The sequence below is a fragment of the Yersinia canariae genome (assembly GCF_009831415.1).
GTDB classification, from domain to species: Bacteria; Pseudomonadota; Gammaproteobacteria; order Enterobacterales; family Enterobacteriaceae; genus Yersinia; species Yersinia canariae.
Genome location: NZ_CP043727.1, coordinates 2,418,462 through 2,649,147, shown reverse-complemented (window position 1 = coordinate 2,649,147; position 230,686 = coordinate 2,418,462). Strand labels below are relative to the sequence as shown.

Sequence of the window (230,686 nt, the reverse complement as noted above, 5' to 3'; positions counted from 1 at the left end):
CGTTATTCAGGCGCGTACGGAAGCTCAAGGTCATTACTTATCAGCCATAGAAAGTAAACAACTCATCTTCGCCACCGGTGAGGCGGGGTGCGGTAAGACTTTTATCAGCGCGGCCAAGGCCGCTGAAGCATTAATTCACAAAGAAGTTGATCGGATAATTGTGACGCGACCTGTGCTACAGGCAGATGAAGACTTGGGTTTCTTACCCGGCGATATCTCTGAGAAATTCGCGCCGTATTTCCGTCCGGTGTATGACATTCTACTGCGCCGACTCGGATCATCTTTCATGCAATATTGTTTGCGGCCGGAAATCGGCAAAGTCGAAATTGCGCCTTTCGCCTATATGCGCGGGCGTACCTTTGAGAATGCGGTGGTTATTCTCGATGAGGCACAAAATGTCACCGCCAGCCAAATGAAAATGTTTCTCACCCGTCTCGGTGAAAATGTCACAGTTATCGTGAATGGTGATATCACCCAATGCGACCTTCCGCGTGGTGTGAAATCCGGCCTTAGCGATGCGCTGGAGCGTTTTGCTGAAGATGAAATGATTGGCATAATTCGCTTTGATAAACAGGACTGTGTCCGCTCTGCACTCTGCCAACGCACTTTGAATGCCTATTCATAACTCAAGATTATGAGTAGATGACAAAAAAGGGCAAGCGCTACAAACGCTTGCCCTTTGCTATTGATAAATAACCGCTACAACATGATTGTCATCATATAAGCGGCAAACAACGCCAGATGTGCGGTGCCGTTGAGCACATTGGTTCTGCCAGTAGAGAATGAGATTTGCGACAGAATCAATACACTCACCATCACCACGATATGCGGTGCTTCAAGCCCAAAATTCAACTCTTGCCCGGTCAATACTGCAATCAAGGTGACCGCAGGGACGGTCAGTGAAATGGTTGCCAGCACAGAACCGAAGAATAAATTCATTGCCCGCTGTACCTGATTGGCCAGAACGGCTTTTAAAGCACCTAATCCTTCTGGTGACAGGATTAGCAAGGCAATCAGGAAGCCGGTAAATTTAGCCGGTGCATTGAGTTCGCTGAGCAGTGCTTCCAATGGGTTAGCATCAAATTTTGTCACAGCGATTACTGCAACCAAATGAATCAACAGCCAAAATGTGTGCCACAGACTACTGTGAGATGAAGGTTTCCCGTGGTGTGGGTCACTCGGGTCATCCCCTTCGTCTTCATGCTCGTAGACAAACAGGCTCTGATGGGTTTTGGTTTGAATAAGCAAGAAAACGCCATACATTGCCGCCGAAATGACCGCAACAACCAGTGACTGTGCCACGGTAAAGTTACCGTCAGGCAAGGTGCTGGGTAATACCAAAACAATGATTGCCAGCGGGAAGATAGCCATCAGGTACTGTTTGATTCCGACCAAATTGACATGCTGGGTAGCAAATTTCCGGCCACCAAGCAGCAAGGATACCCCAACCAATCCGCCAATAACTATCATGATGATGGAATAGAGAGTGTCGCGCATCAAGGCCGGAGCGGCGTCACCTGTTGCCATCATCGCCGAGATCAAACTGACCTCCAGCACCACTACAGACAGGCTGAGAATCAAAGAACCATAGGGTTCACCCAGGCGGTGGGCCAGTACGTCAGCATGGCGCACGACACTGAAAGCACTGCTGAGGATACCGACCAGTGCAATGAGATTAATAACAATGACAGCGGCAAAATTGCTGGTATCGCCCCAAATATTAAGAATAACCAGCGCAATAATAGGCAGGATAAGGGAGTATTCGTGATGGCGGGATTTAGATCGGCCAGGATCATTTTGCGACTTCATTTCGAGAACGCTCCTAATAACTTTACTGCATTAAACGGGCATTAGAGCCATTTAACGATAATTAAGCGCCATATTGCAGGCTAAGTAGCTTTAAGACTAACAAATAACAGGGAATTGTCGCAGAAAATTTACAAGGTTTTAACGGGGGAAAGTAAAAAAACGCCATAAAAAATGGACATCACAAAGTAATGTCCATTGATTTTATAGATATTAATGAGACCTAGTCGTCAATGTTGTCCATCACTTCATGACGTTTGTGATGATAATCTTCCTCATTGAGGCCTTCACGCCAATAGGGCACGGCGTACAGTTGCTGGCGTTCACAGTTTTTTTCTCGACGAAGATAGCGGCGCAGTTGCACGACCAGTTTATCTTCACCGGCCAACCAGAATGTTGCTTCTTCCATCGGTAAATCCAGCGCGCAGAATTGGCGAATAACCTCATCTGTTTTTTCGGTGCCGCCAATGACCCAGCTAAGTTCAACACCAGCCGGTTTCACCAGATTTAGCACATCTTGCGGGGTATCGACGCGAATAATGACATGGCCTTGCGCCTGAGCCGGCAATGTTTCCAACAAGGCGGCAATCGCGGGCAGTGACGAGGGATCCCCAACCAGATAACTGTATGTCGCAGCCGGTAGCATGGTTTCAGGCCCTCCGGGATTGGTAATCCCCAGCCAATCGCCTACTTTGGCATGACGGGCAAAATTGACCGCCGGGCCGCTATGGTCATGAAGTGCAAACTCAATGTCTATTTCACAAAGCTCCGGGCGAATAGCCCGAACAGAATAGGTTCGAACAATCGGGCGCACATCTGCTGCCGGCCATTGTGGGCCATTTTCGCCAAGAATCGGTAATTCTGGTTGTGTTTGGTGTGCTAGCGGCAAGAAAATTTTAAGATGCGCCCCAGCACAATCTGACGGGTAATTTTGCAATGTGGTGCTGTGAAAGGTTATTCGGCGCAAATGTGGGGAACTGTCTACCACCTTTTTTACCTGCACCAGGCGAGGAGGAGTAGGACGGTATCTGGGTTTTGCTGCTGTTGATTCTGTGGTCACAGTTTATCCTTCTTATCTTATGGTGTTTTATTCTTAGTCATCAGCCAGCTTAGGGTGGCTTACAAAGGGATAAACTATATCACCAACCAATGTTAATGATAATTATTTGCATAAAACAATATGTGGAAAACGAAAAAATCCATTTGCCTACTCAGTGATCTGGCAAATGGATGGTGTTTGCAGAGAGTTGTTAGCTAATAGCTTGCACGATAGCGGTGCGGCGAAAATGCATTCTCAAGCGCAACATCGTGACTAACGCAACAGCCATCACCGCCATGGCGGCCAGTGGAAGTTGTTGTAAATGCAAGCCAAATGCCAGTAAGGTGCCGCCGAGCCAGGCCCCCAGCGCATTTCCCAAATTGAACGCGCTCTGGTTAAATGTTGATGCCAAATTAGGCGCATCTCTGGCTTGATCCACAACCAATAGCTGTAACATTGGGCATAGCGCAAAAGCCACAATGCTCCAGATAAACAAGGTCATTACTGCCGATAAATAGAAGCCAATTGTGTAATGGAGTGCCAGTAAAATAGCTATTAATATTGCTATCAGCCGGGTCATGGAACCCACGAGATTTTTATCCCCCAGCCGCCCGCCCATTATACTGCCAATGGATAACCCGACCCCGAGGATTAACAAAACGATAGTGACGCCATGTTCAGAAACACGAGTAACTTCACGCAATAAGGGGGCAATATAAGTGAAAACGGTAAATAAACTGGTATTCGTTAATACTGATAGCAATAAAGCAGTTTGCACTTTTTTCTGCATCAGAGTTTTGAACTCAAGTTTTGGGCTGATTTTCTTCATCGGAATATTACTAGGTAACCAAGCAATCACTGCAATGATGGCGATAATACCAATTGCACTCACGCCCCAAAATGCAGCACGCCAACCGAAAGCTTGCCCGATTGCCGTTCCCAGCGGCACACCCAGCACATTTGCTAATGTGACCCCCATGAAGACTAATGCAATTGCTCGCGCCCGGCGATTGGGTTGAACCAAATCAGTGGCGACCACTGAGGCCAGCCCAAAGAAAGTGCCATGACACAGGGCGGCAATAATACGCGCAGCCATAAGCAGGTTATATGTTTCAGCCAATGCGCACAGCACATTACCTATAATGAACAGAACAATTAACCCGAGCAGAGTCGATTTACGCGGCACTCGGGCTGTCGCGATAGCCAGCAGTGGGGCACCAATGACCACGCCCAGGGCATAAACTGAAACCAACATTCCGGTTTTAGGGATACTGACCCCGAGGTCATGGGCAACTTCGGGTAATAACCCCATAATGACAAATTCGCTGGTACCGATGCCAAAAGTTGCAATGGTAAGCGCGATAATAGCCAATGGCATGAATCACTCCTGAACAGCCTCTTCCGGCAAGAAGAGTCCGTATAATATCAATATCAACTCGCTCCTTATTTATGAATATAAAAGGAGAAAAAGTCTTTGTAGGTAAATTTAATCGGACGATTTTATCACTGGCCCAAAATGGCGTCTAACAGCAAAGTGCTATATTAAAAAATTATTTAATATAGCTAATCTCATTTTTTGACTCTGGGGTGAAGTAAATCTTCTGGATTTATAAAATGATTATTTATTTGAAAAATAAGGCTATTTTACAAACTCATCGTGTAATGTGATTTTTTCTGTTGACCCTAAACTTTGCTTAGTACAAAAAAACATAAGCAACGGCTTTTTTGTATTTGTTTGTCCCCCTCATCCCCCGTAAATCTATTTATATCCTGTGCACTTGAAGCCACAGTGTTGTTGGCAAATTTCACTCACCCTGGCCACTGACTTAGGTAATCTCATCGGGGTGTGTTCGTTTGCCGCTAACTTGTTACTCCACGTTCTTTGGGTATATCAATCAGAATGAAATGAAAGGGGCTTGGTATGAATTTCCAGCAGTTAAAAATTATTCGGGAATCAGCCCGTTGCAATTACAACCTGACTGAAGTGGCAAACACATTATTTACTTCGCAGTCTGGTGTCAGCCGTCATATTCGCGAGCTAGAAGAAGAATTGGGCATTGAGATATTTATTCGGCGCGGAAAACGGCTATTGGGAATGACCGAGCCGGGTAAAGAGTTACTGACAGTTGCCGAGCGCATGTTAAATGATGCTAATCAAATCCGCCGGTTAGCTGATGTATTTAGCAATAATGAAAGTGGGCAGCTACATATTGCGACCACACATACTCAAGCGCGTTACAGTTTGCCGCGGGTGATTAAAGAGTTTCGCCTGTTATATCCGCAGGTAAAGTTGGTTATTAGTCAGGGCAATCCGCAAGAAATTATGGCGATGTTGCAATCGGGTGAAGCTGATATTGGCATCGCCACTGAATTATTAATGAGTGATGAATCTGTGGCGGCGTTTCCTTATTATCGCTGGCACCACGCGATTGTTGTGCCAGAAAATCACCCCTTAACGCAAGAGTCGAATATCACTCTGGAAACCTTGAGTACCTTGCCACTAATTACCTATCGGCAAGGAATTACTGGCCGATCACGGCTGGATAATGCCTTCAAAAATGCAGGATTAACTCCGGATATCGCCCTGAGTGCGCAAGATTCTGATGTGATTAAAACCTATGTTGAATTGGGCATGGGGGTGGGTATTCTGGCGGATATGTCTTATGAAGCTCATCGCGACAAAGGGCTGGTACGGCTAAACGCAGAGCATCTATTTGATGCCAATACAGTTTGGTTAGGGCTAAAACGGGGTCAGTTACAACGTAACTTTATCTGGTTCTTTATCCAACTCTGTAATCCAACACTGTCTCTGCATGATATTAAAGAGAAAGTATTGGCAGAAGCGGTAAATGAAGCCGTGATTGATTACCAGATTTAGTGATTCAGTCAAGATCATCATTGTCGGGTGTAAATTGCACCCGCACCTGTGTTCCCCCGGTGTCCCGTTGACGAATATCACAATGTCCATTCAGACTAGCGGCCCTGTCTTGCATAATCATCAGGCCGTAATGGTTTGGCCGCTGACTGGCTTGACCAATCCCACAACCATTGTCAATGATTGACATGACGACATCACCTTGTTCTATGGTGACGTTAACTGCGGCCTCACTGGCGTGGGCATGTTTATAGATATTATTCAGTGCTTCACGGGCAATATTGACCATGTGAATGGCTTGATGGTTAGGAACCGAGTCTGATGGTAAGTTGAAATCGAGTGTGATGGGCAAACAAGCGCGCTCGCTGAATTCATTGACCAATGTTTGCAGTGCGGCCTGTAATGTCGCTTCATTGAGTTTTAAACGGAATGTTGTCAGCAATTCACGCAATTGCCGGTAGGCAATATTAAGTTCATCGCGCATTTGCCGAATTAACAAATTACTGGGTTCGGGCAAGTCTGGAACCTGAATTTGCAAACAACTGATTTGTATTTTCAGGCAGGAAAGAGATTGCGCGATAGAGTCATGCAATTCGCGCGCAATAGCGGAGCGCTCTTCCATCAACAATAATTGCTGCTGATGCCTCGCCTGACTTTCCAATGCCAGTGTGCTGGTTAATTGCTCAACTAGCATATTCACCAGCTGTTGCTGATCTGAATTGAGAGGGCTTTCCGCGGGGATTTTTGCCAGTAATAAACCATATTGACCAAGTTTATCACTCAAACTCCAACTGAGAGACTCCCGCGATGTCGTGGGGTTCGCAACAATAGAAGAGCCACTAATGGTTAACTGCGTAGGGCTATTTTGCGGTGGTAAATATTCACCATCTAAATTATCAGTCAGATTTGAACGATAAAGATGATTTTCATATAAACAGATTTGCACATTTTCCAAGGGTGTCAGTGCTTGTAATTGTTCAATCACCGGCACCAAGCGCTCACTGAGCGGTTGAGGGGTATGCAGTTGGCGGCTGCTGTGATAAAGGAATGCCAAAACTTGGTTTTTCTGTTGTAAATCAGCCGTTTTCTGAGCAACGCGCTGTTCCAGATCACTGTATATCAACGAAAGTTCTTGCGACATGCGGTTTAATGCCGTTCCCAGCATCCCCATTTCGTCTCGCTGATAGGGCAAAGTGAAGCGCTTGCTGAAGTCACCGCGGCCAATTGCATTCGCCATCGAGATCAATTGCAGCCATGGACGTAATAAACGACGGCGGAGATAATAAATGGTGGCGAGCATCAACCCCAGAGTCAACACGATGAAAACCAACTGAATCATTGTCACCAGCAGTAGGCGCTGCTCGGTTTTATGGTCAATAGCCAATACCAATGCATCAAGTTGGTGCACAAAATCGGCCACATTGGCGGCAACATCACCGGGCTGTTTGGCTTGCAGCAGTTGCGGTTTTAAGGTGGTTTGCCAATAACGTTCGATTTGTTGATATTGACTGGTCAGCCCCTCCCGCTGAAGTGCGTGTTGTAAATCACCGCTGGTTTTGTCTTGCTCCAGGGCCGCCAGATAGGGCAGATCCCCTTTATCTAACGGCACCATGGAAAGCAGTCGGTAACTTTGCATTCGCAGAGAACCCGCTTTATTGATGGCGTGCGCATTACCTTGAATGCTTTGGGCCATCCATGACGAAATCGTCATGCCAGCCAGCCCCAACATGCCCAGTAGTATCATCAGCAAAGCAATCTGATTAACTAATGGAATTAGGTAACGTTTCATAATGCGGTATTCCTTTGACCAATATACTCGTCATGCTGCAAGTTGCATGTCCGTTAGCTCACCCCAAGTCACTTACGTGCGTAAGTTCTTGGGGTATCGCCCAATTGCCGCTTTCTCGCAACTCGAATTATGTAGAGTATAAGTGTGGCAACCTTGCCGTTTTTGAACCCACGATATTAGCGTTAATGGGACTTCATCCCGGCGGCAGTCATCATCATACGGAACAGCATAGAAACTGCCAATAAAGCCAGCACACTACTGCACCAGATAAGCAACATCCAACCGACTTTTTTCCACCAAGGGGATTTTATCGGTTTCAACGTTTGGGAAGGTGATGGTGATTTTATCATTCAGTGATAACCCTGTTCGTGATTGATTTTCCCCCGGAATACGTAATAGCTCCAGAAGGTATAAACCAGAATAATGGGGATAATAAAGAGCGCGCCAACCAGCATGAAACCTAGACTCTGCGGAGGTGCGGCCGCTTGCCATAAGGTAATCGATGGCGGAATAAGATATGGCCAGATACTGATGCCCAAACCGCTATAACCCAAAAATACCAGCAAGAGTGTCAGCAAGAATGGGGCATAATGATCGCCATTTTTGACTGAGCGCAGTAAAGCTCCGCTCGCCAGCAGTACCAATAAAGGGACGGGTAAGAACCAGAATAAATTGGGCAAGCTAAACCAGCGCGCTGCAATTTGTGGATGGCTCAGTGGTGTCCATAAGCTAATGATGGCAATAATTAGCAGCATAATCATTGTTAGTGGACTGGCCAGTTTATGCATCACTTGCTGTACATGCCCGTCGGTTTTCATGATGAGCCAAGTACAACCTAGCAGGGCATAGGCAACAACCAGACCCAAACCGCAGAACAATGCAAAAGGAGTGAACCAGTCAAATGGCCCGCCACTGTAACTGCGGCCCGTGACCGGGAAACCATGAATAAAAGCGCCGACGACCATTCCTTGTGTAAAGGTGGCAATCAACGAGCCGCCGATAAAGGCTTTATCCCAGATATGCTGTTTTTCTGGTGTAGCTTTAAAGCGGAATTCGAATGCAACGCCACGGAAAATTAGCCCCAGCAGCATTAATGTTAGCGGGATAGCCAATGCATCAAGAATAACCGCATACGCCAGCGGAAAAGCACCCAGTAACGCCGCGCCCCCCAGAACCAACCAGGTTTCGTTGCCATCCCACACCGGTGCGACACTGTTCATCATCAGATCACGGTCACGGCTGTTTTTCACCAGCGGAAACAGAATGCCAATACCTAAATCAAAACCATCCATCACCACGTACATCATGGTGCTGAATACAATGATGACAAACCAAATCAGTGGAAGATCAATGCCCATAATTAGCTCCTGTTTTGGCTAGGGTCAGTCGCCAATAAATGACCATCAGCATGAAGAGGGTCGCTGACTGCTGACAGCGGGCGGGCGGGCTGGCGTAGCATGTTGGCCGGGGCCACCCTTGTCTTGTTGACGACCTTGATGCGCTTTTGGCCCTTTGCGGATAAGTCGCATCATATAGGCGTAGCCCACACCAAAGACTGAGCCATACACCAGGATAAAAATCAGCAAGCTGATACTCATATGCAGCTCACCGTGTGATGAAACCGCATCACTGGTGCGTTGCAAACCATAGACGATCCACGGTTGACGCCCCACTTCGGTGGTAAACCAACCGGCCAGAATAGCAATCAACCCTGATGGCCCCATCCACAGCACAAAATGGAGGAAGGGGCGAGAGTGATATAACCCGCCACGCCAACGGAGCCATAAACTCCAAAAGCCGGCCAAAATCATCAACATGCCTAATCCGACCATAATGCGAAAAGACCAAAACACAATCGTTGAGTTCGGGCGGTCTTCGGGGGGGAATGACTTCAGCGCGGGGATCTGTTTTTCCAAACTGTGTGTCAGAATTAAGCTCCCTAAATAAGGGATTTCCAGCGCGAAACGGGTTTTCTCTTGTTTCATGTCAGGCCATCCAAACAAAATCAGTGGCGTAGGTTCACCGGGTTTATTTTCCCAGTGGCCTTCAATAGCCGCGATTTTAACCGGTTGATATTCCAGAGTATTCAGGCCATGGGCATCGCCAATTACGGCTTGCAGCGGGGCGACAATCAAAGCCATCCACATCGCCATCGAGAGCATTTTTCGCATCGCCGGAGTATCGCGTTTGCGCAGCAAATGCCAGGCCGCGGAAGCACCAACAAAGAATGCCGAGGCCAAAAAAGCGGCGGTTGACATGTGCAACAAGCGGTAGGGGAAGGAGGGGTTGAATATCACTTTTAGCCAGTCAACCGGCACCACTTGCCCGTTAATCACTTCAAACCCTTGAGGTGTTTGCATCCAGCTATTGGAGGCCAGTATCCAGAAGGTCGACATCAGCGTTCCTAATGCCACCATGCAGGTGGCAAAGAAATGCAAACCGGGGCCAACACGATTCCAGCCAAATAGCATGACACCCAGAAAACCGGCTTCGAGGAAGAAGGCGGTTAAGACTTCATAAGTTAATAACGGGCCGGTGATACTGCCGGCAAATTCAGAGAAAAAGCTCCAGTTAGTGCCAAACTGGTAGGCCATTACTAAGCCGGAAACCACGCCCATGCCAAAGTTGACGGCAAAAATTTTGGACCAGAAATGGTAAAGGTCGCGGTAATCCTCATTTTTGGTTTTGAGCCATAAACCTTCCAGCACGGCCAGAAAACTGGCCAGCCCAATAGTGATAGCAGGGAAGATGATATGGAAAGAAATGGTAAAAGCGAATTGGATTCTGGCCAACTCGAGAGCGGTTAAGCCAAACATAGCGACCTCACTGCAAACATGGTACTGCCTCATCAATCTATAAAATAAATCGCGCCACATTGGTTACTGTGTGGAGCCGCAATGGGCGATTATTTCGCTGAGTAAACTTGGCAGTTAGTTAACCATAAGTTAAAGTGGCTATAATAGTGACAATTAATTCAATCTTACATATAACAGTTGGCCTATGACTCGATATGAACAGTTAGCGCAACAAATCCGGGCGCAAATACAATCCAAGGTGTGGCAAGCGGGCGACAAGTTGCCCTCACTGCGGGAAAGTTGTAAGCAGTCGGGTTTGAGCTTAATGACCGTGGTGCAGTCTTATCAGTTACTGGAAAGCCAGGGATGGATTGTGGCGCGCCCACAGTCAGGTTATTACGTTGCCTCACGGCCGACCCAATTGCCCCAGCCACAGCGGGGGAAAAAGCTGCATCTGGATGAGCAAGTAGACATTAATACCTTTATTTTTGATGTGTTACAGGCCGGGAAAGATCCCGCCATCATGCCTTTCGGTTCGGCATTTCCTGACCCTAGCTTATTGTTACAGCCCCGTTTATCGCGCGCGCTGGCGGGGGTCGCGCGTAAAATATCACCACAGAGCTCGGTGACTAACTTGCCGCCGGGCAATGAAAGTTTACGACGCAATATTGCTCAGCGTTATGCGGCCAGTGGGATGAATGTTTCACCAGAGGAAATTGTTATTACTGCGGGGGCGATGGAGTCTCTTAGCTTGAGTTTACAAGCTGTTACGCAGCCCGGTGATTGGGTCGTGATTGAGTCGCCAGCATTTTATGGCGCATTACAGGCGATAGAGCGTTTGCGCTTAAAAGCCATCGCCATTACAACCCATCCACAGCATGGTATGGATCTCGATGCTCTTGAGCAGGTTATCAGTCAGTACCCCATCAAAGCTTGTTGGCTGATGACTCACTTTCAGAACCCGCTGGGTTGCACGATGTCTTGGCCACAGAAAAAACGGCTGGTGGCGCTGTTACAGCAGAACAATATTTCGCTGATTGAAGATGATGTTTATGGTGAGCTGTACTTCGGCGCTGAACGCCCTTTGCCCGCGAAAGCACTGGATCAACACCGGCAAATTCTGCATTGTTCTTCTTTTTCCAAATGTCTGGCTCCGGGTTTTCGCGTGGGTTGGGTCGCGGCGGGCGAACATGCGCAGCGGGTTCAACATCTGCAATTAATGAGCACGGTTTCTGCCAGCGTTCCGACCCAATTAGCGATTGCCGATTATCTCAGTCAAGGGGGATATGATACGCACTTGCGCCGGTTGCGCCGCATAATGGAGCAGCGACTTAATGCATTGCGTCAGGCGGTTGTTGAGCACTTTCCCAAGAACGTCAAAGTCAGCCATCCCGCTGGGGGGTATTTCTTGTGGCTGGAACTGGAGCCGCCTTTCAATACGAGTGAACTCTACCGGCGCGCGCTGGCGCAGGGCGTCAGCATTGCGCCGGGGCGGATGTTTACGACGGGCAACCAATTAGATCACTGTTTTCGCCTTAATGCCTCTTTTGCCTGGTCGGAGCAAAGCGAAAAAGCCATTCAGATTCTGGCGATGTTGATTACCCAACTGAGCAGCGGTGTTGAGAGTCGTCCGCGTTAATTCTGCTATTTCCCTCTGCAATAAGTGATGCTGGCCACTCCAGGAAACACCGCTGTGCCAGCATTATCTTCTACTGAAACGAACGCCTTTCTTTGTGCTGTTGTTATGCATAAATGGCGCGACCCATCATTTTATACCCACTTTTGCGGCAGCAGAAATGCACTTAATTGATGCATTCACTGCGCATTTATAGGGCAACAGAAATATATTTTGTTATTTTTGTGTTGCCAAAGTGTGATCCGATAGAGCAAAAATCAATATTGGTGTCGAGTGCATATAATTTCGAGAGCAAGCCCTCTAATGGGGCAACTTATGGGCAAAATCTTAGTATGAATGCGCCACATTTGCATAACTATGCAATTTAAATACTTGTTTTAATGGAATTTGTACATTTTATTCACATTGTGGGCGGTGTGGCACGAAAGCTGCTCTACACTTTATATCAGGTGAATATATTTCATTCTTCATTGTTAACAGAATAAGAGATTTGTAGTGGGGGGAAGGTGGTTCCTAACGACAAGTCTCGCCACCCCATATTTACGCTGATTAAAGAGGCCCTATGGAACAGCCAATCGCGGTTACCCGACAGTCTTTTGATGAATGGATCGTCCCAACCTATGCTCCGGCAGATTTTATTGTGGTACGTGGCGAAGGCGCGACGTTGTGGGATCAACAGGGCAAGTCTTATATCGACTTTGCCGGTGGTATTGCCGTCAATGCTTTGGGGCATGGGCATCCCGCAGTAAAAGCAGCATTGATTGAGCAAGCAGATAAAGTCTGGCATTTAGGCAATGGCTATACCAACGAGCCGGTACTGCGCCTGGCAAAGCAGCTGATTGATGCGACCTTCGCCGAAAAAGTATTTTTCTGTAACTCAGGGGCGGAAGCCAATGAGGCGGCGCTGAAATTGGCGCGCAAATATGCATTGGATAATTTTGCCAATAAACCGGGGCAGCAAGGGGAAAAAAACCAGATTGTCGCCTTCAGAAACGCGTTTCATGGCCGGACATTATTTACTGTTTCGGCTGGTGGGCAGCCGAAGTATTCACAGGATTTCGCGCCGCTGCCGGGGGGAATCAAACACGGGATTTTTAATGATCTGGCTTCTGCTGAGGCCCTTATTACAGACCAAACCTGTGCAGTGATTGTGGAACCGATTCAGGGCGAAGGCGGGGTATTACCCGCAGATAGTGAGTTCCTGCACGGCCTTCGCGCATTGTGTGATCGCCATAATGCATTACTGATTTTTGATGAAGTACAAACCGGTGTAGGTCGCACCGGCGAGCTGTATGCCTACATACACTATGGCGTGACACCTGATGTCCTGACCAGTGCCAAAGCACTCGGTGGCGGGTTCCCGATTGCCGCGATGCTGACGACCACAAAATATGCCAGTGCATTGAATGTCGGCAGTCACGGGACAACTTACGGGGGAAACCCATTGGCTTGTGCGGTGGCGGGAACCGTTTTATCCCTCATTAATACTCCTGAAGTATTAGCGGGAGTGAAAGAAAGACATCAATGGTTCTTGGATGGATTGGCGGATATTAATGCTCGTTACAAGGTTTTCGCGGAAATTCGGGGCCGTGGCTTGTTAATTGGCTGTGTGCTTAACAGCGATTACGCCGGTAAATCCAAAGATATCATTCAGGCCGCGGCTCAACATGGGCTGATAGCCTTGATTGCCGGGCCTGATGTCGTGCGCTTTGCGCCGTCACTGATTATTTCGCAACACGATATTAAAGAGGGCTTGGCCCGACTTGCCATAGGTATTGAGCAAGTCTGTCGTAAGGCTAAGCCGTAACACTGATGCAGTCAGCAAGGGATCTTGAATATGATGATCATTCGCCCGGTAGAACGCCGCGATTTAGCCGATATTCTTGAATTGGCTGGGAAAACTGGCGTTGGCATGACCTCACTGCCACAAAATGAGCAGCACCTCGCCGCGAGAATTGAGCGCGCAATAAATACTTGGCAAGGTTCTTTGGCTGTCGGTGAACAGGGCTATCTGTTCGTGCTGGAAGATACTGAGCGCGGGAAAGTGGTGGGGGTTAGCGCTATTGAAGTGGCTGTTGGGATGAATGATCCTTGGTATAACTTCCGTGTGGGCACTCTGGTTCATGCCTCTAAAACCCTCAACGTATATAAATCTGTACCGACCCTGTTTTTGAGCAATGACCACACCGGTTACAGCGAGTTATGCACACTATTTCTCGATCCCGAATACCGTAAGGATAAAAACGGCCCCTTCTTATCAAAAACCCGTTTTCTGTTTATTGCTGCCTTTCGCCAATATTTCTCGCGCAAAGTGATTGCGGAAATGCGTGGTTATACTGATGAGCAAGGCCGTTCGCCATTTTGGGAAAACGTCGGCCGTCACTTTTTCGCTATCGAATTTGCTAAAGCAGACTACCTGAGTGGAACAGGGCAAAAAGCGTTTATTGCGGAATTGATGCCCAAACATCCGCTGTATGTGGATTTTCTGGCAGAGGAAGCCCGTGCGGTGATAGGTCAGGTTCATCCTCACACCGCGCCAGCGCGTGCGGTTTTGGAAACAGAAGGCCTGCAATATCAGGGATATGTGGACATTTTTGATGGCGGCCCGACATTAGAAGCCAATACCGATGAAGTGCGGGCGATACGCGATAGCAGCAAGCGAACAGTGATTATCGACGATATTGACATTGACCCCAGCGGCACCGCTTATTTAGTGTCCAATGACAGTTATCAAAACTTCCGCTCGATATTACTCAACACACATCTATCAGACGAATTTCTGCATTTAACATCTGAAAATGCCGTAGCGCTGGGTGTGGTGGCGGGCGATTCGGTTCGGATAATTAGCCTCTTTGCTCCGGAGACAAAAAAATGACCCATCCCGCACTGTTTATTCAGGGTGAATGGCGCACCGGCAAAGGTGCTCATTTTGACAAACATGACCCAATGGATCAGCAATTATTATGGCAAGCGCGCGCGGCCGATAGCACTGATGTCGCCACTGCCTGCCGCGCCGCGCGGGACGCGTTCCCAGCTTGGGCACGAACGCCACTGGAACTGCGAGTGGCGATTGTTCAACGTTTTGCCGCATTGCTCGAACAACATAAACAGCAACTGGCGCGCACCATTAGCCTGGAAACCAGCAAACCTCATTGGGAAACCCTGACGGAAGTGCAGGCCATGGTGGGTAAAGTGGCCATTTCATTGCAAGCCTACCAAACCCGCACGGGGAGCAGTCAAACCCCGATGGCCGAGGGGGTTTCAGTGCTGCGTCACCGGCCACATGGGGTGTTAGCCGTATTTGGCCCTTATAACTTTCCAGGGCATCTGCCAAATGGGCATATTGTTCCCGCATTGCTGGCGGGCAATACGGTGGTATTTAAACCCAGTGAACTGACCCCAGTGACAGCCGAGGAAACGGTTAAATTATGGCAGTTGGCCGGTATTCCAGATGGTGTCCTCAATTTAGTGCAGGGCGGGCGCGAAACTGGCGAAGCGTTGGCGGCGCAGCCTGATATTGATGGCTTGCTATTTACCGGCAGCGCCAATACCGGTTATCACTTGCATCGGCAGTTAGCGGGCCAGCCAGAGAAAATTCTGGCGCTCGAGATGGGAGGCAATAATGCTCTCATCGTCGAGCAGGTCACCGATTGTGATGCGGCGGTGAACTTGGCGATTCAGTCCGCTTTTATCTCTGCCGGCCAGCGTTGTACTTGTTCGCGCCGTCTGTTGGTTAAAACTGGCGCTCAAGGGGATGCATTCCTACAACGTTTTGTTGCGGTGGCCAAAGCCCTGCGTATCGGGCGCTGGGATATGCAACCGCCTCCTTTTATGGGCGCGGTTATTTCTTCTCAGGCGGCTGAAAAAATGTTGGCCGCCCAGCAACATTTGCTGGCGTTAGGGGGGAAATCCTTATTGACCATGACCCGCCCCGATAGCCAAAGTGCTGTTTTGACACCGGGCATCATTGATATCACCGGCCTTAGCGATGTCCCCGATGAAGAGTATTTTGGTCCGCTGGTGAGTGTTATCCGCTATAGCGATTTTAGTCAGGCGCTAAAAATAGCGAATCAGACCCGATTTGGTTTAGCCATCGGCCTGGTGTCAGAAGACAGGCAACAGTTTGAACAATTGATCCTTGAAGCGCGCGCGGGGATTGTTAACTGGAATAAACCTCTAACGGGGGCCTCCAGTGCCGCGCCATTTGGCGGTGTTGGCGCGTCGGGGAATCATCGACCAAGTGCATTTTATGCCGCTGATTATTGCGCCTGGCCTATGGCATCACTTGAAAGTGAAAGTCTGACACTGCCGGCAACTTTGTCGCCGGGGATTTCTTTTGATTTACCTGATTAGCCAATAGCTTGTGAACGGAGAATATGATGGCAGGATATGAAGTTAACTTCGATGGATTGGTTGGTCTGACACATCATTATGCGGGGTTGTCTTTTGGCAATGAAGCTTCGACCAAGCATCAAAATGCTATCTCTAACCCTCGACTGGCCGCAAAGCAGGGCTTGTTGAAAATGAAAGCGCTGGCAGATTTGGGCTACAAACAAGGGGTTTTGCCACCACAAGAGCGCCCTGCGCTGGGGGTTTTGCGCCAGTTGGGGTTTTGCGGCTCAGATGAACAAGTCTTGAGCGAAGTGGCACGCAAATCTCCCCGCCTGTTGTCAGCGGTCAGTTCAGCATCCTCAATGTGGACAGCTAATGCGGCGACGGTATCGCCCTCTGCTGACAGCGCCGACAGCCGAGTTCATTTCACTGTCGCCAACTTGAATAATAAATTTCATCGGGCTATCGAAGCAGAAACAACATCAGCAATATTAAGAGGTGTGTTTAATAACCATCGCCACTTTGTTCATCATGCCGCCTTGCCTTCTGTCGCGCTATTTGGCGATGAGGGCGCGGCTAACCATAATCGTTTGGGCGGAGAGTATGACCATCCAGCGATTCAGGTCTTTGTTTATGGCCGTCAAGGGCTAGAAAGTGGGGCTGCGCCTACTCGATATCCTGCTCGCCAAACATTGGAGGCCAGTGAGGCGGTGGCGCGATTGCACCTGTTGGACCCGGAGCGGGCTGTTTTTATACAGCAGAATCCAGCAGTGATCGACCAAGGAGTATTTCACAATGATGTCATTGCAGTCAGTAATCAGAACGTATTATTCCACCACCAACATGCATTTGTTCCTGACCCCAAGATAATGGATGACCTTCGCCGTAAGATGGGACGAATTGAGCAACAGCTGATAACAATTGAAGTGCCCGCTGCGCAGGTTTCTGTCACTCAGGCGGTATCAACTTATCTGTTTAACAGCCAGTTATTGAGTAAACCGAATGGCAAGATGCTGTTAGTTATTCCGCAAGAATCACAAGATAGCCCCGCCGTGTGGGGGTATCTGTCTGAATTGATTAACAGTGGTGGCCCGATTGATGAAGTTAGAGTCTTTGATCTGCGCGAAAGTATGCGCAATGGCGGTGGGCCGGCCTGTTTACGATTACGTGTTGCGCTCAATGAAACAGAGTTACAGGCGGTAAATAGCCGAGTGATGCTGACCCCAGCACTGTTTGTTGCACTGAATAATTGGGTCGACCAGCATTATCGTGACCGCTTGCAGTTTAAGGATTTAGCTGATCCGCAGTTACTGCAAGAAGGGCGGCAAGCATTGGATGAACTGACGAAAATACTCAACCTGGGGTCGATATATCCGTTCCAATGTCTTTAACGGAAACATCGGAATCTGTCGGTAAGTATAGGAAATTAAAGGGATAATGATGCAAGATTTTCTGTCAGTCACTCTATCGGGTCATCCACCATCAGTCACACACAGTGAAACGCCAGGTATTAAATGGCAATGGCTGGATGAGGGGGTATTGATGCTGACACCTCAGCATGGCTATACGCAATCAGTCGTGCTATCGGCCGGTATTCACGGAAATGAAACAGCGCCAATTGAAATCCTAAACCAATTAGTCTCAGACTTATTAGCTGACAAATTGACGTTGGCAATACGTCTGCTAGTGATATTGGGCAATCCAGCGGCCATCAGAGCCGGAGAGCGCTATCTCACTGCCGATATCAACCGCATGTTTGGTGGTCGCCACCAGAATTATTTGCCAGCAGATGAGGCTCGGCGGGCCGAATCCCTCGAACAATGGGTCGGGGAGTTTTTTGCGACAGCCCCTCAATCTACACGGCTGCATTATGATTTACACACTGCGATTCGTGGCTCTTATCATACCCGCTTTGGCTTATTACCCTACCAAACCACACCCTATTCGGCGGAAATGTTGCGCTGGCTAAATGATAGTGAATTAGAGGCGTTAGTCATGCACACCTCCGCGGGGGGAACTTTTGCCCACTTCAGCAGTGAATTTCATCAGGCGGCAAGTTGCACGCTGGAATTAGGTAAGGCACTGCCTTTTGGGGAAAATCAGCTCAGACAATTTAGCGCTATCACTGCGGGTTTACGGGCATTAGTCAGCGGTGAACAGCGGCCTAAGCGCTCTACCGAGGCCATGATATTTTATCGGGTAGTGAAATCACTGCTTAAGCAACACGCTGATTTTAAATTATGGGTAGCGGATGACACAGTGAACTTCACTCGCTATCCGCAAGGAACCTTGCTGGCCGAGCAGTTGAATGAGTGTTACCGCGTTGAACATGAATATGAATGGATTTTATTTCCAAATCCACGGGTCGCACTGGGATTACGTGCAGGGATCATGTTGGTGCAAATGGCTGAGAGTGAATTATCAAAAGCATAAGTTAGACCATATTACCAATACCGCCCTAAATAGTTACGCGGGGTAATATCACTATGGGGCGTTTTACTTAAGCTAAATTTAAAGCGAAATATTTTATTTGGCATGCAAAAAAGTGAACTCATAACATCAATAGCTCATTTTATACTCATTAAATTAAAGATTATCTCATTCTGTTTTATATAAGTAATGGGGCGTTTTATAAAACCCTCTAATTATCCCCTCTTTTAAACCCACACTTTTTATAAACCTATCAATCCAGTTTATGTTTCAATTTTCATTTGTTGCACCAAATAGGATATTAAGCCTGTTATGTCCTGCTCTTTAAATAGCCGGAAAATTGCTTTTTATATATAAAAAATAGAATAGAAGTGTGATATTAACTCCATTTTACAAATCTAATCACGTAAAAGAACAAAAAAGAAACAAATTGAAATGACTTTGCACTAAAATGGTGCTAATGCACTGTTTTGGTTATATGTAATTACTTAAAACTACAGTTAATCAATAGGTTATGGAAAGTTCCATTAAAAACATTTTGTTACAATTGATTACCTGTTTATACCTATATATCTTCAAATTTACCGTTTTAACTTTTCGTGCTTAATGATAATGTCTATTCGCTTTACAAAGACAGGTAACTATAAAAAATTAAAAATTAACTTTTATGAGGCTAAAAAATTAATTTAGCCCGCGGGTTGGTTTTATTAAAATTTAAAGGAAAAATAATGATGAAGCGCAGTGTTCTGGCCTTGGCGGTCACCTTGAGTATGGTTCCTACTCTTTCAAACGCAGCAGAAATTTATAATAAAGACGGCAACAAGCTGGATCTTTATGGCCGCGTAGCCGCTAAGTATCTCTTCTCAAATCATAATAACGCCGATGATACTTATGTGCGTTTTGGTTTTAAGGGCGAAACACAAATCAATAGCCAATTGACTGGTTTCGGTCAGTGGGAATATAACGTAGCGGCAAAAAATGCTGAGTCTCAGGGTGATAAAGGTAATAAAACCCGCTTAGGTTTTGCAGGTTTAAAATTTGCTGAATTTGGCTCTTTTGATTATGGCCGTAATTATGGCGTAGTGTATGACGCATTAGCATATACCGATATGCTGCCAGAGTTCGGTGGCGACTCAATCGCTTACACTGACAACTACATGACTGGCCGTTCAACCGGTCTGGCAACTTACCGTAACTCTGACTTCTTCGGCATGGTAAAAGGTCTGAATGTTGCCGCTCAGTATCAGGGCCGCAATGATGATGGCGATACCAGCAAAAATGAGCGCGCAATTCAGAAAGCTAACGGCGACGGCTTCGGTTTGTCTGTTGATTATCAAGACATTGAAGGCAGTGGCATTGGTGTCGTAGCTGCATATTCTAACTCTAACCGTACTCTGGGGCAGAAAACGCTGGCTAACAGTGCTAGCGGTGACAAAGCTCAAGCTTGGGCTACCGCGCTGAAGTATGATGCGAACCAGGTTTATCTGGCAGCAATGTACGGCGAAACCTTGAATATGACGCCATACAAAGCATTGATCGCGAACAAAACCCAGAACGTAGAATTGGTTGCTCAGTATCAATTCGAAAACGGCATTCGTCCATCTATTGCTTATGTTCAGTCTAAAGGTAAAGATCTGGATGCAGTGGGAAGTGCTGATTTGCTGAAATATGCTGAAGTCGGTGTGACTTACTACATCAATAAGAACATGTTTGCCTATGTTGATTACCAGATTAACTTGCTGGATCAAGACAACAACCCATTGGGTCTGGGCACAGACGATACTGTTGCTGTTAACTTGACTTACCGTTTCTAAGTTAACTTAAACAGTAAATATTACCCTTTTCTGTGTCGGAAATAGGTGAATTAAAAAGGCGGGGTTATCCCCGCCTTTTTTGTATTTAAATATTCAGGTGGTTAGGTGCTGAGTTTTATCACAGATCAGCGCGAATAGTGATGCTCACCCCACGCCAGCATGGTGTTTACCAATTGTTGGAGTAACTTTTGTAAGTGACTCGCTCGTTCTGGTAGATAGGAATAAGGTTCAGTTTCAGACATATAGTTTAACTGTGATAATTCAAGTTGCACCGCATGTTGGTGGTTCTGCGGTAAACCATATGCCCGAGTTATATAACCACCTTTAAAGCGGCCATTTAATACATAACTAAATGTAGATTGGTGCTCGCAACATTCTATGAGTTGTTTACTTAATGATGAGTCACAACTGGCACCGCTGTTAGTCCCGAAATTCAAATCTGGCAGTTTCCCATCAAATAACCTCGGGATAACTGAGGCAATCGAATGAGCATCTAACAATAATGCATAGCCAAATTTGGCTTTAAGACGCACCAGCTCGCTCTGAAGTTGCTGGTGGTAAGGGTTCCAAATATGTAACAAATAGGATTGACGCTCTTGCGAAGAGGGGGTTTTACCCGGCATAAAGCATGGACGTCCATCGAACAGTGTTTCAGGGAACAAACCCGTGGTTGCCGTAGTATAAAGCGGCTGATCATCTTCTGGGCGATTCAGATCAACCACCAAACGGGAGTAATTTCCGATAACTATGCTGGCACCAATGTTGCGGGCGAAGTCATAAAGACGAGGTATATACCAGTCTGTATCTGATAACGGGCGAGCTGCATCTGTCAGCCCGGCTTCAACGGCAGGAGTCAGGCGCGTCCCTGCATGCGGAATACTGATTAATAAAGGCAGTTCTCCGGCCTGGAAGTTTAGCGGGTCAATTAGATTCATAGACGAGTATCTCCTTGAAAAACCACAGACACAGGTAGTTGACCACCTAGCCAGTAAGCCAGTTCAGCAGGGCGTGATAATGGCCAATGAACCCAATTGGCCAACTTACCGGTTTCCAGTGTTCCCTGACTATCTTGTAACCCCAAAGCTTGAGCAGCATGACAAGTGACACCCGCTAGCGCCTCTTCCGGCGTCATACGGAATAATGTGCATGCCATATTGAGCATCAATCGGAGAGAGAGTGCGGGAGATGTTCCCGGATTGGCGTCACTGGCCAATGCCATTGGTACGTTATATTGGCGAAATAATTCCACAGGAGGGCATTGTGTTTCCCGCAATAAATAATATGCTCCTGGCAACAATACCGCGACAGTACCGGCATTAGCCATTGCCTGAACATCTGGCTCTGTTGCATATTCAAGATGATCTGCTGACAGGGCATTAAATTTGGCGGCAAGAGTGCTCCCATTCAATGATGAGAGCTGTTCAGCATGCAGTTTGACGGGTAAACCCGCTTGTTGTGCAGCTAAGAATACGCGCTCAACTTGTGCTGGTGAAAATGCGAGATGCTCACAAAATGCATCAACAGCATCGGCTAACTTTTTGTTTGCGACTTCAGGAATAATGGAGTCACAAACAAAATCAATATAGTCATCATCACGGCCCGCAAACTCGGGTGGCAAAGCATGAGCGGCCAGGCAGGTTGCTTTAACCGTTACAGGCAATAATTCACCTAACCGCCGAGCGACGCGGAGCATTTTCATCTCACTTTCAAGGCTAAGACCGTAACCGGATTTAATTTCAATGCAGGTCACACCTTCAGCGAGTAGGGGCTTTAGACGAAATAGAGCTTGTTCTAATAATTGTTGCTCACTGGTATTTCGCGTTGCTCTGACCGTTGACACAATGCCGCCACCATTAGCTGCAATTTCTGCATAGCTAACGCCATTCAGACGTTGCTCAAATTCGGCACTCCTGTCACCACCAAACACCAAATGTGTATGACAATCAATCAATCCGGGAGTAATCAAGCCGCCGGGGTAGACAACTTCACGTGAAGCATTGAGTTCGGGTAATTCACTATATGGCCCGATCCAGACTATTTTACCTTCAGTAACCGCCATAGCGCCTTGCGGGATCAGGTGATATTTCCCTCCACGCATGGTCACGATATCGGCACCGTACCATAAACTGTCGCAGTGAATCGTTGACACCATCTGACTCCCTAAGATGTACAGAATTAAGTTGTATATACAATCATGGACAACCTAGCGCATAAATTCACTATCGGCAAGATAGGTATTTAAACAATTGCGTAACACTTCGCAGTTCTCGAAGAGAAATAAAATTGTTCAGGACGTGACGGTACCTTGTGGGGTAAAACGGCCATAGAGTTGATAACGGGAGCCAGGATAAAGCAGTTGAGCTGCCGTCACGATTGCTTTTCCATACCAAGTTCTCCGACGAATCAATAGGCAGGGTTCATGTTCACTTAATTGTAACAATTGGCGCTCAAGTGGATTTGGTATCACGGCTTCAACAATATGCTCACCTTCAGTAAGCGGAGCGACTTGGGTGAGGTAGCTGTAAGGGGTTATTTGGCTGAAATCCTGCTTCATATAATTGGGCGCGGTACTTGGATTGACACAACGATTTTCGACCTGAATGGGAATGTCATTCTCATAATGAACAATTTGCGAGTAGAACAGTTGCTGGCCAGGCTGAATACCAAGAGCAATCGCCTCTTCAGCGCTTGCTGGCCGCGCCTCTAGCTGCAAAATTTTACTGCTGTGACGATGACCACGCGCAGTAATTTCGTCAGCAATGTTATGCACTTCCAGTAAGGCACTGTGCGCTTTTGCTTCAGCAACGAAGGTTCCCACTCCTTGCATTCGGATGAGAAAACCTTCACTGGTGAGCTCGCGTAACGCCCGGTTGATAGTCATACGACTGACCCCCAACTCGGCGACAAGCTCACTCTCTGAAGGGACGCGTTGATGGGGTTGCCAGACACCTGTTCTGATTTGGCGGGTGATAGCCAACTTAACCCGTTGATAAATAGGTGCAGGAATATCGTCCATTGCGGGACTCAATTGTAAGGCTGTTTGCTGTTCCGCCACGACGTTAACCTCGTCAGATAAGAAATTATACGCTAAGTCTACGGTTGAATTTAGCGGGTGTATATGTATATACAAGTGAGTGATTTAATTAATTGACGCAGCTGCTGCTCAGCGCGTTTGACTATGAACTAAATATTGGGATATCGCTATGCCAGTTTATTTTACCAAACGTGCTTTTTTAGCTGATGGGTGGGCGGATGATGTACAGATTACTGTTAACGAACAGGGGAATATTCAGCACATTATGGCTGGCAGCAGTGACGCCGGCTGCTTGATCCTCTCCGGGCCGATAATACCCGGCATGCCCAATCTCCACTCCCATGCTTTTCAGCGCATGATGTCTGGGTTAGCCGAAATTGCCGGTAATCCGCAGGATAGTTTTTGGACTTGGCGAGATTTAATGTATCGATTAGTTCAGCAATTGACACCAGAGCATGTCGGTGTGATTGCCCGCCAGTTGTATATCGAAATGCTAAAAGGCGGCTATACCCAGGTCGCGGAATTCCATTATTTACATCACAGTGCCGATGGTAATCCATACAGTGATCCAGGTGAAATGACCTCGCAATTAAGCCAAGCGGCACATGATGTGGGAATAGGAATGACTTTATTACCCGTCTTGTATAGTTATGCGGGGTTCGGAGGTCAACCTGCGCAACAGGGGCAACGGCGCTTTATTCAAAGTACAGAAAACTATCTCAAGCAGCAGCAAGTTATCAGTAAACAACTAGCGAATCGGCCCCTGCAAAACCACGGTTTATGCTTCCATTCATTGCGCGCAGTCGAGCTGAGTCAGATGCAAGAAGTCTTACAAGTTTCGGATAAACAATTACCTGTACATATTCATATTGCGGAGCAACAAAAAGAGGTTAACGACTGCCTTGCCTGGAGCGGTCAACGGCCAGTGGCATGGTTGTATGACCATTTACCGGTCGATAGCCGTTGGTGTTTGGTTCATGCTACGCATCTGGATGAATCTGAGCTTGTACGGCTGGCTAAAAGTCAGGCCATAGCCGGATTATGTCCAACGACGGAAGCCAATCTGGGGGATGGTATCTTCCCCGCAGTAGATTTTCTGCATCATCATGGGCGTTGGGGAATAGGTTCTGATAGCCATGTTTCTTTGAATGTTGTGGAGGAACTACGCTGGCTAGAGTATGGGCAGCGTTTGCGTGATCAGCGCCGTAATCGCCTGACAAATGAGCAATACCCTGCGGTAGCTGATTTACTTTATAGCCAAGCTTTAGCCGGGGGCCGGCAAGCTTGTGGCAGTAATATTAGTCAGTTAGCAGAAGGTTACCGAGCAGACTGGTTAGTTTTGGATGGTGATGATCCTTATATTGCTGGCACAGAATCTGTTTCATTATTGAATCGATGGTTATTTGCGGGGGATAAATCGCAAATTCGGGATGTTTATGTGGCAGGCAAAGCAGTAATAGTGGATAGATACCATCCAATGCAACAGCAAACTGCACAGGCTTTTCTGGCGGTATTGAAAGCCTGTCAACAGGAGGTCTGATGAGCTTTACTGTTTTTGATTTTGCTAATTTACCGGTTAGTCTCTGGCGAAACGGTGGTGGCGAAACCCGTGAAATAGCATGCTGGCCAGTCGGAGGGGATGATTTTGCCTGGCGTGCCAGCATCGCGACGATCGAGCAGGATGGCCCGTTTTCAGTATTTCCCGATATTGACCGGTCTATTACCTTACTCTCTGGTGACGGGGTAGTACTTTCCAGTCCTGATTGGGAGGCCCATACACTATCAACACCATTACAGCCGTTTACATTTCCTGGCGATATTCCCATACATGCGCGTTTACTTGGAGGAAGTAGTCAGGATTTTAATATCATGACTCGGCGGGGGAAGGTGCAGGCCAGTGTCATGTCTATTCAATCACAACAAGAACTTCCCGCATCGCATGGTGGATTAATCTATGTCGTGAAAGGAAAATGGCTTATCAACCATACCGAAACACATGAACTTGGCGCTTCGCAGGGCTGCTGGTGGTTACCGACTATCAAAGGGGGGCGCTTACAGCCACTGGTTACCGATAGTTGTTTGTTATGGGTAAGTTTGTTCCCAGAGCGGTAATTCATGCATTGGTTTGATCATTTCAATTATTGGATTTTTATACAACATATTGATTTTAATTGTAAATGTAAATATTTTTGTGAGAGTAATAGCCCGTATGCTTCATGGCTATTACTCTCTCTTCCCCTCACTGTTTTACCTCTATTTTCTCACCTCTTGAATGACATGCTGGCGGCTTTGTTGCTTGCTAAGTCTCGTGTTTACTCTTGCTGCGCGCTCAAATTAACAGCATTTGTTAGATCCCTGTCATAGTTTTGTTATTTGCACGGTTCAAAACACACATTTCGGTTGTTTGGTGTTAAAAATTTCAATAATCTTAATTATGAAATAAACGTTTAAAAAGAGAGGATGAAGCGCAATAGAGAAATAAGGAAAATATAATTTATTGTTTTAACTTGTTTATTTGTAAAAATAGGCCGGGGATGGGGCAGTTGCATTCACGGAAAGCGCATTGAAGTGCCTAATATAGCTATGTTTACGATGTGCTGAGTTAAGCAGTTGTAAAAAAATATATTTCAATATAAAGGCATCGATATGTTTATGCATTCCATTATTGAAGGGTATAGATCATGAAGCTGAAAAAAATCATTATTACCTCACTCGCTATCTGTATGCTGCCACTGGGCGCCTATGCTAAAGACCTTAAAATCGGTGTTTCCATGGCTTACTTCGATGACAATTTTCTGACAATATTGCGTCAGGCTATGCAAAATAAAATGAAAGAAGAGGGTAACGTTTCTGGGCAATTTGAAGATGCAAAAGGAGATATTGCTCAACAAATTCAGCAAGTAGAAAACTTTGTCAGCCAAGGTGTTGATGCCATTATTTTGAACCCAGTTGACACTCAAGGCGTGAAGCCGATGATCAAATTAGCTGAACAGGCAAAAATTCCGCTCGTTTTTGTGAATCGTCGCCCGGAGATAACCTTGCCAGCAGGTATGGCCTATGTGGGTTCAGACTCTGAACTTGCAGGACGCCTACAAATGGAAGAACTGGCAAAACTGATGGGTGGAAAAGGCAATGTAATGATTCTTATGGGTGAACTCTCCAGTGAGGCTACCCGTGATAGAACCCGTGGTGTCGAGAAAGTTGCTGCTCAGTACCCAGATATTCATATTATTGATAAACAAACAGCGAAATTCTTCCGTAAAGAGGCGGTTGATGTTACGACTGACTGGATCCTCTCCGGGCAGCCAATAGATGCGATTGCTTCAAATAATGATGAAATGGCCATTGGCGCTATCCTTGCATTAAAACAGGCGAAGAAAAAAGGTGTCGTTATCGGCGGTATTGATGGCACGCCAGATGCACTCGAATTTATTAAAAAAGGCGACCTTAATGTCAGTATTTTCCAGGATGCAAAAGGGCAGGGCGAGGGAGCGGTAGACACCGCGATAAAATTAGCATCGGGTCAGAAAGTAGAAAGTAGTGTAATGATCCCTTATCAACTTATTACTAAAGATAATTATCAAAACTTCGCGAATAAAAATAAGAAATAAATTTTTAGCTTCTCTGATATAGCGTGAATAAATAAAGCTCATTGAATAGACAGTATTTTTCAAGGCTGGGAACACATATAAAACAAAATGTGTTTCGCTCTATTCTAATGGGTAAATACACCGAATTTATTAGGTTGGTAAATTCGGTGATCTCCCAGAGTAAATGTGTTGAGATGATTATGGAGATAATGACATGTACCCTTACATTCTCGAGGCTGAAGGCATCAGTAAGCAATTCCCTGGTGTAAAAGCATTAAATAAAGTGGGCATTAAAATAAAAGCAGGTAGTGTCCATGCATTAATGGGAGAGAATGGCGCGGGGAAATCAACATTGATGAAGTGTTTGATTGGTATATACCATCCGGATGAGGGGACGATAAAAGTAAGAGGTGAAACAGTTACTTTTAACGATACTTTAGATGCACTCCATGCCGGGATTGCAATGATTCATCAGGAACTTAATTTAGTTCCACATATGACAGTTGCAGAAAATATTTGGTTAGGAAGAGAACCTGTTCAATACGGGTTTGTTAATCATGATTTGCTGAACAGGAAAACACAGGATTTATTACAGCATCTTAATATAAAATTAAAACCCAACATGATGGTGGGGGAATTAAATATTGCCAGCCAGCAGATGGTCGAAATTGCTAAGGCTGTCTCCTATGATGCTGATGTATTAATTATGGATGAACCGACCTCAGCTTTGACAGAGGGAGAGGTTTTCCACCTTTTTGCCATTATCAAAGAATTAAAAGAACAAGGGAAAGGTATTATTTATATTAGCCACAAAATGGATGAGATTTTTGAAATTACGGATGAGGTCAGTATCTTCCGTGATGGTCTGTTTGTTGCCACTGATAAAACCGAAAACCTAACAAAGCAATCGTTAATTACCATGATGGTGGGGCGAGAGCTGACTCATATGTTCCCCAAATTTAATAATAATATTGGCGAGGAAGTGCTGAAAGTCAGTGCGCTACGGCGTGATGGTCTATTCCGTGATATTTCATTTTCCGTGAAGCGGGGCGAAATATTAGGGGTTGCCGGGTTGGTCGGAGCCGGTCGCAGTGAAGTGATGGAAAGCTTATTTGGTATGCACCCGGCGGATGGCGGTGAAATTTTTATTGAGGGTTTACCTGTTAATATTGATTCCCCATCAAAGGCCATTGAGCAAGGATTAGCGTTTTTGACTGAAGATCGAAAAAAATCAGGACTATTTCTTGTTTTGTCTGTAGTCGAAAATATGAGCATTGTGAACCTTTCAGAGTATATCAATAAAAAAGGCTTTGTCAGTCATGGGCAAATGGCGCAAGACTGCATGGAGCAGATTAAAAAATTAAATATCAAAACCCCAACTATGGATCAAATTATTAATAACTTGAGCGGGGGGAACCAGCAGAAAGTCTTAATTGCTCGTTGGCTATTAGCTCAACCTAAAATACTTATTCTTGATGAACCTACTCGCGGTATTGATGTCGGGGCAAAATCAGAGATTTACCGTTTAATTAGCGAGTTGGCGAACCGTGGTGTGGCTATTATCTTGGTTTCTTCAGAGTTACCTGAAATTATCGGTATGAGTGATAGAGTCATGGTCATGCATGGTGGCCATATTACGGGAATATTAGATAAGCAAGATGCTAATCAAGAGAAAATAATGGCACTGGCCTCTGAATAATTGCAGAAGGGTTATGATAATGAATGATGTTAAATTTGACAAATCACTAACGACGGGTTCGATAAAAGAACATCCGTTTATGTCCGGGATAAAAAGTAAATTACCTAAAGATACCGGTATTTTTATTGTCATGATTGGTATTGCATTGATCTTTGAATTTTTAGGCTGGTTTATCCGTGACCAATCATTTTTATTAAATCCTAACCGATTATTATTGATTATTTTACAGGTTGCCATTATTGGTATTATTGCCGTTGGGGTCACTCAAGTTATTATTACCACCGGTATTGATCTCTCATCTGGTTCTTTAATTGCACTAACTGCTGTAGTTGCCGCCAGTTTGGCACAAACATCAGACAGTATATCACCTATGTATCCCCATTTATTAGATTTGCCTGCAGCTATTCCTATCACTGCGGGGATAGGTGTCGGGATATTATGCGGTTTTATTAATGGTTTTTTGATCACCCGTACAGGAATTCCGCCATTTATTGCAACATTGGGGATGATGGTTTCTGCCAGAGGGCTTGCCCAATATTATACCAAGGGCAACCCTGTGAGTTTTCTCTCTGATGATTTTACGGCTATTGGTCAAGGTGCCATGCCGGTAGTTATTTTCTTGGTTATTGCCGTGATTTTTCATATTGCCTTGAAGCATACCCGTTATGGTAAGTATGTGTATGCCATTGGTGGAAATATGATTTCTGCGAAAGTCTCGGGTATTAATGTTAATAAATATCTGGTGATAGTTTATACCATCGCCGGCGGGTTGGCAGGGCTTGCCGGTGTTGTGCTGGCGGCACGTGTTAGTAGCGGGCAATCTAGCATGGGCCAATCATATGAGCTCGATGCTATCGCTGCCGCAGTTATTGGTGGAAGTAGTTTGATGGGGGGCGTGGGGCGGATCACTGGCACGGTTATTGGGGCAGTGATTTTGGGGCTTATCAAGAGTGGTTTTACATTTATTGGCGTAGATTCATACATTCAAGACATTATAAAAGGGATCATTATTGTCAGTGCCGTGGCTATTGATATGCACCGTAATCGTAAAAAACGTTAGTAATTTGTCGTGAATAACGGTTGATTGCTGGTTATGTAATAATATAACATTACATAACCAGCAATCAGTCAGGAATTATTCATGTCAAAAAAATTGCCCTATCAGCCCATTATCACTATCACTCTTAGTATTTGCGTAGCATTGACCAGTTTTAATTCATTCGCTCACGGTAAACATAGTCATGGCCATGAGCATCAACAATCGGAAAGTGCGCGTAGAGCGAGTGAAGGTATTTTTGCAGATAAAGATGTGAAAGACAGGCCACTTAGTAACTGGGATGGTGTTTGGCAATCTATCAACCCTTATTTATTGAAAGGAGATTTAGACGCGGTCCTGATCAATAAAGCGAAAAAGGATAAAAAGAAGACAGTTGAGGAGTATAGAGAATACTATAAAAAGGGTTATGCCACTGATATTACTATGATTGGCATTGAAAACAACACCATTGATTTCCATACCCCAGAAGCCGTTAACTCCTGCCAATATAGCTACTCTGGCTTGAAAATAATGCATTATGATTCTGGTAAGAAAGGGGTGCGTTATTTATATGAATGCAAAGATTCTCACTCTAAAGCGCCTAGATATGTTCAATTTAGTGACCATATTATTGAACCGCAAAAATCCCATCATTTCCATATTTACATGGGTAATGAGTCACAAGAGAAATTGCTCAAAGAAATGGATAATTGGCCAACCTTTTACCCGATATCTCTAGATAAAGATGACATTGTTCACGAGATGTTACATCACTAAAAATATAAAAAGCCGCGCCAGACAATTGCGCGGTTTTGGTTTTAGCTGACAGTGTGATTTATCATGTCGTGATCCTGTCGTCTTGCACTGGACGAAAGAAATTAAAATTCAGCTGACGACTCCTGAAATCCGGCCTCGAAATCAAAGCTATTCCGATATGTGACATGTGTAGAACTAATTTTCATTAAAATTGAAATGTTGTTTTACTAGTGATATGTTCGCTATAATCAAGCCAAACAACACATTCAATGGATTCTGTTTCATTGACCCAATCGGAGAGAACATAATGAAAATTGCACTGATGATGGAAAACAGTCAGGCAAATAAAAACGCCATTATTCTGAAAGAGCTGAACGCTGTAGCTTCAGAAAAAGCGTACCCGGTATACAACGTAGGTATGAGTGATGAAAATGACCATCACCTGACTTATATCCATCTGGGGATTATGGCCAGCATCCTGCTTAACTCTAAAGCGGTTGATTTCGTGGTGACGGGCTGTGGCACGGGCCAGGGCGCAATGATGTCATTGAATATTCATCCAGGTGTCGTGTGCGGCTATTGCATCGATCCTGCTGATGCTTTCCTGTTTGCTCAGATTAACAATGGTAATGCACTGTCATTGCCATACGCCAAAGGGTTTGGCTGGGGTGCCGAGCTGAATGTGCGTTATATCTTTGAGAAAGCCTTTACTGGCGTGAAAGGTGAAGGTTACCCACTGGATCGCAAAGAACCGCAAGTTCGTAACGCCGGTATTTTGAATCAAGTGAAAGCCGCAGTAGTGAAAGACAACTATTTGGATACACTGCGTGCAATCGATCCAGAATTGGTGAAAACCGCCGTGAGCGGTGAACGTTTCCAACAGTGCTTCTTCGACAACTGTCAGGTTGATGAAATTAAAGCATTTGTAAAACAGATTCTGGCGTAACGATAGCATCAAGTGTTAAAAAAATGAGGCTCCTGAAAAGGAGCCTTTTGTCTATCTGCAACAAGACAAAATGAGGAAGAAAACTCCTGATTGGCTAGCACTTCGGTGATGTTCCCTGTGCAGGTAAATAGCGCAGTGGGTCAAGTGCAGTTGCCCGGTAGCGAATTTGGAAATGCAACATCAGGGTGTCTGTGCCGCTGCTGCCCATGGTGGCAATCTTCTGCCCAGCTTTCACATCCTGAGCATTTTTCACTAACATGGTGTCGTTATGGGCGTAAGCTGTGATGAAATCTTCACCGTGCTTAATCATGATAAGATTGCCATAACCCCGCAGTTGGTTCCCGACGTACACCACTCGCCCTTTGGCGGATGCATAAACTGGCTGCCCGCGTTTGCCCGCAATATCAATCCCTTTGTTACCACCATCGGCAGTAGAATATTTGGATATGACTTGCCCACTCGTGGGCCAACGCCAGCAACGACTTGCGCCAGGCGGTGGTGTTGATTTTGCCAGTGCGGTGTTAGTCGATTTGCGTTTATTCGATGTCAAACGCCCACTCGATGTTGAACTGTTGAGTTGCAGTTTTTGTCCAACTTCCAGTCTATAAGGGAGTTTTAGTTTGTTGATACGTGCAAGGTCACCCACTTCACTGTCACTGATCCAGGCAATGAAATAGAGGGTATCGCCCTTTTTAACAGTATAGGATTTGTCGTTGTAACTGCCCTTTGGCAGTTTGGCATAATCACGATTTGATTTGTTTGAGCACCCAGCTAATAGCAAGATAGCCATTGCATATACCGCCAACCGTGGCCACAACCGCATTCTGCTTTTCGTGTTCAAAACGTTTCCTTTGTCATCGTGATTTCAAATTCCCTCAGCCGCCTATAGTAACATTTGAACTATAGGCGTCAAAAGCCAGAACAGGATTATTACTAAGAATTTGAATCGTGACAGGCCTAATAATGACGTGAAAATTATTTTATGTCAGCCACAGGTGCTGCTCCGTAATAACAGCACAAACTCTTTATGATTGTTTTCATGCTATGCCCCGGTTATCCGAGGTAAAGGAAGTTTTTTGCGGTTTTAATGGGGGGTTACCCAGCAATGGCCGGGTAACATTTTAAGAGTATAGGATTTATAGCGAGGTCTCGGTTTCAGGGATGAGTTTATTGGCTGATCCACAAACAGTGATTTTGCTCCGCACAATATCTTTCATGGCATCCATGCCCACGCGCATGTAATAGCGGGGGTCATTACCTTGCGGATTATCACCAAACCATTTTTTCACCGCTGCGGCAAAAGCGATTTTTAATTCGGTTGCCACATTCACTTTGCATACACCCAACTCGATAGCGCGCCGGACATATTCATCAGGTACATCACTTGCGCCATGCAAAACCAGAGGGATATCGACAGTTTTGTGGATTTCTGCCAGTCGTTGGAAATCAATTTTAGGGCGCTTGGCGTATAGGCCGTGCGCAGTCCCAATGGCGACAGCAAGGCTATCAACACCGGTCAGCTCAACAAAACGGCGAGCTTCTTGTGGATCGGTGAGAAAAGCGCTCTCTTCATCGACATCCATATCATCTTCTACGCCGCCCAGCCGGCCTAATTCAGCTTCGACACTGCAATCGTGGCGATGACAAAAATCCACCACGGATTTTACCAGGCGCACATTTTCGCTGAATGGGAAGTGGCTGCCATCAATCATTGCGCTGCGTACACCGGCATTCACTTTGCGGCGGATATCGTCAAGGGATTCGTGATGATCAAGATGTAAGGCCAGCGGCATGCCGTAGCTTTCAGAGTAGGCCTCGCACAGCGCATAAATCTCTTCAAAAGCAATGTGTTTAAAGGTGCCCGGTGTACCCGCGAGTATCACTGGAGACTGCATTTCTTTGCAGACTTCGAGGATGGCCTGAATGGTTTCCGCATTATGGATGTTAAAGGCCGGCACGGCGTAGCGACGGGCTTGCGCATCCTGAAGCAGGTATTTGGTAGAAATAATGCTCATGTCATGCTCCTGTTAGCCTTTCCAGGGATGAATAACGACCCCTTTCACCACACGGTTCACAGTACCGCTGGCGGAAGGGGTATCCGGGGTAATACCTGCTTTGATGGACTCAGTAACGGCGAAAATTTGTGCATACATCAGGAAGCAGAAAGTTTGTTCGATATCGATAAAATCTCGTGATGCGGGTAACAAAATATGCGGGCCGTCTTCGATTTCTGGACTGGTCACGGCTGAGATGGACACAACGCGCATAGCCTGCTGGTCGCGGCGCAGTTCGGCCAGCAAATCAAGATCATATTGGCGGGTATAGGGATGGCTTGAAACAAATATTACTACCAGTGTTTCATTATTCACCAATGATTTTGGCCCGTGTCGGAAGCCAGTAGGCGAGTCATAAAACGCAGCCACTTTACCGGCGGTCAGTTCCAATACTTTCAGTGCGGATTCACGCGCCACTCCTTGTAATCCTCCGCTACCAAGGTAAACGACTCGTTTGAAGGGCAAATCGCCAAACACTCTCTCGCGAAAATTACCCTGCATAGTAATAATTTGCTTACAGCGTGTTGCCACATCCTGGAAGCTGGCGGCATTGATGACATCCGGTGCAAATACTGACAGACAACTGGCCATCATGGTCGTGATGCTACTGGTCATGGCAAAACCGCGGTCATGGGTTTCTGGTGGCATCAGCAATGCCAGCGCGTTATCACTGTTCACCGCGTTTTGATACAGGCTGCCGGCTTCGTTGCAGGTGATAACCAGATGGTGACATTGCTTCACAAGTTGGTTGGCAAGAGTGACCGCCGCGACACTTTCCGGGCTATTGCCTGAGCGGGCGAAAGAGATGAGCAGTGTTGGCCGCTCAATAGATAAATAATCGATGGGGTGGGTAACGAGATCTGTTGTGGGTACGGAAACAAAATTTTTCCCCGTGTGGCGTGATAACCATGGCGCAATGATATCGCCAATAAACGCGGAGGTTCCTGCGCCGGTCAGGACAATCTGGAGGTCAGATTGTCGTAAGAGAGGGGCAAGAAAGGCATCGATATCATGACGTTGATTTTCAAGGTTTTTTAATGATCTGATCCAACTTTCTGGTTGCTGGCGGATCTCGTCTTCAGTCCAGGTGGAGGTGCCGGAAGTACAGGCTGAATAGGTTTCGCTCATAACTAAGTCCTTAGCAGTGCATTTTCAATGGGTCAGCACAAAGCAGAACAGGATATCTTTCGTTTTGTTTCACTTAACTGACTTTATACTTTAATGAAAATCTATAGGAAAGGAAACGAAAGGTCAATGTGCAAAAGGAAATAAACCGAAAAATATAATATCGAGGAAAATGTTTGTGTTTTAATCTATTGAATTAGATTGATATATTATTTTTCTGGTAGGGTTTGTTAGTGGTTTTTTGGATGGAAAGAAAGGAAAGGAAAGAGTCATGGCGAAAAGGCCACGCGCGAAAACGATGGGTAATGAAAGAATTTATTTGCGTCAATGTGTCATTGACGGATATCGAGCCAGCCCTGCTCAATAAGAACATGGCTGGCTCATTCAAAGAGGCTTATATCCCTTCCTCAACTGTTATAGCTTCTCGATAGCGCCCCATTTCATCCACCAGACTGGTCAATCCCCGGTGACCGCATTCGAGCGCCAAGAGGCGGAACTCTTGACTACTAAGGCCATCGCGCTCTAGCACCATCTCCAGCAGGAGCTGTAAATTCACACCGGTGATAACTTCACGGTTTGCTTTCTGCATTGCCAACGTAGAGGCTACGCGAAAGGGCGTTCCGCCGAGTAAATCCGTTAAAAAAACCAATCCTTCGCTCTCATCCAAGCTGCCTAATGCCTCTTGAAATTGAGCTGTGAGTAGGGCGGTGGAAGAGCTTTCCGGAAAATCGATAGCGATAACTTGCGGCTGCTCGCCCAATATCTGCTTCATTGCTTTTTCCAGCCCCGTGGCGAATCCACCGTGACCGCTGAGAATAATGCTTAACATGTTGTTTCCTCTCACTTACAAAAAGTGACCAAACTTTCCGACAATGCCCAATACCACGGTAAGTCCGATTAATCGCAGCGGGCTCCAGCCGCGCCGCACTAACCAATACATGGTCAGGGTGTAGACCAGCGGGAGAAAGGCGGGCATAAGTTTGTCGATAACATCGGCTTGCAGCTTAACAACCGCATCACCAGCAGTAATTTCAAGCGTAGTCGATAAGCGGACATAGGTGGCGACAAGAGCGCCAATCACTGTCATCCCAACAATAGAAGCGGCATGGCCGACTTTACGTGTATTGGCTTTGATGAGTGGGATGGCGGCCACACCCATGCGGTATGCATAGTGGGCAAGCCCAAAACGCAGCCCAAGGTGAACAACGTTAAACATGACGATAAATACCACCGCACCGAGGATAGACCCCTGTAACGCTAAACTCGCCCCAATCCCGCCACAAATGGGCAATAAAGTGAGCCAGAACATAGCATCGCCAATTCCCCCCAGTGGCGCACCCACCGCGATTTTTGTGCTTTGAATGCTGTTTACGTCTTGCTTTGAGCGCTCCATCGCCAAAATAATGCCGATAACGAAAGTGACCAGGAAAGGGTGAGTATTGAAGAACCCCATGTGACCTTTCATTGCCCGCGCCAGGTCATTCTTGTTGGTGTGGATCTTTTTCAGGGCGGGCAGCAAACCATATAACCAACCGGAAGCCTGCATACGCTCATAGTTAAAGGAGGCTTGCAATAACATGGAGCGCCACGCCACTCGGTTGATGTCTTTCTTCGTCAGTTCAGCGCCGATAGTTTGGTCTTCATAAATATTGTCATTGCCATCAGTCATCGACGGTTGCGCTACGTTAACGTCTGGCAAAACTTGAGTATTAGATGCCATCTTCGAATTCCTCTTGCTGAGCACGGGAAGGCTGCTGTGGAGTGGAGTCTTTTCGCATAAAATCAATTAATGCCATCGCCAGTGCGGCGGCGGCTATTGCCAGCACAGGGAGTTTCAACCAGGCGGCAGCGACAAAGCCGAGAATAAAATAGGGGATATAGACGTTTTTCATCATTATTTTCAGCAACACGGCGAAACCGATTGCCGGCATGATGCCCCCGGCGACACCAAGTCCGTCGATTAGGCGGGCTGGCAAGACATCAATGACTGTTTTTGCATGCTCAGCGCCAAAATAGATGGGCAAGAATGCACACAGAAAATAGAAAGTTCCAAGAGCCAATAAGGCCAGATAGTTAACCCGTTCAATACCATCGGTATCTGCGTTTGCCGCCATCTTGTCGCAACGAGCCATCACGCCGGACATGATGGAGAACAAGAAAGTGATCCCCATTTGCACGGCTACGGCGAACGGCACAGCAACGCCAACGGCAACCTCGGGTTTGACCCCCGCGGTGATAGCAAAAGCGGTTCCGACAATGGTGCCAATAATCACATTGGGGGGTTGGGCGCCAGCAAGTGGAGCAAGGCCCATCCAGACCAGCTCCAAAGTACCGCCGGTGAGTATTCCCATGTGTAGGTCGCCGAGGATGAGGCCCACCAATGGCCCAAGTACGACGGGGCGGTGCATGTGCGTCAAACCGTTGAACATATCCAGGCCAGCAATAAAAGCCAGAATCCCCAATGCGAATGCCTGTAATAAGCTAATTTCCATAGAAAATACCTCAGAGGAGTTTGTAGAGATCCTGAGCGGGCTCAGTTGGCACGCCCTGAATAAAACATTCCACCCCTGCTTTTCTCAGGCCATAAAAAGCCTCAATATCCTGATCGTCAACAGAGACGGTTTTCGCTATTTGTTGCTTACCATCGGCATAATGCATATTGCCGACATTAATACGAGCCACGGGAACATCCCCATTGACCAATGTCAGAAAATCTTGGGGGTTTTTACAGACCAGCAAAATTTTCTGGCGATCAGCAGCGCGATGAATGTTGTCGATAACTTTTTGCAGGGGCCAGAAGCGCACCGCAATTCCTTCCGCCAGAACCATTTCCATCAGGTTTTGCTGAACCTGGTCTTCGGCTACTTCATCATTGGCGACCAAAACCAGATTCGCGCCAGAAAAACCGACCCACTGAACGCCAACCTGGCCGTGAATTAGGCGCTCATCAATACGGCTTAATACAATGTTTGGCATGTTTTATTCCTTATTATCATTGTGTTAGTGGGATGGCGATGTTCCCAAACAGGCAGCATGATACTGATGCAAGACATCCTGAATATGGTTGATAATCAATTCGTGTGGTGTCGCGATAAGTCGGCCTTCACGGACCTTAACGTATTGAAGCGGGAGATACTGGCTGATCAACGGCAGTGGAATCGATTCATCCGCCAAATTTTTCACTAATCTGGAATACGCCTCGTCAATGTCGCTATCAGGCCAGTAATAGCGAACGCGATCGGAATAGCTGTAGCCACGGGCCAGACGGCGTGCATCGGTATTGCCGTGGTAGTGATGTTTCCAGTGCTCAGGATGCTCTAACATGACTGTTTCCAGTACATCCCGCAGGCCCGAACACTGATGTGCTGGTCGCAATTCTTGCTCGATGGCGGCCAGCGAAAATAGTGTTTCACGTAAAGCAAAAGTGAGCGCCGGTCCGACTTTCAAGATAGCGAAGTGATGTTGGACTAATTGTTGTAAAGCAAACGGAGTTTGATAATCAGTGGAGTGAGCTTCAAAGACCATCGTATCAAACTCTTCAATCATTTGACTGAGAGCAAGTGATTTCTCCGGTTGATAATCAATAACTTGCGTATGGTCAAATTCGACACCGGGTTGGACAACCAGCCCAATAATACGCGGCCACAGGTCACTAAGCCCGAGTTGTTCAAATGCGTGACGATGGGCCGCCAATGTTGCTTTTGCTGCTTGTGGTGAGGTGACAGCCAGCTCAGACAAGCTTTCATGTGCGCCACCCGGAACGGGGACTTCTGTTCCGATGACATACACCAAGTCAGATGCGCCTTGTTTTTCTTTGCTAGTTTGCTCTGCAATGAGGGCCAGTCGGGCCGCTCGGCTAGCAACAATCTCATCGGTTAAGGGCTGCGGGTCATCAGCACAAGACATGCTGCAATCGAGATGGATTTTTTTAAAACCTGCAGCAACATAGTGACGAATGAGCTCTTCCGCCTGTGACATCGCTTCTGCGGCGGGGGCGCTTTGCCAACGATTAGGCCCAAGGTGATCTCCTCCTAAAACCAGCCGGTCGCGCGGGAAGTGATGGCTATCTGCCATTTGTTCAACGAATCTACGAAAATCAGCCGGTGTCATCCCGGTATAGCCACCATATTGGTCTACCTGGTTGGAAGTGGCTTCGATTAATAAGATGGATTCTGTGTCCCGTGCATGGCGCATTGCCGCTTCCAAGACCAACGGGTGAGCAGAACAGACGGCAAAGATGCCACATCCTGTATCCTGTTTATGGTCAGCCACAAACTCGGTTAAATGTTTCACTTTCCTCTCCGTATGGGTTAGATATCTTATTATCTTTCGATTTGTTTCATTTAATACTGCTTTATCACGTAATAAAAACAAAACGAAAGATAATAGAATTGGGATCTGTTTCGCAAAAGAAACATAATGAAAGGTTTTTTAAGGCGAAAGAAGTTCCATTTCCGGCAATGTTAAGACTTGCTTTCCCGCAAAAGAAAGGTGTTAATAGATGAAGTGAAATGAAACGAAAGGCTTTTAGAAAGGATCACCTATGAGCAATACTGATTCGACAATGGATAAACGGATAACAGGTACAAGTGAAAGGCGTGAGCAGATTATTCAGCGTCTGCGCCAGCAGGGAAGTGTTCAGGTTAACGATTTATCATCATTCTTTGGTGTTTCTACAGTGACCATCCGTAATGATCTGGCTTTTTTGGAGAAGCAAGGGATTGCGGTGCGGGCTTACGGTGGTGCGTTGGTGTGTGATGGTGGCACACCGGCGGTGGAGCCAACAGTAGAAGATAAAAGTGCCCTTAATACGTCTCTAAAACGCAGTATTGCTCGCGTTGCTGCTGATCTTATCAAACCTGGGCATCGCGTGATCTTGGATTCGGGCACGACCACCTATGAAATAGCGCGCCATATGCGCAATCATAAGGAGGTTATTGCTATGACCAATGGGATGAATGTTGCGAACTCGCTGCTGGATGCCGAAGGCGTGGAATTGCTGATGACCGGTGGGCATTTGCGTCGCCAATCTCTGTCTTTCTATGGTGATCAGGCCGATCAGTCCTTGCAAAACTATCACTTTGACATGCTTTTCCTCGGGGTCGATGCCATTGATCTTGAGCGTGGCGTGAGTACCCATAATGAAGATGAAGCGCGTTTAAACCGCCGGATGTGTGAGGTCGCGGAGCGTATTATTGTGGTCACAGACTCCAGTAAATTTAACCGTTCTAGTTTGCATAAAATTATTGATACCCAACGGATACATATGGTTATCACTGACAAGGGGATTCCTGTCGACAGTTTGAATGGATTACGTAAAGGTGGGATTGAGGTTATTCTCGTCGGGGAGTAAAACGTTTTTTGACAATGTAATACAGCAGCTCAATGACCATTGATTATTGAGCTGCTGTGTTTTCCAGTCATCATGGCAGTAGCTAGCTCAGGCAATACAATTGACACGTGTTGTATGTAATTACAAAATCACATCCGTTTTTCTAAGTCGGCTAATGCGTACCTCCCTCTTTCCGATACTGATGGCGATGTATCGGATGCTAGGATTTTTGCCAGTCTGAATGCTTCATCTCCAATGCTATCTAATTCCTTGATTAGCATTTCGCCAGCGATACGCCGAACCATAGGTGAGCGGTCAATTGTTGCCATTCTTAAATTCTCAAGCAATGGTCTTGTGGTGTCTATTATTCGCCCCTTTAAAACGGGAACTCTACGCCTTATGCCATATACTTTGTCAATCCACTGCCATGTCAGCCCCTCAGCCCAAACAAATTTTCTATCAAACTGGCAACGATATGCTTTGGCTCGCAGGGATGGTTGAACCGATGATTCTGCAATCTCTGTCAGAAAGGTGTCTAATGCAGTTGTACGACCTGCTTGCATAAATATAGCGGCAACAGGTCCCGATGTGGACAAAATAAGCCGTCTTTTAAGAGACTCGGTTACTTTCTCCATTAAAATAATTTTCATCAGAATATGTTTTTCTGTATCACCCATTCTTCCCCATGAATCCCAGTAGGGGAGTGTTATAAACAAGACATCAACAATAATCTCCGGGTCTGAGCATTCAGCGATTAATGGCAATACATCGCGTGCAGCTTCTCTTACCTGAGGAACCCAGTCATTAAGTTTTCGGACGACTAAAGCAAATAAAAAACTATTTGGTGCTCCACCTGATAATGTTCTTAATGCTTTCTCCCGTCTGAAACCATCAGCGTTACATATATCCAGCCATTTGAGAGAACCTATTAAGTCATTCTTAAATCTTGCGTGTTGTGGATTAAATGTTTGAAGTGACGATGAAATCGCCCAACGGATCAAACGCTCCCAGTCATCAAGGTTTTTTAAAGGCAGTTTCGCGCTTACGGCGATAAACGTTGATATATCAGGTCTAATAGCTTGATACAAAACATCGAAGGTTAGTGATTTTTTTACAGATGTAATAACGTCCTGTTGAAGACTATCCTGCAGTAGCATGAGCTAATTTCCCCTGAAAATTTTATAACTGCTTACCTCTTCTATAAAGTCGCGGTAACGTAAAGTCAACACGCAGTTATCAGCAACCCTGCCGAAGACAGTTCAGTTAATTTCAGCAGGCAACACTATCTCAATACAACTTCCCCCCAGGCCACTGCGCCTACAACTGACCTGGCCGCCATGTGCTCTTGCGATGGAACTCACTACGGCCAGCCCCAAGCCTGAGCCATCTGTTCTCTCTGAGCGTACATTATTCGCGCGATAAAAAGCGTCGAAAATCGCCGAAATGTCCTGCGGCGGAATTCCTGGTCCTTCGTCTTCAACCGTCATGCGGATGTTGCCATTTATTAAATGACAAGTAATGAGGATTTTACCGGAAACAGAATACTTAATGGTATTGCTCAACAGCGCTGATAAAACCTGACTGATACGGATTTTGTCCACAAAACCGGTCATTTTCTCAGCTTCGATAGTGGGTGTCAGACCCTTCCTCTCAAGTTCATCACTAAAGAGCTCGACGCTGGTTACGATCAACTGGTCCATCTGCACGGTTTCACGATAAAGATAGAGCTGGCCGCTGTCAGAAAGGCTCAATACTCTCAAATCATCGATAAGTCTCGATAAACCTTCAGCCTGGTTGAGCAAGAGCAAAAATTGCCGGTCGTCTTTTTCAAACACGCCATCCAGAATCCCCTGAATCCTACCTTGTAAAACGGTCACTGGCGTCCTCAGTTCATGGGCAATGGCTGCATTCCATTTCTTCATTTCACTGGACATCACTTCCAGCTTGTCCGCCATCGCATTGAAATCATCGACCAGTAATGCTGCCTCCCTGATTTCCCGAATGCTATGTGTTGCTCTTTCACTAAGCTGGCCTTCCGCAATCTTGCAGGCGCTTTCCGCCACTGCATTCAGTGGCAGAATGACTTTTCGGGCAAAAGACCAGGCAAAACCCAATGCAACTACAGAGGATAATAAACCAGAAATTAGCGTGAGAACCCCGTCATGGATGGTGGGTATCCAACTGTATTCATTACGCCCATCAGCAAAGACGGTGATGTAGATGCTATAAACTATGGACAGCAGTATGAGAGTACTGAGCGCGACTTTAGAGGTCAGGATGAACAACTGATATCGAATGCCCGTTTTTACCATCTTAGTCTCCTAATCGATAGCCAAAGCCGCGAATGCTCTCTGGTACAGACGATAATCCTGCCTGCTCAATTTTCTTTCTCAGTTTACTGATGTGGCTGTCAACGGTACGCTCACTGGCATCACCTTCAGGCAGACAATAATCAAGAATTTCCTGGCGCGAAAATACCCTTTTTGGGTAGCGAATAAGATGCAAAAGAATTTTGAACTCTGTTGACGTTAGCTGACTGCCAATATCGGTATGGGTATTTTTAATCATGACCGTGTGATGGTTTACGTTCAGATCGATATGACGGGTACTGAACGAGAGCTGGTTTTTATCTGCGCGGTGATAAGACATTCGTCTTAAAATGACGCGAATTCTTGCTATTACCTCGGCAGGGTTGAAAGGTTTAACGATGTAATCATCGGCTCCCGTTCGCAGAGCCTGAATCTTATCGATGTCAGCATCTAGCGCGGTTAGCATCATGATCGGCACATCATTATCCCGTCTGATTTCATTGAGCACCTGCCAGCCATCAGCATGCGGCATTCTGATATCAAGGATCACAAACGAGGGAGATTCGGCAGAAAAAAGTGAAATAGCTTCAAGGCCATCCTTTGCTCTGACCACAGTAAAACCTTCTTTCACCAGATAAGCGGTTAGAATTTCTGCGATTTCGTTTTCATCTTCTGCCAACAGGATTTTGATGTTTTTCATTTTTGCTCCAGGTATCCGCTCATCTTTGCCGTTCTCCACACCATCTCCATACAGCCTACACATGATTTAAACATATGAATTATATAATCATTCTAGCATGTGGTATCTATTTTAAATATCAGGAAATGACAGGAATGATGCTTAACCGAACGACGAAAATAAGTGTGCTATCCCTATTCTGGCTTTTATCAGCCTGTGATTCAGGTTCCGAAATCGCCACTCAAACACAAGAGATGCCAGCCACCGTGAATGTGATGACGCTAATCACAGAACCCGTATCCCAAGAACACACTTTTCCGGGGCGCGTGGCGGCTTACCGTATTGCACAGATCAGACCTCAGGTAAGCGGTATCGTCACTGAAATGAAGTTTAGCCAGGGAAGTGAATTGACACCGGGTCAGGCGTTATTCCAGATTGATCCCGCACCGTTTAAGGCTGACGTAAACAGTGCTGCAGCTTCATTGCAAAAAGTGCAGGCCAGCTACCGACAGTTGCAGGCTAAAGCTAACCGTCTTGCGAAGATAAGACATTCAGGCGCGGTCAGCGACCAGGATTATGAGGAGGCGCTTTCTGCTGCTGATCAGGCAAAAGCGGCTATCTCAGAGGCCCGTTCGATGCTTGAACGCCGACAATTGGACCTGTCTTATTCAACGGTGAAATCCCCCATTAGTGGGCGGGTTGACCAGAACTTCATTACCGAAGGTGCGCTGGTCAATGCCAACGACAGCCAGCCCCTTGCGACGGTTCAACAGATAGACAAAGTCTATGTTGATGTTCGACAGCCAGCCGCCCAGATGAACGCGTTACGCGCCGCTGCGGGCACCTTAGCCAGTCGTGAAAATACAGCTACAGCAGCCATTATCTCTGCCGATGGGACACCTTACGGTAACAAGGCACAGATACTGTTCACCGGCGTCAGCGTTGATGCCGGCACAGGGGATGTTGTGATGCGGCTGCTGGTTGATAACCCCGATAGAACGTTACTTCCGGGCATGTATGTTCAGGCGAAAATCTCGCGCCTACTGGAAAAAAACGGTTTGTTGGTTCCTCGTGAAACGGTGGTGCGTGAAGGTGATAAGACATATGTCTGGCTCAACGAGATGGGTAAGGCAAAAGCGGTTGAGGTTGAGCTGGGCGAAGCCATTGGTTCTAAGTTCTTCATTACAAACGGCCTTAAGGCAGGTGACCAATTAGTTATCAAAGGCATGGGCAGGTTACAGGAGGGGCTCCCACTGCAACTGGCACAAGGTGCCCACCAGTAACCGCATTCTCATTTTAATCAGGATTAACTATGCCTCAATTTTTTATTAATCGCCCGGTTTTCGCTTGGGTTATTGCCGTGTTTATCGTGCTATTCGGGATTATCGCTATTCCTAAATTGCCTATAGCTCGCTATCCCTCCGTGGCACCGCCAAGCGTCAGTATATACGCCAATTATCCGGGTTCAACACCCGAGATGATGAATAACAACGTCGTTGCGCTGATTGAACGTGAGCTGTCTTCAGTTAAAAACTTGATCTACTTTGAATCCTCCAGTGACACCACTGGACAGGCAACAATTACGGTCACCTTTAAGCCCGGAACCAACCCCGATCTGGCTCAGGTAGACGTTCAAAACCGTATTAAAATAGTGGAACCAAGACTGCCTCAGGTTGTACGACAAAATGGCCTCAATGTTGAAGCGGCATCCTCAGGCTTCCTGATGATTATTGGGCTTTCCTCGACGCAGGGAGAGATGTCGAGTCACGATTTAAGCGATTATCTGTCCCGCAACATGATTGAAGAATTACGCCGAGTGGAAGGTGTGGGTCGTGTCCAGTTATTTGGGGCGGAAAAAGCCATGCGCGTGTGGATCGACCCGGTCAAGCTCAATCAGTATAGCCTGACGGTGAGCGATATCAGTCAGGCGATAATGGCAGAGAATGCCCAGATATCACCTGGCCGAACCGGTGATTCTCCCGCCGTACCAGGTCAGCAGGTCACTTACCCTTTACTGGTTAAAGGCCAGCTCAGTTCGCCTGAGGAATTTGGCAATATCACGCTACGATCTAACCGGGATGGTTCGCGGGTGGTACTTTCTGATGTTGCTCGCCTAGAGCTTGGACCACAAAGTTATACCTTTTCAACGAGGGAAAATGGGCAGACTTCTACCGGCGCGGCAATTCAGCTTGCTCCAGGATCGAATGCAGTCAGGACCGCGGAGCAGATCAAGCTGCGTCTTGAGGATCTGAGTAAGTCAATGCCTCAGGGTATGCAATACACCATTCCATTTGATACGACACCCTTTGTAAAAATCTCCATCGAGAAGGTAGTTCATACCTTTATCGAAGCGATGGTGCTGGTTTTCCTGGTGATGTATCTGTTCTTACAAAATGTCAGGTACACCTTTATCCCCGCCATCGTGGCACCCATTGCGTTGCTGGGCACTTTCACGGTCATGCTGATGTCGGGTTTTTCTATTAACGTGCTGACTATGTTCGGTATGGTTTTGGCGATAGGGATCATCGTGGATGATGCCATCGTAGTCGTGGAAAACGTAGAGCGCATTATGGCCGAAGAAGGGCTGGGGCCAAAAGAAGCCACGCAAAAAGCGATGAAGGAGATAACCGGCGCGGTCATCGGCATCACGCTGGTGCTCAGTGCCGTGTTTATCCCAATGGCGATGGCAACAGGCTCGGTTGGGGCAATATACCGACAGTTCACGCTGTCGATGGCTGTCTCGATACTCATATCAGCTTTCCTGGCACTTAGCCTGACACCTGCATTGTGCGGCACGCTCCTGAAACCGATTGATAAAAATGCCCATGAGAAGCGAGGCTTTTTCGGCTGGTTTAACCGCAAATTCGCGGCCATGACTGACCGCTATGAAAACGGCGTGGCCAAAATGCTGAAACGCGTCGGAGGTTCACTCGCTGTCTACGCAGCGCTATGCCTTCTTCTGTTCTTCACGATGAGAAGCGTCCCGTCCTCTTTTCTTCCGGAAGAAGACCAGGGTTACTTCCTGACCTCTATTCAACTGCCTTCTGATGCTACATCGGAGCGTACTTTAGGTATGGTGAAAGAATTTGAAGATACGGTGCTGGGTAGGGAAGGGGTTGAAACCAACCTGTCAATCATGGGTTTCAGTTTCTCCGGATCAGGGCCTAACTCAGCACTGGCGTTTACTACGCTAAAAGACTGGGGCGAACGTAACGGTGCCACCGCGGCAACAGAATCCAGTCACGTGCAGGAGGTTTTATATGGGCATCCTGAGGCTGAAATCTACAGCTTGATGCCTCCAGCGATTGATGAACTGGGTAACTCTTCCGGCTTTGCCATGCGCCTGGAAGATCGCGCGGGTAAAGGGTATGCCGCCCTCAAAGAGGCGCAAAATAAACTGCTGAAGCTGGCGGCAGACAGCAAAGTTGTTCAGGGCGTTTACGTGGACGGTTTGCCTGATGGACAGGTGATTAACCTGCAGGTTGACCGGCAGAAAGCCTTCGCGTTAGGCGTGGCGTTTAATGAAATCAGCCAAACGTTATCCGGGGCGGTAGGCTCACTATACGTCAATGATTTTCCTAACGCCGACCGTATGCAGCAAGTCATTATTCAGGCAGATGCCCCGTACCGTATGCAGCCGGAGGACATTCTCAAACTGTATGTCCGTAATAGCAGTGGCGGGATGGTTCCGCTTTCCGAGTTTGTCCAAGCTAAATGGGAAAACTCGCCGCTGCAACTAGTCCGTTATAAAGGCTACCAGGCTATTAAGATAACCGGCAGTGCAACGGAGGGCTATTCGAGCGGGGATGCAATAAAAGAGATGGAACGACTGGCAGAACAACTGCCAGAAGGATTTGCTGTTGAGTGGACGGGGCTGTCACTGCAGGAGCAGCAGTCTGCTTCAGAAGCGCCAATGTTAATGGTCCTGTCAATGCTAGTCGTTTTCTTGGTGCTGGCGGCACTTTATGAAAGCTGGGCCGTTCCACTGTCAGTCCTGATGGTTGTGCCGTTAGGCCTGTTAGGCGCAGTGCTGGCTGTGGTGATGCGAGATATGCCGAACGATGTCTTCTTTAAGGTCGGAATGATTACTATCATTGGCCTGTCGGCAAAGAACGCGATCCTCATAGTGGAGTTCGCCAAACAGATGCACGAGGGCGGCAAAGGTTTGCTCGAGTCCACACTGGAAGCTGCGCGTATGCGTCTGCGGCCTATTTTGATGACCTCTCTGGCATTCACCCTTGGCGTAATACCCTTGGTGATTGCCAGCGGAGCCAGCGCAGAAACACAGCACGCCATCGGCACCGGTGTGTTTGGGGGGATGGTCAGCGGAACGATACTGGCCATCTTCTTTGTCCCTGTTTTCTACTTCTCGGTCATGAAAGTGGTAGAAAAATTCACCCGTAAAATAGCTTAATTTGAGCGAGGGCGTATCGCATGATACGCCCTCAGTAATGGGAGACACATGTCATCAGTACATGATTACCATCAGGACATTATTGATGAACTGATCAGATGGATAGCGCAACAACACGACAAAACTATCACAACCGCTATCGTAGCCGAACGCGCAGGTTTTTCTCACTGGCATATGCAGAGAATCTTTAAACAACGGACAGGTATTACGCTGGGCAGATACATCAAAAATATCAGGTTGGGCAAGGCTGTGTTTGAATTAATCAAGGGGAATGAAACGGTTATCATCATCGCCCTTCAGTACGGGTATGAATCCCAACAGACCTTCACGCGCGCGATAAAAAGTTATACTGGCCTGAGCCCTGGGGTAATTAAGCGGTTGCCCAACGAGCAAAAGATGAGCTTGCTTGAATGGGTGCTGAACCAAAATAGCCAATGAAGTAAGAAAATAGCCGAAGAATGACATTGAATTTTAAAATCAAAGTCGAAGACGCTGTCACTTCAACCGCGCTAATCCAGTAGGCTTTGAAGATGCTTATGGTTTAATCTTTTTGCCTGCTTTATTAATAATTTTTTCGCCATCTTCTTTAGTAAATTCCCCTTGTTGTGGTTCAGGAAGAATGTCCAATACAAGTTCTGAAGGCCGACATAAACGGGTTCCCAACGGGGTAACGACAATTGGCCGATTAATTAAGATTGGATATTGCAACATAAAATCAATGAGCTGATCGTCAGCAAAGTGCATTTCTGCAAGCCCAAGTAATTCGTAAGGTTCCACGTTTTTACGCAGCAGCTCATGCACAGAGAGACCCATATCAATAATGAGCTTTATCAGCTCCTCGCGTGACGGTGGTGTATCGAGATAATAGACAATTGTCGGCTCTGCGCCGCTGTTGCGGATCATCTCCAGCGTATTACGGGAGGTTCCGCAGGCCGGATTGTGATAAATGGTAATGTTGCTCATATTGGTATTTCCCTACAGCGTAAAAGAGAGCCGCAATGCCAAGGCGGCCAGAGTGACAAACAGCACGGGTAAAGTCATTATGACCCCGGTTCGAAAATAATATCCCCAGGTGATCTTCATATTTTTCTGAGAAAGTACATGCAACCAAAGTAAGGTCGCCAGACTGCCAATGGGCGTGATTTTAGGCCCCAGATCACTACCTATCACGTTGGCATAAATCATCGCCTCTTTAACTACCCCTGATGCCGTACTGCCATCGATGGACAATGCACCAATCAACACCGTTGGCATGTTATTCATGATGGATGACAAGAACGCACTTAAAAAGCCAGTCCCGAAGGTGCTGGCCAAGAGTCCGTTTTCCGCGAGCATATCCAGAATACGGGAGAGATATTGTGTTAATCCGGCGTTACGCAAACCATAAACCACGAGATACATGCCCAGTGAAAAAATCACAATTTGCCATGGCGCATTGCTCAGTACTTTGCCCGTGTTTATGACATGACCTTTTTTAGCCACTACAAACAAAATTATCGCCCCCACAGCTGCAATGGCGCTGACGGGTACACCTAAAGGTTCAAGGACAAAAAAACCGACCAGTAGGAGGACAAGAACAAACCAGCCCGTTCTAAATGTCAGCAGGTCTTTAATCGCGCTGGCTGGCTCTTCCAAAAGAGAAACATCGTAGGTATCGGGAATATCTTTACGAAAGAACAAGTGGAGCATGATGAGCGTCGCGATAATCGCAGCGATGTCTACAGGAACCATAACAGAGGCATATTGAGTAAAACCGAGCTTGAAATAATCAGCCGAAACGATATTGACCAGATTAGAAACAATTAGCGGCAGGCTGGCAGTATCAGCAATAAATCCCGCAGCCATTACAAAAGCCAAGGTGGTGCTTTTGCTGAACCCCAAAGCCAGAAGCATGGCAATAACTATTGGAGTCAAAATAAGCGCAGCGCCATCATTAGCAAAGAGTGTGGCGACAACAGCACCAAGTAGAACAATCCAGGTAAACAAAAGACGCCCGCGCCCTTTTCCCCAGCGGGATACGTGCAATGCCGCCCATTCAAAAAATCCTGATTCATCCAGCAACAGGCTAATAATAATCACCGCGATAAAGGTTGCGGTAGCATTCCAAACAATGTTCCAGACCACCGGAATATCATTGATATGTATAACTCCGCTTAGCAGAGCCAGAGTTGCGCCTATTACAGCACTCCATCCGATACTCAGCCCTCTGGGTTGCCAGATAACGAGGATGAGTGTCAGTAAAAAAATTATCCCTGCCAATAACATTTGAGACTCCAATGTATATGAATAATCGAATATGTTATCGATTTCAGCATGAGGCGGTAACTGAATTTTTCAGCCACACGCGTACTTCTTCACGCATACATTGCCATGCAGTACCAATGATTTCAGCAGCCCAAGCTGGCATATGTGGTGACAGTCGATAATGGACCCATTTTCCTTCGCGACGATCAAGAACCAGACCTGCATCTCTTAATATAGCCATATGTCTCGAAATTTTAGGCTGAGACTCTGAGGTTGCAGCACAGATATCGCAGACACACATTTCTCCGGCCTCTTTAAGCAGAAGAATAATTGATAGTCGGGTGTCATCGGAAAGGATTTTAAAAAGCTGAACAGGCTGTAGCATTTTGGGCCTCGATACGCGTGAATTACATATATGCTAAATCATATTTGTTTCGTTTTACACCAAAAATGCAACTGGAGGAATAAATAGTGCAGAACTTCCCGTCTTTGAACGCCGAATTTTTTGATCAACATGTTGCGGAACGTCTGAATCAGCAGGCATTACCACCGCTCCTGATTCGAACGCCCCATAGTCGTTTGGCAGCAGAATCAACGGGGCGATTGTTGACGACAATGTGCGCAGGTGTTGATCAATGCTTGTTCTAACTTGATGCATGCCACTGCAGATTACAGAAACAGCCCTCGAATTACTGCCGTAATTTGCTTTCCCTACATGTTTACAAGTGAGGCATGTTTATTCTGCTCAGAGGATTACTTTCAGGGCTTCATTACAGAAGGTTGCTCTGAAAAATGGTTCATCGGTACTTCTCAGAGAACGAAGTCTTGCCCGGGAATGGGGGCTAATTTTGAACCCTATATAAAACATATCCCCTTTCTCCCGGTAGAAGTTAAAGGACAACATTCGTCATCAAGAAGACGAGTTTTAGATACAGCAAGTTCCCTTGCACACAGAGCGGATGTCGGCGTTTTTCAATGATGTTCACGAGAAAGCGCGATATCAGTTGCTTACTTAATCGTTTAAGTTGGAAAATGCTAACCTTAATTCGTTTCTCTGTAGGATCCCAAGGGAAATGTCGATCATTAATCTACAGCAGACTTTATAATGGAAAGTAAAATGTTCAAATCTTACTTGCAGTATCCATTTAATAACATTCTGCATGACTATCCTGATTGTCATGCATCTAGTTTAATAACTCAGTTAGTAGAGAAGTGGCAACAAGCAATAATAGCCTTTTACGTCCCTGAAAATAATAGTAATAAAAATTTCATTTCTGTGGGTAGTGGTTTTCTGCTAAAGAACAATGGATTCCATTCAATAATCACAGCAAATCATGTGATGGATGAGTTGATAAATAAGGAGTGTTATTTTTCTCTAAATAATATTTTCTTTCCTCTTGGTAAAGTCATATATAAAAAAAGTGACTCTCACGACTATGCTGCAATCATGCCACCGAAAGCGCTCATGTGTTCTGAGGGAAACTACATTGCTTTCAGTAATGAACTAAGCAAAAATCATGAACCAACGATGTCAATGATCGTTTCAGGATTCCCCTCGAACAAAAACAAATATAATCCTGATAAATCGGAAAGAAATGCTCAACTTTATAGCATCCTCTTCAACTCATTTGAATTTGACTCAAATAGAGAAGATATTTACTTTAATTTTGACTCTCGAAAAAAAATGATACGTACTGAAATGTTTGAACCATTAAGTTTTGGGAAATCACTACCTTCGCTGGCAGGAATGAGTGGGGGGCCAGTGATGCAAATTCTGAAAAATAAAAGTACTGATGCGCTGACTCTGAGAGTCGTCGGTGTATTTAAAGAACACCACAGACAGAAAGGGAAATACCTTGTCGCTGGTGCCTTTATTAATTTTTCAGAAGAAATTAAAGCTTTGTATAACTAAAATCGTCAGCGTTTCGGAAAGCCTAATAACCCACTTTTAGGGTGTTTTTCGGCATATCGAGCATATCACATGAGAAAACCACCATTTGCATAAGTCCGCTTCTGGTTGTGAGTTCAGCGGGTCGACGCAACGCTAACCTTGCGGATTTTATGTAACTTAGCTGCGCTTCCACGAAACAATCTGAGACGCGATGAAATGAAAAATCCACGCAAAGGCGTGGATTTTATGGATTTTTGTAGTTTTCATGAGATTCAATAAAACCTCATGAGATAACAAATTTTATTTAGACGTTGAACCGTTATTTTTTAATTAATAATTTGTTATTTAAGTTTTTTTTATTTTTAATGTTATTTTGTACTCATGTCTGTACTCACTTTGGTTACTGGTACCGAGTTTATAGCGCGTCTTGGTACAGAGGCTGCTTTATATGGGGCAGATGTAGCTAGTGGCCGAGAGCGTCATGTCGTGCCCGATGGTGCTGGTTTCTATATGCACCTTAAGGGTTTTGGCATTGCTCAGAATGTGAAAATGCCCACCTGCGCTGGCGCCGCTCATTGAACGTTTAATATCGCCGTCACTGTTCAAAATGGTGCTCGTAACCGAACGCATCGGTAGACGTTGTGCACGCTGACTTTCGTGAGCCTGACTAGGACTCAGTACGATGTTTAACGTGAGACCGCTTCCGTCTGTCGCCAGATGGATTTTGGTGACAAAACCACCGTGAGAGCGACCGAGGCTATTATCACTGGTGATATCTGGATGTTTTTTGCGCACCCGCGGTACTGTAAGTATCCCAGTAAAACGGCCCATTCACTTTTAGAGACCTTCCGACATACTGATTATGTCCTTTGAGGAGATCACAAAGCGCTGGCTGACGGAATACAATAGCGAGCGGCCTAAAGAATCCCTGAATAACCTGACACCGGAAGAGTACCGGTTGATGACCGAGAAACCGGAAATCTCAAAAAGTGCGTGGAACTAAAAGCGATCTACTTACATTTATATTTGTCTAATATTTTTAACAAGAACATCAACCTCCGGGATCTGACACGAGCAAATTAAATATATAGATTATTATACTGGATTAATTCCCGCACCGATTTTTGTCAGTTGATTCTGGAAGATAGTTAATAGATATTATATCTATTAATCAGTCGATTAAGTCGATTGTTTGCGCTCTGCTTTTAGATTTATTGATGCGCTGTATTAACTAAAATTAAACTTCTCATGTGAATAGCATCCTGTGTTGTTTACCAATTCATTAGAGCTGGATGTAAATATATAAATGACAGGAATAGTTTAATTTAATGAACAGCTTTCATCTTATGAAGATTGAATTAAACAATAAAAACAAGCATGCAGCACTGCTAATTTTACGTCACAAATCAGACTCTACAGCCAGGAACATATGTGAACGTGCGAGAATAATCATCCCATCAGTAACAGGGAAACTGTTCTGGAACTGGATACAAACCTATATCTATGCGCAGTGCAAGCCAGACCATGATTTCAATATCACTCAGCCAGTATCCGGTGATAATTCGATTACCACATCGCTAATCGCGGCCCCCTCGGCGCGTTCTTTGAGTCAGATTGAGTATACTTATGGCCCGGCTGACGGGACACATAGCTGCCCATAGCGGTATGCGAGAGCTGACTGACAACGGGGACAATGGACGGTTATGGTTGCCATATAAATGCCTTAAAAACCCATATTATTCATAACCATTCAACTAATTGGAAGCACTACCCTTTATTACAATACTTCGAAGCGAACATATTATGTAGACCAACAGCAGATCAGGGTAAGATTAATTTTTTTTACACCCATTTCCAAGTAGGAAAAATACTAATACACAAAGCACCCCGATCAGTACCGCAGTAGTCATGAGCAAAACAGAATGAGTCATTGAAAAGGCTGCCTTACCTGCCAAGATCACTGCATTACTTTGTTCGGTCATCAGTTGTTGGGCGGCCAAATAGCTATCTCCGATTGATTTTGCTGCTTGAGCCGAAATATCTGCTGGTAAACCTGCTGGTGCTTGGAAGTTTCTTGTATAAATAGCAGACATAAATACCCCAAAAAGAGTGATCCCTAATCCCGATCCCAATTCATATGCTGTTGCTTCTAATGAACCTGCCGCAGCACCTTTACTCCCGTCAACAGCACTCATAATTGCTATTGAAGAAGCTGTAAGGCCAATACTCAAGGAGAGCCCTAATGCAGCCATAAGTAGAGGTAAGAGTATCCCAGGATTTAGGAAATCACTAATGGCAATCCCGGATAGCGCTAGAGCCGCGACTGCCATTGATAAGCTGGCGACATTGCGGAGCCCGAACATCACCGATAATTTACCTGCAATAGGCCCCCCTATTGCTGCGGCGGCCATGATTGGTATCATAAATATACCAGCTTGAAGCGGGCTTTTATCGAGTACATACTGCAGCTCTTGTGATAAGGTAAATTCAACTCCAGTAAGTCCTCCGCTGGCAACCATTGCCATTATTATGCCAGCAACTATAGCGGGATGCGCAAAGAGTGATAAGTCAAGCAGCGGCTCAGAAGCATGTATTTGCTTGTGGGCGAACAGAGCCAGTAGACCGACACCTATAACCAAAATAAGTAGCACTAAAGCTAACGGTTGGTTGCTACCAAAACCACTCTTAATCGCGTATACGACACAAATCATGCCTGAAATAAGCAAAATTGCTTGCCCGATGGACCAGTGGCCAGGCGTTAGCCTTTCTTGCCTAGATAGAAAAAACCAACAAACAGGAGCCACGATTATCATTACGGGGATGTTAATGAGAAAAACAGATCCCCACCAAAAATGATCTAATAATACTCCACCAAGCAGTGGACCAACAGCAGCTCCCGCAGCTCCGACGGCTCCCCAAAGCCCAATGGCAAGGCTACGTTCCTTATCATCCTCAAATGTTTGCCGTATGATACCCAGCACACAAGGCATAATCATTGCTCCTCCGAGCGTCAATACCATCCGAGCGATAATCAAAAGTACAGCATTGGGGGCAAAAGCAGCGAAAGCTGAAGCAACGCCAAAAATTGTTAATCCTATTAACAGCAGAAGCCTCTTACCAACACGATCAGCAAGTGTTCCCATAGGGACTAATAGCCCAGCCATCAGTAGCGGATAAATATCAATAATCCACAATACTTGTGTGCTCGATGCCCCTAAAGCCTGAGTTAGCGTCGGGACCGCGACATGAAGTATCGTCATGTCTAAGACTACTGGTAAAAAAGCCAACATTACAGCCAAGAGAATTAACCAGCGTTTTGGGTCAGCTTTGTTAACTAACATGATCCTCCTAGAATTTCGTGTTCGGGCTACCTGTGTCATTCCTCAGGAAAGATGCAAGATAGCCCGATAATAGTGAGAATGCTAAACTCTGTTATAGTGTAGTTTTCTTTAATTACTTGAAGCTTTTAAGGGCTTCAAGTGATGTGGGCTTACAAACTCAGGAGTGCTGTCGCTACCAGTTTCCATACCTTAATTGGTACCTTCACTATTTATCTCCCCTTATCGTTTAACAGATAACTCTTTACCTTTTTTCCCAAAAACGGACATGACAATGATAAAAAATATAGGTATAAACACCACACCAATCACTGTCGCAAAAAGCATCCCTCCAACGACGCCCGTTCCAAGTGAACGCTGACTCGCTGCACCTGCGCCAGAGGCTATTACCATGGGTATAACGCCCAAAATAAACGCGAGAGATGTCATGATTATCGGGCGAAAACGTAGCTTAGCCGCTTCCATTGCAGACTCGCGTAATGGCTTACCTGATTCGTATAGACTCTTGGCGAACTCAATAATCAAAATAGCATTCTTCGCCGCTAAGCCGACGACGGTAATGAGCCCCACTTTAAAATACACATCGTTAGCTAGCACCGTGGTTCCTGAAGAGAAATTGACCACCATGACAGCCAATACCGCACCCAATGCTCCGATCGGCACTATGAGCATCACTGACATTGGAATGGCCCAGCTTTCATACAAGGCAACAAGCAGTAAAAATACCGTTAAGATAGCCAAAATAAATAATATTGGGGCTTGGTTTCCAGCTTGGTCTTCTTGGTAAGAAAGTGCTGTCCATTCATAACCAATACCTGATGGCAGGTCTTTAACCAATTGCGCCATGGCAGCCATTGCTTGCCCGCTACTGTAGCCCGAACTTGCATCACCTGAGATACGGAATGCAGGATAACCGTTATAACGTGATATTTGAGAGGGGCCAGTTGTCCATTTCGCTGTGGCGAACGCGCTCAATGGCACTAATTCACCAAAAGTATTTGGAACGGGCAGTTCTAATACGACTGAAGGACTTATGCGGTCTTTTGGCTCGGCTTGTACAACCACACGTTGTAACTTTCCTTTATCAATATAGTCCCCTGCAATATTTGATCCAAAAGTCGAACCTAAAGCATTCGCAATAGAATCAAACTTAACACCTAAAGCCTCCGCTTTAGCGCGGTCAATTTGCAAACTCAACTGTGGCGCATCAGCTAAACCATCCACTATAGCGTATGCAATAGCTGGGTGATTTGCCGCTTTTTCGAGAAGAGAGTCCTTCGCTTTTGTTAATACATCCATTCCCAACCCTGCGCGGTCTTGTAAACGCAGTGCAAAGCCCCCAGAATTACCTAATCCATCGATGGGTGGGGGGTTAACTGCCATGATCTGTGCTGATTGATGTGTCCCTAATGCCTCGTTTAACGCGGAGGTTTCTGCGTCAGCTGACTGCTCAGGGGTACGCTGTGACCAATCTTTAAATGTTGGAAACGAAAGCGCTGCATTTTCACCGGATCCAGAGAAACTAAATCCGATGACGGTAAAGTCACTTTGAATAGCGTCTCGAGAAGCCAGGTATTTCTCCAAATCCTGAACAACACGCTCTGTACGTGTATAAGTTGCTCCTGGAGGAAGTTGTACACTGACAATGTTAGAGCCTTGATCTTCCATTGGCACAAAAGTTTCGGGTAAACGCACGTAAAGTAACCCTAAAATAATGGTCATCATTAAGTACACCAACATATAACGCCCTGTACGTCTCGCTAACCGATGGTTCAAGATATCAAAGCGCTCAGTTAATACAGTGAACTTATGGTTGAACCAACCAAAGAAACCTTTTTTCTCGTGATGCCCCTTTTTCAGCGGTTTCAGTAATGTAGAACACAATGCAGGTGTCAGTGTTAGAGCAAGGAGCCCAGAGAAAAGAATTGAAACAGCCAATGATACTGAAAATTGACGATAAATAACCCCAACTGAACCAGACATAAAGCTCAGAGGTAAAAATACGGCTGTAAGAACCAATGTTATACCAATAATGGCACCTGAAACTTGTTCCATTGCCTTAATTGTCGCCTCTCGGGGGGATAACCCTTCATCAGCCATAATCCTCTCTACGTTTTCTACGACCACAATAGCATCATCGACTAAGATACCGATGGCGAGAACCATACCAAACATAGTCATCATATTGACTGAAAAACCAAGGCCATACATGACGGCAAGGGTTCCCATCAGACAAATAGGGACAACAATAGTTGGTATCAACGTATAACGCAGGTTTTGTAGGAAAAGTAACATCACCAAAAAGACTAAAACAACCGCTTCCATCAGTGTGTATAACACCTTTTGGATGGCTACATTCACGAATACTGAGGTATCGTAAGGAATGTCATACGTCATGTTTTTGGGAAAATAAGGCTTTAATTCTTCTAGTTTTGCTTTTACTGCTTTAGCTGTTTCAATCGCATTTGCACCTGGTGCCAATTGAACAGCAGCAGCAGCAGCAGGCATGCCATTAAGACGTGATTGGAATGAAAACTCTTTTAAACCCGTTTCAATCCGTGCTACATCCGCTAATCGTATAGAAGATCCGTCAGTCTTGGCACGAAGCACTATCTGAGCAAATTCCTCTGGTGTACGCTTCATACCTTGCACGAGGATTGTGGCGGTTAACTCTTGCTCTGTGCTACTAGGTCGCGCACCGAAGCTGCCTGCAGAAACTTGCATATTCTGAGCACGAATAGCAGAATTAACATCTGCGATTGATAATCCGTAACCGCGCAGTTTTTGCGTGTCGACCCAGACTCGCATAGAAGCTTCTGAGCTGAAGAACTGAACCTTACCAACACCAGGAATACGGCGAATTTCATTATTAACAGAGCGAGCAGCGAACTCAGAAAGTTCAGTTTCATTTTGTTCGGGTTGCTTATCCTTGAACTTCAGGGCGTAAATAAGCAAAAATCCTGCATTCGCTTGTTCAACTTGAAGACCAGCCTGTCGTACTGACTCAGGGAGATTGACTTCAGCATTTTTCAAACGGTTCTGTACATCAACTTGAGCAATATTGGGGTCTGTGCCAGTCGCAAACGTTAATGTAATTTCAGCGTTACCACTGGAGCTAGAGGAGTCAAAATACAGCAAGTTTTTAGTTCCATTTAACTCCTGTTCAATAACATTGGTGACACTTTCGGATACCGTCAACGCGGAAGCTCCGGGATACGACGCGGTAATCGTAATTTGTGGGGGCGCAACATCGGGAAACTGTGCAACCGGTAAGTTGGGGATTGCCAATAACCCCGCGAGGATAATAAAAATGGCAATAACCCAAGCAAACCTAGGCCGGTTGATAAAGAAGTATGGCATTTTTAGTCAGCCTTATTTGTTGCTTAGCGAATCCAAAGTGGTTACTTTTTGTCCTGCGATAACTTGAGGCCCCCCAACGATGATCCTCTCTCCAGTTGTCACCCCGTCGACGATATGCCAGCTAGGGCCGTACATTTGGCCTGTATGCACTGTGCGCTTTTCTACAAGATTATCGTTGTTGACAATCAATAAGCTACTGACCCCACTAGAATCGAACTGCACGGCACGCTGGGGAAGTAAGATAGCATCGGACATCTCACCTTTTGATACCGTTACTCTCACATACATGCCAGGTAATAATAAGAACTCAGGATTTTCAAACTCCCCCCGCAAAGTCAATTGCCCACTCGTGGGTTCTACTGATATATCGGTGAAAAGTAGTTTTCCATTAATCGTCTTTTTCGAGCCATCAACACGCGCAGTAATGTGACTATTTGACGATGTAAGCGAGTGTCCCTCCATCCCTTCTCGTAGCGCGATGACATCCGCTACAGATTGGGTTAGATCCACAAAAACTCGGTCGATTTGTTGGATTGTAGCTAACGCTGTAGCACCATCTTGACCAACAAGCGCCCCCTCCGTTACCAACGATCTGCCAATGCGCCCAGAGATGGGTGCACGTACGGTTGCATACTCCACATCGAGGAGACTTTTTTTAGCATTGGCTCGAGCAACCGCAACGTTTGCTAAAGCGGTTTTGTATGCAGTTTGTGTTGTTACTAAATCTTGCTGACTTATCGCTTGAATATTTGCCAATGGCCTGTATCTATCCAGTGTTGACTTTGCATCAGCAGCCATAGCCTCTGTGCGTTTGACCTCTGCATTTGCGCGTTCTAAGTCAGCTTCAAAAGGTGCAGGATCAATCAGGAACAGTACATCCCCCTCTTTGACTTCAGCACCTTCAGTAAATAACCGTTTTTTAACAATACCAGCAACACGTGCTTGTACCTGTGCCGTACGTACTGCATGTACGCGTCCAGGAAGCTCTTGATTGACATCTAAAACCGCTTCAGTTGCATTGACTACTGTTACGGACGGTATGACTTCAGTATTGATTGAGCTTTCATCGTCAACATCACAAGCTGACAAAAAAATTACTGCCATGACTACTAATGATTTACGTATAAAGGTATATGTCATAAGATTAACTACAATAATTGAGATGATAATGTATCAAATGATACAGTGGCGTCTCAAAAAAAACAATTCATTCTACTTTGATCAATAGATAATGAAAAATACTGTCTACATTGACCTGTAAACACTATGGGATATTTTCATATTATGAGTTTAGATAATGATAGGTTAATGATAGGGTTAGCTGCGATCTTGGCAAAATCGCCAAATGCAACTTACCTAGAAATCGCTGAGAGGATTGGTGTTAGTCGCGCGACACTTTACCGTTTTTGCGGCAATCGTGAAGAACTGATACATCGAATTCTTAAATATGCGGCTACAAAACTGACAGAAAATATTCAGGCTATACGACTTGAAGATGGGCACCCTATTGAAGCACTTAATCGCTTGTTAGAAAGTGAATTAAAAGATCGGCCACTTCACTCATTTCTTTCCGAATTCTGGTCAAGTTCTCATGAACTAAATTCTGAGTTGTTACCTACTGTCCTAACGTATGAGAAAGTGTTAGATAATTTTTTTCTGAGGGGCCAACGTGAGGGAGTATTCCGTATAGATATCCCCGCGGCTGTACTTAATGAAAACCTCACTTGGTTACTTATTGGTTTAATGGATGCGGAGCGACGAGGTAGAATAGCCAGAGCAAGTGTATTAGAAACAGCTAAATTATTATTTCTTGAAGGAGCGGAGCCACATTGAAGTGGCCTCCTTCCCTGCGAGCATCTCACTATCTTTTGGTTTTCCAGCTTTTTTATCGAAGGTTTTTATAGGAAGTCTTACCCAAGCCTTTGAGCCCATCAAAGCGAATATTGTCAACATGATGGCTGAGAAAACTGAAACCTCAAAAAGTGTGTGGAACTAAAACGGGTGTGCTTACAGCTTGGTTTTCGGCAGGTAATCAGAATGCAGTTCAGCTCCGCAGTTTTGGTTCAGGACCCATGATGAGATGGTACTGAGTGCCCGGGAGAATATGAGTATTTCCCGAGTAACAGAAACAATCCCTGTTTCCACAAGGGCCACTGAGTGGCAAGTTGATAATCAAACCATTCGCTGCGTAAAAGTCCGTGGGTTGCCCCTGGCAACTGCTTGATACAACGGTAAGTACCCGAAGGTAGTGCTTCGGCCCACACCGCGACTGTTTCATCAGGATCGACATTGCGGTCATCCTTGCCCATAAGGATCAATACCGGAGTCTGTATAGCAGAAATATCTTTCGCCGCATCAGCCTGGGAATTCCTGCGTTCGAAATCCTGTCGCGTACATTGGGAGTTGCAGGGGAAAGTAGCCACTTGTATTGTGAACTGGCTGTCAAAAACCTGAGCTTCATGCTTTTTAGCCTTCAGAATATCCGGCATGGGATGACCCTCGGCTTTAAGCCGTTGCCCCGAATAGTATATTCCCTGATTCCGCCAGTTTATAGCCGCACCTATCAGTACAGCAAAGTCAGCTGTTGTCAGTTGGTTAGATGTAATGATGAAAGGGGGGGCAATTGGCAGGACTACCTCTTTTTTATCTGCCTTAAATTTGAGAAACCAACATAATGTGGCAACAGTAATAACGAGAGCAGTGACAGCTAAGCCCATTTTCATGAAATATCCTTTTGGGGTAAAGTATTAATTACTTCACCCAAAAGGATCCCTGATGTTAGCTTGATTACAAGCCAAATACGTTAATATAGAACTGCTTGTTATCATCATCCATTTTCTGGATGTTATAGGTTATTGGAATATTTGTTGATTGTTCTGGTTTAAGGAACAGTTTTAGATCAGCTGCACAATGGTATATATCAAGCTTGTTTTGGTGTTCAACAGTTCTGACATTTTCTACGGCAAGATGTATTTTCTCAAATATCTCTGCGTGATAGTTTTTTGATATTTCCTTCTTAGCAATATCAACCACCAAACTCTTAGCCTCATCACTGTTACATTTTGGTGTGACTGAATCACATCCAGCCAGGCTGATAATGGCAAGTATTACCATGAGTTTTAATTTCATCTGACCGTCATTATTATAAGAAAAAGAGCGAGATAGCTAACAGGCAAAGCAGGATATCAGCCCCAATCAACGTCAGAGCAATCCCTTTCCATAACTTTCGTGCTGTGGTTTTCAGTACTGCCATAAACATGAACCCACTCAGAATCAACATGGCAGCATCTAATTTGAATATCGTACCCTCTGATTCAGATACATATTCTATCACTGACATTGCGACCGTTGGCAAAAACCAGAACAGCCAGAATGTTTTTGTCAATCCAAAACCACCGCGGAGTAGTTTATTTTTGACCGCATTAATATCATTACGGCCAGCCTCTTCATTCTTCTTTTCATTTTCTTTTAATTTATCGATAAACGACATGGTTCATCCTTATTTAATCGGTTGATTGTTACGTTTTATCTGCTCAAGAGTATTAGCCACACGGTTATAGCCAATTCTAAAATGAAGCTGAATGTCTTTAACCATCATGTCCTTTAGCGTAATATTTAGAATGAAATTAATGGAGTGACAATAAAGAGGAGCTATCGTTGAATGTCGAATTTTATTCAGTGATAAAACCTCATCATAATTAAATTCTCCGGTCATTATTTTCCTTGATTTAATTATGACCAATAGATGCAGTGAACCCTGCTATTTATTATCCAATCTAAATTACAAACGCTCAAAGCAATAGCAGTGATTATTTATAGGTGCCCGACAATGAATTCCCGGCATTCATTCCGCAGTAACTATTACACTCCTCATCCGCAGTGACTTTAACGCTAGCCTGACCCCATTTCAGGGTTACCTTACATTGCCCTTCTTGCCATTGAAGAGTCGTATGGTCTTTAGTATTAGCAACCACGCTGGCAATCCCTTTCACATTACAGGCATGCATGCCCACATTGGTCTTAATCGAAAACATGGCTTGCTGGTCATTGTTAGGGACGGCGGAGAGTCTTATTTCGCCGTCTGATTTCTGATAAATAAGCGTGTCACCCTCTACTTTTGTTGCCATTGTCGATGTACAAAACAATCCGGCTAGAACTGGCACTAACATCCTATTTTTCATTGTAGTTCCTTCTCAATTGATACGGATATTCTTGGTGATTTTCCCGAGTGTTAGCGGTCTACGTTTTTCAACGTAAAAATAAGCCACGTTAAAAGCAGACTTCTTATGGTTACCTTTCCCTAATGATGGCCAATCTCTAAATGCGTCTATTTGTGCTTCTGTGTACGGCGTTTCTGAGAAATCGAACAACACCAATAACGCTTTGCCGTCGAACTTCATTAACTTCTTCATTTCCGTGCTATTGACCGTGGCTGATACCGTTGATTTGGCTGCGGTGGGCTTACGGACGGCGAATTCCACCGCCACATCATCAATCACAAAATCAATGTAGCCATTGCCGGTTATAGTGCCCGGTAGCTTCCCTTTCACTTCCGGTGAAACATCATCGGAGAAACACCCTAAAAGGTAGCAACGTACCAGCGGGAGGAGTTCCCTTTCACTACACTCATTTAAGCGCAATGTTTTGACAAACTCAATGCGGTACAGGGAATGAAAGAAGTATTCAAAACTTTCTGTTACTGAAGTGATGGTGGTTGCCATGGCTATTCCTTGCCGGAGTGTGTTGAGGGCATCTTATTGAAATAACGGCTGGGCCATATCTGTTCGGGCATCATGCCCAGCGCCGCGGCTATCAGGCGTTCTGCCTTCGGGTAGTGCTGGCTAAAGGCATTATTCAATGTGCGGGAGCCTAATCCCTGATCGCGAGATAGCTGGGCCAAACTCAATCCACGCTTGTGCAACGCAGCCACAATGTCAGCCCTGTGCCAGTCTTTAACCCTTTCTTTAGTTCGCTTTTTTTGCGATGCTACGTGGTTATTCACAGTGTTAACTCCTTTGTATCAGTACAGGGATATTAAATGCGAATAAAGGGAAATTATCAAGTTCTCTTTGTGGTCTTTATTGGTTTTTCTTTTTAACGTATTGATATTCTGGATTAAGTTTATGAAAAATATTTTAGATGTATCGTCTGCTGCTGAGAATCGAAGTGATAGCGTTCATGACGGTGAGGAGTGGCTCTCGGCACAGGCATTCGTGGGAAAACCGGGGATGCCAGGGACTGCAAAAGGTTGCCGCCTGCGTCTGGAAAAGTTGGCGGCAATGCACCCGGAAATCAGAAGAAAGAGAACAGGGCATAAGGGCTTTGAGTACCATATCCGTGCGGCGGGCATGTCGCTGAAAAGTGAGCGGGCAGATCAAGCCGCCCAGCCAACGGTTTCACCCTATGGTAGCGATGAGCAACTCAACCTCTGGGTGCAACTGTTCAAAACGATGAAACCCCATTCCCGTGACCGACTGTTAAAACAGGCACTTGAACAAGTGGCTGAAGATATCGCTTTGTCTCAGCCCACGTTACCTTCAGACGTGATTGCGTTAGCTCGCCAGTTATTGGCGTTTTCAGAAGAGCAGCGCCAACAGTTGCTGGAGACGGTTTCCCAGAAATAATCTACACGAAATAGTATTTCCTCCTCAGTTTGCTCCTCTTTTTTTAATTCAACCAATAATAGTTTCCTGGTGAAATTATTTGCTCGCCACGTGCCATTTTGATATAATGTCATGACTGGAAAGTGTCAATTAGCTGCCAGTTTTTAATATCCATTTTCTTGTGTGCCCATATTATTAATCCTTCGTTGGAGGGTTAGCTGCTTTTAAAAATCGCCATGATTAATATTTAAATAGGGAGCGATTATGTGCTCATTATTACAATGGCAAAGGGTCGTGAATAAATTGTTCATGAAGTATTATGGAGTACATATCAACGACACGGCATTCTGTGACATTAATTATGCAAGACGTTACTGGAGTGACTGTGTTCTCCCTTATCAGGCTGTGAATGAATGGACTTATAAATATGATCTGCGCAGGCTTGATTCAATTGATCGTCCTTTGAATGAAAACGATGAGTCTTTTATTCAATAATAGTCATGAGGTTAAAATGAATGAAATACATCAGGAAGGATATTCCCTTCCGGTTAGACAAAAGTTGATTGATTTATTATTTAAAGAAATGGGTACGCCGCCACCAATGAAATCAAAATTACTGGCAGTATCATTTATCTTTCGGGATATTCACTACAGCCCAGAAAATGGTGGCTATCATCCGGTTGAAATCAGACTTACTCGTGATAATGACCAGTTCTATTTTGATTACATCACCGATCTCGCTTATATGGGACATGTGTACCCTGAGCTGGAAAAGGAAATAGATTTCAGTTGGTCACAACGTTACGTCTTCTATGCAGGCGTTGGTGATGTAACCCATCGAGACGGCTGCGAGTTATTCGAGTTGTGGCAATCCAACTTTATCAACTACTGGCAGATGGGCGTTTATACCCCTCAGATATTGTGGGAAAGCTAATCCAGTCAGCCATCAATCAGCCAGTCAATTAAATTAAATGCATGCAGGAGAAATCTATTGTGGCTAAGGGTAGAGGGATCAGTGCGTCTCAACAGGGCGAACTGGATTGTCTTTGTGGGGCTTACAGCCTAGTCAATATGATGAGTTATCTTTATGACGGCAGGGTGAAACGAAGACCGTTGATGCGTGCATTGTTGAAGGAGTACGGGTATCAGTGGATGCTGGATGAGTGGTTGACCCACGGTATTGATGAGGACCGCATGGACTGCCTGATAGAGACAATATTGCAGCGAGGCTACTACCATAAGTATTTCCCCATACAGGTTAGCCAACCTTTCAAAGAAGCCCGACGCCTGACCACAAAGCACGTCCTCAACGACATGGCCGACTACCTTATCCCCTCCGATTTCTCCCGCATTATCCTGATTAGCGACCAATATCACTGGTCGGTGGTCACCCGCATTGACAGCCAGTACCTCCACTTCTTCGACAGCAACGGCCGAAAAAGATCGCACAGAACCTTGTATTCTTTACGTGCGGACGCCAGTCGTTACCAACTTTATCCCGGTGCCATTTACTTTGTCGAAAGGGAGTTTTGATATGGCTAACGCTATGCTGGCCTGCAACGAAGACCTGATACTGCAACAGGCGCAATCCATCATCGAAAACTGCTACCTCCGGGGAGAGCAGCTACTTTCACCCTATGCGGTGCGTGAGTACTTGAAGTTTAAGCTGGCACCACTCGAGCATGAAGTGTTTGCCATCCTGCTGCTGGATACCCAACACCGGGTATTAGCCTATCAGGAGTTGTTCCGGGGAACGCTTAACTCGGTCAACGTTTACCCCCGCGAGATCGTCAAACTCAGCCTGCGATACAACGCCGGAGCATTAATTCTGGTCCACAACCATCCCAGCGGCGAACCTGAACCCAGCGGGGCGGACAGAGAGATCACCCGCAAGCTGAAATCAGTGTTAGGGCTGCTGGATATTCAAGTTCTTGACCACCTCATTGTTGCCGGTACTAAGGTGGTATCTCTGGCTGAGCTTGGGTTGGTTTGACGCTCAGGTTACTTGGTTTAATGTGCATTAAAGCGGGTTGAACAATGTCGAAGCTTAAGCTGGCGGTATCATCACAAACAACCACGGTGTTTGACGCCTATATCAATAGTCTTGCCGTATCGGGGCGTGGCGGTATCACCAGCTTGCTGAATCACTCCGCCCGCATACTCAACAAGCGTTCTACTGCGCAGACCTACCCCTGGGAGCTCTTGGACTTTGGGAAAGTGGCAAAAATACGCATGACCATGCTGGATGAAGGATATGCCGTTTCTACCGTGAATATGGCGCTGTCCGCGCTACGGGCGATTGCCAAAACCGCTTTTAATTTTGACCAGATGAATGTGGACGTGCTTTTACGCATCAACGCTGTCGTGCGTGTGAAAGGCGACACAACTCGTAAAGGAAGGGCACTCAGTCGGCAGGAAATCCGCCAGTTGCTGAAAGCCGCCAAAAGCCATCACGAGCCAGCTCGTCGATGCAGGGATGCAGCCATATTGCTTACCTTGTGTGGGGCTGGCCTCCGAGTCGGGGAGCAGGTCAAACTCCAACAGGATGATTATGTAGACGGTGTTTTAGTAGTCAGGCAGGGAAAAGGGCGTAAGTATCGCGAAATTCACGTGGCACCGGCTGTAGATAAAGCTTTGACCGCGTGGTTGGTAATGAGAGGGGAAGGGGATGCGTTATTTACGAAGATCTATCGTTCCGGTTTAGCAGCATCTACAGCACTGACAACCGCTGGGGTGACGGCAATCCTTGAGCAATTGCGTATCACCGCCAGCGTAGCTGAGTTCACGCCCCACGACCTGCGCAGGACGTTCATTACTCAATTGCTAGAGCAGGGGACTGACATTAACACTGTGCGCCAGTTAGCGGGTCATAGCGACATATCAACGACTGCTCGTTACGACCATCGTGACGATGAGGCGAAAGTCATGGCGGCTCAGCGGTTGAAGTGTTGGTAACTTGTGATAGTTGAAGCTGGGTGCTAATGGAGGTCATTAAGGTCTTTATTGAGGGTATCTAAATCCAATAAATCTCTTACTTGCTGCTCCGTCCATGCCGATAGACGATTTCGTGAACCATTCAGTGTGAGTGTATTTGGCGCAGGATATCCATCAGCATTCATTTTCCTCATGATTTTCCCAATGCTAAGCCCTTTACTTTGCATGAAGCTGGCAGCTTGGTAGAGATCATATAACTCCTGACTCTTAGCTTTAAAAGCGGGGGTAACATCAGCTAACTGACCGCCTTTCTTTTTGATATGAATTTCTTTATAAACTTTATTGATGCAGTAGCTGATAACTCTGCTAAGTGAATCAATGTCTTTACGCCCTTCAATGTTGAGAACACTTCCTCGCTGATCTTCGAATATCGCAGCAAGTTTTTCATATGTGTCTTTACCTAAGTATATCTTTGTTCTTGAAAAACCTGAATCAACGTACTTTTTCTCTTTCCGAGCCTTATTGGCGGCATCCCTTTGGCGTTTAATATCGCTAATATCAATATGAACCGTGTCATCTACTTTAAAATCGATTTTTTCATTGTTATTTGCCATCAGTGGCCTCCCTGTGCATGACTTTTTTACAAAAATTAGATTATTAATTGAACATTTCAGAGCTATGGCTTCCTCAACGATGAGAAGCGGCTCTCCAATTTTCACTATCGTTGTTTTAGACCGAAAAATCCAAAAGTTTGTTCATTTATGAGAGCCGCTTCTCCTGTAAGTCAGCTATTCCGAGTTTGCTAGAATGGCTCCATCAGCTAACGGGGAGGCAAACATGAAAGAGAGCAAGTTAATTAAGATTCAGGAAGTATTAAGGCGTTGTGCCATTAGTCGTTCAACGATATATCGTCTGATTGCCAATAAAAAATTTCCAAACCAAGTTTCTGTAACTGGAAATCGTTCCGTTGCTTGGCGAGATGAGGATATTCAGCGTTGGATTGAGGAACGTCCAACCATGGGTCAATAAGGAGAGTTATGAACGTCAATCCCAAAATACCATTAGCAAAGTTGAGTGATAAACATGAAGCGTTAGCCGAAGCATTACCGAAATTTGAAACAGTGGAGAAGGCCCGAGCGGAAAAGTGCTTCAGGGAAAAATCATTGCAGAAATACCAGGGAAAAGTTTACAGGGATCTCTTTAAGAGACTTAAGTATTGCCATCCGAGCTATCCCTGTGGAAGTGCTGCATGCCCTGAATGCTTCAGGAAACACAGGCTGGAAATGATTGGAGAGGTACTTCGTTTATGTAAGAAACGGAAGAGATGGCGAAGTTTAACCTTGATATTCTATCAGGATGCATTTAGTGACAGTCAACTACTACAATGGCGGCCCGATACATTAATAGCACGACTTCGGCGCTGGTTAAAAGCATGCGGCTTCGATGGAATGGTGATTGGTGGGTTCGAAATGGATTTTCATATTGATGCTAATAAGTGGGTACCACATTTTCATCTCATCATTCCAAATGACAAACAGGCTATTAAAAGTCTACGTGTCAGGATGAAGAACAAGAGGAACATGAATACGCGAAAAAATGTAATAAATCGCCCTATGCTAGTGAGCAAGTTAAAAGCCCCAATGCGACAAGTAAGTTATCGGTTTAAAGCCATCTGGTGGCGAGTCGAATCAATCCAGTATGATGATTATTATATAAAGGGGAACAAGGAAAGAAAAAGGAAGCGCTGGACTAAAAAGTATCGTCTGCTGAGTAAGCAACATGCTGATTCTCTGGTTATGTTAGATTCTATTGGAATAGTAGGATTAACCTTTATGTATAAGGTAAGGAAGTATGGTGACCATTTAATAATAAAATAGTTTCATGATCTATTATTTAACGCACCTATTAAAAACTGCTTCTGCGATTTTTAACCAAATAATAATACCGTATGAGAAATCATGCAGGGGATCCCTCACGCCTAAATCATGACGTTAATCACAGTAACTGTGATGGGGTCTTTAAATACGATGAGGAACTACAAATGAAAGAATATAAAGAAAAACCAAGTGACAATGAAGAAAAGTTACTTGTTACATTGTTAGCACGTACTAAAATTTCCGAATCATGTCCGGTTGCATACCGGCTCATTAAAATCACAGATTCTGAAGGAGATGAGTCGAGCTGCGTGCTTTTACCTGCTGTGGCGCTTGTGACTGTATTAGAATTAAAAAAGAACTTATTAAAATTCGGTCATAACCCAAATGTCAGTAAAGAATATTGGGCTCGTGCGCATCAAGAAATTATTAAGGAAACAGATAATGCAATCACATTGCGTTATAAACCTGGTTTCTATGATGATGTTTATTTGCGTGCTAATAATACGACCATTGGTAAAGTTAAAGGAGATAAGCCAATACTGCATCCCAGCGCAAAAAATCATTTACCTGTAGAGGAAAAATGGGAAACATTAAAGTTATGGAAAATGAATGTCGCTCCATATGCGCTATACAGCTCGCGCATTATGTTGGCTCTGTGCTGCGGTTTCTCTGGTTTTATTCTTAAGCTTTCAGGTATGGAAGGGGGCGGGTTCCATTTATGGGGAATGAGCAGCATCGGGAAAACTTCCAGTGCGTACATGCTAGCTTCATTAGCAGGATCGCCTAAAGAAGTTATCATCCTCTGGAACAATACGGATAAAGGGCTTGAGGAGATTGCCGTTGCCCATAACGACAGTTATCTGGTTCTTGATGAGTCGAAGCTGTTAGATAAAGACGTACTGGCAGCCGCTAAAATTATGCAGAACCGTGTGTATACGCTATCGGGTGGGAAAGGGAAAACGCGTTCGGCTATGTTCGACAATAAAGTTGCTGAATGGCAAGTAAGTATTTTCAGTACGGGTGAGAGCAGTCTCCAGCAACTGGCTGTTTCGGGGAAAATGGAGCGTCTTGAAGGCGAAAATGTGCGTGTCATCGACATTCATGCCGATGCTGGTTACGGGATGGGGATCTTCGAATCACTGCCTGAAGATGTTAACTCCAGCAACGAACTGGTACATGCTATCAAAGAGGCAACTCACCGCTATTATGGCAGTGCCAAACCTGCTTTTTTGAAGCGCTTGGTGGCTGATATTCAGGATGACAGCGAAAGTGTGAAACGGAAGCTTGAAAAAGGGATTGAGTTCTTTCTGGATAAGCACAAGGTAGATCGTAACTCCGGTATTCAGGTTCGTATCGCCAAACGTTTTGCCATCGTCTATGTTGCAGGTTGCATGGCTTCTAAATATGGTGTTTTGCCGTTCAAAAAGCAGGACATCATGAAGGGGGTCTCGGCATGCTATTTGGACTCTCTTAAGGAAGTTTTAACGGAACCTGAAGTAACGTATTCGCCACTGGATAGCTCGCTTGATGCAATCATTAATCTTTGCAAAAGCGACGGAGTTTTAAATCTGATTGGGAATAAACGTGTAACTCAAAAGGCGATTAAAAAGGCACTGGTTATTATCCATAAAGTTAAAGGGCGTGCAGTCTATGCGGTTGATAAAGATCTGGTCCACAATTATTTGCCAAAAAACCAACGCAAAGGGGTATTAACTTCACTGACAAAACAAGGTGTATTACTATCTGATGTTCAAAAGGAGTACAGTACCATCCAAATTGTTTACAAGCGTCATCCGGTTGGTCGTCGCTATTGTTTTATCTGCAACAAATTCGATAAGCTTATGAAAGAGTAGTTTTATAGTCTGGTAGAGTTTGAATGGAGTGGCTTATAACCACTCCATTGTTATCTCAGGATTCTGATTGAAAGTCTTCAATTATTTTCTGGTTATAATCATCCAAATAGTTTTGAAGTTCTTTTCGGTCAATTAAACGGACCATCGCAGAATCTGCTAATTCCTTAGCGGAACGGGTGAAATAAGAATTTGTCACAACCATTGCTTCATCGCATCCATAGAATGTTTTTGCTGAAATTGCCTGCTGTACTGCTGAATTACCTACCGAGCCGGAATAATTCTTTGCTTGTATTACCATATTCTTTCCGAACCGGGTAACGAATAAATCAGCACCCTGATCCTGAGTTTTCTTTGTTTCTTTAACGTCGTATCCTATAGTCTGGAATATTTCAACTAAAAAGGCCTCAAACTGGAAGCCATCCATTGCATCGACAAGATACATTGTGACAAATTTGTTTGGGTTGAAATGTTCAAGGCGGGTGGCAAGCCTGTCGACCAAAATATCAAAATAGATATTCTCGCAGATGGACAAAAACTTATCGACAGTATCAAATGATAATAAAGGTGTACCTGGTGTTGTTTCTGCTTGTTCGTTATAGGTTATAGCAGGATAATGGATTTCATTACTCCACAGGTAATACAGGAATAAAGAAAGATCTGCACGATAGGTTGTGCCAGCTTCTTCTATCCATGATTTTAATGTTTCGGTAAGTGTTGGTTTGATATGACGCTTGACTTCCCTTGCAAACCCCGAATAAATAGAGTTGAAAGAAGTTGTTAGCAATAGCTTATCTAATAATGATGGTAACTGCTCCAACTCATTAAAACCCTTTCTAATCAACACCTCTTGAAATAATATATTCTCTGAATAATCACTATTGTTTTCACTGTTTGTATTACTACTGCTAGTTTGGTGGTCATATGAAAATCGTGATGTATGGATGAAATTGGTAAAATAAGGATCTTTCAGAGTGGCATATTTCACAAGGACGTTTTCAAGTAACTGGTTGAGTTGAGACTGCTCTTTCTTCTTACCAAATAAATCCTTTATGATGCCTTTAGACTGGTATTGGAAATCAGGGTAATAGGATGGATCTAATGGCGTCATTTGCCGAAATGTTCCAGATACATCTGGAGAGCACCACGGACAGTTTGTTTCGAAGGTTGTTTTAGAACAAGAGTAGCATTGATAAATCATCATTATCCCTTATTATTTTACAGTGATAGCTTAATGATTTTCTCCTTGGAGAATCATCCTTGAGATTTATCTAAAAATCGTTAAGGTCTATACTGAAATAGGGAGTCAAAATCAGCTCTTCAAATAAATCATATTCATGATGTGGTACCTTAACAAACGTTGAATTGTGATTAGGTGTCCACCATTTTTCAATACCATGATACGCCTCTCTGGCATTGGCTTTGTGGATCAGCCGAAATGGTCTGTCCATCCAGCCATCACTGTGTTTTGTGAAATAGTTAACTGGGCCAGTGAATTGACCAAGTAGGTATACCCCCTGGTTACCATGAGTCAGATAGAAATAATCACCAATCGGAGCATTGGCAAACTCCTCTGCCTGACTGACAATTGACTGTCCTTGACTCGCTGTTGTGCGATGAATGTAGACGAGCTTTTCATCAATACATTCGACCATATCCAGGAATGAGAATTCCTTCCAGCCATGTGACAGCTTCCAGAAATTGGGCATCAATTTAGTATTCATAAGCCTCTTAACCTTACGTTGTTAGTGATCGCAATCTGTTGAAATGCGGATCGATTGTGATGACCATTCTGGCGCTGAATACCCATGATCGCAACAAGGTTTGTTGATGAGCTTTTCGCTGAAATCGTTCAAAGATGGTATCGGGAGGGTATGTAGATGCGTTAACTCGCCTAGTTGCTGATAATGGATGATCAACACTACTCAACACTGACAGGTTAACTATTACGAAAACATTTAGCGCTATGAAAAAAGTGATTGAGTGATTTAGTGATTGTGGGTCGATGGTTCGCGCTAGGTTTGTGGCATTTCAATTCTGCTGTAAACAGCAGAGTTTGGCTGTTGTTCTTCATCAACAATGCGGCAGTAAGTCCACGCACTGATTCCTGCTTCTGGAGGTTACATCTTCAACCTGCTGCACATCGGATAGTTCGGCAGATTTACAGGCTGAATACTTTCTCGATGGGTCGGTAACTGACAGAACAGAAGTGCGTGATCTGAAAAAACACCGCTTTAGACCGCCCAACGTTGCCCGATTTTGCTGTGGTAGACCGGCTAACTACCGGTGCTGTTGGTCGTCAGATCTGCACCTCGTACAATGGTAGGGGAAACCGGCGAGTCTTTTCCGAGATTCTGAAGGTTGCAAGGATCGACGGTATTGAACGATATCGAGGTTTCAAAACAATAAAATCCAGAAAATAACATGCGTTTACAACCGATGCTGAATATCACCTGACCGTCATTACACCGCTTAATTATCGATAACGTTTTGTCTATCCGCTAATCCCATTCTGGCTGAGCTGATATTTAATCGCTATTTGCATCTACAAGGTATATAGCTGTATCTATTATGCTCTATATACACTCTATCTCTATATTATTGTATATATGTCATTACATACTATAGCCATTATCCAGCATCAGCTATCATGAGGCTACAGCCTCCAATATTATGATCATCTAATAACCATCTGAACCTTGTTGGGTTCACACAAGATTTGCGTAATTCAGTTGTAAATAAATGGGGTCAGGGCATGGTGCTTTGATCTCAATATACAGGTGAATTATGAAACCGTACATTACGCATAACAATATCCTTGTGACAGATTCAACACTGGATTATTTCAAAAAGATTATTTTCAGTATTCCTTATAATGGTGTGCCAAGTTTACGGCGTCCTTTTTATCGTAATATAGCCGTATTTCTTCAGCATGTTATTTGTGTCTCAACTTGTAGTCGTAAGAACAGGAAAAAAGCAAAGATTCAGGCAGATAAGAAATGGTCTTATTCTGTGCCAGTACCATTTGAGCTGGGCAGGGATAAACTTCCCGGTGTATTTAAGAAAAGTGGGCCGAACTGTGAGCGTGCAATGGAGGCTCTCGCAAACGCGGGAATTATCAAACTAACCGGGTATTCCAATACTCAAAGTTCATGCCGGGAATATGCTGTTTCTCAACGTTTTCTGCGTAAGTTGTTTGGCACCGACAGAGAGGCATACCTTAGCCGTAATGACCTGCCCCCACGATTAGATACAACACTCAGTTAGTAACGTCGGAATCTTCATTCTCAGAATGACCCTTTCTCCAGCCCGCTGCAAATTCAGACGGTGTCTGATAATTCAGCGTGGAGTGCGGGCGGCATTCGTTATAATCCTGCCGCCAGTCATTAATAATTTTCCTGGCATGAACGATATCGCTGAACCAGTGCTCATTCAAACATTCATCGCGAAATCGTCCGTTAAAGCTCTCAATAAATCCGTTCTGCGTTGGCTTGCCCGGCTGGATTAAGCGCAACTCAACACCATGCTCAAAGGCCCATTGATCCAGTGCACGGCAAGTGAACTCCGGCCCCTGGTCAGTTCTTATCGTCGCCGGATAGCCTCGAAACAGTGCAATGCTGTCCAGAATACGCGTGACCTGAACGCCTGAAATCCCAAAGGCAACAGTGACCGTCAGGCATTCCTTTGTGAAATCATCGACGCAGGTAAGACACTTGATCCTGCGACCGGTGGAAAGTGCGTCCATGACGAAATCCATCGACCAGGTCAGATTGGGCGCCGCCGGACGGAGCAGCGGCAGACGTTCTGTTGCCAGCCCTTTACGACGTCTTCTGCGTTTTACGCCCAGGCCACTGAGGTGATAAAGCCGGTACACGCGCTTATGATTAACATGAAGCCCTTCACGGCGCAGCAACTGCCAAATACGACGGTAGCCAAAACGCCTGCGCTCCAGTGCCAGCTCAGTGATGCGCCCTGATAAATGCGCATCAGCAGCCGGACGGTGAGCCTCATAGCGGCAGGTCGACAGGGATAAACCTGTAAGCCTGCAGGCACGACGTTGCGACAGACCGGTCGCATCACACATCAACATCACGGCTTCCCGCTTCTGGTCTGTCGTCAGTACTTTCGCCCAAGAGCCACCTGAAGCGCCTCTTTATCCAGCATGGCTTCGGCAAGCAGCTTCTTGAGTCTGGCGTTCTCTTCCTCAAGCGACTTCAGGCGCTTAACTTCAGGCACCTCCATACCGCCATACTTCTTACGCCAGGTGTAAAACGTGGCATCGGAAATGGCATGCTTGCGGCAGAGTTCACGGGCGGGTACCCCAGCTTCGGCTTCGCGGAGAATACTGATGATCTGTTCGTCGGAAAAACGCTTCTTCATGGGGATGTCCTCATGTGGCTTATGAAGACATTACTAACATCGGGGTGTACTAATCAACGGGGAGCAGGTCAGTAAGGATCGCTACCATTATCTGACGGACATTTTCACCAAACGTAAAAGCTACTCATTTGATGATCTGATTGGGATAGCGATCGACCGTGGGCAGCATGCTAAACATAAGCAGTCTAAGCGCGATATCCCTAACGCCGCTTTCAGGGAGCTGGTAGTAAGTGTATGGAACAACCTTGAGCCGCTGGAAATCAATCTAGATGCACTGCTGGATTACTATAACGAGAATTCCACTAAGAAGAATAAAATATTCATTTTCAACTTCTTGTCGCGGCTGGCTGAAACCGGTGTTGATCTGGTGAAAGAGTCTCCGTTGACGGTTTCTTACACGCAATCGTATAAAACCGCCTGGATTGGTGGGAGATCCTTTGAGATTGGCACAGGCTTTCAAAGTCTGCCGGCTGACATGAAGTGGGCGTGTCTGGCACGTGGTCATAACCTTGATATCAAGGGATGCCAGCTTGAGATACTACGACATGAGCTGTTGAATATTGGCATTTCGGCCAAGTCATTGGAAAGGCTGGAAACTGAGTATATCTGCCGGATATTGCGTGTTGCTGAAGAACTGGTGAAGCAATTCAGGTTTTCCAGTGTATTCAGTGCAGGATTCGTCTCATTATCATTTAAATCCAGTACCCGGCGCTTGTTGAACCGTGAGTTAGGTTCGGCGGAGGCAGAGCGGGTACTGAAACGTTGGAAGCGCCTTCTGAAACCTTTAAGGCGAGATCTTGCTTTATTGCTGGATCACTACGAAGGCACAGCATTGACCAATCGTTACGGTAAATGCGTTACCAACGCGGTAGGGCAACCATTCAACATTACCTATAAAGATTTGGCAGCGCGTAAACGTTGGAAGTCGGATGTGATGCGACGTAAGCTGCTGTCGCACATGTTACAGGGACTGGAAAGTCAGGCTGTCTACGATTATGTTACCGGCCATAAAGGGGTATGCGCATTGGAGCACGATGGTTTTGTTTCATATGAAGAGGTCACTGACTGGTCCCATCCATACCTTTTGATTGAACTAAAGCATTAAAGGGAACCACTCAGTCAATTAAAGCTTATCCTAGTTGATAAACTAGACGGGACATTTGGCTCTTTCATGATGTTCATAGCCAGCAGGTGATCCATACCTGCTTTGAGCAAAAAGCGGGCATACACACTCCGCTATATCATAGCCTGCCACTCTTTTTTAAGCAGGGCGTAGACGAGGGTACTGTCATACTTTTCCTCACCATCTTCCATTGCAAACGAGACAAACTCCATGAAGCAGCCTTCCTGACGCATATGAAGACGGGCGCAAAGTCTCTGCGACGCCCGGTTGTAGTCTTCAACATAGGCATACAGGCGTCTGGCTTCTTTTTCAGTAAACAAATAATTAAACAGCGCAGCTACAGATTCTGTGGCAAAACCCTGGCCTTCATAACGCTGGTTGAAGTGCCAGCCCACGCTCCAGGTGTTCCGGTCTGGCTCGTTACTGTTCTCGGCAAATAGATGGCCAATAAGCTCGTCACTCTCCTTAAAACATACTGCGAACTGACTGGCATCGTGAGCTCGTTTATTAACTTCTTCTTTTGCCTCTGCTAATGAACTGAGTTTCTCATCCTGAAAACAGGGTGCGCGGGGCGAAGACAGATAGTCGAAAAGCGCGAACGCGTCTTTATCGTTGAATGTGCGAATGGTAAGTCGCGGAGTCGTGGTTACGATCATGAAAACCTCATAGTGCCTGGTCGGTGTTTTGGCATTCTAAAGTAAAATTAGCCCAATTATGACTTTAACCTGACTTGCTTCCCAATAATTAATGCAGTATAGGGTTAGCTATATTCACTTCTGGCACATAAACACCCACAACGATGCTTTATGGCAGCAATGAGCGAGGAGCGGACATTCTTGTGCAAAATATGTCGCTAAATTACAGTGAAGTTATTTTCGACCAACGCTATAGCCAACTGAACAAGCAGGAAGTTAAAAAATATGAGCAGGCGATTATGTAGGGATAACCGCACCAAAATACGAAACATTCCCCGTCGTATAAAATCACTTAACCGTTGGTCTGAAACTTTTCATAACCCAGTTCGTGCCGTTTTTCCGGAAGATCAACATTACTGGAATTACAAGATACCTGTAGAAATTAATCTTGTTCAAGGAAAATACAGCAAGCAGAAAGTTAAGGCCGAGTGTGCGCAAGCCATGATCAATGCCTGTTCCAACTTGATGCTCGCCACAGCAGATTGCGATGATATCCCTCGAATTACTGCCGTAATTTGCCTCCCGGATATGTTTACAAGTGAGGTCTGTTTATTTCGTTCAGAGGAATACTTTCAAAGCTTCATTACAGAGGGAAGTTCTGAAAATGGTTCATCGGTACTCCTCAGGGAACGAAGCCTTGCCCGGGAGTGGGGGCTTATTCTTCCAGATGGGGTTCAGGAATTAGGTATTACACTTGACTACTATAGTGGTGACGACCCGGATGAGTGGTTTTCAGGCGAACGCTGGTATTATGGGCAATTATAGTGACCTGGCCATTTAGCGATATAAATGTAAGAGTAACTGAGTACATCTGGAAACTCACCAGACATACTGTCATTACTAGGTTTATCAATTGTCTTAGCAGATGTGTAGCCAATGAAAAAAAAGCTTCGCCAACGTAACCAAGCCTGGATCTCACGGCAATTGCGACGTGCACAAAAAGAAGGAATGCCGTTAAGTTTCTTTATTAACTTTCCTTCAATACGCGCAGTTGCATGTAATGGTGAGCGCCTTAAACGACGTGGTCGTCTCAAACCGGACTGGGAGCGAGCATTGTTTCATCCGGGTTGGGGAGAAGTGCCGATTGTTGGGCAAAAAGGCACAGTTTACTGGTTTGAGGGATTTGATAAGGAACAGTTGCCTGTTGAATTGGTGCCGCTGTGGGAAGATGCCTGACTGTATTGGCTTTGATTTGATCTGACGGCTATCAGTGCAACACTCAATCAACACTGTAGTCAGCTATGAGCGATCAGCAGACGTTCGAAATTGACTCCTCATGGATATTGCTAACAATGCCGTGTGTCAATCAACTGGGATCAAGTTATTGTCCTATATGAAATCTTCCAGACGCAATATAAAACCTGACTAGCAGTAAGTGATTAATGATGAATACTTGCGAAGAGCGATTTGAAATTTGGGCTGATACTAAAGGCTTCGACTTACTCAAAATTGAAGGAAAGTATGACGACCCGGCCACTAGCAATGCGTGGGAGTGCTGGAAAACAGCATGGGCTGAAAGTGAGATTTGGGGTGTGTAAAGCCTACCATTTAGTTAGCAAATCCGCTTATAACTCTCACGTGTCGTAGTAAAAGCCATAAAGGCAGCAATGAGCGAGGAGCAGACCCTGCATGAAGGGTGCCATAGGATAATGAAGAGAAGAACTGCGAGGCATCTTGAGTTCAGTTGAACAGATATCAAATCGATTAACCATCATATCCGAATGATGCCCCTCTGTAGGTCCAAAAGCCACGTAGTCAGAATGTCCAGCTATATGGCTAGAACGAGGGATTTTATCTTTTCAGCCTTTTCAAAGTGATCCAGCTTCATCTCCATAATCCACCAATGCGCAACCTCCATGAGTAGTTCCGGATCATCATTTTTATTGGCAAAAAAAGCATAGAAAGACAGACCTACGTTACCGCCCTTGGCCGCGATTTTAGCCTCACACGTCCTGATGATTTTTTCCTTCATTTCTGCACGCATATTCTTTCCCTTTTTGTTCGTTCACTGCCCGCATGAAAAAGCCCACTCCTGGGTGGGCTTGGACCAGATTATTTCCGTACAGACAGTGACTTGCGTCATGTAATCAATCTAACATACCAGAGGGACAGTACTCGCCTTCCCATCCCACTATCTTAGCGTTTGAATCCAGATCTTTTACCGATACGCTATCTCCGGAAAATTCTGAGCCAGTAACGACGATATCGTAATCATGATTTGGCTGAGGAATGAATCTCTCGGAGGTAGACTGTACTGTATTTTGATAGTACCCAGCTTGGGTCCAATAATGAATTACCGTCACCAGTTGCCCCGGCTTGATAGTAAATTCATTTATGAAAATGCCCTTGTTATTAGATGACTCTGGCATTCCGATTTTTTTATTTCCTGTGACAGGAATACCGATAATAGCCAAACCAGCAGTAATCCGGCGTTCTAGAACTTTTTTATAACAACCACTTGCCTGTTTTTCGTAAAATTGAAGAGCTGTATTGCCATCAGATGCAGCACGAATCCGGGCTGCATCTGAACCTTTATAGTCTTCCAATGAAGGCCTAAACCCCGCCGTACATCCACTCAACAACGTTACCATTATTCCCGTAATGGCCAGTTTTCCATACATGAGCATCACCTTGCATTTTTGTTGATCCCACTTTTATCGACTCAGACGGGGAAAACTTTAAACGAATATTAAGCCAGTCATTTACCACTTCATCCCGTTATAGTGTTCCAACCACTCATATTTAGCATAAAATCAGTTCGCCGTACCGACTCAGTGCCGCTTTACTGTCAGCGCCAATGTTTATAAGGTCCGCTCCTGGCACAGGGCTGCTGTTGCAGCCCTGACAACCTTCCTTAGACTTCAATCGATTCAGAGATCTCTAACGCATCATCGACTTCAATGCCCAGATAACGGACTGTGCTTTCCAGTTTCTTATGGCCCAACAGAAGTTGGATTACCCGGAGATTCTTGGTTTTCTTGTATATGAGGTAAGGTTTCGTTCTTCTCATGGAATGTGTGCTGTAAAGCGAAGCTTCGAGACCAAGCTTTTCTACCCACCCATGAAAAATACGGCTGTATTGTCGGGTTGAGATATGCTGGCAAGAACCGACCCGTGATTGGAACAAGTAGTCTTTACTGTGCAAATTGCCCAGCTTAATCAATGCTGCAACAGTTTCTCTTGTCCCTTTGGTTATCTCAAATTGCACAGGGCTACCGGTTTTCTGTTGCAACACCGTTGCTCTGCTTGAAATAGAGCTCCCATATGCAACATCAGATACTTTGAGTTTGACCAGATCACAGCCTCGTAGCTTACTGTCCAGGGCCATATTGAACAGAGCTAAATCACGCGTTTTGCCTTCCAGTTCAAGCCGGATTCGGATCCCCCAGACATGAGATATCTGAAGTGGTCTTTTTTGGCCGATGATACGGTCTTTATTCCATGGTGACTTGTTCATACTCAAATCTCCTGCAATGTGGGAGATTTGAGTATGGTTGTCCCTTATGAGCGAAAAACGGACGCCATGTTGACCCAGCCTAGGAAGCGATCCTGCACTACGGTTAGACTCGCGTAGCGAGTGCCGAATCTGTCTATAATGCAGGCTTATCAGATTAGTTAAGGGTTTTAAACAGAGCCTCAATGTGGATATCAACCGTATCCAGCGCTTTTACTGGTAACTCTATACCAGCAAACAGAAGCGGAAGCTCTGTACATCCAAGAATAATGGCCTCGATACCGTCATTCTGATACATCCGTTTAATGACGGAGATAAATTTGTCTCGAGTCAGTGGGTCTATAATCCCTCTTTCGAGCTCATCGTGGATTTTATCTGCAATGTAATCAATTTCATCAGCATTCGGGATTACCACCTCGATACCGACTTCGATAAAAGGCCTTTTAAAGAAACCAGCCTCCATCGTAAAACGCGTTCCCAATAGTCCGAGTTTTTTCAGTCCCTGAGTTTGCGCCTCAGCGCATGTTGCGTCGATGATGCTGACAAGTGGGATCGAGGTACACGCCTGAAGTTCATTGAAGACGATATGTGGCGTGTTGCCAGTCAATGCGACGACTTCTGCTCCAGCAGCCACCAGGCAATTGACTGCTTTTGTCAGATAATTCGTCAGCTCCTTATAATCTTTCCGGCTACACATGGCCAGCACGTCATATACGTTAATGCTTTCAATGGTTAGGTTAGGGAAAAAAGTATCGCCGGCTCGCTTATTGGCCTCATACACAAATTTACGATAATAGAGCAGTGTGGATTCAGGACCTGTACCACCGATTAGTCCGAGCTTTTTCATTTTAACCTCAATAGTTATTCGCGTATTCACGTTGGGGGTGGCCCATCAGGAGGAGTGTCCTTTGGGATAAGACGAAGGGAGTAGAATTAGTTTTTGATGCAAATGTCTCAGAGGTAAAGATACTGTTCATATACGCTTGAACCTTGTTAGGGGAAAATGCTGTCGATGGCCGTTAAGATTGAGTCCATAAAATAAAAAATATGAAGATTCATTTCAATTGAATAAAATAGAAATACACTTTCAATTATGGTGAAAAATTGGATATTACAGACTTCCGTACTGTTATTGCGTTGGCAGAAACTGGTAGCATCACCGCTACAGCAAAATTGTTATGTCGCGTGCCTTCTGCAATTACGTCAAGAGTCCAGAACCTAGAGAGTCAGCTCGGGACAGTGCTATTCGTAAGGTCTAATCGCAGATTTATTCTGACCGCTGAAGGTCGGGCTCTTTATGACAACGCGCTAAAAATTATCGAGTTAGTTACAACCGCTGAGCAGCAGGCTACAAGGCCGCAACCAGGTGGACTATTCAAATTGGGTGCCCTAGACAGCATGGCCGCAACACGTCTTCCCATACCGCTGGCACACCTATATCGACAGTATCAATCGATGTCAGTAGAACTGGTAACAGGAATTAGTCGGACCCTTTTTGACGCCGTACTCAACCACGAACTTGATGCTGCATTCATTGCTGATGTGCCAGTTGATGACAGACTGGAGCGTATGACTGTTTACACTGAAGAGTTAGTTATCATTGCCGCAGCTAATTTTCCACCGATCAAGTCTCCCCATGACCTGGCCCATACGACGCTGCTTGTCTTCCGAGATGGGTGCTCCTATCGAGATCGGTTTACAACCTGGTTCAGACAGGCTGATCTCAGACCTGACCGGCTGGCTGAGATGTCATCCTACCATGCCATTCTCGGCGCTGTGAGTGCCGGAATGGGCGCAGGAATTATACCGAAGCCGATTCTCGATACCTTCCCATCAAGAGAACTCATTACGATCCATCCATTTGAAAGCAAAAATAGTCAGGTTACAACTGAATTGATATGGCGTAAGAAGGGGATGACGGCCAATATACGCGCCCTGATTGATATTCTTTCTTCAATTACTGTGTGACTTAACTGGGCCGACGGTCGAAGTATCTTGAGATAATATGCATTATCACGTGAGGTGTCGGTCGCGGATTCCGATTACTTCATAAAGCACTCCGTTCGTAGTGAATGAAACTAAAATAAGCAATAAACTATACTGCCGTTGAACTCACAACACAAAGCCGTCAGTTGCGAAATAGCCTCGGGCAGCTTTGAGCGATAAGCGGGTGCTCATGGCATCCGTTCAGTAGTCCGTGGCTAGTCCATAAATGACAAAATGGAATAAAAAAAACCGGCTTTAGCATCAATGCGGTAGTGGAATTATTGAATCACCTGGAGTATTCCTGACTAAATGCGTGGTGTAACACAGTGGCCAGTGCCGACGGGTTTTCCCATGACATAGAGTGTCCTGCATGTGGCACTGTCGCTATAGCTATGCCTTTATGGCTGACATACTGAAAGTCACTGTCAGGTAATGATTGCTCACCAAAAATCAATGTGCGTGAACAGGTTAGATTGAGGAAAGTCTCCATCCATGATGGTGAAGCTCCTTCTATCAGGCTTTTAGCCCCCCGCCACATTGCCCAGGGCGCAGCATTTTGGGCCGAACCCTTCCAAGGAGATGTGTGGTTTACCAGCATATTGTCGTATTCTTGCGAGATAAATTCAGCCTCCGGTTTTTCCACCAGAAGGCGGCTGTATAAACCGCCACCGGCGTGAAAGTTAGGTTCTGAAACCACAAGTTTACCTATTCGCTCGCCTAATCGTGCTGCCACTTCAATCGCAATACTTCCACCCATGCTGTGACCATAGATATGGCAACGTGGGAGATTTAATGAGTTTATCACTTCGATGACAACCCCTGCCTGATGAGTAATGCTGTAATCATAATCACGAGGTTTATCACTAAAGCCATATCCAGGAAGGTCAATCAGTATGGCACGTCTCCCCCCAAATTCTGGGTCAGCCACAATTCGTGGATATTCATAAGAAGAAGCGCACCCAAGTCCGTGAATAAATACAATGGGGATACCTTGACCCGGCAAATTATGCCAACGCACACAAGCACCTGCTATTGCCGAAAACAAACTCTGCATGCTGCAATCCTCCGTTAATTATCAAGGTATTCGTATCAATAAATTATCAGTATTAACACACCAATGCATCATCCTTTACTTATGCAATTTAAATCCCAACGACATTGTGTATCCAGACATCAAGATTATCAGCCCACTCCTGCATCATAATCTTCCGTTCTTCAAGATAAGTCGCATGATTATACGTGCGGCGAACATTATTCGTATCAGCATGCGCTAGCTGGGCTTCGATAGCATCAGGCCTGTAACCCATTTCATTTAAGCGAGTGCTACCAGTTGTTCTGGTCGCATGTGGGCTGAAAGTACCGCTCCAGCCAAGGCTTTTGAGAAGCTGGCGCAGAGAGTGGGTTGTCATTGGGCCACGTGGGTTATCCCGGCCTGGAAATAGATGCTGTCGATGCCCGATAAATCCTTGTAGCGTTCTGAGCATTTTGACGGCTTGGGAGGAAAGGGGAATAACGTGTTCTCTGCGAGCTTTCATTCGCGTTGCCGGAATGACCCACAACGCTTTATCAAGATCGAATTCTGACCATTCTGCTTCGGTAACTTCAGCCGGGCGAGCCAATGTCCACCACATTAGCCACATGCAATAGTTAACTTGGTATGAGCCGCGACTGTTGTCAAAACAGCTTAATAGCTTCCCGATTTGCTGTGGATTCAATGCTTGTTTGTGCTGTGTCTTATTCGCCGGAAGCGCCTTGCGTACAGGCCAAACAGGGTCGCTATCAGCTCTGAGGGTCGCCACCGCTAGCTCAAATATAGATGAGATACTACGTCTGGCTTCTGCTGCAACTGTAGGGGCTCCGCGGTTAGCTGTTTCCTGGAGTATTTTTAAAATGTGGTGCGGGGTGATCTCTTTAACAGGGAGCTTACCAATTGCCGGGAATACAACACGCTCAAGCATATCAAGGCGTCGTGTTTTGGTGATGTCTGCCCAGTCCTTCATCTGTAACCACTCTTTGGCGATAAGCTCAAAGGTATTGGATGCATCGTTGACTTTGCGGATTTTATCTAATTGACGCGCTTGCGCTGGATTTATTCCTTCTGCAACTTGCTTACGTGCTTGCTCGCACTTTTCTCGTGCTTCGACCAGCTTCACTGTCGGATACTCACCCAGCGCAAACATGCTGGATTTACCGTTAAGCTTGAAACGATAACGCCACGCTTTCTTGCCATTGGGTTTGACTTCGAGGTACAGGCCATTGAAGTCATTGAGCCGGTAAAGCTTTTCTTTTGGCTTAGCAGTGCGGCATTGTGTATCTGTGAGCATAACAATTCCTTGTATATTTCTTATACCGTTATTGTACTCACCAAAATTAAAGATGGAAACTGATTGTACTCATCTACGTACTCATTTTTGACTGCGCTGTAATGAGACTTTATGAGATGTCATGAAATGAAAAATCCACGCAAATGCGTGGATTTTGTAGGGTTTTTTCTCTTCATGAGGTCTAGTAAGAACTTATGAGACAACGAATTTTATTTAGACGTTGAACAAGAAGTTCATCACATCGCCATCTTTTACGATGTATTCTTTACCTTCTGAACGCATTTTCCCGGCTTCTTTTGCGCCTTGTTCACCTTTGTAGGTAATAAAGTCGTCAAAAGCGATAGTTTGTGCGCGGATAAAGCCTTTTTCAAAGTCAGTGTGGATTTTACCTGCGGCTTGTGGAGCTGTTGCGCCAACAGGAATAGTCCAAGCGCGAACCTCTTTAACACCGGCAGTGAAATAGGTTTGCAGATTCAGCAATTCATAACCGGCGCGAATAACACGATTCAGACCTGGTTCTTCAATACCTAACTCGGCCATAAACTCAGCGCGGTCTTCATCTTCCAGTTCGGCGATATCAGATTCGACTGCGGCACAAACTGCCACGACGACAGAACCTTCAGCTGCGGCGATGGCCCGCACCTGATCCAGATATGGGTTATTTTCGAAACCATCTTCATTAACGTTAGCAATGTACATCGTTGGTTTCAGTGTCAGGAAGCTCAGATAACGGATTGCTGCTTTATCTTCTGCTGTTAGATTCAACGCGCGCAGCATGCCCGCATTCTCTAAATGTGGCAGACATTTCTCCAGTGCTTCCAGTTCAGCTTTAGCGTCTTTATCGCCGCCTTTGGCTTTCTTCTGCACACGGTGAATAGCACGTTCGCAAGTTTCCAGATCGGAAAGAGCCAATTCAGTATTAATGGTGTCAATGTCATCCACTGGATCAACTTTGCCAGCAACATGGATGATATTGTCATTCTCAAAGCAGCGTACCACATGGCCAATCGCTTCGGTTTCACGGATATTGGTCAGAAATTGGTTACCCAAGCCTTCGCCTTTGGATGCCCCTTTAACCAAGCCCGCGATATCAACAAATTCCATCGTGGTTGGCAAGATGCGCTGAGGTTTGACTATCTCGGCCAGTTGGTCCAGACGCGGGTCCGGCATTGGCACCACACCCGTATTGGGTTCAATGGTACAGAACGGGAAGTTAGCTGCTTCGATACCCGCTTGTGTCAACGCGTTGAACAGGGTGGATTTACCAACGTTAGGCAGGCCCACAATACCGCATTTGAATCCCATGTTTTATATCACCTTAAATAACTTAAAAATCAACACGTTAGATTTAACGGGCCGATGTAATCAAAATTTATGCCGCCATTATACACATAATGACGATTTATCTCGATCATGCTGTTTCGTTGCGGGAATTGCTTTAATCGAAATAGGCGATAGGTAATTGATTTTTCTCACTCTGTGCTCGAGATCACGCTTCTGCTATCTGAAGTTTTCTGATGGATGTCCGATAACTAGTCATTAGCGTCTACAGATTGAATTTGGATTAACCCCATGGAAATGAATATCTATAAATGGCTGATAGTGATTTTGTTTGGGGGCGGGCTGGGTATCTTAGGAATGTGGTTTCTGACGGCAGATTCAGAACCTTCCGGACCAACCTTTGCGCAGTTAGTTGATCAATATGGAGTTCAAATAGAACATCGTTCAGGCAATAGCGTGAGATATGTTGGGTTCAAGAAAAACACACTTTATGAAGATTTTGATAGTGTTCAATTGAAGTTTACGGCCATAAACGACAAGTTCGAGCGTAGCCACGATTTGGCAGATAATAAGAAAAAGGCCGCAGATTGGGAGACCCTTTTTTGCAGCGATGAGCTACAAGATATTGCGGGTGAATATGACGGCAAGAGTAATCATTTTCTCGGGCGGGTTAGGGTGATTATTGCCGGTGTGATTCTGACCAGTGAAGGTCAGCAGGGAATCAATGCGTTGTGTAATAAAAATGAGTGAAACGCAAGGCCATTCCCCGGCACATCCAGGCTAACCGGGGAACGGAGTAAATCCTATGCCGTGGCTTTAAAGGAATGCAGACGATTCATCGCCTTGGTGATATCTTCTTTTAACAGCACTTCAGTACAGCGAATCGACTCATCAATTGCGTCATCAATTAAGGTTTGTTCGCTAGCGGGAGGTTTACCGAGCACAAAACCGGTGACTTTGCTTTTATCGCCAGGGTGGCCGATACCAATGCGCAAACGATAGAAATTTGGGTTATTCCCGAGTCTGCTCTGAATGTCCTTCAGGCCATTATGGCCCCCGTTGCCACCACCGAGCTTCAATTTCGCCACACCCGGCGGGATATCCAGCTCATCATGAGCAACCAAAATTTCTTCCGGTAAGATGCGGTAAAACCCCGCCATTGCCGCAACAGCCTTGCCACTTAAATTCATAAATGTAGACGGCACCAGCAAGCGCACATCCTGGCCTGCCAGATTTAACCGCGCGGTGTAACCGAAGAATTTGCTCTCTTCTTTCAGTTCTTGGTTATGACGCTGCGCTAATAAGTCCACATACCAGGCTCCCGCATTATGGCGAGTTTGGGCATATTCAGCGCCCGGATTTGCCAGCCCAACGATTAATTTAATGCTACTCACGTCGTCATTCGCTATTACTAAAGGAATTAAAGTGTGACAGTTTACCTGTCATGGGACGTAATAACAAAACCAAGCGGAAGATGGGTTCTTTTGACAAGGGCGACCACGGTCAGAGTGAAGTGTTAGTTTGCCGAGAGTTAATAGTTAGAAGGGTGAATAGTTCATTTGTGTAATAATTCAAATTCAGTGCCAAATAGCTGGATAATGTAAAGATTTGTCGGAATATATTTGCCAGTTGTGATCGCAAGCGCAATACCTTTACCGTCAGGCTGACTATACTTAGTTATTAAGTGGACATGAATAATCGCATTAAGCAAGCAATTTTGGACGCTCAGCGAAGTGATTATTTATTGGCAACTCAAGTGGAGGTGGCTTATGAAACGTAAAAGCGCAGCAATGCTCGGTAATGTGCTAATGGGTCTGGGATTGGTGACAATGGTCGTTGGGGTAGGTTACTCAATTTTAGCTGAAGTCACCCAGATTGGTTTACCACAATTCTTTGCCCATGGCGCGGTCATGAGTATTTTTGTTGGTGCACTACTTTGGCTGGTTGGCGCTCGTATTGGTGGTCGTGAACAAGTTGCTGATCGCTATTGGTGGGTTAAACACTTTGATAAACGGTGTAATCGTAACCAACGCCACTCATAAATTCTGAGTGTTACATGAAGCAGATGACAAATGGTAGCCTGTTTGCACAGCTTCGAATGAGCTGATGTTCAGGAGGAGTAAATGACGACTCAAGAATCTACTGATCAAGAGCCTATAGAACAAGAGTAGAAAACCCGTTGCAGCAGCAGCTTCAACGGGTTTTTCTTTATCTGCTTTATACCCACCATACTTCAAGCTGCATGTACGTTGGCTGCATTCGTTCACCCCAGTCACTGACTTGTGTAAGCTCTCGGGGATTTACTCAGTTGCCGCCTTCCCATAACTCGAATTATTTAGGGATAGTTTGCTCATCACATATTCGCAATGAATATCCCGCCATCATGCCCAATAGTGGCTCATTACAGTTTGCTGCGGCCAAATAGCACCGCAGGGATATCCACAACTCAATGCTGATTAATGCTCAAACATTGCAGAGATCGACTCTTCATTACTGATACGGCGGATGGCTTCAGCCAACATGCCGGACAGTGTCAGAGTACGTACATTTTTCAAGGCCTTGATTTCAGCTGACAACGGGATAGTGTCACAAACAATCACTTCATCAATGACGGAGTGTTTGATGTTTTCAACCGCGTTGCCGGAGAAGATCGGGTGAGTTGCGTAAGCGAATACACGCTTGGCACCACGTTCTTTCAAAGCTTCTGCCGCTTTACACAAAGTACCACCGGTATCGATCATATCGTCAACTAACACACAGTCACGACCAGCGACATCACCGATGATATGCATCACCTGAGAAACGTTAGCGCGTGGACGGCGTTTGTCGATAATCGCCATATCAGTATCGTTCAGCAGTTTTGCGATGGCTCTGGCGCGAACAACGCCGCCAATGTCTGGAGAGACAACAATTGGGTTTTCCAGATTCTGCTGCAACATATCTTCCAGCAGGATTGGGCTACCAAATACGTTATCAACCGGAACATCAAAGAAGCCTTGGATCTGTTCAGCATGAAGATCCACTGTCAATACGCGGTCAACCCCAACACTTGAGAGAAAATCGGCAACAACTTTGGCAGTGATAGGTACACGAGCGGAACGCACTCGGCGATCCTGACGGGCGTAACCGAAGTAAGGAATAACAGCAGTAATACGTCCTGCGGAGGCGCGACGCAGGGCATCAACCATGACAACCAGTTCCATTAGGTTATCGTTCGTGGGTGCGCAGGTGGACTGGATGATGAAAATATCACCACCGCGTACATTTTCGTTGATTTGCACGCTCACTTCGCCGTCGCTAAAACGACCTACAGCGGCGTCACCAAGACTGGTGTACAAACGGTTGGCAATACGTTGTGCTAGTTCCGGGGTGGCGTTACCAGCAAAAAGCTTCATATCAGGCACGAGAAGAACCTCAGGCATGCGTCCAGAGAAGATATTGTCAGATCAGTAATCACGGGCGATTATTCATACTGATTGCAATATACATACGGGTATTTAAAGCCAAAACAGTATTATGAACCGGCTTTCAATCAAATGAGACAGGTATTTTCACAAACTCAGGTCAGTGGTGCCATGATCTAGACCTGTGTTGTACATTCTTATCTGTGCTCACTGCTTTCAATTTTCCCAGAGCGTACGCAATGCAATGGCGAAACGTTCACTCCACGGGCGACAAAACCGTGCAACCACTCTGGGGCAATACTTAACACCTGCCGGGCCGATGACTCAGTGTCAAATTCAGCAAAAACACAAGCGCCGGTTCCGGTAAGGCGTGACGGAGCATATTCTAACAGCCATGAAAGAGCCTGTTCAACCTCGCGAAAACGTTTTCTTGCGATTGGTTCGCAATCATTTGCGTACGGAGTGCTTAAAAGCGCCGCCAGTGGGCGAACTGGCGTATTTCTTTTTAATTCAGGATCAGAAAAAATAATCGGCGTTGGGATGCTTACACCGGGGTGAACCACCAAATACCACTTCTCTTCGGGGGCAGCGGGTTGCAATTTCTCGCCCACTCCCTCTGCAAAGGCGGCATGGCCACGAACAAACACGGGCACATCGGCCCCTAATGTCAGGCCAAGGGTGGCCAATTCGTCATCAGATAAACCACATTGCCACAGAGTATTAAGTGCCACTAATACGGTGGCCGCATTGGATGAACCGCCACCGAGGCCTCCCCCCATGGGTAAACATTTTTCGATGCTGATATCTGCTCCCCGAGGCACTTTCGCCACTCCGGGATGCCGTTGCAGTAATCGCGCCGCGCGGATTATCAGATTTTGCTCATTTTCTATTCCGGCGATTGGGGTCAACAACCGAATTTGTTCGTCATCGCGCGGCACAATAGTTAATTGGTCGCCGTAATCGAGAAATTGGAACAAAGTCTGTAATAGATGATAACCATCAGCACGTTGCCCGGTGATATAGAGAAATAAATTCAATTTTGCGGGTGACGGCCAGACATGTTGATTGGTGCTAACCATGCTATTTGACCGTCCAGTTATCCATTTTCAGCTTAATGCGTTGCCCGCCTTGACTCAGTTCCATACGGCTAGGGAGTGCCGGGGTGACTTGAGTATTATATTCTTGATAATCAACTATCCACGTTACGCCATCTTGTTTGTAAGTCAGTTGTTTCAGACGGTATTTGTCATCGAGGGTAAAATCAGTGGTATCGCCCGGTAGCCCCAGAATCCATTGGCGTAAGCTTTCCAAAGGAATCGACATCCCCGTTAATTTTTGAATCATTTCTTGCGGGTCATCATTGACATAGCGCTTGCCTTGGTTATCCGTCAACTGGGTCATCCCCGGTTGCACAACCAATTCCAACTCAGTGCTACCCAACGGGTTGGTTAGCAAGAGACGATAGCGCTCAGGGGCAGTTTGTTGCCAGAAGAAACGGGCATAAACTTTTTGTTTTTCTGAGATATAGGCAAAAGCACCACGCGTTTGAAATTGGCTCAATTGCTGTAATTGTTGTTCGTGTTGACGCCATTGTGGCGATGTCGGGCTGGTCGCTGGGCCAGATGGCGGAGTGGTGCTACAGGCGGCTAGCAGTAAAGTAGCTAACGGAAGTAGGCGATAAAAACTGATTTTGCGCTGAGGCATATGGGTATAAATCCTATCGGTCGCAGGGTTTTCACTGGCGGCACGTTTTTATAAAGCAGCTTTATGATAAAGCAAATCGAGATGAATGACACTGCGCCCGCGAGCTAGCATAAATGCTGTTCAAATGGGCCCCGACCGATTTGTTTCTCCTTTGCCGCCTTTGGGCAACTCGAACTATTGAGGATATAAGCAATATTGTTGTACAGCAGACAACCAATTTTTGAGCATAATTTATGATAATAGTTAGGATATTGCACTGTGACTTTTATTGATCTCGCGCATCAAGTAGAATGCGGTTCAGACGAGAATCCATACTAACATCAGTATTACTCGAAGCCGTTCTCATGACTCTGCTTGCATTAGGCATTAACCACAAAACCGCACCTGTATCGTTACGTGAACGAGTGACATTTTCACCGGAATCTATCGATCAGGCACTTGCTAGCTTGCTCCAACAACCGTTGGTGCAGGGCGGTGTCGTGTTGTCTACGTGTAACCGAACTGAGTTATACCTCAGCGTAGAACAGCAAGAAAACTTGCACGAACAACTTATCGCCTGGCTGTGTAACTATCACCAGCTTAGCCCAGATGAAGTGAAAAACAGCTTATATTGGCATCATGGTAATGACGCCGTCAGCCATTTGATGCGCGTGGCCAGTGGGTTAGACTCCTTGGTATTGGGGGAACCCCAAATTCTGGGGCAGGTGAAAAAAGCTTTCGCAGAATCCCAACGCGAACAATCACTCTCTGGCGAATTGGAGCGGTTGTTCCAAAAAACCTTCTCAGTCGCCAAGCGGGTTCGTACAGAAACTGAAATTGGTGCCAGCGCTGTTTCGGTGGCATTTGCTGCCTGTACATTGGCGCGGCAAATTTTTGAATCATTGTCTGAACTGAATGTGTTGTTAGTTGGTGCGGGTGAAACGATAGAATTGGTAGCCCGCCATCTGCGAGAGCACCAAGTCAAGCATATGATTATTGCTAACCGTACCCGTGAGCGAGCGCAAGCCCTGGCCACGGAAGTAGGGGCTGAAGTGATTACTTTACCTGAAATTGATGCGCGTCTGGCCGATGCCGACATCATTATCAGCTCAACCGCCAGCCCACTGCCTATTATTGGTAAAGGGATGGTAGAGCGCGCTCTGAAAAGCCGCCGCAATCAGCCCATGTTGTTTGTTGATATTGCCGTGCCTCGCGATATTGAGCCGGAAGTGGGTAAATTGTCTAATGCCTATTTATACAGTGTTGATGATTTACAAGCGATTATTCAGCACAATATGGCGCAACGTCAGGCTGCAGCAGTTCAAGCTGAGTCGATAGTACAACAAGAAAGCATCAATTTTATGACCTGGCTACGCGCTCAGGGGGCGGTCGAAACCATTCGTGATTACCGTTCTCAGGCCGAACAGGTTCGCGGTGAGATGACGGCAAAAGCATTAGCCGCTATTGAACAGGGCGCTAATGTTGAACAGGTGGTTAATGAACTGGCCCATAAGCTGACCAACCGCCTGATTCATGCTCCCACCAAATCCCTCCAGCAAGCCGCCAGTGATGGCGATATGGAGCGGTTGCAATTATTACGCGACAGCCTTGGGCTGGATCAGCACTAGTTTCCTCTAATTACAGGGTTTAAAACCACGGATGAAGTCTTCTATTGTTGCCAAATTGGAAGCGTTACAAGAGCGCCACGAAGAAGTGCTAGCGCACCTTGGCGATGCCAATGTTATTGCCGACCAAGACCGTTTCCGCGCGTTATCACGTGAATATGCGCAATTGACGGATGTCACCCGCTGTTTTAAAGAATGGCGTAGTGTGCAAGATGATATCGAAGCCGCAGAAATGATGCTCGAAGATCCCGAAATGCGTGAAATGGCACAGGAAGAACTGAAAGAAGCTAAAGCTCGTAGTGAAGAGCTGGAACAGCAACTGCAAGTTCTGTTGTTGCCAAAAGACCCTGATGATGAACGTGATTGCTTCCTGGAAATCCGTGCCGGAACCGGTGGTGACGAAGCGGCTATTTTTGCCGGTGACATGTTCCGCATGTATAGCCGATATGCCGAAGCCCGCCGTTGGAAAGTGGAAATCATGAGCGCCAGTGAAGGCGAGCACGGTGGTTATAAAGAAGTGATCGCCAAGGTCTCCGGCGATGGTGTTTTCGGGCAGTTAAAATTTGAGTCGGGCGGTCACCGTGTTCAACGTGTACCCGAAACCGAATCACAGGGGCGCATTCATACCTCGGCTTGTACTGTTGCGGTAATGCCGGCTATCCCTGAGGCTGAAATGCCAGAAATCAATGCGGGTGATTTGCGAATTGATACTTTCCGCTCTTCAGGCGCGGGTGGTCAGCACGTCAATACCACGGATTCAGCCATTCGTATTACCCATATTCCAACCGGAATTGTGGTGGAGTGCCAGGACGAGCGCTCGCAACATAAGAACAAAGCTAAAGCTATGTCGGTGTTGGGCGCACGTATTCGTGCTGCAGAAATGCAAAAACGTCAGCAAGCCGTCGCTTCTGAACGCCGCAACTTGTTAGGTTCTGGCGATCGCTCTGACCGTAATCGTACTTATAATTTCCCGCAAGGGCGCGTGACTGACCATCGTATCAACCTGACACTCTATCGTCTGGATGAGGTCATGGAAGGCAAACTGGATATGCTTATCCAGCCAATTGTGCAGGAATATCAAGCTGATCAGCTCTCTGCGTTGTCTGAGCAAGATTAATGAATTATCAGCAGTGGCTGTCGTTAACGGCAGCCCGTTTTAGCCAAAGTGATAGTCCTAAGCGCGATGCCGAGATTCTACTGAGCTTTGCCACCGGCAGGGCGCGTACCTATTTACTGGCTTTCGGTGAAACCGTGCTTACCGCTGAGCAGTTAGCGGTGTTGGAGTCTTTGGCGGCCCGCCGTGAACTCGGGGAACCCATTGCCTATTTGGTCGGGGAGCGTGAGTTCTGGTCGCTGCCATTGAGTGTTTCCTCTGCCACATTGATTCCCCGCCCGGATACTGAATGCTTAGTCGAGCAAGCTTTGGCGCATTTAGCTAACACCCCGTGCCGCATTCTAGATTTAGGGACCGGCACCGGCGCAATTGCTTTGGCATTAGCCAGTGAACGCCCGGATTGCACCGTGGTAGGCGTTGATATCAAAGCTGATGCTGTGGCGCTGGCCCGTCATAACGCAGAAAAACTTGCGATAAATAACGCGCATTTCCTACAAAGCCGCTGGTTTGACTCAGTGGACGGACGATTTTCACTTATTGTCAGCAATCCTCCCTATATTGATGCCAATGATCCTCACCTTAATGAAGGCGATGTGCGCTATGAACCGCACAGTGCGCTGGTGGCACCGGCTGAAGGTATGGCGGATTTGATTGAAATTATTCGACAATCCCCCACCTATTTAGAGGCCGGGGGCTGGTTAATGTTGGAGCATGGCTGGCAGCAAGCTGAAGCAGTACAAAAACACCTTAACAATACGGGATTTAGTGCTGTAATGACGTATAAAGATTATGGTAATAATGATCGTGTCACTTTGGGCCAATGGGGGGCTTTATCAAGAAAGTTCCTGTGACAATCGAATTTACGTACTGAATATAGAGCGATGAATAATTAACAGAACCCATGTCATTGGTGTGGCAGCTCAACACCGCGGTATGTCCAGATGAACAGGGTAAAATAAGGAAGCGGAAGTCATGTGGATTGATTACATCGCCATGAAGTATTTGCATTTACTCACAGTGGTTATCAGTATTACGCTGTTTGTGTTACGTTTCTTCTGGAAATGTCGCGGTTCAGCTATGATGGATAAACGTTGGGTAAAAATAACACCGCATATCAATGATACCCTGTTGTTTGTCAGCGGTATTGTATTGATTTTTATTACCGGATTTTACCCTTTCAGCCCGCAAGGAACATGGCTGACTGAAAAGTTATTTGGCGTTATTATCTATATCCTGCTTGGCTATGTCGCATTAGGTAAGCGAACTCGCAGCCAGAATCATCGTTGGCTTGCCTTTATACTCGCATTGGGTTGCCTGTATTTGATTATAAAACTGGCAACAACTAAGTTACCACTGCTGATGGGATATCTATGAGTAGCATTGCTGATTTCGAATTTAACAACGCGTCCCTGTGTGATGGGGTGTTACTGGTTACCCAGGAGATTCGACAGAATTTTCCACTCGCTGATGTGCGCACCCAGCTGCAACAGCTCGTCGATGATGCCCGGGCCGCTATGCCCACCGATCTCAATCAGGATCAGCAATTAGAAGTGCTTATCGATCTGTTTTACCGCAAATGGAAATTTGGTGGTGCGGGCGGTGTTTATCGCCTGTCTGATGCTATCTGGCTGGATAAAGTGCTGGACAAGCGGCAGGGAACTCCAGTCTCTCTGGGGGTTATTTTCCTGCATATTGCCCATCAACTGGATTTGCCATTGATGCCTGTTATTTTTCCAACCCAATTAATTCTTCGTGCCGATTGGTTAGATGAAGAAATGTGGCTAATTAACCCATTGAACGGTGAAACACTCAATGAGCATATGCTCGAGGTGTGGATCAAAGGCAACTTGGGTTTGAGCGCCGAATTGGAAGATGAAGATTTGGAAGAAGCGGAAAATACCCTGATTGTGCGCAAAATGCTCGACACGCTGAAAGCTGCGTTAATGGAAGAAAAGCAGATGGAGCTGGCCTTGCGTGCCAGTGAAGCAGTCTTGGCTTTTGACCCCGATGACCCCTATGAAATCCGCGATCGTGGCCTGATTTATGCCCAACTGGATTGCAACCATATTGCCATCTCTGATTTAAGCTATTTTGTCGAACAGTGCCCGGAAGACCCCATTGCTGAAATGATAAAAATGCAGATCCACTCCATTGAGCAGCAACGAGTGACATTGCACTGATATTCTTTTCTATAGCGGCGCGTGACAGCATGAAATAGGCGCGGAGATATGCGCTGTTTGCTGTATCTAAGCCGCTGTAATTAATCTCGATTTACCCTTTATAAAGGTATTAGTATGAAACAGAAAGTGGTTAGCATTGGCGATATCAACGTAGCGAACGACCTGCCTTTCGTGCTGTTTGGCGGCATGAATGTGCTTGAGTCTCGTGATCTGGCGATGCGCATCTGCGAGCATTACGTGACAGTCACCCAAAAAATGGGGATTCCTTACGTCTTTAAAGCCTCGTTCGACAAAGCCAACCGTTCTTCAATTCATTCTTACCGTGGTCCAGGCCTGGAAGAAGGGATGAAAATCTTCCAGGAGCTGAAACAGCAATTTGGCGTAAAAGTCATCACTGATGTACACGAAATAAGCCAATGTCAGCCTGTTGCCGAGGTTGTTGATGTTATTCAGTTACCGGCATTTTTGGCGCGTCAGACTGATTTGGTTGAGGCTATGGCGCGTACCGGCGCAGTTATCAATGTGAAGAAACCTCAGTTTGTTAGCCCTGGTCAAATGGGCAATATCGTGGAGAAATTCAAAGAAGCCGGTAATGACCAGATTATTCTGTGTGATCGCGGAAGTAACTTCGGTTATGACAATCTGGTGGTTGATATGTTGGGCATCAATGTCATGGTGCAGGCGACTGGCGGTCACCCCGTCATTTTCGACGTCACTCACGCGTTGCAATGCCGTGACCCGTTTGGCTCCGCATCCGGTGGCCGCCGTGCTCAAGTGGCAGAATTGGCCCGTGCGGGTATGGCGGTTGGTTTGGCCGGGCTGTTTATCGAAGCTCACCCAGAACCTAACAGTGCTAAATGCGATGGCCCATCCGCCTTGCCATTAGACAAGCTGGAGCCGTTCTTGGTGCAGATGAAAGCTATCGACGATTTAGTGAAAAACTTCCCCGAGTTGGATACCAGCAAGTAATCCCAATAGCCTTGCCAATGACGTGGTAGTGGTGAATAAACAAAAGGCAGTGTAGAGATCTACGCTGCCTTTTTTGCACGCCATAACAATGATTTCAGTCTTGCCCGTTTCTCTAGTACCTAACCGGTCAGATAATTAGCTTTTCACACGCAAAGCATCCAGAGCTTCCGGCAACGAGCCATAAAAACTCAGTTTACCTTCAATTGGCTTCACTCGAGCTCTTGCCAGCGTCTTCAGGGGCTGGAAGGGGATATCCGTGATGATGAGTTGCTGATGCTCACCCAGGGCCTCAGTGAAGCGCAGAAACGCATTCAGCCCGCCGGCATCAAGGACCGGTACAGCATCCCATTGCAGAATGATAGTTTCGTAATTCTCGCTACGGCTGAGTAATTCGTTAAATATCCGCTCTGCGGCAGCGAAAAACAGTGGCCCGTTAACCCGCAATACCAAGCGGTGTTCGCTCATTTCTGCGGGCATTTCACTCAGGCGCGTCATGCGGGCAATACGGCGCATAAACAGCAGTGAGGCCAGAACAATACCCACCGTGATTGCAATCACCATGTCAAATAACACCGTCAGGCTCATACACAGCAGCATCACGATAATATCGTCTTTAGGGCCGCGGCGCAGTAAGTCGACAACTTTGTGAGCCTCACTCATGTTCCAGGCCACAATTAATAACAACGACGCCATCGCAGCTAACGGCAGATAAGACAACATCGGTGCCAGAACCAATAAAGCCAGTAACACGAGCAAGGAATGGACAATAGCAGATACTGGCGAGGTTGCCCCTGCACGGACGTTCGCCGCCGACCGCGCAATAGCGGCTGTGGCGGTGATGCCACCAAAGAATGGCGCGACCATATTACCCAGCCCTTGACCGATTAACTCACTGTTTGAGTGATGTTTTTGCCCGGTCATACCATCAAGAACCACCGCGCATAATAGCGACTCAATTGCCCCGAGCATTGCCATCGAAAAAGCAGCTGGCAGGAGCGCGGAAAGTGTCGCCCAGTTTAAGACAAATTCTTGCCCATTAGCGGCAGGAAGATGCCAGGGTAAGACAAATTGCGGCAAAATGGGCGGAATACCGTGGCCTTGCGTCCCGTCTGCCAATAAATAACCAAAGCGTGATCCGATAGTGGCGACCTGATGGTCAAAGAGGGATAACACGGCCATAACGGCTGTACCTGCGACGAGCGCGGGTAAGTGACCCGGTAACTTTAGTTTTAATCGTGGCCAGAGAATCAATACCATTAAAGTAACAGTAGCAATTAGAGTATCACTGAAGCTAATGGTTGGCATTGCCTGTGCCAGCGCGGACACTTTATCTACATAGGTTTCAGGTACTTCGGGGAGATGAAGGCCAAAGAAATCTTTTACCTGCATAGTGGCGATGGTGATGCCAATCCCCGATGTGAAACCAAGGGTGACTGACAGCGGAATATATTCGATTAACCGGCCTAATCTCCCCAGCCCCATGCACAGCAAAAATAGGCCGGAGAGTAATGTCGCCAGTAATAAACCAGCCAAACCAAATTGCTGTGATACGGGGTAAAGAATAACGACAAAGGCCGCGGTAGGGCCAGATACGCTATAGCGCGAACCCCCGCTGACAGCAATAACAATCCCGGCGATTGCGGAGGTATACAAGCCGTACTGGGGGGGAACACCACTGGCAATAGCCAGCGCCATAGCCAGTGGAATAGCAATAATACCGACAGTAACACCGGCAATTATGTCTTTGAGAAGTCTTTGAAGTGTATAGGTTTCTCGCCAGCAAGCGTCAATAATCGCGCTGAACGGCCTAATGCCGTTAATTCCGTGCGTTTTCATCTAAGGTGCGAACCAAATAAAGAAAAGACAAAATAAATGGCGGGCCAATAAGGGTCCGTCTCGAGTAGCAGAGAGCAACGATACGCCAATTTGCACGGTGAGATCTAGATGTATATCAATCTCTGACAGAAATATCGATAACGTCCAGTTTTATAGAGTGGATTAAATGAGCAGATTCATAGTGGGCGAGACAATTCCCCGCATGATTTAATAAAAAGTCACTATTATCGTCAGTAGCACCTTCTTTTAGTACCAAGTGTGAGAAACAGAGTGATACGGGTTAAAATCACCCATTGCAGGCTGTCGGAGGGTACGGCGCGGTGATTAGGAGATATCTTGTTACCTAAATAGAGGGCGAGGCCCCATAATGAAATTATTCAGGAATAAAGCCTATCTCGTAGCTAAAATTTAGGTTAAGAACTATTAATTTTGCTCAATATCTAAGGTTGCGATGAATAATATCAGACTAATAAGTGACTTAATCTTAGTGAGGAATTGGCTGTATCTATTTTGTCAAAAATCGCACCTGAGAATTCAAAGGGCTGATGCTACACCATGAGTGAATTAGATTCTTTGTCAACGCTATACCGAGATGCTTGTGTAACTTATGCAACTCTCTCAATAGGTTATTTCGCCTTAAGTAAGAACAGCCCCTTTTCTTATAACGGGGAGGTTTGGAAACGTATTTTGTTTGGTTTGATATCGGGGTTGGTATCACTTTACCTCAATCAAGAGCAGTGGGTTATTTCTGACTCCTTCTTCTACAGTTTCGAGTTGGTCCCGATTATTTTGGCCACTTTTTATGGTGGTTGGCTCAGCGGCGTGACGGCGCTGGCGATAAATTTCACTTTTTCTGGTTGGGTGACGCTAGATAATATATTAATAACTATAGTTTTTATCCCGCTTTTGTTCTCGAAAGTATGGGAGAAAAAGAATAACCGCGTCTTTTATATCACCATTATCTTAATTGCTATTTATCGAATTGTTACGGCCACTTTATTAGTCCCAGACGCATTTATATTGACTCAGGCCGTAGTATCTCAACTTATTGCAGCACTTTGCTTAGCTATTTGTTATCACGCACTAAATTTTAAAGAGCGCCATATTTCTGCCTATTTTGCGATGAAAAACAGGGCAAATATCGACAAGTTAACTCAGTTGAATAACCGGTCGAGTGTTGATTACCGGCTAGCCAGTATTCATAACAGTCGCCAAGCTTGTGGCCTAATGATTTTGGATCTCGACCATTTTAAATCTGTAAATGATACCTATGGGCATAATGGCGGTGACATATTGTTAGCTGAAGTGGGGAAACTATTGGCCGCAGTGATCAGGGATGAGGATTTTGTGGGGCGCTACGGCGGCGAAGAATTTATTATTATTACTCACAGCCATGATCCACAAGCGATTAAAACTGTGGCGGAGCGAATTCGACAGCGTGTTGAGAACTTGGATGTGGAATTACCCGATGGGCGAAAAGTAAAGGCGACCATTTCGATTGGCGCTTCTTTGTATTTATCCGGAATGTCGATGTTAAAGGCATTGAAAATGACGGATGAAGCCCTGTATCAGGCAAAGAATCAAGGTCGGAATCAGGTGGTTTATAGTCGATTAATGCCTTTTTCTCAATTGGGTGACCGTACACTTAAAGATAAACGCAAACGCCCTTTATAAAGAGCAGAATCCAGATTTTGTACCAAAGAAAAAGGCCCTGACTTACGTCAGAGCCTTTTGCTCAAATATGGCGGTGAGAGAGGGGTTCGAACCCTCGATACACTTACGCGTATACACACTTTCCAGGCGTGCTCCTTCAGCCACTCAGACACCTCACCGTACGTTACTGCGCTATGCACTGCAACGGGGCGGTACTATAGTGACCGGCAGACAGATGGTCAAGCAGTATTTATTTGTTGTTTGTCATCTGGTTATTCCGCATGCATATAGAGCAATTCACAGACAGATTTTGCCCATTTAATGCCAATTTAATGCCAATTTTTAGCCGAGGCAGGGGAATCGACCATCACATAATCGACTCCCAGATTTTTAGCTATTTGGTAGTCTTGATAGGAGTTTATTCCTATCAGCAGAACTTTAGTATTATGGTTCTGCCTAAAACAGGCTATAGCTTGTGGGTTCCAGATTAATTGCACTCGTGATGTGCCTTTGCCAAGGGTGAATTTTTCAACGATTTTAACATCGCGTTTTAATTCGAATGCATGATATTCATCTGAGCGCTTGCTTGATTCTTCGTTCTGAATTTTGGTGAATTCACAGTGATTTGCCATGATGGCATTGGCGAGGATTCTGCGGGTGCGGTTTCGTGGTTTGAATTTATTCATCGTCTTTGGCAGTGCGGCCAGATATTTCTTTTCGGTCGAATAAAATCTCACTCTATCCAATGAATTTGTTTCTGTGAGCAATTTATTGAATTTTTCTGTCATTGTGTCGGGGTCTGCATCAGGTGATTTAATATCAAGTATAAATTCTGCATTAGGGTAGGAAACAAGAACTTGTCTTAGTGACGGTATTTTTATCCCTAGACCACGATAAATATATTGCCCTTGAATATCAAAATGATAAGCCGCATCCAATTGTTGTAATTCCTCCCAATCGAGTGCTGAAACAGGGCCGTGACCATCAGTTAGCTCTTCAAGATCACTGGGTCGGTACAATATGGGGATGCCATTTTTAGTGAACTGAATACTCAACCAAATAACATTAGCATTATTTTGTAGCGACATTTCGATGGCGTGCAGGGTGTTTTCAGGGTGATCAGCAGTGCCAGCGCGATGCGCGACAATCATGGGGGTCGCAAATGTATTTTGCAGATAAAATAGGAGTAATAAAGCAGTAAAAGAGAGTTTCATATTTTTTTTGCCCTTATGGTTTATATCTCAGAGTGGAAGAACTTTCCACGTTGTAGCATGGGGCACCAGAGAGCAATATAATCAATTAATAGCAATTGAGTTTTATAATTAGTGGGGGATATTTATTGTTTATACCCGATAGAAATATAAAGACTGCAACAGGAGAAAAAGAATAGTCTGGCAGTTTTAGGGATAGGCTAAAAAATAAAAAAAACGGCAATCGAAATAACAGGTCTTGGGGAAAAACACCAAACTTGCTATTGATTGCCGCCGACTGACTACAGGCATTTAACCTGTAAGCTATTTTAATATGGCGGTGAGGGAGGGGTTCGAACCCTCGATACGCTTACACGTATACACACTTTCCAGGCGTGCTCCTTCAGCCACTCAGACACCTCACCGTGTTACTGCAATACATCTTTACTGCAATCAGCCCTGTTAAACATAGCCGACCGGCGTAATGTAGGTAAAAGTGTGCCCAACGTCAACCCTCTTATGAGTGCTTTATTCCTGTTTCGCTAAAGTTACCGCAGTTTGCTGATTTCATCGGCATTTCTTGCCTGTAGCACTTGCATCTGCGCGATAATCGCGGAAATCTATCAAGCACTTTCGCAAGGAGCTGGCAAATAATGAATATTATTTTTTATCACCCGTTTTTTGAAGCAAAACAGTGGTTGTCAGGGCTACAGTCGCGCTTGCCTACAGCGAATATCAGGCAATGGCGTCGTGGTGATACACAGCCAGCAGATTATGCATTGGTTTGGCAGCCACCTCAGGAAATGTTGGCCAGTCGTGTTGAATTAAAAGGCGTTTTTGCGTTAGGGGCCGGGGTGGATGCTATCTTGGATCAGGAGCGACGCCATCCGGGGACATTGCCTGCGGGAGTGCCACTGGTTCGGCTAGAAGATACAGGAATGTCTTTGCAGATGCAGGAATATGTGGTTGCGACAGTATTGCGCTATTTTCGCCGTATGGACGAGTATCAACTGCAACAACAACAGAAGCTGTGGCAACCCCTGGAGCCACATCAACACGATAAATTCACCATAGGGATTCTCGGTGCGGGTGTATTAGGAAAAAGTGTTGCCCACAAATTGGCTGAATTTGGTTTTACTGTTCGTTGTTGGAGCCGCACGCCAAAACAGATTGATGGTGTGACCAGTTATGCCGGTAATGAAAAGTTGCCGGCTTTCATTCAAGGGACACAATTATTGATTAATCTCTTGCCTAACACCCCTGAGACTGTCGGTATCCTTAATCAGTCGCTCTTTTCACAATTGAATGCCAACGCTTATATCATCAATATTGCCCGGGGAGCGCATCTGCTGGAAAGGGATTTGTTGGCAGCAATGAGTGCCGGTAAAGTTGCCGCCGCCACATTAGATGTGTTTGCAGAAGAGCCGTTGCCCTCGATGCACCCATTCTGGAGCCATCCACGCATCACCATCACCCCACATATTGCGGCTGTCACCTTGCCTGAGGCGGCAATGGATCAGGTGGTCGCAAATATCAAGGCCATTGAAGCGGGAAGGGAACCGGTAGGATTGGTTGATGTGGTGAGGGGGTACTGATTTAAGGGTTTCCACAGTTTGAAGGGGTTAACCGGCTGCCGGCGAGGTTTTAGCGCTGCTGATGAGAAGAATTCCTGCTATCATTAGCGGACTATGCTTTGCCTGCAAAAAAAGCTATCCCGCCTTAAAAGACTTTGTGGAGTAGTCATGTATCCTGTTGATTTACATATGCATACCATTGCCAGTACCCATGCTTACAGTACTCTGCACGATTATATCGCCGAAGCTAAGCTAAAAAATATCAAACTGTTCGCCATTACCGACCATGGCCCGGATATGGCTGATGCTCCTCATTATTGGCACTTTATGAACATGCGAGTATGGCCGCGATTAGTTGATGGCGTGGGGATTTTGCGGGGTATTGAAGCCAATATTAAAAACCTGGAAGGTGACATCGATTGCACTGGCCCAATGCTTGATGCCATCGATTTGCTCATTGCCGGTTTCCATGAGCCAGTGTTCCCGCCTCAGGATAAAGCCGCCAATACCCAAGCAATGATTGCCACTATGGCGCAGGGAAATGTCCATATTATTAGCCACCCCGGTAACCCCAAGTATCCGGTTGATATTAAAGCTATTGCTGAAGCCGCCGCAAAGTATAACGTGGCGCTGGAATTGAATAACTCATCTTTTACACATTCACGTAAAGGGAGTGAAGCGAATTGCCGCGCGATTGCTGAGGCTGTGCGTGATGCGGGGGGATGGTTGGCTTTGGGTTCGGATTCTCATATTGCCTATTCATTGGGGATTTTTGAGCACTGTGAGCGCATTATTGCCGAAGTGAATTTCCCACAAGAGCGTATTTTGAATGTTAGCCCACGTCGCTTACTCAATTACCTTGAACAACGTGGCCGACCACCGATACCTGAGTTAGCCGCGTTGTAACTTTTTATGTGACGTTGTCACAATTTTTGATTTAAAAAACGTATAAAAAACAGGATGATGTAAATGAACGATTTTTCCCTGATGTGCCGTATCCTTGGGTCACTCTTTTATCGCCCGCCACAAGATCCGCTGCTAGAACCTCTTTTTACACTGATAAGTCAGGGGAAATTGGAACAGCATTGGCCGTTAGAGCAAAGTGAGTTACTTGCACGCCTGCAACGGGAGTATCAACCTGATGTTTTGGCCACTGACTATAATGCGATGTTTGTCGGTGACGAACGCAGCGTATCACCTTACGGTTCCGATTATGAAGATGCTCGCCCGGAAGCAGAAGTTCGCGCCTTTTTGCAACAACGCGGTATGCCGTTAGGCGAAGGGCCGACAGACCATTTTGGTGGTTTATTATTAGCGGCATCTTGGTTTGAAGATCAAGCAGAGCAAGATGAAGTAGCTGCGCAAATTGCGCTGTTTAATGACTATTTACTGCCGTGGTGTGGCCGTTTTCTTGGCAAAGTAGAAGCCCATGCCACCAGCGGTTTTTATCGTACTTTGGCACAATTGAGCCGCGAAGCACTGCAAGCCATGTGGGATGAATTATCAGAAAACAGTGACACGGAGGAGTAACCTCCTCCGCCATCAATGTGAATAATGTGCTGTGCTAATTAGTCGGTCAGTGGGATGACTAATTGGCCCGGCTTCACTTCTAAACCTTTCGCCAGTTTTTTCGCCATGCCTTCTGCTTTACTCTTCTCGCCGTCCAGCACATAGGCGGGCTGCTGATCAAAATAAGATTTCAAAGACTGATTCAAATAAGGGGTCAGCGCTTTCATCACTGAGTCCATTTTCTCCGGTTTAACGGTATAGTCAGTCAATTCCATATCTTTCAGGAAAATGGCCCCTTTTTCGCGATCAAATGTCGGCTGCGCTTTTAAGGTCAATGTCATATCAGCGGTTTGTGGCCCGAGAATGGAGGTGATATCCACTTTGGCATTACCCGTTAAAGTCACTTTGCCGGGCTCCGCACGACCAATCTGGCTCTGCAACTGTGTTAGCGTAATATGTGCATCAACCAGCCCGGGAATGCCAATCTGTTTTTCATAGTTATTATGCTTTTGCAGATAGTCATTCACTTCTTGCTCACTCAGTGTGTACTGAGTCAGTTGGTTACAGCCGACCAGTGTCGCAGTAACAACCAGCGCCGCCGCGCCCCACATTAATTTATTCATTAAAGCCTCGTAGCAATATGCGCAATAACATTAAACAAACTAAATTTGCTCAATAGTAACTGGTTAATCTGCTGTTTTGTATTATTTACCGCATTTGTTCAACTGCGGTTTGGGATGGGGAATAGTGCGGTAGATCGCGCCCATTGCCAATCAGATAACCCTGAATCCACTCGCAGTGAGACGACAAAAGACTCGCCGGAAATAAGGCTGCGCCGGCGAGTGATTGTTAGCTGCCGCTCAACATAGCTGACTCAATACGGCGCTGGTTGAATTGCCAATAAAGCCCGACGAGCGTAATTAACCCAATGATACCTAACAGGAACCACGGTAACTCCGGCATTTCCAATGTTCGGCCCGTATCATACATCCAGCCACCGCCGGTATAGCCTAATGCACCACCCAGTGCCAGCCCGAGGCGACTAAAGCCCATGTAGCTCCCTCGCGCGCGTGAATCTGCCAGTGACGCACTCAGTGTTTCACGCGCCGGTTCGGCAATAATGGAGCCCATATAGAAGAAGCAAATAAACATAAACAATGTTTGCAGATGAGTAATAAAGCCCACAGGGAACAGACTTAATGTCATTATCAGCAAGCCAAACATTAAACGTTGTTCAAGGCGAAAACGTTTTTCACTCCACCGGGCAATCGGGTACAGCAAGGTCAAAGAGAGCGCGGCCTCAATGGCGTACATCCATTTAACGGCGGCAGGAGAGCCGGCAATCTCATTGACCACGATAGGCAGCATTAGCATGACCTGCACTGACAGCATGTAATAGCCGGTTAGCGTCAGTACATAGGTTACAAAACGGCGATCGCGCAGCACCCGCATCAGGCCTTCTTTCATGGGTGCCCGCACGGTTGATATTCTGTAAGCCGGCAATAGCCACATGTTCCAGCCCGCAGCCAATATAAAGATAACCGCGCCAGTCCAGCAGACGAAATGGAAGTCATATTGCAGTAACCAGCTCCCGATTAATGCGCCAATCACCGCACCGGCACTGTCTTGCATCATTAATAGGGAGTAGAACCGGCCGCGCTCATGCGGGCGCGTCAATTTGATAACCAGGGCGGTACGCGGAGGGTCGAACAGAGTGCCGCCCAGCCCCGACAATGCGCAGGCTAGCCAAAGTATCCAAGGTTCGTCAGCCATCGCCATGAGTGCGAAGCCCGCAGCCCGCATCAACATGCCAGTGACTATCATGGGCTTGGCACCAAAACGGTCAGCGATAGCACCGCCGAAGACCCCAAGCCCCTGCTGAACTAATTGCCTGAGTCCTAAGGCGAGGCCGACAAGCACCGCAGCCCAACCCAATTGGTCGACAAATCGGATAGAAATGAGTGGAAATACGACGAAAAACCCTAACACAACTAATAAATTATCAAGCAATAAGAAGTATTTACCCAAGCTTCTAGCTTGCGATACCAAGGCCATGCTTCACCGTCAGAAATTTAAAAAGGAGGGAATAAATAATTTGCTTATAGTTTGCAGCATTATACAAACTATTCCATTGTGAGAGCAGTAATATCATAACAATTAATAGCAGTTAGATTGATAATATTTTTATCGTCAATACGTTACCTCATCAACACTTTCATAATAAAATGCCTTTTGGGCTCTTTAGTTGGGTAATTTTGCTGTATTGATGTGTAAAAGAGCGCGACTGCGGTTTTACGTGGCCGCCAGGCAACCGCTATATTGAACAAAAAGATTGTCGCTAAGTTAAGTGCAGCGCATAGCCCAAGGGGAACAGATGTTCGGCTATCATTCAGCAACACCTAAAATACGCCTGACGACAGACCGTATGTCACTGCGGCTGGTCAATGAGCGTGATGCTTACCGTATGGCGGAGTATTACGCTGAAAATCAAGTGTTTCTTAAACCGTGGGAGCCCGTGCGTGATCAAAGTCATTGCATGCCTTCCGGGTGGCAGGCAAGGCTCGGAATGATTATGGAGCTGCAAAAACAGGGCAGCGCCTATTATTTTATTTTGTTAGATCCCGAAGAAAAAGAAGTGCGCGGTGTGGCGAATTTTAGCAATGTGCTACGCGGTTCATTTCATGCTTGCTTTCTTGGCTATTCATTAGGTGAGCGCTGGCAGGGGCAGGGGCTTATGTTTGAAGCGCTGCAACCGCTGATTCGCTACATGCAGCGGCAGGAGCGGATGCACCGTATTATGGCTAACTATATGCCGCATAATCATCGCAGTGGTAATTTGCTTGAGCGCCTTGGATTTGAACGCGAAGGTTACGCGAAAGATTATTTGCTGATTGATGGCCAATGGCGCGATCATGTATTGACGGCTTTGACTAACACAGAATGGACGCCAACTCGCTGAGGTCAGGATGAAACACAGTTTAAATGCACAAGAAGCCAGAGTTATTGGTTGTTTGCTGGAAAAACAAGTGACAATGCCAGAGCAATATCCGATGTCACTCAATGGCGTGGCAATTGCCTGTAACCAGAAAACCAATCGTGAACCGGTGATGGAGTTATCAGAGTCAGAAGTGCAACAGACTCTGGATTTCTTATTGAAAAAACACCTTATCCGAACCCAAAGTGGTAATCGGGTGATGAAGTATGAGCACCGTTTTTGCAATTCCGAATTTGGCAATCTTAAGTTTTCGCCCGCAGAATTGTCCATCATTGCCACACTATTATTACGTGGCGCGCAAACCCCTGGCGAGCTGCGTACGCGCACAAGTCGACTGTATGAATTTGCTGATGTTGCTGAAACTGAAGAGATTCTTAACCAGTTATCCTCACGCGAAGATGGGCCGTTTGTGGTGCGTTTGGCCCGCGAACCGGGTAAACGAGAAAGCCGCTTTATGCATCTGTTTAGTGGCGATATTGCGCCAACGTCATCGGCAGAAGAGAGCATAACCGCCGGCACGGGCGCTCTTGAAGCCCGAGTCGCGCAACTCGAACAGCAAGTCATTGCACTGACTCGCCGCCTGGACGAAGTGTTGATACAGTTGGATGACTAATTAAGGATGCTATGAAAAAGCCTGGGGTTGATAAAAAACTGCGAGTCGGCATTGTGGGTCTTGGTGGCATTGCGCAAAAGGCCTATTTACCTATCCTGACTCTTGCTCAGGAGTGGCAGTTGGTGGGGGCGTTTTCCCCTAATCAGATAAAAGCACAACCGGTGTGCGACGGCTATCGCATGCGTTATTTCTCACGGCTGGACACCTTAGCCGCGGATTGTGATGCCATCTTTGTTCACAGCAGCACGGCCAGCCATTTTCAGGTGGTGAGCGAGTTACTGCAAGCCGGTGTCCATGTTTATGTTGATAAACCATTGGCTGAAACACTGGAGCAATCTGAGCAATTAATCGCATTGGCCGCGAAGCAACGGCTGGCGTTGATGGTGGGCTTTAATCGCCGTTTTGCGCCATTGTATCAGCAGCTTAAGCAGCAAATGAGTCACCCGGCATCACTGCGCATGGAAAAGCATCGGCAGGATAGCATCGGGCCTAATGATGTCCGTTTTACGCTGCTTGATGATTATTTGCATGTGGTGGATACGGCGCTGTGGCTGGGTGGCGATGCAGCAAAACTGATGACAGGAACAATACAAACAAATGCTCAGGGGCAAATGCTCTATGCCGAACACCATTTCCGGGCGGGGGATTGCCAGATAACCACCAGTATGCACCGCCACGGCGGAACTCAGCGCGAAAGTGTACAAGCCGTTAGCCCCGGCACTTGCTACCAAATTACCGATATGCGCCAGTGGCAGCAGGAGTCAGAGGGGCGGGTGATAAATCTCCCCGCGCCGGGTTGGCAAACCACATTGGAGCAAAGAGGGTTTAGCGGTGCTGTTCATCATTTTATTACTGCGGTCAGTAATCAAACAGCGCCACACGTTTCAGGTGAAGAGGCTATCCTTGCACAGCGAATGATAGAAATTCTGTTACAACAGCGGGTAGCGGAATAACCAACCAGAACTGGTACAATCCCAAACTCATCTCAATTGTGATGATCCTCTATTGGGTAGAAGCGACGCCTGCTAACTGCAGGCGTTGATATTTACAGTGTATTTTAAAAAACAGATCGAGAAATAGATCGGAAAACAGATCAGAAAAACCTATGAATCTACTGAAATCACTGGCTGCCGTCAGTTCTATGACCATGTTTTCCCGCGTATTGGGTTTTGCTCGTGATGCGATTGTCGCGCGGATTTTTGGTGCAGGTATGGCAACGGATGCCTTTTTTGTGGCGTTCAAATTACCTAATTTATTGCGGCGTATCTTTGCTGAGGGGGCATTTTCACAGGCTTTTGTGCCGATTCTGGCCGAATATAAAAGCCAGAAAGGTGAGGAAGCGACACGAACATTTGTGGCGTATGTCTCCGGCTTATTAACCCTGATTCTGGCGGTAGTGACAGTTTTGGGGATGTTAGCCGCCCCTTGGGTTATTTTTATTACTGCGCCCGGCTTCACTGATACGCCAGACAAGTTTGCATTAACGTCGGCATTGCTGCGGGTGACTTTCCCTTATATCTTGCTGATTTCATTGGCGTCACTCGTGGGCGCGATTCTTAATACTTGGAACCGTTTCTCTATTCCGGCCTTTGCTCCGACCTTTCTGAACATCAGCATGATAGGTTTTGCACTCTTCGCCGCACCTTATTTTAACCCCCCCGTCATGGCGCTGGCATGGGCTGTCGTCGTCGGCGGCGTGTTGCAATTGGGCTATCAGCTTCCCCATCTGAAAAAGATAGGAATGTTGGTGTTACCCCGATTATCACTACGCGACGCTGGAGTTTGGCGGGTCATGCGCCAAATGGGGCCTGCGATTCTCGGGGTGTCCGTTAGCCAAATATCTTTGATTATCAATACTATTTTTGCTTCATTCCTGGTTTCCGGTTCAGTGTCATGGATGTATTACGCCGACCGCTTGATGGAGTTTCCATCCGGCGTGCTGGGGGTGGCGTTAGGCACTATCTTGTTACCGTCATTGGCTAAGAGTTTCTCCAGCGGCAACCATGATGAATACTCTAAATTGATGGATTGGGGGCTGCGCCTGTGTTTCCTATTGGCGTTGCCAAGCGCAGTGGCCTTGGGCATTTTAGCCAAACCACTGGTTGTTTCGTTATTCCAATACGGCAAATTTAGTGCCTTTGATGCAATGATGACGCAGCGCGCGCTGGTGGCTTATTCCGTCGGTTTAATGGGGCTTATTGTCGTTAAAGTGTTAGCCCCCGGTTTTTACTCACGTCAGAACATCAAAACCCCGGTCAAAATCGCCATTGTTACGCTGATAATCACTCAAGTTATGAACCTGATTTTCATCGGGCCGCTTAAACATGCGGGTTTATCTCTGTCAATTGGCTTGGGTGCTTGTCTAAATGCCAGCTTGTTATATTGGCAATTACGTAAGCAGAAAATTTTCCAGCCACAGCCGGGATGGGCAATATTCCTCACTAAATTGGTGATTGGCGTGGTGGTGATGTCCGTGGTATTGCTGGGGTTGTTGTGGGTTATGCCCGCATGGGATGTTGGCGGTATGGCTTATCGCCTGCTACGGCTTTCTGCCGTTGTTTTTGCCGGGGTTATTGCCTATTTTGCGGCACTCACCTTGCTTGGCTTTAAATTACGTGATTTTGCCCGCCGAACGAACTGATTCTTCAGCAATAAAAAAAGGCCCCGCGGGGCCTTTTTGCTACCAATAAAATCTACATCCGCTCGACAGTTTGAATGCCTAAGGTATCCAAGCCTTGCTTCAGCGTTTTTGCTGTCAGCATGGCCAATTTCAGGCGGCTCTGGCGGCTCTCTTCACTCTCAGCATTCAGTATTTGGCAATGCTCATAGAAGCTGGAGAACAGACCGGCCAAGTCATACAGATAAGAGCACATCACATGCGGCGTCCCTTCGCGGGCCACGGTAGTGATGATTTCTTCGAACTGCAACAGGCGGGTCGCTAGCGCAGCTTCACGGTCTTCTGTAATCACTAATGGTAACGTCAGGCTGCTTTCATCAAGACCTGCACGTTTAAACACTGAAATTACGCGGGTATAGGCATATTGCATGTAAGGCGCTGTATTGCCATCCAACGCCAGCATGTTATCCCAGTCGAAGATATAGTCAGTGGTGCGGCTTTTTGATAAATCCGCATATTTCACTGCACCAATACCAACGGCTTCAACCACTTGCTTGAGCTCATCCGCTGGCATATCGGGATTCTTCTCGGCAATCAATTTACCCGCGCGTTCAATCGCCTCGTCGAGCAAATCAGACAGTTTTACTGTGCCCCCTGAGCGGGTTTTAAATGGCTTACCATCTTTGCCCAGCATCATGCCAAACATATGGTGTTCTAGTGGGACAGATTCAGGGACATAACCGGCTTTCCGCACGATAGTCCAAGCTTGCATTAGATGCTGGTGCTGGCGACTATCGATGTAATACAACACGCGGTCTGCGCCCAGTGTTTCATAACGGTATTTGGCGCAAGCGATGTCGGTGGTGGTGTAGAGGTAGCCGCCATCTTTTTTCTGGATGATGACGCCCATTGGCTCACCATCTTTGTTTTTGTATTCGTCCAGATAGACAACGGTCGCGCCGTCACTTTCGACTGCCAGCCCTTTGGCTTTCAGATCAGCAACAATACCAGGCAACATGGCGTTATACAGGCTTTCACCCATCACGTCGTCTTTGGTCAATGTGACATTCAGGCGGTCGTAGGCAATCTGGTTTTGCGCCATGGTGATATCCACCAGTTTGCGCCACATCTGACGGCAATACTCGTCACCACTTTGTAATTTCACCACATAAGCGCGGGCGCGTTGGGCAAATTCTTCATCTTCATCATAGGTTTTCTTGGCTTGCTGGTAGAAAAGTTCCAAATCCGATAAGCCCATGTCGCTGGCATTTTCGTTTTGCATTTTTTCCAGATAAGCAATCAGCATACCAAACTGAGTGCCCCAGTCGCCGACGTGGTTGGCGCGAATCACATTGTGGCCGAGAAACTCTAAAGTGCGTACCGCGGCGTCACCAATGATGGTCGAACGCAAGTGGCCAACGTGCATTTGCTTCGCGACGTTAGGTGCGGAGTAGTCGACGACGATAGTTTGCGGTTCAACCGGTTGCACGCCCAGCTTTGGGGCTTTCAGCGCATCTTCTACTTTGCTGGCAACCCATTGGCGGTCAAGGAATATATTGATAAAACCGGGGCCGGCAATTTCAACTTTGCTGGCAATACCGTCAAGGTTGAGCTGTTCAATGACTTTTTCTGCCAGTTGTCGGGGTTGCATGCCAAGTTTTTTGGCAACGGCCATTACGCCGTTAGCTTGATAATCGCCAAATTGAGCTTTGGCAGATTGGCGAACCTGAGGTTCGCTCCCTGCTGGAGCACCTGCTGCAATCAGCGCCTGGCTGACTTTATCTGAGAGAAGAGCCTGAATATTCACCGGGTTACCTTAATTACGCACGAAAAACACATTAATGACGCACACGAGCATCTCTGTGCCAGTTAATTCAAACAGGGCCAAAAAACCACACCGTATCAGCAGAAGGAGGGTTTGGCAGAGCATGAGTCACAAGATGGCAGGATTTATACCATATTTGGCCCCCGACGTCAGCATCAGGCCAGTGGTTACTGATGCAAATGAATCAACGGATTATTTTATTAGCAATGATAACTTCGGCGTCATAAATCAGTGAGATTAAATATGGCTGATTAGGACTAATAGCTGTAGATTATGGCCGCTTCAATGCCCGAAATAACAGTTTACAAGGAGGATAAAATGAGCGGCCTGAAAAATATCGCCGAATTACAGGACTTATTAACAGACTTGCCGTGTTTTGAACAAAAGCTGGTTATTTTCGCGGCTAAATTAAATTTGGATTTAACCCAATTCAGTGCCGACCATATTTCATTGCGTTGTCATCAAACAGAAACGGCACAACGCTGGCGCAGTGGGCTACAACAATGTGGTAATTTGATGTCCGAGACACACATTAATGGCCGGCCAATTTGCCTGTTCGATTTAACATCAGCACTGGTGGTCGGGCCATGGGAAATAGACTGTGTCGAATTGCCTTATCCGGGGAACACGCATTATCCACATGAAGGGTGGGAGCATATTGAGCTCGTGCTCCCCGGCGACCCGCAAACCCTGATGCAGCGTGCCCGCGCTTTATTACCCGCGATATTGCCAGATGGCGTGAAGACCAAGTTCAGCTCCCCGCAAGGGCAACATGAGCGCTTGGCGAATCCGACATTGGCGGTCAGTGATGGCGAGATAACTATTAAATTTCACCCCTATACTTTGCGACAAATAGTGGACAGCGAGCGTGATGACTAACGTATTTGGGTTATTTATTTCAATACCGACTATCACTTATGGTTATCACTGTGACTGACATCTACTCATAGATTCAAAATGAGTGCCATAGTGAATGCTTTAACGTGCTCGATTCAATTTCGTTTTAGCATGAGAACGTTATTTAGCATTGTATTTATTCAACAGCACAATTATTGAATTATCACTTATATGCTCAAAAATAATTTGGGCATATATATCCAACGCTATTGATGTTGTAGGTCGTCGGCAAGTCAACGAATCCGTGAAAACTGGCTGAAGTCAGTGGTGCGGATAAGTGTGCCGTTAACGTCGCGGCGACGTCAAAAGCGAAGGGTATAACTGCCGCAGTGGCATCCGTCAAACGGGGGGAGAGAATGACTAAATTGGAAATTTGTTGCTACAGTGTCGATTGCGCACAGGTAGCAGAAAAGGCAGGAGCCGACCGGATTGAATTATGCTGCGGTCAGTCCGAGGGCGGGCTAACGCCGAGCATCGGCGCATTAATGCAGGCTAGAGAAACGGTTACCATTCCTGTTCACCCGATCGTCCGTCCGCGCGGCGGCGATTTTTGTTACAGCCATAATGACTTCGCCATCATTAAGAATGATATCGCCCGAATCCGTGATATGGGTTTTGCGGGGGTAGTGGTGGGGGTCTTGGATATCGACGGCCATATTGATATGCCTCGGATGCAGGAAATTATGTCCATCAGCGGCTCATTGGCCGTCACTTTCCATCGTGCATTTGATATGTGTCAGAACCCAATGATTGCCTTACAGCAATTAGCCGATCTGAATGTGGCGCGGATTTTAACCTCGGGTCAGCAGCAAAATGCGGAGCTGGGATTAGCATTATTGAAAGACTTGGTTGCTGCAACTCAGGGGCAAGGGCCGATTATTATGGCCGGGGCTGGGGTGCGTTTGACCAATATGCAGAAATTTATTGATGCCGGCATCCGTGAACTTCACAGTTCTGCTGGGCGAACGGTGCCTTCAACCATGAAATATCGCAAAGCTGGCGTGACCATGTGTGCAGACAGTGATGTTGATGAGTTTGCTCATTATTGTGTGGATGGTGATGTGGTTGAAGCAATGAAAAGTCTGTTGGTGATGGGCGCGCCGCTATCTCAATCCGCGTAACTCATATGCCATTAACATGATGATATTATTAACATCCCGGCCGTTTAGACCGGGATTTTTTTATGGCTTACGAGCAATTAATACTGCTCTGAGCGGCGCGGGATAACCTTCAACAGTTTTACTCGGGTCATTTGAATCGAGGAATTCGGCCAATGACTCGCTGGTCATCCAGTCGGTACGGCGCTGTTCATCAGTGGTGGTCACCGCCATATCGGCAATTCTGACATCAACAAAGCCGCATTTTTCTAACCACGCTTTTAGGGCCGGGGCTGACGGAATAAAGTAGACATTCCGCATCTGAGCGTAACGATCACCGGGCACCAATACTTGCTGGCTATCACCTTCGACCACTAAAGTTTCAAGCACCAGTTCCCCCTCATTGACCAACTGATTTTTGAGTTGATAGAGGTGGTCCAATGGTGAACGGCGATGATACAGCACGCCCATTGAAAATACGGTATCAAAGGCGGCCAGTTCCGGCAGTTGCTCTATTCCTAGCGGCAGCACATGGGCGCGTTGATCACCACCTAGCAATTTGCGGATGGCTTCAAACTGGCATAAGAATAGCTGCATCGGGTCTATGCCCACGGCCAGGTGAGCGCCTTCGCCAATCATGCGCCATAAGTGATATCCGCTACCGCAGCCAACATCGAGAATAGTGCGGCCCGCGAGCGGGCTAATATGTGGTAATACCCGCTGCCATTTCCAGTCGGAACGCCATTCGGTATCAATATCTAATCCATACAATGAGAATGGGCCTTTGCGCCATGGCATCAGGGCGCGCAACATATTTTCCATCCCTTCACGCTGACCCGCAGAAATCGGCGGAGACATTTCTGCCCGCACGCCATCGCGTAAGTCTAGTGATGTGGGGGTGAGTTGCGGCAAATGTTCAACTGCATTGAACCAGGTTTTAAACTTACCGTGTAAGGATTCGCGCTGCCAGGCACTGAGCTGTGCGGGCAGGGTATCTAACCATGGGCTTAACGGGCCTTTGGCAATCAGCCGGTAAAAATCGCCAAATTCAATCATTGAGCCTCTCCCGCTTTCAGGGCAATTAGCGAACCAAAATTAAAACATTGGAACCAAACTTCTGCATGCTCAAAACCGGCCTGATGCAGACGACTTTTATGAATTTCAACCGAGTCAGTCAACATGACATTCTCCAGCATGCTGCGTTTCTGGCTAATTTCCAGCTCGCTGTAACCATTCGCGCGCTTAAAATCGTGGTGCATATTGAAGAGTAACTCGCCAATGTCGCTGTCTTCAAAGTTGAACTTTTCCGATAGCACTAAGACGCCACCTGGGCGCAACCCTTGATATACCTGATTAAGCAGGCGTTGGCGGTCTACTGGCTCAAGAAATTGCAAGGTGAAATTGAGCACTACCATTGAGGCATTTTCGAGGCGGATATCTAAAATATCAGATTCCACCACGTCCACCGGTGTGTCTGCACGGAAAGCGTCGATATGACGGCGGCAGCGTTCAACCATCGCGGGAGAGTTATCCACGGCAATGATTTTGCAGTCTTCGGCTTTAATATTGCGGCGCATTGACAGTGTCGCGGCTCCGAGCGAGCAGCCAAGATCGTAAATCTGGCTATGGGGCTGCACAAAACGCTCGGCCAACATCCCTATCATCGAGATGATGTTGGAATAACCCGGCACCGATCGCTGGATCATATCAGGAAAGACTTCAGCGACTTTTTCGTCGAAAGTCCAGTCCCCTAATTGGGCAATAGGGGCAGCAAACAGGCTATCATGCGGTGGCGCTATCGCCTCTGATTGAGTGTGCTGCGCATTATTTAAAGATTGAGTGTCGCGATTTGGCATGACTGTCATTGGCATTAAGTAAGAAATGAAAGGAACAAGAAATTCAAGGCGCATATTATAACAGAAAACAGAACTGATAAGCGCGATAAAGCGCGTGCGAGCAGCAGATAAGTGAGTAGCAGATAAGCGAGGCATGAAGGCGGTGATTAGCCGCCCGGACTAACAGTGTTCCGGCCGTTTGACTGGCAGAACCAATAAAACAGCGCAAACAGGCCTGTCAGGTCAGACTAAAAATCTGATCCCAAGGCAAGTAGTAAATATTAGCAATAACCATCAAAATCAAAGAAACATAGGTGGCGCTCATCCCCGAGCGGCGCCAGCGAATTTCGCGATGGCGTAAACCATAGTAATGCAGCAGGCGACCCACTATCAGCATCAATCCACAAATATGGATCATCCACGTCTCAGCACCGTTCATTTCCATCATAATGAGTAAAATGACAGCAATAGGAATATATTCTACGGCGTTACCATGTACGCGGATGGCGGTTTGTAATTCATAAAAACCCCCATCGCCGTAAGCAACTCGGTACTGATTTCTCAATTTAACCACATCGAATGAAAGCTTGATCAATAACAGTGCGCCCAACACGACATAAAGCGAGCTAACCATTTTCAACTCCATTGCCCAACCATAGACTGGCCCAATAATGATAACCGTCTGATGGGTTACTGTCGCTAGAAAAATAGTGGGGATCACATTTCTTGATACTCAGTTTCGTGTTTGGAAAGATGAACTTGCGAAAAGTCGTAGGTATTGCTTATCGGCAGCAATGTATTCGGGTGAAAATTGCACTAACAAGATTAAAACAGTGTGTCTTGCTCCGGCCAATCAGGGGCTGGGGGCAAGGTGGTAATAACGGTGGCTAATTGTTGCCAAATCTTTTGTGCCTGCTGTGGTGAGTCACTGTTATCCGGCGTGTGAATGAAAACATAAGATTGATATTGTTGTTCCCACAGCGGTAGTTTCTGTAACCAGGGCGAAAACAACACCAAATTATCATCTAATTGGTCGCCTCCAATAAAGCGCACTAATGGCTGACCGCCAGTGACGATAGCGTGTACTGGCAACCGCGGTTTCTTACTTTGCGCGTCACGAACTGCTGCTGTGAGAGGTTTGGCGGCATGAATCGGGCGGCTATCAAGCATCACGCGATTGACTGCGCGCTGGTGTAAGCCCTGATTGAGTGCGCGCTCTGCATCGCCTTTGGCAAAAAACTCCGGATGGCGGACTTCCACGCCATAGTTAAAACCCGCCGGTAATTTGTCGATAAATTGCCATAAACGGTCCAGTTCATTTGGCCCGAAAGCTGCCGGTAATTGTAGCCATAATTGCCCAATACGGTCATGCAGGGGAGAGAGGCATTGATAAAAGGCCTGTAGGTCTTTATCACAGTCGCGCAGGGCTGCCTGATGACTGATTGTGGCCGGGAATTTAAAACAGAAGCGAAAGTTTTCCGGGGTCATATCACGCCAACGCTGTACTATTTCCGGCCGGGGTAGGGCATAGAAAGTAGTATTCCCTTCAACACAGTTAAAGTAGCGGCTGTAATCAGCTAAGTCCTTAATACCCAACTTGTTCCAGGTTGGATGTTGCCATTGCGGCAGTCCGATATACATCTTTTACCCTTTTGACTTGGCGCTACCGTGTTGTTAGCGGCATTTATTCACCCGAATCACTAACTTATGCCAACTCATCGGGATTAACTTTGCTGAATTTATCGTTACTCAACAAGTGCTGCAAGAATCTCCGTGCTGCTGCGCACCCGCGAGATCCGTGGGAAGATATTTTTCATCGCGAACTGCTGCATTTCAGCACTTGCTGTACTGCAACCATCCTCAGCAATCACGAGCTCATAGCCGTGTTCCCAAGCGGCGCGGGCGGTAGATTCGACACCAATATTGGTGGCAATCCCCGCCAGCACGATGGTTTTGATCCCACGGCGGCGCAGTTGTAAATCTAAATCGGTGCCGTAAAACGCGCCCCACTGATGTTTTACCACTTTAATATCACTATCCGTGACGGCAAGTTCTTCAGGGAATGTCCACCATGAGGCAGGTAAACCGCCTGCCGGGCTAGGACTCGGCTGGTCAACGGGCTGTTTCAGTGCTTCAGCAAATGAATCTGACCAACCCACGCGCACGAAAACCACGGGAGCACCGAGCTTGCGAAACCGCTCAGCCAGGCCAGCATTGGTCGCGATGACCTGTTCAGCACTGTAGGGGCCTTTGGCAAAGGGCAAAATCCCCTGTTGCAAGTCAATCAGCACCAATGCGGTGGTTTTTGCATCAAGTTTCATGGTGTTATACCTCGATATTTATGGGGAAAGTCCGGATAACCGACTCAATATGTTGACCAGTTTATGCCAACATATGTTATCGGCCAGTCCCTGTAAGGGGATAATTTTGTTAAATGATGTGTTAAAACATCACTGAAAGGGATTTTGTCGTGCTTGAGCTGTGCGTTCGCTCTTATCTACGCCACGAATTTCCTTTATAATGACTCCCTTTTTTCAACACTCTTTAATCCAAAATACCTATGCCTATATATGAATATGCGTGTAGCGCTTGCAACCATCGATTAGAGAAATTGCAGAAATTTTCCGACGCGCCACTGACTCAATGTCCCGCGTGTCATCAGCCCGCGTTATCGAAACTTATCTCTGCGGCCGGCTTTCAATTGAAAGGCACCGGCTGGTACGCGACAGATTTCAAGCCGGGCAGTAGCAGCAAACCAGATAATAAAAGTAAACCAGACAGTAGTAGCTGAGGCTCAAACAGGGCTCATCAGAAAACAGCCGCACGGGCAGTGCATAACGCGTGCGGCATCGGCTGAGTAAAAGGATATTGTATGCGTACTGAGTATTGCGGGCAGTTGAATCTGTCCCATGTAGGCCAAGAAGTGACACTTTGTGGTTGGGTTAATCGTCGTCGTGATCTCGGTGGCCTGATTTTTATTGATATGCGCGACCGCGAAGGCATTGTTCAGGTATTCTTCGATCCAGACCATAAAGCCGCTTACGAACAAGCTTCTGAACTGCGTAATGAGTTCTGTATCCAGATTACCGGCACTGTGCGCGCACGCCCTGATAGCCAAATCAATAAAGATATGTCTACCGGTGAAGTGGAAATTTTTGCCAATGCACTGAATATCATCAATCGCTCCGAACCGCTGCCGCTGGACTCTAATCAGACCAATAGTGAAGAGCAACGTCTGAAATATCGCTACCTGGATCTGCGTCGCCCGGAAATGGCCGACCGCCTGAAAACGCGTGCGAAAATTACCAGCTTTGTCCGCCGCTTTATGGATAGCCACGGTTTTCTGGATATTGAAACCCCGATGCTGACCAAGGCGACCCCTGAAGGCGCTCGTGATTATCTGGTGCCAAGCCGGGTACACAAAGGCAAATTCTATGCTTTGCCACAGTCACCGCAGTTATTCAAACAGCTGCTGATGATGTCCGGTTTTGACCGTTACTATCAGATTGTAAAATGCTTCCGTGACGAAGATTTACGTGCTGACCGTCAGCCGGAATTCACCCAGATTGATGTTGAAACCTCTTTCATGACCGCCGATCAAGTGCGTGAAGTGATGGAGAAACTGGTTCGTGAATTGTGGCAGGAAACCAAAGGCGTTGATCTGGGCGATTTCCCAGTCATGACCTTTGCTGAAGCCATGCGCCGCTATGGTTCTGATAAACCGGATCTTCGCAACCCGCTGGAGTTGGTGGATGTCGCGGATCTGGTTAAAGATGTTGAATTTAAAGTCTTCTCCGGCCCAGCGAATGACGCTAAAGGCCGCGTTGCAGCACTGCGTGTCCCCGGCGGCGCACAGGTCACTCGTAAGCAAATTGACGAATACGGCCAGTTCGTGGGTATTTACGGCGCGAAAGGTTTGGCATGGCTGAAAGTCAATGACCGCGCAGCCGGTATGGAGGGCGTGCAAAGCCCGATCGCGAAATTCCTCAGCGCTGAAGTGCTGGAGGCGATTCTGACCCGCACTCAAGCAGAAAGCGGCGATATTTTGTTCTTCGGCGCAGACAGCAACAAGATAGTGACTGATGCCATGGGCGCATTGCGTCTGAAAGTGGGCCGTGATCTGCAACTGACTCAGTTGGGCACATGGGCACCACTGTGGGTTGTTGACTTCCCAATGTTTGAAGATGACAGCGAAGGCGGCCTGACTGCCATGCACCATCCGTTTACCGCACCGAAAGAGATGAGCCCGGAACAGTTGGCGGCAGCACCTACCACCGCAATCGCCAATGCTTACGATATGGTCATCAACGGTTACGAAGTTGGCGGCGGTTCTGTGCGTATTCACCGTACTGAAATGCAGCAGCAGGTGTTTGGCATTCTGGGTATCAATGAACATGAACAGCGTGAGAAGTTTGGCTTCCTGCTGGATGCACTGAAATACGGTACACCGCCACATGCCGGTTTGGCTTTTGGTCTGGATCGTCTGGTGATGCTATTGACCGGTACTGATAACATCCGTGATGTGATTGCCTTCCCGAAAACCACCGCAGCGGCTTGCCTGATGACGGATGCGCCAAGCTTTGCTAATCCTGCTTCACTGCAAGAGCTGTCTATCAGCGTTGTGGCGAAGAAAGGCGCAACGGATGCAGCGGAAGAAGAGAATCAGTAATGAATTATAAACGCCCCGAATCAATACTGGCGGTGATCTACGCCAGAAAAAGTGGTCGGGTGTTGATGTTGCAACGGCGTGATGATCCTGATTTTTGGCAGTCGGTCACCGGCAGTCTGGAAGAGGGTGAAACCCCGTTGCAAACTGCGCAGCGCGAAGTAAAGGAAGAAGTCGGCATTGATATACTGGGTGAAAACCTGGAGCTGTTCGACTGCCAGCGCTGTGTAGAATTTGAACTCTTTGTGCATTTGCGCCGTCGCTATGCGCCGGGTGTTACGCGCAATAAAGAACATTGGTTCTGTCTGGCGTTGCCCGAAGAGCGAGATGTGGTGATTACCGAACATCTTGCTTACCAGTGGCTCAATGTAGCGGATGCTGCTGCATTGACCAAGTCCTGGAGTAATCAGCAAGCGATTGAAGAGTATGTTCTTTATTCGGTCTAATTAGACTATTTTGGAGATTCTTATTTATGGCAGGTCATAGTAAATGGGCCAACACAAAACACCGCAAAGCGGCACAGGATGCCAAGCGCGGTAAGATTTTCACTAAAATTATCCGTGAGCTGGTGACTGCTGCGCGTCTGGGCGGTGGTGATCCTGGTGCGAACCCACGGTTACGTGCGGCTATCGATAAAGCGTTGTCTAATAATATGACGCGTGACACCCTGAACCGCGCGATTGCCCGTGGTGTTGGTGGTGATGAAGATAACAACATGGAAACTATCATTTACGAAGGTTATGGCCCAGGCGGTACTGCCGTAATGGTCGAATGTTTGAGTGATAACCGCAACCGCACCGTATCTGAAGTCCGCCATGCATTCACCAAAACCGGTGGTAATTTGGGGACTGATGGTTCTGTTTCTTATCTATTCACCAAAAAAGGTGTGATTTCCTATGCACCGGGTTTGGAAGAAGATGCAGTGATGGATGCGGCACTGGAAGCGGGTGCTGATGATATTGTCGTCTATGATGACGGTGCTATTGATGTGTTTACGGCCTGGGAATCACTGGGTGCGGTGAAAGATGCACTGGATGCGGCAGGTTTGGTCGCTGAAGGCGCTGAAGTCTCGCTGATCCCATCAACTAAAGCAGATTTGGATGCTGAAACTGCACCAAAATTGCTGCGGTTGATTGATATGCTGGAAGATTCTGACGATGTGCAAGAGGTTTACCATAACGGTGAGATCTCTGATGAAGTGGCCGCAACACTGTAATTAAGCATTGATTCATCTATTCTTTTAGTGTGTCCTGGTCACTTTCCGTGGCCCGCGTTTTAAAGCGCCATATGTGTTTTGCAGATATGGCGCTTTTGTTATCCGGCATCGCGGGTAAACTTGATGTGACGGATAAAAACGTTCATTTCTAAACCAATGCAGTAACAAGGTAAATAAACTGGTATGGCGATCGTATTAGGCATCGATCCCGGTTCTCGTGTCACCGGTTATGGCGTTATCCGCCAGCAAGGTCGTCAGCTCACCTATCTGGGCAGCGGCTGTATCCGCACTGTTGTTGACGATATGCCCACTCGCCTGAAGTTGATTTATGCAGGTGTCACTGAAATCATCACACAGTTTCAACCCGATTTTTTTGCTATAGAACAAGTGTTTATGGCGAAAAACCCGGATTCAGCTTTAAAGCTGGGTCAGGCGCGTGGAGCCGCGATAGTTGCTGCGGTAAACTTGAATTTGCCGGTTTCCGAATATGCGGCTCGTCAGGTTAAGCAGACTGTGGTAGGAACGGGCGCGGCGGAAAAAAGCCAGGTTCAACATATGGTGCGTTCACTGTTGAAACTCCCAGCGAACCCCCAAGCTGATGCCGCAGATGCACTGGCAATTGCCATTACCCATTGTCATCTTAGTCAAAATACCGTACGACTGGGTAATGACCAAATGACGTTGGCTCGCGGTAGGATCCGTTGATTCGTATTTTAATGCGAGCAGGTTAACTGTTATACCTGTCATCTTTCAAGTTGCAGGTGTGTTGGCTGCGCTCGATAACCCGAATCACTTACTTATGTAAGCTCATCGGGATTATCCCGCTTGCCGCCTTCCTGCATCTTGAAATCTTTTGGGTATACTGTAGGCTGGATATCCATCCAGCCTTTTTTATGCTATAAACAGCCATTATGTTTTCTACCCTAATGTGGGTAAACGAGGAGAAAGTCAACGTGATAGGGCGCCTCAGAGGTATCATTTTGGAAAAACAGCCCCCATTGGTGCTGTTGGAAGCAAACGGTGTTGGCTATGAAGTCCAATTGCCTATGACCTGTTTTTATGAGCTGCCAGAATTGGGGCAGGAAGCCATTATCTTCACCCAGTTTGTGGTGCGTGAAGATGCCCAGTTACTCTACGGCTTTAATGATAAGCAGGAGCGGGCGCTGTTTCGTGAGTTGATCAAAGTCAACGGTGTGGGGCCAAAGTTGGCACTGGCTATTCTCTCCGGTATGTCGGCACAACAGTTTGTCGCGGCGGTAGAACGCGAAGATATCACCACTTTGGTGAAATTACCGGGGGTCGGCAAGAAAACGGCTGAACGGTTAGTTGTTGAAATGAAAGACCGCTTTAAAGGTCTCAATGGCGATTTGTTCAATAATACTGGTGATATTCAGTTACCTGCTAGCGCATCGCAAACATCAGATGCTGATATCGAAGCAGAAGCGGCTTCCGCGCTGGTGGCTTTAGGGTATAAACCACAAGAAGCGAGCCGTTTAGTGAGTAAGATTGCTAAACCGGGTGCTGATTGTGAAACCCTGATCCGTGATGCTTTGCGTGCCGCGTTATAGAATAAATAGGGATTTAAGATGATTGAAGCAGACCGCCTGATTTCTGCGGGTGTTATCAGTGATGAAGAGAGTATTGATAGGGCTATCCGCCCGAAACTATTGGCTGAATACGTCGGGCAACCCCATGTCCGCGAGCAAATGGAAATCTTCATTCAGGCGGCGAAACAGCGGGGTGATGCGCTGGATCATGTGCTGATATTTGGCCCTCCAGGTTTGGGGAAAACCACATTGGCAAACATTGTTGCCAATGAGATGGGGGTAAATTTGCGGACGACTTCTGGCCCCGTGTTGGAAAAAGCCGGTGATCTGGCAGCTATGTTGACTAATCTTGAGCCACACGATGTGTTGTTTATTGATGAAATTCACCGTTTGTCACCCGTGGTCGAAGAGATTTTGTATCCGGCGATGGAAGATTATCAACTGGATATCATGATTGGCGAAGGCCCGGCTGCACGTTCAATCAAACTTGATTTACCGCCTTTTACCCTGATTGGCGCCACCACCCGAGCGGGCTCATTGACTTCCCCATTACGTGACCGATTCGGTATTGTCCAGCGCCTTGAGTTTTATCAAGTCGCTGATTTAGAACATATTGTGTCGCGCAGTGCTAAATGTCTGGGTCTGGAGCTCACCTCAGAAGGTGCGCACCAATTAGCACGCCGTTCGCGAGGAACCCCCCGTATCACTAACCGTTTATTACGCCGTGTGCGTGACTTCGCTGAGGTCAGGGCGGATGGTGCTATTAACGGTGATGTGGCGATGAAAGCGCTGGATATGCTGAATGTAGACGCCGAAGGTTTTGATTTTATGGACCGCAAACTGTTGCTGGCCGTTATTGATAAGTTTATGGGTGGCCCCGTAGGATTGGATAACTTGGCGGCCGCGATTGGTGAAGAACGCGAAACCATTGAAGATGTGCTGGAGCCGTATTTAATCCAACAAGGATTTCTCCAGCGGACTCCTCGTGGGCGTATTGCGACCAATCATGCCTATAAACACTTTGGTATCACCCGCGAAGAGTAAGACTTTTTGATGCAGGGCTGTGCCAAGGCCAGCCCTGATGAAGGTGACTTTCAAGCAATAGACTTTTCAGCCGGGGTATTAATCATTCGGTTAAGCCAGGGGATCAGTAACGCCATTACCAACGCAATCACCAGCGTGACCATACCAATTTTACCAAATACATCAGTATAAATCGGCAATGTTTCGAGCGGGTCGGTCATGCCTTCAGGCGTGGCGGTAAAGGTGGCTACGTAACCACCTATCAAGAATGAAGCTGCTTGAGTCAAGAACCACATCCCAAGAATAAACCCCATCAAATATTGTGGTACTAATGCTGCCACCATCGCCAAACCGAGGGCGCTTATCATTAACTCCCCTAAACTCTGGAATAGATAAACCAGAACAATAAACCAAGGTGATGTTAAACCTTGTGCATCAGCAAACCACATCCCTGCGGCAGCCGCTGTTAGGAATCCAAACGAACATAAAAACATGCCTAAAGTAAATTTTGCCGGCATGGATAAGTCACGATTCTGGCTACCCAAACGGGTATAAATTGAGGCTAAAATCGGGCTGGCGACGACCACCCAGAAAGGATTTAGCGCCTGAAAACTCACCGGATTAATATTGAAACCGAGGATTTCATGATGAACATTATTAATAGCAAAGAAGTTCAACGAAGTTGGCATCTGAGCATATAAAACATAAAACACGATGGCTTCAATCATCAGAATGAAGGCAACAAACATTTTATTTCGGCCCAGTTGATCCTGTTTTAGCGCTTCTTTGAAAAAGATAAACACCACAATCAGCGATAAGACGATTAACACCAAATTGGCAATAATGACATGATTCATCAACCAAGCGCAGATGCATATCATCACTGCACTTCCCACTAGGACTAACAACAGATTGCGCCAATTTAAAGGTTTTGTATCAGGTTCAGACCCAATATTGCGGACCATATGGCGGCAACAGAAATAGACCAGCAGGGCAAAAATTAAACCAATGCCGCATAAGTAATAGGTAACGGTATATCCGAAGCGCTCGGCTATCACCGGTGCCAATGATAATGACAGCAAAGAGCCGATGTTGATCGACATATAAAACAGAGTAAAAGCCCCGTCCAGACGGGGATCTTTCGGCGGATAACATTTAGATAATAAGCTAGCCGGGTTGGCTTTAAATAAACCATTCCCCACAGCAATAGTCCCTAATGCAAAGAAAATCAGGTTAGGTTGGTATAATGATAAACCGGTGGCGAAGTAGCCCAACGCCAATACGACAGCCCCTAAAACCAGGGTGCGTTTAGTGCCCAATAGATGGTCACCGACATAGCCACCAATCGAAATTAGGCCGTAAACCAACGCCGCAAAAGCCCCAAAAGTGACAAATGCTTGTTCTTGTGAGAATCCCAACTGTTTGACGAAGAAAACAGCGAGGATCCCCTGAACTCCGTAATAGCCGAATCTTTCCCAGAGTTCGACAAAAAAGATCATAAAGAACGGTTTGGGTTGCTGAAGTAAACCCGTGGGGGTGGATCTATCCATGATAGGTCGCCTCTGCGCAATAGTGATGCTGCGTAAATTTAGAGTGTACAAAGCCCATGCAGAGACGAGAAAAGTATCTGCATAACCATTATATTGCTCATTGCTTGAAGTGTTATGCAGGGTATTACACTGGATATATATTGTATTTGTGGTTGATCACACTAATTAGAATATTAAAAACAGAATTGATGATTGTGAATGAGGGCGGGCGGAGAATAAGTAAAGGTAATTAGAAATGGGGCTCAGTAATACCCGCCCCATTTTCACGACATTATGCGCGTGCTTTTTGCGATAGGCTCAAGATGAACATCGCCGCGGCACAAAGCACGACTGAAGGGCCTGCGGGGGTATCATAGCAAGCTGAGAAAGTTAACCCCCCCGTCACGGCAACAATACCAATACCGATGGCAATACCGGCCATTTGTTCTGGTGTTCGGGCAAAACGACGTGCGGCAGCGGCTGGGATAATCAATAGAGAAGTAATAATCAGTGCGCCGACAAACTTCATCGACAACCCGATTGTCAGGGCAGTCACGAGCATCAGCAACATCCGAACGCGCTCTAAATTAACCCCATCCACATGGGCCAGTTCCGGGCTGATAGTCATGGAGAGCAATGCCCGCCATTGCCAACACAATATGCCCAGCACGACGACGACGCCGGCTGCAATTAGCCCAATATCACTCAGTGTGACGGAAAGTAGATCGCCAAACAGGTAAGCCATTAAATCGACCCGGACATTATGCATTAGGCTAACGACCACTAAACCTAACGACAGCGCACTGTGAGCCATAATCCCGAGCAGTGTGTCTACGGCTAACTGAGGGCGGCGTTCCAACCACACCAGAATAAGCGCTAACACCATAGTCATCACGATCACGGCATAGAATGGGTTCACATCTAACAGTAAACCAAATGCCACGCCCAATAATGATGCATGGGCTAATGTATCGCCAAAATAGGACATTCTGCGCCAGACCACAAATGACCCCAGAGGGCCCGCCGCAGTTGCCAGCAACACACCGGCTAACCAGCCAGGCAACAGTAATTCAATCATGCGTCACGACTCCCGCTGTTTTTCAAAATAATCTTTCCGTGCAAATCGTGACGATGATTATGGTGATGACGGTAAACGGCTAACTGTTCTGCTCCACGATTGCCAAACATGGCAATAAACTCCGGATGAGTGGAAACGACCTCTGGCGCACCAGAACAGCAAATATGTTGGTTAAGACATAAAACTTCATCAGTTTTGGCCATGACTAAATGCAAGTCATGGGAAACCATCAAGACGGCACAGCCGAGCTCTCTGCGTAACTGTTCAATTAAGTCATACAGAGCTAATTGCCCATTAACATCAACACCTTGCGTTGGCTCATCCAAGACTAATAGCTGCGGTCGGTTCAATAGGGCGCGGGCCAAGAGGACACGCTGATTTTCGCCGCCAGACAGCTTTTGCATTGGCTGATCTAATAGATGTGCTGCATGTACCCGCTTAAGTGCAGGTAAAATATCTGCTTTTTTGACGCCCGGTTTTAACCGCATAAAGCGGCTCACCGTCAGCGGCAAGGTGGCATCCAGATAAAGTTTTTGTGGAACATAGCCGATACGTAAACCCGGCTCACGAATCAGAGTGCCGCTGGTGGGAGCAATCAACCCTAATACCACGCGAACCAGTGTTGATTTGCCGGCACCATTTGGCCCAAGCAGAGTGAGAATTCTTCCCGGACGCAGAGAAAGGGAAATATCATTTAGTACCCGCCGACTACCAAAAGTGACAGATATCTTATTTAGAGTGACCAATGTGGACATAATGATTACGTTTGCAGAACCGAGTGAATGTTATAATATTACGCTTTACTCATCAAAACGTCGAGAATTCGTATTATGTTACATAAAAATAAATGGCTAAAGCGGGCAATGCTGGCCAGCGCAATTTTAATCGCTAACCCATTTAATATTGCCTCTGCTGCGGTTGTGACATCAGTGCGTCCGCTGGGTTTTATCGCCTCAGCCATCGCTGATGGTGTACTGCCAACCGAGGTATTATTACCTGATGGTGCATCACCACACGATTATGCCCTGCGCCCGTCAGATGTCCAGCGGTTACGGAGTGCTGACCTGGTTATTTGGATTGGGCCGGAAATGGAAGCTTTTTTATCGAAACCGTTAACGCAAGTTGCTGATAATAAAAAGATAGCTCTGGCTCAATTACCCTCAGTCATGCCTTTGTTGATGAAAGGCGACGAACATGATGAACATGACGGGGAGGATGAAGGGCATCACCATGATCATGCTAAAGATAATCACAGCGATGAGCACCGCCACGGCGAATATAACATGCATATTTGGTTGTCCCCAACTATCGCCAAACAATCTGCAATTGCTATTCACGATAGATTATTGGAACTTATGCCACAAAATAAGGACAAATTAGATGCAAACCTGCGCCGATTCGAGGATCAACTAGCGCAAAATGAAAAAAATATTGCTACTATGCTAAAGCCTGCCCAAGGTAAGGGATACTTCGTTTTTCATGATGCTTATGGCTACTTTGAAAAACACTTTGGCTTGAGTCCGTTAGGGCATTTTACAGTCAATCCCGAAATTCAGCCTGGTGCGCAGCGTTTACATCAAATTCGAACACAGTTGGTTGAGCATAAAGCGGTATGCGTTTTTGCTGAGCCACAATTCAGGCCGGCCGTCATTAATGCTGTCGCCAAAGGAACAAACGTGCGTTCAGGCACTTTGGATCCCTTGGGGAGTGGCATAGTATTAGGCAAGGACAGCTATGTGAACTTTTTGTCTCAGCTGTCGAACCAATACGTGAGCTGCCTGAAGTAAGATTAAAAGGATACTCATAAGTGCAGCAGATAGTCCGAACTATCACTTTGGCGTATAACAATCTCCCTCGCCCCCACCGCATCATGCTGGGGTCGTTGACTGTAATGACATTGGCCGTCGCTGTTTGGCGGCCTTTTGTTTATCACCCGGAGCATGAACCTGTCGCCAAGAGCGTGGTATTAGATACCAGCCAAACCCGCATTTTATTGCCCGATGCCAGTGAACCCATTGATCAACCAGCACCAGATGATGAAATCCCACAAGACGAATTAGATGCCAAAGATGTCAGTGAAACGGGTGTTCATGAGTATGTTGTCTCCACCGGGGACACGCTTAGCAGCATCCTGACCCAATATGGCATTGATATCTCTGATGTTTCCCTGTTGGCGACACAAAACCGCGATTTGCGTAATCTGAAGATCGGGCAGCAAATCTCTTGGACAGTTAATGATGCTGGTGATTTGCAGCGCCTGACATGGGAAGTTTCTCGTCGTGAAACCCGCACTTATGACCGTGTAGGTAATAATTTCAAAGAAACAAAAGAGTTACAGAAAGGTGAGTGGACCAATGCGGTTCTCACTGGTCGGCTGGAGGGTAGTTTTGTTACCAGTGCCAAAAAGGCCGGTTTGACCGGTGCTGAGATTCGCGCTGTGACGAAAGCATTACAATGGCAGTTGGATTTTGCCAAACTGCGCAAAGGTGATCAGTTCTCGGTATTGATGTCGCGTGAAATACTTGATGGGCGCAGTGAGCAAAGCCAATTGGTCGGGGTGCGCATGCGCTCTGGAGGCAAAGATTATTACGCCATTCGTGCTGACGACGGTAAGTTCTATGACCGGCTAGGTTCTGGTCTGGCGCGTGGTTTTATGCGTTTCCCTACCATGAAGCAATTCCGTGTTTCGTCTAACTTCAATCCTCGCCGTATTAATCCTGTGACAGGGCGTATCGCACCGCACAAAGGTGTGGATTTTGCTATGCCAGTCGGGACACCGGTGCTGGCCGTAGGTGATGGCGAAGTGGTTATTGCCAAGCGCAGTGGGGCGGCGGGTAACTATGTTGCTATCCGTCATGGTCGCCAATACACCACACGCTATATGCATCTAAAAAAATTACTGGTGAAACCAGGCCAAAAAGTGAAACGTGGCGACCGCATTGCGTTGTCAGGTAACACTGGCCGCTCTACTGGCCCGCATCTGCACTATGAGTTTTGGATGAACCAGCAAGCTGTTAACCCGTTGACCGCTAAGCTACCGCGTTCAGAAGGGTTAAGCGGTAAAGATCGCAGCGACTATCTGGCTATTGCGAAACAGGTCATCCCGCAGTTGCAACTGGATTAATAATAGCTCGCCGGTAGCCATAAATTTGTGCTACCGGCGCGTTTATACCTAGCGGTATATTATTATCTCATCGTCCATTCCAAGAGTTCCCCATGCATAAAGAGAAAAACGACGCAGCTGGTTTTATTCCGGTATTTAAAAAATCTTTCCTACATCCCCGTTTTTGGGGCGTGTGGTTAGGGGCTGGAGCAATGGCGGCGATGGCTTATGTCCCACCCAAATTCCGAGACCCTTTATTGGCCGGAGTGGGGCGTCTTGCCGGTAAATTTGCCAAAAGCGCCCGTCGCCGCGCCCGTATAAACCTTCTTTATTGTATGCCAGAGCTGCCAGAATCAGAACGTGAACATATTATTGATCAAATGTTTGCGACCGCCGCGCAACCTTTAATGATGATGGCTGAGTTGTGTTTCCGTGATCCGAAAAAAGTATTATCCCGCGTTCATTGGCACGGGTTGGATATTTTGGATGGGCTACAACAACAAGAGCGCAATGTTATTTTATTGGTGCCCCATGCCTGGTCGATTGATATTCCGGCCATGTTGTTGGCCGAGCAGGGTAAGCCGGTTGCCGGCATGTTCCACCATCAACGCAATCCATTAGTGGATTATTTATGGAATAGTGCGCGCTTGCGGTTTGGTGGTCGAATTCATGCTCGTGAAAGTGGGATTAAACCCTTTATCAGTTCTGTGCGCCAAGGTTTCTGGGGATATTATTTACCTGATGAGGACTATGGCCCTGAGCAAAGTGAGTTTGTTGATTTCTTCGCGACTTATAAGGCGACATTACCGGCAGTGGGGCGGCTAATGAAAGTTTGTCGTGCGGCTATTGTTCCGATGTTCCCTGTTTACAATTATCGTGAACATCGTCTTGATATCTATATTCGCCCGCCAATGGATGATTTAGCGGATGCTGATGATGCTTATATTGCGCGCCGCATGAATGAAGAAGTTGAGTTGTTGGTTAAGCCGAATCCAGAACAATATACCTGGATTCTAAAACTGCTCAAAACACGTAAAGAAGGTGAACTAGAGCCTTATGTTCGCAAAGATCTTTAAGAGAATAATGAAAAAGCCCGCGGTTGATTCGCGGGCTTTTTTTATTCTTAGTTAAACGTCATTCAACACGGATGATGCGGCTGGTATTGGTGGTGCCAATAGTTCCCATAACATCGCCCTGTGTGACAATAACCAAGTCACCAGATACCAAGAAACCTTTATCTTTCAGACGATTTACAGCTTCAGTTGCCGCAAGAATGCCATCGGTATGAGTATCACAATAAACCGGAGTTACGCCACGATAGATAGCCGTCAGGTTCAACGTATGGTCATGGCGCGACATTGCAAAGATGGGCAAACCAGAACTGATGCGGGACATCATCAGTGCAGTGCGGCCTGATTCAGTCATCGCAAGAATGGCAGTGATGCCTTTCAGATGGTTTGCTGCATACATGGTCGACATCGCAATGGCTTCTTCAACATTGTCGAATTGCACATCAAGGCGGTGCTTAGACACATTGATACTTGGGATTTTTTCTGCACCCAAGCAGACTCGCGCCATGGCCGCAACCGTTTCAGCCGGATACTGACCCGCTGCTGTTTCGGCTGACAACATTACCGCATCGGTACCATCGAGTACGGCATTAGCCACGTCCATAACTTCAGCACGAGTGGGCATTGGGTTAGTTATCATTGACTCCATCATCTGGGTTGCAGTGATAACCGCGCGGTTTAGCTGACGGGCACGGCGAATCAGTTTTTTCTGAATTCCGACTAACTCAGGGTCACCAATTTCAACACCCAAGTCACCACGAGCAACCATCACCACGTCAGAGGCCAGGATAATGTCGTCCATAGCTTCATCTGTTGCGACGGCTTCTGCGCGCTCAACTTTTGCGACAATTTGTGCATTGCAGCCAGCATCACGGGCCAAACGACGTGCGTAATGCAAATCTTCGCCAGTACGTGGGAAGGACACCGCCAGGAAGTCCACACCAATTTTGGCAGCAGTGATAATGTCGGCTTTATCTTTTTCAGTCAGGGCTTCAGCTGACAGACCCCCACCTAACTTATTAATCCCTTTGTTATTGGACAGTGGGCCGCCGACGGTAACTTCGGTGAACACTTTCATGCCCTGAACTTCAATAACTTTTAATTGTACGCGGCCATCGTCCAGCAACAAGATATCGCCGGGAACAACATCCGCAGGTAATCCTTTATAATCAATACCAACTTTATCTTTATCGCCTTCGCCTTTTGCCATATTGGCATCTAGCAGGAATTTATCGTGCACATTAAGGAAGACTTTACCTTCCTTAAAAGTAGATACCCGGATCTTAGGACCCTGCAAATCGCCAAGAATAGCTACATGGCGCCCCAATCTGGCGGCGATCTCACGGACTTTGTTGGCCCGTAATTCATGATCTTCAGCACTACCATGGGAAAAATTCAGGCGGACTACGTTAGCACCTGCAGCAATAATCTTTTCCAGATTATTGTCGCGGTCAGTAGCCGGCCCCAGTGTAGTAACAATCTTGGTCCTTCTGAGCCGTCTGGACATCTCTTACTCCGTTGACTGATGAAGCATGGTGTTGTTAAAACAGCGGATAATAAATCCGATAGTAAAATGTAATTAAGTTACAAATTTTACGACGACATAATTGCGACAGCTATGTTTTACAACAACATAGTGTCATTTATGTTATCCGCTTGCGACTGTAAAACTATTGATGCATAAAATGGCCCATGCGGATTCCGTTTTTGCACCAATGACCACATTACAAAAGCGAACTATTTACCAATTATTGACTCCACTATTATGCGAGTCAGACAGATATTATTTTTCAATAATACGTCAAATTTTCATGGCAGAAGATGCGCTAACACAAAACAACACGACTTCTCCCCCGGCGAATATTTACTTTTTGACACAATTCACTTCGCGCCATTACTCGCCACTGTTGACCCGTGGAGAGCCTTTATCGAAGCGCGATTCTTTTAATGCGTCTTTAACTCGCTTCAAGTTATCCCTGAATTTAGCCCCTCGACGTAGGGTAAAACCGGTCGCCAACACATCAATTAAGGTCAGTTGAGCAATACGCGACACCATTGGCATATACATATCAGTATCTTCCGGCACATCCAACAAGAGAGGCAATGTCGCTTCATTGGCCAGTGGCGTGTCGCGGGAGGTAATGGCAATCACGGTGGCATCGTTTTCACGAGCGAGTTGCGCCAACTCAACGAGGCTTTTTGTCCGCCCAGTGTGGGATATCAATACCACGACATCACCTTCATTGGAATTCATGCAGCTCATGCGTTGCATGACGATATCATCGAAGTAAATGACTGGGATATTGAAGCGGAAGAATTTATTCATGGCATCATGCGCCACAGCCGCCGATGCACCAAGGCCGAAGAACGATATTTTCTTCGCTTGCGTCAATAAATCGACTGCCCGATTAATGGCTGCAATATCTAAATTGTTCTTCGCCATATCCAAACTGGCCATGGTCGATTCGAATATTTTCCCAGTGTAAGCGGCTACACTATCATCCTCTTCAACATTACGGTTCACATAAGGTGTGCCATTAGCCAGACTTTGTGCCAAATGAAGTTTAAAATCAGGGAAACCTTTCGTGTCTAATCGACGGCAAAAGCGGTTTACCGTGGGTTCGCTTACATTCGCCAACTTGGCGAGTGTGGCGATACTTGAGTGGATGGCAGTTTGTGGGGCGGCGAGAATTACCTCGGCGACTTTCCTTTCCGATTTGCTCAGGAGGTCCAGATTATTTTGGATATTTTCCAGCGTATTCATATAACGAGAGTCACCCATGGGTTTTACCGATTTCATTTAAAGGAGAAATCTATGTCGGTTTAATGAAAATATACTACGAGCTGGAACCCGTTGGCAGAGACATCTGGTCTGAAGTCACTCTTTTTCACCAGAATATGACCTGTGTCTAATTTTCATAATGGTAAATAGTTGTCAAAAACGTCATAAAATTACATTTTAAAGTTGTGCGGCCTGATTTGACGCGGCCTGCCACTCTATCGAGTGTTTTTTGACCTTTTTTGGTCCGCTTTTATCCGGGTTTACTGGCTATAGTCAAAGAGAGTACATTAGTAATGTAAGAAAATTACAAATATCCTGCAACGAGGAGAATAACATGGCGGTAACTAATACAGCCCAGGCAGCACAGGCGTGTGATCTGGTGATTTTCGGCGCTAAGGGAGACTTGGCTCGCCGGAAACTGTTGCCTTCCCTTTACCAATTAGAGAAAGCGGGTCACATCCACCCTGATACTCGGATTATCGGCGTAGGCCGTGCCGACTGGGATAAAGACGCGTACACAGCCGTGGTAAAGGAAGCCCTCGATACCTTTATGAAAGAGAAGCTGGATGATGAATTGTGGCAAAAGCTCAGTTCTCGTCTCGACTTCTGTAATTTAGACGTCAATGACAGCAAGCACTTTGCCAAGTTAGGCAAAATGCTGGATCAAAAAAACCGCACTACGATTAACTACTTTGCTATGCCACCTAATACTTTTGGCGCAATTTGCAAAGGATTGGGTGAATCGGGGCTGAATAAAGAGCCTGCACGAGTCGTTATGGAAAAACCCTTGGGGAAAGATTTAGCGTCCTCGCGGGTAATTAACGATCAGGTCGCCGAATATTTCAATGAGTGTCAGGTTTATCGTATCGACCATTATTTAGGTAAAGAGACGGTTCTGAATCTGCTGGCTCTGCGTTTTGCCAACTCACTGTTTGCGTCAAACTGGGATAACCGCACGATTGATCATGTGCAGATAACCGTCGCTGAGGAAGTTGGGATTGAAGGGCGCTGGGGCTATTTTGATCAGGCCGGTCAGATGCGTGACATGATCCAAAACCATTTACTGCAAATCCTGACCATGATTGCCATGTCACCACCGGCAGATTTGAGTACAGACCGTATCCGTGACGAAAAAGTGAAAGTGCTGCGCTCGCTGCGCCGTATCGACCACACCAATGTGCGCGAAACTACGGTTCGTGGTCAGTATACGGCTGGGTTCGTTCAGGGTAATAAAGTCCCGGGCTATCTGGAAGAGGAAGGGGCGAACAAGAGCAGCAACACGGAGACATTCGTTTCTATCCGTGTTGATATCGATGACTGGCGCTGGGCCGGTGTGCCGTTCTATCTGCGAACTGGTAAACGCCTGCCAAGCAAGTGCTCTGAAGTGGTGGTGTATTTTAAAAATCCCGCGCTGAATCTGTTCCGCGAATCTTATCAACAATTGCCACAAAACAAGCTGACTATCCGTTTGCAACCGGATGAAGGCATTGAAATTGAAGTGCTGAATAAAGTGCCGGGTCTGGAGCATAAACACCGCCTGCAAACCACCAAACTTGACCTCAGTTTCTCAAAAACCTTTAACGAACAACATATTGCCGATGCCTACGAACGTCTGTTATTGGAGACGATGCGGGGTATTCAAGCTCTGTTTGTGCGCCGTGATGAGGTTGAGGAAGCATGGAAGTGGGTCGACTCCATCATGGATGCATGGGCTGCTGATAATGAGGCTCCAAAGCCTTACCAGTCCGGGACTTGGGGGCCAGTGGCATCTGTTGCCATGATCACTCGTGATGGCCGCTCATGGAATGAGTTCGAGTAAGATTAGTTTGCTCGCATTGTGATTCTTTATGGCAGGCAGAAAGTCGTCGTGAATATTTTGCCTGCCATATTTCAACTGACACCTTAGGGTGAGTACATGCCAATCGGCATAAGTGGAGATAACAACTGATGAAAAGCTGGAAAACGAGCGCAGAACATATCATGACCGCAGGCCCTGTTGTCCCGGTGATCGTGATTAACAAGCTCGAGCAAGCGGTACCGCTGGCAAAAGCCCTGGTGGCTGGTGGTGTTCGGGTGCTGGAAGTGACGTTGCGCACCCCTTGTGCTGTTGAGGCTATTCGTGCCATCGCGAAAGAAGTTCCTGAGGCTATTGTAGGCGCGGGTACTGTCCTTAATCCTCAGCAATTGGCTGATGTCGTTGATGCGGGTGCTCAATTCGCCATTAGCCCGGGGCTGACAGATGAGCTGCTCAAAGCGGCTACCGAAGGCTCTATTCCGTTGATCCCAGGGATCAGCACTGTTTCAGAACTGATGCTGGGCATGAGCTATGGCCTGCGTGAGTTTAAATTCTTCCCGGCAGAAGCTAATGGCGGCGTGAAAGCTTTGCAAGCTATTGGCGGCCCATTCTCTCAAGTGCGTTTCTGCCCAACAGGCGGTATTACCCCGAACAACTATCGCGATTACCTGGCGCTGAAAAGCGTATTGTGTATCGGCGGCTCATGGTTGGTTCCTGCTGATGCGCTGGAAAAAGGTGATTACGCTCGCATTACTGAATTAGCAAAACAGGCTGTCGCGGGCGCTACAGCATAAGTTGCTGTAACTCCCTGAACTGATGGGAGAACCGGGTATCCTTACTCAATATAAAACCCTTGCCATGCAGGGGTTTTGTTTTTTTAGAAAGACTAACTTATTATTTTTTAATCTCTTTTTATAAACTATTTATAGAATTGATGGTTTGCTTTATAAAATTGACTGTGGTAAAAATACAGCAGTTAATTATTCCAATTTGATGAGGGTTTTAGGCGTATCACACTAGGTTTGGCATACAAGAATGTGGCTAAAGCGCGTGTGGCTAGAAAAAAGAGATATATTATGATGAAAATTAATGGAATTACTTTCAAACCTTCTACTTGCCAACTCTTCCTGTCTGCCATTCTGGCCAGTGAGCATCACTGGTGCAGCGAGCTATAGCGTCTTTCTTCTTCAATAAAAAATAAAAGTTTCTACGCCAAGTGAGTTTCTATTTCTTACGGCCTGCGCACGTCAATTCCCAGTGAATGGTGTGCCGAGTGAGGATAACCGTAACAAATAGACCTTAGCGTGCGTTTTACCCGTCATTTCTCAAATAGCAGGGGTATTGGCTGCATTCAGTCATCCGAATCACTTACTTATGTAAGTTCAACAGGATTATCTTGTTTGCCGCCTTCCTGCACTTTGAAACCGATAGGGTAGCTGTGTGTTAGGAGAAGAATGATGATTTATTGGATATTTTTAGGTCTGGCGATTGTTGCTGAAATTATCGGCACCTTATCAATGAAATACGCCAGTGTGAGTGGTGAGATGACCGGGCATATCGTGATGTATTTTATGATAACCGGCTCATATATATTGCTGGCTCTGGCGGTGAAGAAAGTCGCGTTAGGTGTGGCTTATGCGCTGTGGGAAGGGATAGGTATCCTGATTATTACTGTCTTTAGTGTGCTGTGGTTTGATGAGAGTTTATCGCCACTTAAAATTGCCGGTTTAGTGACATTAGTCGGCGGCATAATGCTAGTGAAATCAGGCACACGTAAACCGAAGAAACCAAACAGTCCAAGTCGCAATTCAGGTGAGCATCATGCAACAGCTTGAGTTTTACCATATCGCGTTTCTTATTTTGGCTGTCATCCTGGAAATAATCGCCAATATTTTGCTGAAAATGTCAGATGGTTTTCGCCGAGTATGGTTGGGTATATTATCATTGATTTCAGTGTTAGGGGCATTCAGTGCTTTAGCACAAGCCGTAAAAGGCATTGAATTATCAGTGGCTTATGCTTTGTGGGGCGGGTTTGGTATTGCCGCCACCGTGGCTGCGGGGTGGATTTTATTCAACCAGCGGCTGAATTATAAAGGCTGGATCGGCTTGATTTTGCTGTTGGCCGGAATGGTGATGATTAAGCTATCGTAATCCGGTGTTTGGCGGGGCGACTGCACCAATGGGCACTCTGGCGTTTTACGCCGCTATGCCCCATTCGGTACATTTCCCCGCGTTTTCACTTTGTGATTAGGGTGAGGGAAGCTAAGTATATTTAGCGGCTAATCAGATGGCTGCAATAATTTTGATTTCGACTTTGTAGTTTGGATTCATCAACTTGGCTTCAACAGTACAGCGCACCGGCGCATTCCCGTCTACCACCCAGGCATCCCACGCCGCATTCATCGCCGCGAAGTCTGCTTTATCTGCCAGAAAAATGGTGGCATCCAAAATGCGGCTTTTATCCGAACCAAGCTGATTCAGCATGATATCAATTGCCGCCAGTGTGTTTGCCGTTTGTGCCGTGGCGTCCGCATCCAAGTTTTCCGGTACGCTGGTGTAATAGATAGTATTGTTGAATACCACCGCGTCTGACCAACGTTTTTCTGGATTAATGCGCTCAATACTCATTTTCACTCCTGTGTGTGAATGCCAATGTCAGTTGCGATACCCGTCATTCTTCAAGTTACCTCTGCATTAGCCCGGTGAGAAAAGCGCCTTAAAGCTCATCGGGATTCTCTCACTTGCCGCCTTCCTGCAACTCGAATTATTTAGGATATGGCATTAGGGTAGCATAGCTTGCCGCGAGAATGTGTGGTCGCCGGGCCTCAGGCTTGGCATAATCACCGCTGATTTCGCCCGGAAGAGAACGCGTGACAGACGATTTTGCAACAGACGGCGCATTAGCGCAGGCCATTACAGGTTTTAATCCCCGAGAGTCCCAGCGCCAAATGGCTGCGGCAATCAGTGAATCTATTGATGCCAAACAACAACTGGTCGTCGAGGCCGGTACCGGTACGGGGAAAACATTTGCCTATTTGGCGCCAGCTTTACGGGCTGATTGCAAAGTGATTATCTCCACCGGCTCCAAAGCATTACAGGATCAGCTGTATTCCCGCGATTTGCCGACTGTTGCAACCGCCTTAAAATACAAAGGAAAGCTGGCGTTACTCAAAGGCCGCTCGAATTATTTGTGTCTGGAGAGGCTTGAACAGCAATCTCTGGCAGGCGGGGAGTTAGCCAGTGAAACATTAGTGGATTTAGTGCGCTTACGCGGCTGGTCAGCAGAAACCGTTGATGGGGATATCAGTACCTGTGGCGAGGTTGCAGAAGACAGTTTTGTCTGGCCATTAGTGACCAGCACCAATGACAACTGTCTGGGCAGTGATTGCCCGCTGTATAAAGATTGCTTCGTGGTGAAAGCCCGTCGCAGAGCGATGGACGCTGATGTGGTGGTGGTAAACCACCACTTATTCCTGGCGGATATGGTGGTGAAAGAGAGCGGATTTGCTGAACTGATCCCAACCGCCGATGTGATGATTTTCGATGAAGCCCATCAGATGCCTGATATTGCCAGCCAATATTTTGGTCAGCAATTGACCAGTAGGCAATTGATGGATCTGGCAAAAGACATCATTATTGCCTATCGCACTGAAGTGCGTGATTCGGCTCAGTTACAAAAAAGTGCCGATCGTCTGACACAAAGCACGCAAGACTTTCGTTTGGTTCTGGGGGATCCGGGCTATCGCGGTAACTTGCGTGATGTGATGGAGCAGCCAGCCATCCAACGGGCGCTGTTATTGCTCGATGATGCGCTAGAGCTGTGTTACGACGTGATGAAACTTTCACTGGGGCGCAGCGCCATGCTGGATGCCGCCTTTGAAAGAGCCACGGTGTATCGCAACCGGCTTAAACGATTAAAAGATGTCTCTACCCCCGGCTACAGTTATTGGTATGAGTGCAATTCACGTCATTTTGTCCTGGCGCTCACACCACTTTCTGTTTCTGACCGCTTTCGTGAATTAATCGAAGAAAAACCCGGAACATGGATTTTCACCTCAGCGACTTTGTCGGTGAATGACCAGTTATCACATTTCACCTCACGGCTGGGGCTGACCAACGCCAAGACATTGTTACTGCCCAGCCCGTTTGATTACGCCAATCAGGCATTGCTGTGTGTGCCGCGTAATTTGCCCTCCGCCAATGAGCCGGGAGCAGCACGTAAACTGGCGGTAATGCTAAAACCTTTGATTGATGCCAACAAAGGGCGCTGTTTCTTCTTGTGTACTTCTCACCAGATGATGCGGGGGCTGGCGGAAGAGTTCCGTGCCAGCATGACATTGCCGGTCTTGGTGCAAGGGGAAACGAGCAAAGGGCAACTTTTGGCGCAATTTGTGGCGGCGGGCAATGCATTATTGGTGGCGACAAGTAGCTTTTGGGAAGGGGTTGATGTACGTGGGGATGCGCTCTCTTGTGTCATTATCGATAAGCTGCCGTTTACTTCGCCAGATGACCCGTTGTTGAAAGCGCGTATTGAAGATTGCCGTCTGCGCGGCGGTGATCCATTCAATGATGTGCAATTACCTGACGCGGTTATTACTTTGAAGCAAGGAGTGGGCCGCTTGATTCGTGACATTGATGATCGCGGAGTGCTGGTCATCTGTGATAACCGCCTGGTGATGCGCCCTTATGGCGCGATGTTCCTCAATAGTTTACCCCCCGCGCCGCGCACTCGCGACTTGGCGAAAGCCATCGCTTTTCTCAAGCAGCGTGATTGAGGGAAAAGCAAGGAAGGGTGTGCTATCATGCGCGCCCTGTGTTGAATTCATACTCTTTTCCTGCCGAGGTTGGCATGTCCACGCGAATTTTAGCGATTGATACTGCAACAGAAGCTTGTTCTGTCGCACTCTGGAACAACGGCGAAGTTCAGGCGCTATTTGAACTTTGTCCACGAGAACACACCCAACGAATTTTACCGATGGTACAGCAAGTGCTGGCGGACTCCGGTCTATCACTGCAACAACTCGATGCCCTCGCTTTTGGCCGTGGCCCTGGTAGTTTTACCGGTGTGCGAATTGGTATCGGCATTGGTCAGGGGCTGGCATTGGGTGCTGACTTGCCGATGATAGGGGTTTCCACTTTGCAAACCATGGCTCAGGGAGCATTTCGTCTGACGGGGGCCTCTCGGGTATTAGCGGCAATAGATGCGCGAATGGGCGAAGTCTATTGGGGGGAGTTTGAGCGCAATGATGAAGGGCATTGGCTTGGCGAAGCGACAGAAGCTGTTATGACCCCAGAGCAAGCACTGGTGCGCGCTCAATTGTTGAGCGGCACTTGGGCAACGGTGGGCACTGGCTGGCAGACATATCCTGATCTCATTGGCGATAGCGCTGTCGCGCTGGTTGACGGCAAAATAACCTTGCCGCATGCCGAAGATATGCTGCCGCTGGCATTATCTGCCTGGATGAGTGGGCAGGGGGTCAGTGTGGAAAATGCTGAGCCGGTGTATCTGCGAAATGAAGTTACCTGGAAAAAACTGCCGGGCCGCTAGAATGGATTAGTGACACTGTAACTTGTAAGCGTAAGGATATATGCTCGCCATACTTCAAGTACCCGAATCATTTGTTCAGCTAAGTTCCTGCTTGCCGCAACTCGGATTATTTAGGATATAGCAACTTGTCATCCTGTTTAGAGTCTAAAATATTAACATAGCTTTAGATATGATAAGGAGCAGTATGCTATGGCGATGAATACGTCAACAACTCAATCTATAAAGAACAGCAGCCGTAAATGGATGTATGCCGCGCTAGGATTGGGCGTTTTGCTGCTTTCCGGCTGTGTCACTATCCCGCCGGCGATCCAGGGTACAACTGCGACACCGCAGCAAAATCTTAATTTAGTTCGCACTGATCCGAAGGTATTTATTGGTCAGGAAGCGCGTTTCGGTGGGGCAGTCATTAATGTCACTAATGAAGTCCATCGTACCCGGCTTGAAATCGCCAGTGTACCGCTAGATTCAGGCGCCAGACCTATTTTGGGTGAGCCTTCACAAGGGCGAGTCATTGCTTATGTGAATGGTTTCCTTGAGCCAGTCGATTTTCGAGGGCATCTTATCACTGTAGTTGGGCCGATTGTCGGCGTGGAAGCAGGGAAAATCGGCATGACGCCTTATGACTTTGTGGTTATAAATGCAACCGGTTATAAGCGTTGGCATCTTGAACAGCAAGTCCTTATGCCGCCGACGATGGGCCCTTGGGGTTATCACTATCCCGGCATGTGGGGCCCAGGTTGGGGGGGATGGTACAATCCGGGGCCAGCACAAATACAAACTATTGTTACTGAATAGTGGGTTGGCGGCATAAGCTGATTCGTGATTAAGATAAGGGCGCTGAATTCAGCGCCCTTTTTACATTCAGTGAAACTTCATGGCAACCCGCTCAGGTGTTCTTCATAAATAATGTCTTTGAACCATTCGGTGGGTTGATGCGTTGTGGTTGGACATCATTCAATGCGGTGGTTGTGCACAAGACGTTCCTTAGTCACCACATCATTATCATGATTTGAAGCTGGAGATCATCGCCAAAAAGGGCAGGAGAAAATCACAAGAATGTTAATTAACGGGAAGGTAAACAGGTGTCTTTACCTCAGGAAATAACTAAAATACCCTATAATCAATCAGTTACATCGCTGTTTGGCGTCGTCTGTTTAATTTGTTGATCTGATTGATATTTGCTTAGCGACATCAGCCGCCTTGATTATTTAAATGTTTTGAGAGCCAGAAAATAGTGATGTATATCCCAACCTCAAAATTGTTTAAAAGCAAACTGGTACGCTGAGTTAAAATATTGTTAAAGTTCTGGTGTAAATAAGTTTGCCTTTATATCTTGGCGACCAATAATAACTCAGGAGCGCTACCTTGGAAAAAGTATGGCTAAAGCGATATCCGGCAGATGTTCCCGCAGAGATTGACCCGGATCGCTATTCTTCTTTGGTGGAAATGTTTGAGAACGCAGCATTGCGTTATGCGGACCAACCTGCGTTTATCAATATGGGGGAGGTGATGACCTTCCGTAAGCTGGAAGAGCGTAGCCGTGCTTTCGCCGCCTATTTACAGCAAGGTTTGGGGTTGCAAAAAGGCGACCGCGTAGCATTAATGATGCCCAACCTGCTGCAATATCCTATTGCCTTGTTTGGTATTCTACGTGCCGGTATGGTTGTGGTGAATGTTAACCCACTGTATACCCCGCGAGAATTGGAGCATCAGCTCAATGATAGTGGGGCTGCGGCCATTGTTATCGTTTCCAACTTTGCCCACACACTGGAAAAAATCGTTTTTAAAACGCAAGTTAAACACGTCATTTTGACCCGCATGGGCGACCAATTGTCGACTGCCAAAGGCACACTGGTCAATTTCGTCGTGAAATACATCAAGCGGCTGGTGCCGAAATATTATTTACCTGATGCCATTTCATTCCGCACGGCATTACAAAAAGGCCGGCGCATGCAATATGTGAAGCCGGATGTTATCAATACGGATATGGCATTCTTGCAATATACCGGCGGCACCACCGGCGTGGCGAAAGGGGCAATGCTCACTCACCGAAATATGCAGTCGAATCTGGAACAGGCTAAGGCGGCTTATGCGCCATTGTTACAACCGGGCCATGAATTGGTGGTGACGGCACTTCCGCTCTATCATATTTTTGCTTTGACCATGAACTGCCTGTTATTTATCGAGTTGGGGGGGCGCAGTTTATTAATCACTAACCCGCGTGATATTTCAGGAATGGTGAAAGAGCTAAGCCGTTATCCTTTCACGGCGATGACGGGAGTGAATACGTTATTTAATGCACTGTTAAATAATGAAGAATTCACCAAGTTAGACTTTTCAACATTACGGCTCTCAGTCGGCGGCGGTATGCCAGTACAAAAGGCAGTGGCCGATAAATGGGAAAAACTGACCGGCAAGCATTTGCTGGAAGGCTATGGTTTGACCGAGTGTTCGCCTCTAGTCACCGGCAACCCTTATGATTTGAAACATTACAGTGGCAGTATTGGCCTCCCCGTCCCTTCAACTGATGTTCGACTGCTTGATGATGAGGGGAACGAAGTTGCGCTGGGTGAGCCGGGCGAACTGTGGGTGCGAGGGCCACAAGTTATGTTAGGCTATTGGCAGCGGCCCGAGGCGACCGATGAAGTGCTGAAAGAGGGTTGGCTGGCAACGGGCGATATCGCGACGCTAGACGAGCAAGGCTTCTTGCGAATCGTTGATCGTAAAAAGGATATGATTCTGGTTTCGGGTTTTAACGTCTACCCAAATGAGATTGAAGAAGTGGTGGCATTACATGCGAAAGTGCTGGAGTCTGCCGCGGTAGGAGTGCCTAATGAGGTCTCTGGTGAGACAGTAAAACTGTTTGTCGTGAAAAAAGATGCCTCATTGACGCAGGAAGAGTTGCTAACCCATTGCCGCCGCTACCTCACTGGGTATAAAGTACCGAAAATAGTAGAGTTCCGTGACGAATTGCCGAAATCAAACGTTGGCAAAATTTTGCGCAGGGAACTGCGTGACGAGCAGATTAAAGCTAAGACCAGCGAGCAAAACGCAGCTTAGCTTAATGTGGGAGTCACTCAATCACATCAACAACGCCGGTGATTAACCGGCGTTGTTGTGTTTGCCATAGCACTAACGACTATATAGAGAATCACGTTTTGAATTATCAGTTGATCACGACCGACAGTGCGTTGCAGCAGGTTTGCGAACAAGCCCGAAAACATGCCCATGTTGCACTGGATACAGAGTTTGTTAGAACCCGCACCTACTATCCTCAGTTGGGCCTGATTCAACTGTATGACGGTGAACAACTTTCACTGATTGACCCTTTGCCCATCACGCAGTGGCAACCTTTCCGTGAGTTGCTACAAGATTTGAATGTGGTGAAATATCTTCATGCGGGCAGCGAAGATCTCGAAGTATTCTTGAACGCCTTTGAGCAAATGCCGACACCGATGATTGATACCCAAGTATTGGCTGCATTTTCTGGCCGTTCATTATCTTGTGGTTTTGCCATGCTAGTGAATGAGTTTGAAGGTGTCGAATTAGATAAAAGCGAATCACGCACTGACTGGATTGCCCGGCCACTTAGTGAAAAACAGTGTGATTACGCGGCTGCGGACGTATTTTACCTATTGCCGCTGGCGGCCAAATTAGTTGAAGCAACTGAAGCAGCAGGGCGTATGGATGCCGCTAAAGATGAGTGTGAGTTGTTGTGTCGTCGCCGTAGTGAAACACTCGATCCCGAATTAGCCTACCGTGAAATCACCAATGCCTGGCAGTTACGCGGCCATCAGTTGGCTTGTCTGCAAAAGTTGGCCTCATGGCGCTTGCGTCAGGCCCGTGAACGCGACCTGGCGGTGAACTTTGTTGTTCGTGAAGAGAATTTGTGGCAAGTCGCCCGTTATCAACCGACCTCGCTGGGCGAACTGGATTCTTTGGGCTTAAGTGGGCAGGAAATTCGCTATCATGGCCGCACCTTACTAGCATTAGTGGCTGAAGGTAATGCGGTTGCGGACGATCAGTTGCCTCCACCGGTTATTAATTTGATTGACCAACCGGGTTACAAGAAAGTCTTCAAAGATATTAAAGCACTGATTACGTCAGTTAGTGAGCGTAGTGGGCTAAGTAGCGAGCTACTGGCGTCACGTCGCCAAATAAATCAATTACTCAGTTGGCATTGGAAACTGAAATCCACAGAGACTCAGCCTGAATTATTAAGTGGCTGGCGTGGTGATTTATTGTCTGCGCAATTAACTGAAATTTTAGAACAGTATTAATTGATATTCAGGGTGGGGGAGACTTCACTCTGGGTGTTTGAATTTTAATTTATAACCCGTTTATGAATAGCTGAAATAGGGTTGAAAATTATTATGCTTTGGCGGGTGTATATATAACAGAAATAAAGCTGGGTATATATACAGCCAAAAAGGAACTATCCCCTGTAAATAAATACAGGGGATAGTTATTGCGAAGAAATCATTTAGGCGTTTCTTCCGTTTCCGGTAATGTCACGTTAAGCTCGAGCACCGAAATATCATCCCCTTTTTGCTCAAATTGCACATGCAGCATTTCAGGTTCGATTTGGATATATTTACAAATAACCGCCAAAATATCGCGTTTTAAGTCAGGTAGATAGTGGGGAGCACTGTCCCCACGACGACGTTCAGCGACGATAATTTGCAGCCGTTCCTTGGCTATATTGGCTGTCGGTTTTTTGCGGGACAGAAAAAAGTCTAACAAAGCCATGGTTTATCCCCCAAAAAGGCGTTTCAGGAAGCCCTTCTTCTCTTCTTCAATGAAGCGGAAGGGACGTTCTTCTCCTAGCAAACGGTCAACGGTATCGTCATAAGCTTTACCAGCATCTGACTCTTTGTCCAGAATCACAGGCTCGCCTTGGTTCGACGCGCGCAGTACGGACTGATCTTCTGGAATAACGCCAACCAGTGGGATCCTCAGAATATCGAGGACATCTTCCATGCTAAGCATATCGCCGCGATTAACACGCCCTGGATTGTAGCGAGTTAATAACAGATGTTCTTTAATCGGCTCTTGGCCATTTTCAGCACGGCGTGACTTAGATGACAATATCCCAAGGATGCGGTCTGAGTCACGGACGGAAGAAACTTCAGGGTTTGTCGTGATGACAGCCTCATCAGCGAAATACAACGCCATCAAAGCACCGCTTTCGATACCAGCAGGTGAGTCACAGACAACAAACTCAAAATTCATTTCGCCAAGATCGTTTAAAATCTTTTCAACACCCTCTTTGGTCAGGGCGTCTTTATCACGGGTTTGGGAGGCGGGCAGAATATACAGATTATCTGTGCGCTTATCTTTTATTAATGCTTGGTTCAAAGTGGCGTCACCTTGAATCACATTAACAAAATCATAAACCACCCGGCGTTCACAACCCATAATCAAGTCTAGGTTCCGCAGACCGATATCGAAATCGATAACAACGGTTTTTTTACCTTTTTGGGCCAAGCCGGTTGCGATAGCCGCGCTTGATGTGGTCTTGCCAACGCCCCCTTTACCCGATGTAACAACAATAATGCGTGCCATGAAATGGATTCCTTGTCAAAAGGGCTTAATTTAAAGGTTGTATAGTTAATGCGTTATCCAGCAGATGCAAACGCGCAGCTTGACCAAAATAATCACTGGGGATCTGGTCACTCAACCAGTACTGCCCTGCGATAGAGACTAGCTCAGCACCCAGATGCGTGCAAAAAATCTGGCATTGCGCATCACCTGATGCACCTGCTAGTGCGCGACCTCGCATCATTCCATAGATATGAATATTGCCATCGGCAATTAATTCAGCTCCGGCACTGACACTGCTGATAACAATCAAATCACAATTACGGGCATAAATCTGTTGGCCAGAACGGACAGGTGTGTTGATGATTCGTGTCTTGGTAGGAACATTTTCCGGCGGGCTGATAACAGGCTCCGGTGCCACTTTCTGGCCTTTTCCTTCGCTCAGTAACGGCAAACCTGCCCGTGCAATCGCACGTTTTTGACGTTCATCCTGACAACCACTGATGCCAACAATACGCAGACCCGCTGAAGTGACAGCCTGTTGGAGATCTTTCCAGTTAGCACCGTTAGGTAACGTTGCAACGTTAATCACAACAGGGGCGTTTTTCAGGAAAGCCGGTGCTTGATCTACCTTTTCCTGTAATGCCTGACGGATTACCTCCGGTCGTGAATCATGTAAATGAATGACCGATAGGGTAAAACTACTGCCTTTTAACTCAATTGGCGATTGTGACATCTATCCTGACTCAGTTTCAGCTGCGTTTAATCCCCGGAATATCATTCGGGGTACAATATTCTGATGTTCCCAAGCATGTTATAGGTAATATAAAAAGAAATCTATCCGTATCAATATATTGAAATCTCAACGCTGCATTGACGTCAATCTTGCAAGAAATTACAGCATAACTTCGGCTTATTCGCTAGCCCTGACCTGTCTATATTTGGCTAATATCACTGCCGTGATTGAGTTGTTTATTTTTCCAGCAAGTTAGCTGGCTTCATGCCCGTTTGGCACCGCCCATAAAAGGCGCTAATTTCTAGCAAATGTGGCCATTTTTTTATCAAGTGAAGTTATTTTTTATAAAATAGATGAATGGTAGACCATTATTACCGTTTTTAAGATGGTGAAGTCGGGGAATGGAATTCAGTTATTATCCGCTGAGTGAAATGCCTCACAATATTATTTCGGAGAAATCTCACTCAATAATGTGTAAATCTGCACAGCACATTGGCAAGACGCATTAGTCATAAAAAGTACAGATTTTTATGTTTTCTACTATAAACGACGTGAATTAGTGCGATTTTTAGTGATTTAATATTGAGAATGATAATCATTTTGTGATATTTTGTATTTTCTGCATTAATTAATCTAAAGGAAATTAACGATGAAAAGGAATTTCATCTCGCTATCATTTATCTGTGTTATTGCCATGTCGGCCTCATTTAGAGTCGGGGCTGATTTTAGCTATCACGCAAAAACGCCAAACGATAGTAAGGTTTCTACAGATTATCTGGAAAAACGTAAGGCGCTGGGCTCGACCGGCCTTGATGCTGAATCATGGCAACGGCAACTGGACGCAGAAAAAGCGCGAATGGATGCTGAAGCCACAAGGCGTGAAAATGAAAAGCAGCAGAAATGCCAACAGCAGCAATATCAGCAACGCCCACGCGTAGACAATTCTAAAAATTCCTATTTAGTTCCAGACCCTTGTGGCGACAGTATAGGCATCGATATCCCTGTCTACTGATATCTCAACGATGTGATATAGCTGAGCGTGTTATAATCGCCAGCTATGATTATTGAATTTATCGACTAGAGTCCAGAACATGCTTTGTGCTATCTACAGAAGTCCGAAACGCGATCAGACCTATCTTTATATTGAAAAGAAAGATGATTTTTCGAGAGTGCCTGCCGAGCTACTTGCCAGTTTTGGTCAGCCACAATTTGCGATGCTACTTTCGCTCAATGAGCGCAAAAGCTTAGCGACAGCGGATATCGAAAAAGTGAAGAGCGCACTGGTTGAGCAGGGTTTTTATCTGCAAGTTCCGCCGCCACCCGAAAGTTTGTTGAAAATGCATTTGGGTGAAACGAAAGCATAGCTTTGATGTGTTATCAAAACAGCTTGATGGTATCTATCACGGCAAAAAACGAGATGCCTCGGGGTGAAATTCGACTGATTTTAAGCGCCCAGCTTCCCCACTGGCTACGGCTTTATAAAGGAACACGTCGATGAAATTGTCAATGATTACAGTCGCCATTGCGGCTGTTATCTCTATGGGATGTGCCAATAAAAACACGGCAGCCCCAAGACCCGCGCAGGCTTCTGCATCACAATCTGCACCAAGCCCATCTCCTGTTAGCAACAGCAAAAAAATGTTATCCGAGCAGGGGCGGGATCCAGCACAGTTTCCTGCTTATGTTGAGCAATTGAAAGCCCAGGCTCGCGCTAAGGGAATCAGTGACGCTACCTTGGATATCGCTTTCGCAAATATTCATTTTGTTGACAGAGTCGTCCAATCAGATCGTAATCAGTTAGAAAAGAAAGTCACATTGGATGATTACCTCGCCAAAGTTTTGACGCCCAGCAAAATAGCCCAGGGCCAGGAAATTTATCAGCGCTATCAGCCCCAGTTATCCCAAGTTACCGCGCGCTATGGGGTGCCGGAGCGCTACATTGTGGCACTGTGGGGAATGGAAAGCGGTTTTGGTAAGATTCAAGGTAAGGAGGATGTGATTTCTGCTTTATCGACATTGGCATTTGAAGGGCGGCGAGAGGCGTTTTTCACTAAAGAGTTGATGGCCGCGCTGGAGATTATTCAGCAAGGTCGAGTTGACGATCCGCAATTGAAAGGGTCATGGGCCGGAGCCATGGGGCAAAGTCAGTTTATGCCGAGCTCTTTCCTGACCTATGGTGCAGACGGTGATGGTGATGGGAAAGTCGATATTTGGAATAATATTGATGATGTGTTTGCTTCCACGGCTAACTATCTGTCTACTGAGGGTTGGAAACCGGGTATTGGCTGGGGTCAGGAAGCTCAGTTACCTGTGAGTTTCAATGTTGCTCTTGCCGGTCTGAAAGACAGCCAGGCCAAAACAGTTGCGCAATGGCAGCAGCTCGGCGTTGTCCCGAGGGGGAGTGTGGCTAACCTTGACTTGCGCGCTTGGGTGATTGTGCCCGATGATGTGCAAGGGCGCGCGTTTCTGGTTTATGATAATTTTAGAACTATTATGCACTGGAACCGTTCTTACTATTTCGCTATCAGCATTGGTATGATGGCAGATAGCATGGGGCAATAATATCGGTGGTCAAATATTGGCTGCGGTGTCGTGTCTATCAAGATGTAAATTCAGGAGAGGCAGTATGTATCAACATAGAGACTGGCAAGGGGCTTTACTGGATTTTCCAGTGAATAAAGTGGTTTGCGTAGGCAGTAACTATGCCGAACATATTAAAGAAATGGGGAGTACGGCCTCACCCGAGCCGGTGTTGTTCATTAAACCTGAAACGGCCTTGTGTGATATTCGCCAACCGGTTTCGATTCCGAAAGAGTTCGGTGCCGTACATCATGAAGTTGAATTGGCCGTTTTGATTGGTACGCCGTTAAAGCAAGCCAATGAAGACAGAGTTGCTCGCGCCATTGCGGGCTATGGTGTGGCATTAGATTTAACACTGCGTGAATTACAGACCGGGTTGAAGAAAGCGGGCCAGCCATGGGAAAAATCCAAGGCTTTTGATGGTTCATGCCCGATTTCGGGTTTTATACCGGTAGCTGAATTTGGTGATGCGCAGCAGGTTGAGTTATCTCTGACAATTAATGATGAAATCCGTCAGCAGGGGAATACCCGCGATATGATTACTCCTATCATTCCATTGATAAGCTACATCAGCCGCTTCTTTACATTGCGCGCCGGTGATGTCGTTTTGACTGGCACCCCGCAGGGTGTCGGGCCAATGAAGTCGGGCGATATGCTAAAGATTATGCTGAATGGTAAGACATTAAACACCCGTATAATCTAAGTCATTGTATGCCGCTTGTGTTCTTGCTCAGGCGGCAAAACTTGCATCTGGTAGCCAAAACGTCTATAACGGCCCGCTCATTTAACCCTATATTTATTAACTACACCGGATATCGTCATGTCACAACTTCCTTTTTGGCAACAAAAAACACTCGCTGAAATGTCTGATGGCGAATGGGAATCACTGTGCGACGGGTGCGGGCAATGTTGTTTGAATAAATTAATAGATGAAGACACTGACGAGATCTATTTCACTAATGTGGCCTGTGATCAGCTCAATATTAAAACCTGTCAATGTCGTCACTATGAGCGCCGCTTTGAATTAGAAGAAGATTGCATCAAGTTAACCCGCGAAAACTTGGTGACTTTTGATTGGTTGCCCCCGACCTGTGCATATCGTTTAATTGGTGAAGGTCATGGTTTACCCCATTGGCATCCATTATTAACAGGTTCAAAATCTGCCATGCATGGTGAGCGGATTTCGGTACGTCACATTGCTGTGCGAGAGAGTGAAGTGATTGACTGGCAAGACCATATTCTGAATAAACCGCAGTGGGCCAGATAATGGGCCCCATTAATAAGCCAGATATGGCATACTAACGCCGAAATTTAACCAAGAAACTTAAAAATGAAATATTCAACTTTAGCCGCTGTCATCATCGGCATATCCGCTACTTTAGGTAGTGTTTCACATCAGGTTCAGGCCGCTGGGACTTCATTAATTAATCTTGATTGCGAATTGAAAGAGGGCGGTAGCCTTTCTGCTGTATTGGATGGGCCTAATCAGCAACTGACCATTGATAAGTCAGTCTTTCAGTTTGTTAAAGTTAATCCTGAAGGTCAGGGAGAGTCATTAATTTTCCAGAAGGCAAATAATCAAGAGCAAGTTATTGCGGCCCTTAACATTTCTAGCATGCCAATTCGTCTGGCGATTGTTGATGGTGAGCAAGCCAGCCAGTATATTTGTACGCATACCAAAGCCTAGTTTTTTGATAACTATGGTGTAATGAGGCTGCCATCTGGCAGCCTTTTTTGTTGTGTAATGAATATAAAAAAGGCGCCACATTTAGGGCGCCTTAAATAGATAAAGATATGTATGGAAGTTATCGGCTGAACAGGTCGCGTCTTTTCGGCTTAACAAACTGGCTGATTAGCACTAATACGGCCATAAGCAGATAAGCGGCAAAGATGCCCACTAACCACTGTGGCATTTCCAGAGACAGGAATTCCCACTGTTTTACCGAGCAATCGCCACTGGCCACAAAAATAGCAGGCAACCATTTATCTAGTGGCAACCATGAAGGGAAGCTCACAAAGAAATCACAGGTTGTGAAAGGTGACGGATGCAATTGCAACATCGTATGCACCCACGCTAACTGAACACCTCTCCAGGCGCTGTAAATCCAGACAAAAATAGCCAGATAGCGCAAAGGGGATTTAGGCGCGATAGCACCCAGCAGTGATGCACCAAGAATACCCAATAATGCGGCCCGTTCATAAATACACATAACGCAAGGCTGAAGCAGCATCACGTGCTGAAAATAGAGCGCAACCAATTCTAATACAAGTGCAGTCAGGGCCATTAATAGCCAAGCACCGCGCCCTTTAGAGCAGCGGTTAAGGAATTGCAACATATCTTTATTTTCCATGCAGTAAGCAATTGTACTGGCAGTGTAAACCAATTCATCTTTGCTGCCAGCTACCCAAGGGTAAAATTAGGCAAAAATCAGTTATTTCTCGCGTATGACCACCACCACGAGCATGAATTTTGCTTTGGGTGAGATATTGGTTTGTTTTGCCAGCCCACCTTAACCTCGCAGAGAGAGGAAAAACAGAGGGCTGGCGCGTACTATAATGCAAGCAATCAGTGTGTAATGCTAACCCCCGCAGCAATATGAGGCAAACTTATCCAGCCACTTTGCATCATCCACTCTGTTATCGGAACTAATAAATACTCAACACCGAGCAGACCAACCCCCGTCATCACGACAGTATAAGGCAATGCCATGTAGACCATTCGCCCATAGGATAGACGGATTAACGGGGCGAGTGCTGAGGTCAACAGGAATAAGAACGCGGCCTGTCCATTAGGTGTTGCAACAGAGGGCAGGTTGGTACCGGTATTGATAGCAACGGCCAATAATTCAAACTGTTGAAGTGAGATAATCCCCAATTCAAAGGCTTTTCGCGCTTCATTGATGTACACGGTGCCGACAAAAACATTGTCAGAAACTGAAGATAACAAACCATTAAACAGATAAAACAGGGATAACTGGGCTGATGGCGAGGATTGCAAAACAAACTGGATAATCGGAGTGAATAAGCTTTGTTCGATAATCACGGCGACCACAGCGAAAAACACGGTAAGTAGGGCGGTGAAGGGCAATGCTTCCTGAAAAGCCTTACCCAGCGCATGTTCACTGGTGATGCCGCAGAAAGAGGTGGCGAGGATTATCACTGACAAGCCCACCAAACCGACTTCTGCCAAATGGAATGCCAATGCCAGAACCAGCCAAACCCCAATCAGCGCTTGAACCAGCAGTTTTACTTTCTCCTGCCGGTTTCGTTTCGCACTGGCTTGTTTATCATAATCGGTCAAAACCTGACGGACACGTTCTGGTAGCGCCGCACCATAGCCGAACAGCTTAAAACGCTCGACCAACATGCAAACTAATAGCCCGCAGCACAGCACTGGCAAGGTGACCGGTAGCATCCGCATGAAGAAATCACCGAAATGCCAACCGGCACTTTTGGCGATAATCAGGTTTTGTGGCTCACCGACCATGGTCATGACGCCACCCAAGGCCGTCCCTACACCGGCATGCATCATCAGGCTGCGCAAAAATGCTCTGAATTGTTCCAGTGTTTTGCGATTTTCCTGACTGTCTATCCAACTGTCATCATTGATATCTTTATCCGTATGATTTGAAGCTACATGATGATAAATAGTATAAAAACCGACAGAAACACTAATGACGACGGCAATAACCGTCAAGGCATCGAGGAAGGCTGAAAGGAATGCGGAAGCCACACAAAAAGCCAATGAGAGAATGATTTTTGAGCGGATGCTCAGCAGCAGTTTGGTAAAAATAAACAGTAGCAATTGCTTCATAAAGTAGATGCCAGCCACCATAAACACCAGCAGCAACAGGACTTCGAGGTTATTAGCAATTTCTTCCGCAACCTGATGTGGGCTGGTCATGCCGATAGCGACGGCCTGAATCGCCAATAAACCGCCAGGTTGTAATGGATAACATTTCAGCGCCATTGCCAGTGTAAAGATAAACTCAATAACCAGCATCCAACCGGCAACGAAAGGGTTGATAAAAAAGAATACCAACGGGTTAATGACGAGAAATCCTATAATTGTCAGCTTGTACCAATCAGGTGAATTACCCAGAAAATTTCTAAGTACAGCTTGTCTAATGGTCATATCCATCGTGAGCTATGGTCTCCTTGATAAATTATTATGGCGCTATTACTGCTCAAGGTTACATTTTACTTTACGTTATTGGCCTAAAAGCAATATGTATAATCTGTTCATCATTCCATCTGCGCAATTTTTGCAACTTTATGACTGCTTTCACCATTTGTTCGGCTCTGGAGCTATATCAGAATACAGTCGTCTGGTATGATGAGCGCACTAAATTGCTGATATGTATCGCTACGGAACGTCAAAAAATATGGTTATAAAGGCGCAAAGTCCTGCCGGTTTCGCGGAAGAGTATATTATTGAAAGTATTTGGAATAATCGCTTCCCTCCAGGCACAATTTTGCCCGCGGAGCGTGAACTTTCAGAGCTAATTGGAGTTACCCGCACAACATTGCGCGAAGTGCTGCAACGGTTAGCCCGCGATGGCTGGCTCACTATTCAGCACGGTAAACCGACGAAAGTAAACAACTTTTGGGAGACGTCCGGTCTTAATATTTTGGAAACACTGGCGCGGCTTGACCATGACAGCGTTCCGCAGTTGATAGACAACTTACTGGCTGTTCGAACTAACATCGCCACAATCTTTGTCCGGACGGCTATTCGTAATCATCCGGAAAAGGCGCAGGAAATTCTGGCACAAGCGCAAACGGTTGATGATAACTCAGAGTCTTTCACTGCACTGGATTACGGCATTTTCCGTGGTTTGGCTTTTGCTTCAGGTAACCCTATCTACGGCTTGATCCTGAATGGTATGAAAGGGCTTTATACTCGTGTTGGGCGTTACTATTTCTCGAATCCCGAGGCGCGTAAGTTGGCTCTGACGTTTTATAGTCAGTTGTCGACACTTTGTGATGAGAAAGCCCATGACCAAGTGTTAGATTGCCTGCGCACTTATGGTAAAGAGAGCGGTGCAATCTGGCACAGTATGCAGAGCGCCATGCCAAGCGATTTGGCTGAAGCTCGCCGTTAGAAGGCGATGCAAAGCAAAAGGAAAGGGGCCTATAGCGCCCCTTTCTTATTGATATCCCAGCTAAGTATCGCTGCCGGTATTAGAGCTTATTAACTCTCGGTGGAATACTGTCGAGCAGTTCGATACTGCCATCATCATTGAGTTGCTCCATATGAATATCAAATCCCCATAAACGATGAATATGTTTCATAACTTGTTGGCGACTTTTATCCAATGGTGCGCGGTCATGGGGAATATAGCGCAGTGTCAGAGAACGATCCCCTCGCAGATCAACATTCCAGACCTGAATATTAGGCTCATGATTACTCAAATTATATTGAGCAGACAGTTCATTGCGGATAGCGCGATAGCCTTCTTCATTATGAATGGCCGAAATTTCCAGATAGTTATTCTTATCATCATCCAACACAGTAAAGAGTCGGAAGTCGCGCATCACTTTCGGTGATAAGAACTGACTAATGAAACTTTCGTCTTTAAAGTCGCGCATGGCAAAGTGCAATGTATCCAGCCAATCTTTACCGGCAATATCTGGGAACCAGTAATAGTCTTCCTCGGTCGGCGACTGACAGATACGCTTGATATCCTGGAACATGGCAAACCCAAGGGCATAAGGGTTTATCCCATTGTAATAAGGGCTGTTATACGGCGGTTGATACACAACATTGGTGTGGCTATGTAAAAACTCCATCATAAACCTATCACTGACCCGACCTTCATCATACAGATGGTTCAAGATGGTGTAGTGCCAGAAAGTGGCCCAGCCTTCGTTCATCACTTGAGTCTGTTTTTGCGGGTAAAAATACTGGCTTACCTTGCGCACGATCCGCAGCACTTCCCGCTGCCAGGACTCTAACAGTGGCGCATTCTTCTCCATAAAGTAGAGCAGATTTTCTTGTGGTTCACTCGGGTAGCGCTGAGCTTGGGCTTGCACTTCTTCTCTATCTTTACGCGGCAATGTTTTCCACAATGAGTTGACCTGACTTTGCAGATACTCCTCCCGGCTTTTTTGGCGAGCGGTTTCCTCAATCAGCGAAATTTTTTGCGGACGTTTATAGCGGTCAACACCATAATTCATCAGCGCATGGCAAGAGTCCAGCAGTCGCTCAACCTCTTCTACACCATAGCGCTCTTCGCATTCACTGATGTAATGACGGGCAAACAACAAGTAATCAACGATAGAGCTGGCATCTGTCCATGCCCGGAATAAATAGTTGTTTTTAAAGAAAGAATTGTGGCCGTAGCAGGCGTGAGCCATGACTAAGGCTTGCATGGTAATGGTGTTTTCTTCCATTAAATAAGCAATGCAAGGATTGGAGTTAATCACAATCTCATAGGCCAATCCCTGTTGACCGTGCTTATATTTTTGCTCGGTTTCGATAAACTTTTTACCGAAAGACCAATGGGTATAATTGATTGGCATGCCAATACTTGAATAGGCATCCATCATTTGTTCTGAGGTAATGACCTCTATCTGGTGGGGGTAGGTATCGAGCCGGTAATGTTTTGCCACCCTGTCTATTTGATCCAGATAGACCTGTAACAATTCAAATGTCCAGTCCGGGCCGTCAGTCAGGCGCTTATCTTGCGCGGTGTGTTTCGATGTTGAAGTTGTCATTAGCGCATCCTCACGGTTTTAAAACCCTGCAAAATACTGGTCACTTCAATAATCCTAGCTCAATATGAACAAACTGAGGCATGGCAAGACCTTATGTCAATGAATATCCGTCATCTTTTACACGACAGGTTTCTTGACGATGCTCATAGACTTTAATTTAGATTATTTTTTACCGGCAGAATCAATTATCTTAAAAAAGATTTAATTGGATTATTGTTCTGAATAATCGCCCATTTACTGGAATATAAAACCAATAAAGTCGACTTCCGCAACATGCTAATTATTCATGCTGTTAATAGGGATAATCGGTGCATTTCTCAGTCATTCTTTCGTTTAACGGGCTGAAAATAGCATCTTATCGCTATTTCCCTCCTGCTATTGAATTGAAAAGTCATTAGGACGTAAATTAATTGTGAATAAAGTCACAGTCTATAATTAATATGTTGGATAGTTTTTTCTGCTGGGTTAATTTTCTGTCAACAGAATATTATGCTTTTGATGCGTATTGGGTGTGGGAGATGATATGCGTGTTGTCATTTTAGGAAGTGGTGTGGTGGGTGTGGCCAGCGCTTGGTACTTAGCCAAAGATGGGCATGATGTCACGGTGATTGACCGCCAGGACGGGCCAGCTCAGGAAACCAGCGCAGGCAACGCTGGCCAGATATCTCCCGGATATGCGGCCCCTTGGGCGGCTCCCGGCGTTCCATTGAAAGCCATTAAATGGATGTTCCAGCGCCATGCGCCGTTGGCTATTCATCTTGATGGCAGTGCTGCCCAGTTGCGCTGGATGTGGCAAATGCTAAGAAACTGCGATACATCCCACTATATACTCAACAAAAGCCGCATGGTGCGGCTGGCTGAGTACAGCCGTGATTGTTTAAAAGACCTGCGCGAAGACACCGGCATTCAATATGAAGGGCGTCAGGGCGGGACACTGCAATTATTCCGCACCGAGCAGCAATTTGATAATGCCGCCAAAGATATTGCGGTATTGGATGATGCCGGGGTGCCGTATTCATTATTAACCGCGGATCAATTGGCTACCGTGGAACCCGCATTGGCAAAAGTTGCCCATAAACTCACCGGCGGTTTGCGTCTCCCTAATGATGAAACCGGCGATTGTAAGTTGTTTACTGAGCGGCTGGCCAAAATGGCTGAACAGGCTGGGGTGAAATTTATTTTTAATCGCTCGGTGGATAAATTGCTGGTGGATGGCGATCAAATCGCGGGTGTGTTGTGCGGCGATGATATTATGAAAGCGGATGCTTATGTGGTGGCTTTTGGCGCTTATTCTACCGCTTTGTTGGCGGGGTTGGTGTCGATTCCGGTTTATCCACTAAAAGGTTATTCCCTGACCATCCCTATCATCGACCCGGCTTCCGCGCCATTTTCTACTGTGCTGGATGAAACCTATAAGATTGCCATTACACGTTTTGATGACCGCATTCGGGTTGGCGGCATGGCAGAAATTGTGGGGTTCAATATGCAACTGGAACAAGCGCGACGGGAAACCTTGGAAATGGTTGTTGGCGATTTGTATCCCCACGGCGGCAATATCAGTCAGGCCACGTTTTGGACCGGTTTGCGCCCGATGACACCGGATGGCACGCCTATCGTCGGCCGAACTTCACTTAAGAATCTCTACCTCAATACAGGTCATGGAACGCTGGGCTGGACGATGGCATGCGGTTCAGGTCAATTATTGGCCGATATAATGTATGGCAGGCGTCCAGCCATTCTGGCGGATGATCTTGCGGTGTCGCGCTATCGCGCGGGCTTTCGGCCACTGAATGTCACGCCATTACACGACATTCATCCTGTTCGCTAATGTATATCCCTGATATTTCAAGCTGTATGTGCTTGGGCTGAGTGAATTACTCAGCCCGGTTATGTGCTGCGAGGCCGCTGCAATTGGGATTATTTCGGGTGAAATTTTTCTGACAATAATGGCTAGTGATAACAACAACTGAATATTGTTCTGGAAGGAATAAGTATGCCTCGCCCAATATCGGCCACGCTGAATTTATCAGCACTGCACCATAATTTGAGTATTGTTCGTCAACATACCGGAACCGCTAAAATCTGGTCGGTGGTTAAAGCTAATGCTTATGGTCATGGATTAGCGCGTATTTGGCCGGGGCTGGTGGCAACCGACGGGTTTGCCTTACTGGATTTAAATGAAGCAATCTTGCTGCGAGAGCAGGGCTGGAAAGGGCCAATCTTACTGCTTGAGGGTTTCTTTCAGCCGCAGGACTTAGTGCTGCTGGACCATTATCGCCTGACCACTTCTGTCCACAGTGATTGGCAATTGGAGGCAATTAAAGCTGCACGTTTGGCGGCTCCGCTGAATATTTACTTGAAACTCAATAGCGGCATGAATCGTTTGGGGTTTCCTGTCGGGCAGGCGGAAGCTGTGTGGCAATGGGCGAAAAGCCTCAGTAATGTCGGCGAAGTGACATTAATGAGTCACTTTGCCAATGCGGATAATTCAATCGGCGCAGAGGAGCAATTTGCTCAGATTCAACACGCCAGTGGGCATATTCCCGCGCCGCGTTGCTTTGCTAACTCGGCGGCGGTATTACGTCATCCGCAAACCCATTACGACTGGGTGCGCCCGGGGATTATTCTATATGGCGCGTCACCCAGTGGCGATATCGCTGATATTGCAGGGCTGGGTTTACGGCCAGTGATGAGTTTGCACAGTGAGATTATTGCGGTGCAATCTTTATCGGCAGGGCAAAGTGTGGGGTATGGCAGTCGGTATCGTGCTAATAGTGCGCAGCGCATTGGTGTGGTGGCTTGTGGGTATGCCGATGGTTATCCTCGCGTCGCGCCCAGCGGAACACCGATAATGGTCGACGGCATATTGACTCACACGGTGGGGTCGATTTCGATGGACATGCTTACGGTGGATTTAACACCTTGTCCACACGCGCAGATTGGCAGCAAAGTCGAAATATGGGGCGAAAATGTGCCTATCGATAATGTGGCAAATTCCGCCGGAACCGTGGGGTACGAGTTGATGTGTGCGCTGGCAGCCCGGATAAATGTCACGACCGAGCGCACACAGTGAAATTTTAGTTTATTTTCTGTAAGTTACCACGGACATGTTTACTGGCACGACGTGCCTGCCAGGCCAGTAGACAACCCGTCAGCATCACGATGGCCAGTGATAATTTAGGTTCAATCGGCAAGGCCATCGCCAACAGACCCAATCCGGCCCCCCCCGCCATTTGCACAAATCCTACTAAGGCAGAGGCAACACCGGCCTCATTGGCATAAGGCTCCAGCGCATAGCTGGTGGCTGGGCCCATCATAAAGGCTAAACCGGCACAGGCACTGGCGACTGGCAACATGTAAACGAGCCAGTGTTGTTGCACTTCTGGCGGTAATCCCAGGCCATATAACAGACCGAAACAGCCAAGAGCCATCAATACGCTGCCGGTCATCAGGCAGGTTGGGCGACCCACTTTTTGGATAATCCTGTTGGCGAAGAAGCTCACTGCCATAATCCAAAAACCATTCGCACCAAAAACCAATGAGAATTGTAGAGGGCTTAATCCCGCGCCGACCATCAGGACATTAGGTGCCAGCGAGACATAAGTCAGGGCCATACCCATTGCCCCGGCATTGACCAGTGAGAAAATCAAAAAGCGGTCATCACGCAAAATACGCAGGTAGTTTTTTACGGGCAAACTCTTCACCGGTTGCGTATCTGCCGGGCGCGTTTCTGGGAGGAAAAAAATGACCAGAATCAGGACTAACAGCCCATACAGCGCCAGGAACCAGAATGGCGCTCGCCAGCCAAAAGCTTCGGCCAGTAAACCGCCCAATAAGGGCGCTAGTGCCGGGACGATATTCAATGTGCCATTGAGAAAGCCAAAAGCACGGGCCGCCTCATTGCCGTTAAGACGGTCACGCACGCCACTGAATGCCACCACCGCCGTACAGCAGACGGCCACGCCTTGTAACAGACGGGAGCTGACAAACATGAAGGGGCTAACCGCTAATGCAGCCATGGCCGCACCCAGCATGTAAAGGATGATGCCGATGATGGCAATGGGTTTACGGCCATATTTATCAACCAATGGCCCGGCAATTAGCTGGCCAACACCCAGCACCAGAATAAACAGGGCAATGGTGGATTGGATCAACGACTCGCTACTATTTAGCCCCTTGGCTATGGCGGGAATTGTCGGCAGGTAAAGGTCGATGCCCAAAGGGCCAAGTAAAATCAGGGTTAACAGCAGGAAAAGAAATTTTTGCATAACAACAAAACAACATCCAGATGACAAAGCCAGCAAGGATAAAGAATTTACTGGCAGATGAAAAGGTTGGACTGCGCCCAACCTGACGATAGTGACGGTGTCACTTATTAGTGCTTAAGTCTGCCAATAGGTTACTACAATTTATGATATATCTCTTGTTATTCATCAGCTACTTGTCATGCGATTCTCTAACCATTTCTCCAGTTTGATTGGGGGCAATGGCTCAGAAAACAAGAATCCTTGACCTATCAGGTAGCCTTGGCGGCTTAATAAGGTGCGCTGGGCTTCGTTTTCTACCCCCTCGACAATGACTGACAACTGCAAGCTTTCACCAATGCGTATCACCGCTTCACTCAGGGTTCGGCTGGTTTCATCATATTCAAGATCATGGACGAAGCTTTTATCCAGTTTAATTTCATCGAGATCCAGTCGGCGCAGATAACTGAGACTGGAATAGCCCGTGCCAAAATCATCCATTGATATCCGAATGCCCAGCCGATGAATTTTTTTGATAGTGGTGAAAATTATTGGGTTATTTTCAATCAAGATATCTTCGGTAATTTCCAGGGTGAGATCCTGTGGCGGTAAATGATAGTGCCGCAAGATATGCGAAATTATGTCGGCTAAATCTGGGTTGCGGAAATTGGTTGGGGATAAATTTACGGATACCGACGGCACATCAATCCCCCGTAAACGCCAGTCGGCTAATTGGCGGCAGGCGGTCTCAATTGCCCAGAGCGCAAGTTCGTTGATAAGGCCACTTTCTTCGGCGATAGGAATAAAACGCTGCGGCGGGATATTGCCCAGTATGGGGTGATTCCAACGACTCAGGGCCTCGACACCATACAGATGGCCGTCTTTGAGCATCACTTGCGGCTGATAAAATAACTCAAGGGAGCCGATATGGAATGCATGACGCAGCGCATCTTCCATATCCTGGCGTTGTTGATTGAGATTATTCATTTCTACACTGAAGAAACTGAACTGGCCGCGCCCCGCATTTTTCGCTTTATGCATCGCGACATCAGCATGATTCATCAGTGTATCCATCTCCACGCCATTTTCGGGGTACAAACTGATCCCCACACTGGCGGAAGGAATAATATTCGTGTTGGCTATTTGACATGGTTGGGACAACAGGCTGAGCATCCTTTCTACTCTCATCGTGGCTTGCTGCATGGTGCACGAGGAGAGGATAACAATAAATTCATCACCCGACAGGCGGCCAATAATGTCATTTTTGGGGAGGCTATCGCGCAGCCGCTGGGCAATTGCAGCCAACAGTTCGTCGCCAGCAGCATGGCCGAGAGAGTCATTGACCTGTTTAAAACGGTCCAGATTAATCACCAATACCGCCAGTGAATAATGCATTTCTGCCGCCAGGGCGATGGCCTGTTTGGCATAAACCAGAAACTGACTGCGATTTGGTAACCCGGTCAGTGAATCATAGAAAGCTAAGTGTTGAATTTGTTTGCGTGATAGTTCCCGCTCCATGGCCAGAGAACACAAATTGGCGATTAACTTAACCAACTGGCGATGAAATTCACTCGGGCTTTGTATCTTTTTGTAATAAAAAGCAAATGTACCCAGAATCGCCCCTTGGCTGGAGAGAATAGGGGTTGACCAACACGCCAGTAGACCATGAGGTAAAACCAAATGGCGGTAATTCTCCCATAATGGGTCGGTGGCAATATTTTGGACTTCGACAGGTTGCTTGCGAAATGCCGCAGTACCGCAGGAACCAGCGACGGAGCCAATGGGGATGTTGGATATCACCGCAGTATAGGCCTGTGGCAGACTGGGGCCGGCGAGATGACTAAGGTGGTTTGGCCCAGTGGCCTGCAAAATACTGGCAGTGACTTCTGGGGCGATGCGCTCAACTTCGAGGCAGAGCATTGACATAACTTCGTCGAGTGGGCGCTCCAGAATCAGTGCTTCCAATACCTTATATTGCAGCACTTCGTACATTTTGGTCATGGTGATATCAGTTAATACTCCAATGCTATAACTTTGCTTGCCTTGCTCATTAGCCAACGAGTTAATGACTGCCGAGCACCAATGGGGTTGTCTGTCTTTACTGTAAAAGAGTTCTTTCGGTAACAGGCGCTGACGTGCTTCTGGCGAGTTTGCCTCTATCAGTGCAAGTTGCTCAGGATGCTCATTTTGGAGCAGATCGACCATATTCTGCCCCAGAGCCTGTTCTGGGGTATAACCAAACAGCTTGGTGAAACCCTGATTAATATAAACAGCTTGCTGCCCTTGCTCGCTATTCGCGGCAATAAACATTGCGCTGTCGCTACGGTCAGTTAATTGAGTCAACAGTTGCACCCGCTCTTGGGTCGCCTTTTGTTGCTCAATTAATAAGGTAATATCTTTGGCGATTTTTACCATGCGAGTTACTGTGCCATCAGGGCCAAGAACCGGCTGATAAATGGCGGCTAGCCAAACTGTTGAACCATCTTTGTGTAATCGCTCAAAATGTCCTTCCAGAGATTGCCCTGCGAGTAAGCATTTTTTGATTTTTTGATATTCTTCGCTGTCGGCATAACCGGGATGGCAAAACATTAAATGATGTTGACCAATAACTTCTTCACGTTGATAGCCAAAATAATCGAGATAGTTTTGATTAACTTCAATAATACGGCTGTAAAGATCAAACCCGATAATAGCCAATGAGTGATCCAAGGCGCTTAATAATGCGTTATTTTCATCGTAATCAGATTGCTTAGGGCTCTGCCATTCTACTGTTTTTTTTTCTTTCATGATTAATTCCTATAAAAAATAATCGCTTGGCAGTTATGCAGCTTAAGTGAAATGCTGACTGACGCTATTGAAATATCACTATTTACTAATAAATAAAATAAGATTAATGACAAATATTCAAACGCGAATTAAAGAACAACGTTTAAAAGAATACGGCAGTCTTATTTATGACAGTGTTATTTCTATTCACGGTATATAGCAATAAGTTTAGTCGATAACCGGGGAGGAAAATGGCGGATTTGCTGAAAAGTTAAATACCATTGCCTGACGATATCGCCGTCAGGCAATGGTGGAGAGAGCCTTTGTTAGGCGTGATTATCTATCGAACCAAAGCGGCCACTGTTGAAATCAGCAATAGCCTCGGCTATTTGCTCTTGTGAGTTCATGACAAACGGCCCATAACCCATAATAGGTTCATCGATTGGCTCACCGCTGAGTAATAATAGCACTGCATCATTATTAGCTTCGATAGTGACATGGCTGCCAGCAGAGTCCAATAGCACCATTTCTGCATCACGGGCCACGGCATCACCATTTACCTGCACAGTACCGCGCAACACAATCAATGCTGTATTCCAGCCATCAGGCAGTGAGAATTCGGTACTTTTGCCCTGATTGAGCTGGATACTCCAGACGTTCAACGGCGAGAAAGTATTGGCTGGGCCATTTTTCCCGGCATACTCACCCGCAATAATGCGCAGGTTGCCAGCATCTTCAGGCAATGTCACTTGAGGAATAGTTTCACTGCGAATCGCCTGATAACCCGGAGCCGTCATTTTGTCTTTGGCGGGTAAATTGACCCACAACTGGACCATTTCAAAAGCACCGCCATGCTGAGCGAAATTATCTGAATGAAACTCTTCATGCAAAATACCGCCACCCGCCGTCATCCATTGCACATCACCGGGGCCAATAACGCCACCTTTGCCGGTAGAGTCGCGATGCTCAACTTCTCCTTGATAGACAATAGTGACGGTTTCAAATCCGCGATGTGGATGCTGTCCGACACCACGACGTTGTGTGGTCGGGGTAAAATCCATCGGCCCGGCATAGTCCAGCAGCAGGAATGGGCTTAGCTGTTTACCATGGCTCTGATACGAGAACAGTGAGCGCACAGGAAAACCATCACCCACCCAATGCTGGCGCGGCGCACGATAAATGCCTTGGACTTTTTTCATCGTAATCTCCTTGCAACATCATTAATAAAGTATAGCCGCCAGGTGCTTTTATTCACTTGGCTACAGATTGGGTAAAGTATATATTCGGGATAATCTAAGCAGTAGATAGCAAAATTAGTTATCACTGTTCTATTATTGGAACAATGATGGCAATAAATCTCTGAGGGGCAGGGTATGCAGGATCTCAATGACCTCTATTATTATGCCGAGGTAGTCGAGCACGGCGGATTTAGTGCGGCGTCGAGAGTCCTTGGCGTGCCAAAGTCTAAACTGAGCCGACGAGTGGCCTTACTGGAAGAGCGGCTGGGGGTACGATTACTTCAGCGCTCAACCCGGCGTTTTGCGGTCACTGAGGTCGGGCGCACTTATTATGAGCATTGCAAGGCAATGCTGGAAGAAGCCAAAGCCGCGCAGGAATCGATTGATTTAACCCGTGCGGAGCCACGCGGTGTGGTGCGCATTACCTGCCCAGTGGCATTATTACAGGCCACGGTCAGCACTATGTTGGCAGATTTCATGGCCACTTGCCCTCTGGTCACTATCCACCTTGAATCAACAAATCGACAGGTTGATCCGGTCGCCGAAGCGATTGATATTGCCATTCGAGTTCGGCCCCCACCATTGCAAGACAGTGATCTGGTGTTGAAAATTTTGGGTAATCGTTGTCAGTGTTTGGTTGCCAGTCCTGACTTGATTGCGCACCAAGGCGAGGTGAAAGCCCCCGCTGATTTGACGGGCTGGCCAAGTCTGGGATTAGGGCAGCCCCAACAGGAATTTATCTGGAATTTAGACGGGCCAGAAGGGGCACACGCGGCAATCTATCATCAACCACGGCTGGTGACCGCAGACATGACCACATTACGCAGTGCTGCATTACGCGGGGTCGGGGCGGTACAACTTCCCGTCATGATGGTGACGGAGCTTGTGGCATCGGGCGAGTTAATACGGCTATTGCCACAGTGGTCGCTGCGCCATGAGATTATCCATGCGGTATTCCCCTCTCGACGGGGTTTGTTGCCCTCGGTGCGCAGAGTACTTGATTATCTGGAGCTACGTTTTAGCCAACTTGATGACAGATAACACGATAGCTCTTGTCAGTCACTGTTTATGGGGGAGCCAATATTGGCCGCCCACACTTTAATTCGCTTATCCAGCGTGACAGTAAAACCTGATTTTAGTTGGTTGTAGAGTTTATTGACTTTTTCGGCATCATGCAGGGTATAGCTTATGACAGTATGACTTGCTGTTGTCAGGCAACTATATTCGACGGTGAACATATCATTATTGAATGCGAACTCTGTGGTCACTTTGTGAGTATCACAAGGCTCAATGCTTATCAGTGAAATCACCATATTTGCCCAATGGGTTGTGGGGCCGGCAATACTGATCAGTACCGGTTCTTCATCTTCTGTTTGAGTTGCTCCGTACAAAACCCCGCCCTGAATATGCCAAATATTATATTCTTTAGGATTATAAACCGCTTGGCAAAGAGGAATAAATGATAATGATAAAATCAGTATAAGTAAGGAGCGCACAGTGATCTCTGCAACACAGCCACAATAAGGATGTTCTTATTTTAGGTGATTTGGTCGGCATCACAAGCCAATGATTTTAATTGGCTAATTATCCTGTTTGGGGATGCCAAACTAACATTTGTTAAATAAAATATGCGCTAACGTGGTGATTTATATACGGCTAATGCTTGTGGCGATGGTGCGAGTCAGGAAAATGGGGGTGGGAGTGATCCATTGGCTGATGCTGATGAGGGTGCTTATGCGGCGCATTTTCATTGACCGGGAACTCATGTGAATGCTGATGATGTTCGTCATGCCGATGTTCGTGCTCATGTATTAAATTATCATGGCTGTGTTGATGTTCATGTTGTTCAGTCAGGTGCAACCAAAGCCCTATGGTCATCAACACGCCCGCAATGATTAACGGCAATGTGATTGCATCCCCCATCACCACAGCCAGCGCGGCACCTAAGAATGGCGCAATGGAGAAGTAAGCTCCGGTGCGTGCAGTGCCCAGATGGCGTAAACCAATAACAAACAGCGCCAAACTTACACCATAGGCAAAAAAGCCGACCAACAATGCGCCGGCTAAGTTAGTCAGCGGTGGCCAGGTTGCGCCGAGGGCGAAGGCCAATCCAAGATTTACCATGCCCGCAACCAATCCTTTGACCGAAGCAATCCAGGTGGCATCTGTCAGAGAGACTTTTCGGGTCAGATTGTTATCAATCCCCCACGCGAAACAGGCGGCAAGAATCGCCAGTGTTGGCCACAATCCCGCAAAACGGGCTTCTCCCGGCCAGCTTAAAATAGCCGCACCGGCCACAATAACTATCATGCCCAAGGCAATGCGGCGGTCAAAGTTTTCTTTGAAAGCAAACCAGGCGAGCAGGGCGGTAAATACCCCTTCAGCATTGAGTAACAGTGAGGCCCCCGATGCGGGCATGCCGGTCAGGCCGACCATCAATAACACCGGCGCAATAATTCCGCCTGCGGTTATCGCCCCGATAAACCACAAAAGTTCATGACGCGGCAAGCTGACTGGGGCCGGGCGAGTTATCAGCCGATAGAGCGCCAAACCTGCCCCCGACCCCAAATACAGCAAACCCGCCAGTAACCAAGGGCTTACTGTATTCAGCAATTGTTTCGCCAAGGGCGTTCCTGCACCAAACAATACTGCCGCCGTTAATGCCGCCAATACACCCGGTTGTCGCAGTCCATCACGCCATTTCATGGGAAAACTCTGAGAATGAAAGAGGGAGTGGAGATTTTAGCCTATTAAAAAGCCGGAAAGCCATTTCTGTTGCAAAAAAGACTCCCGGCTGTCTTAAAAATTTAATTATCAACGGTCTGTTTATGGAACAATTCACGGAAGACTGGATAGATATCTTCTGGCTCGCGAATATGTTGCATGGCAAAGTTTTCGTACTTAGCCTGTAAGTCTTCATATTCCCGCCACAGTGTCTGATGGGCTCGGCGGGTTATCTCGATGTAGCTGTAGTAACGCACCACAGGTAGGATTTTCTTCGCCAGTAATTCATGACATAGCGGAGAATCATCAGCCCAGTTATCACCATCCGAGGCTTGAGCCGCGTAGATATTCCATTGTGCGGGGTCATAACGTTCTTGTACTACCTCGTCCATCAGTTTCAGCGCACTGGAAACAATTGTCCCGCCGGTTTCTTGCGAATAGAAAAACTCCTGCTCATCCACTTCTTTAGCTTGCGTGTGGTGGCGGATATAAACCACATCAACGTTTTTATAAGTACGGCTCAGGAACAAGTACAGCAGAATATAAAACCGTTTTGCCATGTCTTTCGTGGCCTGGTCCATGGAACCAGAAACGTCCATCAAGCAGAACATGACCGCCTGACTTGAGGGTTCCGGACGCCTTTCATAATTTTTGTAACGTAAATCGAAGGTATCAATAAAAGGTACCCGGGCGATTTTTTGCTTTAATTCGGCAATAGCTTTACGTACCCGTTCCTCTTCCAGCAATTGTGCCGGTTCGGAGTTTTCCAGAGCTTTAAGTGTTTCTTCCAGTTCACGCAGTTCACGCCGTTTACTGGCCGTCATGGCAGTGCGGCGAGCCAGTGAATTTTGCAGCGAACGAACCACACTGATATTGGCCGGAACCCCATTTGAGGTATAACCCGCACGATGAGTTTTAAACTCAGTCAGTTGTTTATACTGATTTTTCTTCAGGTTAGGCAGCGCGAGATCTTCAAACAGCAAATCAAGGTATTCGTCTTTGGATATCTGAAAGACAAACTCATCCTCACCTTCACCGTCTTGACCGGCATTCCCCTGACCACTGCCGCTACCGCCGCCGCCACCTTGAGGGCGCTCGACGCGGTCATTGGTGACAAAATGGTCATTACCAGGGTGTACCCGATGGCGCAATCCCCCCCGGCCCTGATGGAACATCGGCTCATTTATATCGTCAATAGGTATCGAGACTGATTCACCACTATCAATATCAGTTACTGACCTTTTATTGATAGCATCGGAAATCGATTGTTTAATTTGCGACTTATAGCGGCGCAAAAAGCGCTGGCGATTGACCATGCTTTTATTTTTGCCGTTAAGTCGTCTGTCAATAAAGTAGCCCATAGCTCCCCCAAACGACTTTGCCTCTGCCCCCGCATCTTTCATGCTATCGCAGTGTTGATATCAACACTGCGACAACACAAAAACGATTGGAACTCTACCCTGCGATGCCGTAGTGAATCGGTCAACAGATTATGATGATTTTCTTACCCGCAAATACCATTCACACAGCAAACGAACCTGTTTACGGGTATAACCTTTCTCCATCATCCGATCGACAAAGTCATCATGTTTCTTCTGCTCATCCGTTGAGGTCTTGGCGTTAAAGGAGATAACGGGCAATAACTCTTCAGTGTTGGAGAACATTTTCTTCTCAATAACCGTGCGCAACTTCTCATAACTGGTCCAGTTAGGATTACGGCCATTGTTATTAGCTCTGGCGCGCAACACAAAATTGACGATTTCATTACGGAAGTCTTTCGGGTTGCTGATACCCGCCGGTTTTTCAATTTTCTCCAGTTCAGCATTCAATGATTCACGGTCAAACAGTTGGCCGGTATCGGGATCACGATACTCTTGGTCTTGAATCCAGAAATCGGCATAGATAACATATCGGTCGAAAATATTCTGACCGTATTCCGAGTAGGATTCCAAATAAGCTGTCTGGATCTCTTTGCCGATAAATTCGGCATATTTCGGGATCAAATAGCCTTTCAGGTGTTCGAGGTATTTCTCTGCAACATCTTGCTGGAATTGCTCGCGTTCAATCTGTTGTTCCAGCACATAAAAGAGGTGTACTGGGTTGGCTGCCACTTCTGCATGGTCAAAGTTAAACACCCGTGACAGGATTTTAAAGGCAAAACGGGTCGAAAGGCCGTTCATCCCTTCGTCAACCCCAGCATAGTCCCGATACTCTTGATAAGACTTGGCTTTAGGATCAGTATCTTTCAAGCTCTCGCCGTCATACACCCGCATTTTGGAGTAAATACTGGAGTTTTCCGGCTCTTTCATTCTTGAGAGAATAGAGAACCGTGCCAGTGTTTCCAGAGTGCCCGGGGCGCAAGGCGCATGAGTTAATTCACTATGATTCAATAGCTTGTCGTAAATTTTGATCTCTTCTGACACCCGCAAGCAATAAGGCACTTTGACGATATAGACACGGTCAAGGAAGGCTTCATTATTCTTGTTATTACGGAATGTCACCCATTCTGATTCGTTAGAGTGCGCGAGAATAATGCCGCTGAATGGCAGAGCGGAGATCCCCTCGGTACCGTTATAGTTCCCTTCCTGCGTGGCGGTCAGCAGGGGATGCAGCACCTTAATAGGCGCTTTGAACATCTCGACGAACTCCATAATCCCTTGGTTCGCACGGCATAACGCCCCTGAATAGCCATAAGCATCGGGGTCATTTTGGGCGTGATTTTCCAGTTTACGGATATCAACCTTACCGACCAGGGCAGAAATATCCTGATTGTTTTCATCACCGGGTTCAGTTTTCGCAATCGCGACCTGCTCAAGAATAGAAGGCCAGACTTTGATGACTTTAAATTTGGTGATGTCACCGCCAAATTCATGCAGGCGTTTGGCCGCCCACGGCGACATGATAGTGCCGAGATAACGGCTAGGAACATTGTATTCTTTGGCTAAAATCGCCGCATCTTCCTGCGGGTTGAATAAGCACAACGGGTGGTCATTGACCGGGCTGCGCTCACCATTAGCACTTAAAATATAGATAGGCACCCGTTGCATCAGTGCTTTCAACCGTTCAGCCAGTGATGATTTCCCCCCACCCACTGGGCCGAGCAAATACAGGATCTGTTTCTTCTCTTCTAGCCCTTGGGCGGCGTGTTTAAGGTAAGAAACGATCTGTTCTATGGCTTCTTCCATACCATAGAACTCTTCAAAGGCAGGGTAACGGGCGATAACTCGGTTTGAGAACAACCGAGACATGCGGGATTCGAGCGCGGTATCGACCATGACAGGTTCACCAATAGCCATCAACAGACGTTCAGCCGCATTGGCATACGCGCTGCGATCTTGCTGACAGATAGTGAGGAACTCCTGCAGTGTGAACTCTTCGTCCTTGGCAGCCTCATAGCGCTGGCGATAGTGATCAAATATGTTCATAGCGATGCCCGTCCTGTTTGAATGGTTGGGAACATAAAATAATAGTAGCGCTTTATTGGGTTAAAATTTTGAAACTACTACCTTATTGTTATGGTCGCGTCTCTCATAAAGGTCAAGTTGACATTAACCACAGATTTGCCAGTCCTGGTACAATAAATAACCATTATTTGGTAATTAAATCTATTTTTTATTTCATTAGCAGTGTTTTATATAAGATTAGCTGAGATTATCTATTTGAATATCTTGTTATTTTATTGTAATCAAATCTACGTAAATTTTTAGGTTGTTAATTTGTGGTATATCGGCGATAAGTTGTACAGGTAATAGTGATATCGGGCCGAAATATGTAAAGATTTCGCCACGGGCAAGCAATTGATTTACACTAAGTTAACTAACGATTTTGTTACCAAAGGGATTTTATCCGTGAAAAAACATTACATAAAAACGAAGCAAGTCAAAACACTGGCGGCATTGGCTGTTGCTACCGCAGTTTGTATGCCAACTGCGATGGCGGGAACATGGTCTGTCGGGGCATCCGCATTAGTGAGTCCTGACCCTTATCGTGGTAAGAATGACCGCGTTTACCCAGTGCCTATCGTTTCTTATGAAAGTGATAATTTCTATTTCCGTACATTGGCCGCGGGTTATTATCTCTGGAAGGATGACAGCAATCGTTTATCAATTGATGCTTATTATTTGCCACTGCACTTTACACCGGGTGACAGTGACGATCAGCAGATGAAGCAGTTGGATAAACGCCGCAGCACCATGATGGCGGGGATGTCTTATTCTCATATCGAGGATTGGGGGACTATCCGTGCAATGTTCTCCGGTGACGTACTCGATAACAGCGGTGGTTTTATCGGTGATCTGGCCTATCTTTACCGCTTTAATGTTGATAGCTGGACTCTGACGCCGGGCGCGGGTGTTGCTTGGAACAGTGAAGATCAGAATAATTATTACTATGGCGTGAGCAGCGGTGAGTCCGCGCGTAGTGGTTTGTCGCAGTACAGTCCAAATGATAGCTGGTCACCGTATCTGGAGTTGACCGCTAATTACAATATCAATCCAAACTGGAATGCTTTCTTTACTGGCCGTTATATCCATCTGGCAAATGAAGTGAAAAATAGCCCAATGGTAGATGCATCCTGGACTGGGGTGTTGTGGACTGGGGTAACTTATACTTTCCGCTAATTCATCGCGCACAGTATCGAACAATAAAAATGGGGCTTAAAGCCCCATTTTTGTATCTGCAATGTCAGCCGTTATTGGGAATTTTTACGGCTACGAATGGTCATGGCGAGGCGCGCAGGAGCATCAGGTGTCGCCACCAGCGGTTTATTCACCCGTGCAGTTTCTACACAAACCATTGTTTTATAACCATCATTGGGCATATCAACCATGCCGCTCGCCACTTCAGCACCCGGATTCCATGCAACCACATCACTTTGATGATGATGATGCACTTCAATGGTACGTTTCAGCGCAGCATCTTTTATCAGACTATAGGCTTCTGGTTGGGTATAGATACGGTCAGTTTGGCCGTTAAAGACCAAGTCGCCTTGCTGAGTCGCATCAGCAACTTTCAGCACTTTGTCTAAGTATTTCTCACCTAATCCACTGATTTTAACTTGATTGATATCACCAATCTGGAAATAGGTATGCAAGGCCGCAACCGCTTGGTAATCACCATGCGATTCTAATTCCATTTCACATTCCTCGCCCAGTTTGAAACGGGCAATCAAAGTGAATGGATGAGGCCAGAATTGGCGCGAGGCATCGCTATCTTCCAGTGTGAAAGTTAGGATAACCCCATTTTCATTCTCATCATGGGCGCTGAGAGTCCATGGCAGCAAACGAGCAAAACCATGAGAAGGCTGTGCTGATGGACCAAACCAAGGCCAACAGATAGGCACACCACCACGAATAGCCACGCCGTCTTTAAATGGCGTGTTATTGCTCAACCAAATAACCGGTTGTTCACCGCTAGGCTGATACGCCAATAAATGAGCACCTTGCAAGCTGACTGCGGCACGCACTTTCGGGTGGGAAACGACCACAACCGGCAGTTCATCCAATTGGCGTAAGCTGATGTAAGGCGAAATTTGTTCAACAACAGGTAGGGTGAATACTTTCTCGTTCATTCGTTTGGCCTTATGAGAAAAGGAGTTTGAGATCCATTGAACTTCAGACTTTCGATAATATCACAGGCTTTAAATCTTGCAGTCAATCGACGATAAAGTAGTAGTGAATCATTGATATCGCGCAACTTTTTAGAGTGATGAAATGGGCAGGGTGGTGAGTTTATCTATGATAAATAATAAAAAAAGCCACTCGAGAGTGGCTTTTGGCAGAGATCTACATCAATCCATTATTTGGAGATGTGAGAAATCAGATCCAGAACTTTGTTTGAGTAGCCAGTTTCGTTATCGTACCAAGAAACCAGTTTCACAAAGTTGTCATTCAGCGCGATACCTGCTTTAGCATCGAATACTGAAGTCAGTTTTTCGCCGTTGAAATCGGTAGAAACAACGTCGTCTTCGGTATAACCCAGAACGCCTTTCAGCTCGCCTTCTGAAGCTGCTTTGATAGCGGCACAGATTTCTTTATAAGAAGCTGGTTTTTCCAGACGTGCAGTCAGGTCAACAACAGAAACGTTAGGGGTAGGAACGCGGAACGCCATACCAGTCAGTTTGCCGTTCAGTTCTGGGATAACTTTACCTACTGCTTTAGCAGCACCGGTAGAAGAAGGGATGATGTTCTGGGATGCGCCGCGGCCGCCGCGCCAGTCTTTGTGAGACGGGCCATCAACAGTTTTCTGAGTTGCGGTAGTTGCATGCACAGTGGTCATCAGCGCTTCAACGATACCGAACTTGTCGTTGATAACTTTAGCCAGTGGTGCCAAGCAGTTAGTGGTACAAGAAGCGTTAGAAACGATTTCCTGGCCAGCATAAGCCTTGTGGTTAACGCCCATAACGAACATAGGGGTGTCGTCTTTAGAAGGACCAGTCAGAACAACTTTCTTCGCGCCAGCAGCGATGTGCTTACGTGCAGTTTCGTCGGTCAGGAACAGGCCAGTTGCTTCAGCAACTACGTCAACATTAACTTCGTTCCACTTCAGGTTAGCCGGATCTCTCTCTGCGGTAACACGGATGGTTTTACCGTTAACAACCAGATGGCCGTCTTTTACTTCTACAGTACCGTCGAAACGACCGTGGGTAGAGTCGTATTTCAGCATGTACGCCATGTAGTCAGCGTCCAACAGGTCGTTGATTGCAACGATCTCGATGTCAGAACGTTCCTGAGCAGCACGGAAAACAATGCGACCGATACGGCCAAAACCGTTGATACCTACTTTGATAGTCATATATTCCACCAGCTATTTGTTAGTGAATAAAAGGTTGGTTGTAAAATTACAAAAACCTTACCGAGCGTCAAGCGGAATCGTGTCAATTATTGCTACAAATCAAACCAAGGCCGGTAGATCGAACATTAATCACGCGTTTCCAGATACGATTAGCCTCATTTTTATATTGGGGCGAATTATTCAGTTTAAAGTGATAATCAGTAAGATTTGCGATTTTTATCACATTTATACTGTTGCCGCTTTGATGGCATACAGTTTAGGACAATTTTAACTGCTTTGTTGTTAATTTTTTGTTATTATTAGGCGTTGTTTTCGTTGACTTTATTCCCTGCCAGAGAACCGCACAAATGGCTAAAGAACTGAACTCTACAAAAAATAGTGAGAAACTGTCCGATATTCAACGGCATGTCACCCAACAACGGGGGACAGAAGCGCCTTTTAGTGGCAAATTGCTGCATAATAAGCGCGAAGGTGTTTACCAATGCTTGTGCTGTCATCAGCCGCTGTTTATCTCCGAATCAAAGTTTGATTCAGGTTGTGGTTGGCCGAGTTTCTACCAGCCGCTGGATACCGAATCTATCCGCTATATTGATGATTATTCTCATAATATGCATCGCATTGAGATCCGCTGTGGCAACTGTGATGCACATTTGGGGCATGTTTTTCCTGATGGCCCGCAGCCGACAGGGGAGCGCTATTGCGTGAACTCGGCATCACTGAATTTTGTTGATGACCAAAATGGTGAACAAACCGCGGGCTAAAGGCTCTTTATTATCACCATTTCATCGATGAAAAATCGATTCAGCTTATTATTCGTTTACTGAGGATGCTCTGATGGAGCTTGAAGATCTGATTTCAGTGATGACGCCCGAAATATACCAGCGTTTGATGCAAGCGGTGGAACTGGGTAAATGGCCAGATGGTGTGGCGCTGACACCGGAACAGAAAGAGAACAGCCTGCAAATGGTAATGTTGTGGCAGGCGCGTCATAACGAGGATGCTCAGCATATGAGTATTGGGACCGATGGTCAGATCGTGATGAAAACTAAGCAAGAACTGAAGCAACAATTCAGTCAGCCGACATTGGTCAAGTTGAAGCCGGAGTAATCGCAAATGTCAGTCAGTCCGAGTGCATAAAAAACGGAGCCAGTTAGGCTCCGTTGATATTTATTTCTGATGAGTCAGCAAGTGCTAAGTTGCTTTATCTCGGCAATAAACAGCGCCAATGACTGTAGCGTTGCCCCGGACTGATTCATTACATTAATGGCTTGATTGGCAATCAGTGCGTCGCCCTCAGTAACCGCCAGCGCACCACCCAGACAAAAATCTTTTGTAAATCAACTAAGAGCAGTGCTGCGTTCATTCACATTCCATCAGGTCAGTTAGTCTCGGTGAGTTCACCGCGCAGGTTTTGTTGCATCAACCGGCGAATGTCTTCAGGAGATAGGGATTGGCTCAATAAATAATGCAATTTTGTCAGCGCGGCTTCCACCGTCATATCAAAACCACTAATAACACCGGCGTGCGCCAGTGCATTTCCGGTTGCATATCCTTCCATATTGACGCTACCAGAAATACATTGTGTCAGATTGATCACCACAATACCGCGCTCGCTGGCATTTTTCAGTTCATCCAGTAACTCTGCTTTTTGTGGTGCATTACCCACACCATAGGAGCGCAAAATCAGTGCTTTGACGGGCTGTAGCAGGAAGTTACGTACTACCGCACCAGATATGCCCGGATAAATAGTGACCACACCAATAGGCTGAGGTGTGATGTTATGAACAATCAATGGGCCGTTGTTAACCGGCGACTCTACCGCGGCCATCCGACGGATGTGGATACCGGCCTCCAGCAGCACGGAGAGATTAGGTGAAGCGAAAGCATCAAACCCATCTGCATGGGCTTTGGTGGTGCGGTTGCCGCGAAACAGTTTGTTGTTAAAGAACAAACTGACTTCATTCACCGGATGATTAGCGGCCAGATAGAGCGCATTGAGCAAGTTGGTTTGCCCGTCAGAGCGCAATTCTGCCAAGGGAATTTGTGAGCCAGTGACAATCACGGGTTTGGCCAGATTCTCTAGCATGAAAGACAGCGCTGAGGCGGTGAAGGCCATGGTGTCGGTGCCGTGTAAAATCACAAAACCATCATATAAATCGTAATTTTGCTGAATATCATTGGCGATATGCTGCCAGTCCTCTGGTGTCATATCCGAGGAATCAATTAATGGGGCATATTCATGGATGGTAAAATCTGGCATTTCGGGCCGATGGAACTCAGGCATGAGAGCAAGTTGGCGCTGTAGGTGGCCGGAAACAGGAATGTATCCGTTATCCGAGCGCTGCATACCAATAGTCCCGCCGGTATAGGCGACATAAATAGATTTCTTCTGCATGAGTCATTTGCCTGAAAAAGAGTACGAAATGAGATGGGTGAATTATAGGGAGACTGACGAGGAAAAAAAGCCCGGCAGGTGCCGGGCAGAGTATTTATCGACTATTTGCTGAATTGACTAGCGTATATCGCCACAGGTTAGACATAAAGCATAGCGATTCTGCGGGTCATTGAGTGTATTCAATAATCCTGGCTTATCTTTCACTGCTTGCGCCAGCGCAGAAACTGGCTCGGGCAACCAGGCTTGAATCGCCGCCGGTAACATCGCCTGTACGGATGCGCTCATCTGGCCGAAAATCAAATCACTGAGACTGGGTTCATCAACAAACCAATTCAGTTGCCAGGTTTTCAGTTGCGCCAATTCAGCGACTTTCTTCACGGCATCATCAAAATCACCCAGTTGATCCACTAAACCGTTATTTTTGGCATCCAGACCAATCCACACATGGCCTTGCGCGATTTGATCAACTTGCTCTGGGGTTTTGTGGCGTGCGGTAGCGACCAAATCAATAAAGGTTTTATAGCCATTCTCTATGTTGATTTGCATCATCTGAGAGAATTCAGGCGGCAAATCCTTGGTAACAGAAACATTCGCCAGCGGCGACGTGGCTACGCCATCGGTATGTACGCCTATACTTTCCAGGGTGTTTTGGAATGTATTAATTACACCGAAAATACCGATTGAGCCCGTCAGGGTACTTGGGTTGGCAATAATATAATTGGCTGGCGTTGAGATCCAATATCCACCAGAAGCTGCCATTCCGCCCATGGATACAACCAAAGGTTTATTGGCGGCACGCAATGCGGCTAATTCAGAGCGAATCAGTTCAGACGCACTCACGCTGCCACCTGGGCTATTTACTCGCAAGATAACAGCTTTGATTTTCGGATCTAAACGCGCCTGACGAATTTGAGCCGCCAGAGCATCACCGCCGACATTCCCAGGGGTCTGAGGGCCATCCATAATCGCACCGTTAGCAAAGAGAACCGCTATCTGCTCGCCTTGTTGTGGTGTCGGGGTCGGTTGGTAGTCATAAATGCTGACAAAGTTGAAGTCATTATTCTTCTTATCCCAACCGAAGGTTTTAACCAACTCATTTTCCACATCTGGACGCGTGGCTAATTGATCGACCAATTTGCTCGCCAGTGCATACTGCGCCGGAGAACCACCTGCGGCCTGCAATCCACTGATAACACCGGCCGCCCCAGGGAACAACTGTTCTGGGGTTAATTGCCGGTTAGCCGAAACTGCCGTGAGGTAATTTTGCCATAACCCGCCAATCCAACGGCTGTCTGCTTCACGTGCCGCTGGCGACATATCATCACGAATCATCGGCTCGACCGCTGATTTATAAGTGCCGACGCGGAAGATATTGGTGGTGACTTTGAGTTTTTCCAGTAATGACTTGTAGTACAGATTATTACTGGCAAAACCATGCAGATCGACCGCCCCTTGTGGTGACAGGTAGATTTTATTGGCAAAGCTGGCTAAATAGTATTGAGTCTGATTATAACTATCGCCAATGGCGTAAATGGGCTTGCCGGTATCACGGAATTCCCGCAGCGCCTTACCAATATATTGCAAAGAGGGCTGGTCAGTGCCGGTAAAGTCACTCAGTGAGAGCACCAGACCGGTAATATTATTATCGGCTTTTGCCAGACGAATGGTTTCTACAACATCAAATAGGGAGTTTTCCTGTAGGCGATTACTGGATGCCCCTAATAACTCACGCCCTAATTGGCGCAACTTATTATTCACGGCCGGCTGATCGACAACGACACCGCTTAAATTAACTAACAACGCGCCTTTAACCGGTTCTGCCGGTTTGCTTTGGAACTGAAGGTAAATACCGACACCGACCAAAATCAGCAGTATCAGGAAAAGATTAAGAACAAACTCTCTGACAAAATTCAGCAGACGCCAAGTCCACTTGAAAAAGCCAGCAATAATTCGCCACAAAGTGCGCATGTTATCTCCAACAAAACCGGGCAAGTACAGTTATCCTAATGACCTGACGAACAAAAGTCAGCTTTAAATCATCGTGAAGCTTAGTGAATAGGTCAACACTGGTAACAAAACGACAACTTATGCTACCGTGCTGAAAATGAAAATCGTTATCAGGAGAAAATGATGGATGCATTGGAACTGTTACTAAATCGCCGCTCGGCGTCTCGTTTAACTGCCCCAGCCCCTGCCGGCGAAGCATTAGACCACATTATTCACGCAGGAATGCGGGCTCCAGATCATGGCACATTACAGCCTTGGCGCTTTGTTTTAATTCAAAATGAGGGGCTAGAGCGCTTTAGCCAATTACTACAAAATGCGGTCAAACACGATGGATCGGATGATGCGGTGCTGGAGAAGGCAAAACTGGCCCCTTTCCGTGCGCCTTTGATTATTACCGTCATCGCTCATGTCACCGAAAATCCTAAAGTTCCAAATTGGGAACAAGTCGTTTCTGCGGGCTGTGCGGTGCAAGCCATGCAGATGGCGGCGCTGGCCCAAGGGTTTAATGGTATCTGGCGTACCGGGTCTTGGACTCACCATCCTGTTGTTCGTCAGGGTTTTGCTTGCCGCGAACAAGACGAAATTGTCGGTTTTCTGTACCTTGGCACACCGCAATTGAAATCCGCGACCAAAGTGACGCCACCGGACTACTCGACTTTTGTCCGCTATTTCTGAGATTGACAGTCTATTTATTACGCGATACTGCGCAGCCTGTGGCTTTTAACGGCAATAAGCTGCGTTTTCGCCCGCTTTGTGACCAACCTATCTGCCCGAACGCCGCTCTCTACTTACTAAGCTAAGCTATAGGCGCTACCATAGACATCTTGGATATTTGCCCTATATGTGTCATTGCTGACTAAATATCTTACTTATTGATTGAACTGCTTATTACTGAACCATCAAACGGGAGAGTGTTATGACATCGCCAGCGATACGTCTTACTCAGTACAGCCACGGAGCGGGTTGCGGTTGCAAAATTTCGCCCAAAGTATTGGATAAAATTTTACATTCCGAACAACAAAAGTTTCTTGACCCTCGCCTGCTGGTGGGCAATGAAACCCGTGATGATGCTGCCGTTTATGATATTGGTAATGGGGTCGGTATAATCAGTACAACTGACTTTTTTATGCCGATCGTCGATGATCCCTTCGATTTCGGGCGCATTGCCGCCACGAATGCCATCAGTGATATTTATGCAATGGGCGGTAAACCTATTATGGCAATAGCCATTTTAGGTTGGCCAATTGATAAGTTGGCACCTGAAGTTGCCCGGCAAGTCATCGAAGGTGGGCGACATGTGTGCCAGCAGGCAGGGATTTCATTGGCTGGTGGGCATTCTATTGATGCGCCTGAACCTATTTTTGGTTTGGCTGTTACAGGTATTGTCAGCACTGATCAGGTTAAGAAAAACAGCGCCGCAAAAGCGGGTTGTAAGCTGTTTCTCACTAAACCTTTGGGCATTGGTATCCTAACAACGGCAGAGAAAAAAAGTCAATTACGGCCAGAACATCAAGGTGTTGCGACCAAAACTATGTGTCAGTTGAATAAGTCTGGTGCTGATTTTGCCCATGTTCCAGGGGTTACCGCCATGACGGATGTGACAGGTTTTGGTCTGTTAGGTCATTTAAGTGAAATTTGTCAGGGGTCGGGTGTTCAGGCGACGTTGCATTTTTCGGCTATTCCACGGCTACCGGCTGTCGAAGAGTATATTGCTGCGGGTTGTGTTCCGGGTGGAACCGGCCGCAATTTTGACAGTTATGGACATCTGATTGGCAAAATGTCTGATTTGCAGAAGAATTTACTCTGCGACCCCCAGACATCGGGGGGATTACTGTTGGCGGTATTGCCGGAGGCCGAGGCGCAAGTGCAGGAAATCGCAGCTCAACATGGTATGACGCTCAGTGCGATTGGTGAGCTGAATGTGGTGGATAACAGCCGAGCTTTGATTGAGATAACAGAATGACCTTTTCTTTGATGTATTCGTGCGGTGAATGATGCGACTTTTTATTGCCGAAAAGCCCAGTTTGGCGCGGGCGATCGCGGATATTTTGCCAAAACCGCATCGTCGGGGTGATGGATTCATTGCGTGCGGTAGTGATCAAATGGTGACCTGGTGTGTGGGCCACTTGTTGGAACAAGCCCAGCCTGATGCGTACGACAGCCGTTATGCGCGTTGGTCATTAGCAGATTTACCCATTATTCCTGAAAAATGGCAGTTGCAGCCACGTCCTTCAGTCAGTAAACAATTGAATGTTATCAAACAGTTGTTACAACAATCTGATGAAGTGGTTCATGCGGGTGACCCAGACCGTGAAGGGCAACTTTTGGTTGATGAGGTATTGGATTATCTCGATTTAGCCGCAGAGAAAAGACAAAACGTACGTCGTTGTTTGATTAATGATTTAAACCCACAGGCAGTGGAACGTGCCGTGGAGCGCTTGCGCTATAACCGTGAGTTTATCCCACTTTGTGTTTCTGCCCTCGCGCGAGCCCGGGCCGATTGGCTCTATGGCATCAATATGACTCGGGCCTATACCATTCTTGGGCGCAATGCGGGCTATGATGGCGTGTTGTCTGTTGGTCGTGTGCAGACGCCCGTATTGGGATTAGTGGTGCGTCGTGATGAAGAAATAGAAGACTTTGTTTCCAAAGATTTTTTTGAAGTTAAAGCTCATATCGTCACACCCGCAGATGAACGTTTTATTGCGCTCTGGCAGCCGAGCGACTCGTGTGAATCCTATCAGGATGAAGAAGGGCGTTTGTTACACCGGCCGTTGGCGGAACACGTTGTTAACCGCATAACGGGCCAGCCCGCGTTTGTCACATCCTATAATGATAAACGGGAATCAGAAACCGCGCCGTTACCATTTTCTCTGTCTACTTTACAGATTGAGGCGGCAAAACGATTCGGGCTAAGTGCGCAACAAGTGCTGGATATTTGTCAGCGATTATATGAAACGCACAAATTGATTACGTATCCGCGCTCGGATTGCCGATATCTACCAGAAGAGCATTTTGCGGGGCGACATTCAGTGCTCAATGCTATCAGTATCCACCAGGCTGACCTTTTGCCGCTCGATGTTATGGACAGTGACCGGCGAAACCGTTGTTGGGATGACAAAAAAGTTGACGCCCACCACGCCATTATTCCGACTGCGCGTGCCAGCGAAGTGAATCTGACTACTGATGAGAGCAAAGTTTATCGATTAGTGGCGCAGCAATATCTGATGCAGTTTTGTCCTGATGCGCAGTTTCGTAAGTGTGTTATTGAATTGGATATTGCCGGCGGGAAGTTTATCGCGAAAGCCCGTTTTCTGGCCGAGGCCGGTTGGCGCACCTTGCTCGGCAGTAAAGAGCGAGACGAAGAGAATGAAGGCGCGCCATTACCGGTGGTTGAGAAGGGCGCGGAATTACTGTGTGAACGCGGTGAAGTTGTTGAGCGCCAAACTCAACCCCCACGGCCATTTACTGATGCCAGTTTGTTATCTGCCATGACCGGCATTGCGCGCTTTGTGCAAGATAAAGAGCTAAAAAAGGTATTGCGCGCGACAGATGGTTTGGGGACGGAAGCAACACGCGCAGGTATTATTGAGTTATTGTTTAAACGGACTTTTTTGTTTAAAAAAGGTCGTTATATTCATGCTAGCCCGGCGGGAAGAGCATTAATACACGCATTACCCGATATCGCCGCACGCCCTGATATGACGGCGCATTGGGAGTCGACGCTGACACAAATCAGCGAGAAAAACTGTCGCTATCAGGATTTTATGCAACCGCTGGTGGCGACATTGCAGGATTTAATCAGTCAGGCAAAACAAAATCGTTCACCTCAGGTTTTCCGTGGGCTGCCAGCAGCACCTTCTGGGGCGACAAAGAAACGTAAGAAAACAGCGTCCAAAGCCAAGGAGAATAAGTCATGAGAACATGGGTAATTCTGGGGTGTATTAGTTTTGCCACACTGATTTCCGGCCCGGTCTTGGCAAACCGGAACAATGTTGATGTTGATGTTGTTGTTCCTTTACCTCCTGAAGTTTGGAATAACTCATCAAACCGCAATAACAACAATAATCCGTGCACGCGTTGCTGTATTTACCAAAATCAGAATTATTCAGAAGGTGCGGTACTCAGGGTTGAAGGGGAAGTCTTGCAATGTGTGCGAGATCCCAATGTGATTGGAACTAATCCACTGATATGGAAAAGATTAACCCGATAAGTAATTATTGTTTTTGACGAATATAAGCGTCTAATAATGGGATATCAGCGGGCGCCAGAGGGTAATGATAAGCATCCTCTGGCGTTAACCAGACAAACGCTGAGTGGCAATGCAAAGTTGGCTCTCCCTCGAAGTTTTTAACACGCCATGCATGCAGCCGGATAGTGCGTTGCAGTGAATCCCACTGATTAGTTGCAATATATTCGGTGACTATTGCGTCAATATTTAACTCTTCGGCAAGCTCACGAACTAACGCTTGCGGTTGGCTCTCTCCGGCCTCGACTTTCCCTCCAGGAAATTCCCACAAACCGGCTTGATCGCGATGTATATCTCGTTGCGCCAGTAAAATCTTGCCGTTTCGTTCAATAATTGCCGCGACGACATCAATCATTTTATATTTGCCTGATTACAGTGGGTTATTTATTTCGTTAAAAAATAGCCCCATTAGTAAATAGGGCTTATCTAAACCAGCAATGATTAGAGTGCGAATTCAGACCATACTGGAGCGTGATCTGACGGTTTTTCCATGCCTCTAATGTCGTAATCAATACCGGTGGCGATGCAGCGAGCGGCGAGCGGTTGGCTTGCCAGCAATAAATCTATGCGCAAACCTCGGTTCTCGTCAAAACCCCGTGACCGGTAATCAAACCATGAGAATTGATTGCTGCAATCAGGATTTGCTGCACGGAAAGTATCCACCAACCCCCAGTTTTGTAAGCGCTCTAGCCATGCACGCTCTTCGGGCAGGAATGAACATTTCCCGGTACGCAACCAGCGCTTACGGCTATCTTCCCCAATACCAATATCCAAATCCGTTGGGCTAATATTTAAATCGCCCATAATCAGCACTTGGGCATCAGCCGAAAGTTGCTGCTCTAAATACTGCTGCAAGTCAGCATAAAAACGTTCTTTAGCGGGAAACTTTATCGGGTGGTCGCGGCTTTCTCCTTGAGGGAAATAGCCATTAATGACAGTTAAAGGGCCTTGGGGCGTCGCGATGTCAGCCATAATAATGCGCCGCTGAGCATCTTCTTCATCTGTAGGGAAGCCGCGTCGAACCGCCAAAGGTTCATTTTTGGTTAACAGTGCAACGCCGTAATGGCCTTTTTGTCCATGATAAAAAACGTGATAACCATGCTGACTAACCTCTTCCAGGGGAAACATATCATCATGCACTTTTGTTTCCTGAAGCCCGATAACATCCGGTTGATGTTGTTCGATTATTGCAGCCAGTTGATGAGGTCGAGCACGTAGGCCATTGATATTAAAAGAGACAAACTTCATGGTCAGCACCGTATATTCACTAGAAATGATTCCGAATATTAGCAGATGCCGCATAAAAATGTAATGCATAATAAGAGAATAAGTAATAAATGTTCATTAAAATAGATAATGAGAAACCATAAACAAAAAAGAAAACTTTAAATTACTGTATTACTGCTTTTATATCGAGCAAGAAGTTATTGCTATCTCATAGCTTATTGATTAGGCCAAATATTGAATTTGGTCACCATCACTTTAGATATTCTCCTGCAAGAAAATCATTTTTTTTAGAATAGACTGTTTTTAATTCTCATAAACCAATTCTTATTTTCTTGATGACTATTATCATAAATATCTATTGATGGATTTTATTTATTATCCAACTGGAAAATGGATCTCATCATATTTACTGCTGTCACAAGCACCTAATATTTTTTGAGGTTATAAAGGTTATCAGTAATTTTTGTTTTTTTATATTGAAGTGTGTTAACTGATTTTGTAACGGGAAGAATAAAAAATAGTTATTTAATATCATAGATCTACACTGAATTCTCTGTTAGAAATATTTGTAATGTTAGGGTGGTAATACACAAAGTCTCCAAAACTTTGATTGCAAAAAATGTAACTTCACGTCGTTAGTGTCTACGCGACAATAATCTTTGATAATGTTTCTACAAATTACTCTAAATCCAATTGGTATTTTTTATATTATATATTAAATAATATCTACAACTAGCATTATATACGTAGGCATGCATGTCTTTTTTTCTGATAAATTTTTACGCAAAGCAAAGGATTGGTGAATTATGTTTCTATCACGTAAGTTAGAGGCCTTTATGGCCGTAGTTGAAAATGGTTCGCTGAGTAAGGCTGCCAGAGTGATGAACAGGACCACGCCTCCCGTGGCGAAGTCTATAAAAGACTTTGAAAGCATAATAGGAAAAAAACTATTTAAACGAGAAAAATTCGGCATGAGTTTAACGCGAGACGGCGAGGTTTTATATAATGATCTAAAAGATTTATATCAGCAAGAAAAAGAAATAACCAAAAAACATCTTACCGGTCATGTTTCCAATGTCATCAATATTTATTACGACTGGGGAAAAAGTGAAAAATTAACACAGCTCTATAAATTGGCCGAAAAAAATAATATTCAAGCTAATATAATAAAGTTTTATTATGAAAATATTGATGAGATTGGAGACTATGATGGGAATTCGTTAATTCTTTCATCAGAAAAAATTGGTAGTGACAGGTTTATGTTATTGAATGAAGTTCCAGATAGTGGTTTTGGTATTTATGGTAGAAAAGACATAATTAATGAGAGTCAAGATATTATAAATATTCTCCACAACAATACTTGGCTGTGTAATCCAACATTATACAGAAGTAAATTTGTTAAGAATCTGGAAGAATGTGTTAAAAAACAACATAATAAAGTGAGTGTGAGGCAAGTGGATAATTTGGCTTGTTGTTTGGACTTTATCTATACTGGCAGGTACATCTGTATTACAGACTCCATTATGGACAATTTTAATGGTGACTCAAAGCTGGATTTTATAAATTTAGCAAACTTCCAAGATGAAAATAAATTGTATTTCTACAAATCGAGATCTCATTCCAGTGTGTTAAATGGCTTAATAGATTATATTTATACTTTGGTGTGAATACGTCATATTATTCATCTTTTTTTGACAAGAATAATACCCTTTCACAGGCTGGATATACTTTTGATGGGTTTTATATCAGAAAACTGAGAACACTATAAGATGATGGTGGTGGGGGAAGGATTCGAACCTTCGAAGTCGATGACGGCAGATTTACAGTCTGCTCCCTTTGGCCGCTCGGGAACCCCACCACTGAATTCGTGGTTTTGATGCTTAGATATTTGGCCATGCTTTTCAGTTAAGTGCTCTTGAATATAACTCTGTTAATTCAACACATTGAATCAACGTAGAATTCAAAATGGTGGTGGGGGAAGGATTCGAACCTTCGAAGTCGATGACGGCAGATTTACAGTCTGCTCCCTTTGGCCGCTCGGGAACCCCACCACTGGCCTAACTGCTTAACAATACTGTCTTGGTAAGCGGGGCGCATCATATCAAATGAAGCGCCCCTGTAAAGACTTGAAATGAAAAAAATAACTTGTTCGCTGTTTTTTTGTCCGTGGCGATGAATATATGGGCAAAAAATATCGATTTATTGTGAGCTTACAGAATAACTGTGCGGTTACCGTACACAAAAACGCGCTGCGCTAATACACGATAGAGCGCGCGGCTCAGCACATTCTTTTCTACATCACGCCCAGCCCGCATCATGTCTTCGGCAGTATATGAGTGATCTACATGAATCACGTCCTGCATAATGATTGGGCCCTCATCCAGGCTGTCATTAACATAGTGCGCGGTCGCGCCAATGATTTTCACACCGCGCTCATAAGCTTGATGATAAGGACGTGCGCCAATAAATGCGGGCAAAAATGAATGGTGAATATTAATAATTTGGTACGGGAAGCGCTGCACAAAAGCTGGTGTCAGTACACGCATATATTTAGCCAGCACAACATAGTCGGGCTGATATTGCTCAATTTGTTCAATCAAACGTTGGTCATGTTGATCTCGGGTGAGGCCTTCATGGCTAATAAGATGGAAAGGAATATCAAAACGCTCAACCAAATTTTGTAGCGCGTCATGGTTGCCAATGACAGCCGCAATCTCAACATCCAGACCACCGTAGGCGCTTTTCATTAATAAGTCGCCAAGGCAATGCGCCTCTTTTGTTACCATAATGACAATGCGACGACGCCCAGCCGTATGTAATTCACGATTAGTACCTTCAGGCAATGCATCATCCAAGTCTGCCAACAGGGTAGTGTCATTGAAAATACCCTCAAGCTCTGTGCGCATGAAAAAGCGACCAGTCAGATGATCAACAAATTCATTATTTTGCACAATGTTCAGTTGGTGCTTGTAGCAGATATTGGTGATTTTCGCGATTAAGCCTTTAGCATCAGGGCAAATAGTGCGTAACACTTTCTTTTGTACATTCTGGTGTGGCATAAGGTGGTAAATCCTGTCTTAACATGACTTGATGTTATGTAAATGTTCGATGGTACGGGCAGTAAGAGAATGATTTTACTATTAGCGTCCGCAGCATTTCTTATATTTTTTTCCCGAACCACATGGGCATGTATCATTTCTACCTACGGATGGTCGGATTCCATCAATATAGTACCAGTGTTCTTTTATGCGAAGGAAGCGAGAACGTTCATGCATTGCGCTTATCTGAGCATTATTTGCGTCAGTAAAACGGGCAATGAATTCAACAAAGGCTTCATCATCACTATCCCCCGAGATTTCTGCAAGTACAGTTAATCCGTGCCATGTTGTATTACTGAAACTTTGAATTATCCCTTCACGCCAATCTTGTGCATTGCAGTCGGGGTGCCAGGTCTTGATCAAGTAATTCACATCTTTTTTGACGTAGGCGCTATAGCGAGAACGCATCAATATTGCGGGTCTAGCCGCGATTTGGGTACCCAGAATATAAGGTTCGCAGCATTCGCGATATTCAAGTGTGCTGCCACAAGGGCACTGTTCTGACAAAATTTCTCCAAATAATCAATACGCTGCGATATCCACTGATGGAACGTTAGCTGTAGATCAGCGCGGGAAAGCCGAATTGTTACGAGTATTGCGGCCTATATTACCTAATCATGTGTTGGGGTTCAAAGCTGATAGTCATGTAAAAGATTTACGGTGGGCAAAAGATTTGTGATGTCGCTCACATAAATACTTGACCGCTGTTTCATTTTGGCGTAACTTAATAACTGTGATGTGTATCACATAAAAATAAAGATATTTACAGGAGCAACCCATGAAACTGATCAACAAAATTATCGCAATGTTCGAAAAAATGAGTGTCTCATTTGGTACCATTAACGGTTAATTATTTCATTATTAATCCGTAAGTCTTCATAATATTCTGGATGAAATTCAGTTTATAGATAATGGTACTGAGCCTTCACTGAAAGCAAGCTGTAATGTAACAGCGTAAATGTCATTATCTGTTTCCGAATTTATTATTATTAGACAATATCTCGCCTTTTGATTTGCGTGATCCTGAATATTTACGCTCAATAGCTGCCTTTATGGTGGCTATTTTGCGTTGTATACATTATTAAAAATAATAAAAATAAAGGATATGATTCATAAATTGGACAATGACCTATTGTGCATATTTTCTATGATTTGCTTAATGTTCAGAATTTAATGATTTCTTTATATACCACTCAGCGGGTCATATTCATAACGGCCTAAATGGGATATTAATTCAAAACCTAACCGCTGATATAACTGTATTTCCTCAGGTTAAAATACTCCTATCTCAAGATAAATTCCCTTTGAATTTAATATGATAGCTTGATTTGTTAAGCCATTATTAACAATGGCGCAAAACTGTGACCGCGGCAATCTGGCTGACAACAGCGCGCTTAACTTCCGGGTATGATGCCTCCAACAGTGGCAGAAGAGCGCATCCAACAATACTTCCATCCCATTTGGCGACGTAAACAAATGTTTTTATTTGAACCAGGTTCTCTATTGCCTCAACCTGATTACATTCGGTAGGGTATAGTGCAGATTGGTACGCATCTAATTGAGAATCAATGCAATAAATTCAGAAATAAACAGATCCGTTTAGCATATTTCAATATTTATAGTATGCCCTTTGGGTTCGAGACTCTATCTTAGTCAGGAAATGTAAAGTATTTGTATCAAAATACCAGAAGGATAAATATTCACTATAGTTTTAAAAGTCAGGCTGCAAAGTAATAAATATAATTTTTACTCCTTAGCCATGACCTGTTGATGCCAGACGAATTAGCTATCAGCGTGAGACGCAACATTTATTTTATTTGTGTAGATGATGGAAAGTGCCAAACAGATTAGAAATGGATGAAATACAATGAGAGAAAGAAAAATTGGCCTGGCACTGGGCGCTGGGGCTGCAAAGGGATGGGCACATATCGGTGTCATTAACACGCTAACAAAAATGGGTATAAAGATTGATGTTGTCGCCGGGTGTTCAGTGGGATCATTGGTTGGCGCTGCCTATGCAAGTGATCACTTGGAAGTGATGGAGCGCTGGGTAAGATCGTTTAAATACTGGGATGTTATCCGACTAATGGATGTTTCGTGGCGGCGGGGTGGATTGTTGCGTGGCGAACGCGTATTTAATGCCGTCAACGAGATAATCGAAGTAACAGACATTGCTGAATGTGTATTACCCTTTGGTGCTGTGGTGACAAATTTAACAACCGGGCGAGAGCTATGGTTTACAGAAGGGGATATTAAGCAAGCGATTAGGGCATCATGCAGTATGCCTGGGTTATTCTCACCGGTTTTGTTCGGGGGCTATTGGCTGGTTGATGGGGCAGTTGTTAATCCGGTTCCTGTTTCTTTAGCCAGAGCAATGGGAGCTGACATTGTTATTGCTGTTGATTTGCAACATGATGCGCACCTTATTCGGCAAGATATATTTTCTTCCCAAGCACCTCTTGAGGCTAAGTTTACGGATATTCCTGATAGCTGGCAGCAGCGTTTGAAGGCGCGGATAACAGATATATCATCCAGCCCCACCAAGAGTACGCCTAGCGCGATGGAAATTATGTCAACCTCGATACAAGTGCTAGAAAACCGTTTAAAACGCAATCGTATGGCCGGTGATCCTCCTGATGTCCTCATTCAGCCTTATTGCCCACAAATATCAATGTTGGATTTTCATCGTGCAGACGAAGCAATCGCGGCGGGACAATTGGCAGCGGAGAAGTGCGCGGAACAATTATGTCACCTAACGCAACACCGATAGCGTCAGTAGGTGTTTGTAAAACAGTACATAACAATTTCTGACAAGCACAAACAATCATTTTGAGCCACTATTACGGTTAAGGTTAGTAAGAGAAGCAGTGCATGGAAAAACCATTAGCAGGTAAAAGTATTTTAGTCGTCGAGGATGAAACCGTTTTTCGTTCAGTTATTGCGGGATTCTTAGGATCACTCGGCGCCACAGTTCACCAAGCGGGAAATGGGTCGGAGGCTTTAGACCAACTAAAAATTCAGGTTCCTGACCTGATACTTTGCGATCTGGCTATGCCGGTGATGGGCGGGATAGAGTTTGTCGAGCGCTTACTCATTCAAGGGATGAGTGTTCCGGTTTTAGTCATTTCAGCTACCGATAAAATGACGGATATTGCTAAGGTCTTACGTCTGGGGGTAAAAGACGTATTGTTGAAGCCGATTGTTGATTTAAACCGCTTGCGTGAAGCGGTGCTCGCGTGCCTTTACCCCGCATTGTTTACCTCTCATGCCATTGAAGAAAATGAACTTATTCAGGACTGGGAGGCACTGCGTCAGAACCCTTATGATGCTGCTCAGTTATTAAAACAACTACAACCCCCAGCACAGCAGACCATTGCTCATTGCCGCATAAATTATCGGCAATTAACCATGGTTGAGAAACCCGGCCTCGTCCTGGATATTGCGGCATTGTCAGATAAAGATTTAGCTTTTTACTGTCTTGACGTAACGCGAGCGGGAGATAACGGTGTTTTGGCAGCGTTATTGTTAAGAGTGTTATTTAACGGGATCCTGCAAGAGCATTTGGCACATCAGCAACATCGTTTGCCACAGATGTCATCATTACTCGAACAGGTTAATCAACTCTTAAGACGCACTCACTTGGATGGACAGTTCCCTCTACTTGTGGGTTATTACCATGTGGAACTCCAGAATTTAATACTGGTTTCCGCTGGTTTACATGCCAATGTCAATGCAGGTAAAAATCAGATTCAACTCAGCAATGGTGTGCCTTTAGGTACATTAAAAACAACTCATCTAAATCAAATTAGCCAGCGCTGTAATGCATGGCAGTGCCAGATTTGGGGAGGAGGCAGTCGTTTACGATTGATGCTTTCCACAGATGAGGGGATGCAAGTTTGAGTTGATGACTGAATAAACTGTCTAATAAATTAACTTCTTGCCACATTTGCCATCTGCAATATCTATCCTAATATAAACAGTTCTATAACGAATCTGTGAAATAAGCCTAATTTGTTTCAATCGATGTGTATTGCCGAGATGAGAGAATTATCGGTTGATATACTTTCGTCCTAAATTATTTCTAGAATTTTTCATCTGCTTTATTGTTTGCAGGCAATAAGGTGCGTCGCCTCAGGCTAAATTAAGGTTAGTTCCTGATAATGGTCAGCAGTACGCCCTTATTGAATTTTAACACGAGGACTGATCGAATGAAGGTTACGGTTTTTGGTATTGGTTATGTAGGGCTAGTCCAAGCAGCAGTGTTGGCGGAAGTTGGCCATGATGTCATGTGTATAGATATCGATGAGAACAAAGTTGCAGACCTACAAAAAGGCCGTATTGCTATTTTCGAACCGGGGTTAGCTCCGCTGGTAAAAGAGAATTATGAGGCGGGCCGCCTCCAATTTTCTACCGATGCGCAAGTGGGCGTAGCCCACGGCACTATTCAATTTATCGCAGTGGGCACTCCGCCCGATGAAGATGGCGCCGCAGATCTAAAATATGTTCTAGAAGTCGCCAGTACCATTGCTAAATATATGGATACGCCGAAAGTCATTATTGATAAATCTACCGTGCCTGTAGGGACGGCGGATAAAGTACAGCAAAGGATACAGGCTGTTCTACAACAACGTGGCAAGCAAATAGCATTCAATGTGGTTTCAAATCCAGAGTTTTTAAAAGAAGGCGCGGCAGTTGCTGACTGTAAACGGCCTGAACGTATCGTTATTGGTATTGATAACGATGATAACGGTGTTATCGATTTAATTAGCGAGCTTTACGAGCCATTTAATCGAAATCATGACCGGATGCTCATTATGGATATTCGTAGCGCAGAACTGACGAAATATGCAGCGAATGGCATGCTAGCAACAAAAATCAGCTTTATGAATGAGATTGCTAATATTGCTGAACGTCTTGGTGCAGATATCGAAAAAGTACGGCAGGGTATTGGTTCCGATTCGCGCATTGGTTACCATTTTATTTATTCTGGTTGTGGCTACGGTGGTTCTTGCTTCCCCAAAGACATTCAGGCGTTAATTCGTACAGCAGAAAGTTGTGGCTATCAACCTCAACTGTTACAAGCTGTTGAGCAAATCAATAATGAGCAGAAGTTTAAGTTAGTCGAATTTATTCGCCATCATTTTGATTCTCACCTCGCAGGGAAAACATTAGCTCTTTGGGGGTTGGCATTTAAACCCAATACCGATGATATGCGAGAAGCCCCAAGTCGTATTTTAATGGAGGCACTGTGGGAAGCAGGGGTGATTATTCAAGCCTATGATCCAGAGGCTATGGATGAGGCACAGCGAATTTATGGCGCGAGAGATGATTTGAAATTAATGGGGACAAAGGAGGCGGCATTACAAGGTGCGGATGCTTTGATTATTTGCACTGAATGGCAGAGTTTTAGGGCACCAGATTTTGATATGGTCAAGTCGTGTCTCAAACACCCCGTTATTTTTGATGGGCGTAATTTGTACGATCCAGAACGACTCAATAGCCGTGGCTTTACGTATTACGGAATTGGCCGTGGCGCTTCGATTAATCGCGCGCAATAAGTGATAAAGATAGTTTTATGTGTTGGCTATGAAATTAAATTAATTTTTGTTTGTAGCTAACACTAAATCACCCAAGATTCAGTCACAGTGCTTTTCCGCTAACGTTCTCTTATATCACTAAAAGGCGGTTCCGATCGGATTGTTATATCGATTATTGTATTGTTATAAATTAGCAGAGTATTCTTATCGACTTACATGAAGTGATAACAGAACGTTATTTATTGAAAATGATATGTTTAGAGTGACTGTTGTTTATCGAGAGGGTTTTTAGAGGTTGAGTCGGGTAATTCTTCGATATGTAGTACAAAAGCTAACACTTAAAGACAAGGCAAAAAAATACCCCCCGTATAATAGGAGGGTATTTTTATCACAATACTAAATTAGCTATTACGATTACAGCAGGAAATCATCCAGTGATTTACCCTGTTCTTCAATGGCTTTCTTGATTACTGCTGGAGTGCGGCCTTGGCCTGTCCAGGTTTTAACATCGCCATTTTCGTCTGTATACTGATATTTAGCAGGACGCGCAGCACGTTTTGATTTACCAGTAGCGGCTTTAGCAGCTGCCATAGTATTCAACAGTTCATTCGGATCAATACCGTCTGCAATAAGCATTTCACGGTATTGCTGTAATTTACGTGTGCGTTCTTCAATTTCTGCTTGTGCCTGGGAGTCTTCTTCGCGGCGTTCGTTAACGACCACTTCGAGTTTCTCAAGCATTTCTTCTAATGTTTCAAGAGTGCATTCACGAGCTTGTGCACGCAGAGTACGGATGTTGTTAAGAATCTTTAACGCTTCGCTCATTGTCCTGGTCTCAAATTATAATTGGTGGGGGGGCGTCAGGATAATAATAGAGTGCTATTTTAATTTCTGCAATAGCCAATTTGATTAGCATACTCGAATTTACGTATTTTATTAGCGAAAAGTTGCTGCTTGCTTCTAATAAACGATGAGCTCTTGTTATTATTTGAGCTGTTTTTAACGTAAATCTTCGTTTCACTCCCTAAATGATCCTACTCGCTAACATGATTCTCTCACTAAGTTATAAGTTTGCTTTATATCAATAAAGCAAAAATACGTTACTTCTCATGTTGGGATGCACAATAACTGATCATACAAGCACCTCATGATATTGATATAGCTGCAACGAAATATTGAGTAAGAAAAAATGCTTGCTACCGAGTCTTTATCAGCTTGTGACAATATTTGTTATCACTATTGTACCAATTAATCATGAAAACACATTAACCGTATCATTAATGGACCAATCGTGCGGCCTACATATCAATCGCCGTTGCTTTCATATCGCGCTAGCCTGGTTAATGTTCGAGCAGAATACTTTTACGTTATCAATATTGTGAAATGGGTCATAAAACTCACCTAATAATAAAGAGGTATTTCATGTGATAGCTCGGCCAACATCATTAGCGTTATCATTACTTAATATAGAAAACAGTAATATACAGGGCGTAGCCTGCCCCACGGAAAACCTGAATTTATGATAAACTGCGTATACGTTGTCAATATGACCATTTATTATACTATTGGAGTTAGGGGCCCATGGCTCAACTTTATTTTTATTACTCAGCAATGAATGCAGGTAAATCTACCGCGCTCTTACAGTCATCTTATAACTACCAAGAGCGGGGCATGCGTACTTTGGTGTTTACTGCCGAGATTGATAATCGCTTTGGGGTTGGAACTGTGAGTTCGCGTATTGGCCTGTCGTCACAAGCCCTGCTTTACAATAGTGGAACATCATTATTATCTATTATCTCTGCTGAGCATCAGGAGAAACCAGTTCATTGCATTTTACTTGATGAGTGCCAATTTTTGACCAAAGAGCAGGTTCAGGAATTGTGCCAAGTGGTAGATGAATTGCATATCCCTGTTTTATGTTACGGCCTGCGTACTGATTTCCTCGGTGAGTTATTCCCCGGCAGTAAATACTTATTGTCGTGGGCTGATAAATTGGTCGAGCTGAAGACAATTTGTCATTGTGGACGTAAAGCTAATATGGTGTTGCGTCTGGATGCGCAGGGCCGAGCTGTGCATGATGGCGAACAAGTTGTCATTGGTGGGAATGAAAGCTACGTTTCTGTTTGCCGACGCCATTATAAAGAAGCCATTAAGGCTGCTTGCCTCCAGCAACTTCCTTAGCGCGTTGTTATCCGCAGGAGAACGCCTCACTGGCTCCTTTATTTATGCTGTGGGGTTGTTTGTCTTGGACGGTATTAACGTCATACAGTCCTATTCATTGCGTTTATGCGCATCATAAATATCTTCCGACGTTATATTTCTGACTGAGTTCCCAAACGGGCTATCCCTGGCGGTGCTTTATTTAAATCAATGAGCAGATGCCACTTGGGCTCTTCATTCTATCCGTTATTCACGCTCAGATATTATTGCGTAAATCGCAATGAGAGCAGTATGGCGAGTTTATCGAGTGAGGAGGGTGTGACTGGCGACGGGCAGCTATATAAAAAAGAAACCCCCAACAGTTGTCGGGGGTTATATCTTGCAGTTATTAACCTCACTATACACAAGGTTACACATTAAGATAGAGATTACTTCTTAGCTTTTTTCTCAGCTTTTGGGGCTGGAGCGGCTACTGCAACTTCTTCACGGTCAAGCTCTTCGCTAAATTCGCGGCCGTAGTAAGTATCCATCAGAATCTGTTTCAGTTCAGAGATCAGTGGGTAGCGCGGGTTAGCACCAGTACACTGGTCATCGAATGCATCTTCAGACAGTTTATCGACTTTAGCCAGGAAGTCTGCTTCTTGAACGCCAGCTTCACGGATTGACGCTGGGATGCCCAATTCTGCTTTGATTTCATCTAACCAAGTCAGCAGTTTCTGGATTTTCTGTGCAGTACGGTCGCCCGGAGCACTCAGACCCAGATGGTCTGCAATTTCAGCATAACGGCGACGCGCTTGTGGGCGGTCATACTGGCTGAAAGCAGTCTGCTTGGTTGGGTTGTCATTTGCGTTATAGCGAATAACGTTAGAAATCAACATGGCGTTTGCCAGGCCGTGTGGGATGTGGAACTCAGAACCCAATTTATGGGCCATTGAGTGACAGACACCCAAGAAGGCATTCGCAAAAGCGATACCGGCAATCGTCGCGGCGTTGTGAACGCGTTCACGTGCAACCGGATTTTTTGCCCCTTCGTTATAGCTGGCTGGTAGGAATTCTTTCAGCAGTTTCAGCGCTTGCAGAGCTTGACCGTCAGAGTATTCATTCGCCAGAACAGAAACATACGCTTCCAGAGCATGGGTAACAGCATCCAGGCCACCAAAGGCGCACAGAGACTTAGGCATATTCATAACCAGGTTGGCATCAACGATTGCCATATCTGGAGTCAATGCATAGTCAGCCAATGGATATTTCTGGCCTGTCGCATCGTCGGTAACGACTGCGAATGGTGTCACTTCTGAACCGGTACCTGATGTGGTGGTGACGGCGATCATTTTCGCTTTCACGCCCATTTTCGGGAACTTGTAAATACGTTTACGGATATCCATAAAGCGCAATGCCAGTTCTTCGAAATGGGTTTCAGGGTGTTCGTACATAACCCACATGATTTTCGCAGCATCCATCGGTGAACCACCGCCCAGCGCGATAATCACGTCTGGTTTGAAGGAGTTCATCTGCTCTGCACCTTTACGTACGATGCTCAGGGTAGGGTCCGCTTCAACTTCGAAGAAGACTTCTGTTTCGATACCGTGAGATTTCAGTACGCTGGTGATTTGATCTGCATAACCGTTGTTGAACAGGTAGCGGTCAGTCACGATGAAGGCACGTTTTGCACCGTCAGTTGCCACTTCTTCCAACGCGATAGGCAGAGAGCCACGGCGGAAGTAAATAGATTTCGGGAGTTTATGCCACAACATGTTTTCTGCTCGCTTAGCCACAGTTTTCTTGTTGATCAAGTGTTTCGGACCGACGTTTTCAGAGATGGAGTTACCACCCCAAGAACCGCAACCCAGCGTCAGAGATGGCGCTACTTTGAAGTTATACAGGTCACCGATACCACCATGAGAGGCAGGAGTGTTGATTAAGATTCGGGCGGTTTTCATTTTATCGCCGAAATACTTAACGCGCGCAGGCTGATTATCTTGGTCAGTATACAAGCAAGATGTATGCCCGATACCGCCCATTTCCACCAGTTTCTCTGCTTTTTCAACAGCGTCTTCAAAGCTCTTCGCACGATACATCGCCAGAGTAGGAGACAGTTTTTCGTGAGCGAATGGCTCTGATTCATCAACAACTTTAACTTCGCCGATAAGAATCTTGGTATTAGAAGGAACTTTGATGCCGGCCATTTCAGCAATTTTAGTTGCTGGCTGACCCACGATAGCCGCATTCAGGCCACCATTTTTCAGGATGATATCCTGAACAGCTTTCAGTTCTTTGCCTTGTAACAGGTAACCGCCGTGGGATGCGAAACGCTCGCGAACAGCATCATAAACTGAGTCAACAACAATGATAGACTGTTCAGACGCGCAGATTACACCGTTATCGAAAGTTTTGGACATCAGGATAGAGGCGACAACACGTTTGATATCAGCTGTTTCATCAACAACAACAGGTGTGTTACCCGCGCCAACGCCGATAGCAGGTTTACCAGAACTGTAAGCCGCTTTAACCATGCCTGGGCCACCGGTCGCCAGAATCAGGTTAATGTCAGGGTGATGCATCAGTTGATTAGACAACTCAACAGTCGGGGCATCAATCCAACCAATAATATCTGCTGGCGCACCTGCTGCGATAGCGGCTTGAAGCACGATATCTGCGGCTTTATTGGTTGCGTCTTTAGCACGTGGATGTGGAGAGAACACGATACCGTTACGGGTCTTCAAGCTAATCAATGCTTTGAAGATAGCGGTAGAGGTTGGGTTAGTCGTTGGCACGATACCGCAAATCAAACCGATAGGTTCTGCGATAGTAATAGTACCAAAGGTTTTATCTTCTTCCAGAATGCCACAAGTCTTTTCATCTTTGTAAGCATTGTAAATGTATTCAGAAGCAAAGTGGTTTTTAATCACTTTATCTTCCACAATACCCATACCTGATTCTTCTACAGCCAGTTTGGCCAGAGGAATACGGGCATCTGCTGCAGCCAGAGCTGCGGCGCGGAAGATTTTATCAACCTGCTCTTGAGTGAAGTTGGCATACTCGCGCTGGGCTTTCTTGACGCGTGCTACTAGCTCGTTAAGTTCAGCGACATTCGTTACAGCCATAATGCTCTCCTGATAATGTTAAACTCTTTTAGTAAATGAGCTGTTGAAGCAACTAGTATAGACAGGCTCTAGCATGCTGTAGTCTCAAATAGAGATAGTTTTTATACCTTACTTTCTCATTTCTTACCGCTGATTTACTGAAAGAGCTTTCGATCCCTTAGGAATAAATTGGGGGAGAAAGTCCTAATTTCAACTCTCATCCTCTATTTCCTAATAGAGTTATTCTTTACCACGACACTGAGCTTAACTATTCTTAGGTATATTTTTCGTGATTTATATCACAAAATCGTCAAGCTGACACCATTCAGCAATTATTACTTGAGAGTAATTATCATTAACGCGAATAAAGTGATAATTCATGACGTTAAATCATCATTAACACCACAGATTATTAACAATAATCATTATTCTACGCGGTGAGAATTTACTAATCATAAATGCTGGTTTATTCCATGGATTCCTGTGACTAATTCTATTACATTAGCGCGCACATCTGCCCAGGAGCCTCCCTAAGGGGGATTTTTAGTGGAAAGAACTGTAGTGGGTCATTTGACTATCAAGATCAGCCACGGCATGCGGTGATATCATTATTTGCATTGCAAATTTTCTGATTTTTGGCCGTAAGATGTGTTGTCTCGGGCATTAGGTATAATGACCCGATATCTGTGATGTATTTATCAGCAATTTCGCGGAGTGATGTGTGAGTCAATCACTGTTGGACCTTTCAGGTTACATCAAGTTTTTTGTTGGCTTATTTGCGCTGGTTAACCCGGTGGGTATTTTGCCGGTATTTATTAGTATGACCAGTTATCAGGCGGCGGCAGGGCGGAATAAAACCAACCTGACAGCTAACCTGTCGGTGGCAATTATTTTATGGATTTCTCTGTTCCTCGGGGATGCCATCCTGAAAATATTTGGTATTTCTATTGATTCATTCCGTATTGCTGGTGGGATCTTGGTCGTCAGTATCGCCATGTCGATGATCAGTGGCAAATTGGGTGAAGATAAGCAGAACAAGCAGGAAAAAACAGAAACTGCGGTACGCGAAAGTATTGGCGTCGTCCCATTGGCATTGCCATTGATGGCGGGGCCGGGGGCAATCAGTTCAACCATTGTCTGGAGTTCCCGTTACCACAGTTGGCAGAACCTGCTGGGGTTAACTGTCGCGATTGCTCTTTTTGCATTTTGTTGTTGGTTATTGTTCCGGGCGGCACCGCTATTGGTTCGATTACTCGGTCAAACCGGTATTAACGTTATTACACGTATTATGGGTTTATTGCTGATGGCATTGGGTATTGAATTTATTGTGACCGGCATCAAGGCTATTTTCCCAGGCTTACTTTAATACAGCAAGGTAAGACAACTCATCATAGTTCGACATTCATCATTGTAGAGAGGCCACCCGTTTATTACAGGTGGCCTTTTTCTTATCTTTAGCATGATATTTAAGTTTCTAAGCGTTATTTTGGTGCAAATAATGCTTGAACTTTAATCTATTGCACTCAAATGCTGCATTAATAGTGACTTCGAATAAATAATTTGGCTTAAGGCTTATTTGTTTATCTTTAATAAATGGTCTGATTACTTTCAGCTTAAATTAAATACGCGATTTGTTGTTAAAATGCTCACATCATTCTGTAGGGCTTGTGCTGAATTTATCTAGATGTTATTAGTGATTACACTGCGATGTGTAGGTGTTTATTCTGGCAACCGTAAAAATGTTAACTTTATGTTTCTTATTGCTGTTTTTAAACATATTTTTTGATGTGAAGCTAAAATGAGAAGTTAACATATCCAATAAATTCATAATGTTATCTCTTTTTGTGGTAAATGACTTTGCCAGTTACTGGTATGAATGACTCATTGGAAAAGAGAATTGCTTAACATTTCTGTAAAAATTATTGGCGTCAGATTTCCGGTTCTGTTAGTTTTCGAACAACTCAGTAATGAGAGATTTCTCGTTTTTTCAATGAAAATGAATCGTAATTTTTATTTTGGAATAATTATTGCTAGCCGTTGTTGGCGGTAGATTGATGCAGAACCTTGAGAAAAACATCACAAATCTCGTAAAAGGGCGGTTAGAAATGCACATAAAGTTTAAGCAACGGCCACTGGCAATAATTTGCACTTTTCTGGGTTTGTCACTTTCAGTTGGAACAATGGCGGCAGCCGTTCCTTCAAGATTAGCCGTAAAGTATGAAGTCGGGTCATCAGGTATTTAAGAAAATAAACAGAGTATTAGGGATGTATAACACAGTACGAAATTTCGTCAGATGCTAATACATATAGGGTATTACATGGCCGGATTCGTTCCCCGCGCAATGTAATGTACAAATACCTTTTAAAGGTGAAGCTTGCTCAGTCACTGGGCGAAGCAATAATAAAAACTGGAGTGGATATAAGCATGACCAACATCACGAAAAAAAGTCTCCTGGCCGCAGGTATTGTGGCTGCCTTGGGTATGACGGCTGTAGGAAATACTTTTGCAGCTAACGTACCTGCTGGCGTACAACTGGCTGAAAAACAAATTTTAGTTCGTAATAATGGTTCTGAGCCTCAGTCATTAGACCCACATAAAATTGAAGGCGTGCCTGAATCAAATATTTCTCGCGATTTATTAGAAGGGTTGGTTATTAACGATCCTAACGGCAAGATCCTGCCGGGAGTGGCAGAAAGCTGGGATAATAAAGATTTTAAAGTTTGGACTTTCCATCTGCGTAAAGACGCTAAATGGTCAAATGGTGACCCTGTAACGGCCCAGGATTTTGTTTATAGTTGGCAACGTTTGGCTGATCCTAAAACAGTTTCGCCTTATGCAAGCTATGTGCAATATGCGCATATTGCTAATATTGACGATATTATAACCGCTAAAAAAACACCCGATACTTTAGGCGTGAAAGCACTGGATGACCATACTCTGGAAGTCACGCTGAGTGAGCCCGTTCCTTATTTGGATAAATTGCTGGCACATCCTTCTATGTCTCCGGTGAATAAAACTGTCATTGAGAAGTTTGGTGATAAGTGGACTCAGCCACAAAACTTTGTCGGTAACGGTGCCTATAAGTTGAAAGACTGGATCGTTAACGAACGTATTGTATTAGAACGCAGCCCAACTTATTGGGATAATGCCAAGACCGTCATTAATCAGGTCACTTATCTGCCAATTTCTTCTGAAGTGACGGATGTTAACCGCTATCGCAGCGGTGAAATCGATATGACATATAACAACATGCCGATTGAGTTATTCCAGAAACTGAAGAAAGATATCCCGCAAGAAGTTCATGTTGACCCGTATCTGTGTACTTATTACTACGAGATTAATAACCAAAAAGCACCATTTACCGATGCTCGAGTTCGTGAAGCCCTGAAGTTGGGTATGGATCGCGATATCATTGTGAACAAAGTGAAAAACCAAGGCGATTTACCGGCTTATGGTTTCACCCCGCCATACACCAGCGGTGCTGAATTGACACCACCAGAGTGGTTCAGTTGGACACAAGAAAAACGTAATGAAGTGGCTAAAAAGTTGCTGGCTGAAGCCGGTTACACCAAAGATAAACCACTGACATTCAATCTGTTATACAACACATCTGACCTGCATAAGAAACTGGCTATTGCGGCGGCTTCCATCTGGAAGAAAAACCTGGGTGTTGAAGTGAAGTTGGAAAACCAAGAATGGAAAACCTTCCTTGATACCCGTCATCAAGGGACTTTCGATGTCGCCCGCGCGGGCTGGTGTGCTGACTATAACGAGCCGTCTTCCTTCCTGAATATGATGTTATCTGACAGCAGCAACAACACCGTGCATTATAAGAGCCCGGCGTTTGATAAGCTGATACAAGATACGCTGAAAGTTAAAACCGAGAAAGAGCGTGCTGGTTTGTACCAACAAGCTGAAGTCCTGTTAGACAAAGACTCTGCTATTGTGCCGTTGTTCTATTACGTGAATGCTCGTTTAGTGAAACCTTATGTCGGCGGTTATACCGGCAAAGATCCACTGGATAATATGCACGTTAAAGATCTTTATATTATCAAGCACTAATATAATAGGGGCAGCCGCTAAATTGGTGGGCTGCCCTTATTGCTTTGAAATATAAAGTCGCAGTAAGAGGCTAAAGGTACAGGCAATGTTAAAATTTATTCTACGCCGCTGTCTGGAAGCGATTCCGACACTTTTCATATTAATAACTATTTCATTCTTTATGATGCGTCTCGCCCCGGGCAGCCCATTTACCGGCGAACGCAATCTTCCACCCGAAGTGATGGCGAATATTGAGGCAAAATATCACCTCAATGACCCAGTTTATAAGCAGTATTTCAATTATTTGGGTCAACTGGCGCAGGGTGATCTTGGGCCTTCATTCAAATATAAAGATTACACCGTCAATGAGTTAGTTTCAGCCTCGTTTCCTGTTTCGGCAAAACTGGGCCTCGCTGCATTTCTGCTCGCTGTGGTATTAGGGGTTAGTGCTGGTGTTATTGCGGCGCTAAATCAAAATACTAAGTGGGATTATACAGTTATGGGGTTTGCTATGACTGGGGTAGTTATCCCTAGCTTTGTGGTCGCCCCTCTATTAGTGCTGGTTTTTGCCATTATATTAAAATGGTTACCCGGTGGCGGTTGGAACGGGGGAGCGCCGAAATATATTATTTTGCCTATGGTGGCACTGTCATTGGCCTATATCGCCAGTATCGCGCGTATTACCCGCGGTTCAATGATAGAAGTTCTCCATTCTAACTTTATTAGAACTGCACGGGCTAAAGGTTTGCCATTGCGTACTATTGTATTACGCCATGCTTTAAAACCTGCATTATTACCCGTTCTCTCCTATATGGGGCCTGCATTTGTGGGCATTATCACCGGCTCAATGGTTATTGAAACTATCTTTGGTTTGCCGGGTATTGGCCAGTTGTTCGTCAACGGAGCGTTAAATCGCGATTACTCTTTGGTCCTGAGTTTGACCATTTTGGTCGGCGCATTAACCATTTTATTCAATGCGATTGTTGACGTGCTGTATGCCGTTATCGATCCGAAAATCCGTTACTAGCACTGGAGCACGCCAATTATGTTGAGCAAGAAAAATAGCGAAGCTCTGGAAGTTTTCAGTGAGAAACTGGAAGTGGAAGGGCGCAGTCTTTGGCAGGATGCTCGCCGGCGCTTTATTCATAACCGCGCGGCAATCACCAGTTTGGTGATCCTGATGTTTATTACCTTATTTGTTATTTTTGCCCCGATGTTAGCTGAGTTCTCCTATTCAGATACTGATTGGGGCATGATGTCAGCCGCACCTGATATGGAATCCGGGCACTATTTTGGTACCGATTCCTCGGGCCGAGACCTGTTGGTTCGTGTTGCCATTGGTGGACGGATTTCATTGATGGTGGGTGTTGCTGCCGCATTGGTTGCTGTGGTTGTCGGCACATTATACGGCTCGCTATCCGGTTATCTGGGGGGGAAAGTTGACTCACTGATGATGCGCTTGCTGGAGATTCTTAACTCATTCCCTTTCATGTTTTTCGTCATTTTGCTGGTGACTTTCTTTGGCCAGAATATTCTGCTGATATTTGTCGCCATCGGGATGGTGTCCTGGTTGGATATGGCGCGTATTGTGCGCGGGCAAACGCTGAGTCTGAAACGCAAAGAATTCATCGAAGCTGCGCTGGTGGGCGGAGTTTCCACACGCAATATTGTATTGCGCCATATTGTGCCCAATGTCTTGGGTGTGGTCGTGGTCTACGCCTCTTTATTAGTTCCCAGCATGATTTTGTTTGAATCATTCTTGAGCTTCTTGGGGCTTGGGACGCAAGAACCGCTGAGCAGCTGGGGCGCGTTACTCAGTGATGGTGCCAATTCAATGGAAGTTTCTCCTTGGTTATTGATGTTTCCTGCTGGTTTCCTGGTGGTAACCCTGTTTTGTTTCAACTTTATCGGCGATGGCTTGCGTGATGCCCTCGATCCGAAAGACCGCTGAGGAGTAGCATTATGACGACTATTGATAATCAGTCTGCTGTTCAGCAAGATGTCCTGTTGGATGTCAAAGACTTGACCGTTACATTCGGGACGCCAGATGGCGATGTTACTGCCGTAAATGCCCTTAACTTTGACCTACGCGCAGGTGAAACGCTCGGTATTGTCGGTGAATCTGGCTCGGGCAAATCCCAAACGGCATTCGCTTTGATGGGGTTGCTGGCCAGCAATGGCCGCATTGGTGGCTCGGCAAAATTTAATGGCCGTGAAATCCTGAACTTACCAGAGAAGCAATTGAACCGCTTACGGGCTGAAGAGATCTCGATGATCTTCCAAGACCCCATGACCTCACTTAACCCTTATATGCGTGTGGGTGAGCAGCTAATGGAAGTGCTGCAACTGCACAAAAAGATGAGCAAGAGTGAGGCATTCGAAGAGTCAATTCGCATGCTTGATGCGGTAAAAATGCCAGAAGCGCGTAAGCGCATGCGTATGTATCCTCATGAATTTTCAGGGGGAATGCGTCAGCGGGTCATGATAGCAATGGCGTTATTGTGCCGGCCTAAATTGTTAATTGCTGATGAACCTACGACCGCATTAGATGTTACCGTTCAGGCGCAAATCATGACTTTGCTGAATGAACTTAAGAATGAGTTTAATACGGCAATCATCATGATTACCCATGACCTGGGGGTTGTTGCCGGGATTTGTAATAAAGTTTTGGTGATGTATGCAGGGCGGACGATGGAATATGGTCAGGCGCGTGATGTGTTTTATCACCCAAGCCACCCTTATTCTATTGGTCTACTGAATGCAGTTCCTCGCCTCGATGCTGAAGGCGAATCTCTCATGACTATTCCGGGTAATCCGCCCAATTTACTGCGCTTGCCGAAAGGGTGTCCGTTCCAGCCGCGCTGCCAATATGCCATAGACCGCTGCTCCACGGCTCCAGCATTAGAGCATTTTGGTGATGGCCGTTTGCGTGCCTGCTATAAGCCAGTAGGGGAATTAGTATGAATGCCATGACAGAGAAAAAAGTATTGTTGGAAGTGGCTGACCTGAAAGTACATTTTAATATTCAGGACGGCAAACAGTGGTTCTGGCAACCCGCCAAAACACTGAAAGCTGTTGATGGCGTCACTTTGCGCCTGTATGAAGGTGAAACCCTAGGGGTGGTGGGCGAGTCCGGTTGTGGTAAATCAACATTTGCCCGCGCCATTATTGGTTTGGTGAAAGCCACTAGCGGCAGTGTGGCGTGGTTAGGTAAAGATTTACTTAACATGAGTGATGCGCAGTGGCGTGAGACTCGCAGTGATATCCAGATGATATTCCAGGATCCGCTGGCATCATTAAATCCGCGGATGACTATTGGCGAAATCATTGCTGAGCCATTGCGGACATATCATCCGAAAATGCCACGTCAAGAAATCAAAGATAAAGTTAAAGCCATGATGCTGAAGGTGGGTTTACTGCCTAACTTAATCAACCGTTACCCGCACGAATTCTCAGGGGGGCAGTGCCAACGAATTGGTATTGCTCGCGCGTTGATCCTTGAGCCGAAACTGGTCATTTGCGATGAGCCGGTATCCGCGCTTGATGTGTCAATTCAGGCCCAGGTTGTGAATCTGTTGCAGCAGTTACAGCGCGAGATGGGGCTATCACTGATTTTCATTGCGCATGATTTGGCGGTGGTAAAACATATTTCTGACCGAGTATTGGTGATGTATCTGGGTCATGCCGTTGAGCTGGGTACCTATGATGAGGTTTATCATAATCCCCAGCACCCTTACACCAAAGCATTGATGTCGGCTGTTCCTATCCCTGATCCAGACAAAGAAAGGGCGAAAGTTATTCAGTTATTAGAGGGCGAATTGCCGTCACCTATTAACCCGCCATCAGGTTGCGTGTTTCGGACTCGTTGCCCCATCGCCGGGCCTGAGTGCGCAAAAACCCGCCCATTGTTGGAAGGAAGTTTCCGCCACGCGGTCTCTTGTTTGAAAGTTGACCCGTTATGATGCCGTCATTCAGAGATTAATAGCCTAATAAAAAAATCCCCGCCAAATGAATAAGCGGGGATTTTTTATGATATAGCCCGGTCGTATTAGCTATAAACATCAATTTGATAAATAGCTAATACCTGAGCAGTGAGCAGGATGTTTGTTACTCTTTCCACAATATATGGCAAAGTTTATGATCTTTTTCACGGCACAGCAGAACACGAGCAAAAATATCATTGATTTCCTCACCGTCACTGTCAGCCAGACCAATGACAACTTCGGCGAAAAAGTCCGGATTCACATCAAAATCGACATGTTCTTGCCAATCTTCAGCGGGATCAAACAACTCCGCACCACCACGTTCTTCAAACTGAAGGTTAAACAATAAAATATCTGCTGGGTCGAGGTTATCACCCGCCAGTTCCAGAAAAATATCGTATGCCTGTTCCAGTGTTTCATCTTCAGTCAGGCGGTTATTAAGATCCATTATACTTTGATCCATTTGCAGATTCCTATTTATCCCCGTCATACTCCAAGCTGCATCTGTTAGCTGCCCCGGCAGATTTGTCACCCGAATCATTGAGTTGCGTCAACTCATTGGGGTTTTGAGCCTCATCAGAGGCTCTTACGGGCCAGCACTTGCTGCTTTTCTGCCACTCGAATTATTCAGGGTCTATCATTTATAGACTGTGCTTATTAAAACATTCTCTATGCAGCTTTTACAATTAATATGCTATTGAAAACCGATAACTCAGAGAATCTACAATTGGATGACTGTTAGTTCCTATTGATTACAGGAATGGGCTGAAAAAGTAGAATAATCTTTCCGTTACACGATGCCAGAGCGGGCGCTTATTCCACTGTTCGCCATCTAATAATACGGAGCGAGCAATATAATCATCTTGGACTTGTGCTAAATCTGCGCCAAAACCATCATCGTCAATCACCAGTGTGATTTCAAAATTCAGCCATAAGCTGCGCATATCCAGGTTTACTGTTCCCACCAAACTTAATTGCCCATCGACCAAGACGCTCTTACTGTGCAGTAACCCACCTTCAAACTGATAAATTTTAACCCCAGCTTCAAGTAATTCCGCGAAGAATGCGCGGCTGGCCCAGCGAACCATCATCGAGTCATTGTCTCGTGGAACGATAATACTGACTTCAACCCCGCGCTGTGCTGCGGTACAAATAGCATGCAGCAAATCATCACTGGGTACGAGATAAGGCGTGGTCATGGTCAATTGTTTACGTGCGGCATAGACTGCGGTCAATAATGCCTGATGGATCATTTCTTCAGGGAAGCCAGGGCCAGAAGCTATAACCTGGATTGTATGGCCGCTTTCTTCTTCGAAGGGCATGATATGGCTGTCTGGTGGCGGTGGCAGGATGCGTTTGCCCGTCTCAATTTCCCAGTCACAGGCATACACAATACCAATGGTGGTTGCCACTGGGCCTTCCATGCGCGCCATCATATCAATCCATTGACCAACACCGGCGTCTTGTTTGAAGAAACGGGGGTCAACCATATTCATGCTGCCGGTGTAGGCAACATAGTTATCAATCAATACAACTTTACGGTGTTGGCGCAAATCCATACGGCGCAAAAATACCCGGAAGACATTAACTTTGAGGGCTTCGACAACTTCAATTCCTGCATTACGCATCATGGCAGGATAGGGGGTGCGGAAGAATTGCTGGCTACCGGCCGAATCTAACATTAATCGGCAATGGACACCGCGTCTTGCTGCGGCCATCAGTGACTCAGCCACTTGATCAACCAACCCGCCCGGTTGCCAGATATAAAACACCATCTCGATATTATGGCGAGCTAATTCGATATCGCGGACTAATGCTTTCAGTGTGTCATCGGTGGTAGTTAACAGCTGTAATTGATTGCCTTTTACGCCGCTGATGCCTTGGCGACGTTCGCATAATTGGAATAATGGGGTCGCCACTTCGCTATTTGAGCTGGCAAAAATATGTTGGCAGTCTTTCAATTCACTGAGCCAGCGGGCGGTAGACGGCCACATGGCTTTTGCTCGCTCAGCGCGGCGTTTACCGAGATGAAGTTCGCCGAATGAGAGATAAGCAATTATTCCCACCAATGGCAGAATATAAATAACAAGCAGCCATGCCATGGCCGAAGGAACGGCTCTGCGTTTCATTAGAATACGCAGCGTGACCCCGGCAATAAGCAACCAATAGCCAAAAACTGAGAGCCAACTGATTACGGTATAAAATGTTGTCATAAGGGCGGAAATCCTGTTCACAAACGGTCACTAAAGAGTGTACGCACAGTATGGCAAAGGCGAAACCTTTAATCGGATATATTACTGGATAAAGTCTTTTAAGCTAAAGGACTTGCAAGGACGAATATACATATATAGTTGGCGTTCTCTGTTTTTTCCATAACCCCAGCAATACTATTTCAGGCTAAACATGCGTTTTTGCCCGATGGCGGCTTGGCTCAAGAGATGAAAAGTTTATAATAGATGGGTTCTCAGCCTTGGAAGAATAGCTTCATGAGACGGAGTAAGAATGAGGTCGGCCGTTGGCGTATGTTACGGCAAAACCAGCGTCGAAGAAATCGCTGGCTTGAAGGTCAATCACGGCGTTATCGCCATATCTATTGTGTCCGACAACTCCGCGAGCATCAACATCGCAGGGCGTTATTGTTCACTGTGGCTTATGAGTGGTAGTTCACTGTGAGGGTAATGAAAACAGTCTCTTTATGAGGCTGTTTTTGTTTTTGTCATCACGAAGATAAGTCGATTATTAATTTCCTCCCTCAAAGTCTCTTACTCAAAACATTGCTTAACTCGGATGTTTCACGTCAGATTGCTAAAATAGTGATGTCGATTAGACATTTTTGAATAATATTTTCCACTTCAAATTACACTTTTTTTCGCAGAAAAATTACACCTATCCTAAATTAGCAAAATGCGATAATTCTGATGTCCCTATTAATAATGAAAGGTGCAAAATACTCTTTTCCCTGTTTATTTCACATCAGAATGAGATCGCGCTACCCTATATATTCGGTCGCTTCGTTCTAATCGTTCAGTTTCAGGGGTGTTACTGTTGGATTGTTCGAGGCGGCCATCCCGCTGCGAAACAAATGATTATGAAATAATAAACATGATAATCATCATGTTTACCTGATACTTTCTTATCTATCAATGAGTTGTTCTGTATTCCATTTTTTTATGTCAATATAACCAATCGTTTTTAGTGATCAATAATAAAAAATTGATCAATTTTATCAATTGATCAATACTGCTACCCTAACCAAATAAAAGGATTTTACTGTGAATAGCAGACTAAACATTGCAGTCGATTGCACTTTTATCTGTGAGCCTGTTTACAAACGTGACGGTAAGTTACTTGCAGTAGAGTTATTGAGTCGGTTCACAACAACGTCATTTAAAACGCCTATTTGTACTGAGCGCTTCTTGCATCAACTTAATGCTCAGATGAAAGTCAAATTGTTGCACACCCAATTATCTGAAGTAAAAAATGTTCAACAGTGGTTTAATGAACACCAAGTAATGCTCTCAATTAATATAGATTTTGATATGACACATGCGGTGTTGAGTGACGATAATCTTATCTCGTTATTGGACTCAATGCCTTTTATCCGGCTAGAAATAATGGAGAGCTTCCCTAACCTCAATGGCGGTGTTGCGAATGCATTATTAAGTAAGCTGGCTAAACGATATACCTTATGGTTGGATGATTTTGGCAGCGGTAATGCTCATATTGCTGCGGCAGCCAGCGGCTTCTTTGAATGTGTAAAAATTGATAAAAATTTTTATTGGCAGTGGGGCGGTAGTGTCACGTTTCATAACCTGATAACACGATTGCGTGACTATTGCCCGCATGTTGTTATTGAAGGCGTCGAAACTCATTTGCAGTTTAGCCAACTTGCCGATATAGGGGTTGATGCCATGCAAGGTTACTTATTCAACTCCTGCGCATTGGAGGCGGTGGGCCAACTTCCTCTGCAGTATGATCATTTTAATATAAGGTGATTATATTTTCAGGCGCACAGAGCGGACTGCGAGAAAAATCAAATTTTGCCGATAGGACATCAAGTTAGACCAACTTTTTGCTGTGAATATCACAGTTAAATGATGCTGTTCAGTGGATGATGTAACCCCTATTCCAGCAAAGGCTATAGTTAATGTCTCAATATAAATTAGCTAAAACAGTATTCTTCGGGGATTTGAAAACCAGCACTGCACTGTATAAATATGAGATTTATTGTGAAGAATCTGAGCTGATATATCACGCGGCTATTTATTCTGAACAAGTCATTGCTGCTGGCAAACATACTTACCCTGTTTGGGTCAGAAAAGACCATATGATACTAAAATCACCGGCGCATATGTTGGATAAAGCGGTAGACGCCTGTGAAGAGCATTGGCTGAAACACTACAAAGTCTAGCTGATTTCGGTTAAATCAAAATACGCCTGGCTGCAGGCGTATGGTTTTGGTTTGCGTCAGAGTGTTACTGATAGGGCTAGTCAAATAATTCTGATAGAAAACTTTTTTTCTTGTAGTGCTTAGGCTTTGAATATCCGTGGCTATCACGTTCGCGCTCGCGATCATTGCTTCTGGGTTCAGAATAAGAGGTCGCCGCTGGCGCACTTTCAGCTGATTTTTCAATGATTTTATCGAGTTCCCCACGATCAAGCCAAACACCACGGCAGTTTGGGCAATAATCAATCTCAATGCTTTTACGTTCAGACATAACCAGTTGGGTATCTTTGCATACTGGACACTGCATAGTCTTCATCTCCGCATTTAATAAAATGGCTTATCGTCTCGATATATAATCGATAACTGATTAGACATTAATTATTAGTAATTATAAGTAAAGATGATTAAAGACATGTAATAGCGCAGCAGCCATGGACAGATGCCCGGTGAGGTTGCTTCTTTTAGTTGGCAGCCGCGATGGTCGCGCGGCGCCTAAACAACGGGTGACTCAAAATACGCGTTTATAGGGTTTTACAATGACCGATTGGTACACCCCTGCGGCAATATAAGGGTCTTGTTCTGCCCAAGCTTCGGCCTCTTGTTGGGAAGTAAACTCCGCGATTACGGTTGAGCCGGTGAACCCAGAGGAGCCGGGATCAGCGCTGTCAATGGCGGGGTTGGGGCCAGCGGTCAATAAACGGCCTTGATCTTGTAATGCTTGTAAGCGTGCCAGATGTGCAGGGCGCACAGATAAGCGTTTCTCAAGTGAATCAGGAACATCAGTTGCAAAGATTACATACAGCATGTTTCACCTTTAAAATATTCATACCCTTCATACTTCATACTTCATACTTCAAGCTGCATGTGCGGGCCAACAGCCCCAGTGACTGACAGTGTATGCGCCTGGAGACTCGCTCAGTTGCCGCCTGCCAGCTACTCGAATTAGTTAGGATATATTCTTCAATATGATGATTTGTATTCGGTGTTCTATAACAGCATGTTCCCCCCATAAATTCAATAAAGTGTGGAAATAGCAAGATCGGCGATTATCGGGCGAATACACCGCTAATTGGTAATGAAATAAAATGATAACTGGGCGTAAACAGAAAGTGTTATTACGTGGATATTGCCGTTTAAAGCATCGTTTAAGACTTATCATTGAGATAGTTTGCAGTTGCTTATTGAATATGATTGCTATTTGCATTTAAACTTAGCTGCATCAGAGGACACTGAATTATTATGCAGCTAAATAAATTTTTCTTGGGTCGACGGCTAACATGGCCGCTCGCATTTTCAGTAGGTATACATGGCAGCGTCATTGCCGCATTGCTGTACGTCTCCGTAGAGCAAATGAATATACAGCCAGAGATAGAGGATGCGCCGCTGGCTGTTACCATGGTGAATATCGATACCTTCGCGGCACCACAGCCAGCGGCGGCGGAGCCGCAGGCCGAACCGGAGCCAGAGCCTGAAGCTGTTGAAGAGGCACCGCCAGAACCTGAAGTGCTGCCCGAGCCGGTACCAGTACCGATTCCTGAGCCGGTGAAACCCAAGCCGAAACCCAAGCCGGTGAAAAAAGAAGTCAAAAAGCCGGAAGTGAAGAAGCCGGATGTTAAGAAGACGGTTGCGCCGCCGGATGACAAGCCGTTTAAATCCGATGAGCCAGCACTGGTTTCGACTAATGCTCCGGTAAAATCAGCACCTAAGGCCTCTGTTCCGGGCGCGTCAACGTCTAGCGGACCAAAAGCACTGAGCAAGATGAAACCGACTTATCCGGCAAGGGCCTTGGCGCTGGGGGTTGAAGGGCAGGTTAAAGTACAATACGACATTGACGAAGATGGTCGCGTGACCAATGTGCGAATTTTGGAAGCCACACCGCGCAATACCTTTGAGCGTGAAGTGAAGCAGGTGATGCGTAAATGGCGTTTTGAAGCCGTTGCTGCCAAGGATTATGTCACAACTATCGTGTTCAAGATTGGTGGCACGACGGAAATGAATTAAGGTCGTGTTGCTGAGGCTCTGCTTCAGTATCATCCCCCAATAAGAAAGGGTCGCTTTTATCGCGACCCTTTTTACATCATAACCGAGGCAGTTATTGCGTAGCGCCAACTTCGAAATTTCTACTGCTTTCAGGTAAGGCGCGGGCTTTACCAATGTCATCAACGGCGACATAGGTGAATACCGCTTCAGTGGCCTTATAGCGCTGACCAATAGGTTCGGAAGAGACCTTTTTTACCCATACTTCAATATTGATGGTAATAGAGCTGCGGCCTGTCTTAATACAGCGCGCATAACAGCAAACTACGTCACCAACGGCCACTGGCTTGAGGAACGTCATTCCATCAACCCGCACAGTGACTACCCGGCCTTGGGCTATCTCTTTGGCTTGGATAGCGCCGCCAATATCCATTTGTGACATCAACCAGCCGCCGAATATATCACCGTTGGCATTAGTATCAGCCGGCATAGCAAGAGTGCGAAGTACCAATTCACCGTTAGGTAATGATTGCGATATTTGTTCCTGGGTCATCTCTGCCTACTATTTAAAATTATGACTTTTTCTGTTCTTCGGGCATATGCCGGTAAATATAAACGCCGCTGATGAGTGTGAACACCAGTGTCAGCGCGGTTAAACCAAACACTTTGAAATTCACCCAAATATCTTGCGGTAACCAAAATGCCACATAGATATTGAGTAACCCGCAAACCAGGAAGAACACGGCCCAAGACATGTTCAGTGTTGACCAAACACCATCAGGTAATGTGAGTTCTTTGCCAAGCATCCGCTGAATCAATGGTTTTTTCATGAACCACTGGCTGACCAGCAGGGCCACGGCAAACAAAACATACAGCACAGTCACTTTCCACTTTATAAATAAGTCACTGTGGAATGCCAGCGTCAAGGTACCGAAAACCAGCACCATAACTGCGGTGACCAGTGTCATTTTTTCTACCTTGCGGTATTTGACCCAAGTAAAGGCCAGCGCCAACAACGTGGCGACAATCAATGCCCCTGATGCGACAAAAATGTCATACATCTTGTAGAAAACGAAAAATACGACCAAAGGGAGAAAATCTAAAAGTTGCTTCATGAATCAATCCATTATTTGTACACCGCCCGACTATACCGGATTCAGTGAGGTGAGGGTACCAGCGGCAAAACACTATTATCCTTAATTATCTGTCGGAATGCGCGCTCTGCCAGTGGAATTTGCAGAAACTTACGATAAACAAGTAACAGATTTTGTCTGTATATTGCCAGTGAGGGATTAACCCAGCATGATGAGTGATAAATATTGGGTTAAAGCTTGTGGAGTCAGTATGCAGAGAAAATCACTCCGGCATTGGATGCCGGGTTTGACCCAATTAATGGCTTATGAACGTGATTGGCTTAAGCCAGATATTCGAGCCGGGTTATCGGTGGCCGCAGTGGCGTTGCCGATTGCTATTGCTTATGCCGAGTTGACGGGCGTCAGTGCTGCGGTAGGGCTGTATTCTTGTATTTTGCCGATGATTGCGTACGCTTTTTTTGGTTCATCCCGGCAGTTGATTGTCGGGCCGGATGCGGCAACTTGTGCAGTGATCGCCGCGGTGGTGGCACCGTTGGCGGCGGGGAACAGTGAGGTTCACTGGCAACTGACTATCATGATGACGCTGATGATGGGGACATGGTGTCTGGTGGCCAGCCGCTTTAAACTGGGGGCATTAGCCGATTTATTATCGCGGCCAATATTAACCGGCTTACTTAATGGGGTGGCGATTACCATTATTGTTGATCAATTGGGTAAGGTATTTGGTTTTATGACCCGCCCGCCGCAATTGATTGAGCGGGTACTGGCCCTGCCGCATAATTTGATTAACAGCCATTTACCGACGGTCGCAATTTCATTACTGACTTTCGTCGTGTTGTACGGTGTTAAGTGGTTGCGCCCGAACTGGCCCGCACCTTTGTTGGCGATTGTTATCGCGACCTTTGTCTCTTGGGCTGCCAATATGCAGCAATTTGGTGTTGGTGTCGTCGGAGGGTTTGACGGCGGTTTACCCATGGTGCATTGGCCTGATTTTCAGCCGGGCTTATTACGAGATATGGTCATCCCCGCACTCAACCTGGCGGTGGTCAGTTTTGTCAGTATGATGCTGACTGCACGTAGTTTTGCCGCTAAGAATGGTTACGAAGTTGATGCTGATGTTGAATTACGCGCATTAGGTATCACTAATATTGTCTCCGCTTTATCGCAAGGTTTTGCTATTAGTGGCGCGAGCACCCGCACTGCGGTGAATGATGCCAATAATGGCAAGAGCCAGTTGGTCTCTATTATCGCCGCACTGGTTATTGCCATGGTGTTGCTGTTTTTAACCCGCCCGCTGCAATATATTCCGATTGCGGCGTTGGGTGTGGTGCTGATTTATGCCGCATGGTCTTTGCTCGGGTTTAGAAGTTTGTGGCAGTTACGTAAACGCAATACGCAAGCTTTCTATTTGGCGATATTTACTTTCGTGAGTGTTGTTTTAGTTGGGGTTATTAGTGGTATCGGCTTAGCGGTATTGCTGGGATTATTGCAATTCTTGCGCACAGTATTCCGCCCGACAGAGCAGTTATTAGGGGTGAATGCCGATGGTATGATTCATTCAATGCGCAGTGGTAACGGCATCAAACCTGTGCCAGGCGTGATGATTTACCGCTTTAACTCCCCTCTGACTTATTTCAATGTCGCGTACTTTAAGCGGCGCATTCTGAATCTGGTTGACAGCACTCCACATCCGGCGAATTGGGTGGTCATTGATGCAGTCGCCAGCTTTACCTATGCTGATATCAGTGTGTTGGCGGCGATTGATGAGCTAAAGCGCGATTTGAAACAGCGTAATATTAAGCTGATATTGGCCGGGCGGCGGACCGAACTGACCCGCTGGTTCCGTATTAATCGCTTGAAAAGTCATGATGATGACCTAATTTTAGTTCCTGACCTCTATTTGGCCCTCAAGCTGATTCAAAGTAAACAGCGGGTGGCGGAGAAGCAGGAATCTGAAGCCCAGCCCCCCCCATCAGTCCATCAGCAAATTTGTTGAATCCTGAATAACAAAAAGGGCCGTAATGGCCCTTTTGTCGTTTTATCAGCACTGATGCTTATACGCTGACATCCGTTGGACGCAATAACATATATAAGCGGAACAGATACACCAGCAATAATGCAGAAACCAGATTACTCAGTGACGCTAAAACAATACTGGCAATCGGAGTCGGCAAGGCAGTCAGGTGATTGACCAAATATAACAAAATCAGTTTGGCCGCTATCCACAACATCATTGCCGGGATAATCAAACGCACATTGGCAAAAGCCAGCTTAATACTGGCTTTCATTGCTGCAAAAACGCCCATTTTTTCCGTCGTCACAATAACCGGTGACAGCGAGAGTGCGACTGCAATGATGATGCCCGGCACGATAAACAGGGTTATTCCCAACTGAATCAATAAGGTGCCAATAAACATCAGCAGCAGTAAGCGAGGTAAAATAGGCAGTGAAATGCCAATTGCCTGCAATGCGCTCACCCGACGCCCTTGGGAGACCATCGAAATCAGAGACAGCATGCCACCGACTAATAATACATTTCCCACTAACGCGGAGAAGGTTGCTGCGGCGGATACTTTCAGCAGTACAATTTGTTGCTCAGGTGTGAGCTGCGCCACCAACTCTGTAATGCTGAGATTCCCTGACGACGCAAAATCACTTTCTGTGGAAGTTAAAGTACTCAGTTGTTCACTATCAGGAATAAATGCCTGATTCAGCATGACGGTAATGAACGCAGTCAGCAGCGCCAGTAACAAAATGGCGGGCAACTGATTACGTAAAAAGTTAAAACTGTCACGGTATAAAGTGTTAGCCGTGATAGGCATGAAAGCTCCTTGGGATGAAAAAATAGCGCTTAGCCGATGATTATACCTTGTTATGGCGCGCTGTGGGATCCTGTCATTGGCCAATGGCTGATTTCTTCCAATCGGATTACCTCGATGTTATCAATAGGTAACGCCGGCAAGCCGTAGTGGGCACGGGCGCGATCGCAATCGGGGTTGCGCACACCGGCCTCTCCCGAACATTCAAATTCATGACAGGGCGGTGGGCGGTCACCATAAATTGAACAAGAAACAGACTGACCGACCTCTCCCCGCAGGGCGATACAACGGGGGGATTTACAGTTAGTACCGGACATGCAGCTTATAAAAGGGGTGACTTGTTCAGTCATGGTGGAGGGAACGCAACCGCCGCCATCATTGGCTTCAGCCCAATAAAATGACACCCGAAAATAGGCACAGCAAGCACCACAACTGACACACGGATTTATTTCAGTGCTCATCTTTAATCTACTGCTCCTTGCGAAGAAAACAGCCAACCGATGACGATTTCACACACATAACATCCAAGCATAGCAGCATGACAACTGTTGTCTTTTTCAGCAACGGGCGTTAGCACAATTTGCTGCAAACTGACATTTATGATCCAGATCAATTTCAATGTTATTAAGGAATTAAATAACCCTACTTAATTTAGGATTTATTAAAATTGTTACGAAAGATGTGATCTCGATTGGATCATTAATACTCATTTGTAGGTATATTCTGTTCGCGAATATACCTACAAATGGAATGGACAATGAAAAAAGTCACTTTGGCATTATTAGCCGTAGCAACTCTGGCATCGACTGCGGTAAGTGCGCATCAAGCAGGCGATTATATTTTCCGAGCAGGGACGGCAACGGTCAGACCAAATGCAGGGTCTGATGATGTGTTAGGTTATGGTTCCTTCAAAGCGGATAATAATACCCAGTTGGGCCTGACCTTCAGCTATCTGATTACTGACAACATCGGGGTAGAACTGCTGGCTGCGACGCCGTTCCGCCATAAGGTTGGCCTTGGGCCGACCGGCGATATTGCAGAAGTTAAGCAGTTGCCACCGACGTTAATGGCGCAATATTATTTCCGTGATAAACAAGACAAACTGCGCCCATATTTGGGGATTGGTCTGAACTACACCACATTCTTTGACGAGAAATTCAACAATACGGGCACTTCCGCCGGGTTAACGGATTTGAGCTTAAAAGATTCTTGGGGTGTGGCAGGGCAAGCCGGTTTGGACTATATGGTCAGTGAAAACTGGATGGTGAATATGTCCGTCTGGTGGATGAATATCGAAACTGACGTGAAATTTAAAGCCAATGGTCAGGAGCAAAGCATTCACACTCGCCTTGACCCATGGGTGTTTATGTTTGGCGCGGGTTATCGTTTCTGATAATAATCATTTCTGATAACAATCGTTCCTGATAACAGCAGTACGAAGATAAATAGAGAGGCGCAGAAATGCGCCTCTGAATATGACATTACCTGATAAGCATCTGATCACTAACAGATTTCACTCCCGGCACGCCACGAGTTATCTGCACAGCACGGTTTGCATCCTGACGTGAGCTAACAAAACCACTCAGCTGAACTCGCCCTTTGAAAGTCTCAACACTTATCTCAGTAGATTTTAGATTTTTCTCACCCAGCAGCGCTGATTTCACTTTAGTGGTGACCACGGTGTCATCAATATAACCACCGGTTCCTTCTGACTTTGCTGTCGGCGCGCAGGCGGATACTGCCATCGCCATAATCACCGCAATGCATAAGGCTGAAATGGTCTTGAAAATCTTCATATATGACTCTCCATGTTTATCGATGCCATAGGGCGTATTGGATAAACCAATAGCTCAAAATACTATTAACGCATATTTCACTCAGAGTTTGAGAACACCCACCGCATCCCAAATGTAAAAAAATGCTAAGTGTGTTACACATGATTAGTATTGGTTATGAATAGCTTTTATTCAAATTTGCAGCGGATAAGTCGTGGGAAACGTATGAAAATAAGGAAGAAAGCGCCTGAATGGTAGGAGTCATCAGGCGCATTGGGGAAACTAACTGCGGGTGGCGGCTTTCATTTGGGTCACAAAACGAGTCAGTTGCGCAAGCATCTCGGCAGGTTGTGAGACATTGTTTTCAATGATTTTTACAATAGCAGAACCCGAAATAGCACCCGCAGCTCCGGCCTCCAGGCTAATTTTTATTTGCCCAGGTTCTGAAATACCAAAACCTTGCAATGCCGGGGCAGCATGGTATTCACGAAGTTTATCTATCAAATGATTCAATGGCAGATGGCCGTGATTTTCAGCCCCCGTGACACCAGCACGGGAAAGCAGATAGGTATAGCCACGGCCATGAGAAGCGATTTCGCGCAATAAATCATCATCTGCATTCGGTGGGCAGATAAAGATAGGGGCAATCCCATGGCGCAATGCCGCAGTCCGGAATGGGAGTGATTCTTCAAAAGGCACATCAGCAATAAGCACTGAGTCGACACCGACGTCAGCACAACGCTGATAGAAAGTATCGATACCGTTATGGAATACCAAATTCGCATACATCAGCAGACCAATGGGAATGGTGGGGTGCTTTTTGCGAATCTCTGCCAGCATCTCAAAACAAATGCTCGGGGTCACACCGGCGGCGAAAGCACGTAACGCCGCGTTTTGGATAGTCGGGCCATCGGCCAATGGGTCAGAGAATGGAATGCCTAACTCCAACGCATCTGCCCCTGCGGCGATTAAAGTGTCAATAATCTCTAACGAGAGGGCCGGTGTTGGGTCACCTAACTGGACGAAAGGGACAAATGCGCCTTCTTTTTTGGCGGCCAACTGTTTGAAAAGCTGCTGATAACGCTCCATTAAATTTCTCCCCGTGCTTTCAGAATATCGTGAACGGTGAAAATATCTTTATCACCGCGCCCGGACAGATTGACAACCAGAATCTGCTCTTTCTCCGGCGATGCTTTAATCATTTTCAAAGCATGCGCCAGTGCATGGGAAGATTCCAATGCCGGGATAATTCCTTCTTTGCACGACAGTGCCTTAAATGCCTCGAGGGCTTCATCATCGGTCACTGAGACATAATCAGCGCGACCAATACTATTCAAATAAGCATGTTGCGGCCCCACTGATGGGAAGTCTAACCCGGCAGAAATTGAGTAAGATTCTTCAATTTGGCCATCACTGGTTTGCATCATCGGCGATTTCATACCGAAGTAGATACCAACTTTACCGTGTTTCAGTGGCGCACCATGTTGGCCAGTTTCAATACCCAAACCAGCGGGTTCTACGCCAATCAGCCCAACGCCGGGTTCATCAATAAAATCAGCAAACATACCAATCGCATTGGAGCCGCCACCCACACATGCCAATACGACATCTGGCAAGCGGCCTTCTTTTGCCAGCATTTGTGCTTTGGTTTCTTCGCCAATCATACGCTGGAATTCGCGCACAATTGTTGGGTAAGGGTGAGGGCCGGCGGCTGTTCCCAGCATATAGTGGGCGGTTTCATAGCTACCAGACCAGTCGCGCAGCGCTTCGTTACAGGCATCTTTCAGCGTCGAGGAACCACTGTGTACCGGAATCACTTCCGCCCCCATCAGACGCATACGAAATACGTTTGGTGATTGGCGTTCAATATCTTTAGCACCCATATAAATGCGACATTTTAAGCCAAGCAGGGCACAGGCCAATGCTGACGCGACACCATGCTGACCAGCACCTGTTTCAGCAATGATTTCTGTTTTACCCATACGTTTTGCTAATAAAGCCTGCCCCAGCACTTGGTTAGTTTTGTGCGCACCACCGTGCAGCAGATCTTCACGTTTTAGATATAACTTGGTTTTTGTACCTGCCGTCAGATTCTGACACAGGGTCAGGGCGGTGGGACGCCCGGCATAGTTCTTTAACAAATCCTGAAATGCGGCCTGAAACTCAGGGTCTAGTTGAGCACTGACAAAAGCCTCTTCCAATTGCTTCAATGCTGGCATCAGAATTTGGGGGACATACATTCCACCGAACTCGCCAAAATAAGGGTTTAATGTGGTCATTTTTCTATCCGTTAGTCGTTGATTTAATAAGCGCGTAAGGTTTGGAATACGGCGGCAATCTTCTGGGGATCTTTCACTCCGGGAGCGCTTTCTACGCCGGAATTGATATCCAGACCCGCGCAGCCAAGTTGCGCCGCAGCACAACAGTTGTCAGCCCCCAGCCCCCCCGCCAGCAGGACATTATCTAATGGCTGACCTGCTAATAGTGACCAGTCAAAGCGCTGGCCGGTGCCACCTTGGCCATTATCCAAAACATAGCGTTCAACATGCTGTAAATTGCGTGCCGGCACGGAGTCATTCACACTCAATGCTTTCCAAATTTGGCAACTGGCGGGCAACACCTCACGCAGTTGGTTGATATAAGCTTGATCTTCATGCCCATGCAATTGCACCGCCACCAGAGATAAGCGCTCGGCTGTTTGTCGTATGGTTTCGATTTTGGCATCACGGAACACGCCGACATACTTCAGCGGCGCACCGCTGATAACAGTACGCGCTTGCGCAATGTCGACATAGCGCGGTGAGTTGCCGACGAAAATCAACCCGCCGTACACCGCGCCAGCATTGTATGCTGCGGCTGCATCTTGGGCGCGGGTCAGCCCGCACACTTTATTTTCACCCAACAACACGCGGCGCACGGCAACATCAAGGTTAGCCTCAGACATCAACGCGCTGCCAATCAGAAAACCGTTGGCAAAGTGGCTTAGCTCACGGACTTGCTGGTAATTATTGATGCCGGATTCGCTAATAACTGTTACGCCCTCCGGCAAGCGCGGTGCCAGCTCACGGGTGCGATTAAGGTCGATGGATAAATCGCGTAAATCACGATTATTAATGCCCACGACTTTCGCCCCTAATGCAATGGCGCGGTCCAACTCTTCAGCATTACTGGCTTCAGTTAGCACGCCCATATTCAGGCTATGGGCCACGGCGGCCAACTGGCGATATGTCTCATCATCGAGCACGGAGAGCATCAGCAAAATTGCATCAGCCTGATAAAAACGGGCGAGCTGAATTTGATAAGCATCGATAATAAAATCTTTACACAGCACGGGCTGAGTCACTACCGCGCTGACTTGTGGCAAGAAATCAAAATTGCCTTGGAAGTATTTTTCGTCAGTTAAAACTGAGATAGCCGAAGCATAATTTTTATAAACAGCCGCAATCTCTGCCGGGTTAAAGTTATCGCGAATGACGCCCTTGGATGGAGAGGCTTTCTTACATTCCAAAATAAACACTGTTTTATTGCCCTGTAGCGCGTGGTAAAAATCGCGCTGACTGTGGGTGATGTCATTTTGGAAGCTGGCCAGAGGCTGTTGCAATTTCCGCGCGGCAACCCAGATTTCCTTATCGCGCACAATTTTGTGGAGTACGGTTTCCTGCATGATTTATCCTCTTGCTGCCAGAGCGGTAACCCGGTCAAAAGGTTGGCCGCTGTGAATCATTTCCAATGCTTGCTGCGCGTTGTGGCGCAGGTTTTCCTGCCCGTGTAATTTCAGTAATAACGCGACGTTAGCCGCGACGGCTGCGGCGTGTGCCGGCTCACCCTTACCTTGTAACAACCGAGCTAAAATGTCACGATTTTCTTCCGGTGCGCCGCCTTGCAACGAGCCAAGCTCAAAGCGGTTTAAACCAAAATCTTCCGGTGCCAGTTCGTAACTTTCAATACTGCCATTATTAAGCTCCGCGACCTGGGTTGGCGCATGAATAGCGACCTCATCCATTCCACCGCCATGGACGACCGCCGCGCGCTGATAGCCCAGCACTTTAAGCGTTTGTGCAATCGGCAAGACCAACTCAGGACTATAAACCCCAATCAACGCCAGCGGAGGGCGTGCCGGATTAATTAATGGCCCTAATACGTTAAATAAAGTGCGCGTTTTCAATTGTTGGCGTACAGGCATCGCATGGCGAAAACCGGTGTGATACTGCGGCGCAAACAGGAAACAAACCCCTAATTCATCCAATGCCAGCCGTGATTGTTCGGCACTCATATCAAGGCGGATACCAAAGGCGGCGAGCAAGTCTGACGAGCCGGAACGGCTGGATACACTGCGGTTACCGTGCTTGGCGACTTTTACGCCACAACTGGCGGCAACAAAGGCGCTGGCCGTAGATATATTAATGCTGTTGGTGCCGTCGCCGCCCGTTCCGACGATGTCGGCAAACAGGTAATCTGGGCGCGGGAAAGGTTGCGCATCGGCTAATAAAGCTTGTGCGGCACCGGCGATTTCGGCCGGAGTCTCACCGCGCACTTTCATGCTGATCAACGCCGCCGCCAATTGGCTTGCTTCCAGTTCGCCGCGCACAATTGCGGCAAAAAGCTGTTGGCTTTCTGCTTGAGTCATCGACTCGGCCCGGAACAGTTTTTCTAATAACAATTCTTTTGGTAATAGATTGTGCATCATCAATTCCTTAAATATTCAATCCCCAAAGAGCCTGGAGTTGCCGCTAATACTCTTGCAGTTATGCGCGCGAAGGGGATAACGCCCAGGCCAATGTTTGCTCCAGCAGACGAGCACCTTGGGTGGTTAAAATCGATTCCGGGTGGAATTGGTAGCCGCAAACCCGATGAGCATCATGACGAACTGCCATCACCATCTCGCCAAAATGCGCATTAACGGTTAATTCTGTTGGGATATTGCTGCCAACTAATGAGTGGTAGCGGGCAACCGGCAACGGATTCGGCATATCTGCAAACATGCCTTGCCCATCGTGTTCAATCGCCGATGCTTTACCATGCAATATTTCGCCCGCTTGCCCGACGTGACCACCATAGGCTTCGATGATGGCTTGATGACCGAGGCAAATGCCAATAATGGGTAATTGGCCGCGCAGGCGTTGCAATAACTCAGGCATACAACCCGCTTGTGCCGGGGTGCCGGGGCCAGGTGACAGCATTAGCACCGGCCGTTCGAGCTGTTGCAAGCGCTCAATAATGGTGTCAGCGGCAATGTGATTACGGTAAATCACCACGCGATGACCACTTGAACGCAGTTGGTCAACCAGGTTGTACGTAAAGGAATCGATATTATCGAGCAGCAAGATATCGGCCATTAGATTATTTTCCATTAGAACAACTCCCTGGCATGGTGTGCGGTGGCAATTGCCCGTAAAACGGCGCGTGCTTTATTGCGGGTTTCATCGGCTTCCGCCTGTGGGATGGAGTCCAGCACCACACCGGCACCCGCTTGTACGGTGGCGATCCCGTCTTCGACATAAGCTGAGCGAATAACAATGCAGGTATCCAAATCGCCGTGGGCGGTAAAATAGCCCACTGCGCCACCATAACTCCCCCGACGCGACCTCTCACTGCCCGCGATTAATTGCATCGCCCGAACCTTTGGCGCGCCACTTAACGTCCCCATGTTCATGCAGGCTTGATAAGCATGCAGCACATCGAGATCAGCACGCAAAGTGCCCACAACTCGAGAAACCAAATGCATAACAAAGGAATAGCGGTCGACTTTGGTTAAATCCGCCACATAACGGCTGCCAGGTTCACAGATGCGCGCCAAGTCATTGCGGGCTAAATCCACCAGCATCAAATGCTCAGCGAGTTCTTTATGGTCAGTACGCATTTCCAGTTCAATACGGCTGTCTAAATCGCGGTCCAACTCGCCATTGGCACGGCGACCACGGGGGCGAGTGCCGGCAATCGGGTAAATCTCAATCTGGCGATTAATCGCATCATATTTCAGCGCACTTTCAGGCGATGCGCCAAACAGGGAAAATTCGTTATCTTGCATGAAGAACATATACGGGCTGGGATTGCTGTCTTTCAGCGTTTGATACGCGGCCAGCGGTGAAGGGCAAGGCAGTGAAAAACGGCGAGAAGGCACCACTTGGAAAATCTCACCTTCACGAATGGCCTGCTGCAATTCACTGACGACGGCACCATACTCTTCATCTGATTGGTTACACTGTAACGTCATTTCCGGCACTGGCTTGGCAGGAATCGGCTGTGGTGTTTGTTGCAGTTGGTGAGCAAGTTGCTCTAAACGCGCGGATAAGCGCTGGTGCTCACTACTTTCTGGGGTGAACAGGCTAGCTTGTAATCGGGTTGAACGATGTTGATGATCTAACACCAATAATGTTTCGGCCAAATAGAAGCAGAAATCCGGGCAGCGCTGATCTTGGCGCAATGGCGGTAAGTTTTCAAAACCGGCGACCAAATCGTAGGCAAATAAGCCACCAAGGAACATTGCTTCCCGCTCAGCTTCGGGGGCGTCGACCAGTTTCAATAGCAAACGTAAAGCATCAAAAACTGAGAGCGCTTGTAAGCGGGAGTCTTCATCCTGCACATCATTAATGATGGGAAAAGTTAATTCCCGACCATTAGGGCGTACTTGAATCTCAACCTCGGCGGGTAATGCGCCATCCAACAGCGGCAATAAAGAAGCGCCATTGCGTGTCAGTGCTTCAATCGTCACTTTCTGCCCCAGGGCAGTAATGCGCAATGCGCTATCGATAATGAGCAGGCTTTTCAGGTTCTGTTTGCTGGTCACTTCTGCTGACTCAAGCAGCAATGTTGCAGGCCGTGCGCCGCAGAGCTGGTGGAACAGCGCGGTTGGGTCATCACGGTAACACCCCGTGGTGGTCAATAACTGTAAAGTAGGGCGCGAAGTTTGCATCATTTATCTTTCCTGAAAAAAGTATTACGCCGAAATCTGTCCATTAAAAAGCCCGCTATTAGCGGGCTGAAGCAATCTGCACTGTCTGATGACTGATATGCGTGATTACACCGCCCGAGAGAGGGAGATGTGCCACCAACGCAGTAAGGAAATCAGGGATGTTTTCATTATCAGTCACTCTCTATGATTGCTTTCATTGTGTTGCTCAATGTTCCTGAGCAGCATCTTGGTATCTCGTGAACTTGTGTACTAGTTAACTGGTTCGCGAGGTGAATGTCAACCCCCCAGTGATTGTTTTTTAACAGACTCTTTCTGTATTGGCATTTGCCTTAATGGGCACAGAGCTAAACAAGATTGATTAACGTTAATGCCACATTAGCGAGTATAATCACCAGCCACGCTTTTTCCGGATTTTTGTTTTGGCTAATAAGACTGCTTTGATAAATAAACTCGTTTTGTCTGACAACGCCACACTGCCTGATGCGGCTGATTCAACCGCTGTCGCCGCATCAACGGCCTTTACGCTCTATGATTTGCATAGCCATACCACCGCATCTGATGGCTCATTGTCACCCTCGGCACTGGTGATAAGGGCGGCGCAAATGCGCGTCGGGGTATTGGCCATTACCGATCACGATACAACCGCGGGGCTGGCAGAAGCCGCCGCGACCATCAAAGCACAGCAACTGCCAATACAGCTTATTTCCGGTGTTGAGATTTCCACATTATGGGAAAATCATGAGATCCACATAGTGGGATTAGGGATGGATATCCAGCATGCCAGCATCTGTCAGTTGTTAAGCGAACAGTCACAGCGCCGTTATATTCGGGCGCAGGAAATAAGCGCCCGGCTGGCAAAAGCGCGCATTCCTGATGCTTGGGAAGGCGCAAATCGTTTGGCTGAGGGCGGCCAGGTGACTCGCGGCCATTTTGCCCGCTATTTGGTGGAGTTAGGGCTAGCCAGTCATGTCGGGCAGGTTTTTAAAAAATATTTGGCCAAAGGCAAGACCGGTTATGTTCCCGCGCAATGGTGTACAATAGAACAAGCTATTGATGCAATTAAGCAATCTGGTGGGCAAGCGGTGCTGGCGCATCCTGCGCGTTATGATTTAACGGCGAAATGGCTAAAACGTTTATTAGCGCATTTCGCTGAGCATGGCGGTGATGCCATGGAAGTGGCTCAGTGCCAGCAGGCACCCCACGAACGGGCACTACTTGCTCAGTATGCGCGTGACTATAATTTACTTGCATCCCAGGGGTCTGATTTCCATCAACCTTGTTCCTGGATTGAGTTGGGCCGCAAATTGTGGCTGCCCGCTGGGGTGGAACCGGTATGGCGTGATTGGCCAATAGAGAGTCAGTCCAGCTAACTCATACATTTAATGATTAGGTAGAGTCATGAGTCAATTTTTCTATATTCACCCAGAAAATCCCCAGCCACGGTTAATCAACCAAAGTGTGGATGTTTTACGTAAGGGAGGGGTGGTGGTGTATCCGACAGATTCGGGTTATGCCCTTGGCTGCCGCTTAGAAGATAAAGCGGCAATGGAACGTATTTGTCGTATTCGCCAGTTGGATGGCAATCATAACTTCACATTGGTCTGCCGTGATTTGTCCGAGCTATCAACTTATGCTTATGTCGATAACTCGGCGTTTCGACTGATCAAAAACAATACCCCCGGCAACTACACTTTTATCCTGAAAGCGACAAAAGAAGTGCCTCGGCGTTTGATGAATGACAAACGCAAAACTATTGGCTTGCGTGTGCCCTCAAATCCTATTGCGCTAGCGTTGCTGGATGTATTAGGTGAGCCGCTGATGTCGACCACATTGATGTTGCCGGGCAATGATTTTGCTGAGTCGGATCCTGAAGAAATCAAAGATAATTTGGGTAAACAAGTGGATTTAATTATTCACGGTGGCTCATTGGGCCAGCAACCGACCACAGTGATTGACCTGACAGATTCTTCCCCAGAAGTTATCCGCGAAGGTGCCGGTGACGCCACCCCATTCCGCTAAGTGGCATCTGGTTGATATAGTCATTGTGAATGTCATACGCGTGTTGGATACGGCAGTCAGCTTGCTTTGAAGAGTGAGTATCCAACACGCCTGCTCAATCCCTCTTCACGCCATTAAATATCCCAACTGATAACCTCTCATTTTAGCGCCCTGCGCTGGTCGTAAAAGACGTGTCGTTGTTCAAATGCATTTTAGTTGCTTAATGAGTCACGCTTTTAGCAAGACTTTATGCATAAATGAACCTAAATTGTGCAGGTAATAGCGATTAAGGCTATTTTTTCTTTATTTTTATTTATGTATCCAATTTATAGTTTTATAAAAATAATCATACAGTTCAATTTCTTATCCAACCCATCTGAGACTGCTGTTTCCGTCTGATTTCTGTCTAATAAAAACTATTGTTCAATATAGATAAGATTTTTTTGTTAAAACTAATTTCTCATTGATAATTAACTTTATATTTTTTTGCTTATTTATTGGTTTTTTTTGAATGGTTCTTTTTAAGACAGATCCAATGCAAATTTAATTGTAAATATATTTACACTACTATTATTTTTATTTGACGATCTTTTATTCTGATGTTTAAACCATTTATCGGCATAATAATCCTTTAAAGATTAAATTTCACCCATTACATAGAATAATATGTCGTATTTATCATGTTTATGATCATATATGCCAATAAACTTGATTTTTATGCGTGTCTGAGTGATTTTAGTTAAGAAGACTGACTGCAATGAAATCGCAAATGCTAAATAGAAGTCTTTTGCTAAGAATTCAAATGAGGGAATCTTGATTGGAAAGAGAATTGTTTTATTTTTCTTGACCGATGAATACTCAAAATTAGTTACTTCTTAAAATAAAAACAAGACTGATCTACATAAGATTTTTATATTCTTATGAGATTGTTCTTATCTTGTTTTAGAATTTAATTTATTGATATATAGGTTTTAATTATTATTTCTTCACTATTTGTAGGATTGTTCCTACGAATGTGGTTTTTCTCTCCTATATATCTGTGTAACCCGGTACGTTTATTATCAGTGTCAATGATGCAATATCAGAGTTAAGGCATTTACCAGTGGAAATTCGCCAGCTTAATTACTTTTTGGTTAAGTAAGAATGTTGCTCGTTAATTATAACCCATAATATATTGAGAAAATTGAGAGTTTTATGAATCGAGTATTTAAAGTCATTTGGAATAGTGCCTTAGGTCGCTACGATGTTGCATCTGAGTTTTCTAAGTCAGGAAAAAAGACTAAGTCATTTTGCTCAGGAACAGTCGATACAGCCTTAGGTTTAACGGCACCATCGCGCTTGAGCCAGATTGCTATCACCTTGATGTTCACATTGGGGGCGAGCTCTGCCTTTGCCGCCAATATTAATGTTCCGGTATTTACACCTGAAGTTCCGTTTGAACAGACTTTCACTGGCTCAGGTAATACCTTGTCCGGCAGCTTTACTAACATTGCCCGCGGTGATTCCGGCTTTAAAAATAGTAAGCTGGGGGATATTCCTGCTGATAAATTCTTGTATGGTGCTGAGAATCTGATCAGTAAAAATATTTTCAATTTAGGTGACATGGTTACTGAAACCTTCCTTGACCCTAAAGGAACGGGCGCATTAATTACTATTAATGTGTATAGCAGCACGGCGATGTCAATTAAACCGCTGGCCGATTTTTCGGTGCCAGTTTCTTATGCCGTCGGTGAGAATGGCCAGTATGTGAATCGTAACTTATTCCAAGTGCAGGATAGCAGTGACCTAACCGTGAATGTTGGCAGCACTGCTGCTGGCTGGGTTAATGAAAGCACCAACTACTTTAGCGCTATTCTTAAAGGCGGCTTGAAAAGTCAACCTGAGACGACAACCTCTTCAGGATTCTATGTTGACTCTACAACTTCTGCCCAGAATACAGTGTTAAATTATAATGCTAAAACAGTGGTCAATCTGGGTAATAACAGTAATAACATTCGTGATAGCAGCACGTCAGTAGCTAATGCGGTACTGGATGACTTTACCGGTGCATTCACTAGCCCATATTTAGGTGCCCAGAATGTTCAAAATTTTGCTGATTTCCAGAGATATAATAATGAATTGATCGCCGGTATTAAAAGTGGCGCGATTGTTCTGGACAGTAAAGCCTACCAGGCTGAGTTGGCACGAGCCTATTTCACTAACGGTTCCAATACATCACCCAAAGTTACCCCAATCTATCTTGATATGGGTATTGATGCTAATGATGCCGTAAATCATATTATTGATTCTACCCGTGTTGCCTTTATTCATGGTGATGGTCAGCATGCTGTTGTGAATATTGGTGCTGATGCCAATATTCAGGCGTTCAATACTGATATTTCTGTGGTGCGCTTGAATGATGGCGCAACATTAAATAACGCTGGGACCTTAGGTTCAGCCGCAGGTACTGTTCGTGGCACCAATATTATTTTCGCCACCAACAGTACGGTTATCAATGAAACAACTGGGGTTCTGGACGCAGGGACTAACCCTGAGATGCTGGATTTTAAACCCGTACCGAGTGCCACTTTGCCACTGGATGTCGCCAGCGGCAGCCATACTGCCATTTTGGCCAATGGGGCCTCTTCAGTCACCAATAATGGTGTAATTAACACGGCTTCACGTGGAACCAGTGTTTATACCCGCGCAGCTATCATTGACGGCACCTCAACCTTCGTCAATAACGGCGCTATTAACAT

At 46.1% G+C, this 230,686-nt stretch carries 216 protein-coding genes, 4 tRNA genes, 4 pseudogenes and 1 other annotated feature (2 of these 225 only partly in view); of the genes and pseudogenes, 113 read left to right on the top strand and 111 right to left on the bottom strand.

The genetic code is table 11. The features are described 5' to 3' along the window. On the top strand, positions 1-625 hold the 3' portion of the coding sequence (phoH, locus tag F0T03_RS12220; protein WP_145555614.1) for a phosphate starvation-inducible protein PhoH. Its footprint begins 164 nt before the window's first position; the window shows 625 of its 789 coding nt (coding positions 165-789); the start codon falls outside the window, past its left edge; it ends in the stop codon at positions 623-625. A gap of 74 nt (positions 626-699) precedes the next feature. On the opposite strand, the gene chaA is transcribed toward phoH, so the two are convergent. The 3 genes from chaA to F0T03_RS12205 all read right to left on the bottom strand — a co-directional run bounded on the left by chaA (position 700) and on the right by F0T03_RS12205 (position 4,223). After that, complete coding sequence (gene chaA / locus F0T03_RS12215; protein WP_145555616.1) at positions 700-1,809, bottom strand: sodium-potassium/proton antiporter ChaA; 1,110 nt, start codon at positions 1,807-1,809, stop codon at positions 700-702. 220 nt (positions 1,810-2,029) lie between these two features. Then, complete coding sequence (locus F0T03_RS12210; protein WP_159678618.1) at positions 2,030-2,866, bottom strand: siderophore-interacting protein; 837 nt, start codon at positions 2,864-2,866, stop codon at positions 2,030-2,032. A 190-nt stretch (positions 2,867-3,056) separates the two neighbouring features. Continuing rightward, positions 3,057-4,223, bottom strand: a complete 1,167-nt coding sequence (locus F0T03_RS12205) for an MFS transporter (protein WP_159678616.1) — start codon at positions 4,221-4,223, stop codon at positions 3,057-3,059. 543 nt (positions 4,224-4,766) lie between these two features. Between F0T03_RS12205 and cbl the strand changes: the two genes are divergently transcribed. Further along, complete coding sequence (gene cbl, locus F0T03_RS12200; protein WP_159678614.1) at positions 4,767-5,723, top strand: HTH-type transcriptional regulator Cbl; 957 nt, start codon at positions 4,767-4,769, stop codon at positions 5,721-5,723. 4 nt (positions 5,724-5,727) lie between these two features. Here the strand turns inward: cbl and narX are convergent, their stop codons facing one another. The 4 genes from narX to F0T03_RS12180 form a co-directional block, all read right to left on the bottom strand. Then, entirely contained in the window at positions 5,728-7,509 is a 1,782-nt protein-coding gene (gene narX / locus F0T03_RS12195) for a nitrate/nitrite two-component system sensor histidine kinase NarX (RefSeq protein ID WP_159678602.1), read from the bottom strand. A gap of 182 nt (positions 7,510-7,691) precedes the next feature. Beyond that, positions 7,692-7,859: a DUF2474 domain-containing protein gene (locus F0T03_RS12190; RefSeq protein ID WP_145555625.1), complete on the bottom strand. Its 168-nt coding sequence runs from the start codon at positions 7,857-7,859 to the stop codon at positions 7,692-7,694. Continuing rightward, positions 7,860-8,867, bottom strand: coding sequence for a cytochrome d ubiquinol oxidase subunit II (gene cydB, locus F0T03_RS12185; RefSeq protein WP_159678600.1), 1,008 nt, complete (start codon positions 8,865-8,867; stop codon positions 7,860-7,862). Between the two features lie 45 nt (positions 8,868-8,912). Next, positions 8,913-10,325, bottom strand: a complete 1,413-nt coding sequence (locus tag F0T03_RS12180) for a cytochrome ubiquinol oxidase subunit I (protein ID WP_159678598.1) — start codon at positions 10,323-10,325, stop codon at positions 8,913-8,915. Positions 10,326-10,509: 184 nt separating this feature from the next. On the opposite strand from F0T03_RS12180, the gene F0T03_RS12175 reads away from it, so the two are divergent. The 7 genes from F0T03_RS12175 (at position 10,510) to F0T03_RS12145 (ending at position 20,516) form a co-directional block, all read left to right on the top strand. Then, positions 10,510-11,943: an aminotransferase-like domain-containing protein gene (locus F0T03_RS12175; RefSeq protein WP_145555630.1), complete on the top strand. Its 1,434-nt coding sequence runs from the start codon at positions 10,510-10,512 to the stop codon at positions 11,941-11,943. Between the two features lie 559 nt (positions 11,944-12,502). After that, positions 12,503-13,747, top strand: a complete 1,245-nt coding sequence (locus F0T03_RS12170) for an aspartate aminotransferase family protein (RefSeq protein ID WP_159678596.1) — start codon at positions 12,503-12,505, stop codon at positions 13,745-13,747. Between the two features lie 30 nt (positions 13,748-13,777). After that, positions 13,778-14,815 carry an arginine N-succinyltransferase gene (gene astA / locus F0T03_RS12165; protein WP_159678594.1) on the top strand — a complete coding sequence of 346 codons (1,038 nt, stop codon included), beginning with the start codon at positions 13,778-13,780 and terminating at the stop codon, positions 14,813-14,815. Beyond that, the gene (astD, locus tag F0T03_RS12160; RefSeq protein ID WP_159678591.1) at positions 14,812-16,293 is read left to right on the top strand and encodes a succinylglutamate-semialdehyde dehydrogenase; all 1,482 of its coding nucleotides are present in this window, start codon (positions 14,812-14,814) and stop codon (positions 16,291-16,293) included. Before astA ends, astD begins: the two co-directional genes overlap by 4 nt. A 26-nt stretch (positions 16,294-16,319) precedes the next feature. Then, positions 16,320-17,663 (top strand): N-succinylarginine dihydrolase, encoded by a 1,344-nt coding sequence (astB, locus tag F0T03_RS12155; RefSeq protein ID WP_145555636.1) that lies wholly within the window; start codon positions 16,320-16,322, stop codon positions 17,661-17,663. A 49-nt stretch (positions 17,664-17,712) separates the two neighbouring features. Beyond that, positions 17,713-18,705, top strand: a complete 993-nt coding sequence (astE, locus tag F0T03_RS12150) for a succinylglutamate desuccinylase (protein ID WP_159680841.1) — start codon at positions 17,713-17,715, stop codon at positions 18,703-18,705. A gap of 725 nt (positions 18,706-19,430) precedes the next feature. Continuing rightward, positions 19,431-20,516 (top strand): porin, encoded by a 1,086-nt coding sequence (locus F0T03_RS12145; protein ID WP_145553702.1) that lies wholly within the window; start codon positions 19,431-19,433, stop codon positions 20,514-20,516. 125 nt (positions 20,517-20,641) lie between these two features. Here F0T03_RS12145 and hutG read toward each other — a convergent pair whose 3' ends face one another. The 3 genes from hutG to hutC all read right to left on the bottom strand — a co-directional run bounded on the left by hutG (position 20,642) and on the right by hutC (position 23,571). Next, entirely contained in the window at positions 20,642-21,451 is an 810-nt protein-coding gene (hutG, locus tag F0T03_RS12140) for an N-formylglutamate deformylase (RefSeq protein WP_159678589.1), read from the bottom strand. Beyond that, positions 21,448-22,668, bottom strand: a complete 1,221-nt coding sequence (gene hutI, locus F0T03_RS12135; protein WP_159678587.1) for an imidazolonepropionase — start codon at positions 22,666-22,668, stop codon at positions 21,448-21,450. The genes hutG and hutI overlap by 4 nt, the downstream gene beginning before the upstream one ends. A gap of 135 nt (positions 22,669-22,803) precedes the next feature. Continuing rightward, a complete protein-coding gene (gene hutC / locus F0T03_RS12130; RefSeq protein WP_159678585.1) occupies positions 22,804-23,571 on the bottom strand; it encodes a histidine utilization transcriptional repressor HutC in 768 nt (255 codons plus the stop codon). Positions 23,572-23,719: 148 nt separating this feature from the next. Here hutC and F0T03_RS12125 point away from each other — a divergent pair, with 148 nt between their 5' ends. The 7 genes from F0T03_RS12125 to F0T03_RS12095 all read left to right on the top strand — a co-directional run bounded on the left by F0T03_RS12125 (position 23,720) and on the right by F0T03_RS12095 (position 31,577). Next, a complete protein-coding gene (locus F0T03_RS12125; protein ID WP_159678583.1) occupies positions 23,720-25,090 on the top strand; it encodes a formimidoylglutamate deiminase in 1,371 nt (456 codons plus the stop codon). After that, positions 25,090-25,662: a HutD/Ves family protein gene (locus tag F0T03_RS12120; RefSeq protein ID WP_159678581.1), complete on the top strand. Its 573-nt coding sequence runs from the start codon at positions 25,090-25,092 to the stop codon at positions 25,660-25,662. The genes F0T03_RS12125 and F0T03_RS12120 overlap by 1 nt, the downstream gene beginning before the upstream one ends. 569 nt (positions 25,663-26,231) lie before the next feature. After that, the gene (locus tag F0T03_RS12115; protein WP_159678579.1) at positions 26,232-27,161 is read left to right on the top strand and encodes a sugar ABC transporter substrate-binding protein; all 930 of its coding nucleotides are present in this window, start codon (positions 26,232-26,234) and stop codon (positions 27,159-27,161) included. Positions 27,162-27,354: 193 nt separating this feature from the next. Beyond that, entirely contained in the window at positions 27,355-28,839 is a 1,485-nt protein-coding gene (locus tag F0T03_RS12110; protein ID WP_159678577.1) for a sugar ABC transporter ATP-binding protein, read from the top strand. 19 nt (positions 28,840-28,858) lie between these two features. Further along, positions 28,859-29,899: an ABC transporter permease gene (locus F0T03_RS12105; RefSeq protein WP_145553719.1), complete on the top strand. Its 1,041-nt coding sequence runs from the start codon at positions 28,859-28,861 to the stop codon at positions 29,897-29,899. A gap of 81 nt (positions 29,900-29,980) precedes the next feature. Beyond that, positions 29,981-30,652, top strand: coding sequence for a metal-binding protein ZinT (gene zinT / locus F0T03_RS12100; protein ID WP_159678575.1), 672 nt, complete (start codon positions 29,981-29,983; stop codon positions 30,650-30,652). A 286-nt stretch (positions 30,653-30,938) separates the two neighbouring features. Then, positions 30,939-31,577 carry an RpiB/LacA/LacB family sugar-phosphate isomerase gene (locus F0T03_RS12095; protein ID WP_159678561.1) on the top strand — a complete coding sequence of 213 codons (639 nt, stop codon included), beginning with the start codon at positions 30,939-30,941 and terminating at the stop codon, positions 31,575-31,577. Positions 31,578-31,671: 94 nt separating this feature from the next. On the opposite strand, the gene actS is transcribed toward F0T03_RS12095, so the two are convergent. The 8 genes from actS to kbaZ all read right to left on the bottom strand — a co-directional run bounded on the left by actS (position 31,672) and on the right by kbaZ (position 39,049). Then, positions 31,672-32,400, bottom strand: coding sequence for an amidase activator ActS (gene actS / locus F0T03_RS12090; protein WP_162527035.1), 729 nt, complete (start codon positions 32,398-32,400; stop codon positions 31,672-31,674). A 313-nt stretch (positions 32,401-32,713) separates the two neighbouring features. Further along, on the bottom strand, positions 32,714-33,592 hold the full coding sequence (kbaY, locus tag F0T03_RS12085; protein WP_159678557.1) for a tagatose-bisphosphate aldolase subunit KbaY: 879 nt from the start codon (positions 33,590-33,592) through the stop codon (positions 32,714-32,716). A 12-nt stretch (positions 33,593-33,604) separates the two neighbouring features. Then, positions 33,605-34,759: an SIS domain-containing protein gene (locus tag F0T03_RS12080; RefSeq protein ID WP_159678554.1), complete on the bottom strand. Its 1,155-nt coding sequence runs from the start codon at positions 34,757-34,759 to the stop codon at positions 33,605-33,607. A 391-nt stretch (positions 34,760-35,150) separates the two neighbouring features. Beyond that, complete coding sequence (gene agaF, locus F0T03_RS12075) at positions 35,151-35,585, bottom strand: PTS galactosamine/N-acetylgalactosamine transporter subunit IIA (RefSeq protein WP_159678552.1); 435 nt, start codon at positions 35,583-35,585, stop codon at positions 35,151-35,153. A 15-nt stretch (positions 35,586-35,600) separates the two neighbouring features. Further along, positions 35,601-36,476, bottom strand: a complete 876-nt coding sequence (gene agaE / locus F0T03_RS12070; RefSeq protein ID WP_159678550.1) for a PTS N-acetylgalactosamine transporter subunit IID — start codon at positions 36,474-36,476, stop codon at positions 35,601-35,603. Then, entirely contained in the window at positions 36,466-37,248 is a 783-nt protein-coding gene (agaW, locus tag F0T03_RS12065; RefSeq protein WP_145553735.1) for a PTS N-acetylgalactosamine transporter subunit IIC, read from the bottom strand. The genes agaE and agaW overlap by 11 nt, the downstream gene beginning before the upstream one ends. A 10-nt stretch (positions 37,249-37,258) precedes the next feature. Continuing rightward, positions 37,259-37,732 carry a PTS N-acetylgalactosamine transporter subunit IIB gene (gene agaV, locus F0T03_RS12060; RefSeq protein ID WP_159678548.1) on the bottom strand — a complete coding sequence of 158 codons (474 nt, stop codon included), beginning with the start codon at positions 37,730-37,732 and terminating at the stop codon, positions 37,259-37,261. Positions 37,733-37,756: 24 nt separating this feature from the next. Then, the gene (gene kbaZ / locus F0T03_RS12055) at positions 37,757-39,049 is read right to left on the bottom strand and encodes a tagatose-bisphosphate aldolase subunit KbaZ (RefSeq protein WP_159678546.1); all 1,293 of its coding nucleotides are present in this window, start codon (positions 39,047-39,049) and stop codon (positions 37,757-37,759) included. A gap of 250 nt (positions 39,050-39,299) precedes the next feature. Here kbaZ and F0T03_RS12050 point away from each other — a divergent pair, with 250 nt between their 5' ends. Further along, on the top strand, positions 39,300-40,109 hold the full coding sequence (locus tag F0T03_RS12050) for a DeoR family transcriptional regulator (protein ID WP_159678544.1): 810 nt from the start codon (positions 39,300-39,302) through the stop codon (positions 40,107-40,109). Positions 40,110-40,237: 128 nt separating this feature from the next. Here the strand turns inward: F0T03_RS12050 and F0T03_RS12045 are convergent, their stop codons facing one another. From F0T03_RS12045 to F0T03_RS12035, 3 genes are all read right to left on the bottom strand, one after another. Then, the gene (locus tag F0T03_RS12045; RefSeq protein WP_159678542.1) at positions 40,238-41,245 is read right to left on the bottom strand and encodes a hypothetical protein; all 1,008 of its coding nucleotides are present in this window, start codon (positions 41,243-41,245) and stop codon (positions 40,238-40,240) included. Positions 41,246-41,347: 102 nt separating this feature from the next. Beyond that, the gene (locus tag F0T03_RS12040) at positions 41,348-42,400 is read right to left on the bottom strand and encodes an ATP-binding protein (protein WP_159678540.1); all 1,053 of its coding nucleotides are present in this window, start codon (positions 42,398-42,400) and stop codon (positions 41,348-41,350) included. 1 nt (position 42,401) lies between these two features. Then, positions 42,402-43,097, bottom strand: coding sequence for a response regulator (locus F0T03_RS12035; RefSeq protein WP_145553756.1), 696 nt, complete (start codon positions 43,095-43,097; stop codon positions 42,402-42,404). A 134-nt stretch (positions 43,098-43,231) separates the two neighbouring features. Here F0T03_RS12035 and F0T03_RS12030 point away from each other — a divergent pair, with 134 nt between their 5' ends. From F0T03_RS12030 to F0T03_RS12020, 3 genes are read left to right on the top strand one after another with little or no spacing between them, the layout of a single operon-like run. Then, a complete protein-coding gene (locus tag F0T03_RS12030; RefSeq protein ID WP_159678538.1) occupies positions 43,232-44,359 on the top strand; it encodes an efflux RND transporter periplasmic adaptor subunit in 1,128 nt (375 codons plus the stop codon). 29 nt (positions 44,360-44,388) lie between these two features. After that, positions 44,389-47,490, top strand: coding sequence for an efflux RND transporter permease subunit (locus tag F0T03_RS12025; protein WP_159678536.1), 3,102 nt, complete (start codon positions 44,389-44,391; stop codon positions 47,488-47,490). Between the two features lie 48 nt (positions 47,491-47,538). Beyond that, positions 47,539-47,928 carry a helix-turn-helix transcriptional regulator gene (locus tag F0T03_RS12020; protein WP_145553748.1) on the top strand — a complete coding sequence of 130 codons (390 nt, stop codon included), beginning with the start codon at positions 47,539-47,541 and terminating at the stop codon, positions 47,926-47,928. Positions 47,929-48,024: 96 nt separating this feature from the next. On the opposite strand, the gene arsC is transcribed toward F0T03_RS12020, so the two are convergent. The 3 genes from arsC to F0T03_RS12005 are packed head-to-tail and all read right to left on the bottom strand — an operon-like array spanning position 48,025 to position 50,119. Further along, positions 48,025-48,453 (bottom strand): glutaredoxin-dependent arsenate reductase, encoded by a 429-nt coding sequence (gene arsC / locus F0T03_RS12015; RefSeq protein WP_145553750.1) that lies wholly within the window; start codon positions 48,451-48,453, stop codon positions 48,025-48,027. A gap of 12 nt (positions 48,454-48,465) precedes the next feature. Further along, positions 48,466-49,755, bottom strand: coding sequence for an arsenic transporter (locus F0T03_RS12010; protein WP_145553752.1), 1,290 nt, complete (start codon positions 49,753-49,755; stop codon positions 48,466-48,468). Positions 49,756-49,798: 43 nt separating this feature from the next. Beyond that, positions 49,799-50,119 (bottom strand): metalloregulator ArsR/SmtB family transcription factor, encoded by a 321-nt coding sequence (locus F0T03_RS12005; protein ID WP_145553754.1) that lies wholly within the window; start codon positions 50,117-50,119, stop codon positions 49,799-49,801. Between the two features lie 267 nt (positions 50,120-50,386). Between F0T03_RS12005 and F0T03_RS21700 the strand changes: the two genes are divergently transcribed. Continuing rightward, positions 50,387-50,713 (top strand): DUF3916 domain-containing protein, encoded by a 327-nt coding sequence (locus F0T03_RS21700; RefSeq protein WP_246169957.1) that lies wholly within the window; start codon positions 50,387-50,389, stop codon positions 50,711-50,713. Positions 50,714-50,839: 126 nt separating this feature from the next. Next, positions 50,840-51,646, top strand: coding sequence for a hypothetical protein (locus tag F0T03_RS11995; RefSeq protein ID WP_145562959.1), 807 nt, complete (start codon positions 50,840-50,842; stop codon positions 51,644-51,646). A gap of 612 nt (positions 51,647-52,258) precedes the next feature. On the opposite strand, the pseudogene F0T03_RS11990 reads toward F0T03_RS11995, so the two are convergent. Then, a pseudogene (locus F0T03_RS11990) lies at positions 52,259-52,417 on the bottom strand (IS5/IS1182 family transposase); the annotation flags it as partial. A gap of 82 nt (positions 52,418-52,499) precedes the next feature. On the opposite strand from F0T03_RS11990, the pseudogene F0T03_RS11985 reads away from it, so the two are divergent. After that, positions 52,500-52,628: pseudogene (locus tag F0T03_RS11985) on the top strand (integrase core domain-containing protein); the annotation flags it as partial. A 621-nt stretch (positions 52,629-53,249) separates the two neighbouring features. Here F0T03_RS11985 and F0T03_RS21910 read toward each other — a convergent pair. The 4 genes from F0T03_RS21910 to F0T03_RS11965 all read right to left on the bottom strand — a co-directional run bounded on the left by F0T03_RS21910 (position 53,250) and on the right by F0T03_RS11965 (position 59,463). Next, entirely contained in the window at positions 53,250-53,339 is a 90-nt protein-coding gene (locus F0T03_RS21910) for an IS1 family transposase (RefSeq protein ID WP_159678531.1), read from the bottom strand. Between the two features lie 118 nt (positions 53,340-53,457). Next, positions 53,458-54,966, bottom strand: a complete 1,509-nt coding sequence (locus F0T03_RS11975) for an MFS transporter (protein ID WP_159678529.1) — start codon at positions 54,964-54,966, stop codon at positions 53,458-53,460. 219 nt (positions 54,967-55,185) lie between these two features. After that, positions 55,186-58,323, bottom strand: a complete 3,138-nt coding sequence (locus F0T03_RS11970; RefSeq protein WP_159678527.1) for a multidrug efflux RND transporter permease subunit — start codon at positions 58,321-58,323, stop codon at positions 55,186-55,188. A gap of 12 nt (positions 58,324-58,335) precedes the next feature. Beyond that, positions 58,336-59,463 carry an efflux RND transporter periplasmic adaptor subunit gene (locus F0T03_RS11965; RefSeq protein WP_159678525.1) on the bottom strand — a complete coding sequence of 376 codons (1,128 nt, stop codon included), beginning with the start codon at positions 59,461-59,463 and terminating at the stop codon, positions 58,336-58,338. A gap of 144 nt (positions 59,464-59,607) precedes the next feature. Between F0T03_RS11965 and F0T03_RS11960 the strand changes: the two genes are divergently transcribed. Then, a complete protein-coding gene (locus F0T03_RS11960; protein ID WP_159678523.1) occupies positions 59,608-60,156 on the top strand; it encodes a TetR/AcrR family transcriptional regulator in 549 nt (182 codons plus the stop codon). Positions 60,157-60,386: 230 nt separating this feature from the next. Here F0T03_RS11960 and F0T03_RS11955 read toward each other — a convergent pair whose 3' ends face one another. From F0T03_RS11955 to F0T03_RS11925, 7 genes are all read right to left on the bottom strand, one after another. Beyond that, positions 60,387-61,046 carry a lysophospholipase gene (locus F0T03_RS11955; protein WP_246169893.1) on the bottom strand — a complete coding sequence of 220 codons (660 nt, stop codon included), beginning with the start codon at positions 61,044-61,046 and terminating at the stop codon, positions 60,387-60,389. Between the two features lie 64 nt (positions 61,047-61,110). Next, positions 61,111-61,452 carry a hypothetical protein gene (locus tag F0T03_RS11950; protein ID WP_159678521.1) on the bottom strand — a complete coding sequence of 114 codons (342 nt, stop codon included), beginning with the start codon at positions 61,450-61,452 and terminating at the stop codon, positions 61,111-61,113. Positions 61,453-61,465: 13 nt separating this feature from the next. Beyond that, positions 61,466-61,813, bottom strand: coding sequence for a hypothetical protein (locus tag F0T03_RS11945; RefSeq protein WP_159678519.1), 348 nt, complete (start codon positions 61,811-61,813; stop codon positions 61,466-61,468). A gap of 9 nt (positions 61,814-61,822) precedes the next feature. After that, the gene (locus F0T03_RS11940; protein ID WP_159678517.1) at positions 61,823-62,038 is read right to left on the bottom strand and encodes a hypothetical protein; all 216 of its coding nucleotides are present in this window, start codon (positions 62,036-62,038) and stop codon (positions 61,823-61,825) included. A gap of 94 nt (positions 62,039-62,132) precedes the next feature. After that, positions 62,133-62,504: a hypothetical protein gene (locus tag F0T03_RS11935; RefSeq protein ID WP_159678515.1), complete on the bottom strand. Its 372-nt coding sequence runs from the start codon at positions 62,502-62,504 to the stop codon at positions 62,133-62,135. 12 nt (positions 62,505-62,516) lie between these two features. Further along, on the bottom strand, positions 62,517-63,044 hold the full coding sequence (locus tag F0T03_RS11930) for a hypothetical protein (RefSeq protein WP_159678513.1): 528 nt from the start codon (positions 63,042-63,044) through the stop codon (positions 62,517-62,519). Between the two features lie 2 nt (positions 63,045-63,046). Further along, on the bottom strand, positions 63,047-63,325 hold the full coding sequence (locus F0T03_RS11925; protein WP_159678511.1) for a helix-turn-helix domain-containing protein: 279 nt from the start codon (positions 63,323-63,325) through the stop codon (positions 63,047-63,049). A 121-nt stretch (positions 63,326-63,446) separates the two neighbouring features. Here F0T03_RS11925 and F0T03_RS11920 point away from each other — a divergent pair, with 121 nt between their 5' ends. The 6 genes from F0T03_RS11920 to F0T03_RS11895 all read left to right on the top strand — a co-directional run bounded on the left by F0T03_RS11920 (position 63,447) and on the right by F0T03_RS11895 (position 66,881). Further along, the gene (locus F0T03_RS11920) at positions 63,447-63,947 is read left to right on the top strand and encodes a hypothetical protein (protein WP_246169892.1); all 501 of its coding nucleotides are present in this window, start codon (positions 63,447-63,449) and stop codon (positions 63,945-63,947) included. 243 nt (positions 63,948-64,190) lie between these two features. After that, positions 64,191-64,421, top strand: a complete 231-nt coding sequence (locus tag F0T03_RS21905) for a TA system toxin CbtA family protein (RefSeq protein WP_425511036.1) — start codon at positions 64,191-64,193, stop codon at positions 64,419-64,421. A 16-nt stretch (positions 64,422-64,437) separates the two neighbouring features. Continuing rightward, entirely contained in the window at positions 64,438-64,860 is a 423-nt protein-coding gene (locus F0T03_RS11910; RefSeq protein WP_159678507.1) for a DUF2787 family protein, read from the top strand. Positions 64,861-65,054: 194 nt separating this feature from the next. After that, positions 65,055-65,459 carry a hypothetical protein gene (locus F0T03_RS11905; protein ID WP_246169891.1) on the top strand — a complete coding sequence of 135 codons (405 nt, stop codon included), beginning with the start codon at positions 65,055-65,057 and terminating at the stop codon, positions 65,457-65,459. A 1-nt stretch (position 65,460) separates the two neighbouring features. Beyond that, positions 65,461-65,919 carry a RadC family protein gene (radC, locus tag F0T03_RS11900; RefSeq protein ID WP_159680837.1) on the top strand — a complete coding sequence of 153 codons (459 nt, stop codon included), beginning with the start codon at positions 65,461-65,463 and terminating at the stop codon, positions 65,917-65,919. A gap of 44 nt (positions 65,920-65,963) precedes the next feature. Beyond that, the gene (locus tag F0T03_RS11895; RefSeq protein ID WP_159678505.1) at positions 65,964-66,881 is read left to right on the top strand and encodes a tyrosine-type recombinase/integrase; all 918 of its coding nucleotides are present in this window, start codon (positions 65,964-65,966) and stop codon (positions 66,879-66,881) included. 23 nt (positions 66,882-66,904) lie between these two features. On the opposite strand, the gene F0T03_RS11890 is transcribed toward F0T03_RS11895, so the two are convergent. Further along, the gene (locus tag F0T03_RS11890; protein WP_246169889.1) at positions 66,905-67,474 is read right to left on the bottom strand and encodes a hypothetical protein; all 570 of its coding nucleotides are present in this window, start codon (positions 67,472-67,474) and stop codon (positions 66,905-66,907) included. A 223-nt stretch (positions 67,475-67,697) separates the two neighbouring features. Here F0T03_RS11890 and F0T03_RS11885 point away from each other — a divergent pair, with 223 nt between their 5' ends. From F0T03_RS11885 to F0T03_RS11875, 3 genes are all read left to right on the top strand, one after another. Next, positions 67,698-67,889, top strand: a complete 192-nt coding sequence (locus F0T03_RS11885) for a helix-turn-helix transcriptional regulator (RefSeq protein ID WP_159677572.1) — start codon at positions 67,698-67,700, stop codon at positions 67,887-67,889. A gap of 8 nt (positions 67,890-67,897) precedes the next feature. Continuing rightward, on the top strand, positions 67,898-68,737 hold the full coding sequence (locus F0T03_RS11880) for a hypothetical protein (protein WP_159677573.1): 840 nt from the start codon (positions 67,898-67,900) through the stop codon (positions 68,735-68,737). A gap of 164 nt (positions 68,738-68,901) precedes the next feature. Further along, positions 68,902-70,590 (top strand): DUF927 domain-containing protein, encoded by a 1,689-nt coding sequence (locus tag F0T03_RS11875; RefSeq protein ID WP_159677574.1) that lies wholly within the window; start codon positions 68,902-68,904, stop codon positions 70,588-70,590. 55 nt (positions 70,591-70,645) lie between these two features. Here the strand turns inward: F0T03_RS11875 and F0T03_RS11870 are convergent, their stop codons facing one another. Both F0T03_RS11870 and F0T03_RS11865 read right to left on the bottom strand, forming a co-directional pair. Continuing rightward, on the bottom strand, positions 70,646-71,788 hold the full coding sequence (locus tag F0T03_RS11870) for a restriction endonuclease (RefSeq protein ID WP_159680754.1): 1,143 nt from the start codon (positions 71,786-71,788) through the stop codon (positions 70,646-70,648). Between the two features lie 70 nt (positions 71,789-71,858). Continuing rightward, positions 71,859-72,311 (bottom strand): hypothetical protein, encoded by a 453-nt coding sequence (locus F0T03_RS11865; protein ID WP_159677575.1) that lies wholly within the window; start codon positions 72,309-72,311, stop codon positions 71,859-71,861. A gap of 1,063 nt (positions 72,312-73,374) precedes the next feature. On the opposite strand from F0T03_RS11865, the gene F0T03_RS11860 reads away from it, so the two are divergent. After that, the gene (locus F0T03_RS11860; protein WP_246169888.1) at positions 73,375-73,854 is read left to right on the top strand and encodes a hypothetical protein; all 480 of its coding nucleotides are present in this window, start codon (positions 73,375-73,377) and stop codon (positions 73,852-73,854) included. Here F0T03_RS11860 and F0T03_RS11855 read toward each other — a convergent pair. After that, positions 73,847-74,967 (bottom strand): IS3-like element ISSen4 family transposase gene (locus F0T03_RS11855; protein WP_087451024.1). Its coding sequence is split into 2 segments (ribosomal slippage): positions 73,847-74,709 and positions 74,709-74,967, totalling 1,122 coding nucleotides; the frame shifts between segments, so codons are not numbered across the junction. The two genes, F0T03_RS11860 and F0T03_RS11855, sit on opposite strands and share 8 nt — an antisense overlap. A 367-nt stretch (positions 74,968-75,334) precedes the next feature. On the opposite strand from F0T03_RS11855, the gene F0T03_RS11850 reads away from it, so the two are divergent. Next, positions 75,335-76,072, top strand: coding sequence for a hypothetical protein (locus F0T03_RS11850; protein ID WP_159678504.1), 738 nt, complete (start codon positions 75,335-75,337; stop codon positions 76,070-76,072). A gap of 131 nt (positions 76,073-76,203) precedes the next feature. Here F0T03_RS11850 and F0T03_RS11845 read toward each other — a convergent pair whose 3' ends face one another. Further along, on the bottom strand, positions 76,204-76,746 hold the full coding sequence (locus tag F0T03_RS11845; protein WP_159678486.1) for a GNAT family N-acetyltransferase: 543 nt from the start codon (positions 76,744-76,746) through the stop codon (positions 76,204-76,206). Between the two features lie 264 nt (positions 76,747-77,010). Here F0T03_RS11845 and F0T03_RS11840 point away from each other — a divergent pair, with 264 nt between their 5' ends. The 3 genes from F0T03_RS11840 (at position 77,011) to F0T03_RS11830 (ending at position 78,323) form a co-directional block, all read left to right on the top strand. Continuing rightward, entirely contained in the window at positions 77,011-77,550 is a 540-nt protein-coding gene (locus F0T03_RS11840) for a DUF3916 domain-containing protein (RefSeq protein ID WP_159678483.1), read from the top strand. A 111-nt stretch (positions 77,551-77,661) separates the two neighbouring features. Then, complete coding sequence (locus tag F0T03_RS11835; RefSeq protein WP_049598759.1) at positions 77,662-77,961, top strand: hypothetical protein; 300 nt, start codon at positions 77,662-77,664, stop codon at positions 77,959-77,961. Between the two features lie 206 nt (positions 77,962-78,167). Further along, positions 78,168-78,323, top strand: a complete 156-nt coding sequence (locus tag F0T03_RS11830) for a hypothetical protein (protein WP_004712170.1) — start codon at positions 78,168-78,170, stop codon at positions 78,321-78,323. Positions 78,324-78,553: 230 nt separating this feature from the next. Here F0T03_RS11830 and F0T03_RS11825 read toward each other — a convergent pair whose 3' ends face one another. The 4 genes from F0T03_RS11825 to F0T03_RS11810 form a co-directional block, all read right to left on the bottom strand. Continuing rightward, complete coding sequence (locus F0T03_RS11825; protein WP_057631553.1) at positions 78,554-78,769, bottom strand: DUF6500 family protein; 216 nt, start codon at positions 78,767-78,769, stop codon at positions 78,554-78,556. Positions 78,770-78,872: 103 nt separating this feature from the next. Further along, positions 78,873-79,406, bottom strand: coding sequence for a hypothetical protein (locus tag F0T03_RS11820; protein WP_019082153.1), 534 nt, complete (start codon positions 79,404-79,406; stop codon positions 78,873-78,875). 233 nt (positions 79,407-79,639) lie between these two features. Further along, the gene (locus F0T03_RS11815) at positions 79,640-80,242 is read right to left on the bottom strand and encodes a site-specific integrase (RefSeq protein WP_159678481.1); all 603 of its coding nucleotides are present in this window, start codon (positions 80,240-80,242) and stop codon (positions 79,640-79,642) included. 154 nt (positions 80,243-80,396) lie between these two features. Beyond that, positions 80,397-81,086, bottom strand: a complete 690-nt coding sequence (locus tag F0T03_RS11810; protein ID WP_159678479.1) for an aspartate/glutamate racemase family protein — start codon at positions 81,084-81,086, stop codon at positions 80,397-80,399. 257 nt (positions 81,087-81,343) lie between these two features. Here F0T03_RS11810 and F0T03_RS11805 point away from each other — a divergent pair, with 257 nt between their 5' ends. Next, positions 81,344-82,207 (top strand): LysR family transcriptional regulator, encoded by an 864-nt coding sequence (locus tag F0T03_RS11805; protein WP_159678477.1) that lies wholly within the window; start codon positions 81,344-81,346, stop codon positions 82,205-82,207. A gap of 304 nt (positions 82,208-82,511) precedes the next feature. Here the strand turns inward: F0T03_RS11805 and F0T03_RS11800 are convergent, their stop codons facing one another. The 3 genes from F0T03_RS11800 to ychF form a co-directional block, all read right to left on the bottom strand. Beyond that, positions 82,512-83,279, bottom strand: a complete 768-nt coding sequence (locus tag F0T03_RS11800) for an alpha/beta fold hydrolase (RefSeq protein WP_159678475.1) — start codon at positions 83,277-83,279, stop codon at positions 82,512-82,514. Positions 83,280-83,367: 88 nt separating this feature from the next. Continuing rightward, the gene (locus tag F0T03_RS11795; protein WP_159678473.1) at positions 83,368-84,549 is read right to left on the bottom strand and encodes a tyrosine-type recombinase/integrase; all 1,182 of its coding nucleotides are present in this window, start codon (positions 84,547-84,549) and stop codon (positions 83,368-83,370) included. A 213-nt stretch (positions 84,550-84,762) separates the two neighbouring features. Next, positions 84,763-85,854 carry a redox-regulated ATPase YchF gene (gene ychF / locus F0T03_RS11790; RefSeq protein ID WP_145556939.1) on the bottom strand — a complete coding sequence of 364 codons (1,092 nt, stop codon included), beginning with the start codon at positions 85,852-85,854 and terminating at the stop codon, positions 84,763-84,765. Positions 85,855-86,121: 267 nt separating this feature from the next. Here ychF and F0T03_RS11785 point away from each other — a divergent pair, with 267 nt between their 5' ends. Next, a complete protein-coding gene (locus F0T03_RS11785; RefSeq protein ID WP_159678471.1) occupies positions 86,122-86,580 on the top strand; it encodes a hypothetical protein in 459 nt (152 codons plus the stop codon). Between the two features lie 53 nt (positions 86,581-86,633). Here F0T03_RS11785 and pth read toward each other — a convergent pair whose 3' ends face one another. Further along, positions 86,634-87,224: an aminoacyl-tRNA hydrolase gene (gene pth, locus F0T03_RS11780; RefSeq protein ID WP_145556937.1), complete on the bottom strand. Its 591-nt coding sequence runs from the start codon at positions 87,222-87,224 to the stop codon at positions 86,634-86,636. Between the two features lie 375 nt (positions 87,225-87,599). On the opposite strand from pth, the gene ychH reads away from it, so the two are divergent. Beyond that, positions 87,600-87,872, top strand: a complete 273-nt coding sequence (gene ychH / locus F0T03_RS11775) for a stress-induced protein YchH (RefSeq protein ID WP_025378055.1) — start codon at positions 87,600-87,602, stop codon at positions 87,870-87,872. A gap of 414 nt (positions 87,873-88,286) precedes the next feature. Here the strand turns inward: ychH and prs are convergent, their stop codons facing one another. The 3 genes from prs to lolB all read right to left on the bottom strand — a co-directional run bounded on the left by prs (position 88,287) and on the right by lolB (position 90,938). Continuing rightward, positions 88,287-89,234, bottom strand: a complete 948-nt coding sequence (gene prs / locus F0T03_RS11770; RefSeq protein WP_004390739.1) for a ribose-phosphate diphosphokinase — start codon at positions 89,232-89,234, stop codon at positions 88,287-88,289. Between the two features lie 197 nt (positions 89,235-89,431). Beyond that, positions 89,432-90,313: a 4-(cytidine 5'-diphospho)-2-C-methyl-D-erythritol kinase gene (gene ispE / locus F0T03_RS11765; protein WP_159678467.1), complete on the bottom strand. Its 882-nt coding sequence runs from the start codon at positions 90,311-90,313 to the stop codon at positions 89,432-89,434. 1 nt (position 90,314) lies between these two features. Beyond that, positions 90,315-90,938 carry a lipoprotein insertase outer membrane protein LolB gene (gene lolB / locus F0T03_RS11760; protein ID WP_159678465.1) on the bottom strand — a complete coding sequence of 208 codons (624 nt, stop codon included), beginning with the start codon at positions 90,936-90,938 and terminating at the stop codon, positions 90,315-90,317. A gap of 344 nt (positions 90,939-91,282) precedes the next feature. On the opposite strand from lolB, the gene hemA reads away from it, so the two are divergent. The 6 genes from hemA to kdsA all read left to right on the top strand — a co-directional run bounded on the left by hemA (position 91,283) and on the right by kdsA (position 96,805). After that, complete coding sequence (gene hemA / locus F0T03_RS11755) at positions 91,283-92,545, top strand: glutamyl-tRNA reductase (RefSeq protein WP_145556932.1); 1,263 nt, start codon at positions 91,283-91,285, stop codon at positions 92,543-92,545. Between the two features lie 31 nt (positions 92,546-92,576). Next, positions 92,577-93,659, top strand: coding sequence for a peptide chain release factor 1 (prfA, locus tag F0T03_RS11750; RefSeq protein ID WP_145556931.1), 1,083 nt, complete (start codon positions 92,577-92,579; stop codon positions 93,657-93,659). Continuing rightward, on the top strand, positions 93,659-94,507 hold the full coding sequence (prmC, locus tag F0T03_RS11745) for a peptide chain release factor N(5)-glutamine methyltransferase (RefSeq protein WP_159678463.1): 849 nt from the start codon (positions 93,659-93,661) through the stop codon (positions 94,505-94,507). Before prfA ends, prmC begins: the two co-directional genes overlap by 1 nt. 121 nt (positions 94,508-94,628) lie before the next feature. Then, on the top strand, positions 94,629-95,030 hold the full coding sequence (locus F0T03_RS11740; protein WP_145556929.1) for a SirB2 family protein: 402 nt from the start codon (positions 94,629-94,631) through the stop codon (positions 95,028-95,030). Further along, positions 95,027-95,836 carry an invasion regulator SirB1 gene (gene sirB1 / locus F0T03_RS11735; protein ID WP_145556928.1) on the top strand — a complete coding sequence of 270 codons (810 nt, stop codon included), beginning with the start codon at positions 95,027-95,029 and terminating at the stop codon, positions 95,834-95,836. The genes F0T03_RS11740 and sirB1 overlap by 4 nt, the downstream gene beginning before the upstream one ends. 114 nt (positions 95,837-95,950) lie before the next feature. After that, positions 95,951-96,805: a 3-deoxy-8-phosphooctulonate synthase gene (gene kdsA, locus F0T03_RS11730; RefSeq protein ID WP_159678460.1), complete on the top strand. Its 855-nt coding sequence runs from the start codon at positions 95,951-95,953 to the stop codon at positions 96,803-96,805. Positions 96,806-96,940: 135 nt separating this feature from the next. Here the strand turns inward: kdsA and dauA are convergent, their stop codons facing one another. Beyond that, positions 96,941-98,641 (bottom strand): C4-dicarboxylic acid transporter DauA, encoded by a 1,701-nt coding sequence (gene dauA, locus F0T03_RS11725; RefSeq protein ID WP_145556926.1) that lies wholly within the window; start codon positions 98,639-98,641, stop codon positions 96,941-96,943. Positions 98,642-99,196: 555 nt separating this feature from the next. Between dauA and F0T03_RS11720 the strand changes: the two genes are divergently transcribed. Then, positions 99,197-100,315, top strand: coding sequence for a GGDEF domain-containing protein (locus tag F0T03_RS11720; protein WP_145556925.1), 1,119 nt, complete (start codon positions 99,197-99,199; stop codon positions 100,313-100,315). Between the two features lie 68 nt (positions 100,316-100,383). Here F0T03_RS11720 and F0T03_RS11715 read toward each other — a convergent pair. From F0T03_RS11715 to F0T03_RS11705, 3 genes are all read right to left on the bottom strand, one after another. Beyond that, positions 100,384-100,473: transfer RNA gene (locus F0T03_RS11715), tRNA-Ser, on the bottom strand. A 150-nt stretch (positions 100,474-100,623) separates the two neighbouring features. Continuing rightward, the gene (locus F0T03_RS11710; RefSeq protein ID WP_145556924.1) at positions 100,624-101,508 is read right to left on the bottom strand and encodes a glycerophosphodiester phosphodiesterase family protein; all 885 of its coding nucleotides are present in this window, start codon (positions 101,506-101,508) and stop codon (positions 100,624-100,626) included. A 311-nt stretch (positions 101,509-101,819) separates the two neighbouring features. After that, positions 101,820-101,909: transfer RNA gene (locus F0T03_RS11705), tRNA-Ser, on the bottom strand. A gap of 228 nt (positions 101,910-102,137) precedes the next feature. Here F0T03_RS11705 and ghrA point away from each other — a divergent pair. From ghrA to F0T03_RS11690, 3 genes are all read left to right on the top strand, one after another. Continuing rightward, positions 102,138-103,079, top strand: a complete 942-nt coding sequence (gene ghrA, locus F0T03_RS11700) for a glyoxylate/hydroxypyruvate reductase GhrA (protein WP_145556923.1) — start codon at positions 102,138-102,140, stop codon at positions 103,077-103,079. Between the two features lie 147 nt (positions 103,080-103,226). Next, entirely contained in the window at positions 103,227-103,964 is a 738-nt protein-coding gene (locus tag F0T03_RS11695; protein WP_145556922.1) for a phosphatase, read from the top strand. A gap of 63 nt (positions 103,965-104,027) precedes the next feature. Further along, positions 104,028-104,588 carry a TorD/DmsD family molecular chaperone gene (locus tag F0T03_RS11690; RefSeq protein ID WP_159678458.1) on the top strand — a complete coding sequence of 187 codons (561 nt, stop codon included), beginning with the start codon at positions 104,028-104,030 and terminating at the stop codon, positions 104,586-104,588. Positions 104,589-104,626: 38 nt separating this feature from the next. On the opposite strand, the gene F0T03_RS11685 is transcribed toward F0T03_RS11690, so the two are convergent. Both F0T03_RS11685 and mdtH read right to left on the bottom strand, forming a co-directional pair. After that, positions 104,627-105,190, bottom strand: coding sequence for a lipoprotein (locus F0T03_RS11685; protein WP_145556920.1), 564 nt, complete (start codon positions 105,188-105,190; stop codon positions 104,627-104,629). A gap of 226 nt (positions 105,191-105,416) precedes the next feature. Continuing rightward, a complete protein-coding gene (mdtH, locus tag F0T03_RS11680) occupies positions 105,417-106,622 on the bottom strand; it encodes a multidrug efflux MFS transporter MdtH (RefSeq protein WP_145556919.1) in 1,206 nt (401 codons plus the stop codon). Between the two features lie 319 nt (positions 106,623-106,941). Here mdtH and rimJ point away from each other — a divergent pair, with 319 nt between their 5' ends. The 4 genes from rimJ to murJ all read left to right on the top strand — a co-directional run bounded on the left by rimJ (position 106,942) and on the right by murJ (position 110,816). After that, on the top strand, positions 106,942-107,526 hold the full coding sequence (rimJ, locus tag F0T03_RS11675; protein WP_145556918.1) for a ribosomal protein S5-alanine N-acetyltransferase: 585 nt from the start codon (positions 106,942-106,944) through the stop codon (positions 107,524-107,526). 7 nt (positions 107,527-107,533) lie between these two features. Continuing rightward, the gene (locus F0T03_RS11670) at positions 107,534-108,175 is read left to right on the top strand and encodes a YceH family protein (protein ID WP_159678456.1); all 642 of its coding nucleotides are present in this window, start codon (positions 107,534-107,536) and stop codon (positions 108,173-108,175) included. Positions 108,176-108,186: 11 nt separating this feature from the next. Next, the gene (locus F0T03_RS11665; protein ID WP_145556916.1) at positions 108,187-109,128 is read left to right on the top strand and encodes a Gfo/Idh/MocA family protein; all 942 of its coding nucleotides are present in this window, start codon (positions 108,187-108,189) and stop codon (positions 109,126-109,128) included. A gap of 152 nt (positions 109,129-109,280) precedes the next feature. Next, on the top strand, positions 109,281-110,816 hold the full coding sequence (gene murJ / locus F0T03_RS11660) for a murein biosynthesis integral membrane protein MurJ (RefSeq protein ID WP_145556915.1): 1,536 nt from the start codon (positions 109,281-109,283) through the stop codon (positions 110,814-110,816). A 52-nt stretch (positions 110,817-110,868) separates the two neighbouring features. Here the strand turns inward: murJ and argS are convergent, their stop codons facing one another. Continuing rightward, positions 110,869-112,599 carry an arginine--tRNA ligase gene (gene argS, locus F0T03_RS11655; RefSeq protein ID WP_159678454.1) on the bottom strand — a complete coding sequence of 577 codons (1,731 nt, stop codon included), beginning with the start codon at positions 112,597-112,599 and terminating at the stop codon, positions 110,869-110,871. Positions 112,600-112,935: 336 nt separating this feature from the next. On the opposite strand from argS, the gene F0T03_RS11650 reads away from it, so the two are divergent. Together F0T03_RS11650 and cutC are read left to right on the top strand one after the other, a co-directional pair. Then, positions 112,936-113,496 (top strand): VOC family protein, encoded by a 561-nt coding sequence (locus F0T03_RS11650; RefSeq protein WP_159678451.1) that lies wholly within the window; start codon positions 112,936-112,938, stop codon positions 113,494-113,496. A 374-nt stretch (positions 113,497-113,870) separates the two neighbouring features. Further along, positions 113,871-114,635, top strand: a complete 765-nt coding sequence (cutC, locus tag F0T03_RS11645; RefSeq protein WP_159678449.1) for a copper homeostasis protein CutC — start codon at positions 113,871-113,873, stop codon at positions 114,633-114,635. A 60-nt stretch (positions 114,636-114,695) separates the two neighbouring features. Here the strand turns inward: cutC and cmoB are convergent, their stop codons facing one another. The 5 genes from cmoB to F0T03_RS11620 form a co-directional block, all read right to left on the bottom strand. Beyond that, positions 114,696-115,667, bottom strand: a complete 972-nt coding sequence (gene cmoB, locus F0T03_RS11640) for a tRNA 5-methoxyuridine(34)/uridine 5-oxyacetic acid(34) synthase CmoB (protein WP_159678446.1) — start codon at positions 115,665-115,667, stop codon at positions 114,696-114,698. Next, on the bottom strand, positions 115,664-116,467 hold the full coding sequence (gene cmoA / locus F0T03_RS11635) for a carboxy-S-adenosyl-L-methionine synthase CmoA (protein WP_159678443.1): 804 nt from the start codon (positions 116,465-116,467) through the stop codon (positions 115,664-115,666). The genes cmoB and cmoA overlap by 4 nt, the downstream gene beginning before the upstream one ends. 217 nt (positions 116,468-116,684) lie before the next feature. Beyond that, positions 116,685-117,080, bottom strand: coding sequence for an MAPEG family protein (locus F0T03_RS11630; protein WP_032817126.1), 396 nt, complete (start codon positions 117,078-117,080; stop codon positions 116,685-116,687). A 191-nt stretch (positions 117,081-117,271) separates the two neighbouring features. Continuing rightward, a complete protein-coding gene (locus F0T03_RS11625) occupies positions 117,272-118,087 on the bottom strand; it encodes a DUF72 domain-containing protein (protein ID WP_159678441.1) in 816 nt (271 codons plus the stop codon). A 104-nt stretch (positions 118,088-118,191) separates the two neighbouring features. Further along, positions 118,192-118,767, bottom strand: a complete 576-nt coding sequence (locus tag F0T03_RS11620) for a hydrolase (protein WP_159678439.1) — start codon at positions 118,765-118,767, stop codon at positions 118,192-118,194. Positions 118,768-119,006: 239 nt separating this feature from the next. Here F0T03_RS11620 and F0T03_RS11615 point away from each other — a divergent pair, with 239 nt between their 5' ends. The 7 genes from F0T03_RS11615 to ruvB all read left to right on the top strand — a co-directional run bounded on the left by F0T03_RS11615 (position 119,007) and on the right by ruvB (position 124,919). Continuing rightward, positions 119,007-119,237 (top strand): FmdB family zinc ribbon protein, encoded by a 231-nt coding sequence (locus tag F0T03_RS11615; protein WP_145556907.1) that lies wholly within the window; start codon positions 119,007-119,009, stop codon positions 119,235-119,237. An 81-nt stretch (positions 119,238-119,318) separates the two neighbouring features. Further along, on the top strand, positions 119,319-121,115 hold the full coding sequence (aspS, locus tag F0T03_RS11610) for an aspartate--tRNA ligase (RefSeq protein ID WP_159678437.1): 1,797 nt from the start codon (positions 119,319-119,321) through the stop codon (positions 121,113-121,115). Further along, entirely contained in the window at positions 121,115-121,558 is a 444-nt protein-coding gene (nudB, locus tag F0T03_RS11605) for a dihydroneopterin triphosphate diphosphatase (protein WP_145556905.1), read from the top strand. The genes aspS and nudB overlap by 1 nt, the downstream gene beginning before the upstream one ends. Positions 121,559-121,584: 26 nt before the next feature. Then, positions 121,585-122,328 carry a YebC/PmpR family DNA-binding transcriptional regulator gene (locus F0T03_RS11600; protein ID WP_050101147.1) on the top strand — a complete coding sequence of 248 codons (744 nt, stop codon included), beginning with the start codon at positions 121,585-121,587 and terminating at the stop codon, positions 122,326-122,328. A gap of 183 nt (positions 122,329-122,511) precedes the next feature. After that, positions 122,512-123,033, top strand: coding sequence for a crossover junction endodeoxyribonuclease RuvC (ruvC, locus tag F0T03_RS11595; RefSeq protein ID WP_087768774.1), 522 nt, complete (start codon positions 122,512-122,514; stop codon positions 123,031-123,033). A 248-nt stretch (positions 123,034-123,281) separates the two neighbouring features. Further along, complete coding sequence (gene ruvA, locus F0T03_RS11590; RefSeq protein ID WP_145556903.1) at positions 123,282-123,896, top strand: Holliday junction branch migration protein RuvA; 615 nt, start codon at positions 123,282-123,284, stop codon at positions 123,894-123,896. Positions 123,897-123,914: 18 nt separating this feature from the next. Then, positions 123,915-124,919, top strand: a complete 1,005-nt coding sequence (ruvB, locus tag F0T03_RS11585; protein WP_159678435.1) for a Holliday junction branch migration DNA helicase RuvB — start codon at positions 123,915-123,917, stop codon at positions 124,917-124,919. A gap of 50 nt (positions 124,920-124,969) precedes the next feature. On the opposite strand, the gene dtpB is transcribed toward ruvB, so the two are convergent. The 3 genes from dtpB to znuC form a co-directional block, all read right to left on the bottom strand. Further along, positions 124,970-126,448, bottom strand: a complete 1,479-nt coding sequence (gene dtpB, locus F0T03_RS11580; RefSeq protein ID WP_145556901.1) for a dipeptide/tripeptide permease DtpB — start codon at positions 126,446-126,448, stop codon at positions 124,970-124,972. A 271-nt stretch (positions 126,449-126,719) separates the two neighbouring features. Then, positions 126,720-127,505 carry a zinc ABC transporter permease subunit ZnuB gene (znuB, locus tag F0T03_RS11575; protein WP_159678433.1) on the bottom strand — a complete coding sequence of 262 codons (786 nt, stop codon included), beginning with the start codon at positions 127,503-127,505 and terminating at the stop codon, positions 126,720-126,722. Further along, positions 127,502-128,260: a zinc ABC transporter ATP-binding protein ZnuC gene (gene znuC / locus F0T03_RS11570; protein WP_145556899.1), complete on the bottom strand. Its 759-nt coding sequence runs from the start codon at positions 128,258-128,260 to the stop codon at positions 127,502-127,504. Before znuC ends, znuB begins: the two co-directional genes overlap by 4 nt. A 75-nt stretch (positions 128,261-128,335) precedes the next feature. Here znuC and znuA point away from each other — a divergent pair, with 75 nt between their 5' ends. The 3 genes from znuA to lpxM all read left to right on the top strand — a co-directional run bounded on the left by znuA (position 128,336) and on the right by lpxM (position 131,684). Continuing rightward, positions 128,336-129,292, top strand: a complete 957-nt coding sequence (znuA, locus tag F0T03_RS11565; protein ID WP_159678431.1) for a zinc ABC transporter substrate-binding protein ZnuA — start codon at positions 128,336-128,338, stop codon at positions 129,290-129,292. Positions 129,293-129,312: 20 nt separating this feature from the next. Further along, positions 129,313-130,629 carry a murein DD-endopeptidase MepM gene (mepM, locus tag F0T03_RS11560; RefSeq protein WP_145556897.1) on the top strand — a complete coding sequence of 439 codons (1,317 nt, stop codon included), beginning with the start codon at positions 129,313-129,315 and terminating at the stop codon, positions 130,627-130,629. 92 nt (positions 130,630-130,721) lie between these two features. Continuing rightward, positions 130,722-131,684, top strand: coding sequence for a lauroyl-Kdo(2)-lipid IV(A) myristoyltransferase (gene lpxM / locus F0T03_RS11555; protein ID WP_145556896.1), 963 nt, complete (start codon positions 130,722-130,724; stop codon positions 131,682-131,684). Positions 131,685-131,742: 58 nt separating this feature from the next. On the opposite strand, the gene pyk is transcribed toward lpxM, so the two are convergent. Next, complete coding sequence (gene pyk, locus F0T03_RS11550) at positions 131,743-133,185, bottom strand: pyruvate kinase (protein ID WP_025378091.1); 1,443 nt, start codon at positions 133,183-133,185, stop codon at positions 131,743-131,745. 387 nt (positions 133,186-133,572) lie between these two features. Then, a complete protein-coding gene (locus F0T03_RS11545) occupies positions 133,573-134,442 on the bottom strand; it encodes a MurR/RpiR family transcriptional regulator (protein ID WP_145556895.1) in 870 nt (289 codons plus the stop codon). 352 nt (positions 134,443-134,794) lie between these two features. Here F0T03_RS11545 and zwf point away from each other — a divergent pair, with 352 nt between their 5' ends. The 4 genes from zwf to mdtI all read left to right on the top strand — a co-directional run bounded on the left by zwf (position 134,795) and on the right by mdtI (position 138,406). Further along, positions 134,795-136,279 (top strand): glucose-6-phosphate dehydrogenase, encoded by a 1,485-nt coding sequence (zwf, locus tag F0T03_RS11540; RefSeq protein WP_145556893.1) that lies wholly within the window; start codon positions 134,795-134,797, stop codon positions 136,277-136,279. Between the two features lie 128 nt (positions 136,280-136,407). Beyond that, positions 136,408-137,049 (top strand): bifunctional 4-hydroxy-2-oxoglutarate aldolase/2-dehydro-3-deoxy-phosphogluconate aldolase, encoded by a 642-nt coding sequence (locus F0T03_RS11535; RefSeq protein ID WP_145556892.1) that lies wholly within the window; start codon positions 136,408-136,410, stop codon positions 137,047-137,049. A 663-nt stretch (positions 137,050-137,712) separates the two neighbouring features. Beyond that, a complete protein-coding gene (gene mdtJ / locus F0T03_RS11530; protein ID WP_162527034.1) occupies positions 137,713-138,090 on the top strand; it encodes a multidrug/spermidine efflux SMR transporter subunit MdtJ in 378 nt (125 codons plus the stop codon). Then, on the top strand, positions 138,077-138,406 hold the full coding sequence (gene mdtI, locus F0T03_RS11525) for a multidrug/spermidine efflux SMR transporter subunit MdtI (protein ID WP_145562962.1): 330 nt from the start codon (positions 138,077-138,079) through the stop codon (positions 138,404-138,406). Before mdtJ ends, mdtI begins: the two co-directional genes overlap by 14 nt. 132 nt (positions 138,407-138,538) lie before the next feature. On the opposite strand, the gene F0T03_RS11520 is transcribed toward mdtI, so the two are convergent. Further along, positions 138,539-138,883 (bottom strand): RidA family protein, encoded by a 345-nt coding sequence (locus F0T03_RS11520; protein WP_145556889.1) that lies wholly within the window; start codon positions 138,881-138,883, stop codon positions 138,539-138,541. Between the two features lie 242 nt (positions 138,884-139,125). On the opposite strand from F0T03_RS11520, the gene yoaA reads away from it, so the two are divergent. The 5 genes from yoaA (at position 139,126) to rnd (ending at position 146,083) form a co-directional block, all read left to right on the top strand. Beyond that, positions 139,126-141,030 carry a DNA repair helicase YoaA gene (yoaA, locus tag F0T03_RS11515; protein ID WP_159678429.1) on the top strand — a complete coding sequence of 635 codons (1,905 nt, stop codon included), beginning with the start codon at positions 139,126-139,128 and terminating at the stop codon, positions 141,028-141,030. Between the two features lie 74 nt (positions 141,031-141,104). After that, on the top strand, positions 141,105-141,803 hold the full coding sequence (tsaB, locus tag F0T03_RS11510) for a tRNA (adenosine(37)-N6)-threonylcarbamoyltransferase complex dimerization subunit type 1 TsaB (protein ID WP_159678427.1): 699 nt from the start codon (positions 141,105-141,107) through the stop codon (positions 141,801-141,803). Between the two features lie 189 nt (positions 141,804-141,992). Continuing rightward, complete coding sequence (locus F0T03_RS11505; protein ID WP_145556886.1) at positions 141,993-142,598, top strand: Slp family lipoprotein; 606 nt, start codon at positions 141,993-141,995, stop codon at positions 142,596-142,598. A 570-nt stretch (positions 142,599-143,168) separates the two neighbouring features. Beyond that, a complete protein-coding gene (gene fadD, locus F0T03_RS11500; protein WP_159678425.1) occupies positions 143,169-144,863 on the top strand; it encodes a long-chain-fatty-acid--CoA ligase FadD in 1,695 nt (564 codons plus the stop codon). A gap of 98 nt (positions 144,864-144,961) precedes the next feature. After that, positions 144,962-146,083, top strand: a complete 1,122-nt coding sequence (gene rnd, locus F0T03_RS11495) for a ribonuclease D (RefSeq protein ID WP_159678423.1) — start codon at positions 144,962-144,964, stop codon at positions 146,081-146,083. 199 nt (positions 146,084-146,282) lie between these two features. On the opposite strand, the gene minE is transcribed toward rnd, so the two are convergent. From minE to minC, 3 genes are read right to left on the bottom strand one after another with little or no spacing between them, the layout of a single operon-like run. Then, positions 146,283-146,552, bottom strand: coding sequence for a cell division topological specificity factor MinE (minE, locus tag F0T03_RS11490; RefSeq protein WP_004874203.1), 270 nt, complete (start codon positions 146,550-146,552; stop codon positions 146,283-146,285). A gap of 3 nt (positions 146,553-146,555) precedes the next feature. Continuing rightward, positions 146,556-147,368 carry a septum site-determining protein MinD gene (gene minD / locus F0T03_RS11485; RefSeq protein WP_005163000.1) on the bottom strand — a complete coding sequence of 271 codons (813 nt, stop codon included), beginning with the start codon at positions 147,366-147,368 and terminating at the stop codon, positions 146,556-146,558. Between the two features lie 25 nt (positions 147,369-147,393). After that, the gene (gene minC / locus F0T03_RS11480) at positions 147,394-148,080 is read right to left on the bottom strand and encodes a septum site-determining protein MinC (protein ID WP_145556883.1); all 687 of its coding nucleotides are present in this window, start codon (positions 148,078-148,080) and stop codon (positions 147,394-147,396) included. A gap of 649 nt (positions 148,081-148,729) precedes the next feature. On the opposite strand from minC, the gene F0T03_RS11475 reads away from it, so the two are divergent. The 6 genes from F0T03_RS11475 to F0T03_RS11450 all read left to right on the top strand — a co-directional run bounded on the left by F0T03_RS11475 (position 148,730) and on the right by F0T03_RS11450 (position 152,347). Further along, positions 148,730-149,092 carry a hypothetical protein gene (locus tag F0T03_RS11475; RefSeq protein WP_159678421.1) on the top strand — a complete coding sequence of 121 codons (363 nt, stop codon included), beginning with the start codon at positions 148,730-148,732 and terminating at the stop codon, positions 149,090-149,092. A 79-nt stretch (positions 149,093-149,171) separates the two neighbouring features. Next, positions 149,172-149,444: a YcgL domain-containing protein gene (locus F0T03_RS11470; RefSeq protein ID WP_145556881.1), complete on the top strand. Its 273-nt coding sequence runs from the start codon at positions 149,172-149,174 to the stop codon at positions 149,442-149,444. A 130-nt stretch (positions 149,445-149,574) separates the two neighbouring features. Further along, positions 149,575-150,642 carry a lytic murein transglycosylase gene (locus tag F0T03_RS11465; RefSeq protein ID WP_162526940.1) on the top strand — a complete coding sequence of 356 codons (1,068 nt, stop codon included), beginning with the start codon at positions 149,575-149,577 and terminating at the stop codon, positions 150,640-150,642. A gap of 64 nt (positions 150,643-150,706) precedes the next feature. Further along, positions 150,707-151,363: a fumarylacetoacetate hydrolase family protein gene (locus F0T03_RS11460; protein ID WP_145556880.1), complete on the top strand. Its 657-nt coding sequence runs from the start codon at positions 150,707-150,709 to the stop codon at positions 151,361-151,363. Positions 151,364-151,480: 117 nt separating this feature from the next. Then, positions 151,481-151,927 carry a YcgN family cysteine cluster protein gene (locus F0T03_RS11455; protein WP_159678419.1) on the top strand — a complete coding sequence of 149 codons (447 nt, stop codon included), beginning with the start codon at positions 151,481-151,483 and terminating at the stop codon, positions 151,925-151,927. A gap of 63 nt (positions 151,928-151,990) precedes the next feature. Further along, complete coding sequence (locus F0T03_RS11450) at positions 151,991-152,347, top strand: hypothetical protein (protein WP_145556878.1); 357 nt, start codon at positions 151,991-151,993, stop codon at positions 152,345-152,347. A 118-nt stretch (positions 152,348-152,465) separates the two neighbouring features. Here the strand turns inward: F0T03_RS11450 and dsbB are convergent, their stop codons facing one another. Then, complete coding sequence (gene dsbB / locus F0T03_RS11445) at positions 152,466-152,996, bottom strand: disulfide bond formation protein DsbB (protein WP_145556942.1); 531 nt, start codon at positions 152,994-152,996, stop codon at positions 152,466-152,468. A 230-nt stretch (positions 152,997-153,226) separates the two neighbouring features. Then, positions 153,227-154,801, bottom strand: a complete 1,575-nt coding sequence (gene nhaB, locus F0T03_RS11440) for a sodium/proton antiporter NhaB (RefSeq protein WP_145556877.1) — start codon at positions 154,799-154,801, stop codon at positions 153,227-153,229. 244 nt (positions 154,802-155,045) lie between these two features. Here nhaB and fadR point away from each other — a divergent pair, with 244 nt between their 5' ends. Further along, entirely contained in the window at positions 155,046-155,765 is a 720-nt protein-coding gene (gene fadR / locus F0T03_RS11435) for a fatty acid metabolism transcriptional regulator FadR (protein ID WP_145556876.1), read from the top strand. Between the two features lie 79 nt (positions 155,766-155,844). On the opposite strand, the gene F0T03_RS11430 is transcribed toward fadR, so the two are convergent. Beyond that, positions 155,845-157,380, bottom strand: coding sequence for a SpoVR family protein (locus tag F0T03_RS11430; RefSeq protein ID WP_145556875.1), 1,536 nt, complete (start codon positions 157,378-157,380; stop codon positions 155,845-155,847). Between the two features lie 523 nt (positions 157,381-157,903). Between F0T03_RS11430 and F0T03_RS11425 the strand changes: the two genes are divergently transcribed. After that, complete coding sequence (locus tag F0T03_RS11425; protein ID WP_145556874.1) at positions 157,904-159,208, top strand: D-amino acid dehydrogenase; 1,305 nt, start codon at positions 157,904-157,906, stop codon at positions 159,206-159,208. A gap of 165 nt (positions 159,209-159,373) precedes the next feature. Beyond that, a complete protein-coding gene (gene dadX / locus F0T03_RS11420; protein ID WP_159678417.1) occupies positions 159,374-160,453 on the top strand; it encodes a catabolic alanine racemase DadX in 1,080 nt (359 codons plus the stop codon). Positions 160,454-160,457: 4 nt separating this feature from the next. On the opposite strand, the gene F0T03_RS11415 is transcribed toward dadX, so the two are convergent. From F0T03_RS11415 to F0T03_RS11405, 3 genes are all read right to left on the bottom strand, one after another. Beyond that, positions 160,458-161,648: a multidrug effflux MFS transporter gene (locus F0T03_RS11415; RefSeq protein WP_145556872.1), complete on the bottom strand. Its 1,191-nt coding sequence runs from the start codon at positions 161,646-161,648 to the stop codon at positions 160,458-160,460. 165 nt (positions 161,649-161,813) lie between these two features. Further along, positions 161,814-164,411 (bottom strand): bifunctional diguanylate cyclase/phosphodiesterase, encoded by a 2,598-nt coding sequence (locus tag F0T03_RS11410; protein WP_159678415.1) that lies wholly within the window; start codon positions 164,409-164,411, stop codon positions 161,814-161,816. Positions 164,412-164,716: 305 nt separating this feature from the next. Next, positions 164,717-165,589 (bottom strand): pirin family protein, encoded by an 873-nt coding sequence (locus tag F0T03_RS11405; RefSeq protein ID WP_145556870.1) that lies wholly within the window; start codon positions 165,587-165,589, stop codon positions 164,717-164,719. Positions 165,590-165,763: 174 nt separating this feature from the next. Here F0T03_RS11405 and F0T03_RS11400 point away from each other — a divergent pair, with 174 nt between their 5' ends. Next, positions 165,764-166,669: a LysR family transcriptional regulator gene (locus tag F0T03_RS11400; RefSeq protein ID WP_159678413.1), complete on the top strand. Its 906-nt coding sequence runs from the start codon at positions 165,764-165,766 to the stop codon at positions 166,667-166,669. A gap of 14 nt (positions 166,670-166,683) precedes the next feature. Here the strand turns inward: F0T03_RS11400 and F0T03_RS11395 are convergent, their stop codons facing one another. The 4 genes from F0T03_RS11395 to yeaG form a co-directional block, all read right to left on the bottom strand. Continuing rightward, entirely contained in the window at positions 166,684-167,019 is a 336-nt protein-coding gene (locus tag F0T03_RS11395) for a hypothetical protein (RefSeq protein ID WP_246169887.1), read from the bottom strand. Positions 167,020-167,284: 265 nt separating this feature from the next. Beyond that, entirely contained in the window at positions 167,285-168,334 is a 1,050-nt protein-coding gene (locus tag F0T03_RS11390) for a DMT family transporter (protein ID WP_159678411.1), read from the bottom strand. A gap of 101 nt (positions 168,335-168,435) precedes the next feature. After that, on the bottom strand, positions 168,436-169,713 hold the full coding sequence (locus tag F0T03_RS11385) for a YeaH/YhbH family protein (RefSeq protein ID WP_145556866.1): 1,278 nt from the start codon (positions 169,711-169,713) through the stop codon (positions 168,436-168,438). Between the two features lie 129 nt (positions 169,714-169,842). Then, entirely contained in the window at positions 169,843-171,777 is a 1,935-nt protein-coding gene (gene yeaG / locus F0T03_RS11380) for a protein kinase YeaG (RefSeq protein WP_019079537.1), read from the bottom strand. A 423-nt stretch (positions 171,778-172,200) separates the two neighbouring features. Here yeaG and F0T03_RS11375 point away from each other — a divergent pair, with 423 nt between their 5' ends. Further along, positions 172,201-172,971: a MipA/OmpV family protein gene (locus F0T03_RS11375; protein WP_145556865.1), complete on the top strand. Its 771-nt coding sequence runs from the start codon at positions 172,201-172,203 to the stop codon at positions 172,969-172,971. Positions 172,972-173,042: 71 nt separating this feature from the next. On the opposite strand, the gene F0T03_RS11370 is transcribed toward F0T03_RS11375, so the two are convergent. Both F0T03_RS11370 and gapA read right to left on the bottom strand, forming a co-directional pair. Next, positions 173,043-173,921, bottom strand: coding sequence for a D-hexose-6-phosphate mutarotase (locus F0T03_RS11370; RefSeq protein WP_145556864.1), 879 nt, complete (start codon positions 173,919-173,921; stop codon positions 173,043-173,045). Between the two features lie 227 nt (positions 173,922-174,148). Then, a complete protein-coding gene (gene gapA / locus F0T03_RS11365; protein ID WP_002224141.1) occupies positions 174,149-175,144 on the bottom strand; it encodes a glyceraldehyde-3-phosphate dehydrogenase in 996 nt (331 codons plus the stop codon). A gap of 347 nt (positions 175,145-175,491) precedes the next feature. Between gapA and msrB the strand changes: the two genes are divergently transcribed. Next, positions 175,492-175,905 (top strand): peptide-methionine (R)-S-oxide reductase MsrB, encoded by a 414-nt coding sequence (msrB, locus tag F0T03_RS11360; protein WP_145556863.1) that lies wholly within the window; start codon positions 175,492-175,494, stop codon positions 175,903-175,905. 73 nt (positions 175,906-175,978) lie between these two features. Continuing rightward, on the top strand, positions 175,979-176,251 hold the full coding sequence (locus F0T03_RS11355; protein WP_083163662.1) for a YeaC family protein: 273 nt from the start codon (positions 175,979-175,981) through the stop codon (positions 176,249-176,251). A gap of 155 nt (positions 176,252-176,406) precedes the next feature. On the opposite strand, the pseudogene F0T03_RS21900 reads toward F0T03_RS11355, so the two are convergent. The 3 genes and pseudogenes from F0T03_RS21900 to sppA form a co-directional block, all read right to left on the bottom strand. After that, positions 176,407-176,507 (bottom strand): annotated as a pseudogene (locus tag F0T03_RS21900) (bifunctional nicotinamidase/pyrazinamidase); the annotation flags it as partial. Positions 176,508-176,522: 15 nt separating this feature from the next. Next, a complete protein-coding gene (gene ansA / locus F0T03_RS11350) occupies positions 176,523-177,539 on the bottom strand; it encodes an asparaginase (protein ID WP_159678409.1) in 1,017 nt (338 codons plus the stop codon). A gap of 117 nt (positions 177,540-177,656) precedes the next feature. Continuing rightward, positions 177,657-179,507 carry a signal peptide peptidase SppA gene (sppA, locus tag F0T03_RS11345; protein WP_159678407.1) on the bottom strand — a complete coding sequence of 617 codons (1,851 nt, stop codon included), beginning with the start codon at positions 179,505-179,507 and terminating at the stop codon, positions 177,657-177,659. A 162-nt stretch (positions 179,508-179,669) separates the two neighbouring features. On the opposite strand from sppA, the gene F0T03_RS11340 reads away from it, so the two are divergent. The 4 genes from F0T03_RS11340 to F0T03_RS11325 all read left to right on the top strand — a co-directional run bounded on the left by F0T03_RS11340 (position 179,670) and on the right by F0T03_RS11325 (position 183,759). Next, the gene (locus tag F0T03_RS11340) at positions 179,670-180,221 is read left to right on the top strand and encodes an NAD(P)H nitroreductase (protein ID WP_145556940.1); all 552 of its coding nucleotides are present in this window, start codon (positions 179,670-179,672) and stop codon (positions 180,219-180,221) included. A 241-nt stretch (positions 180,222-180,462) separates the two neighbouring features. Beyond that, the gene (gene selD / locus F0T03_RS11335; RefSeq protein WP_159678405.1) at positions 180,463-181,509 is read left to right on the top strand and encodes a selenide, water dikinase SelD; all 1,047 of its coding nucleotides are present in this window, start codon (positions 180,463-180,465) and stop codon (positions 181,507-181,509) included. Positions 181,510-181,540: 31 nt separating this feature from the next. Beyond that, positions 181,541-183,466: a DNA topoisomerase III gene (locus F0T03_RS11330; protein ID WP_162527033.1), complete on the top strand. Its 1,926-nt coding sequence runs from the start codon at positions 181,541-181,543 to the stop codon at positions 183,464-183,466. Further along, entirely contained in the window at positions 183,463-183,759 is a 297-nt protein-coding gene (locus tag F0T03_RS11325) for a DUF1496 domain-containing protein (RefSeq protein WP_159678401.1), read from the top strand. The genes F0T03_RS11330 and F0T03_RS11325 overlap by 4 nt, the downstream gene beginning before the upstream one ends. A 4-nt stretch (positions 183,760-183,763) precedes the next feature. Here the strand turns inward: F0T03_RS11325 and F0T03_RS11320 are convergent, their stop codons facing one another. Together F0T03_RS11320 and xthA are read right to left on the bottom strand one after the other, a co-directional pair. Continuing rightward, the gene (locus F0T03_RS11320; RefSeq protein WP_159678399.1) at positions 183,764-184,150 is read right to left on the bottom strand and encodes a pyrimidine (deoxy)nucleoside triphosphate diphosphatase; all 387 of its coding nucleotides are present in this window, start codon (positions 184,148-184,150) and stop codon (positions 183,764-183,766) included. A gap of 86 nt (positions 184,151-184,236) precedes the next feature. After that, positions 184,237-185,043 (bottom strand): exodeoxyribonuclease III, encoded by an 807-nt coding sequence (xthA, locus tag F0T03_RS11315; protein WP_145556856.1) that lies wholly within the window; start codon positions 185,041-185,043, stop codon positions 184,237-184,239. 785 nt (positions 185,044-185,828) lie between these two features. On the opposite strand from xthA, the gene F0T03_RS11310 reads away from it, so the two are divergent. Then, positions 185,829-186,689 (top strand): LysR family transcriptional regulator, encoded by an 861-nt coding sequence (locus tag F0T03_RS11310; RefSeq protein ID WP_145562191.1) that lies wholly within the window; start codon positions 185,829-185,831, stop codon positions 186,687-186,689. A gap of 106 nt (positions 186,690-186,795) precedes the next feature. Here the strand turns inward: F0T03_RS11310 and F0T03_RS11305 are convergent. The 4 genes from F0T03_RS11305 to F0T03_RS11290 all read right to left on the bottom strand — a co-directional run bounded on the left by F0T03_RS11305 (position 186,796) and on the right by F0T03_RS11290 (position 188,627). Beyond that, positions 186,796-186,880: transfer RNA gene (locus F0T03_RS11305), tRNA-Tyr, on the bottom strand. Positions 186,881-186,988: 108 nt separating this feature from the next. Next, positions 186,989-187,073, bottom strand: a tRNA-Tyr gene (locus F0T03_RS11300). Between the two features lie 159 nt (positions 187,074-187,232). Further along, a complete protein-coding gene (gene purU / locus F0T03_RS11295; RefSeq protein ID WP_025378136.1) occupies positions 187,233-188,081 on the bottom strand; it encodes a formyltetrahydrofolate deformylase in 849 nt (282 codons plus the stop codon). Positions 188,082-188,162: 81 nt separating this feature from the next. Beyond that, positions 188,163-188,627: a YchJ family protein gene (locus tag F0T03_RS11290; protein WP_145556731.1), complete on the bottom strand. Its 465-nt coding sequence runs from the start codon at positions 188,625-188,627 to the stop codon at positions 188,163-188,165. A gap of 1,360 nt (positions 188,628-189,987) precedes the next feature. On the opposite strand from F0T03_RS11290, the gene rssA reads away from it, so the two are divergent. From rssA to F0T03_RS11275, 3 genes are all read left to right on the top strand, one after another. After that, positions 189,988-190,890, top strand: coding sequence for a patatin-like phospholipase RssA (rssA, locus tag F0T03_RS11285; RefSeq protein WP_159678397.1), 903 nt, complete (start codon positions 189,988-189,990; stop codon positions 190,888-190,890). A gap of 101 nt (positions 190,891-190,991) precedes the next feature. Further along, a complete protein-coding gene (gene rssB / locus F0T03_RS11280; RefSeq protein ID WP_145555598.1) occupies positions 190,992-192,020 on the top strand; it encodes a two-component system response regulator RssB in 1,029 nt (342 codons plus the stop codon). A gap of 308 nt (positions 192,021-192,328) precedes the next feature. Beyond that, positions 192,329-193,678, top strand: coding sequence for a UDP-glucose dehydrogenase family protein (locus F0T03_RS11275; protein WP_159678395.1), 1,350 nt, complete (start codon positions 192,329-192,331; stop codon positions 193,676-193,678). Positions 193,679-194,071: 393 nt separating this feature from the next. On the opposite strand, the gene hns is transcribed toward F0T03_RS11275, so the two are convergent. Then, positions 194,072-194,482, bottom strand: a complete 411-nt coding sequence (hns, locus tag F0T03_RS11270; protein WP_004708400.1) for a histone-like nucleoid-structuring protein H-NS — start codon at positions 194,480-194,482, stop codon at positions 194,072-194,074. 756 nt (positions 194,483-195,238) lie between these two features. Here hns and F0T03_RS11265 point away from each other — a divergent pair. Further along, on the top strand, positions 195,239-195,838 hold the full coding sequence (locus tag F0T03_RS11265; protein WP_145554645.1) for a thymidine kinase: 600 nt from the start codon (positions 195,239-195,241) through the stop codon (positions 195,836-195,838). A gap of 407 nt (positions 195,839-196,245) precedes the next feature. On the opposite strand, the gene adhE is transcribed toward F0T03_RS11265, so the two are convergent. Beyond that, complete coding sequence (gene adhE / locus F0T03_RS11260) at positions 196,246-198,921, bottom strand: bifunctional acetaldehyde-CoA/alcohol dehydrogenase (protein ID WP_004875196.1); 2,676 nt, start codon at positions 198,919-198,921, stop codon at positions 196,246-196,248. A gap of 700 nt (positions 198,922-199,621) precedes the next feature. Here adhE and F0T03_RS11255 point away from each other — a divergent pair. The 6 genes from F0T03_RS11255 (at position 199,622) to oppF (ending at position 206,904) form a co-directional block, all read left to right on the top strand. Beyond that, a complete protein-coding gene (locus F0T03_RS11255) occupies positions 199,622-200,266 on the top strand; it encodes a YchE family NAAT transporter (protein WP_050075548.1) in 645 nt (214 codons plus the stop codon). A gap of 1,059 nt (positions 200,267-201,325) precedes the next feature. Further along, on the top strand, positions 201,326-202,963 hold the full coding sequence (oppA, locus tag F0T03_RS11250; protein ID WP_159678393.1) for an oligopeptide ABC transporter substrate-binding protein OppA: 1,638 nt from the start codon (positions 201,326-201,328) through the stop codon (positions 202,961-202,963). Between the two features lie 85 nt (positions 202,964-203,048). Next, positions 203,049-203,969, top strand: coding sequence for an oligopeptide ABC transporter permease OppB (gene oppB / locus F0T03_RS11245; protein ID WP_145556358.1), 921 nt, complete (start codon positions 203,049-203,051; stop codon positions 203,967-203,969). Between the two features lie 15 nt (positions 203,970-203,984). Beyond that, positions 203,985-204,893, top strand: a complete 909-nt coding sequence (gene oppC / locus F0T03_RS11240; protein WP_162527032.1) for an oligopeptide ABC transporter permease OppC — start codon at positions 203,985-203,987, stop codon at positions 204,891-204,893. 11 nt (positions 204,894-204,904) lie between these two features. Beyond that, positions 204,905-205,906 carry an ABC transporter ATP-binding protein gene (gene oppD, locus F0T03_RS11235; protein ID WP_159678391.1) on the top strand — a complete coding sequence of 334 codons (1,002 nt, stop codon included), beginning with the start codon at positions 204,905-204,907 and terminating at the stop codon, positions 205,904-205,906. Further along, entirely contained in the window at positions 205,903-206,904 is a 1,002-nt protein-coding gene (oppF, locus tag F0T03_RS11230) for a murein tripeptide/oligopeptide ABC transporter ATP binding protein OppF (protein ID WP_145556355.1), read from the top strand. Before oppD ends, oppF begins: the two co-directional genes overlap by 4 nt. 145 nt (positions 206,905-207,049) lie before the next feature. Here oppF and F0T03_RS11225 read toward each other — a convergent pair whose 3' ends face one another. Both F0T03_RS11225 and cls read right to left on the bottom strand, forming a co-directional pair. Continuing rightward, complete coding sequence (locus F0T03_RS11225; RefSeq protein WP_145556364.1) at positions 207,050-207,373, bottom strand: HI1450 family dsDNA-mimic protein; 324 nt, start codon at positions 207,371-207,373, stop codon at positions 207,050-207,052. 304 nt (positions 207,374-207,677) lie between these two features. Next, positions 207,678-209,138 carry a cardiolipin synthase gene (gene cls / locus F0T03_RS11220; protein WP_145556354.1) on the bottom strand — a complete coding sequence of 487 codons (1,461 nt, stop codon included), beginning with the start codon at positions 209,136-209,138 and terminating at the stop codon, positions 207,678-207,680. 273 nt (positions 209,139-209,411) lie between these two features. On the opposite strand from cls, the gene F0T03_RS11215 reads away from it, so the two are divergent. From F0T03_RS11215 to F0T03_RS11205, 3 genes are all read left to right on the top strand, one after another. Then, entirely contained in the window at positions 209,412-209,588 is a 177-nt protein-coding gene (locus F0T03_RS11215) for a YciY family protein (protein WP_145556353.1), read from the top strand. Positions 209,589-210,197: 609 nt separating this feature from the next. Continuing rightward, positions 210,198-210,920 (top strand): EAL domain-containing protein, encoded by a 723-nt coding sequence (locus F0T03_RS11210; protein WP_145556352.1) that lies wholly within the window; start codon positions 210,198-210,200, stop codon positions 210,918-210,920. Between the two features lie 152 nt (positions 210,921-211,072). Next, the gene (locus F0T03_RS11205; RefSeq protein WP_145556351.1) at positions 211,073-211,336 is read left to right on the top strand and encodes a hypothetical protein; all 264 of its coding nucleotides are present in this window, start codon (positions 211,073-211,075) and stop codon (positions 211,334-211,336) included. 76 nt (positions 211,337-211,412) lie between these two features. On the opposite strand, the gene F0T03_RS11200 is transcribed toward F0T03_RS11205, so the two are convergent. Both F0T03_RS11200 and F0T03_RS11195 read right to left on the bottom strand, forming a co-directional pair. Continuing rightward, complete coding sequence (locus F0T03_RS11200; RefSeq protein WP_145556350.1) at positions 211,413-211,679, bottom strand: TFIIB-type zinc ribbon-containing protein; 267 nt, start codon at positions 211,677-211,679, stop codon at positions 211,413-211,415. A gap of 201 nt (positions 211,680-211,880) precedes the next feature. Then, positions 211,881-212,177 (bottom strand): YciI family protein, encoded by a 297-nt coding sequence (locus tag F0T03_RS11195; protein ID WP_145556349.1) that lies wholly within the window; start codon positions 212,175-212,177, stop codon positions 211,881-211,883. Positions 212,178-212,611: 434 nt separating this feature from the next. Between F0T03_RS11195 and tonB the strand changes: the two genes are divergently transcribed. Then, the gene (gene tonB, locus F0T03_RS11190) at positions 212,612-213,373 is read left to right on the top strand and encodes a TonB system transport protein TonB (RefSeq protein WP_159678389.1); all 762 of its coding nucleotides are present in this window, start codon (positions 212,612-212,614) and stop codon (positions 213,371-213,373) included. Between the two features lie 91 nt (positions 213,374-213,464). Here the strand turns inward: tonB and yciA are convergent, their stop codons facing one another. Both yciA and F0T03_RS11180 read right to left on the bottom strand, forming a co-directional pair. Then, positions 213,465-213,902 carry an acyl-CoA thioester hydrolase YciA gene (yciA, locus tag F0T03_RS11185; RefSeq protein ID WP_159678387.1) on the bottom strand — a complete coding sequence of 146 codons (438 nt, stop codon included), beginning with the start codon at positions 213,900-213,902 and terminating at the stop codon, positions 213,465-213,467. A gap of 19 nt (positions 213,903-213,921) precedes the next feature. Further along, positions 213,922-214,464 (bottom strand): septation protein A, encoded by a 543-nt coding sequence (locus tag F0T03_RS11180; protein WP_145556346.1) that lies wholly within the window; start codon positions 214,462-214,464, stop codon positions 213,922-213,924. A gap of 229 nt (positions 214,465-214,693) precedes the next feature. On the opposite strand from F0T03_RS11180, the gene F0T03_RS11175 reads away from it, so the two are divergent. After that, positions 214,694-216,439, top strand: a complete 1,746-nt coding sequence (locus F0T03_RS11175; RefSeq protein WP_159678385.1) for a SulP family inorganic anion transporter — start codon at positions 214,694-214,696, stop codon at positions 216,437-216,439. A gap of 58 nt (positions 216,440-216,497) precedes the next feature. Here F0T03_RS11175 and F0T03_RS11170 read toward each other — a convergent pair whose 3' ends face one another. Both F0T03_RS11170 and F0T03_RS11165 read right to left on the bottom strand, forming a co-directional pair. Beyond that, on the bottom strand, positions 216,498-217,265 hold the full coding sequence (locus F0T03_RS11170) for a YciC family protein (RefSeq protein WP_145556344.1): 768 nt from the start codon (positions 217,263-217,265) through the stop codon (positions 216,498-216,500). Positions 217,266-217,315: 50 nt separating this feature from the next. Then, positions 217,316-217,723 (bottom strand): YkgJ family cysteine cluster protein, encoded by a 408-nt coding sequence (locus tag F0T03_RS11165; RefSeq protein ID WP_162526939.1) that lies wholly within the window; start codon positions 217,721-217,723, stop codon positions 217,316-217,318. Between the two features lie 296 nt (positions 217,724-218,019). On the opposite strand from F0T03_RS11165, the gene ompW reads away from it, so the two are divergent. After that, positions 218,020-218,655 (top strand): outer membrane protein OmpW, encoded by a 636-nt coding sequence (gene ompW, locus F0T03_RS11160; protein WP_145556342.1) that lies wholly within the window; start codon positions 218,020-218,022, stop codon positions 218,653-218,655. 88 nt (positions 218,656-218,743) lie between these two features. Here ompW and F0T03_RS11155 read toward each other — a convergent pair whose 3' ends face one another. The 7 genes and pseudogenes from F0T03_RS11155 to trpL form a co-directional block, all read right to left on the bottom strand. Next, on the bottom strand, positions 218,744-219,058 hold the full coding sequence (locus tag F0T03_RS11155; protein ID WP_145556341.1) for a BON domain-containing protein: 315 nt from the start codon (positions 219,056-219,058) through the stop codon (positions 218,744-218,746). Between the two features lie 261 nt (positions 219,059-219,319). Then, positions 219,320-220,126 (bottom strand): tryptophan synthase subunit alpha, encoded by an 807-nt coding sequence (gene trpA / locus F0T03_RS11150; protein WP_159678381.1) that lies wholly within the window; start codon positions 220,124-220,126, stop codon positions 219,320-219,322. Continuing rightward, entirely contained in the window at positions 220,126-221,316 is a 1,191-nt protein-coding gene (gene trpB, locus F0T03_RS11145) for a tryptophan synthase subunit beta (protein ID WP_145556339.1), read from the bottom strand. The genes trpA and trpB overlap by 1 nt, the downstream gene beginning before the upstream one ends. A gap of 23 nt (positions 221,317-221,339) precedes the next feature. After that, positions 221,340-222,701 carry a bifunctional indole-3-glycerol-phosphate synthase TrpC/phosphoribosylanthranilate isomerase TrpF gene (gene trpCF / locus F0T03_RS11140; RefSeq protein WP_159678379.1) on the bottom strand — a complete coding sequence of 454 codons (1,362 nt, stop codon included), beginning with the start codon at positions 222,699-222,701 and terminating at the stop codon, positions 221,340-221,342. Between the two features lie 3 nt (positions 222,702-222,704). Further along, positions 222,705-224,373: pseudogene (gene trpD, locus F0T03_RS21895) on the bottom strand (bifunctional anthranilate synthase glutamate amidotransferase component TrpG/anthranilate phosphoribosyltransferase TrpD). Between the two features lie 14 nt (positions 224,374-224,387). Further along, complete coding sequence (locus F0T03_RS11125; protein ID WP_159680829.1) at positions 224,388-225,950, bottom strand: anthranilate synthase component 1; 1,563 nt, start codon at positions 225,948-225,950, stop codon at positions 224,388-224,390. A gap of 42 nt (positions 225,951-225,992) precedes the next feature. Then, positions 225,993-226,094, bottom strand: a sequence feature (Trp leader region). Then, entirely contained in the window at positions 226,056-226,118 is a 63-nt protein-coding gene (gene trpL / locus F0T03_RS11120; protein ID WP_061512357.1) for a trp operon leader peptide, read from the bottom strand. Its footprint overlaps the feature before it by 39 nt. 251 nt (positions 226,119-226,369) lie before the next feature. Here trpL and rnm point away from each other — a divergent pair, with 251 nt between their 5' ends. The 3 genes from rnm to F0T03_RS11105 form a co-directional block, all read left to right on the top strand. Then, a complete protein-coding gene (gene rnm / locus F0T03_RS11115) occupies positions 226,370-227,320 on the top strand; it encodes an RNase RNM (RefSeq protein WP_162526938.1) in 951 nt (316 codons plus the stop codon). Between the two features lie 28 nt (positions 227,321-227,348). Then, the gene (locus tag F0T03_RS11110) at positions 227,349-227,969 is read left to right on the top strand and encodes an L-threonylcarbamoyladenylate synthase (RefSeq protein WP_145556337.1); all 621 of its coding nucleotides are present in this window, start codon (positions 227,349-227,351) and stop codon (positions 227,967-227,969) included. A 1,173-nt stretch (positions 227,970-229,142) separates the two neighbouring features. Then, a protein-coding gene (locus tag F0T03_RS11105; RefSeq protein ID WP_159678377.1) for an autotransporter outer membrane beta-barrel domain-containing protein crosses the window boundary here: on the top strand, positions 229,143-230,686 show its 5' portion. Its footprint extends 5,524 nt past the window's final position; the window shows 1,544 of its 7,068 coding nt (coding positions 1-1,544); the start codon lies at positions 229,143-229,145; its stop codon lies beyond the right edge, outside the window.

Coding starts and splice junctions, on each gene's coding strand:
- chaA (WP_145555616.1), bottom strand. CDS start 1,809: ATGAAGTCGCAAAATGATCCTGGCCGATCTAAATCCCGCCATCACGAA.
- F0T03_RS12205 (WP_159678616.1), bottom strand. CDS start 4,223: ATGCCATTGGCTATTATCGCGCTTACCATTGCAACTTTTGGCATCGGT.
- cbl (WP_159678614.1), top strand. CDS start 4,767: ATGAATTTCCAGCAGTTAAAAATTATTCGGGAATCAGCCCGTTGCAAT.
- narX (WP_159678602.1), bottom strand. CDS start 7,509: ATGAAACGTTACCTAATTCCATTAGTTAATCAGATTGCTTTGCTGATG.
- F0T03_RS12190 (WP_145555625.1), bottom strand. CDS start 7,859: ATGATAAAATCACCATCACCTTCCCAAACGTTGAAACCGATAAAATCC.
- cydB (WP_159678600.1), bottom strand. CDS start 8,867: ATGGGCATTGATCTTCCACTGATTTGGTTTGTCATCATTGTATTCAGC.
- F0T03_RS12180 (WP_159678598.1), bottom strand. CDS start 10,325: ATGTTTGGCTTAACCGCTCTCGAGTTGGCCAGAATCCAATTCGCTTTT.
- F0T03_RS12175 (WP_145555630.1), top strand. CDS start 10,510: ATGACTCGATATGAACAGTTAGCGCAACAAATCCGGGCGCAAATACAA.
- F0T03_RS12170 (WP_159678596.1), top strand. CDS start 12,503: ATGGAACAGCCAATCGCGGTTACCCGACAGTCTTTTGATGAATGGATC.
- astA (WP_159678594.1), top strand. CDS start 13,778: ATGATGATCATTCGCCCGGTAGAACGCCGCGATTTAGCCGATATTCTT.
- astD (WP_159678591.1), top strand. CDS start 14,812: ATGACCCATCCCGCACTGTTTATTCAGGGTGAATGGCGCACCGGCAAA.
- astB (WP_145555636.1), top strand. CDS start 16,320: ATGGCAGGATATGAAGTTAACTTCGATGGATTGGTTGGTCTGACACAT.
- astE (WP_159680841.1), top strand. CDS start 17,713: ATGCAAGATTTTCTGTCAGTCACTCTATCGGGTCATCCACCATCAGTC.
- F0T03_RS12145 (WP_145553702.1), top strand. CDS start 19,431: ATGATGAAGCGCAGTGTTCTGGCCTTGGCGGTCACCTTGAGTATGGTT.
- hutG (WP_159678589.1), bottom strand. CDS start 21,451: ATGAATCTAATTGACCCGCTAAACTTCCAGGCCGGAGAACTGCCTTTA.
- hutI (WP_159678587.1), bottom strand. CDS start 22,668: ATGGTGTCAACGATTCACTGCGACAGTTTATGGTACGGTGCCGATATC.
- F0T03_RS12125 (WP_159678583.1), top strand. CDS start 23,720: ATGCCAGTTTATTTTACCAAACGTGCTTTTTTAGCTGATGGGTGGGCG.
- F0T03_RS12120 (WP_159678581.1), top strand. CDS start 25,090: ATGAGCTTTACTGTTTTTGATTTTGCTAATTTACCGGTTAGTCTCTGG.
- F0T03_RS12115 (WP_159678579.1), top strand. CDS start 26,232: ATGAAGCTGAAAAAAATCATTATTACCTCACTCGCTATCTGTATGCTG.
- F0T03_RS12110 (WP_159678577.1), top strand. CDS start 27,355: ATGTACCCTTACATTCTCGAGGCTGAAGGCATCAGTAAGCAATTCCCT.
- F0T03_RS12105 (WP_145553719.1), top strand. CDS start 28,859: ATGAATGATGTTAAATTTGACAAATCACTAACGACGGGTTCGATAAAA.
- zinT (WP_159678575.1), top strand. CDS start 29,981: ATGTCAAAAAAATTGCCCTATCAGCCCATTATCACTATCACTCTTAGT.
- F0T03_RS12095 (WP_159678561.1), top strand. CDS start 30,939: ATGAAAATTGCACTGATGATGGAAAACAGTCAGGCAAATAAAAACGCC.
- actS (WP_162527035.1), bottom strand. CDS start 32,400: ATGCGGTTGTGGCCACGGTTGGCGGTATATGCAATGGCTATCTTGCTA.
- kbaY (WP_159678557.1), bottom strand. CDS start 33,592: ATGAGCATTATTTCTACCAAATACCTGCTTCAGGATGCGCAAGCCCGT.
- F0T03_RS12080 (WP_159678554.1), bottom strand. CDS start 34,759: ATGAGCGAAACCTATTCAGCCTGTACTTCCGGCACCTCCACCTGGACT.
- agaF (WP_159678552.1), bottom strand. CDS start 35,585: ATGTTAAGCATTATTCTCAGCGGTCACGGTGGATTCGCCACGGGGCTG.
- agaE (WP_159678550.1), bottom strand. CDS start 36,476: ATGGCATCTAATACTCAAGTTTTGCCAGACGTTAACGTAGCGCAACCG.
- agaW (WP_145553735.1), bottom strand. CDS start 37,248: ATGGAAATTAGCTTATTACAGGCATTCGCATTGGGGATTCTGGCTTTT.
- agaV (WP_159678548.1), bottom strand. CDS start 37,732: ATGCCAAACATTGTATTAAGCCGTATTGATGAGCGCCTAATTCACGGC.
- F0T03_RS12050 (WP_159678544.1), top strand. CDS start 39,300: ATGAGCAATACTGATTCGACAATGGATAAACGGATAACAGGTACAAGT.
- F0T03_RS12045 (WP_159678542.1), bottom strand. CDS start 41,245: ATGCTACTGCAGGATAGTCTTCAACAGGACGTTATTACATCTGTAAAA.
- F0T03_RS12040 (WP_159678540.1), bottom strand. CDS start 42,400: ATGGTAAAAACGGGCATTCGATATCAGTTGTTCATCCTGACCTCTAAA.
- F0T03_RS12035 (WP_145553756.1), bottom strand. CDS start 43,097: ATGAAAAACATCAAAATCCTGTTGGCAGAAGATGAAAACGAAATCGCA.
- F0T03_RS12030 (WP_159678538.1), top strand. CDS start 43,232: ATGATGCTTAACCGAACGACGAAAATAAGTGTGCTATCCCTATTCTGG.
- F0T03_RS12025 (WP_159678536.1), top strand. CDS start 44,389: ATGCCTCAATTTTTTATTAATCGCCCGGTTTTCGCTTGGGTTATTGCC.
- F0T03_RS12020 (WP_145553748.1), top strand. CDS start 47,539: ATGTCATCAGTACATGATTACCATCAGGACATTATTGATGAACTGATC.
- arsC (WP_145553750.1), bottom strand. CDS start 48,453: ATGAGCAACATTACCATTTATCACAATCCGGCCTGCGGAACCTCCCGT.
- F0T03_RS12010 (WP_145553752.1), bottom strand. CDS start 49,755: ATGTTATTGGCAGGGATAATTTTTTTACTGACACTCATCCTCGTTATC.
- F0T03_RS12005 (WP_145553754.1), bottom strand. CDS start 50,119: ATGCTACAGCCTGTTCAGCTTTTTAAAATCCTTTCCGATGACACCCGA.
- F0T03_RS21700 (WP_246169957.1), top strand. CDS start 50,387: ATGCATGCCACTGCAGATTACAGAAACAGCCCTCGAATTACTGCCGTA.
- F0T03_RS11995 (WP_145562959.1), top strand. CDS start 50,840: ATGGAAAGTAAAATGTTCAAATCTTACTTGCAGTATCCATTTAATAAC.
- F0T03_RS21910 (WP_159678531.1), bottom strand. CDS start 53,339: ATGGCAACCATAACCGTCCATTGTCCCCGTTGTCAGTCAGCTCTCGCA.
- F0T03_RS11975 (WP_159678529.1), bottom strand. CDS start 54,966: ATGTTAGTTAACAAAGCTGACCCAAAACGCTGGTTAATTCTCTTGGCT.
- F0T03_RS11970 (WP_159678527.1), bottom strand. CDS start 58,323: ATGCCATACTTCTTTATCAACCGGCCTAGGTTTGCTTGGGTTATTGCC.
- F0T03_RS11965 (WP_159678525.1), bottom strand. CDS start 59,463: ATGACATATACCTTTATACGTAAATCATTAGTAGTCATGGCAGTAATT.
- F0T03_RS11960 (WP_159678523.1), top strand. CDS start 59,608: ATGAGTTTAGATAATGATAGGTTAATGATAGGGTTAGCTGCGATCTTG.
- F0T03_RS11955 (WP_246169893.1), bottom strand. CDS start 61,046: ATGAAAATGGGCTTAGCTGTCACTGCTCTCGTTATTACTGTTGCCACA.
- F0T03_RS11950 (WP_159678521.1), bottom strand. CDS start 61,452: ATGAAATTAAAACTCATGGTAATACTTGCCATTATCAGCCTGGCTGGA.
- F0T03_RS11945 (WP_159678519.1), bottom strand. CDS start 61,813: ATGTCGTTTATCGATAAATTAAAAGAAAATGAAAAGAAGAATGAAGAG.
- F0T03_RS11940 (WP_159678517.1), bottom strand. CDS start 62,038: ATGACCGGAGAATTTAATTATGATGAGGTTTTATCACTGAATAAAATT.
- F0T03_RS11935 (WP_159678515.1), bottom strand. CDS start 62,504: ATGAAAAATAGGATGTTAGTGCCAGTTCTAGCCGGATTGTTTTGTACA.
- F0T03_RS11930 (WP_159678513.1), bottom strand. CDS start 63,044: ATGGCAACCACCATCACTTCAGTAACAGAAAGTTTTGAATACTTCTTT.
- F0T03_RS11920 (WP_246169892.1), top strand. CDS start 63,447: ATGAAAAATATTTTAGATGTATCGTCTGCTGCTGAGAATCGAAGTGAT.
- F0T03_RS21905 (WP_425511036.1), top strand. CDS start 64,191: ATGTGCTCATTATTACAATGGCAAAGGGTCGTGAATAAATTGTTCATG.
- F0T03_RS11910 (WP_159678507.1), top strand. CDS start 64,438: ATGAATGAAATACATCAGGAAGGATATTCCCTTCCGGTTAGACAAAAG.
- radC (WP_159680837.1), top strand. CDS start 65,461: ATGGCTAACGCTATGCTGGCCTGCAACGAAGACCTGATACTGCAACAG.
- F0T03_RS11895 (WP_159678505.1), top strand. CDS start 65,964: ATGTCGAAGCTTAAGCTGGCGGTATCATCACAAACAACCACGGTGTTT.
- F0T03_RS11890 (WP_246169889.1), bottom strand. CDS start 67,474: ATGGCAAATAACAATGAAAAAATCGATTTTAAAGTAGATGACACGGTT.
- F0T03_RS11885 (WP_159677572.1), top strand. CDS start 67,698: ATGAAAGAGAGCAAGTTAATTAAGATTCAGGAAGTATTAAGGCGTTGT.
- F0T03_RS11880 (WP_159677573.1), top strand. CDS start 67,898: ATGAACGTCAATCCCAAAATACCATTAGCAAAGTTGAGTGATAAACAT.
- F0T03_RS11875 (WP_159677574.1), top strand. CDS start 68,902: ATGAAAGAATATAAAGAAAAACCAAGTGACAATGAAGAAAAGTTACTT.
- F0T03_RS11870 (WP_159680754.1), bottom strand. CDS start 71,788: ATGATTTATCAATGCTACTCTTGTTCTAAAACAACCTTCGAAACAAAC.
- F0T03_RS11865 (WP_159677575.1), bottom strand. CDS start 72,311: ATGAATACTAAATTGATGCCCAATTTCTGGAAGCTGTCACATGGCTGG.
- F0T03_RS11860 (WP_246169888.1), top strand. CDS start 73,375: ATGAAACCGTACATTACGCATAACAATATCCTTGTGACAGATTCAACA.
- F0T03_RS11845 (WP_159678486.1), bottom strand. CDS start 76,746: ATGATCGTAACCACGACTCCGCGACTTACCATTCGCACATTCAACGAT.
- F0T03_RS11840 (WP_159678483.1), top strand. CDS start 77,011: ATGAGCAGGCGATTATGTAGGGATAACCGCACCAAAATACGAAACATT.
- F0T03_RS11835 (WP_049598759.1), top strand. CDS start 77,662: ATGAAAAAAAAGCTTCGCCAACGTAACCAAGCCTGGATCTCACGGCAA.
- F0T03_RS11830 (WP_004712170.1), top strand. CDS start 78,168: ATGATGAATACTTGCGAAGAGCGATTTGAAATTTGGGCTGATACTAAA.
- F0T03_RS11825 (WP_057631553.1), bottom strand. CDS start 78,769: ATGCGTGCAGAAATGAAGGAAAAAATCATCAGGACGTGTGAGGCTAAA.
- F0T03_RS11820 (WP_019082153.1), bottom strand. CDS start 79,406: ATGTATGGAAAACTGGCCATTACGGGAATAATGGTAACGTTGTTGAGT.
- F0T03_RS11815 (WP_159678481.1), bottom strand. CDS start 80,242: ATGAACAAGTCACCATGGAATAAAGACCGTATCATCGGCCAAAAAAGA.
- F0T03_RS11810 (WP_159678479.1), bottom strand. CDS start 81,086: ATGAAAAAGCTCGGACTAATCGGTGGTACAGGTCCTGAATCCACACTG.
- F0T03_RS11800 (WP_159678475.1), bottom strand. CDS start 83,279: ATGCAGAGTTTGTTTTCGGCAATAGCAGGTGCTTGTGTGCGTTGGCAT.
- F0T03_RS11795 (WP_159678473.1), bottom strand. CDS start 84,549: ATGCTCACAGATACACAATGCCGCACTGCTAAGCCAAAAGAAAAGCTT.
- ychF (WP_145556939.1), bottom strand. CDS start 85,854: ATGGGATTCAAATGCGGTATTGTGGGCCTGCCTAACGTTGGTAAATCC.
- F0T03_RS11785 (WP_159678471.1), top strand. CDS start 86,122: ATGGAAATGAATATCTATAAATGGCTGATAGTGATTTTGTTTGGGGGC.
- ychH (WP_025378055.1), top strand. CDS start 87,600: ATGAAACGTAAAAGCGCAGCAATGCTCGGTAATGTGCTAATGGGTCTG.
- ispE (WP_159678467.1), bottom strand. CDS start 90,313: ATGGTTAGCACCAATCAACATGTCTGGCCGTCACCCGCAAAATTGAAT.
- lolB (WP_159678465.1), bottom strand. CDS start 90,938: ATGCCTCAGCGCAAAATCAGTTTTTATCGCCTACTTCCGTTAGCTACT.
- hemA (WP_145556932.1), top strand. CDS start 91,283: ATGACTCTGCTTGCATTAGGCATTAACCACAAAACCGCACCTGTATCG.
- prfA (WP_145556931.1), top strand. CDS start 92,577: ATGAAGTCTTCTATTGTTGCCAAATTGGAAGCGTTACAAGAGCGCCAC.
- prmC (WP_159678463.1), top strand. CDS start 93,659: ATGAATTATCAGCAGTGGCTGTCGTTAACGGCAGCCCGTTTTAGCCAA.
- F0T03_RS11740 (WP_145556929.1), top strand. CDS start 94,629: ATGTGGATTGATTACATCGCCATGAAGTATTTGCATTTACTCACAGTG.
- sirB1 (WP_145556928.1), top strand. CDS start 95,027: ATGAGTAGCATTGCTGATTTCGAATTTAACAACGCGTCCCTGTGTGAT.
- kdsA (WP_159678460.1), top strand. CDS start 95,951: ATGAAACAGAAAGTGGTTAGCATTGGCGATATCAACGTAGCGAACGAC.
- dauA (WP_145556926.1), bottom strand. CDS start 98,641: ATGAAAACGCACGGAATTAACGGCATTAGGCCGTTCAGCGCGATTATT.
- F0T03_RS11720 (WP_145556925.1), top strand. CDS start 99,197: ATGAGTGAATTAGATTCTTTGTCAACGCTATACCGAGATGCTTGTGTA.
- F0T03_RS11710 (WP_145556924.1), bottom strand. CDS start 101,508: ATGAAACTCTCTTTTACTGCTTTATTACTCCTATTTTATCTGCAAAAT.
- ghrA (WP_145556923.1), top strand. CDS start 102,138: ATGAATATTATTTTTTATCACCCGTTTTTTGAAGCAAAACAGTGGTTG.
- F0T03_RS11695 (WP_145556922.1), top strand. CDS start 103,227: ATGTATCCTGTTGATTTACATATGCATACCATTGCCAGTACCCATGCT.
- F0T03_RS11690 (WP_159678458.1), top strand. CDS start 104,028: ATGAACGATTTTTCCCTGATGTGCCGTATCCTTGGGTCACTCTTTTAT.
- F0T03_RS11685 (WP_145556920.1), bottom strand. CDS start 105,190: ATGAATAAATTAATGTGGGGCGCGGCGGCGCTGGTTGTTACTGCGACA.
- mdtH (WP_145556919.1), bottom strand. CDS start 106,622: ATGGCCTTGGTATCGCAAGCTAGAAGCTTGGGTAAATACTTCTTATTG.
- rimJ (WP_145556918.1), top strand. CDS start 106,942: ATGTTCGGCTATCATTCAGCAACACCTAAAATACGCCTGACGACAGAC.
- F0T03_RS11670 (WP_159678456.1), top strand. CDS start 107,534: ATGAAACACAGTTTAAATGCACAAGAAGCCAGAGTTATTGGTTGTTTG.
- F0T03_RS11665 (WP_145556916.1), top strand. CDS start 108,187: ATGAAAAAGCCTGGGGTTGATAAAAAACTGCGAGTCGGCATTGTGGGT.
- murJ (WP_145556915.1), top strand. CDS start 109,281: ATGAATCTACTGAAATCACTGGCTGCCGTCAGTTCTATGACCATGTTT.
- F0T03_RS11650 (WP_159678451.1), top strand. CDS start 112,936: ATGAGCGGCCTGAAAAATATCGCCGAATTACAGGACTTATTAACAGAC.
- cutC (WP_159678449.1), top strand. CDS start 113,871: ATGACTAAATTGGAAATTTGTTGCTACAGTGTCGATTGCGCACAGGTA.
- cmoB (WP_159678446.1), bottom strand. CDS start 115,667: ATGATTGAATTTGGCGATTTTTACCGGCTGATTGCCAAAGGCCCGTTA.
- cmoA (WP_159678443.1), bottom strand. CDS start 116,467: ATGCCAAATCGCGACACTCAATCTTTAAATAATGCGCAGCACACTCAA.
- F0T03_RS11630 (WP_032817126.1), bottom strand. CDS start 117,080: ATGGTTAGCTCGCTTTATGTCGTGTTGGGCGCACTGTTATTGATCAAG.
- F0T03_RS11625 (WP_159678441.1), bottom strand. CDS start 118,087: ATGTATATCGGACTGCCGCAATGGCAACATCCAACCTGGAACAAGTTG.
- F0T03_RS11620 (WP_159678439.1), bottom strand. CDS start 118,767: ATGAAACTTGATGCAAAAACCACCGCATTGGTGCTGATTGACTTGCAA.
- F0T03_RS11615 (WP_145556907.1), top strand. CDS start 119,007: ATGCCTATATATGAATATGCGTGTAGCGCTTGCAACCATCGATTAGAG.
- aspS (WP_159678437.1), top strand. CDS start 119,319: ATGCGTACTGAGTATTGCGGGCAGTTGAATCTGTCCCATGTAGGCCAA.
- nudB (WP_145556905.1), top strand. CDS start 121,115: ATGAATTATAAACGCCCCGAATCAATACTGGCGGTGATCTACGCCAGA.
- F0T03_RS11600 (WP_050101147.1), top strand. CDS start 121,585: ATGGCAGGTCATAGTAAATGGGCCAACACAAAACACCGCAAAGCGGCA.
- ruvC (WP_087768774.1), top strand. CDS start 122,512: ATGGCGATCGTATTAGGCATCGATCCCGGTTCTCGTGTCACCGGTTAT.
- ruvB (WP_159678435.1), top strand. CDS start 123,915: ATGATTGAAGCAGACCGCCTGATTTCTGCGGGTGTTATCAGTGATGAA.
- dtpB (WP_145556901.1), bottom strand. CDS start 126,448: ATGGATAGATCCACCCCCACGGGTTTACTTCAGCAACCCAAACCGTTC.
- znuB (WP_159678433.1), bottom strand. CDS start 127,505: ATGATTGAATTACTGTTGCCTGGCTGGTTAGCCGGTGTGTTGCTGGCA.
- znuC (WP_145556899.1), bottom strand. CDS start 128,260: ATGTCCACATTGGTCACTCTAAATAAGATATCTGTCACTTTTGGTAGT.
- znuA (WP_159678431.1), top strand. CDS start 128,336: ATGTTACATAAAAATAAATGGCTAAAGCGGGCAATGCTGGCCAGCGCA.
- lpxM (WP_145556896.1), top strand. CDS start 130,722: ATGCATAAAGAGAAAAACGACGCAGCTGGTTTTATTCCGGTATTTAAA.
- pyk (WP_025378091.1), bottom strand. CDS start 133,185: ATGTCCAGACGGCTCAGAAGGACCAAGATTGTTACTACACTGGGGCCG.
- F0T03_RS11545 (WP_145556895.1), bottom strand. CDS start 134,442: ATGAATACGCTGGAAAATATCCAAAATAATCTGGACCTCCTGAGCAAA.
- zwf (WP_145556893.1), top strand. CDS start 134,795: ATGGCGGTAACTAATACAGCCCAGGCAGCACAGGCGTGTGATCTGGTG.
- F0T03_RS11535 (WP_145556892.1), top strand. CDS start 136,408: ATGAAAAGCTGGAAAACGAGCGCAGAACATATCATGACCGCAGGCCCT.
- mdtJ (WP_162527034.1), top strand. CDS start 137,713: ATGATTTATTGGATATTTTTAGGTCTGGCGATTGTTGCTGAAATTATC.
- mdtI (WP_145562962.1), top strand. CDS start 138,077: ATGCAACAGCTTGAGTTTTACCATATCGCGTTTCTTATTTTGGCTGTC.
- F0T03_RS11520 (WP_145556889.1), bottom strand. CDS start 138,883: ATGAGTATTGAGCGCATTAATCCAGAAAAACGTTGGTCAGACGCGGTG.
- tsaB (WP_159678427.1), top strand. CDS start 141,105: ATGTCCACGCGAATTTTAGCGATTGATACTGCAACAGAAGCTTGTTCT.
- F0T03_RS11505 (WP_145556886.1), top strand. CDS start 141,993: ATGGCGATGAATACGTCAACAACTCAATCTATAAAGAACAGCAGCCGT.
- minE (WP_004874203.1), bottom strand. CDS start 146,552: ATGGCTTTGTTAGACTTTTTTCTGTCCCGCAAAAAACCGACAGCCAAT.
- minD (WP_005163000.1), bottom strand. CDS start 147,368: ATGGCACGCATTATTGTTGTTACATCGGGTAAAGGGGGCGTTGGCAAG.
- minC (WP_145556883.1), bottom strand. CDS start 148,080: ATGTCACAATCGCCAATTGAGTTAAAAGGCAGTAGTTTTACCCTATCG.
- F0T03_RS11475 (WP_159678421.1), top strand. CDS start 148,730: ATGAAAAGGAATTTCATCTCGCTATCATTTATCTGTGTTATTGCCATG.
- F0T03_RS11470 (WP_145556881.1), top strand. CDS start 149,172: ATGCTTTGTGCTATCTACAGAAGTCCGAAACGCGATCAGACCTATCTT.
- F0T03_RS11465 (WP_162526940.1), top strand. CDS start 149,575: ATGAAATTGTCAATGATTACAGTCGCCATTGCGGCTGTTATCTCTATG.
- F0T03_RS11460 (WP_145556880.1), top strand. CDS start 150,707: ATGTATCAACATAGAGACTGGCAAGGGGCTTTACTGGATTTTCCAGTG.
- F0T03_RS11455 (WP_159678419.1), top strand. CDS start 151,481: ATGTCACAACTTCCTTTTTGGCAACAAAAAACACTCGCTGAAATGTCT.
- F0T03_RS11450 (WP_145556878.1), top strand. CDS start 151,991: ATGAAATATTCAACTTTAGCCGCTGTCATCATCGGCATATCCGCTACT.
- dsbB (WP_145556942.1), bottom strand. CDS start 152,996: ATGTTGCAATTCCTTAACCGCTGCTCTAAAGGGCGCGGTGCTTGGCTA.
- nhaB (WP_145556877.1), bottom strand. CDS start 154,801: ATGGATATGACCATTAGACAAGCTGTACTTAGAAATTTTCTGGGTAAT.
- fadR (WP_145556876.1), top strand. CDS start 155,046: ATGGTTATAAAGGCGCAAAGTCCTGCCGGTTTCGCGGAAGAGTATATT.
- F0T03_RS11430 (WP_145556875.1), bottom strand. CDS start 157,380: ATGACAACTTCAACATCGAAACACACCGCGCAAGATAAGCGCCTGACT.
- F0T03_RS11425 (WP_145556874.1), top strand. CDS start 157,904: ATGCGTGTTGTCATTTTAGGAAGTGGTGTGGTGGGTGTGGCCAGCGCT.
- dadX (WP_159678417.1), top strand. CDS start 159,374: ATGCCTCGCCCAATATCGGCCACGCTGAATTTATCAGCACTGCACCAT.
- F0T03_RS11415 (WP_145556872.1), bottom strand. CDS start 161,648: ATGCAAAAATTTCTTTTCCTGCTGTTAACCCTGATTTTACTTGGCCCT.
- F0T03_RS11410 (WP_159678415.1), bottom strand. CDS start 164,411: ATGAAAGAAAAAAAAACAGTAGAATGGCAGAGCCCTAAGCAATCTGAT.
- F0T03_RS11405 (WP_145556870.1), bottom strand. CDS start 165,589: ATGAAAAAAGTCCAAGGCATTTATCGTGCGCCGCGCCAGCATTGGGTG.
- F0T03_RS11400 (WP_159678413.1), top strand. CDS start 165,764: ATGCAGGATCTCAATGACCTCTATTATTATGCCGAGGTAGTCGAGCAC.
- F0T03_RS11390 (WP_159678411.1), bottom strand. CDS start 168,334: ATGAAATGGCGTGATGGACTGCGACAACCGGGTGTATTGGCGGCATTA.
- F0T03_RS11385 (WP_145556866.1), bottom strand. CDS start 169,713: ATGGGCTACTTTATTGACAGACGACTTAACGGCAAAAATAAAAGCATG.
- yeaG (WP_019079537.1), bottom strand. CDS start 171,777: ATGAACATATTTGATCACTATCGCCAGCGCTATGAGGCTGCCAAGGAC.
- F0T03_RS11370 (WP_145556864.1), bottom strand. CDS start 173,921: ATGAACGAGAAAGTATTCACCCTACCTGTTGTTGAACAAATTTCGCCT.
- gapA (WP_002224141.1), bottom strand. CDS start 175,144: ATGACTATCAAAGTAGGTATCAACGGTTTTGGCCGTATCGGTCGCATT.
- msrB (WP_145556863.1), top strand. CDS start 175,492: ATGGCTAAAGAACTGAACTCTACAAAAAATAGTGAGAAACTGTCCGAT.
- F0T03_RS11355 (WP_083163662.1), top strand. CDS start 175,979: ATGGAGCTTGAAGATCTGATTTCAGTGATGACGCCCGAAATATACCAG.
- ansA (WP_159678409.1), bottom strand. CDS start 177,539: ATGCAGAAGAAATCTATTTATGTCGCCTATACCGGCGGGACTATTGGT.
- sppA (WP_159678407.1), bottom strand. CDS start 179,507: ATGCGCACTTTGTGGCGAATTATTGCTGGCTTTTTCAAGTGGACTTGG.
- F0T03_RS11340 (WP_145556940.1), top strand. CDS start 179,670: ATGGATGCATTGGAACTGTTACTAAATCGCCGCTCGGCGTCTCGTTTA.
- selD (WP_159678405.1), top strand. CDS start 180,463: ATGACATCGCCAGCGATACGTCTTACTCAGTACAGCCACGGAGCGGGT.
- F0T03_RS11330 (WP_162527033.1), top strand. CDS start 181,541: ATGCGACTTTTTATTGCCGAAAAGCCCAGTTTGGCGCGGGCGATCGCG.
- F0T03_RS11325 (WP_159678401.1), top strand. CDS start 183,463: ATGAGAACATGGGTAATTCTGGGGTGTATTAGTTTTGCCACACTGATT.
- F0T03_RS11320 (WP_159678399.1), bottom strand. CDS start 184,150: ATGATTGATGTCGTCGCGGCAATTATTGAACGAAACGGCAAGATTTTA.
- xthA (WP_145556856.1), bottom strand. CDS start 185,043: ATGAAGTTTGTCTCTTTTAATATCAATGGCCTACGTGCTCGACCTCAT.
- F0T03_RS11310 (WP_145562191.1), top strand. CDS start 185,829: ATGTTTCTATCACGTAAGTTAGAGGCCTTTATGGCCGTAGTTGAAAAT.
- purU (WP_025378136.1), bottom strand. CDS start 188,081: ATGCCACACCAGAATGTACAAAAGAAAGTGTTACGCACTATTTGCCCT.
- rssA (WP_159678397.1), top strand. CDS start 189,988: ATGAGAGAAAGAAAAATTGGCCTGGCACTGGGCGCTGGGGCTGCAAAG.
- rssB (WP_145555598.1), top strand. CDS start 190,992: ATGGAAAAACCATTAGCAGGTAAAAGTATTTTAGTCGTCGAGGATGAA.
- F0T03_RS11275 (WP_159678395.1), top strand. CDS start 192,329: ATGAAGGTTACGGTTTTTGGTATTGGTTATGTAGGGCTAGTCCAAGCA.
- hns (WP_004708400.1), bottom strand. CDS start 194,482: ATGAGCGAAGCGTTAAAGATTCTTAACAACATCCGTACTCTGCGTGCA.
- F0T03_RS11265 (WP_145554645.1), top strand. CDS start 195,239: ATGGCTCAACTTTATTTTTATTACTCAGCAATGAATGCAGGTAAATCT.
- adhE (WP_004875196.1), bottom strand. CDS start 198,921: ATGGCTGTAACGAATGTCGCTGAACTTAACGAGCTAGTAGCACGCGTC.
- oppA (WP_159678393.1), top strand. CDS start 201,326: ATGACCAACATCACGAAAAAAAGTCTCCTGGCCGCAGGTATTGTGGCT.
- oppB (WP_145556358.1), top strand. CDS start 203,049: ATGTTAAAATTTATTCTACGCCGCTGTCTGGAAGCGATTCCGACACTT.
- oppD (WP_159678391.1), top strand. CDS start 204,905: ATGACGACTATTGATAATCAGTCTGCTGTTCAGCAAGATGTCCTGTTG.
- oppF (WP_145556355.1), top strand. CDS start 205,903: ATGAATGCCATGACAGAGAAAAAAGTATTGTTGGAAGTGGCTGACCTG.
- F0T03_RS11225 (WP_145556364.1), bottom strand. CDS start 207,373: ATGGATCTTAATAACCGCCTGACTGAAGATGAAACACTGGAACAGGCA.
- cls (WP_145556354.1), bottom strand. CDS start 209,138: ATGACAACATTTTATACCGTAATCAGTTGGCTCTCAGTTTTTGGCTAT.
- F0T03_RS11215 (WP_145556353.1), top strand. CDS start 209,412: ATGAGACGGAGTAAGAATGAGGTCGGCCGTTGGCGTATGTTACGGCAA.
- F0T03_RS11205 (WP_145556351.1), top strand. CDS start 211,073: ATGTCTCAATATAAATTAGCTAAAACAGTATTCTTCGGGGATTTGAAA.
- F0T03_RS11200 (WP_145556350.1), bottom strand. CDS start 211,679: ATGCAGTGTCCAGTATGCAAAGATACCCAACTGGTTATGTCTGAACGT.
- F0T03_RS11195 (WP_145556349.1), bottom strand. CDS start 212,177: ATGCTGTATGTAATCTTTGCAACTGATGTTCCTGATTCACTTGAGAAA.
- tonB (WP_159678389.1), top strand. CDS start 212,612: ATGCAGCTAAATAAATTTTTCTTGGGTCGACGGCTAACATGGCCGCTC.
- yciA (WP_159678387.1), bottom strand. CDS start 213,902: ATGACCCAGGAACAAATATCGCAATCATTACCTAACGGTGAATTGGTA.
- F0T03_RS11180 (WP_145556346.1), bottom strand. CDS start 214,464: ATGAAGCAACTTTTAGATTTTCTCCCTTTGGTCGTATTTTTCGTTTTC.
- F0T03_RS11175 (WP_159678385.1), top strand. CDS start 214,694: ATGCAGAGAAAATCACTCCGGCATTGGATGCCGGGTTTGACCCAATTA.
- F0T03_RS11170 (WP_145556344.1), bottom strand. CDS start 217,265: ATGCCTATCACGGCTAACACTTTATACCGTGACAGTTTTAACTTTTTA.
- F0T03_RS11165 (WP_162526939.1), bottom strand. CDS start 217,723: ATGAGCACTGAAATAAATCCGTGTGTCAGTTGTGGTGCTTGCTGTGCC.
- ompW (WP_145556342.1), top strand. CDS start 218,020: ATGAAAAAAGTCACTTTGGCATTATTAGCCGTAGCAACTCTGGCATCG.
- F0T03_RS11155 (WP_145556341.1), bottom strand. CDS start 219,058: ATGAAGATTTTCAAGACCATTTCAGCCTTATGCATTGCGGTGATTATG.
- trpA (WP_159678381.1), bottom strand. CDS start 220,126: ATGGAGCGTTATCAGCAGCTTTTCAAACAGTTGGCCGCCAAAAAAGAA.
- trpB (WP_145556339.1), bottom strand. CDS start 221,316: ATGACCACATTAAACCCTTATTTTGGCGAGTTCGGTGGAATGTATGTC.
- trpCF (WP_159678379.1), bottom strand. CDS start 222,701: ATGCAGGAAACCGTACTCCACAAAATTGTGCGCGATAAGGAAATCTGG.
- F0T03_RS11125 (WP_159680829.1), bottom strand. CDS start 225,950: ATGCAAACTTCGCGCCCTACTTTACAGTTATTGACCACCACGGGGTGT.
- F0T03_RS11110 (WP_145556337.1), top strand. CDS start 227,349: ATGAGTCAATTTTTCTATATTCACCCAGAAAATCCCCAGCCACGGTTA.